Origin of the sequence: Rhizobium sp. Root274, assembly GCF_001429245.1 — a bacterium.
Taxonomy (GTDB): Bacteria; Pseudomonadota; Alphaproteobacteria; order Rhizobiales; family Rhizobiaceae; genus Allorhizobium.
The window spans coordinates 170,773-398,529 of sequence record NZ_LMJE01000008.1; the positions used below are offsets into that span (position 1 = coordinate 170,773).

The 227,757-nt window shown below is 61.0% G+C and carries 203 protein-coding genes and 1 riboswitch (2 of these 204 cut by a window edge); of the genes, 120 read left to right on the forward strand and 83 right to left on the reverse strand.

Annotation, left to right across the window (positions count from 1 at the left end; genetic code table 11):
• From ASE36_RS16040 to ASE36_RS16065, 6 genes are all read left to right on the forward strand, one after another.
• Nucleotides 1–492, forward strand: partial view of a L,D-transpeptidase family protein gene (locus ASE36_RS16040; protein WP_413813665.1) — the 3' portion only. Its footprint begins 66 nt before the window's first position; 492 of the gene's 558 nt are visible here — the last part of the coding sequence; its start codon lies beyond the left edge, outside the window; the stop codon is at nt 490–492.
• A 149-nt stretch (nt 493–641) separates the two neighbouring features.
• Complete coding sequence (locus tag ASE36_RS16045) at nt 642–1,472, forward strand: aldo/keto reductase (RefSeq protein ID WP_062281910.1); 831 nt, start codon at nt 642–644, stop codon at nt 1,470–1,472.
• A 204-nt stretch (nt 1,473–1,676) separates the two neighbouring features.
• Complete coding sequence (locus ASE36_RS16050; RefSeq protein WP_062281913.1) at nt 1,677–2,474, forward strand: basic amino acid ABC transporter substrate-binding protein; 798 nt, start codon at nt 1,677–1,679, stop codon at nt 2,472–2,474.
• Nucleotides 2,475–2,511: 37 nt separating this feature from the next.
• Complete coding sequence (locus ASE36_RS16055) at nt 2,512–3,342, forward strand: amino acid ABC transporter permease (protein WP_062281916.1); 831 nt, start codon at nt 2,512–2,514, stop codon at nt 3,340–3,342.
• A gap of 262 nt (nt 3,343–3,604) precedes the next feature.
• Complete coding sequence (leuC, locus tag ASE36_RS16060) at nt 3,605–5,014, forward strand: 3-isopropylmalate dehydratase large subunit (RefSeq protein ID WP_062281919.1); 1,410 nt, start codon at nt 3,605–3,607, stop codon at nt 5,012–5,014.
• Between the two features lie 191 nt (nt 5,015–5,205).
• Nucleotides 5,206–6,036, forward strand: coding sequence for a DMT family transporter (locus ASE36_RS16065; protein ID WP_062282744.1), 831 nt, complete (start codon nt 5,206–5,208; stop codon nt 6,034–6,036).
• A gap of 104 nt (nt 6,037–6,140) precedes the next feature.
• Here the strand turns inward: ASE36_RS16065 and rplS are convergent, their stop codons facing one another.
• Nucleotides 6,141–6,677, reverse strand: a complete 537-nt coding sequence (gene rplS, locus ASE36_RS16070) for a 50S ribosomal protein L19 (protein WP_062281921.1) — start codon at nt 6,675–6,677, stop codon at nt 6,141–6,143.
• A 270-nt stretch (nt 6,678–6,947) separates the two neighbouring features.
• Here rplS and ASE36_RS16075 point away from each other — a divergent pair, with 270 nt between their 5' ends.
• Complete coding sequence (locus ASE36_RS16075; RefSeq protein WP_062281924.1) at nt 6,948–7,694, forward strand: sulfite exporter TauE/SafE family protein; 747 nt, start codon at nt 6,948–6,950, stop codon at nt 7,692–7,694.
• Here the strand turns inward: ASE36_RS16075 and trmD are convergent.
• The 5 genes from trmD to ffh all read right to left on the reverse strand — a co-directional run bounded on the left by trmD (nt 7,676) and on the right by ffh (nt 11,416).
• Nucleotides 7,676–8,368: a tRNA (guanosine(37)-N1)-methyltransferase TrmD gene (gene trmD / locus ASE36_RS16080; protein ID WP_062281927.1), complete on the reverse strand. Its 693-nt coding sequence runs from the start codon at nt 8,366–8,368 to the stop codon at nt 7,676–7,678. The genes ASE36_RS16075 and trmD overlap by 19 nt on opposite strands.
• A gap of 4 nt (nt 8,369–8,372) precedes the next feature.
• Nucleotides 8,373–8,951: a ribosome maturation factor RimM gene (gene rimM, locus ASE36_RS16085; RefSeq protein WP_062281930.1), complete on the reverse strand. Its 579-nt coding sequence runs from the start codon at nt 8,949–8,951 to the stop codon at nt 8,373–8,375.
• A 123-nt stretch (nt 8,952–9,074) separates the two neighbouring features.
• Nucleotides 9,075–9,449, reverse strand: a complete 375-nt coding sequence (gene rpsP, locus ASE36_RS16090) for a 30S ribosomal protein S16 (RefSeq protein ID WP_062281933.1) — start codon at nt 9,447–9,449, stop codon at nt 9,075–9,077.
• 66 nt (nt 9,450–9,515) lie between these two features.
• Nucleotides 9,516–9,836, reverse strand: a complete 321-nt coding sequence (locus ASE36_RS16095; protein WP_062281935.1) for a chorismate mutase — start codon at nt 9,834–9,836, stop codon at nt 9,516–9,518.
• Nucleotides 9,837–9,847: 11 nt separating this feature from the next.
• Nucleotides 9,848–11,416, reverse strand: a complete 1,569-nt coding sequence (ffh, locus tag ASE36_RS16100) for a signal recognition particle protein (RefSeq protein ID WP_062281938.1) — start codon at nt 11,414–11,416, stop codon at nt 9,848–9,850.
• A 309-nt stretch (nt 11,417–11,725) separates the two neighbouring features.
• Here ffh and ASE36_RS16105 point away from each other — a divergent pair, with 309 nt between their 5' ends.
• From ASE36_RS16105 to ASE36_RS16155, 11 genes are all read left to right on the forward strand, one after another.
• Nucleotides 11,726–12,811 (forward strand): MBL fold metallo-hydrolase, encoded by a 1,086-nt coding sequence (locus tag ASE36_RS16105; RefSeq protein WP_062281940.1) that lies wholly within the window; start codon nt 11,726–11,728, stop codon nt 12,809–12,811.
• A gap of 47 nt (nt 12,812–12,858) precedes the next feature.
• Nucleotides 12,859–12,978: riboswitch (TPP riboswitch) on the forward strand.
• 91 nt (nt 12,979–13,069) lie between these two features.
• Complete coding sequence (gene thiC / locus ASE36_RS16110) at nt 13,070–14,908, forward strand: phosphomethylpyrimidine synthase ThiC (RefSeq protein WP_062281944.1); 1,839 nt, start codon at nt 13,070–13,072, stop codon at nt 14,906–14,908.
• Entirely contained in the window at nt 14,905–15,888 is a 984-nt protein-coding gene (gene thiO / locus ASE36_RS16115) for a glycine oxidase ThiO (RefSeq protein WP_062281946.1), read from the forward strand. Before thiC ends, thiO begins: the two co-directional genes overlap by 4 nt.
• On the forward strand, nt 15,885–16,082 hold the full coding sequence (thiS, locus tag ASE36_RS16120) for a sulfur carrier protein ThiS (RefSeq protein ID WP_062281949.1): 198 nt from the start codon (nt 15,885–15,887) through the stop codon (nt 16,080–16,082). The genes thiO and thiS overlap by 4 nt, the downstream gene beginning before the upstream one ends.
• Before the next feature lies 1 nt (nt 16,083).
• On the forward strand, nt 16,084–16,860 hold the full coding sequence (locus tag ASE36_RS16125; protein WP_062281952.1) for a thiazole synthase: 777 nt from the start codon (nt 16,084–16,086) through the stop codon (nt 16,858–16,860).
• Nucleotides 16,857–17,462 (forward strand): thiamine phosphate synthase, encoded by a 606-nt coding sequence (locus tag ASE36_RS16130; RefSeq protein WP_062281955.1) that lies wholly within the window; start codon nt 16,857–16,859, stop codon nt 17,460–17,462. Before ASE36_RS16125 ends, ASE36_RS16130 begins: the two co-directional genes overlap by 4 nt.
• An 86-nt stretch (nt 17,463–17,548) precedes the next feature.
• Nucleotides 17,549–18,457, forward strand: a complete 909-nt coding sequence (gene dapF, locus ASE36_RS16135; RefSeq protein ID WP_062281958.1) for a diaminopimelate epimerase — start codon at nt 17,549–17,551, stop codon at nt 18,455–18,457.
• Nucleotides 18,454–19,746 carry a tRNA (N(6)-L-threonylcarbamoyladenosine(37)-C(2))-methylthiotransferase MtaB gene (gene mtaB, locus ASE36_RS16140; RefSeq protein ID WP_082511147.1) on the forward strand — a complete coding sequence of 431 codons (1,293 nt, stop codon included), beginning with the start codon at nt 18,454–18,456 and terminating at the stop codon, nt 19,744–19,746. Before dapF ends, mtaB begins: the two co-directional genes overlap by 4 nt.
• 19 nt (nt 19,747–19,765) lie before the next feature.
• On the forward strand, nt 19,766–21,139 hold the full coding sequence (ftsY, locus tag ASE36_RS16145; RefSeq protein WP_062281962.1) for a signal recognition particle-docking protein FtsY: 1,374 nt from the start codon (nt 19,766–19,768) through the stop codon (nt 21,137–21,139).
• Between the two features lie 27 nt (nt 21,140–21,166).
• A complete protein-coding gene (locus tag ASE36_RS16150; protein ID WP_062281965.1) occupies nt 21,167–21,808 on the forward strand; it encodes a septation protein A in 642 nt (213 codons plus the stop codon).
• Nucleotides 21,805–22,395, forward strand: coding sequence for a DUF2585 domain-containing protein (locus tag ASE36_RS16155; protein ID WP_082511149.1), 591 nt, complete (start codon nt 21,805–21,807; stop codon nt 22,393–22,395). The genes ASE36_RS16150 and ASE36_RS16155 overlap by 4 nt, the downstream gene beginning before the upstream one ends.
• Nucleotides 22,396–22,399: 4 nt before the next feature.
• Here ASE36_RS16155 and ASE36_RS16160 read toward each other — a convergent pair whose 3' ends face one another.
• Genes ASE36_RS16160 through ccmA form a run of 5 tightly spaced genes read right to left on the reverse strand, consistent with a single transcriptional unit; the run spans nt 22,400 to nt 25,291 of the window.
• Entirely contained in the window at nt 22,400–22,990 is a 591-nt protein-coding gene (locus ASE36_RS16160) for a DsbE family thiol:disulfide interchange protein (protein WP_062281967.1), read from the reverse strand.
• Nucleotides 22,987–23,163, reverse strand: a complete 177-nt coding sequence (gene ccmD, locus ASE36_RS16165) for a heme exporter protein CcmD (RefSeq protein ID WP_062281970.1) — start codon at nt 23,161–23,163, stop codon at nt 22,987–22,989. Before ccmD ends, ASE36_RS16160 begins: the two co-directional genes overlap by 4 nt.
• A complete protein-coding gene (locus tag ASE36_RS16170; protein ID WP_062281973.1) occupies nt 23,160–23,927 on the reverse strand; it encodes a heme ABC transporter permease in 768 nt (255 codons plus the stop codon). Before ASE36_RS16170 ends, ccmD begins: the two co-directional genes overlap by 4 nt.
• Before the next feature lie 60 nt (nt 23,928–23,987).
• Nucleotides 23,988–24,647 carry a heme exporter protein CcmB gene (gene ccmB / locus ASE36_RS16175; protein WP_062281976.1) on the reverse strand — a complete coding sequence of 220 codons (660 nt, stop codon included), beginning with the start codon at nt 24,645–24,647 and terminating at the stop codon, nt 23,988–23,990.
• A complete protein-coding gene (gene ccmA / locus ASE36_RS16180) occupies nt 24,644–25,291 on the reverse strand; it encodes a heme ABC exporter ATP-binding protein CcmA (RefSeq protein WP_062282753.1) in 648 nt (215 codons plus the stop codon). Before ccmA ends, ccmB begins: the two co-directional genes overlap by 4 nt.
• 274 nt (nt 25,292–25,565) lie before the next feature.
• Here ccmA and acnA point away from each other — a divergent pair, with 274 nt between their 5' ends.
• The gene (gene acnA, locus ASE36_RS16185) at nt 25,566–28,259 is read left to right on the forward strand and encodes an aconitate hydratase AcnA (RefSeq protein ID WP_062281980.1); all 2,694 of its coding nucleotides are present in this window, start codon (nt 25,566–25,568) and stop codon (nt 28,257–28,259) included.
• A gap of 181 nt (nt 28,260–28,440) precedes the next feature.
• Nucleotides 28,441–29,217: a DUF1223 domain-containing protein gene (locus tag ASE36_RS16190; protein WP_062282756.1), complete on the forward strand. Its 777-nt coding sequence runs from the start codon at nt 28,441–28,443 to the stop codon at nt 29,215–29,217.
• A 265-nt stretch (nt 29,218–29,482) separates the two neighbouring features.
• Here ASE36_RS16190 and ASE36_RS16195 read toward each other — a convergent pair whose 3' ends face one another.
• From ASE36_RS16195 to chvE, 9 genes are all read right to left on the reverse strand, one after another.
• Nucleotides 29,483–30,115 (reverse strand): 2-dehydro-3-deoxy-6-phosphogalactonate aldolase, encoded by a 633-nt coding sequence (locus ASE36_RS16195; RefSeq protein ID WP_062281982.1) that lies wholly within the window; start codon nt 30,113–30,115, stop codon nt 29,483–29,485.
• Nucleotides 30,116–30,120: 5 nt separating this feature from the next.
• Nucleotides 30,121–31,050, reverse strand: a complete 930-nt coding sequence (locus ASE36_RS16200; RefSeq protein WP_062281985.1) for a 2-dehydro-3-deoxygalactonokinase — start codon at nt 31,048–31,050, stop codon at nt 30,121–30,123.
• A 10-nt stretch (nt 31,051–31,060) separates the two neighbouring features.
• A complete protein-coding gene (locus tag ASE36_RS16205; protein ID WP_062281988.1) occupies nt 31,061–32,575 on the reverse strand; it encodes an aldehyde dehydrogenase (NADP(+)) in 1,515 nt (504 codons plus the stop codon).
• 21 nt (nt 32,576–32,596) lie between these two features.
• Nucleotides 32,597–33,526 carry a Gfo/Idh/MocA family protein gene (locus ASE36_RS16210; protein ID WP_062281992.1) on the reverse strand — a complete coding sequence of 310 codons (930 nt, stop codon included), beginning with the start codon at nt 33,524–33,526 and terminating at the stop codon, nt 32,597–32,599.
• Between the two features lie 11 nt (nt 33,527–33,537).
• A complete protein-coding gene (gene araD / locus ASE36_RS16215) occupies nt 33,538–35,283 on the reverse strand; it encodes an L-arabinonate dehydratase (RefSeq protein WP_062281994.1) in 1,746 nt (581 codons plus the stop codon).
• Nucleotides 35,284–35,332: 49 nt separating this feature from the next.
• Nucleotides 35,333–36,298 carry an AraD1 family protein gene (gene araD1, locus ASE36_RS16220; protein ID WP_062281997.1) on the reverse strand — a complete coding sequence of 322 codons (966 nt, stop codon included), beginning with the start codon at nt 36,296–36,298 and terminating at the stop codon, nt 35,333–35,335.
• 10 nt (nt 36,299–36,308) lie between these two features.
• Complete coding sequence (gene mmsB / locus ASE36_RS16225) at nt 36,309–37,520, reverse strand: multiple monosaccharide ABC transporter permease (protein WP_062282000.1); 1,212 nt, start codon at nt 37,518–37,520, stop codon at nt 36,309–36,311.
• Nucleotides 37,520–39,055 (reverse strand): multiple monosaccharide ABC transporter ATP-binding protein, encoded by a 1,536-nt coding sequence (mmsA, locus tag ASE36_RS16230; protein WP_062282003.1) that lies wholly within the window; start codon nt 39,053–39,055, stop codon nt 37,520–37,522. The genes mmsB and mmsA overlap by 1 nt, the downstream gene beginning before the upstream one ends.
• A gap of 115 nt (nt 39,056–39,170) precedes the next feature.
• Nucleotides 39,171–40,241, reverse strand: coding sequence for a multiple monosaccharide ABC transporter substrate-binding protein (gene chvE, locus ASE36_RS16235; protein WP_062282006.1), 1,071 nt, complete (start codon nt 40,239–40,241; stop codon nt 39,171–39,173).
• 173 nt (nt 40,242–40,414) lie between these two features.
• On the opposite strand from chvE, the gene ASE36_RS16240 reads away from it, so the two are divergent.
• Nucleotides 40,415–41,353: a LysR family transcriptional regulator gene (locus ASE36_RS16240; RefSeq protein WP_062282009.1), complete on the forward strand. Its 939-nt coding sequence runs from the start codon at nt 40,415–40,417 to the stop codon at nt 41,351–41,353.
• Nucleotides 41,354–41,442: 89 nt separating this feature from the next.
• Nucleotides 41,443–41,841 carry a DUF2794 domain-containing protein gene (locus ASE36_RS16245; RefSeq protein ID WP_062282012.1) on the forward strand — a complete coding sequence of 133 codons (399 nt, stop codon included), beginning with the start codon at nt 41,443–41,445 and terminating at the stop codon, nt 41,839–41,841.
• Nucleotides 41,842–41,844: 3 nt separating this feature from the next.
• On the opposite strand, the gene ASE36_RS16250 is transcribed toward ASE36_RS16245, so the two are convergent.
• Nucleotides 41,845–42,396 carry a GNAT family N-acetyltransferase gene (locus ASE36_RS16250; RefSeq protein ID WP_062282015.1) on the reverse strand — a complete coding sequence of 184 codons (552 nt, stop codon included), beginning with the start codon at nt 42,394–42,396 and terminating at the stop codon, nt 41,845–41,847.
• Nucleotides 42,397–42,824: 428 nt separating this feature from the next.
• On the opposite strand from ASE36_RS16250, the gene ASE36_RS16255 reads away from it, so the two are divergent.
• Nucleotides 42,825–43,859: an aspartate-semialdehyde dehydrogenase gene (locus ASE36_RS16255; RefSeq protein ID WP_062282018.1), complete on the forward strand. Its 1,035-nt coding sequence runs from the start codon at nt 42,825–42,827 to the stop codon at nt 43,857–43,859.
• A 171-nt stretch (nt 43,860–44,030) separates the two neighbouring features.
• Nucleotides 44,031–44,852, forward strand: coding sequence for a lytic transglycosylase domain-containing protein (locus tag ASE36_RS16260; RefSeq protein WP_062282020.1), 822 nt, complete (start codon nt 44,031–44,033; stop codon nt 44,850–44,852).
• A 108-nt stretch (nt 44,853–44,960) separates the two neighbouring features.
• On the opposite strand, the gene ASE36_RS16265 is transcribed toward ASE36_RS16260, so the two are convergent.
• Both ASE36_RS16265 and pdxY read right to left on the reverse strand, forming a co-directional pair.
• Complete coding sequence (locus tag ASE36_RS16265; protein WP_062282023.1) at nt 44,961–45,614, reverse strand: carbonic anhydrase; 654 nt, start codon at nt 45,612–45,614, stop codon at nt 44,961–44,963.
• Between the two features lie 71 nt (nt 45,615–45,685).
• Nucleotides 45,686–46,567 carry a pyridoxal kinase PdxY gene (gene pdxY, locus ASE36_RS16270; RefSeq protein ID WP_062282026.1) on the reverse strand — a complete coding sequence of 294 codons (882 nt, stop codon included), beginning with the start codon at nt 46,565–46,567 and terminating at the stop codon, nt 45,686–45,688.
• A 189-nt stretch (nt 46,568–46,756) separates the two neighbouring features.
• Here pdxY and ASE36_RS16275 point away from each other — a divergent pair, with 189 nt between their 5' ends.
• Both ASE36_RS16275 and ASE36_RS16280 read left to right on the forward strand, forming a co-directional pair.
• Entirely contained in the window at nt 46,757–51,544 is a 4,788-nt protein-coding gene (locus ASE36_RS16275; RefSeq protein ID WP_062282028.1) for an NAD-glutamate dehydrogenase, read from the forward strand.
• Nucleotides 51,545–51,585: 41 nt separating this feature from the next.
• A complete protein-coding gene (locus tag ASE36_RS16280) occupies nt 51,586–52,971 on the forward strand; it encodes an MFS transporter (RefSeq protein WP_062282030.1) in 1,386 nt (461 codons plus the stop codon).
• An 82-nt stretch (nt 52,972–53,053) separates the two neighbouring features.
• Here ASE36_RS16280 and purH read toward each other — a convergent pair whose 3' ends face one another.
• From purH to htpX, 4 genes are all read right to left on the reverse strand, one after another.
• The gene (purH, locus tag ASE36_RS16285) at nt 53,054–54,670 is read right to left on the reverse strand and encodes a bifunctional phosphoribosylaminoimidazolecarboxamide formyltransferase/IMP cyclohydrolase (protein ID WP_062282031.1); all 1,617 of its coding nucleotides are present in this window, start codon (nt 54,668–54,670) and stop codon (nt 53,054–53,056) included.
• 101 nt (nt 54,671–54,771) lie between these two features.
• A complete protein-coding gene (locus ASE36_RS16290) occupies nt 54,772–56,448 on the reverse strand; it encodes a heparinase II/III family protein (RefSeq protein WP_062282032.1) in 1,677 nt (558 codons plus the stop codon).
• A gap of 193 nt (nt 56,449–56,641) precedes the next feature.
• Nucleotides 56,642–58,033, reverse strand: coding sequence for an RsmB/NOP family class I SAM-dependent RNA methyltransferase (locus ASE36_RS16295; protein WP_413813666.1), 1,392 nt, complete (start codon nt 58,031–58,033; stop codon nt 56,642–56,644).
• Nucleotides 58,024–58,983 (reverse strand): zinc metalloprotease HtpX, encoded by a 960-nt coding sequence (gene htpX, locus ASE36_RS16300; RefSeq protein ID WP_062282033.1) that lies wholly within the window; start codon nt 58,981–58,983, stop codon nt 58,024–58,026. Before htpX ends, ASE36_RS16295 begins: the two co-directional genes overlap by 10 nt.
• A gap of 121 nt (nt 58,984–59,104) precedes the next feature.
• Between htpX and ASE36_RS16305 the strand changes: the two genes are divergently transcribed.
• Nucleotides 59,105–59,308 carry a DUF1674 domain-containing protein gene (locus ASE36_RS16305; protein WP_062282762.1) on the forward strand — a complete coding sequence of 68 codons (204 nt, stop codon included), beginning with the start codon at nt 59,105–59,107 and terminating at the stop codon, nt 59,306–59,308.
• Complete coding sequence (locus ASE36_RS16310; RefSeq protein WP_244474777.1) at nt 59,244–59,810, forward strand: thermonuclease family protein; 567 nt, start codon at nt 59,244–59,246, stop codon at nt 59,808–59,810. Before ASE36_RS16305 ends, ASE36_RS16310 begins: the two co-directional genes overlap by 65 nt.
• A gap of 45 nt (nt 59,811–59,855) precedes the next feature.
• Here the strand turns inward: ASE36_RS16310 and ASE36_RS16315 are convergent, their stop codons facing one another.
• Nucleotides 59,856–60,536, reverse strand: coding sequence for a GntR family transcriptional regulator (locus ASE36_RS16315; RefSeq protein ID WP_062282034.1), 681 nt, complete (start codon nt 60,534–60,536; stop codon nt 59,856–59,858).
• Nucleotides 60,537–60,720: 184 nt separating this feature from the next.
• Between ASE36_RS16315 and ASE36_RS16320 the strand changes: the two genes are divergently transcribed.
• Nucleotides 60,721–61,407, forward strand: coding sequence for a type 1 glutamine amidotransferase (locus tag ASE36_RS16320; RefSeq protein ID WP_062282035.1), 687 nt, complete (start codon nt 60,721–60,723; stop codon nt 61,405–61,407).
• 1 nt (nt 61,408) lies between these two features.
• Here ASE36_RS16320 and ASE36_RS16325 read toward each other — a convergent pair whose 3' ends face one another.
• Entirely contained in the window at nt 61,409–62,320 is a 912-nt protein-coding gene (locus ASE36_RS16325) for a LysR family transcriptional regulator (RefSeq protein WP_062282036.1), read from the reverse strand.
• 119 nt (nt 62,321–62,439) lie between these two features.
• On the opposite strand from ASE36_RS16325, the gene ASE36_RS16330 reads away from it, so the two are divergent.
• The gene (locus ASE36_RS16330; RefSeq protein ID WP_062282040.1) at nt 62,440–63,372 is read left to right on the forward strand and encodes a VOC family protein; all 933 of its coding nucleotides are present in this window, start codon (nt 62,440–62,442) and stop codon (nt 63,370–63,372) included.
• A 67-nt stretch (nt 63,373–63,439) separates the two neighbouring features.
• Nucleotides 63,440–64,045, forward strand: coding sequence for an alpha/beta hydrolase (locus tag ASE36_RS16335; RefSeq protein ID WP_062282042.1), 606 nt, complete (start codon nt 63,440–63,442; stop codon nt 64,043–64,045).
• Nucleotides 64,046–64,083: 38 nt separating this feature from the next.
• Here the strand turns inward: ASE36_RS16335 and ASE36_RS16340 are convergent, their stop codons facing one another.
• From ASE36_RS16340 to ASE36_RS16370, 7 genes are all read right to left on the reverse strand, one after another.
• Entirely contained in the window at nt 64,084–65,103 is a 1,020-nt protein-coding gene (locus ASE36_RS16340; RefSeq protein ID WP_062282045.1) for a zinc-binding alcohol dehydrogenase family protein, read from the reverse strand.
• 78 nt (nt 65,104–65,181) lie between these two features.
• Nucleotides 65,182–66,153, reverse strand: coding sequence for an ABC transporter permease (locus ASE36_RS16345; RefSeq protein WP_062282048.1), 972 nt, complete (start codon nt 66,151–66,153; stop codon nt 65,182–65,184).
• 52 nt (nt 66,154–66,205) lie between these two features.
• Entirely contained in the window at nt 66,206–67,759 is a 1,554-nt protein-coding gene (locus tag ASE36_RS16350; RefSeq protein ID WP_062282051.1) for a sugar ABC transporter ATP-binding protein, read from the reverse strand.
• Between the two features lie 105 nt (nt 67,760–67,864).
• Nucleotides 67,865–68,851 (reverse strand): ABC transporter substrate-binding protein, encoded by a 987-nt coding sequence (locus ASE36_RS16355; RefSeq protein ID WP_062282053.1) that lies wholly within the window; start codon nt 68,849–68,851, stop codon nt 67,865–67,867.
• Between the two features lie 193 nt (nt 68,852–69,044).
• The gene (locus ASE36_RS16360; RefSeq protein ID WP_062282056.1) at nt 69,045–69,491 is read right to left on the reverse strand and encodes an RbsD/FucU family protein; all 447 of its coding nucleotides are present in this window, start codon (nt 69,489–69,491) and stop codon (nt 69,045–69,047) included.
• Between the two features lie 9 nt (nt 69,492–69,500).
• On the reverse strand, nt 69,501–70,520 hold the full coding sequence (locus tag ASE36_RS16365) for an aldo/keto reductase (protein ID WP_062282768.1): 1,020 nt from the start codon (nt 70,518–70,520) through the stop codon (nt 69,501–69,503).
• Between the two features lie 28 nt (nt 70,521–70,548).
• Nucleotides 70,549–72,054 (reverse strand): UxaA family hydrolase, encoded by a 1,506-nt coding sequence (locus tag ASE36_RS16370; RefSeq protein WP_062282059.1) that lies wholly within the window; start codon nt 72,052–72,054, stop codon nt 70,549–70,551.
• A gap of 259 nt (nt 72,055–72,313) precedes the next feature.
• Here ASE36_RS16370 and ASE36_RS16375 point away from each other — a divergent pair, with 259 nt between their 5' ends.
• Both ASE36_RS16375 and ASE36_RS16380 read left to right on the forward strand, forming a co-directional pair.
• The gene (locus tag ASE36_RS16375; protein ID WP_062282771.1) at nt 72,314–73,201 is read left to right on the forward strand and encodes a GntR family transcriptional regulator; all 888 of its coding nucleotides are present in this window, start codon (nt 72,314–72,316) and stop codon (nt 73,199–73,201) included.
• Between the two features lie 3 nt (nt 73,202–73,204).
• Nucleotides 73,205–74,293, forward strand: a complete 1,089-nt coding sequence (locus ASE36_RS16380) for a D-mannonate oxidoreductase (RefSeq protein WP_062282062.1) — start codon at nt 73,205–73,207, stop codon at nt 74,291–74,293.
• A gap of 30 nt (nt 74,294–74,323) precedes the next feature.
• Here the strand turns inward: ASE36_RS16380 and ASE36_RS16385 are convergent, their stop codons facing one another.
• Nucleotides 74,324–75,250, reverse strand: coding sequence for a helix-turn-helix domain-containing protein (locus ASE36_RS16385; protein WP_062282066.1), 927 nt, complete (start codon nt 75,248–75,250; stop codon nt 74,324–74,326).
• A gap of 147 nt (nt 75,251–75,397) precedes the next feature.
• On the opposite strand from ASE36_RS16385, the gene ASE36_RS16390 reads away from it, so the two are divergent.
• The 10 genes from ASE36_RS16390 (at nt 75,398) to ASE36_RS16435 (ending at nt 87,766) form a co-directional block, all read left to right on the forward strand.
• Nucleotides 75,398–76,630, forward strand: coding sequence for an ABC transporter substrate-binding protein (locus ASE36_RS16390; protein ID WP_062282069.1), 1,233 nt, complete (start codon nt 75,398–75,400; stop codon nt 76,628–76,630).
• Between the two features lie 182 nt (nt 76,631–76,812).
• On the forward strand, nt 76,813–77,631 hold the full coding sequence (locus ASE36_RS16395; RefSeq protein ID WP_244474789.1) for a carbohydrate ABC transporter permease: 819 nt from the start codon (nt 76,813–76,815) through the stop codon (nt 77,629–77,631).
• Nucleotides 77,631–78,482, forward strand: a complete 852-nt coding sequence (locus tag ASE36_RS16400; protein ID WP_062282072.1) for a carbohydrate ABC transporter permease — start codon at nt 77,631–77,633, stop codon at nt 78,480–78,482. Before ASE36_RS16395 ends, ASE36_RS16400 begins: the two co-directional genes overlap by 1 nt.
• The gene (locus ASE36_RS16405) at nt 78,479–80,584 is read left to right on the forward strand and encodes an alpha-galactosidase (protein ID WP_062282075.1); all 2,106 of its coding nucleotides are present in this window, start codon (nt 78,479–78,481) and stop codon (nt 80,582–80,584) included. Before ASE36_RS16400 ends, ASE36_RS16405 begins: the two co-directional genes overlap by 4 nt.
• Nucleotides 80,577–81,671 (forward strand): ABC transporter ATP-binding protein, encoded by a 1,095-nt coding sequence (locus ASE36_RS16410; protein WP_062282078.1) that lies wholly within the window; start codon nt 80,577–80,579, stop codon nt 81,669–81,671. Before ASE36_RS16405 ends, ASE36_RS16410 begins: the two co-directional genes overlap by 8 nt.
• Nucleotides 81,671–83,602, forward strand: coding sequence for a beta-galactosidase (locus ASE36_RS16415; RefSeq protein ID WP_062282081.1), 1,932 nt, complete (start codon nt 81,671–81,673; stop codon nt 83,600–83,602). Before ASE36_RS16410 ends, ASE36_RS16415 begins: the two co-directional genes overlap by 1 nt.
• Before the next feature lie 125 nt (nt 83,603–83,727).
• Nucleotides 83,728–84,585 (forward strand): SDR family oxidoreductase, encoded by an 858-nt coding sequence (locus tag ASE36_RS16420; RefSeq protein WP_062282084.1) that lies wholly within the window; start codon nt 83,728–83,730, stop codon nt 84,583–84,585.
• Nucleotides 84,586–84,636: 51 nt separating this feature from the next.
• Nucleotides 84,637–85,443 carry an alkaline phosphatase family protein gene (locus ASE36_RS16425; protein ID WP_062282088.1) on the forward strand — a complete coding sequence of 269 codons (807 nt, stop codon included), beginning with the start codon at nt 84,637–84,639 and terminating at the stop codon, nt 85,441–85,443.
• 71 nt (nt 85,444–85,514) lie between these two features.
• Nucleotides 85,515–86,231: an SDR family NAD(P)-dependent oxidoreductase gene (locus tag ASE36_RS16430; RefSeq protein WP_082511151.1), complete on the forward strand. Its 717-nt coding sequence runs from the start codon at nt 85,515–85,517 to the stop codon at nt 86,229–86,231.
• The gene (locus tag ASE36_RS16435) at nt 86,225–87,766 is read left to right on the forward strand and encodes a cryptochrome/photolyase family protein (protein WP_200945184.1); all 1,542 of its coding nucleotides are present in this window, start codon (nt 86,225–86,227) and stop codon (nt 87,764–87,766) included. Before ASE36_RS16430 ends, ASE36_RS16435 begins: the two co-directional genes overlap by 7 nt.
• 14 nt (nt 87,767–87,780) lie before the next feature.
• Here the strand turns inward: ASE36_RS16435 and ASE36_RS16440 are convergent, their stop codons facing one another.
• Nucleotides 87,781–89,526 carry a glucan ABC transporter ATP-binding protein/ permease gene (locus ASE36_RS16440; RefSeq protein ID WP_062282090.1) on the reverse strand — a complete coding sequence of 582 codons (1,746 nt, stop codon included), beginning with the start codon at nt 89,524–89,526 and terminating at the stop codon, nt 87,781–87,783.
• 290 nt (nt 89,527–89,816) lie between these two features.
• Here ASE36_RS16440 and ASE36_RS16445 point away from each other — a divergent pair, with 290 nt between their 5' ends.
• A complete protein-coding gene (locus tag ASE36_RS16445; protein ID WP_062282783.1) occupies nt 89,817–90,554 on the forward strand; it encodes a LuxR family transcriptional regulator in 738 nt (245 codons plus the stop codon).
• A gap of 115 nt (nt 90,555–90,669) precedes the next feature.
• A complete protein-coding gene (gene pyc, locus ASE36_RS16450; RefSeq protein ID WP_062282093.1) occupies nt 90,670–94,131 on the forward strand; it encodes a pyruvate carboxylase in 3,462 nt (1,153 codons plus the stop codon).
• Between the two features lie 90 nt (nt 94,132–94,221).
• Here pyc and ASE36_RS16455 read toward each other — a convergent pair whose 3' ends face one another.
• The 3 genes from ASE36_RS16455 to ASE36_RS16465 form a co-directional block, all read right to left on the reverse strand.
• Nucleotides 94,222–102,717, reverse strand: a complete 8,496-nt coding sequence (locus ASE36_RS16455) for a GH36-type glycosyl hydrolase domain-containing protein (RefSeq protein WP_062282096.1) — start codon at nt 102,715–102,717, stop codon at nt 94,222–94,224.
• A 287-nt stretch (nt 102,718–103,004) separates the two neighbouring features.
• Nucleotides 103,005–104,177 (reverse strand): pyridoxal phosphate-dependent aminotransferase, encoded by a 1,173-nt coding sequence (locus tag ASE36_RS16460; RefSeq protein ID WP_062282099.1) that lies wholly within the window; start codon nt 104,175–104,177, stop codon nt 103,005–103,007.
• Nucleotides 104,178–104,188: 11 nt separating this feature from the next.
• Nucleotides 104,189–104,833, reverse strand: coding sequence for a TetR family transcriptional regulator C-terminal domain-containing protein (locus ASE36_RS16465; RefSeq protein WP_062282786.1), 645 nt, complete (start codon nt 104,831–104,833; stop codon nt 104,189–104,191).
• 142 nt (nt 104,834–104,975) lie between these two features.
• Between ASE36_RS16465 and ASE36_RS16470 the strand changes: the two genes are divergently transcribed.
• Nucleotides 104,976–106,139: a M20 aminoacylase family protein gene (locus ASE36_RS16470; protein WP_062282102.1), complete on the forward strand. Its 1,164-nt coding sequence runs from the start codon at nt 104,976–104,978 to the stop codon at nt 106,137–106,139.
• Nucleotides 106,140–106,146: 7 nt separating this feature from the next.
• On the opposite strand, the gene ASE36_RS16475 is transcribed toward ASE36_RS16470, so the two are convergent.
• Complete coding sequence (locus ASE36_RS16475; protein ID WP_062282105.1) at nt 106,147–107,010, reverse strand: DMT family transporter; 864 nt, start codon at nt 107,008–107,010, stop codon at nt 106,147–106,149.
• 217 nt (nt 107,011–107,227) lie between these two features.
• Between ASE36_RS16475 and ASE36_RS16480 the strand changes: the two genes are divergently transcribed.
• Nucleotides 107,228–108,421 carry an MFS transporter gene (locus tag ASE36_RS16480; protein WP_062282110.1) on the forward strand — a complete coding sequence of 398 codons (1,194 nt, stop codon included), beginning with the start codon at nt 107,228–107,230 and terminating at the stop codon, nt 108,419–108,421.
• Here ASE36_RS16480 and ASE36_RS16485 read toward each other — a convergent pair.
• Nucleotides 108,418–110,694 carry a xanthine dehydrogenase family protein molybdopterin-binding subunit gene (locus ASE36_RS16485; RefSeq protein ID WP_062282115.1) on the reverse strand — a complete coding sequence of 759 codons (2,277 nt, stop codon included), beginning with the start codon at nt 110,692–110,694 and terminating at the stop codon, nt 108,418–108,420. The genes ASE36_RS16480 and ASE36_RS16485 overlap by 4 nt on opposite strands.
• A gap of 2 nt (nt 110,695–110,696) precedes the next feature.
• A complete protein-coding gene (locus ASE36_RS16490) occupies nt 110,697–111,155 on the reverse strand; it encodes a (2Fe-2S)-binding protein (protein ID WP_062282118.1) in 459 nt (152 codons plus the stop codon).
• A gap of 63 nt (nt 111,156–111,218) precedes the next feature.
• Here ASE36_RS16490 and ASE36_RS16495 point away from each other — a divergent pair, with 63 nt between their 5' ends.
• The 3 genes from ASE36_RS16495 to ASE36_RS16505 all read left to right on the forward strand — a co-directional run bounded on the left by ASE36_RS16495 (nt 111,219) and on the right by ASE36_RS16505 (nt 113,905).
• Entirely contained in the window at nt 111,219–111,806 is a 588-nt protein-coding gene (locus tag ASE36_RS16495) for a TetR/AcrR family transcriptional regulator (RefSeq protein WP_162244226.1), read from the forward strand.
• 91 nt (nt 111,807–111,897) lie between these two features.
• Nucleotides 111,898–113,163: a flavodoxin-dependent (E)-4-hydroxy-3-methylbut-2-enyl-diphosphate synthase gene (gene ispG / locus ASE36_RS16500; protein ID WP_062282125.1), complete on the forward strand. Its 1,266-nt coding sequence runs from the start codon at nt 111,898–111,900 to the stop codon at nt 113,161–113,163.
• A gap of 76 nt (nt 113,164–113,239) precedes the next feature.
• The gene (locus tag ASE36_RS16505; protein ID WP_062282128.1) at nt 113,240–113,905 is read left to right on the forward strand and encodes an OmpA family protein; all 666 of its coding nucleotides are present in this window, start codon (nt 113,240–113,242) and stop codon (nt 113,903–113,905) included.
• 58 nt (nt 113,906–113,963) lie between these two features.
• Here the strand turns inward: ASE36_RS16505 and ASE36_RS16510 are convergent, their stop codons facing one another.
• The 3 genes from ASE36_RS16510 to ASE36_RS16520 all read right to left on the reverse strand — a co-directional run bounded on the left by ASE36_RS16510 (nt 113,964) and on the right by ASE36_RS16520 (nt 116,629).
• Entirely contained in the window at nt 113,964–114,596 is a 633-nt protein-coding gene (locus ASE36_RS16510; RefSeq protein WP_062282131.1) for a LysE family translocator, read from the reverse strand.
• A gap of 61 nt (nt 114,597–114,657) precedes the next feature.
• Nucleotides 114,658–115,713: a histidinol-phosphate transaminase gene (gene hisC / locus ASE36_RS16515; protein ID WP_062282134.1), complete on the reverse strand. Its 1,056-nt coding sequence runs from the start codon at nt 115,711–115,713 to the stop codon at nt 114,658–114,660.
• A 1-nt stretch (nt 115,714) separates the two neighbouring features.
• Nucleotides 115,715–116,629: a polyprenyl synthetase family protein gene (locus ASE36_RS16520; RefSeq protein WP_062282137.1), complete on the reverse strand. Its 915-nt coding sequence runs from the start codon at nt 116,627–116,629 to the stop codon at nt 115,715–115,717.
• 141 nt (nt 116,630–116,770) lie between these two features.
• Here ASE36_RS16520 and mtgA point away from each other — a divergent pair, with 141 nt between their 5' ends.
• From mtgA to ASE36_RS16540, 4 genes are all read left to right on the forward strand, one after another.
• Entirely contained in the window at nt 116,771–117,511 is a 741-nt protein-coding gene (gene mtgA, locus ASE36_RS16525; RefSeq protein WP_082511153.1) for a monofunctional biosynthetic peptidoglycan transglycosylase, read from the forward strand.
• A 71-nt stretch (nt 117,512–117,582) separates the two neighbouring features.
• Nucleotides 117,583–118,230 carry a glutathione S-transferase family protein gene (locus ASE36_RS16530; RefSeq protein WP_062282143.1) on the forward strand — a complete coding sequence of 216 codons (648 nt, stop codon included), beginning with the start codon at nt 117,583–117,585 and terminating at the stop codon, nt 118,228–118,230.
• Between the two features lie 157 nt (nt 118,231–118,387).
• Nucleotides 118,388–118,573: a 50S ribosomal protein L32 gene (gene rpmF / locus ASE36_RS16535; protein WP_016556742.1), complete on the forward strand. Its 186-nt coding sequence runs from the start codon at nt 118,388–118,390 to the stop codon at nt 118,571–118,573.
• Between the two features lie 132 nt (nt 118,574–118,705).
• Complete coding sequence (locus tag ASE36_RS16540) at nt 118,706–119,101, forward strand: hypothetical protein (protein ID WP_062282147.1); 396 nt, start codon at nt 118,706–118,708, stop codon at nt 119,099–119,101.
• 44 nt (nt 119,102–119,145) lie between these two features.
• Here ASE36_RS16540 and phaR read toward each other — a convergent pair whose 3' ends face one another.
• Entirely contained in the window at nt 119,146–119,724 is a 579-nt protein-coding gene (phaR, locus tag ASE36_RS16545; protein WP_062282150.1) for a polyhydroxyalkanoate synthesis repressor PhaR, read from the reverse strand.
• A gap of 226 nt (nt 119,725–119,950) precedes the next feature.
• On the opposite strand from phaR, the gene ASE36_RS16550 reads away from it, so the two are divergent.
• Both ASE36_RS16550 and ASE36_RS16555 read left to right on the forward strand, forming a co-directional pair.
• Nucleotides 119,951–121,132, forward strand: a complete 1,182-nt coding sequence (locus ASE36_RS16550) for an acetyl-CoA C-acetyltransferase (protein ID WP_062282153.1) — start codon at nt 119,951–119,953, stop codon at nt 121,130–121,132.
• Between the two features lie 158 nt (nt 121,133–121,290).
• Entirely contained in the window at nt 121,291–122,016 is a 726-nt protein-coding gene (locus ASE36_RS16555) for a beta-ketoacyl-ACP reductase (protein WP_062282156.1), read from the forward strand.
• Nucleotides 122,017–122,259: 243 nt separating this feature from the next.
• Here the strand turns inward: ASE36_RS16555 and ASE36_RS16560 are convergent, their stop codons facing one another.
• Genes ASE36_RS16560 through ASE36_RS16565 form a run of 3 tightly spaced genes read right to left on the reverse strand, consistent with a single transcriptional unit; the run spans nt 122,260 to nt 123,708 of the window.
• Complete coding sequence (locus ASE36_RS16560) at nt 122,260–122,514, reverse strand: glycine zipper domain-containing protein (RefSeq protein WP_062282159.1); 255 nt, start codon at nt 122,512–122,514, stop codon at nt 122,260–122,262.
• Between the two features lie 23 nt (nt 122,515–122,537).
• Nucleotides 122,538–122,690, reverse strand: coding sequence for a DUF3309 family protein (locus ASE36_RS22275; RefSeq protein ID WP_082511155.1), 153 nt, complete (start codon nt 122,688–122,690; stop codon nt 122,538–122,540).
• Nucleotides 122,623–123,708: an alpha/beta hydrolase gene (locus ASE36_RS16565; protein WP_320410155.1), complete on the reverse strand. Its 1,086-nt coding sequence runs from the start codon at nt 123,706–123,708 to the stop codon at nt 122,623–122,625. The genes ASE36_RS22275 and ASE36_RS16565 overlap by 68 nt, the downstream gene beginning before the upstream one ends.
• Nucleotides 123,709–124,068: 360 nt before the next feature.
• On the opposite strand from ASE36_RS16565, the gene ASE36_RS16570 reads away from it, so the two are divergent.
• The 4 genes from ASE36_RS16570 (at nt 124,069) to ASE36_RS16585 (ending at nt 129,015) form a co-directional block, all read left to right on the forward strand.
• Entirely contained in the window at nt 124,069–127,119 is a 3,051-nt protein-coding gene (locus tag ASE36_RS16570; protein ID WP_062282162.1) for a helicase-related protein, read from the forward strand.
• A 1-nt stretch (nt 127,120) separates the two neighbouring features.
• Nucleotides 127,121–127,531 carry an RNA-binding S4 domain-containing protein gene (locus tag ASE36_RS16575; RefSeq protein ID WP_062282165.1) on the forward strand — a complete coding sequence of 137 codons (411 nt, stop codon included), beginning with the start codon at nt 127,121–127,123 and terminating at the stop codon, nt 127,529–127,531.
• A 190-nt stretch (nt 127,532–127,721) separates the two neighbouring features.
• Complete coding sequence (gene fdxA, locus ASE36_RS16580; protein ID WP_062282795.1) at nt 127,722–128,060, forward strand: ferredoxin FdxA; 339 nt, start codon at nt 127,722–127,724, stop codon at nt 128,058–128,060.
• A 382-nt stretch (nt 128,061–128,442) separates the two neighbouring features.
• Nucleotides 128,443–129,015 carry a CarD family transcriptional regulator gene (locus ASE36_RS16585; protein ID WP_062282169.1) on the forward strand — a complete coding sequence of 191 codons (573 nt, stop codon included), beginning with the start codon at nt 128,443–128,445 and terminating at the stop codon, nt 129,013–129,015.
• Between the two features lie 150 nt (nt 129,016–129,165).
• Here the strand turns inward: ASE36_RS16585 and ASE36_RS16590 are convergent, their stop codons facing one another.
• The 3 genes from ASE36_RS16590 to ASE36_RS16600 all read right to left on the reverse strand — a co-directional run bounded on the left by ASE36_RS16590 (nt 129,166) and on the right by ASE36_RS16600 (nt 133,328).
• Nucleotides 129,166–129,903: a Bax inhibitor-1/YccA family protein gene (locus tag ASE36_RS16590; protein WP_062282173.1), complete on the reverse strand. Its 738-nt coding sequence runs from the start codon at nt 129,901–129,903 to the stop codon at nt 129,166–129,168.
• A 168-nt stretch (nt 129,904–130,071) separates the two neighbouring features.
• Nucleotides 130,072–132,618 carry an ABC transporter permease gene (locus ASE36_RS16595; protein WP_062282176.1) on the reverse strand — a complete coding sequence of 849 codons (2,547 nt, stop codon included), beginning with the start codon at nt 132,616–132,618 and terminating at the stop codon, nt 130,072–130,074.
• Nucleotides 132,615–133,328, reverse strand: a complete 714-nt coding sequence (locus ASE36_RS16600) for an ABC transporter ATP-binding protein (RefSeq protein WP_062282179.1) — start codon at nt 133,326–133,328, stop codon at nt 132,615–132,617. Before ASE36_RS16600 ends, ASE36_RS16595 begins: the two co-directional genes overlap by 4 nt.
• 74 nt (nt 133,329–133,402) lie before the next feature.
• Here ASE36_RS16600 and ASE36_RS16605 point away from each other — a divergent pair, with 74 nt between their 5' ends.
• From ASE36_RS16605 to rlmN, 6 genes are all read left to right on the forward strand, one after another.
• A complete protein-coding gene (locus tag ASE36_RS16605; protein ID WP_062282182.1) occupies nt 133,403–134,050 on the forward strand; it encodes an arylesterase in 648 nt (215 codons plus the stop codon).
• A gap of 66 nt (nt 134,051–134,116) precedes the next feature.
• On the forward strand, nt 134,117–134,710 hold the full coding sequence (gene thpR / locus ASE36_RS16610; protein WP_062282185.1) for an RNA 2',3'-cyclic phosphodiesterase: 594 nt from the start codon (nt 134,117–134,119) through the stop codon (nt 134,708–134,710).
• Between the two features lie 77 nt (nt 134,711–134,787).
• Nucleotides 134,788–135,090 carry a 4a-hydroxytetrahydrobiopterin dehydratase gene (locus tag ASE36_RS16615; RefSeq protein ID WP_062282187.1) on the forward strand — a complete coding sequence of 101 codons (303 nt, stop codon included), beginning with the start codon at nt 134,788–134,790 and terminating at the stop codon, nt 135,088–135,090.
• A 79-nt stretch (nt 135,091–135,169) separates the two neighbouring features.
• The gene (locus ASE36_RS16620; RefSeq protein WP_062282189.1) at nt 135,170–135,550 is read left to right on the forward strand and encodes a YkvA family protein; all 381 of its coding nucleotides are present in this window, start codon (nt 135,170–135,172) and stop codon (nt 135,548–135,550) included.
• A 266-nt stretch (nt 135,551–135,816) separates the two neighbouring features.
• The gene (locus ASE36_RS16625; RefSeq protein ID WP_062282799.1) at nt 135,817–136,320 is read left to right on the forward strand and encodes an invasion associated locus B family protein; all 504 of its coding nucleotides are present in this window, start codon (nt 135,817–135,819) and stop codon (nt 136,318–136,320) included.
• A 235-nt stretch (nt 136,321–136,555) separates the two neighbouring features.
• Nucleotides 136,556–137,794 (forward strand): 23S rRNA (adenine(2503)-C(2))-methyltransferase RlmN, encoded by a 1,239-nt coding sequence (gene rlmN, locus ASE36_RS16630; RefSeq protein WP_156378693.1) that lies wholly within the window; start codon nt 136,556–136,558, stop codon nt 137,792–137,794.
• 34 nt (nt 137,795–137,828) lie between these two features.
• Here the strand turns inward: rlmN and ASE36_RS16635 are convergent, their stop codons facing one another.
• Together ASE36_RS16635 and ASE36_RS16640 are read right to left on the reverse strand one after the other, a co-directional pair.
• Nucleotides 137,829–138,470: a LysE family translocator gene (locus ASE36_RS16635; protein WP_062282191.1), complete on the reverse strand. Its 642-nt coding sequence runs from the start codon at nt 138,468–138,470 to the stop codon at nt 137,829–137,831.
• A gap of 74 nt (nt 138,471–138,544) precedes the next feature.
• Nucleotides 138,545–139,408, reverse strand: a complete 864-nt coding sequence (locus ASE36_RS16640; protein ID WP_062282194.1) for an SDR family NAD(P)-dependent oxidoreductase — start codon at nt 139,406–139,408, stop codon at nt 138,545–138,547.
• A gap of 101 nt (nt 139,409–139,509) precedes the next feature.
• On the opposite strand from ASE36_RS16640, the gene ASE36_RS16645 reads away from it, so the two are divergent.
• The 3 genes from ASE36_RS16645 (at nt 139,510) to ASE36_RS16655 (ending at nt 141,378) form a co-directional block, all read left to right on the forward strand.
• Complete coding sequence (locus tag ASE36_RS16645) at nt 139,510–139,758, forward strand: type II toxin-antitoxin system ParD family antitoxin (protein WP_062282197.1); 249 nt, start codon at nt 139,510–139,512, stop codon at nt 139,756–139,758.
• A gap of 116 nt (nt 139,759–139,874) precedes the next feature.
• On the forward strand, nt 139,875–140,045 hold the full coding sequence (locus ASE36_RS23300; RefSeq protein ID WP_413813667.1) for a type II toxin-antitoxin system RelE/ParE family toxin: 171 nt from the start codon (nt 139,875–139,877) through the stop codon (nt 140,043–140,045).
• A gap of 109 nt (nt 140,046–140,154) precedes the next feature.
• Nucleotides 140,155–141,378 carry an argininosuccinate synthase gene (locus ASE36_RS16655; protein WP_062282203.1) on the forward strand — a complete coding sequence of 408 codons (1,224 nt, stop codon included), beginning with the start codon at nt 140,155–140,157 and terminating at the stop codon, nt 141,376–141,378.
• Nucleotides 141,379–141,442: 64 nt separating this feature from the next.
• On the opposite strand, the gene ASE36_RS16660 is transcribed toward ASE36_RS16655, so the two are convergent.
• Entirely contained in the window at nt 141,443–142,633 is a 1,191-nt protein-coding gene (locus tag ASE36_RS16660) for a multidrug effflux MFS transporter (protein WP_244474779.1), read from the reverse strand.
• Between the two features lie 106 nt (nt 142,634–142,739).
• Complete coding sequence (locus ASE36_RS16665; RefSeq protein ID WP_062282207.1) at nt 142,740–143,168, reverse strand: hypothetical protein; 429 nt, start codon at nt 143,166–143,168, stop codon at nt 142,740–142,742.
• Between the two features lie 192 nt (nt 143,169–143,360).
• Here ASE36_RS16665 and ASE36_RS16670 point away from each other — a divergent pair, with 192 nt between their 5' ends.
• From ASE36_RS16670 to ASE36_RS16680, 3 genes are all read left to right on the forward strand, one after another.
• The gene (locus tag ASE36_RS16670; RefSeq protein WP_062282210.1) at nt 143,361–145,421 is read left to right on the forward strand and encodes a M3 family metallopeptidase; all 2,061 of its coding nucleotides are present in this window, start codon (nt 143,361–143,363) and stop codon (nt 145,419–145,421) included.
• 157 nt (nt 145,422–145,578) lie between these two features.
• Nucleotides 145,579–147,405, forward strand: a complete 1,827-nt coding sequence (gene typA / locus ASE36_RS16675; RefSeq protein WP_062282213.1) for a translational GTPase TypA — start codon at nt 145,579–145,581, stop codon at nt 147,403–147,405.
• 188 nt (nt 147,406–147,593) lie between these two features.
• Nucleotides 147,594–148,100: a GNAT family N-acetyltransferase gene (locus ASE36_RS16680; RefSeq protein WP_062282217.1), complete on the forward strand. Its 507-nt coding sequence runs from the start codon at nt 147,594–147,596 to the stop codon at nt 148,098–148,100.
• A 17-nt stretch (nt 148,101–148,117) separates the two neighbouring features.
• On the opposite strand, the gene ASE36_RS16685 is transcribed toward ASE36_RS16680, so the two are convergent.
• Nucleotides 148,118–148,744: a hypothetical protein gene (locus ASE36_RS16685; RefSeq protein ID WP_062282220.1), complete on the reverse strand. Its 627-nt coding sequence runs from the start codon at nt 148,742–148,744 to the stop codon at nt 148,118–148,120.
• A 124-nt stretch (nt 148,745–148,868) separates the two neighbouring features.
• On the opposite strand from ASE36_RS16685, the gene ppa reads away from it, so the two are divergent.
• Nucleotides 148,869–149,402, forward strand: a complete 534-nt coding sequence (ppa, locus tag ASE36_RS16690) for an inorganic diphosphatase (protein ID WP_062282223.1) — start codon at nt 148,869–148,871, stop codon at nt 149,400–149,402.
• A gap of 106 nt (nt 149,403–149,508) precedes the next feature.
• On the opposite strand, the gene ASE36_RS16695 is transcribed toward ppa, so the two are convergent.
• Nucleotides 149,509–149,799 carry a YggT family protein gene (locus ASE36_RS16695; RefSeq protein WP_062282226.1) on the reverse strand — a complete coding sequence of 97 codons (291 nt, stop codon included), beginning with the start codon at nt 149,797–149,799 and terminating at the stop codon, nt 149,509–149,511.
• Between the two features lie 130 nt (nt 149,800–149,929).
• Here ASE36_RS16695 and ASE36_RS16700 point away from each other — a divergent pair, with 130 nt between their 5' ends.
• Nucleotides 149,930–151,177, forward strand: a complete 1,248-nt coding sequence (locus ASE36_RS16700; protein WP_062282230.1) for an MFS transporter — start codon at nt 149,930–149,932, stop codon at nt 151,175–151,177.
• Here ASE36_RS16700 and ASE36_RS16705 read toward each other — a convergent pair.
• The 6 genes from ASE36_RS16705 to hemC all read right to left on the reverse strand — a co-directional run bounded on the left by ASE36_RS16705 (nt 151,162) and on the right by hemC (nt 156,987).
• Nucleotides 151,162–151,896: a glutamine amidotransferase gene (locus ASE36_RS16705; RefSeq protein ID WP_062282234.1), complete on the reverse strand. Its 735-nt coding sequence runs from the start codon at nt 151,894–151,896 to the stop codon at nt 151,162–151,164. The two genes, ASE36_RS16700 and ASE36_RS16705, sit on opposite strands and share 16 nt — an antisense overlap.
• Nucleotides 151,886–152,365, reverse strand: a complete 480-nt coding sequence (locus ASE36_RS16710; RefSeq protein ID WP_062282806.1) for a TerB family tellurite resistance protein — start codon at nt 152,363–152,365, stop codon at nt 151,886–151,888. The genes ASE36_RS16705 and ASE36_RS16710 overlap by 11 nt, the downstream gene beginning before the upstream one ends.
• 13 nt (nt 152,366–152,378) lie before the next feature.
• Nucleotides 152,379–153,998: a heme biosynthesis protein HemY gene (locus tag ASE36_RS16715; RefSeq protein WP_082511159.1), complete on the reverse strand. Its 1,620-nt coding sequence runs from the start codon at nt 153,996–153,998 to the stop codon at nt 152,379–152,381.
• 4 nt (nt 153,999–154,002) lie between these two features.
• Nucleotides 154,003–155,241 carry a COG4223 family protein gene (locus tag ASE36_RS16720; RefSeq protein WP_062282237.1) on the reverse strand — a complete coding sequence of 413 codons (1,239 nt, stop codon included), beginning with the start codon at nt 155,239–155,241 and terminating at the stop codon, nt 154,003–154,005.
• A 90-nt stretch (nt 155,242–155,331) separates the two neighbouring features.
• Nucleotides 155,332–156,054, reverse strand: a complete 723-nt coding sequence (locus tag ASE36_RS16725) for a uroporphyrinogen-III synthase (protein ID WP_062282241.1) — start codon at nt 156,052–156,054, stop codon at nt 155,332–155,334.
• A gap of 3 nt (nt 156,055–156,057) precedes the next feature.
• The gene (gene hemC, locus ASE36_RS16730) at nt 156,058–156,987 is read right to left on the reverse strand and encodes a hydroxymethylbilane synthase (RefSeq protein WP_062282246.1); all 930 of its coding nucleotides are present in this window, start codon (nt 156,985–156,987) and stop codon (nt 156,058–156,060) included.
• Between the two features lie 72 nt (nt 156,988–157,059).
• Between hemC and tsaD the strand changes: the two genes are divergently transcribed.
• Genes tsaD through ASE36_RS16755 form a run of 5 tightly spaced genes read left to right on the forward strand, consistent with a single transcriptional unit; the run spans nt 157,060 to nt 160,545 of the window.
• Nucleotides 157,060–158,154, forward strand: coding sequence for a tRNA (adenosine(37)-N6)-threonylcarbamoyltransferase complex transferase subunit TsaD (gene tsaD / locus ASE36_RS16735; protein WP_062282248.1), 1,095 nt, complete (start codon nt 157,060–157,062; stop codon nt 158,152–158,154).
• Nucleotides 158,151–159,140, forward strand: coding sequence for an NAD(P)H-dependent glycerol-3-phosphate dehydrogenase (locus tag ASE36_RS16740; protein ID WP_062282250.1), 990 nt, complete (start codon nt 158,151–158,153; stop codon nt 159,138–159,140). The genes tsaD and ASE36_RS16740 overlap by 4 nt, the downstream gene beginning before the upstream one ends.
• Nucleotides 159,141–159,161: 21 nt before the next feature.
• Nucleotides 159,162–159,455 (forward strand): YciI-like protein, encoded by a 294-nt coding sequence (locus tag ASE36_RS16745; RefSeq protein ID WP_062282253.1) that lies wholly within the window; start codon nt 159,162–159,164, stop codon nt 159,453–159,455.
• Nucleotides 159,456–159,460: 5 nt separating this feature from the next.
• Nucleotides 159,461–159,892, forward strand: coding sequence for an EVE domain-containing protein (locus tag ASE36_RS16750; protein ID WP_062282256.1), 432 nt, complete (start codon nt 159,461–159,463; stop codon nt 159,890–159,892).
• 8 nt (nt 159,893–159,900) lie between these two features.
• Nucleotides 159,901–160,545 (forward strand): class I SAM-dependent methyltransferase, encoded by a 645-nt coding sequence (locus ASE36_RS16755; RefSeq protein ID WP_062282811.1) that lies wholly within the window; start codon nt 159,901–159,903, stop codon nt 160,543–160,545.
• Here ASE36_RS16755 and ASE36_RS16760 read toward each other — a convergent pair.
• Nucleotides 160,542–160,901, reverse strand: a complete 360-nt coding sequence (locus tag ASE36_RS16760; protein WP_062282259.1) for a hypothetical protein — start codon at nt 160,899–160,901, stop codon at nt 160,542–160,544. The two genes, ASE36_RS16755 and ASE36_RS16760, sit on opposite strands and share 4 nt — an antisense overlap.
• Before the next feature lie 290 nt (nt 160,902–161,191).
• On the opposite strand from ASE36_RS16760, the gene sdhC reads away from it, so the two are divergent.
• From sdhC to ASE36_RS16850, 17 genes are all read left to right on the forward strand, one after another.
• On the forward strand, nt 161,192–161,587 hold the full coding sequence (gene sdhC / locus ASE36_RS16765; RefSeq protein ID WP_062282262.1) for a succinate dehydrogenase, cytochrome b556 subunit: 396 nt from the start codon (nt 161,192–161,194) through the stop codon (nt 161,585–161,587).
• A 10-nt stretch (nt 161,588–161,597) separates the two neighbouring features.
• Nucleotides 161,598–161,978: a succinate dehydrogenase, hydrophobic membrane anchor protein gene (sdhD, locus tag ASE36_RS16770; protein WP_062282265.1), complete on the forward strand. Its 381-nt coding sequence runs from the start codon at nt 161,598–161,600 to the stop codon at nt 161,976–161,978.
• 6 nt (nt 161,979–161,984) lie between these two features.
• Nucleotides 161,985–163,829 carry a succinate dehydrogenase flavoprotein subunit gene (gene sdhA, locus ASE36_RS16775; RefSeq protein ID WP_062282269.1) on the forward strand — a complete coding sequence of 615 codons (1,845 nt, stop codon included), beginning with the start codon at nt 161,985–161,987 and terminating at the stop codon, nt 163,827–163,829.
• A 15-nt stretch (nt 163,830–163,844) separates the two neighbouring features.
• A complete protein-coding gene (locus ASE36_RS16780; protein ID WP_062282273.1) occupies nt 163,845–164,624 on the forward strand; it encodes a succinate dehydrogenase iron-sulfur subunit in 780 nt (259 codons plus the stop codon).
• 181 nt (nt 164,625–164,805) lie between these two features.
• Entirely contained in the window at nt 164,806–165,330 is a 525-nt protein-coding gene (locus ASE36_RS16785; RefSeq protein ID WP_062282276.1) for a protease inhibitor Inh/omp19 family protein, read from the forward strand.
• Between the two features lie 52 nt (nt 165,331–165,382).
• Nucleotides 165,383–166,546: a cell division protein ZapE gene (gene zapE / locus ASE36_RS16790; protein WP_062282279.1), complete on the forward strand. Its 1,164-nt coding sequence runs from the start codon at nt 165,383–165,385 to the stop codon at nt 166,544–166,546.
• A 179-nt stretch (nt 166,547–166,725) separates the two neighbouring features.
• Nucleotides 166,726–167,688 (forward strand): malate dehydrogenase, encoded by a 963-nt coding sequence (mdh, locus tag ASE36_RS16795; protein ID WP_062282281.1) that lies wholly within the window; start codon nt 166,726–166,728, stop codon nt 167,686–167,688.
• Between the two features lie 45 nt (nt 167,689–167,733).
• Nucleotides 167,734–168,927, forward strand: a complete 1,194-nt coding sequence (sucC, locus tag ASE36_RS16800) for an ADP-forming succinate--CoA ligase subunit beta (protein ID WP_062282285.1) — start codon at nt 167,734–167,736, stop codon at nt 168,925–168,927.
• 236 nt (nt 168,928–169,163) lie between these two features.
• Nucleotides 169,164–170,066 carry a succinate--CoA ligase subunit alpha gene (gene sucD, locus ASE36_RS16810; RefSeq protein WP_062282292.1) on the forward strand — a complete coding sequence of 301 codons (903 nt, stop codon included), beginning with the start codon at nt 169,164–169,166 and terminating at the stop codon, nt 170,064–170,066.
• 157 nt (nt 170,067–170,223) lie between these two features.
• Complete coding sequence (locus ASE36_RS16815; protein WP_062282295.1) at nt 170,224–173,220, forward strand: 2-oxoglutarate dehydrogenase E1 component; 2,997 nt, start codon at nt 170,224–170,226, stop codon at nt 173,218–173,220.
• Between the two features lie 58 nt (nt 173,221–173,278).
• Nucleotides 173,279–174,508: a 2-oxoglutarate dehydrogenase complex dihydrolipoyllysine-residue succinyltransferase gene (odhB, locus tag ASE36_RS16820; protein WP_062282298.1), complete on the forward strand. Its 1,230-nt coding sequence runs from the start codon at nt 173,279–173,281 to the stop codon at nt 174,506–174,508.
• A gap of 12 nt (nt 174,509–174,520) precedes the next feature.
• Complete coding sequence (locus ASE36_RS16825) at nt 174,521–174,934, forward strand: MAPEG family protein (protein ID WP_062282302.1); 414 nt, start codon at nt 174,521–174,523, stop codon at nt 174,932–174,934.
• Between the two features lie 8 nt (nt 174,935–174,942).
• Nucleotides 174,943–175,437, forward strand: a complete 495-nt coding sequence (locus ASE36_RS16830) for a hypothetical protein (protein ID WP_062282305.1) — start codon at nt 174,943–174,945, stop codon at nt 175,435–175,437.
• Nucleotides 175,434–176,183, forward strand: a complete 750-nt coding sequence (locus ASE36_RS16835) for an SDR family oxidoreductase (protein ID WP_062282814.1) — start codon at nt 175,434–175,436, stop codon at nt 176,181–176,183. Before ASE36_RS16830 ends, ASE36_RS16835 begins: the two co-directional genes overlap by 4 nt.
• A 24-nt stretch (nt 176,184–176,207) precedes the next feature.
• A complete protein-coding gene (gene lpdA / locus ASE36_RS16840) occupies nt 176,208–177,614 on the forward strand; it encodes a dihydrolipoyl dehydrogenase (RefSeq protein ID WP_062282309.1) in 1,407 nt (468 codons plus the stop codon).
• A 126-nt stretch (nt 177,615–177,740) separates the two neighbouring features.
• Nucleotides 177,741–178,241, forward strand: coding sequence for a cytochrome b (locus tag ASE36_RS16845; RefSeq protein WP_062282312.1), 501 nt, complete (start codon nt 177,741–177,743; stop codon nt 178,239–178,241).
• Nucleotides 178,242–178,309: 68 nt separating this feature from the next.
• Entirely contained in the window at nt 178,310–178,753 is a 444-nt protein-coding gene (locus ASE36_RS16850) for a DUF2867 domain-containing protein (protein WP_244474780.1), read from the forward strand.
• Nucleotides 178,754–178,762: 9 nt separating this feature from the next.
• Here the strand turns inward: ASE36_RS16850 and ASE36_RS16855 are convergent, their stop codons facing one another.
• Together ASE36_RS16855 and ASE36_RS16860 are read right to left on the reverse strand one after the other, a co-directional pair.
• A complete protein-coding gene (locus tag ASE36_RS16855; protein ID WP_062282319.1) occupies nt 178,763–179,857 on the reverse strand; it encodes a TraB/GumN family protein in 1,095 nt (364 codons plus the stop codon).
• A gap of 74 nt (nt 179,858–179,931) precedes the next feature.
• The gene (locus tag ASE36_RS16860; RefSeq protein ID WP_062282323.1) at nt 179,932–180,855 is read right to left on the reverse strand and encodes a tyrosine recombinase XerC; all 924 of its coding nucleotides are present in this window, start codon (nt 180,853–180,855) and stop codon (nt 179,932–179,934) included.
• A 156-nt stretch (nt 180,856–181,011) separates the two neighbouring features.
• On the opposite strand from ASE36_RS16860, the gene ASE36_RS16865 reads away from it, so the two are divergent.
• The 7 genes from ASE36_RS16865 (at nt 181,012) to ASE36_RS16895 (ending at nt 188,942) form a co-directional block, all read left to right on the forward strand.
• Entirely contained in the window at nt 181,012–183,225 is a 2,214-nt protein-coding gene (locus tag ASE36_RS16865; protein ID WP_062282327.1) for a primosomal protein N', read from the forward strand.
• Nucleotides 183,226–183,328: 103 nt separating this feature from the next.
• Nucleotides 183,329–183,712, forward strand: coding sequence for a hypothetical protein (locus tag ASE36_RS16870; RefSeq protein WP_062282328.1), 384 nt, complete (start codon nt 183,329–183,331; stop codon nt 183,710–183,712).
• 262 nt (nt 183,713–183,974) lie between these two features.
• Nucleotides 183,975–184,541 (forward strand): F0F1 ATP synthase subunit delta, encoded by a 567-nt coding sequence (locus ASE36_RS16875; RefSeq protein WP_062282332.1) that lies wholly within the window; start codon nt 183,975–183,977, stop codon nt 184,539–184,541.
• Entirely contained in the window at nt 184,541–186,070 is a 1,530-nt protein-coding gene (atpA, locus tag ASE36_RS16880) for a F0F1 ATP synthase subunit alpha (RefSeq protein WP_062282335.1), read from the forward strand. Before ASE36_RS16875 ends, atpA begins: the two co-directional genes overlap by 1 nt.
• Before the next feature lie 29 nt (nt 186,071–186,099).
• Nucleotides 186,100–186,978, forward strand: a complete 879-nt coding sequence (locus ASE36_RS16885; protein WP_062282338.1) for a F0F1 ATP synthase subunit gamma — start codon at nt 186,100–186,102, stop codon at nt 186,976–186,978.
• Between the two features lie 24 nt (nt 186,979–187,002).
• The gene (gene atpD / locus ASE36_RS16890) at nt 187,003–188,466 is read left to right on the forward strand and encodes a F0F1 ATP synthase subunit beta (protein ID WP_062282341.1); all 1,464 of its coding nucleotides are present in this window, start codon (nt 187,003–187,005) and stop codon (nt 188,464–188,466) included.
• A gap of 68 nt (nt 188,467–188,534) precedes the next feature.
• Entirely contained in the window at nt 188,535–188,942 is a 408-nt protein-coding gene (locus tag ASE36_RS16895) for a F0F1 ATP synthase subunit epsilon (protein ID WP_062282344.1), read from the forward strand.
• A 66-nt stretch (nt 188,943–189,008) separates the two neighbouring features.
• Here the strand turns inward: ASE36_RS16895 and ASE36_RS16900 are convergent, their stop codons facing one another.
• The 4 genes from ASE36_RS16900 to ASE36_RS16915 form a co-directional block, all read right to left on the reverse strand.
• Nucleotides 189,009–190,622 (reverse strand): GMC family oxidoreductase, encoded by a 1,614-nt coding sequence (locus ASE36_RS16900; protein ID WP_062282348.1) that lies wholly within the window; start codon nt 190,620–190,622, stop codon nt 189,009–189,011.
• An 8-nt stretch (nt 190,623–190,630) separates the two neighbouring features.
• A complete protein-coding gene (locus ASE36_RS16905; protein WP_062282351.1) occupies nt 190,631–191,848 on the reverse strand; it encodes a mandelate racemase/muconate lactonizing enzyme family protein in 1,218 nt (405 codons plus the stop codon).
• A 27-nt stretch (nt 191,849–191,875) separates the two neighbouring features.
• Nucleotides 191,876–193,300 (reverse strand): aldehyde dehydrogenase family protein, encoded by a 1,425-nt coding sequence (locus tag ASE36_RS16910; protein ID WP_062282355.1) that lies wholly within the window; start codon nt 193,298–193,300, stop codon nt 191,876–191,878.
• A 101-nt stretch (nt 193,301–193,401) separates the two neighbouring features.
• Nucleotides 193,402–194,328: a LysR substrate-binding domain-containing protein gene (locus ASE36_RS16915; RefSeq protein WP_156378694.1), complete on the reverse strand. Its 927-nt coding sequence runs from the start codon at nt 194,326–194,328 to the stop codon at nt 193,402–193,404.
• Between the two features lie 177 nt (nt 194,329–194,505).
• On the opposite strand from ASE36_RS16915, the gene ASE36_RS16920 reads away from it, so the two are divergent.
• The 9 genes from ASE36_RS16920 (at nt 194,506) to ASE36_RS16960 (ending at nt 204,559) form a co-directional block, all read left to right on the forward strand.
• Nucleotides 194,506–195,450 carry an L-lactate dehydrogenase gene (locus ASE36_RS16920; RefSeq protein WP_062282821.1) on the forward strand — a complete coding sequence of 315 codons (945 nt, stop codon included), beginning with the start codon at nt 194,506–194,508 and terminating at the stop codon, nt 195,448–195,450.
• Nucleotides 195,451–195,452: 2 nt separating this feature from the next.
• On the forward strand, nt 195,453–196,391 hold the full coding sequence (locus tag ASE36_RS16925) for a LysR family transcriptional regulator (protein WP_062282358.1): 939 nt from the start codon (nt 195,453–195,455) through the stop codon (nt 196,389–196,391).
• Between the two features lie 66 nt (nt 196,392–196,457).
• A complete protein-coding gene (locus ASE36_RS16930; protein ID WP_062282362.1) occupies nt 196,458–196,937 on the forward strand; it encodes a formate dehydrogenase subunit gamma in 480 nt (159 codons plus the stop codon).
• Nucleotides 196,934–198,490 (forward strand): formate dehydrogenase beta subunit, encoded by a 1,557-nt coding sequence (locus tag ASE36_RS16935; RefSeq protein ID WP_062282365.1) that lies wholly within the window; start codon nt 196,934–196,936, stop codon nt 198,488–198,490. The genes ASE36_RS16930 and ASE36_RS16935 overlap by 4 nt, the downstream gene beginning before the upstream one ends.
• On the forward strand, nt 198,487–198,702 hold the full coding sequence (locus ASE36_RS16940) for a DUF4287 domain-containing protein (protein ID WP_062282368.1): 216 nt from the start codon (nt 198,487–198,489) through the stop codon (nt 198,700–198,702). Before ASE36_RS16935 ends, ASE36_RS16940 begins: the two co-directional genes overlap by 4 nt.
• A gap of 63 nt (nt 198,703–198,765) precedes the next feature.
• Entirely contained in the window at nt 198,766–201,648 is a 2,883-nt protein-coding gene (fdhF, locus tag ASE36_RS16945; protein WP_062282372.1) for a formate dehydrogenase subunit alpha, read from the forward strand.
• 40 nt (nt 201,649–201,688) lie between these two features.
• Nucleotides 201,689–202,522, forward strand: a complete 834-nt coding sequence (gene fdhD / locus ASE36_RS16950) for a formate dehydrogenase accessory sulfurtransferase FdhD (protein ID WP_062282377.1) — start codon at nt 201,689–201,691, stop codon at nt 202,520–202,522.
• Nucleotides 202,500–202,844, forward strand: a complete 345-nt coding sequence (locus ASE36_RS16955) for a formate dehydrogenase subunit delta (protein WP_062282381.1) — start codon at nt 202,500–202,502, stop codon at nt 202,842–202,844. Before fdhD ends, ASE36_RS16955 begins: the two co-directional genes overlap by 23 nt.
• 62 nt (nt 202,845–202,906) lie before the next feature.
• Nucleotides 202,907–204,559 carry an OFA family MFS transporter gene (locus ASE36_RS16960; protein ID WP_062282384.1) on the forward strand — a complete coding sequence of 551 codons (1,653 nt, stop codon included), beginning with the start codon at nt 202,907–202,909 and terminating at the stop codon, nt 204,557–204,559.
• A 69-nt stretch (nt 204,560–204,628) separates the two neighbouring features.
• On the opposite strand, the gene ASE36_RS16965 is transcribed toward ASE36_RS16960, so the two are convergent.
• The 4 genes from ASE36_RS16965 to rocF form a co-directional block, all read right to left on the reverse strand.
• Nucleotides 204,629–205,474 carry an asparaginase gene (locus ASE36_RS16965; protein WP_062282387.1) on the reverse strand — a complete coding sequence of 282 codons (846 nt, stop codon included), beginning with the start codon at nt 205,472–205,474 and terminating at the stop codon, nt 204,629–204,631.
• 136 nt (nt 205,475–205,610) lie between these two features.
• On the reverse strand, nt 205,611–206,087 hold the full coding sequence (locus ASE36_RS16970; protein ID WP_062282390.1) for a chemotaxis protein CheW: 477 nt from the start codon (nt 206,085–206,087) through the stop codon (nt 205,611–205,613).
• On the reverse strand, nt 206,087–207,871 hold the full coding sequence (locus ASE36_RS16975) for a methyl-accepting chemotaxis protein (protein WP_062282393.1): 1,785 nt from the start codon (nt 207,869–207,871) through the stop codon (nt 206,087–206,089). The genes ASE36_RS16970 and ASE36_RS16975 overlap by 1 nt, the downstream gene beginning before the upstream one ends.
• Nucleotides 207,872–208,109: 238 nt before the next feature.
• Complete coding sequence (gene rocF, locus ASE36_RS16980; protein ID WP_062282396.1) at nt 208,110–209,045, reverse strand: arginase; 936 nt, start codon at nt 209,043–209,045, stop codon at nt 208,110–208,112.
• Nucleotides 209,046–209,166: 121 nt separating this feature from the next.
• Here rocF and ASE36_RS16985 point away from each other — a divergent pair, with 121 nt between their 5' ends.
• Complete coding sequence (locus ASE36_RS16985) at nt 209,167–209,592, forward strand: Lrp/AsnC family transcriptional regulator (protein ID WP_062282400.1); 426 nt, start codon at nt 209,167–209,169, stop codon at nt 209,590–209,592.
• 46 nt (nt 209,593–209,638) lie between these two features.
• On the opposite strand, the gene ASE36_RS16990 is transcribed toward ASE36_RS16985, so the two are convergent.
• The 3 genes from ASE36_RS16990 to ASE36_RS17000 all read right to left on the reverse strand — a co-directional run bounded on the left by ASE36_RS16990 (nt 209,639) and on the right by ASE36_RS17000 (nt 216,183).
• Nucleotides 209,639–213,802 carry a translocation/assembly module TamB domain-containing protein gene (locus tag ASE36_RS16990; RefSeq protein WP_062282403.1) on the reverse strand — a complete coding sequence of 1,388 codons (4,164 nt, stop codon included), beginning with the start codon at nt 213,800–213,802 and terminating at the stop codon, nt 209,639–209,641.
• 27 nt (nt 213,803–213,829) lie between these two features.
• Nucleotides 213,830–215,770: an autotransporter assembly complex protein TamA gene (locus ASE36_RS16995; protein ID WP_082511165.1), complete on the reverse strand. Its 1,941-nt coding sequence runs from the start codon at nt 215,768–215,770 to the stop codon at nt 213,830–213,832.
• Between the two features lie 149 nt (nt 215,771–215,919).
• Entirely contained in the window at nt 215,920–216,183 is a 264-nt protein-coding gene (locus ASE36_RS17000; RefSeq protein WP_062282826.1) for a glycine zipper domain-containing protein, read from the reverse strand.
• A gap of 320 nt (nt 216,184–216,503) precedes the next feature.
• Here ASE36_RS17000 and ASE36_RS17005 point away from each other — a divergent pair, with 320 nt between their 5' ends.
• The 5 genes from ASE36_RS17005 to ASE36_RS17025 all read left to right on the forward strand — a co-directional run bounded on the left by ASE36_RS17005 (nt 216,504) and on the right by ASE36_RS17025 (nt 222,929).
• Complete coding sequence (locus ASE36_RS17005) at nt 216,504–216,992, forward strand: (2Fe-2S)-binding protein (RefSeq protein WP_062282407.1); 489 nt, start codon at nt 216,504–216,506, stop codon at nt 216,990–216,992.
• A 117-nt stretch (nt 216,993–217,109) separates the two neighbouring features.
• Nucleotides 217,110–219,476 carry a xanthine dehydrogenase family protein molybdopterin-binding subunit gene (locus ASE36_RS17010; RefSeq protein ID WP_062282410.1) on the forward strand — a complete coding sequence of 789 codons (2,367 nt, stop codon included), beginning with the start codon at nt 217,110–217,112 and terminating at the stop codon, nt 219,474–219,476.
• Nucleotides 219,477–219,491: 15 nt separating this feature from the next.
• On the forward strand, nt 219,492–220,292 hold the full coding sequence (locus ASE36_RS17015) for an FAD binding domain-containing protein (protein WP_062282412.1): 801 nt from the start codon (nt 219,492–219,494) through the stop codon (nt 220,290–220,292).
• A 225-nt stretch (nt 220,293–220,517) separates the two neighbouring features.
• The gene (hemA, locus tag ASE36_RS17020) at nt 220,518–221,732 is read left to right on the forward strand and encodes a 5-aminolevulinate synthase (protein WP_062282415.1); all 1,215 of its coding nucleotides are present in this window, start codon (nt 220,518–220,520) and stop codon (nt 221,730–221,732) included.
• A 75-nt stretch (nt 221,733–221,807) separates the two neighbouring features.
• A complete protein-coding gene (locus ASE36_RS17025) occupies nt 221,808–222,929 on the forward strand; it encodes a serine hydrolase domain-containing protein (RefSeq protein WP_062282418.1) in 1,122 nt (373 codons plus the stop codon).
• Between the two features lie 3 nt (nt 222,930–222,932).
• Here ASE36_RS17025 and dxr read toward each other — a convergent pair whose 3' ends face one another.
• Nucleotides 222,933–224,111, reverse strand: coding sequence for a 1-deoxy-D-xylulose-5-phosphate reductoisomerase (gene dxr, locus ASE36_RS17030; RefSeq protein WP_062282420.1), 1,179 nt, complete (start codon nt 224,109–224,111; stop codon nt 222,933–222,935).
• Between the two features lie 148 nt (nt 224,112–224,259).
• Here dxr and ASE36_RS17035 point away from each other — a divergent pair, with 148 nt between their 5' ends.
• Entirely contained in the window at nt 224,260–226,062 is a 1,803-nt protein-coding gene (locus ASE36_RS17035) for a heavy metal translocating P-type ATPase (protein WP_244474781.1), read from the forward strand.
• 7 nt (nt 226,063–226,069) lie between these two features.
• On the opposite strand, the gene ASE36_RS22285 is transcribed toward ASE36_RS17035, so the two are convergent.
• Nucleotides 226,070–226,801, reverse strand: a complete 732-nt coding sequence (locus ASE36_RS22285; protein ID WP_082511169.1) for a BON domain-containing protein — start codon at nt 226,799–226,801, stop codon at nt 226,070–226,072.
• Nucleotides 226,802–226,956: 155 nt separating this feature from the next.
• Between ASE36_RS22285 and ASE36_RS17045 the strand changes: the two genes are divergently transcribed.
• Entirely contained in the window at nt 226,957–227,460 is a 504-nt protein-coding gene (locus ASE36_RS17045; protein ID WP_062282425.1) for a ferritin-like domain-containing protein, read from the forward strand.
• A gap of 54 nt (nt 227,461–227,514) precedes the next feature.
• Here ASE36_RS17045 and ASE36_RS17050 read toward each other — a convergent pair whose 3' ends face one another.
• A protein-coding gene (locus ASE36_RS17050) for a DNA topoisomerase IB (RefSeq protein ID WP_062282428.1) crosses the window boundary here: on the reverse strand, nt 227,515–227,757 show its final stretch. 834 nt of this gene lie beyond the right edge of the window; 243 of the gene's 1,077 nt are visible here — the last part of the coding sequence; its start codon lies off the right edge, out of view; the stop codon is at nt 227,515–227,517.

Sequence of the window (227,757 nt, forward strand, 5' to 3'; positions counted from 1 at the left end):
ACCCCGCTCTCTCGAAGCCGTGCCATCTTGCAAGTAGGAGACCTTCGCATTCCCGCTGCGATTGGGCGCAGCGGTCGAACGAGCCGCAAGCGGGAAGGGGATGGCGCCACGCCCATTGCAAGCATGCCGCTTCGGTTCGCCTATTTCCGCAGTGACAGGAAGACACCGCTCACAACGAGGCTTCCCCTTGTGCCTATTCGGGGGACCATGCTCTGGTGTGACGCGCCCGATCATCCAAGCTACAATCGACCCGTCACCGCTCCCTTCACCGCAAGTCACGAAACGCTTAAGCGTCAGGACCGACTTTACGATGTCTGTGTGGTGATGGATTGGAATATGCGCGTGCGCAAACGCGGCTGCGGGTCGGCGATCTTCTTTCATATTGCGCGCGAGGATTATGCACCGACGGAGGGGTGTGTAGCCATCAGCCTGCGGGACATGAAACGCCTCTTGCCGCATCTCAGGCCTAGCACGAGGCTGCAGGTTCTCTAGCGGACCGCCGGGAAATCTGGACGCTGACGTCTTCCAATGAAGCTGGCTCTGCCTACCTATAGGGACAGCGTCGGCCCTATCTCTGCAGCCTGTCCGATCCCAGGGCGCCTGGCTTGCCGGCATCTCATCAAATTTCCGGAGCTTCTCCCATGACCGATCAATCCATGATTACTCTTAACGACGGAAAGACCATCCCGCAGGTCGGGCTTGGCGTCTGGCAGACGCCGAACGATGAAGCGGCGCCAGCCGTCAAGGCGGCCCTTGACGCGGGATATCGTCACGTAGACACAGCCGCCGTCTACGAGAACGAAGAGGGGGTGGGCGAGGGGATCCGTGGATCCGGCCTCGACCGCCACGACATTTTTCTCACCACGAAGCTGTGGAACAATGATCAGGGCTATGACCAGACGCTGAAGGCCTTCGACGCCAGCCTGAAGCTGCTCGGCACCGACTATGTCGACCTTTACCTCATTCACTGGCCGTCCGCTCACCGTGGCCTATTCGTCGATACCTGGAAGGCCTTTGTCAAACTCCGGGAGGAGGGAAGGGCAAAGTCGATCGGTGTGTCCAACTTCTATCCCGAGCATATCGAGCGGATCGTGGCCGAGACGGGTGTCGTGCCTGTTCTCAACCAGATCGAGCTGCATCCGGATTTCCAGCAGAAAGAGGCGCGTGCATTTCATCAGAAGCACAAGATCGCGACACAATCCTGGAGCCCGCTCGGCCAGGGCAAGCTGCTGAACCATCCGGAGATCGCGAAGATAGCGGACCGCACTGGCCGCACACCGGCGCAGTTGATCATCCGCTGGCATATCGACAACGGCCTGATCGTCATCCCGAAGTCGGTGACACCGTCGCGCATCGCAGAGAACTTCAACGTCTTCGATTTTAAGCTCTCTGATGACGACTTAAGCACGCTCAATGGCCTCGACGACGCAGGTGCGCGCATCGGCCCCGATCCAAAGACGGCGGCTTTCTGATCGGTGGCTGGTCGATGGGCCGCTTTAAACGCGAGGCGGCCCCTCGCCGGCATTGAGCGCGTCGGACGCGTGCAGCCTAACGCCGCGCGAGAGAGACGGTGCTCCTTGCTGTGCTGTGAAGTCATCCGGTGGCAAAGGGCTGGTCCCTTGCCAGCGGGGAACAAGATGTGACACTCTGAGACGCCACAATTTTTGGAGATCTCCATGCTGTTTCGCCGCGCTGTGCTCGCCGGTCTGTCCGCCCTTGCGCTTCTTCCTTGTGCCGTCCATGCCGAAACGCTGCCAAATCTCGGCGGCAAATCAGTCGTCGTCGTGACGGAGAATGCCTATCCGCCGCTGCAATTCGTCGATCCAAAGACGGGTCAGCAGATTGGCTGGGAATATGATGCGATGAACGAGATCGCCAAGCGGTTGAACTTCAAGGTGGAGTATCAGAACACCTCTTGGGACGCGATGATCCAGGCAGTTTCGGACAATCAGTACAACATCGGCATGACCGGCATCACCATCAAGGAAGACCGGAAGGAGAAGGTCGATTTCTCCGATCCGTACATGCGTTCGCAGCAGTTGATGCTGGTGCGCGGTGACGAAAGCCGCTTCACCGATGCCAAGAGCTTTGCCGCACTCGAAAGCGGCCTCGTCGGCGCGCAGCCGGGCACGAGCCCGTTCTACACGGCCGTTTATGAAGTGCTCGACGGCAATGAGCAGAACCCGCGCATCAAGCTGTTCGAGACATTTGGCGCGACCGTCCAGGCGTTGAAGGCCGGAGACGTTGATCTGGTTCTCACCGACAGCACGGCCGGCAACGGTTACGTCGCGGCCTCGAATGGTACACTCAAGATCGTTGGTGAACCGCTTGGCACAGAGGATTTCGGCTTCATCTTCCCGAAGGGCTCCGACCTCGTGGCGCCGGTCAATGCGGCGATTGCGGCGCTGAAGGCCGATGGCACGCTGGACGCGCTGAACAAGAAGTGGTTCCTCGACTACAAGATGGGCGAATGAGCGGCTTGGCTGCCCCTGTCCGGAAGGTCAGCGGCTGATGGCGTTTCAAACTTTGCCCCAGGGTGATCCGAAGGGCGACCGGCCGTGGTGGCTGGTCGCCTTCGTCGTGTTGGCAGTTGCGCTCGGTCTCGTCATCTTCTTCAGCGATCTCTACGCTCAGGTTTTCAACACGGTAGTAAAGGGCCTCGGCGTCACTGTCTTCGTGACGCTTGTCGGGTTCCTGCTGGCGACGGCGCTCGGCCTGCTCATCGCATTGCTCGGCATGTCGGATCACCTGATCCTTCGCCAGACCGCGCGGTTCTATGTGGAGGTTGTCAGGGGCATCCCGATCCTGGTTCTCCTGTTCTACATCGCTTTCGTCGGGGCCCCGGCTTTTGTTGCGCTGTTCAACTTGATCACCAGTCCGCTCATCCAGGCCGGTTTCTTCGAGCCCATGGTCGTGCGAGATGTTTCTCTGATGTGGCGGGCGATCATTGCCCTGATGATTGGCTATTCGGCCTTTATCGCCGAAATCTTTCGGGCAGGTATCCAGTCGATCGACAAGGGGCAGATCGAGGCCGCGAAGGCACTTGGTCTCAGCCGCAGCCAGCGTTTTCGTCTCGTGGTCTTTCCGCAGGCCATCCGGGTGATCTTCCCGCCGTTGTCGAATGATTTCGTTGCAATGGTGAAGGACTCGTCTCTGGTTTCCGTCCTCGGCGTCGCGGACATTACCCAAATGGGCAAGGTCTATGCCTCCGGCTCCTTCCGCTTCTTCGAGACCTATTCGATCGTGGCCTATGTCTATCTCGTCCTGACCATCGGGCTCTCGATCCTCCTTCGCGACTTCGAAAGACGCATGCGGCAGAGGGGCACACGCCGCGGCGACTAGCGCGATCGTTTGATCTGAATCGAATTGCCGTTTTCGACGAGAAATGGTAAGAGGCGCGCCATGGGATCGAAATTCGGATGTCTCGGAAACCAGTTTATCGTGCTGCAGGACCATAAGCGTCTGCCGGCACGTTTCTTTGCGCGCGTTTCCGGCGCACTCGCCAGCCTTCGAGGCTGATTGCGATCCGCCGCGACCGCGGCATCGACCTAACTTTCCAAAATTGAAGTTTTCCCCTTTTCCTCAGTCTGGATGGAACGCACCCATGAGCGCACCTCGCACCCTTTACGACAAGATCTGGGACGACCACGTCGTCGATCAGCAGGACGACGGCACCTGTCTTCTCTACATCGACCGTCACCTCGTCCACGAAGTGACGAGCCCGCAGGCCTTTGAAGGTCTGCGCATGACGGGCCGCAAAGTACGCGCGCCGCAGAAGACGCTGGCCGTTGTCGACCACAATGTGCCGACCTCACCCGATCGCCACCTCGGCATCAAGAACGAGGAAAGCCGGATTCAGGTCGAAGCGCTCGCCAATAACGCGGCCGAGTTTGGAGTCGAATACTACTCGGCTTCCGACAAGCGTCAGGGCATCGTGCACATCGTCGGCCCGGAGCAGGGCTTCACTCTGCCGGGCATGACCATCGTCTGCGGTGACAGCCACACCTCGACCCACGGCGCCTTCGGTGCATTGGCGCATGGTATTGGCACGTCCGAAGTCGAGCATGTGCTCGCGACCCAGACGCTGATCCAGAAGAAGGCCAAGAACATGCTGGTGCGGGTCGATGGCGTTTTGCCTGACCATGTCACCGCCAAGGACATCATCCTGGCCATCATCGGCGAAATCGGTACGGCTGGCGGCACCGGCCACGTCATCGAATTCGCTGGTGAAGCCATCCGTGCGCTGTCGATGGAAGGTCGCATGACCATCTGCAACATGACGATCGAAGGTGGCGCTCGCGCCGGCCTGATCGCGCCTGATGAAAAGACCTTCGAATACATCAAGGGCAAGCCGCGCGCGCCGCAGGGCGAACAGCTTGAGCAGGCGATCGCCTACTGGAAGACGCTTCACACCGACGAAGGCGCACATTACGATCGCGTTGTTGTGCTGGACGCTGCCAAGCTGCCGCCGATCGTGTCCTGGGGCTCGTCGCCGGAAGACGTCATCTCCGTTCAGGGCGTTGTTCCGAACCCGGACGAAATTCAGGATGAGAATAAGCGTACCTCCAAGTGGCGCGCGCTCGATTACATGGGCCTGACCCCTGGAACGAAGATCACCGATATCGCTGTCGACCGCGTTTTCATCGGCTCGTGCACGAATGGCCGCATCGAAGACCTGCGCGAAGTGGCAAAGGTGGTCGAAGGCAAGACGGTTGCTCCGACCGTGTCGGCAATGATCGTGCCGGGCTCTGGTCTGGTCAAGGAACAGGCGGAAGCCGAAGGTCTCGACAAGATCTTCAAGGCTGCCGGTTTCGACTGGCGCGAGCCGGGCTGCTCCATGTGCCTCGCCATGAATGACGACCGCCTGAAGCCGGGCGAGCGTTGTGCATCGACCTCGAACCGCAACTTTGAAGGCCGTCAGGGCTTCAAGGGCCGCACCCATCTGGTGTCTCCGGCCATGGCCGCCGCCGCTGCCGTTGCCGGTCATTTCGTCGATATCCGCGACTGGCAGTAAGCCAGCATAGTCTCCCGCATTTAAACCGCCCGCTTCATGCGGGCGGTTTCTTTTTCGCGTGGATCGCCGCTCTGGATTGCAACGGCGAGGGAAGGCGCTATCGTTGCGCAGTCATAAAACTGTCATATAGCGGCTCCGGATTCCCCAATGTCATTACCCCCATGCCTGTTCTCCTTCCGCGGGTTGCGGTCGTGAGTACCGTGGCCGTCTGTCTCGCCCTTGTTGCGGCGATCCTTCATGCAAGCTGGAATGCCTTCCTTAGAACAGGTGCCGACCGCTTATGGTCGATCACCATCATGAGTCTGGCGGGAAGTATCATCACTCTGCCGTTTCTCTTCATGCTGCCGATCCCGGCTCCTGCAGCCTGGCCCTATATCCTGCTCTCGGCTTGCCTCCAGGTCGGCTACAGTCTGTTTCTGGTCGCCGCGTATCGTCATGGTGAACTCGGGCAGGTCTATCCGATCGTGCGCGGCACGGTACCACTGCTGGTGACCCTGGGGGGCTTCCTGTTCTTTGGTGAGATACTGGGACCGTTTCAGACGCTCGGCGTCATCATGATCGCCGCCGGGATCATGAGCTTGTCTCTCGGCAAGACGCGGGCTGCGACCTCGTCCATCCTATTCGCGCTCACAACCGGTCTGATCATTGCCTGCTATTCCACCGTGGATTCACGCGGTGTGAAGCTCGTCGCGCAGCCTGTCTCCTACGCGCTTTGGGTCCTCTTCCTGTTCGGGATCATGATCACGCTTGCCTTTGTCGTCACGAGACGCGGTCTCAAGATCGACTTGCGTGCCTCCACGACCTGGAAGGCAGCCGGTGGCGGTGTCGTCGCTATGCTGGCCTATGGATTGGTTGTCGTCGCCTATGCCTATGCGCCGGCCGGCCTTGTTACGGCTGTTCGCGAGACGAGCGTCGTCTTTGCCGTCCTGATCGGCGCGCTCGTCCTCGGCGAGCCTTTGACGCTCCGCCGACTGCTGGCTTGCCTGATCGTGGCCGGTGGAGCCATCAGTGTCAGCCTCTGAGGTCCCCACTGAAAATCTGATTCCCTGCATAAACGCAAAAGGCCCGGACTGAGCCGGGCCTTCGCGAATGGGATAGAGGGGCGGAGGAACCGCCCCAGATCAGCTTATTCAGCCGAGGTTTCTGCTGCTGCAGCGGCTTCAGCGGCAGCGGCCTTTTCGGCGGCTTCAGCTGCTGCCTTTTCGGCGGCCAGAGCCTGTGCTGCTGCGACCTTTTCAGCTTCCAGACGTGCCTTTTCTTCGGCAACAGCGGCGCGCTCGGCGTCGTTCAGCTTGCGGGCGCGGGTGCCGGTGTTCTCGACGATACGAGCCGACTTGCCGCGACGATCGCGCAGGTAGTAGAGCTTGGCACGACGGACCTTACCGCGACGAACGATTTCGACGCCTTCCACCAGCGGCGAGTAGACCGGGAATACGCGCTCGACGCCTTCGCCGTAGGAGATCTTGCGAACCGTGAAGCTCTCGTTGATGCCAGCGCCCGAACGAGCGATGCAAACGCCTTCATAGGCCTGCACGCGGGTACGGTTGCCTTCCTTAACGGTGACGTTAACGCGGAGCGTGTCGCCCGGGGAGAAATCCGGAAGCTTGCGCTTGGCTTCGATCTTGGCGGCCTGTTCGGCTTCCAGCTGCTGAATGATGTTCATGTCTAACCTCAATTTCTTCTGAAACAGCCAGAGCGCTCAACGATCATCCTTTGGACATGCCTTGGGATCTTGCCTCGAAAGGCGGGAGCGGATACGCGGTTCTTTGTTTTGGCAGACGGGCTTTTGCCCATGTCCGAGGGCGCCATTACACCATGGCGGGCCGCTTGTCACCCCTGGTCACGCAATTTCTCTTGCTGCATAGGGCGTTGCGCCCTTGCTGGGCAAGGCTTCCGTCCGTAAGACTGCCTTGATGTTGGAGACACAGCCTGCATGTCCATTGCCCTCATTGCCATTCTGTTCGTCGCCGGGTTCTTGTCCGGTGCTGTCAACGCGATCGCAGGGGGTGGAACGTTTCTGACTTTCGGTGCCCTCACCTTGGCCGGACTGCCGCCAATCTCAGCCAATGCAACTTCGTCGGTCATCCAGTTTCCCGGCTACATTACCTCGACTTTGGCCTATAGGCGCGAGTTCAAGACCATGTGGCGCGGTGCTGTCCTCCTCGCCATTGTTTCGGTCATAGGTGCTGTCTGCGGCTCCCTCTTCCTCATTTCGCTGTCAAATCCGGCATTCCGTTCGATGGTGCCCTGGCTTCTGCTCGGCGCGACTGCGGTCTTCGCAGCCGGGCCGAAGCTGCGGCCGAAAACACAGGGGGAAAGCCATGCGTCAAGCCCGCTGGGGCTGGGTCTTCAGGGCATCACATCCTTTTACGGCGGATTTTTCGGAGCAGGTATGGGCATCATGATGCTGGCATCGCTAGGGCTTGCCAGCGGTGGCGACTATCATCGGCTGAATGCTTTGAAGAACTTCCTGTCGATTGTCATTGCCGCCGTCGCCATCGTCATCTTTGCCAGCGCCGGTGCGCTGTCATGGCTGCATGCCATCATCATGATTCCGGCCGTGGCAGTGGGCGGTTATGCTGGCGTGGCCGTGGCCAAGAAGGTGCCGCAGGCCGTGCTGCGTTGGATAGTGGTGGCAGCTGGTCTCGGGCTCGCCGCCTATTACTTCTTTACCGGCTGAACCGGCAAAAGATCGGGACGCCTTTCACGCGTCAGGACAACTGCCTGTTCATGGCGCCACTTCTGGATGGCCGCATGATTTCCCGACGTAAGGACTTGCGGGATCTCCCTGCCCTCGAAGATTTGGGGCCGGGTGTATTGCGGGTGTTCCAGCAATCCGCCCTCGAAGCTCTCATGCACCCCCGAAAGCTGGTTACCCATCACGCCGGGGAGGATGCGCACGACGGCATCGAGCAGGGTCAGGGCCGCAGGTTCACCTCCGGAAAGGATATAATCGCCGATCGACACCTCTTCCAACTGGCGTGCATCGATGACCCGCTGATCGACACCTTCAAAACGGCCACAGACGATGACCACGCCCTCGCCAGCGCCCAGGGCGCGGACACGTTCTTGCGTGAGCGGACGGCCGCGCGGGCTCATCAGCAGGCGGGGTCTTCCATCGTCTGCTATGGAATCGATCGCGCGCGCCAGGACGTCCGGCTTCAACACCATACCGGCACCACCGCCTGACGGTGTGTCGTCGACGCTGCGATGCTTGTCCTCGGCAAAGTCACGGATCTGGACGGCCTCAATGGACCAGTCGCCGCGCTCAAGCGCGCGGCCTGCCAGCGCATGACCCAGATGACCGGGGAACATATCCGGATAAAGCGTCAGGATCGAAGCTTTGAAGCCCATGGGGTCAGCGACGCCCGTTCGGGCGCGGCATTCCTCCACTGGAGCCATAGGGCTTCTCCTCGCCATCGTCTTTCAGGCCAGCTGCGACGGGATCGACCAGCAGACGTCCGCCTTCGAGATCGATTTCCAGGACAGCCGCTTCGGAGAAGGGAATAAGAACCGGACGCTTGCCCGGACCCTTCAACTCCAGAAGGTCACCGGCACCAAAATCATAAACCGCAGTGACTGCGCCGTAATGGTTGTTCTCGGCGTCATAAACTTGAAGGCCCTCCAAGTCGGCATAGTAAAACTCGTCATCGTCGAGATCCTCGTCGGGCAACGCGTCCCTGTTGACGAAGAGTTCGGTGCCGTTCAGCGCTTCTGCCGCGTTGCGGTCGTTGATGCCGCGGAAACGGACGATGGCTACCGTCTTGCCGTCGCGGATGTCGAGGATCTCGAACTTGCGGCCGTCGGCGCTGTAGAGCACGCCGTAATCGGCCAATCCGAGCTGATCTTCTGTGAACGTCTTCACCCGCACTTCGCCGCGCAGGCCCTGGGCGGCGCCGATGACGGCCATCAGTATTGGATTTTCCAGCGTGCTCATGGCGATATGCAGTCCTGAAACTTGTTCTCGTCGCTTCACTCTTTTAGGCGGAACCAACGGCAAAGAAAACGCAAAAACGGGCGGTGGGAGACCCACCGCCCGCCTGCAACGATCGAAGATCGCTTATTCCGCGGCGGCTTCTGCAGCAGCGGCAGCGGCGTCTGCTGCCTTCTGTGCCTTCTCGGCAGCGCGTTCCTGAGCCTTCTTGCCCGGCTTTGCCTTGTCCGGGTTGCTGCGAACAGCGCGCTCGGCGATACCGGCTTCAGCGAGGAAGCGCAGGACGCGGTCGGTCGGCTGGGCGCCCTTGGCGAGCCATTCCTTGATAAGGTCGGCATTCAGTTCAACGCGCTTTTCGTTGTCCTTGCCGAGCATCGGGTTCCAGGAACCAACCTTCTCCAGGAAGCGGCCGTCGCGCGGCGCGCGGGCGTCGGCAACAACGATCTGGTAGTAAGGGCGCTTCTTGGAACCACCACGGGCGAGACGAATCTTGAGGGACATGCAGTTAACTCCTTGGTTTGTCATAAGGGCTGCCGAAGCTTGCCCCTTTTCTTGTTGAGGCCGCCGTCAGGCGGTCTTTTCGGTTGCACCGCCATGTTCGGCGGCAATGGCTTCATGATGCCGGATGACTTCGGTGATGATGAAGTTCAGGAACTTCTCGGCGAAATCCGGGTCCAGATGCGCATCCTGTGCCAGGCGGCGCAGGCGGGCGATCTGGTATTCTTCGCGCGCCGGGTCAGCCGGCGGCAAATCGTAGGTGGCTTTCAGAACGCCGACCGCCTTGGTGCAGCGGAAACGTTCGGCCAGCATGTGAACCAGCGCCGCGTCGATGTTGTCGATCGACTGGCGATAGCCGGAGAGTTGTTCCTTGACGGTAGGATCGATCATCAGAGCTCTCCTTACTTCTTCTTAGGCAGGCCCGGCAGGCCGGGGAAACCGCCACCAAGGCCGGGAAGCTTCGGTGCGCCCAGACCTGGCAGACCACCGCCGCCGAGACCCGGAAGGCCGCCCGGCTTGATACCGGCTGCTTCCGCCTGCTTGGCCAGCGCTTCCAGCTGCTTCGGATCCATACTCGACAGATCCGGCATCCCCATGCCGCCACCCAGGCCACCGAGACCCATCTTGGAGGCGAGGCCGCCCATCATCTGCTTCATCATGCCGCCGCCCTTCTTGCCGCCCATGGCTTTCATCATGTCGGCCATTTGGCGGTGCATTTTGAGCAGCTTGTTGATGTCGGAGGCATCCGTGCCGGAGCCGCTAGCGATGCGCTTCTTGCGGGAATGCTTGAGGATATCGGGATTGGCACGCTCGGCCTTGGTCATTGAGGAGATAATTGCGAGCTGGCGCTTGAAGACCTTGTCGTCGAGACCGGCGGCTGAAATCTTGTCCTTCATGCCGGACATGCCCGGCATCATGCCCATGATCCCGCCCATGCCGCCCATGGCCTGCATCTGCTTGATCTGCTCGGCGAGGTCATTGAGATCGAACTTGCCCTTGGCCATCTTCTCGGCCATGGCGCGGGCTTTTTCGGCGTCGATGTTCTCTGCAGCCTTTTCGACCAGCGAGACGATATCACCCATCCCAAGGATGCGGTCTGCAATACGGCGCGGATGGAACTCGTCGAGCTCCGACATTTTTTCGCCGATACCGATCAGCTTGATCGGCTTGCCTGTGACGGCGCGCATGGACAGGGCGGCACCGCCGCGTCCGTCGCCGTCCATACGGGTCAGCACGAGGCCGGTGATGCCGACGCGTTCATCGAAATTGCGGGCGAGATTGACGGCGTCCTGACCGGTCAGCGCATCGGCGACGAGCAGGATTTCATGCGGCTTAGAGCGGGCCTTGATCTCGGCCATCTCGATCATCAGCGGCTCGTCGATATGGGTACGACCGGCGGTATCGAGGATGACGACATCATGGCCGCCGAGTTTCGCGGCTTGCACAGCACGCGATGCAATATCGGTCGGCGACTGGCCTGCAATGATCGGCAGCGTATCGATGCCAGTCTGCACACCGAGCTGGCGAAGCTGTTCCTGGGCGGCCGGTCGACGCGTGTCGAGCGAGGCCATTAGGACCTTCTTCTTCTCGCGATCCGTCAGCCGCTTGGCAATCTTGCCTGATGTGGTCGTCTTACCGGAGCCCTGCAGGCCGACCATCATGATGACGACCGGGGCGGCGGCCATCAGGTCGACGCCGACACCCTCGGTGCCGAGCATTTCGACCAGCTCGTCATGAACGATCTTGACGACCATCTGGCCGGGCTTGATCGACTTCAGGACGGCGGCGCCGACGGCCTTTTCGCGCACGCGGTCGGTGAAGCCCTTGACGACTTCGAGTGCGACATCGGCTTCGAGAAGCGCACGACGGACCTCGCGCATCGCTGCCGAGACATCCGCCTCGGACAGGGCGCCACGGCCGGTCAGTCCATTCAGAATGGAACCAAGACGGTCCTGGAGGTTTTCAAACATCGGCTCTTCCTTGCATGGTTTCGGACACCCGAAACCTCGGTCTTCTCCACGCGGAAAACAAGACGCAAAGCCAAAAAGCACCCGAGGGCGCATCGCGCTGTCGGGTGTTGACCTCCGGGATCTCTTTATACCTTGACGGGTCCCGGTCGGCGGCTCGGAGTGCTTGTCTCTTCACAGATCGGCCGGATAAACAGGAATTGAGGCAGAAAGTCAAGCGAAGCTGGCATCTGTGGACGTTCGAGGCTCCATCCGCGCGATCTGACCGTGTCCCATTGTCGTATCGAAGGATGCATCACATATGGAATCGTCATGAACAGACGCAGCTTTTTCAAATGGTCGGGCTTCGGCCTCGTCGCCGCAGCAATCGGAGGTCTCGGCATGCGTGAAGCGCAGGCGGGCAATCGCTACTATACGGGGCCGATCTCGGATCATTTCGATGGCAAGGTGTTCTTCAACCCCGGTGGTGAAGAGCCCCGCGGTTTTACCGATCTGCTGCGCTGGCAGTTCGAAGGCGGCAAGATCGACTGGCCGAAACCCGTCATGGCTGCCGATTTCGTCACGACGAAGCCGGAACCCCGCGTGCACGGCAATCGCCTTGTGGTGACGATGATCGGCCATGCGACATTGCTGATCCAGACGGCGGGCCTCAATATCCTGACGGATCCCGTCTGGTCGGAACGCGCAAGCCCTGTCTCTTTCGCGGGCCCGAAACGCGCCAATCCGCCGGGCGTCGCTTTCGATGACCTGCCGAAGATCGACATCGCGATCGTTACCCACAATCACTACGACCATCTGGATATCGCGACGCTGAAGCGCCTAGTCGAACGCGATGAGCCAAGGATCGTGACCCCGCTTGGCAATGATACGATCATCCGTGAGCACTTGCCTGCGATCGACGTGAGCGTCACAGACTGGGGCGACCGTTTGGAGATGGGCGATGGCGTCGTCCTCCATTGCGAGCCATGCCATCACTGGTCGGCGCGCGGCATGGGCGACAGGCGCATGGCGCTCTGGGCTGCCTTCGTCATCGAAACGTCAGGCGGCAAGATCTATCACATTGGTGACACCGGCTATGCCGACGGCAGACACTACCGCGAAATCAGGGAAAAGCATGGCGACATCAGGCTCGCGATCATGCCGATCGGCGCCTATGAACCGCGCTGGTTCATGAAAGCACAGCACCAGAACCCTGAGGAAGCCATCGCGGGCTTCGGCTTGAGCGGCGCAGCCTTCGGTATTGGCCACCATTTCGGCACCTTCCAGCTGACGAATGAGGGCATCGATGATCCGCCGAAGGCACTCGCGAACGCGATGTCGATGGCCGGAATTGGGAAGGACCATTTCATGGGACTCAGGCCAGGCCAGCAGTTCGAGGTGCCGCGCGCCGGCGCCTGAATGTTACCTCCCGCGTTGACAGCGGGACCGCTTTTGACCACACTTCACGCATTCACCAGGGGTGTCCCGACAAGGGGCTGAGATATCGCTACGCCTGAAGGCAGCGCGGTGACCCGTTGAACCTGATCCAGTTCATACTGGCGTAGGGACGGTGCGAGCGCTGCAAAACGACGATTCGGAAACTCGAATCCCGTGGCGTCTTTCCATCATTCCGGCTGACATGACTGGGTCTCCAACCTGAACACTTGGAGCTCCATGATGAACATTGCCCCGAACTTCCCAAAGCCCGACGTCACCACCGGGCCGCTTCCCGCCTCGACGAAGATCTTCTTGGCAGGGGACATGCACCCGGATATCCGCGTGCCCCTGCGCCAGATCGCGCTGCACCCGACATCGGGCGAAGTGCCTGTCAATATCTATGATGCGTCAGGTCCCTACACCGACCCGCAGGCGACAATCTTGATCGATCAGGGGCTTGCCCGGCACCGGACAGCCTGGGTTAAGGCACGCGGCGATGTCGAGGCCTATGACGGCCGCGACGTAAAGCCCGAGGACAATGGTTTCGTCTCGCCTGAGAAGATGACGCCGGTGTTTCCCGTGAATCATCGCCCGCTTCGCGCAGCAGGCGGCAAGGCCGTCACGCAGCTTGCCTATGCCCGCGCCGGCATCATCACGTCGGAAATGGAATATGTGGCGATCCGCGAAAACCTTGGCCGCCAGGCTGCGAAGGAAGCCCTTGTCCGCGACGGCGAAAGCTTCGGCGCTGCGATCCCCGATCACGTGACGCCGGAATTCGTCCGCCAGGAGATCGCCCTTGGCCGAGCGATCATCCCGGCCAACATTAATCATCCGGAATTGGAGCCGATGGTCATCGGTCGGAATTTCCTGGTGAAGATCAACGCCAATATCGGCAATTCGGCGGTCACCTCCTCCATGGCCGAAGAGGTCGAGAAGATGGTTTGGGCGATCCGCTGGGGCGCCGACACGGTCATGGATCTCTCGACCGGCCGCAACATTCACAACATCCGCGACTGGATCCTGCGCAATTCGCCCGTGCCGATCGGCACCGTGCCGCTCTACCAGGCGCTGGAAAAGGTCGGCGGCATTGCCGAGGACCTGACCTGGGAGGTCTATCGCGACACGCTGATCGAGCAGGCCGAGCAGGGCGTCGATTATTTCACCATCCATGCTGGTGTCAGGCTGCATTACATCCCGCTGACCGTGAACCGTGTCACCGGCATCGTTTCGCGCGGTGGTTCGATCATGGCCAAGTGGTGTCTGCATCATCACAAGGAGAGTTTCCTCTACGACCATTTCGAGGAAATCTGCGACATCTGCCGCGCCTACGACGTCTCCTTCTCGCTGGGCGACGGATTGCGGCCCGGCTCGATTGCCGATGCCAATGACGCTGCCCAATTTGCCGAGCTTGAGACGCTGGGTGAGCTGACGCAGATCGCTTGGGCGAAGGATTGCCAAGTGATGATCGAGGGTCCCGGCCATATTCCCATGCACAAGATCAAGGAGAACATGGACAAGCAGCTGAAGACCTGCGGCGAGGCCCCCTTCTATACGCTTGGACCGCTGACGACGGATATCGCACCCGGCTACGACCACATCACCTCGGGAATTGGTGCCGCAATGATCGGCTGGTTCGGCACGGCGATGCTCTGCTATGTCACGCCGAAGGAGCATCTGGGTCTGCCCGACCGCGACGACGTGAAGACCGGCGTCATCACCTACAAGATCGCAGCGCATGCCGCCGACCTCGCCAAGGGTCATCCGGCAGCGCAGCTGCGCGACGATGCACTCAGTCGCGCCCGTTTCGAATTCCGCTGGGAAGACCAGTTTAACCTGTCGCTTGACCCGGCGACGGCGCGATCGATGCATGACGAGACACTGCCGAAGGAGGCGCACAAGGTTGCGCATTTCTGCTCGATGTGCGGCCCGAAATTCTGCTCGATGCGCATCTCGCATGACATCCGCGCAGAGGCCCAGAAGGAAGGCCTGACCGCCATGGCGGAGAAATACCGCGCCGGCGGCAATCTCTACATGACGGGACAGGAAATCGCGGAACTTGGGGCGGGAGAGCGGCCATGACCATCCTGGTGAAGGGCGCCGGTGTCGCGGGGCTGGCGACGGCTCTGGAACTGGCGCGCAGGGGTGTCGCCGTCGAGGTCGTGGAGCGCCGGGCCGACATCGGGCTTGGCGCCTCTCATTGGGCAGGCGGCATGCTCGCCCCCTATTGCGAGCGGGAGGCGGCGGAAGAGATAGTGCTGACATTAGGTCTCTTGGCCGCCAACTGGTGGGACGAGGCCGTGCCCGGTCTCGTCCAGCGCCAGGGCACGCTGGCGCTGGCTAATCCCCGCGATCTCGTCGACCTCAAGCGCTTTGCGACCCGCACGCGCGGCCATCGCCGGGTGGGCGAGGACGAGATCGCAGAGCTTGAGCCAGATCTCAGAGGGCGTTTCGGCAACGGCCTCTTCTTTTCAGAAGAGGCTCATCTCGATCCACGCAAGGCTCTCCGGGGTCTGTATCAGGCGGCGCGGCAGCTCGGTGTCTCCTTCCGCTTCGGGGAGGAGGCCGGCGATGCGGGAGGCTATGCGAGCGTCGTGGATTGCCGGGGGCCGCAGGCGATCGGTGGGATCGACGGACTGCGCGGGGTGCGTGGGGAGATGCTTTATCTGGAGGCGGGTGACGTCACGCTCTCTCGTCCCGTCCGCCTTCTGCATCCCCGTCACCCCCTCTATATCGTGCCGCGCGGCAACGGGCTGTTCATGCTGGGCGCCACCATGATCGAGACGGAGGATGACGGGCCGATCACCGCGCGTTCCATGATGGAACTGCTGAACACCGCCTATGCGCTGCACCCGGCCTTTGCCGAGGCGCGCATCGTGGAAACCGGCACCGGCATTCGCCCGGCCTTCCCGGACAATGTGCCCCGCCTCATCGAAACATCCGAGGGACTGGCAGTCGCCGGCATGCATCGCCACGGTTTTCTGCTGGCTCCAGCACTTGCGCGAAAAGCGGCAGACAGGCTGACGACCATCCGTACATCGGAGAGAAGGAGGACCGCATGAAGCTCACCGTCAATGGAGAAGCCCTGGAGCTCGATGCCGGCAATCTGGCCGATCTGCTGGCCAAGCTCGACTATGAGGGCGAGTGGCTGGCAACCGCCGTCAATGGCGATCTGGTTCATCGCGAGGAGCGAGTCGTCCATCCCTTGAAGGAGGGCGACCGGATCGAGATCCTTTCACCCATGCAGGGAGGCTGAGATGGCCCTGGAACTCTATGGCAAGACAGTTACCTCGCGCCTGCTGCTCGGCACCGCACGCTACCCCTCGCCTGCGATCCTGGCGGAGGCCGTTCGGCGATCCAAGACCGAGATCGTCACCGTCTCTCTGCGCCGGGAAACCGCAGGCGGCAAGGCGGGCGGGGCCTTCTTCCAGCTAATCCGCGATCTCGGCGTTCACGTCCTGCCCAACACCGCCGGCTGCCACAGCGCCCGCGAGGCGGTGCTGACGGCAAAGATGGCGCGCGAGGTCTTTGGCACCAGCTGGATCAAGCTCGAGGTGATCGGCCATCACGACACGCTGCAGCCGGATGTTTTCGAACTGGTGGAAGCGGCGAAGATCCTCGGTTCCGAGGGCTTCGAGGTTTTCCCCTACACCACAGACGATTTGGTGGTCGGGGAGAAGCTTCTCGCCGCCGGATGCCGCGTGCTGATGCCATGGTGCGCGCCGATCGGCAGCGCCATGGGGCCCCAGAATCTGCCGGCGCTCAAATCCATGCGGGCGGAATTCCCCGACGTACCGCTGATCGTCGATGCCGGCATCGGTCGTCCCTCCCATGCGGCTGAAGTGATGGAACTCGGCTATGACGCCGTACTGCTTAACACCGCCGTTGCGAGCGCCGGCGATCCGGCTGATATGGCAGAGGCCTTTGCCAAGGCGATCGAGGCAGGACATATCGCCCATCAAGCCGGCATGCTGGAACCGCGCGACATGGCGGTGCCGTCAACACCCGTCATCGGAAAGGGGGTCTTCGCATGAAGCTCGATCCCTTCTACCTGATAGTCGACAGCGCCGACTGGATCGAGCGGCTGGTGCCGCTGGGCGTCAAACTGGTGCAGTTGCGGATGAAAGACGCCGAGGAAAGCGTGCTTCGCCAGCACATCCGCCGCGCCCGGCAATGCTGTGCCGATCATGGTTGCCAGCTCATCGTCAACGACTTCTGGCAGATGGCCATCGAGGAGGCCTGCGACTTTATCCATCTCGGCCAGGAGGATCTGGCAACGGCTGACCTCGCAGCCATCCGCAGCGCGGGCCTGAAACTCGGCCTCTCGACCCATGACGAGGTGGAACTCGAAACCGCACTGGCCGCCAAGCCCGATTACATTGCCCTCGGCCCCGTCTATCCGACGATCCTGAAAAAAATGTCCTGGGCGCCGCAGGGCTTGGCACGACTGACAGTGTGGAAGGAAAAGATCGGCCCTCTGCCGCTGGTCGCGATCGGCGGGCTTCGCCCTGACCGGCTTCCCGGCGTCTTTGCTGCAGGGGCAGGAAGCGCGGCGGTGGTCACCGACATCACGCTCAATGCCGATCCTGAGGCGCGAACCCGGGAATGGCTTGAAGTGACCGAACCATGGCGTTGACCATGCATGCGAGCTTTGGTCGCTCTACTGGTAATTCGGCTGCATTTCCGCCATATAGGCTGAAAGTGCAGCTTTCTGGAGTGACGATGTCGGAGCAGGTCGAATTCGCAAGGATGAACGGGCTTGGCAACAAGATCCTGGTTATCGACATGCGCGGTCGCACCGACCGGGTGACGCCGGCTGCCGCCGTTGCACTCGCCGCTGACCCCTCGACTGCGTTCGACCAGATCATGGCGATCCATGATCCGAAGCTCGATGGCACCGATGCCTATATCGACATCCTGAACTGCGACGGATCGAAGGCCCAGGCCTGCGGCAACGGTACGCGCTGCGTGGTGCAGGCGCTCGCCAGTGAAACCGGCCGCAAGAGCTTCACCTTCCAGACCATTGCCGGCATTCTGAACGCCGTTGAACATCAGGACGGAACGATCTCCGTCGACATGGGCAAGCCGGTATTTGCCTGGGACAAGATCCCGCTGTCGGAAGAATTCCACGACACCAGCCGGATCGAGCTGCAGATCGGCCCGATCGACGCACCGATCCTGCATTCGCCCTCGGCCATGTCGATGGGCAATCCGCATGCTGTGTTCTGGGTCGATCGCGATCCGACGACCTATGACCTCGAGCGCTTCGGGCCACTTCTGGAAAACCACCCGATCTTCCCGGAAAAGGCCAATATCACCCTCGCCCAGGTCACCTCGAAGACATCAATGGTAACACGCACCTGGGAGCGCGGCGCCGGCCTGACGCTCGCCTGCGGCTCCGCCGCCTGCGCCGCCGGAGTTTCCGCCGCCCGTACCGGTCGTACCGAGCGCAAGGTGACGATCACGGTGGCGTCGAGCCCCAATCGCGGCACGCTGACCATCGACTGGCGTCCCGACGACAAGGTCGTGATGACCGGCCCCGCCGAATGGGAATGGTCGGGCATGGTGGATCCGGCGACGGGCAGCTGGCAGCGCGATACAAGCGCCGATGCAGAGGCCGCCACCCCGTGACCTCCGCGCGACATGGCGCCGTCGAGGTCATCACCTTCGGCTGTCGCCTCAACACTTACGAATCCGAAGTCATGAAGGCCGAGGCCGCCAAGGCCGGGCTCGACAACGCAATCCTCGTCAACACCTGTGCGGTCACCTCGGAGGCCGTGCGTCAGGCCCGCCAGGCGATCCGCCGGGCGCGGCGGGAAAACCCTAAGGCTCGTATCATTGTCACGGGTTGCGCCGCCCAGACGGAAGCGCAAAACTTTGCGGCCATGCCAGAAGTCGACGCAGTCCTCGGCAACGAGGAGAAGTTGAAGGCCGAGCACTATCGCCGCCTTCCGGATTTCGGCGTCTCGGCGGAAGAAAAGGTTGCCGTCAACGACATCATGAGCGTGACCGAGACGGCACCGCAAATGGTGGCGCATATCGACGGTCATGTGCGCGGTTTCCTGCAGGTGCAGAATGGCTGCGATCACCGCTGCACCTTCTGCATCATCCCCTATGGCCGTGGAAATTCACGCTCCGTGCCGATGGGCGCCGTCGTCGAGCAGGCGCGCAAGCTCGTCGAAAACGGCTATCGCGAAGTGGTACTGACCGGGGTGGATGCGACGAGCTATGGCGCCGACCTGCCCGGCAATCCGACGCTTGGCCTTCTCGCCAAGACGCTGCTGAAGCAGGTGCCGGAAATCCTGCGGCTGCGTCTTTCCTCGATCGACAGCATCGAGGCGGACAACCATCTCTTCGATCTGATTGCCGATGAGCCGCGTTTCATGCCGCATCTGCATTTATCGCTGCAGCATGGCGACGACATGATCCTGAAGCGCATGAAGCGGCGGCATTCGCGCGCTGATGCGATTTCTTTTGCCGGGCAGGTCCGGCGTCTGCGCCCCGGCTTTGCCTTCGGCGCCGACATGATCGCCGGTTTCCCGACGGAGACCGAGGAGATGGCGGCAAACTCCGCGCGCCTGGCCGAAGAGATCGGCATCGCGCATCTGCATGTCTTTCCCTACAGCCCCCGCCCCGGCACGCCGGCAGCTCGCATGCCGCAGCTCGACCGGGCGCTCGTGAAGGCGCGCGCAGCAGAGCTTCGGGCCGTCGCCGATCGATTGCAGGCTGTGCATCTGGCGTCGCGTGTTGGGACCCGCCAGAAGCTGCTGGTCGAGCGCAACGAAATGGCGCATACGGAAGACTTCACCCTCGTTGCGACGCCCGGCATGACACCCGGCAGCCTCATCGAGGTCTCGATCGGCGGCCACACCGGCCGCCATCTGATGATTGCATTGGCGGCGGCAAGCGCGGCTGCCTGACAGACGGAATAGAGTGACCATGGCCCTCGGCTTCATCAAGAAAGTCTTCACCTTCGGCAAGGAGAAGCCCGCAGAAGCGCCCGCTGCGCCGGCGGAGCTGACAGCCGAGGAAAAGGCGGCGATATCTGCCGAAAGCGAGCCTAGGGATCGGGCGGAGGACCTGCCTCTGGCCGAGGATCCGGTTCTCGCCGAGGAGATGGAAACGGCTGGCGGCCCATCGGACGATCTTTCGCCCGAGGATCTGTCCATGGTGCCGCTCGAGCTGCTTGAAGCCGAGGCAGGCGATGCGATGCATACTGTGGCTGAGCCGGTTGCCGATCCTGACGCTGCAGCAGCGCTGGATCTCGGCAATACCGAGGGCGAAACCGCGTCTCCTCCGGAGCGTGAGGAGCCAGCCGCGCCCGTGCTGCCCAAAGGATTTGCCGCGGCTGAAGCCGGGCCCCTCAAACCGGAAGCCGTGGTGCCCGCAGAAAAGCTCAGCTGGTTCCAGCGGCTTAAGGCCGGCCTGTTCCGGACGTCCTCGCAACTAACCGGCCAGATCACGGCTCTGTTCACCAAGCGCAAGCTGGACGACGAGACGCTGGAGGAACTGGAAGACCTACTGATTCAGGCTGATCTTGGCGTCGAAACGGCACTCCGCGTCACTGACACGCTGGCCTCCGAACGATATGGCAAGGATGTCACCGGTGAAGACGTGACCAAGATCATGGCGACAGAGATCGTCAAGGTGTTGAAGCCGGTTGCCAAGCCGCTGGCGCTTGATCTGGCCCACAAGCCGCATGTGATCCTGGTCGTCGGAGTGAATGGCACAGGCAAGACGACGACGATCGGCAAGCTTGCAGCTAAACTTTCAGGCTCTGGACTGAAGGTGATGCTCGCCGCTGGGGATACCTTCCGTGCTGCGGCCATCGAACAGCTGAAAATCTGGGCCGATCGTACCGGCTCGACCTTTATCGGGACGAAACTTGGCGCAGACGCGGCCGGTCTAGCCTACGAAGCCTTTGAGAAAGCCAAGGCCGACAAGGCCGACGTGCTGATCATCGACACCGCCGGTCGCCTGCAGAACAAGGCCGAACTGATGGCGGAGCTGGAAAAGATCGTGCGTGTCCTCGGCAAGCTCGATCCGGATGCACCGCATACCGTGCTGCAGACGCTCGATGCGACGACAGGCCAGAACGCCCTGCAGCAGGTGGAGATTTTCCGCAATGTCGCCGGCGTCAACGGGCTGATCATGACGAAGCTGGACGGGACGGCCCGTGGCGGTATTCTCGTTGCCATTGCTGCCAAGCACAAGCTGCCCGTCTATTTCATCGGCGTCGGCGAAGGCATCGACGACCTGGAACCCTTCGAGGCGGAAGACTTTGCCAGCGCCATTGCCGGCATCGCGCGCTGAGCGCCGGAAACATTAGGAAACGACACCATGTCGGATACATCCACCGATACCCACGCCTCCAAGGCCGATAAACAGCATCCGCTTTTGAAGATGGCGCTGGAACTCGGCCCTCTGATGGTCTTCTTTTTCGGCAATCTGCGCGGGGAATGGCTGTCGCGGACGTTCCCGGAGCTGACGGCCATCGGCGGTCCGCTTCTGATTGCAACCGCTCTCTTCATGGCGGCAACGGTGATCTCGCTCCTGGTTTCGAAGATCGTCTTCAAGCATCTGCCCGTCATGCCGCTCGTTTCCGGCGTGGTCGTGATGGTTTTCGGTGGCCTTTCCATCTGGCTGCAGGACGAGACCTTCATCAAAATGAAGCCGACTATCGTCAACACGCTGTTTGGTCTCGTTCTGCTCGGCGGCCTCGCCTTCGGCACATCGCTGCTCGGCTATGTCTTCAACGCGGCATTCCAGCTTGACGCCGAAGGCTGGAAGAAGCTGACGCTGCGCTGGGGTATCTTCTTCCTGTTTCTCGCCGTTCTCAACGAAGTGGTGTGGCGCAACTTTTCCGACGATGTCTGGGTGAGCTTCAAGGTCTGGGGCACGATGCCGATCACCATCCTGTTCACCCTGGCGCAGATGCCGCTGATCATGAAGCATTCCCTGGACGAAAAGGATGAAAAATGACCGCGATGACCAGCCACGCGGACGACCGTTCTTCAACCCGCTTCTGGCTGTTGGTCACCGCACTCATCATTCTGGTTCAGGTGCTGTCGCAGTATCTCATGGGCCGCATCTGGATTTGCGAGTGCGGCTACGTGAAACTGTTCGAGGCCGGCGTGAATACACCGGGCAACTCTCAGCACCTGTTTGACTGGTACACGCCCTCGCACATCATCCATGGCTTCCTGTTCTACGGCCTTGGCTGGTTGATCCTGCGGCGCAAGCCGGTTGCGGCTCGGCTTGCGCTCTCAGCTCTGATCGAAGCGGGTTGGGAGATCCTTGAAAATTCCCCTCTTGTCATCGACCGCTATCGAACCGCGACCATGGCGATCGGCTATACCGGAGACAGCATCCTGAATTCAGGGATGGATATGGTGTCGATGATTGCTGGTTTCTTCTTCGCCGCCCGGGCGCCGGTCTGGCTCACCATTGCCATCGCCATTGGCTTCGAGATCCTGACCGCGTTTGTCATTCGGGACAATCTGACGCTCAATGTTTTGATGCTGGTCTGGCCGATCGAGGCAGTGAAGGTCTGGCAAGCTGCGCTTTAAGGGCTCAAGAGCCTGCCAGAGCTTTCTCGATGGCCGGGATCAACTGCGTATCGATGGACGCCTGATCGAAAGGGCCAACCTTCTTGAACAGGATCGTGCCATCCGGGGCGACCAGATAACTTTCCGGAATGCCGTAGACGCCCCAGTCAATGGCGGCTTTGCCGTTAGGATCAACCCCGATTGCCTGGAAAGGATTACCGAGTTCGCCGAGGAAACGCAGCGCGTTGTCGTTGCGGTCCTTGTAGTTGATACCCACCAGTGTGATGCGGGGATCCTTCGAGAGGGCGAGGAGCAGGGGATGCTCCTCCCGGCAGGGGACGCACCACGATGCGAAGACATTGACCAGCGTCAGTTTGCCGGCAATCGCCGCAGTGTTGAGTGCGGGCCGGTCGGATCCCTCAAGTGCTGCGAGTTCGAGGGCGGGCGCTTTCGTGCCGAGCAGCGCCGAGGGGATTTCCGAGACATCACGTCCGGATTCGAGCTGTGTGGCAAATGCGATCGCCAGTGCCGCGAAGATCACCAAGGGGAGCGCCGCAATCACATAGCGAAGTCGGCTTTTCGCGGACGGCTTCGGAGGGGTCTCGGCCGAGGTCATGCCGTAGGCTCCGGCGTCGCTGCGGCTTGTGACCTTCTGCGTATCCCCTGGGCTTCGAGAAGCTTGAGCTCAGCCTGGCGTGCACGACCATCGAGATAGACCCACAAGGCCAAACCCAGAGAGATACCGGCGGCAAGACCGTAGGATCCGAAGACATAGAAGGCGTGGCTCATACGACTTGCTCCCGGCTGGCCTGACGGGCTGCCATGCGACGCTGGGCAGTGACACGGCGGCGCCAAATCTCGTTGCGCATGGCCATCAGGTGCAAGGTGAAGAACAGACAGGTAAAAGCGATTGCCATGACGAGGAGCGGCCAGAGGAATTCAGGGTCAATGGTCGGGCCATCGAGGCGCATGACGCTTGCCGGTTGGTGCAGTGTGTTCCACCAGTCGACCGAGAACTTGATGATCGGGATGTTGACGAAGCCGACAAGGATCAGCACCGCGCTGACACGTGCTGCACGAGACGGATCGTCCATGGCGCGGTTGAAGGCGATCAACCCTAAATACATCAGGAAGAGCACGAAGACGGAGGTCAGTCGGGCATCCCAGACCCACCAGGTTCCCCACATCGGCTTGCCCCAGAGTGAGCCGGTCACCAGCGCGATCAAAGTGAATCCGGCGCCGAGGGGGGCTGCCGCCTTATGGCTGACATCCGCGAGTGGATGGCGCCAGACGAGCGTGCCGATCGCAGACAGCGCCATCACGGAATAACACATCATCGAGAGCCAAGCCGCAGGGACATGCACATACATGATCCGGACGGTGTCACCCTGCTGATAATCCCCTTCGGTCGTAAAGCTCATGACGAGGCCGATTGCGAAGAGCACGGCTGTCAGGCCGGCCAGCCACGGCAAGATCCGGGCTACGAGCGCCAGGAAGCGTGTCGGGTTGGCGAGGTCGCCGATTTTGGAGAAGGCAAGGCTGCTATCGGTCATGACGTGTTTCTAACCTGTCTCCGATCGGCCTGCAATTGATCACGGTCAAACCGGTGGCTGTTAATCCGCGGCATTGCGAAGCGCAGCCGCTGCCGCAACGGGGCCGATCACGGCAAAGAAGAGCGTGATGGCGGCGAGGAAGAGGAAGGGCGGCAGGAAGGGTGCCGGATCCTCGACTGCCGCGTAAGATGCGCTGACGCCGAAGATGAGAACGGGGATGGCGAGCGGCAAGACCAGGATGGACACGAGCAAGCCACCTCGGGGGAGCGCTACGGCCACCGCAGCACCGGCTGCGCCAATGAACGTGATCGCGGGCGAGCCGACGAGCAGTGTCAGCATCACCGCTCCGATCGCCACCTCATCCATGTTCATGAACAGGCCGAGCAGAGGCGAGGCAATGACGAGTGGCAGGCCCGTCGCCACCCAGTGGGCCAGGCACTTGACGAGGACCGTGAGAACAAGCGGTGTTTCCTGCATCAGCAGGATGTCGAGGGAGCCATCGTCCCGCTCGGCCTGAAACAGACGATCAAGGCCAAGAAGAGCAGAGAGCAGGGCGCCGATCCAGACGATCGCGGGGCCGATACGCGCCAGCAGATTGAGATCTGGGCCAACACCGAACGGTATGACGGCGACCACCGTCATGAAGAACAGGACCCCGATCAAGGCACCGCCGCCAGAACGCACCGATAGCTTCAGGTCGCGAAGTAAGAGCGCCATCATGTCAGCGGCTCCAGATCATGAAACTCGAAGCCCTTCATTTCAAGCGTCTGGGCACTTTCCATGCCGAGCGGCTGGTGGGTGGCGGCAAGGACGATGCCGCCTGACCTTCTGTGTTGCCGAACGAGGTCCTCGAAGAGGCGATCGGCCCTGTTGTCGAGTGCCGCTGTCGGCTCGTCCAATATCCAGATCGGCCGGTTAGCGACCAGCAGACGTGCCATCGCGAATCGGCGCTGCTGACCGGCGGATAGATAACCGTAAGGAAGGTGCAGAATGCCGGCGAGGTCGACGGCAGAGGCGGCGTCCTCCATGCTCAGGCTCAAACCCTGGCCGACATCGCCGAGATACTGTTTCCAGAACTGCAGGTTTTCCAGAACCGTCAGTTCGCGTTTCATACCATTTCGGTGACCGAGATAATGACTGAATTCCCGAGCGGGTCTTGCCTCGTCTTCACCTTCTAAGTGGCATCTGGCCTCGCCTGCTTCCGGCAGCAAAAGTCCGGCGATAACGCGCAGCAAAGTCGATTTTCCGGAGCCGTTACGGCCCGTCAGAATTAGCGCCTCTCCAGCCGCCAAGGTAAAGGAAATATTAGTAAAAATCAGATCTTCGCCCCTTCGGGCAGACAGAGCATCGGCGACCAGCCTGATCATGTGCGCTTTCCGGCAGGATGAGGCCTGCCTCATAAAAAATCTCGGTTTTCGCCCTTCGTCGGTCTGGCACCTTTCTTAGAAATTATCTATAAGACCTGCAACCACGCCAGCGGCCGGCGTGAAGTTCATCCTTGTGCCGAACTTGAAAATCGCCAGAAGCGATTTCCACGGGCGGACAGCGGAAATGGTCGTACCCGCATCCTGATGTGCATGAAGTGCATAGGCGTCCGCACGAATGTGTTGGCTATCAGTTTAAGCGGGGTTTCTATCCGTGGCTAAATCTCTCGACAGCTTCAATTGCCGGTCGGTTCTGACCGTCGACGGCAAAGACTACGTCTATTACAGCATTCCGAAAGCCGAAGCGAATGGCCTGGCGGGTGTCTCGAAACTTCCCTACTCGATGAAGGTCCTGCTGGAGAATCTTCTCCGCAACGAGGATGGCCGCTCGGTCACCAAGAAGGACATTCAGGCCGTTGCCGAATGGCTGACCAATAAGGGTCTGACCGAAGCGGAAATCGCCTATCGCCCGGCTCGCGTGCTGATGCAGGACTTCACCGGCGTTCCCGCCGTCGTCGACCTTGCCGCCATGCGTGACGCCATGGTCAATCTCGGCGGTGATCCGGAAAAGATCAACCCGCTGGTTCCCGTCGACCTCGTCATCGACCACTCTGTCATCGTGGACGAATTCGGCACGCCGACGGCTTTTGCCCGCAATGTCGAGCTTGAATACGAGCGTAACGGCGAGCGCTACCGCTTCCTCAAGTGGGGCCAGCAGGCATTCAAGAACTTCCGCGTCGTTCCGCCCGGCACCGGCATCTGTCACCAGGTCAATCTGGAATACCTCGGCCAGACCGTCTGGACCAAGGATGAGGACGGCGAAACCACTGCTTACCCCGACACCTGCGTCGGCACCGACAGCCACACGACGATGATCAACGGTCTCGGCGTTCTCGGCTGGGGCGTTGGTGGTATCGAAGCCGAAGCTGCCATGCTCGGCCAGCCGGTCTCCATGCTTCTGCCAGAAGTCATCGGCTTCAAGCTCACCGGCAAGGTGAAGGAAGGCGTCACCGCGACCGACCTCGTTCTCACCGTCGTGCAGATGCTGCGCAAAAAGGGCGTTGTCTCCAAGTTCGTCGAATTCTTCGGCCCCGGCCTTGATTCGATGTCGCTCGCAGACCGTGCCACCATCGGCAACATGGGCCCGGAATATGGCGCAACCTGCGGCTTCTTCCCGGTTGACGGCGAAACCATCAACTACCTGACCATGTCCGGCCGCACCAAGGACCGCATTGCCCTCGTCGAAGCTTATTCGAAGGCTCAGGGCATGTGGCGCGATGGCGACGGTTCGGACCTCGTCTTCACCGACACACTCGAACTCGACCTCGGCGACGTTGTCCCGTCTATGGCCGGCCCGAAGCGTCCGGAAGGCCGTCTGCCGCTCGAAACCATCGCTCCGAACTTCGCAACGGCGCTGGAAAACGACTACAAGAAGCCGGGCCAGCTGACCAACCGCTACGCGGTTGAAGGCACCGACTATGACATCGGCCATGGCGATGTGGCGATTGCCGCCATCACCTCCTGCACCAACACCTCGAACCCGAGCGTGCTGATTGCGGCCGGCCTTCTTGCCCGCAACGCCGTTGCCAAGGGCCTGAAGTCCAAGCCCTGGGTCAAGACGTCGCTCGCACCGGGATCGCAGGTCGTCGCCGAATATCTCGCCAAGTCGGGCTTGCAGACTTCACTGGATGCGCTCGGCTTCAACCTCGTCGGCTTCGGTTGCACCACCTGCATCGGCAATTCCGGCCCGCTGCCGGCGCCAATCTCGAAGACGATCAACGACAAGGGCCTGATCACAGCCGGCGTGCTCTCGGGCAATCGCAACTTCGAAGGCCGCATCTCGCCTGATGTCCAGGCCAACTACCTGGCATCGCCGCCGCTGGTCGTCGCCTACGCGCTTGCCGGTACCGTGCAGAAGGACCTGACCACGGAGCCGCTCGGCGAAGACCACAACGGCAACCCGGTCTTCCTCAAGGATATCTGGCCGACCTCGCACGAGATCCAGGAATTCATCCTGAAATACGTCACCCGCGAGCTCTACGAATCGAAGTATGCGGACGTGTTCAAGGGTGATGAAAACTGGCAGGCCGTTCAGGTTCCTGCCGGCCAGACTTACGCTTGGGATGACAAATCGACCTATGTGCAGAACCCGCCCTACTTCGTTGGCATGGGCAAGACGGGCTCGGGCCTGAAGAACATCAAGGGCGCTCGCGTCCTCGGTCTCTTCGGCGACAAGATCACCACCGACCACATCTCTCCGGCCGGTTCGATCAAGGCCGCGTCGCCTGCAGGTGCCTACCTGACCGACAACGGCGTCGCAGTCGCCGACTTCAACCAGTACGGCACGCGCCGTGGTAACCACGAAGTCATGATGCGCGGCACGTTTGCCAACATCCGCATCCGCAACCACATGCTCGGCCCGAACGGCAAGGAAGGTGGCTACACGGTCCACTATCCGTCCAAGGAAGAGCTGTCGATCTACGATGCGGCGATGATGTACAAGCAAGAGGGCGTTCCGCTGGTCATCTTCGCGGGCGTTGAATACGGCAACGGTTCGTCGCGTGACTGGGCTGCCAAGGGCACCAACCTGCTCGGCGTCAAGGCAGTCGTCGCTCAGTCGTTTGAGCGTATCCACCGTTCGAACCTCGTCGGTATGGGCGTCGTGCCCTTCACCTTCGAGGAAGGCACGACCTGGGCCTCGCTGAACCTCAAGGGCGACGAAATCGTCACGATCGAGGGGTTGGAAGGCGATATCAAGCCGCGCGAGAAGAAGATCGCGAAGATCACCTACTCCGATGGCACCGTGAAGGAGGTACCGCTGCTCTGCCGCATCGATACGCTCGACGAAGTGACCTACATGAACAATGGCGGCATTCTGCAGACTGTTCTGCGTGACCTCGCTGCCTGATTGTTTTGTGCTTTACTTTGAGAGGCCGCCGGGTGACCGGCGGCCTTTTTTGTGCCGATCTCGGCGAATGCCGTTGTGACGAAAGTTTCACCCCATCGTGACTTTGCGCGCAAGGTGTAAGGGGCTATCAAGTGCACCACCAGGGATGAAGGCAAAAGTCAGACGAATGCTGCAGGTGACCATGCAAGCCGTTTCCAAACGCCAGTGCATCAATAGGGCCGCCCAATCTGCAGTGGCGCTGCTGTTCGCTTTTCTGCCGTTCCAGGCCGTGGCCGAAAGCTTCGTTGCGCCGAAGGGTGTGATCGAACTTTTCACTTCGCAAGGCTGTCGTTCGTGCCCTCCCGCAGACCACGCCTTCGAGCAATTGGTGCGGCAGGGTAATATCGTCGCGCTGTCCTATCACGTCGACTATTGGAATTATCTCGGATGGGCTGACACTCTGGGCACGCCGGAAAATACCGAGCGGCAATATGCCTATGCCAAAACATTCGGTCGCAGTGGCGTCTACACGCCGCAAGCCGTGCTGAACGGTCGTGATCATCTGAAGGGAACGGATGCGACCGAGATCAACCGTCGCCTTGAGGGAATGCGCAGCAGCGGCCAAGGGCTCGTGGTCCCGGTAAAGGCCAGGCAAAATGGGGATCAGCTGGCCATTTCGGTCGGCAGCGGCATCGGCAAGGCCAATGTCGTGGTGGTGTATTTCCGCGAGCATCAGACAGTGGAAATGCTCAAGGGCGAAAATGTCGGCAAGAGCATGGATTACTGGCACAGTGTAACCGACGTTCAGACTGTGGGTATCTGGAACGGCAAGCCGCTCGATATCACTCTTCCGGCGCGGGCAATCAGTTCTGACAAAAGTGATGGATGTGCAGTCTTGCTGCAAAGCGCGGACGAAGACGGCAACCCTTCGGACATCGTCGGCGCAACCGTCATGATGGGACGACACAACAGTCTCTGATCTTCAGGAAATTCTAAAACCTGGTGTGGTCCGGCCCGAAGCATTGGGGGGCTGGGGGTAAGGGGTCAATGCGTCTGACCGGACCTTTTGGCGCATCGCGCCAACCAAGTTGGTTATACATTATCGCAAAAAGGGGCGCTGGTTTGGTGAAAATGCGGCGAGGCTCGAATAATCTGCTCGGTGAGTGACAAATGTCACACCGAGCCGTGGAAACGCCGCCGGTGTACCGGCGGCGCTCAGGTCAGCCGACATTTAGCTCAGGCCATCAGGCCTTCAAGGCATCATAGGCGGCGGCGGCTTTCAAAGCCTTTTCGCCGATAGACGATGCCGAATCACCTGGCCTGTAGAGGCTGGTGCCCAGACCGAAGGCCCGAACACCGACCTTCCAGTAGTCGGCGAAGTTGTTCTCGGAGACACCGCCCACAGCGCCAACCAGCAGGCTAGGCGGCAGAATGGCCTTGACGGCGGAAATGCTACCCGGACCCAGTGCGCTTGCCGGGAAGAATTTCAGCGCAGCCGCGCCGCTTTTTGCGGCCAGAAGCGCTTCCGTTGCCGTAAAGACCCCAGGCATGGTGACCATCCCGTGGCCGACAGCGCGACGAATGACATCGGGCTCCACATTCGGCGTCACCAGCAAGTTGCCACCAACATCATTCAGGCGGTCGACCTGATCGACTTCCAGGACGGTGCCTGCACCGATCAGCACATTGGCGGGTGCCAGCTTTCGCGCCTTCTCGATCGAGATGAAAGGTTCCGGAGAGTTCAACGGCACTTCGATTGCCTCGAAGCCAGCATTGACAAGAGCGTCCACGGCAGCCTCGATCTCTTCAGGCTTGATGCCTCGCAGGATCGCCACCAGATTGCGGCGGAGGGAAGGCCAGGCGACGGTGGAGGTCATGGGGTCTATTCCTTGAATTCGTGGTCGAACAATGAAAGAGCGCTCGCGAGCAGGCCGCGACGGACCAGGAGCCCACCATCGAGCATCACCGCTTCCCCGCCGGCTCTGGCAATGGCCCACGCATAAAGACGCGTCAGCTTGCCCGTCCCGATCAGATAGGCTTTGCCGTAGCGTCTTAGATCCGACTGGATGGCGGCAATTTCCGCGCCGATCAGAAGTCCGGAGAGGCGGGCGGCGGCGTTGATCTTAGTCCCTTGAGACAAAAGTCCTTCGGCGCGGATGGAGAAAAGCGTGGAGGTCAAGGCAAAGCCCGGCGCGAGAGCAGCGTCCACGGCTGCGTCGAAAATGTCGGGATCCGCTTCGGCATCCGCATCTTCCGGAACCGACAGCCGCAGGATCGATTGCCGGCTAATCAGATGGAACAGCTCACCCGTCATAACCGTGGAGAAGCGACGGATGTGGCCGCCTTCGACCAGTGCCCATTTCGAATGGGTGCCCGGCAGGCAAAACAGCGCATCATCGAGGCCCTGTTCGAGCGCACCGGCGAGCTGCGTTTCCTCGCCCCGCATCACGTCATAACGGCCGTTCTCGCGCTGGCAAACGCCGGGCAGGATGTAGAGGGGACGCGTAACGCCTTCCGGGATCACCGCGTGCTGAAAGAGGCCGACGAGAGGCGCGGGTGTTCCCACATAGGGAGCTTCACGCCAACCGGTTCGTGCCCCCGCCATTCCGGCAATGACGACAGGCAAGTCAGATTCTGCCCCGAGGGCCGAAAGGTGGCCCTCAAGGATAGCGGGATAGGCTGAGCGATCAAGGCCGCCCATGCCTTCTGCCGATTGCCGCTCGGCGAGGACCCCGCCCTGGCTGTCAGTCAGCCAGAGGCGGAGATTGCTGGTGCCCCAGTCGACCAGGGCGGCAAACGGCTTTGCGGTCACTGCTTCGACCTCAGGCCAGATCGACCGGCAGCAGGGCGGCCGGAATGTCCTGGAAGCAGACCGGCCGCAGGAAGCGGCGGATCGACAGCGTGCCGACCGAGGTGGCGCCGAAGTTGGTGGAGGCCGGGTAGGGCCCGCCATGGACCATCGAGTCAGCCACTTCCACACCGGTCGGGAAGCCATTGGCAAGCACGCGGCCCGCCTTGCGCTCCAGGATCGGCATCAGGCGCTTTCCAAGTGCTTCGTCGCCTGCATCAAGGTGCAGCGAAGCCGTCAGCTGTCCCGACAGGCTCCGAGCCATGGCGACCATTTCATCCTCGCTGTCGGCGATGACAATCAGGCCCAGCGGTCCGAAGACTTCTTCGCCGAGAACATGGTTTTCGAGCCAGTCCTTGGCCGTGGTCTGGAACAGGTAAGGCGTGGCGTTGCGCAGGTCGCAGGTCGAGGTGAGGACCGAACGAACGCCTTCGGTGCCGGCGATTCGCGTCGCACCCTTGCGGTAAGCATCGGCGATGCCGTCGGTGAGCATGGTTTGCGGACCGACAGCCGACAGCGCCTCTGTTGCCGTTTCAATATACTTATCCGCATCGGCGCCCTTCAACAGGACCACGATCCCCGGGTTCGTGCAGAACTGGCCAGCACCCATGGTCAGCGAACCGACCCAGCCCTTGGCAATGGTTTCCCCGCGAGCCGCAACGGCCTTTGGCAGCATGAACATCGGGTTGACCGAACCGAGCTCGCCGAAGAACGGGATCGGCTCCGGACGCTGGGCGCAGAGGTCGAACAGCGCACGACCGCCACCGAGCGAGCCGGTGAAACCGACCGCCTTGATCAGCGGATGCTGGACGAGGGCCTGACCGACGTCACGGCTGCCGCCATGCACAAGCGAGAAAACGCCCGGATGCACACCACAACGCTTGATCGCGGCATCAATGGCAGAGGCGACGATTTCGCCCGTGCCGGGATGGGCATCATGGGCCTTGACCACGACCGGGCAACCAGCTGCCAGCGCTGCTGCCGTGTCACCGCCGGCCGTCGAGAAGGCGAGCGGGAAGTTGGAGGCACCGAATACGGCGACGGGGCCGATCGGACGCTGAATCATCCTGAGATCCGAGCGAGGCAGGGGCTTGCGGTCGGGCAGAGCCTCATCATGGCGGCGATCGAGGTAGTCACCCTTGCGGATATGCGAGGCAAAGAGGCGAAGCTGGCCGACGGTGCGACCACGCTCGCCGATCAGGCGGGCTTCCGGCAGGCCGGACTCCTGGCTGCCGATCTCGGTGATCGCATCGCCGCGCGCATCGATTTCTTCGGCGATCGCCTCAAGGAGGGCCGCACGTTCTTCACGTGTCGAATATGCGTAGGTTTCGAAGGCCTCTTCTGCGGCCTTTGCGGCCTGGTCGACCAAAGCCGGCGTGCCCTTGGAGAAGGTGTGCGATGTGCCGGTGGCCGGGGAAGAAGAGAAAGTGTCGGTGCTGGCAATCCAGTTGCCAGCGATCAGGTGTTTTCCGGTCGGTGTATAGGCCATGGGAGGGGCCTCCTTTTGATTTCAGTCTTCAAAGTGGGCGACGACTTTCCGCTCTCCGCAGAGGAACGAATCCGCCACGATGCGCAGCGGCTGATAGTCGGTGTCGCTCTGGCGGGAGCGGATAAGCTTGGCGAAGCGTTCGTAGATGCCCGCATATTCGCGATCCGGGCCGGACGCCTGTTCCTGACCCCCGATATAGAGTTCCGAACCGCCCTTTGAAAGACGCAGCTCGCCCTCATTCGTCTGAACGGTGATATCCCACGTCTGCGGGCCTTCCTGTCGCCAGTCGAATTCGGCCGTGACAGGCGCGCCTTCAACGGTCTGCATGGCGATGGACGCGGCGATGGGCTGCTTCTTGTTCTCCGGGAATTCGAGCGTCGATTTCTGCACCATGATGTGCCCGGGCACGATCTCGGTCAGGATCGAAAGAGCATTGATGCCGGGATCGAAGACGCCGAAGCCGCCTGGTTCCCAGATCCAGGCCTGGCCGGGATGCCAGCGGCGGACGTCTTCCTTCCAGACGATCGAGATCGACTGGATGACCTTGTCCGACAGCCACTGCTTTGCCGGCTCGACGCCGAGAGCAAAGCGGGAATGCCAGGTGGCGAAGAGTGTTACACCCGCCTTGGCTGCGATTTCACTCAGGGCCTCGGCCTCTCCCAGTGTGGTTGCCGGAGGCTTTTCCATCAACACGTGGCGGCCAGCCGCAATTGCGGCCTTGGCCATGTCGAAGCGGACTTCCGGCGGCGTGCAGAGCGACACGACCTTGATATCCGGGCGCGCGGCCAGGAAGGTATCGAAGTCTGTGAAGTTTTCAGCGCCTTCGACCTTGCCGTGGCGGCTCACGCCGGCGGCGACGACAAAGTCGTTACCGCCTGCGATGGAGGGGATATGCTGGTCGCGGGCGATCTTGCCGATGCCGACAAGCGCGAGCGGAATACGATCTGCCATCGTCCTGGTCCTCAGTGTGCGTCCTTACCGACCGGCGAGCCGCGGCAACCCTTCAGGAAGTCGAAGTCGGCGCCGGTATCGGCACCCTCAACGTGGTCATGGAAGAGTTTGGCATAGCCGCTTGCCGGTGGTTCGACGGAGGGGCGCCAGTCGGCCAGACGGTGCTGCATTTCTTCTTCGGAGATATCGAGATGCACCTTGCGGGCGTCGACGTCGATCTCAATGAAATCACCGTTCCGCACGATGGCGAGCGGGCCGCCACGGGCCGCTTCCGGCGAGGTGTGCAGGAGAACCGTGCCATAGGCGGTGCCGGACATGCGGGCATCGGAGATGCGGACCATGTCGGTGATGCCCTTGCGGAGCACCTTGGGCGGCAGGCCCATATTGCCGACTTCGGCCATGCCCGGATAACCGCGCGGACCGCAGTTCTTCAGAACCATCACGCAGGTCTCATCGATATCGAGCGCCTCGTCGTTGATCTTCGCCTTGTAGTCGTCGATGTCTTCGAAGACCACGGCGCGACCGCGATGCTTCATCAGATGGGCGGAAGCGGCGGACGGTTTCAGGACGCAGCCCTTTGGTGCCAGATTGCCGCGCAGCACGACGATACCGCCCTGCTGAGTCAGTGCCTTCTCGACGGGAAGGATGACGTCTTCGTTCCAGTTGCGGACATCCTTGACCTCGTCCCAGATGCTCTCGCCCGAAACGGTCAGTGCATCCTTGTGCAGCTTGCCAGCTTCGCCGAGGCGCTTGATGACGACGGGCAGGCCGCCTGCATAGAAGAACTCTTCCATCAGGTACTTGCCTGACGGCATCAGGTTGACGATCGTCGGAATGTCGCGGCCGAGGCGATCCCAGTCATCGAGCGTGAGATCGATGCCGACACGGCCGGCCATGGCCAGCAGGTGGACGACGGCGTTGGTCGAGCCACCGATTGCGCCGTTCACGCGGATCGCGTTTTCGAAAGCTTCCTTGGTCATGATATCGGAGGGCTTCAGGTCGTCCTTGACCATCTGCACGATGCGACGGCCGGAGAGCTGCGCCATCACCTTGCGGCGGCTGTCGACAGCGGGGATCGCGGCATTGCCGGAGAGTGCCATGCCCAAGGCTTCGACCATGGAGGCCATCGTGGAGGCGGTGCCCATGGTGTTGCAGGTGCCGCTGGAGCGGGACATGGATGCTTCCGCTTCCACGAACTCTTCCTGGGTCATCTCGCCAGCCTTGACAGCTTCGGAGAATTTCCAGAGATGCGTGCCGGAGCCGACGCGCTCGCCGCGGAAATAGCCGTTCAGCATCGGGCCGCCAGTCACGACGATCGACGGAAGGTCGGTCGAGGCGGCAGCCATGACCAGCGACGGCGTGGTCTTATCGCAGCCGACCAGCAGGACCGCGCCATCGATCGGCTGGCCACGCATGGCTTCCTCAACGGCAAGGGCTGCGAGGTTGCGATACATCATCGCCGTGGGGCGGAAGGTGTTTTCAGAGGCAGAGAAGACCGGGATTTCGACCGGGAAACCACCGGCTTCCCAGACGCCCGCCTTCACTTTTTCGGCGAGTTCGCGCAGGTGGCCGTTGCAAGGTGTCAGGTCGGACCAGGTGTTCAGGATGCCGATGACCGGGCGACCGTCGAACAGGTCGTGCGGATGACCCTGGTTCTTCATCCAGCCACGATGATAGATCGTGTCGCGGGATGTCCCGCCATACCAGTGCTGGGATCTCAGTTGGCGCGGCCAGGCCGCCGGTTTGAACTTGCTCATGGCTTTGGTCCTGTCTCTGGAAAATGGGCGGGTCGGTCGACCGATCCGCTCAGAGCATCTTCACCTTGACGGTCTCGGTGGCAGCCTTTGCGAGGCGGTTGCGCAGCGGAAGACCGAATTGCGGCGACTCGATTTCGAAGACGTCGCCCTCCTGCGTGACGAAACCATCCGCCACGGAAAGGGTCGCCGTTCCATACATGTGCACGTGCAGGTCGCCCGGCTGGCAGAACAGCGCGTACTTGAAGTGGTGGTATTCCAGGTTCGCGATCGTGTGCGACATGTTCGCCTCACCCGAAAGGAATGGCTTTTCCCAGACCGTCTTGCCGCCGCGAATGATGCGTGACGTGCCCTCGACGTGATCCGGAAGTGCGCCGACACGGAGTTCCGGGCCGAAGGAGGCCGGGCGCAGCTTGGAGTGGGCGAGGAAGAGGTAGTTGAGCTTTTCCGTCACGTGATCGGAAAATTCGTTGGCGATCGAGAAGCCGAGTCGATGAGCGGTGCCATCTTCGCCGACGATATAGTAGCCGGCCATCTCAGGCTCTTCGCCACCATCAAGGGCGAAGGAGGGCGACACGAGGTCTTCGCCGGGCGCGACCGCATTGAAGCCGTTACCTTTGTAGAACCACTCCGGCTGAACACCGATCTCGCCGGGCTTCGGCTTGCCGCCTTCGAGCCCCATGCGAAACATCTTCATCGAGTCGCTCATTCCTGCGGTATCCGCATGCATGCTGTCACGCGCCGATGCCGAACCGGTGTGGGTCAGGCCCGTGCCGGTCAGATACATGTGCGCTGCGTCGGGATGGCGAACCGGGCAATCCAGCTTGCCGTCGGCTGCAAGGGCCAGCAGATCGACGGTTTCTCCGACGCCCTGCTTTTCGATGATGCCGGCAACCGTCGTGCCGGCGGCAATCGCTGCCTTGGCGAGGTCGTAGGTGGCGTTGTATCCAGGGACAAGGCGCGCGGCCTCACCCTGGCGGCAAATGACGCCGCCAGTCTTCAATTGCGAGAGAAACATAAGCCTATCCTCAGACTGCTTTGTTCTTGTTGTAAACGTCGAAGAAGACAGCAGCCAAAAGCACGAGGCCCTTGATGAGCTGCTGGTAGTCGATGCCGATACCCATGATCGACATGCCATTGTTCATGACACCCATGATGAAGGCGCCGATGACTGCACCGGTGATCTTGCCAACGCCGCCGGACGCCGAGGCACCGCCGATAAAGCAGGCCGCGATGACGTCGAGTTCGAAGCCGACGCCTGCCTTCGGGGTTGCCGAATTGAGGCGGGCGGCGATGATCATGCCAGCGAGAGCGGCAAGCACACCCATGTTGACGAAGGTCAGGAAGACCAGGCGTTCGGTGTTGATGCCCGAGAGCTTGGCCGCCTTCTCGTTGCCGCCCAGTGCGTAGATCCGGCGACCGATGGTCGTGCGGGACGTGACGAACGAATAGAGCGCGATCAGAATGCCCATGACGACGAGGACGTTCGGCAGGCCGCGATAGGTGGCGAGCTGGTAGCCGAGGAAGATGGCGACCGCGCTGATGATGCCCATCTGAGCGACGAAGAACACAAATGGCTCGTTTTCGCTGCCGTGCTCATCGTTCAGCCTACGATTCTTCATGCCCGAATAAATGGCCAGGGCGACGAGAGCGACGACGGCGATGATCGCGACATGGTTCGCGATGCCAGTCACCGCAGTGTCGGTCAGCGGCAGAAAATCCGGAATAAAGCCCGTGGAGAGCAGGGTGAATTCCTTCGGGAACGGACCGATCGGGCGACCACCTAGCGCAACATAGGTCAGGCCGCGGAAGACGAGCATGCCGGCGAGCGTGACGATGAAGGACGGGATCTTCTGATAGGCAACCCAGTAGCCCTGAGCCGCACCCATGGCAGCGCCCAGCACCAGACACAGCGGCACGACCAAGGCGAAATGCCAGCCCCATTTGACCAGCATGATCGCCGATATGCCGCCGATGAAGGCGACGATCGAGCCGACGGAGAGGTCGATATGGCCTGCGACGATGATCAGCAGCATGCCCAGCGCCATGATGACGATGAACGAGTTCTGCAGGACGAGGTTGGTGATGTTGACCGGCCGGAACAGCACGCCGCCGGTCAGCACCTGGAACAGCACCATGATGACGACGAGCGCGAGCAGAAGGCCGTATTCGCGGATGTTCTTGCGCAGGTAATCACCCACGGAGACCTTGGGGGTTTCGGTTCTTGTATCGATGGCCATTAGTTTTTCTCCCCAGAGCGCATGATGGCACGCATGATGGACTCTTGGCTTGCTTCTTCCTTGGACAGTTCGGCTACGATGCGCCCTTCGTTCATGACGTAGATGCGATCGCAGGTTCCGAGCAGTTCGGGCATCTCCGAGGAGATCATCAGGATGCCCTTACCTTCGGCGGCAAGCTGGTTGATGATGGTGTAGATTTCGAACTTGGCGCCGACATCGATGCCGCGTGTGGGTTCGTCTAGAATGAGCACTTCCGGATTGGTGAAAAGCCATTTCGACAGAACGACCTTCTGCTGGTTGCCACCCGAAAGGTTGACTGCCTCCTGATAGATGGAATGCGAGCGGATGCGCAGCTTCTGGCGATAGTCTGTGGCGACCTTGGCTTCCTTCCGGTCGTCGATGACTGCACCGTTGGAAACGCCATTCAGGTTGGCCAGAGTGGTGTTTTCCTTGATGTTGTTCTGCAGGACCAGGCCAAGATGCTTTCGGTCTTCAGTCACATAGGCAAGCCCGGCATCGATGGCCTTGGGGATTGTCGAAACATCCACCGGCTTTCCGCGCATCAGCACTTCGCCGGTGATCTTGTGACCCCAGGACTTGCCAAAAACGCTCATGGCGGTTTCGGTGCGGCCGGCGCCCATGAGACCGGCTATGCCGACAACTTCACCGGCGCGAACATTAAAGGCGACGTCGTGCAGGAACTGGCGGTCGCGGTGGTTCTGGTGGAAGACGTTCCAGTTCTTCACTTCCAGCAGCACGTCGCCGATCTTCGGGTCGCGCGGCGGATAGCGGTCTTCCATGTCACGGCCGACCATGCCCTTGATGATCCGGTCTTCCGTGATTTCCTGGGTATGACAGTCGAGCGTCTCGACCGTGCCGCCATCACGCAAAATGGTGATCTGATCGGCAACCTTGCGGATTTCGTTGAGCTTGTGGGAGATGATGATCGAGGTCATGCCCTGCTTGCGGAATTCCATCAAGAGGGTGAGCAGGGCGTCAGAGTCGGTCTCGTTGAGCGAGGCGGTCGGCTCGTCCAGGATCAGCAGGCGAACCTTCTTCGACAGCGCCTTAGCGATTTCAACCAGCTGCTGCTTGCCGACGCCGATATCGGTGATGCGGGTAGATGGGCTGTCCTTCAGGCCGACCTTCGCCAGCAGCTCTTTCGTCCGCGCAAAGGTCTGGGGCCACTGAATGACGCCACTATTGGCAATTTCGTTGCCGAGGAAGATGTTTTCCGCAATCGACAGGAGCGGCACGAGAGCCAGTTCCTGGTGGATGATGATGATGCCGAGCTCTTCGCTGTTCGAAATTGTGCTGAAGCGACGGACCTCACCATCATAGAAGATGTCGCCATCATAGGTTCCGGCAGGATAAACGCCGCTGAGCACCTTCATCAGGGTGGACTTGCCGGCACCGTTTTCGCCGACGAGAGCGTGAATTTCGCCCTCGCGCACCTTGAAGCTGACATTGTCCAGGGCTTTGACGCCCGGAAATGTCTTTGTGATGCCGCGCATCTCGAGAATGATGTTGTCCATGGGCAGAATTCCGGCAGCCTTTGGCGACACGTGTCCAGCCAAAGGCGCGAGCTCCTTAAATGCGTATAGAAAATGGGTCCGCGATAACTCGCGGACCCGAGAGTGACCCGAAGGATCAGTTGTCGATCTGGTCGGCCGTGTAGTAACCGGCGCCGACGAGAACGTCCTTGGCATTGGCCTTGTCAACAGCAACCGGCTTCAGCAGGTAAGACGGAACGACCTTGACACCGTTGTTGTAGGTCTTTTCGTCGTTAACTTCAGGCGTCTTGCCACCCATGATCGCGTCGACCATGGTGACGGCAACCTTTGCCAGCTCGCGGGTGTCCTTGAAGACGGTTGAGTACTGTTCGTCAGCCAGGATCGACTTGACGGACGGCAGTTCGGCGTCCTGACCGGTGACGACCGGCATGGTCATGTCGCCAGAACCGTAGCCAACGCCCTTCAGAGCCGACAGGATACCGATCGACAGGCCGTCATACGGAGACAGAGCGCCGTGCAGCTTGTCTTCGGTGTAGGTCGAGGACAGCAGGTTTTCCATGCGAGCCTGGGCGACCGTGCCGTCCCAACGCAGCGTGCCAACCTGGTCCATGCCCATCTGGCCGGACTTGATGACGATGTCGCCGCTGTCGATCAGGGGCTGCAGAACCGACATTGCGCCGTCATAGAAGAAGAAGGCGTTGTTGTCGTCCGGCGAACCGCCGAAGAGTTCGACGTTCCACGGCTTGGTGTCCGGGAACTTTGCCTTCAGGCCGTTGACGAGGCTGGTGGCCTGGAGAACGCCAACCTGGAAATTGTCGAACGTGGCGTAGTAGTCGACGTTGCCCGAATCGCGGATCAGGCGGTCATAGGCGATGACCTTGACGCCGGCATCAGCAGCCTTCTGCAGAATGTCGGAGAGGGTCGTGCCGTCAATCGCGCCGATGACGAGAACCTTGGCACCCTTGGTGACCATGTTTTCGATCTGGGCGAGCTGGTTCGGGATATCGTCGTCAGCGAACTGCAGGTCCGGCGTATAGCCAGCTTCCTTGAACAGCTTTTCCATGGTCTCGCCGTCGGAGATCCAGCGGGTCGAGGTCTTGGTCGGCATGGAAATGCCGACGACGCCCTTGTCCTGTGCATAGGCGAAGGGTGTAAAGGATGCGATGCCGATTGCAAAAGATGCAATCAGGGCTCCAAGTTTCTTCATGGTAACCTCCCTGGTCATACCGTGCGAGGCCAAGCTCCTCCTGGCACTCGCTGAAAAACAAGAACGAGCGGCTGACGCAGCAGCCCCCAGCTCCGTTGGGACTCTTATCCTGCCCCATATACCGATCAAATGATTATTTTGACTTTCTGCATACCGTAGTTGATATATTGTTCATGTCCGAGAACCATATTTACCGACTTCAGCCCAAACATTTCAGTCTCGTCAGCGCGATTGCCGAGCTTGGACAATTAAGCCTTGCTGCTCAGTCACTTGCGCTGACTCAACCCGCCGCATCCCGGATGTTGGGAGAGATCGAGCGCTATGTCGGCTCGCCAATTTTCATAAGAACACCGAAGGGGATGGAGCCGACGGCGGTCGGCAGCGCACTCATCCGTCGGGCGCAAAATGTATTGGAGGAGATTCGCGAAGCAGGGCGGGAAGTGGATGCGATTCGGCGCGGCCTGACCGGCAAGGTGCGGGTCGGCGCCGTGACGGGTGGTGCGGTCGGCTATGTCGTTCCGGCCATCAAGGCATTGAAAGCCGAAGCCGCGACGGTCGATATCCATGTGGATGTCGCCTCCAGCGGCGAGATGATCCGAGACCTTCTGTCGGGACAATATGATTTCGTTCTGGGGCGGATACCGCCCGGGATCGATGCACGACAGTTTCACGTCGAAGGCGCCACGATGGAGGAGGTCGAGATTGTGGTGCGGCGGACGCACCCGCTGGTCAATGTCGATCGCCTCAATCTTTCCGACATGGCACATTTTCCCTGGATCATGCAGGCGCCCGGCACGCCGCTCAGGCAAGCGGTCGAGAATGTGTTTATCGAAGAGGGCGCGCCAATTCCGCGCAATATCGTTAACACGACGTCTCTGCTCGTGATGATCGCGATGCTGGCATCGTCCAATGCAATCGCGCCGATGTCGCGCGAAGTGTCAGACCTCCTCTGTCGGCAAACGCCCGTCGGCGATCTCTGCACCCTGCCGCTCGACACCCCGATCGTGGTTACGCCATACCACCTGATCACAGTGAACGGAAAACGGCTGTCACCGATCGCCGCACGGCTTAGGGATTTGCTCCTCAGTCGCTTCCTCAATCGCGGACGCTGAAGTCAGGTAATGGGCTCAGAGCTTGCAATTTGGGCCGTGTCAGGCACACTGTCATCCGACAGTCATGAATGAAAGCTCGAGGAGCATTGATGACCGAGCAGCCCGAAGGGCAGCGTCAGGACGCCGAAGGCGCCGACAAAAGCCCTACAAGCGTGGTCGATCTGGGGATCTACCGACAATCTCTCGATCCCCTCCCGGTCACGTTTCATCGCCGCGAGCTGGATGCCATCCTCTGGATCTATGGTCGCATGGTCGGGGAAGGTGACTGGCGCGACTATGCCATCGACCATCTTAAGGACAAGGCGGTCTTCTCCGTTTTCAAGCGCGCGGGCGAGTATCCACTTTATCGCATCGAGAAGAACCCGAAGCTTGCGGCGAAACAAGGTGCCTTCGCCGTGGTCGCCACGGACGGGCGTATCCTGAAGCGCGGACATGACCTGAAGCAGGTGCTGAAAGTGTTCGACAAGAACCTCAAGGCGCTCGACTGACCGTCAGGCGAGTGTCCCTGGATAGCTTGAGAGGTCCGGGTTGCTGCTCTGGGCCTCACCAAGCGGTCTTTGCATGAAGATGGTGTCGAGCCACACGCCGTGTTTGAAGCCCGTGCCGTCAAGGCGGCCGGCTACGGAGAAACCGCAGGAGCGGTGGACGGCGACGGATGCTTCGCTTGCACCTCCAACGACCGCAACCATTTGTCGGAAACCGAGGGCCTCACAGCGTAACACCAGCGCCTTGAGGAGCGCTTTCCCGACCCCCAGGCCACGCGCCTGCTCGGCAACATAGATCGAATCTTCGACCAGCCAGCGATAGGCAGGTCTCGTGCGAAAAGCCGACGCATAGGCATAGCCGAGCAAAGTGTCCGCCTCGTCTACCGCTGCGATATAGGGATATCCCTTCGCGGTGATTGCCTTGAAGCGTGCCGTCATTTCGTCGAGATCCGGCGGCACGAGTTCATAACTTGCGGTGCCGTTGAGGACGGCATCGGCATAGATGGCCGTGACCGAAGGGAGATCTTCAGGCGTCAGATCGCGAATGGAAAGGACCATGCAGTGCTCCATGGGAAAGGCATCTTGTTCCATGAGTGCGACCACTGGGCAAGCCTGGGAATGTCACAGGGACAGAGACCCTTGCCTTCCTGACTTCCACTGACTCCAATGCTCGTCGTTTTCGGCGGCTGTGCCCTGCGCGCGGCTTGACTCGACGCAAAAACCTTGTAATCCCTCGCCGCGAAGAGGAATTCGGTTCATGCACGCTTTCGGGCAGTCCTTTGCGGTCTCAAACCACCTGCAGCAACCCGCTGCCGGTGGCGCATGCATTTCTCTCGCATCCACGACCAAGGCCAAAACGACGACGAAAACCGTCTGACGTCTTCGGCCACCGCTCTCTCCCCGGCACGGCCGGGGACAGGTAAGGCTGCGCACCCTCGCAGGCTTCCTCCTCACCATCCGCGGAGAGACAGAAAGAGAGCATTGACATGGGTTTCAAGATTGCAGTCGTAGGCGCCACCGGCAATGTCGGTCGCGAAATGCTGAACATCCTCTCCGAACGCGGTTTTCCGGCATCGGAAGTCGTCGCACTGGCGTCGGCCCGCTCGCAAGGCACCGAAGTCTCGTTCGGCGACAAGGTTCTCAAGGTGCAGAACCTTGAGCATTACGACTTCTCCAACACCGATGTTTGCCTGATGTCGGCCGGCGGCACGATCTCGCAGAAGTGGTCCCCGAAGATCGGCGCACAGGGCTGCGTCGTCATCGACAACTCGTCCGCCTGGCGCTACGACGCCGACGTGCCACTGATCGTTCCGGAAGTGAACCCGGATGCGGTGGTCGACTTCAAGAAGCGCAATATCATTGCAAACCCGAATTGCTCGACGGCTCAGCTTGTCGTCGCGCTGAAGCCGCTGCATGATTTCGCCAAGATCAAGCGCGTCGTCGTCTCGACCTACCAGTCGGTATCCGGTGCCGGCAAGGAAGGCATGGACGAACTCTTTACCCAGACCCGCGCCGTGTTCGTTGCCGATCCGGTCGAATCGAAGAAGTTCACCAAGCGCATTGCCTTCAACGTCATTCCGCACATCGATAGCTTCATGGAAGATGGCTACACGAAGGAAGAGTGGAAGGTTCTCGCCGAAACCAAGAAGATGCTGGATCCGAAGATCAAGGTGACCTGCACCGCCGTGCGCGTTCCGGTCTTCATCGGCCATTCGGAATCGGTCAACATCGAGTTCGAAAACGAAATCACTGCCGACCAGGCGCGCGACATCCTGCGCGAAGCGCCGGGTTGCCTCGTCATCGACAAGCATGAGAACGGTGGCTACATCACCCCGGTCGAATGCGCCGGTGAAGACGCGACCTACATCTCGCGTATCCGCGAAGACGCGACGGTCGAAAACGGTCTCAACATGTGGGTCGTTTCCGACAACCTGCGTAAGGGTGCAGCACTCAACGCGATCCAGATCGCCGAACTGCTGGTGAACCGGGGCCTGATCGCACCTCGCGCCGGCGCCAACTGATCGCATCTTGACGACCGCCCGGCGTCTAGCCGGGCGGAAAACCCTTCTGTCTCATGCGAATGTGATCCACTTTGAGGCACGAGCTGCGCTTCATTAGGGGTTGATTGATGACAGGATGTTGTTTCGCTGCCATGGTGCGCCCCACTCAAAACAGTCAATGACGAGGCCTTGATGCGACTGAACTTCACATTGTCCGCAGCCCTGATTTCAGTGGTTTCCATATTCGCTGGCTCGGGCTCGGCATTCGCTGCCGCCTGTAGCAGCACCTCCGCCGGCTTTGAGCAATGGACGGAAGCGTTCAAGGAACAGGCGGCCGGTGCCGGCTTCAGCCAGCGCATGCTCGACCAGGTCTTCAGCTCCGTCAGCTACAGTCGCAGCACGATCAGCGCAGACCGCGGTCAGAAGAGCTTCAAGCTCTCATTCGACCAGTTCATGCAGAAGCGCGGCGGGCAGACCATCATCAGCCGCGGCAAGGGCATGAAGAAGAGCAATGCTGCTCTCTTCGCCAAGATCGAGCGCCAGTATGGCGTTCCGGCGGGTCCGCTGATTGCCATCTGGGGCATGGAAACCGGCTTCGGTTCCTTCCTCGGCAAGGAGCACACCCTGTCCGCAGTGACAACGCTTGCCTTCGACTGCCGCCGCAGCGAGTTCTTCACCGATCAGCTTTATGCGGCGCTTGAACTCGTCCAGGCCGGAAATCTCGACATCAACGCCAAGGGTGCTGCACACGGCGAAATCGGACAGACGCAGTTCCTGCCGCGCAACGTCGTTCGCTTCGGTGCCGATGGAGACGGCGATCGCCACATCGACCTCGTGCATTCGAGGGCCGATGCATTGGCCTCGACGGCGAATTTCCTGAAGGGTCATGGCTGGCAGGCCGGTGCCGGCTATCAGCAGGGCGAACCGAATTTTGCTGCGATCCAGGGATGGAATGCGGCGACCGTATACCAGCAGGCCATTGCCTATATCGGTGCTCGTATCGACGCCGAATAATTGGATACCGGCGCGACGGGGAGCCTGTCGCGCCAATCCACTCGACCAGAACTTAGCGCGTCATCACTGCCGAAACTCCGAATCTAACGTGAAGAAGTATTCCGCGTCTCAGGCGGCATCCTGTCCGTCCAGGCGGACGAAGTCGCGCGTCTGCGGGTCCATCAGCCAAAGTTCGCCATTGCTGATATCAAACCAGGCTCCGTGAATACGCAGCTTACCGCGCTCTTCCAGGATCTTTACGCATGGAAATGTGCGCAGGTTGTTGATGGAATTTCGGATCGAGATCCGCTCCAGCGCTGTTTGACGCTCGACCGTGGTCATCACGGAATTCCCCTGGATCTGCTCGGCGGCCGGCGCCACCAAGTTCATCCACTTGCCAATGAAGTCACCCGGCGACAGCGGTTCGGCGTTTGGATCCAGAGCAGCCCTTATGCCGCCGCAACGTCCATGTCCCATGACAATGATGTCCCTGACTCGCAGGGCCTGAACGGCAAACTCGAGCGCAGCGGACGTCGAGTGATATTGACCGTCCGGCTCGTAAGGCGGCACCATGTTCGCGACATTGCGCACGACAAAGAGCTCGCCCGGATCTGCATCGAAGATCATTTCGGGCGCTGCGCGAGAATCGCAACAGGCGACAACGAGCGTATGGGGCTTTTGTCCCTGCTCGGCGAGGACACGGTAACGCTCGCGCTGGTCGACATAGCGGCCACTCATGAAGTTGCGATAACCGCTGAGGAGGGTAGACGGAAAGCTGCTCATGGCTTTTCGCTTACAGGGCATGGGGCGCCAAGGCAACAGTGTGCCGTTGCGAAGGGGATTCGAAGACGATCTCAGCCCGGCTTGCGCGGACGTTGGGCCGGGTGCATCAGGCGACGCATGTGCACCATCGCCATCGGGGTGGACAGGCTGGCGGAATCGCTTTCGAGCGTCAGTTCATCGCCACCGCGCTTGGTGGTTCTCGCCAGAACCTCGAAGACGCTCGCGGTTGCGAGTTGAAGCGCTCTTTCTTCATCGAGACCTTCCAGGATGCGCGCCAGGAAGACTGCAGCCAGCAAGTCGCCCAGCCCATTGGGCGGGTTATCGATCAGGCGATGTTCGGCGAGGATGGCGTTACGGCCCGACAGGAGAAGATTGCCCGTACCCCCCGTCATCATCGGCACGGCCGAGGTCACGAGCATGCGTGGCGGTCCAAGCGAAAGTGCGGCCTTCATGATCGCCTGATTGCTGTCCAGGCTGCTGCCGACCATCCATTGGAGTTCGTACCGATTGGGAGTGGCGATGTCGGCAAGAGGAATCAGCTGATCGCGAATGGCCGCTGCCGTCTCTTCGGGTATGTACAATCCGGCAAGGTCACCCATAACCGGATCGCAGACATAAATGAGCTGCGGATTGGCGGCCTTGGCCGCCTGAACCAGCTTGGCGACAGCAGCCGGCTGGGCGGGACCGCCGAAATAGCCCGTGAGTATCGCCGAGACCTCGCCTAGCCAGGGCGCTCTCACCAGATCATCGATCGCGCTCTCAAACTCGGAGTCGGCAAAGCGTAGCCGCGTCGATGGCCCCTTTCCGGGGTGCCATGGCATCACGATCGTGGGCATGGCCCAGACTGGGTGTCCCAAAGTCTCCAATGCGAAAACGGCGGCACGGTTGCCTACCGAACCCCGCACGACATGGCTGGAAATCACGATGACGGCGTTCTGCGATTGCTCATGCATTTTGGGCACTTTCGGATTGAAAATCGGTAGTTTGGTTCGATTTGCGTCTACTTTTCACGAGAAAATCCGATTTTTCTCGCCTTTCGGAGCGATTTTCGCCGAATTTGCCCTCATTTTCGATTCATACATACTTTCGCAAAACATTTGCAGAATCATGACGGCCAACAGCCGCTGCCGAAGGAGAGGCACATGACCAGGACGGGCAACCCCAAGCGAGATCACCTGTTGCGATCCGCTGATGAAACCGCCGGCAAACTGGGAGTGGCATTTATTGCTCCTTCCATGATCTTCGGTCGCGCCAGCAACGACGACCTCGACCGTTACCCTGCCAAAATGCTCGCTCACTCCTCGGCACGCGCCGCAGAGGACCTTGCGGCTTGGGACAGGCATAAACCCCATATCCGTATCGAAACTCTGGCCGCCGTGCGACCGAACGGCATTCCGGTCAGCGTGCTCTCGATCGTCGACCACAACAAGTCGTTTCTCTATGACTCTTTGATGGGCGAGGTGACCAGCGCTTACCGCGACATCTACATGGCCATTCACCCCATTCTTGCGGTCACGCCGGGTGGCGACGTCTCCCTGTCCAATCCGGACCAGGATCCAGAGGGGGCGATCAAGGTCTCCTATATTCAGTTGCATCTTGCACCTGTGACCGAGGAACAGGCCGCGGAGCTCATTCGCCGCATCGACCACGTGCTGGCGCAAGTCAAAATGGCTGCTTCCGACTGGAAGCCGATGCTTGGGCTCCTCGAAGAAGCCCTTTCGGAACTCCGGGCTCTATCGGCCGGTCGCAGCGAGGCGGAGCGCGAGGAGGCTGTCGCCTTCCTTGAGTGGTTGCGCAATAACAATTTTACGTTCCTCGGCATGCGCGAATACACCTATTCCGGTGAAGGCGAGAAAGCGACCGTGGAGCGGGATCGTGGCAGCGGTCTCGGCATCCTGTCGGATCCCGATGTGCTGGTTCTGCGTCAGGGTCAGAATCAGGTGACGACGACGCCGGAAATCCTGGCCTTCCTGCAGGGCCCCGATTTCCTGATCGTGACCAAGGCCAATGTGAAATCCGTGGTCCATCGGCGGGCCTATATGGACTATGTCGGGGTGAAGCGTTTCGGTTCCAATGGCAAGGTCGTCGGGGAGCTGCGCATCGTCGGTCTGTTCACTGCAACAGCCTATACCCGCTCCGTCAATCAGATTCCTCTGCTCCGGGCCAAGGTCGAAAAGGTCGTTTCGCATTTCGACTTTGACCCCCGCAGCCATTCCGGCCGGATGCTGCAGAACACGCTGGAAAGCTATCCCCGCGACGACCTTTTCCAGATCACACCGGAATTGCTGGCGAAGTTCTGCGAACAGATCAATGACCTCTCCGAGCGCCCACGTGTGCGCGTTCTGCCACGGATCGACCACTTCGATCGCTTCGTTTCGCTGATCGTTTATGTGCCCCGCGAGGATTACAATTCGCTGGTTCGTGAGAAGATCGGTGACTACTTCCGCTCGGTCTACAAGGGACATGTGTCGGCCTATTATCCGGCCTTCCCGGAAGGCGGCGTCGCGCGTGTGCATATTATCATCGGCCGGCGTGAAGGCGCGACACCCCATATCGAGCAGTCGACGCTGGAGGAGGCCGTCCGGCGCATCACCGCGCGCTGGAGCGACCGGTTCCTGTCGCTTGCCGGGACCGGTGCTCCCAACCTGGACGTCTCCGAAGCGTTTCAGGAAGCTTTCACCCCGGAGCAGGCGGTAAACGATCTGCGTCACATCAAGGCCTGCCTGTCTGGCGCCCCGCTGTCGCTGGAATTCCACCAGGTCGACGCCGAGCACGGACCGCTCCTCTATCTGAAGATCTTCCACGCCGGCGATCACTTGCCACTGTCGCGGCGTGTTCCCCTCCTCGAAAACCTCGGCTTCGGCGTCATCAGCGAGCGCACCTTCGACATCTGCATCGTAGCCCCTGGTGGCGAGCGGCAATCTGTGGTCCTGCACGACATGGAACTGGCTGCACCCGTGTCGGCCCATTTTGACATCCGACAGCATGGCAAGCTACTCGAAGACACTTTTCTCTCCGCGTTCACCGGCATGGTCGACAATGACGGTTTTAACCGTCTGGTGCTCGCAGCCGGCCTCGATGCACGGGAAGCATCGGTGCTGCGGGCCTATGCAGCCTATCTGCGCCAGGCCGGTGCCGTCTATCCGCTGAACTACATCGCCGAGACCTTGGTCAAGCATCCGGCGATCGCAACGGATCTGGTCGCTCTTTTTCGCAACCGCCTGGATCCGGCTCAGTCAGAGACGATGCGGGGCACTCGGGACGAGGAACTTTTGTCTTCCCTGGAAACGGGCCTCGGTGCCGTTCGCAGTCTGGATGAAGACCGCATCCTGCGGCGTTACATCAATGCCATCGAAGCGACGCTCAGGACGAACTTCTTCCAGAAGGGGTATCAGCAGAGCGATCGACCGATGCTCGCCTTCAAGTTCGACCCGCACAAGCTGGACGGCCTGCCGGAGCCTCGCCCCTTCCGCGAGATCTTCGTCTATGGCGTCGAAGTCGAGGGAGTGCATCTGCGCTTCGGGAAGGTCGCCCGTGGCGGCTTGCGTTGGTCGGACCGCGCACAGGATTACCGCACGGAAGTCCTGGGCCTCGTGAAGGCGCAGCAGGTCAAGAACGCCGTCATCGTTCCTGTCGGGGCCAAAGGCGGCTTCTTCCCAAAATTGTTGCCGCCGCCGAGTGATCGTGAAGCCTGGCTCGCGGCTGGCACCGAGGCCTACAAGACCTATATCCGAACACTCTTGTCGATCACCGACAATATCGTCTCTGGCGAGATCGTGCCGCCGGTGGATACGCTTCGGCTGGACGGCGACGATCCGTACTTCGTTGTGGCGGCCGATAAGGGCACTGCGACCTTCTCCGATACCGCCAATGGTCTTGCACAGGCAGCAGGCTTCTGGCTGGACGACGCATTCGCCTCCGGTGGGTCTGCGGGCTATGACCACAAGAAAATGGGCATCACCGCGCGGGGCGCGTGGGAAACTGTCAAGAGACACTTCCGCGAGATCGACGTCGATATCCAGACGACACCGTTTACCGTTGCAGGCGTCGGCGATATGTCGGGCGATGTCTTCGGTAATGGCATGCTGCTGTCCGAGCAGATCAAGCTGATTGCCGCCTTCGATCATCGCGACATCATCATTGATCCAAAGCCCGACCCGGCGATCTCGTTTACCGAACGTCGCCGCATGTTCGCCCTCCCGCGGTCCAGCTGGCAGGATTATGATAGGGCAGCGCTCTCGACGGGCGCCATGATCATCTCGCGTTCGGAGAAGTCGGTGACCTTGACGCCCGAGGCAGCCGAAGCCATCGGCCTGACCACGCTGACCGTAACCCCCTTCGACATCATGACGGCAATCCTGCAGGCTCCTGTCGACCTGCTGTGGTTCGGCGGGATCGGGACCTACATCAAAGGGCCGACAGAAACCGACGCAGACGTTGGCGATCGTGCCAATGACGCAATCCGCGTCAACGCCGGCGAAGTGCGCGCCAAGGTTATTGGCGAAGGGGCCAATCTTGGGGTCACCCAGAAGGGCCGCATTGCCTATGCGCTGAATGGTGGACGCTGCAATTCCGACGCCATCGACAATTCGGCGGGGGTCAATTCGTCTGACGTCGAGGTCAATATCAAGATCGCGCTCAGCCCTGCGATGCATGATGGCCGCTTGCCGCGCGAGAAGCGCAATGTTCTGCTGGCGGCTATGACGGACGAGGTCGGCCACCTCGTCTTGCGCAACAACTATTTGCAGTCCTTGGCCATCTCGCTGACGGAGGCGAAGGAGGCCGGCAACCGCGAGGAACTTAGCCGGCTTATGGATTACCTGGAGGGTCAGGGGCGCCTGAACCGAAAGGTCGAGACGCTGCCGGACAACGCGGCGGTTGCGGAACGCTACGTATCGGGCAAGGCGTTGACCCGTCCCGAAATCGGCGTGCTGCTGTCCTATGCCAAGATCGCGCTCTTCGATCAGTTGATCGAGTCCGACCTGCCGGATGATCCCTATTGCGAAGCGACCTTGTTCAACTATTTCCCGGCCGAGATGCGGGAGCGGTTTGCGGGGGATATCGCTGGTCATCGTCTGCGCCGTGAAATCATCGCGACTGCGCTTGCCAATCACGCCATCAACCGCGGCGGGCCGGCCTTCATCGTCTCCGTCGGCGATGCCACAGGGGGCGCGCCCGACGATGTAGTGAAGGCGGCGCTGGTCACGCGCGATGCTCTGGGGATGAGTGCTCTCTGGGAAAGGCTTGATGCACTGGATGCCCAGATGCCGGGCCAGACACAGAACAGACTCTATGCCATCGTCTCCGAAGTCTATGTGGCGATGACACGCCTGCTGATCGACACCGGCCTTTCGAAGGGAACGGTCGGAGAGGCTGTTGCCCAGCTATCCGCTGCCGTGCAGACCGCGACGCCTGTCTTCGCCGCAGCGCTGCCGGCGGTTCTTCGGCAGCATTTCAACGAGCAGATTGCCGAACTCGTTGAAGCCGGGGCGCCGGAGGCCATTGCGACCGAGGTCGTCAATCTACAGACCCTCCAGCTTCTGCCGGAGGTTCTGCAGATCGCAGAGCGGACGGATGCGGATTTTGCGGCAGCCATGCAGGGCTTCTTTGCTGTTTCCGAAGCGTTCAGGATCGGTCGCATCATCGAGAATGCGCGCCGGCTGCAGCCTTCGGATCACTACGACAGCCTCGCCGTGACACGCAGCCTTGATCGTATCGGTCAGGCACGGCGCCTTATCGTCTGCAAGGCCCTTACCGACCATGCAGAGGAAGCCCATCCCGTTGAGGCCTGGCTTGCTGCCGACAAGTCTCACGTGGAGCGGATCGGCAAGGAAATATCGGCGATCGTCGACAGCGGCGAACCCAGCATCTCCAAGCTCGCGGTCGCGGCCGGCCTGCTTGGCGATCTTGCGCAGGATCACGCGAGGTGACACTGTCCGGAGCAGAATAAGCTCCGGGGGTCATCGTGACGATGAGTGAACATGCAAACTCCGGCCCGGCCACCATCGACAAGGGTGTGGCGGGCTGGATGTTTTTCGACTGGGCCGCACAACCCTTCTTCACCGTCATCACGACCTTCATTTTCGGCCCCTATTTCGTCTCGCGCATGACCGCCGATCCGGTGAGCGCGCAGACGGCCTGGAGCAATGCGGCCACGATCTCCGGCATCGCAATTGCGGTTCTTGCGCCCGTGTTGGGCTCGATTGCGGATCAGTCCGGCGCACGCAAACCCTGGATCGGCTTCTTCGCGGTGATCAAGATCGCCTGCCTCATGCTTCTGTGGACGGCAGCCCCGGGATCATCGGTTGCTCCGGTGATGCTCCTGATGATCCTTGCCAGTGTGGCAGCGGAATTCTCGATCGTCTTCAACGATTCGATGATGCCGCGGCTAGTCAGCCAGCAGGATGTCGGGCGGATCTCCAACATCGCCTGGGGTCTCGGCTATCTCGGCGGCATGATCGTGCTGATCTTCGTGGTTCTGTTCCTGGCCGCCAATCCATCGACCGGTCTGACATTGCTGGGTGCCCAGCCGCTGTTCGGGCTCGATCCGGCTCTTGGCGAGGATGCGCGGATCACCGGACCCATTTCTGCGATATGGTACTTCATCTTCATCCTGCCGATGTTCCTGTTCACCCCCGATGCCGCCAAGGGCAAGGCGCTCGGTGCGGCCGTTCGCTCCGGTTTCACGGAGATTGGGCACACTCTGTCGGAGCTTCGGCATCGGACGCCGGTTCTGCGATTTCTGGTCGGGCGCATGATCTATCAGGATGGCGTCAACGGACTGCTCATCCTAGGCGGCGTCTTCGCCGCTGCCATGTTTGGCTGGTCGACGATGGAAGTCGGCATCTACGGCATCATTCTGAACGTCATTGCGATCTTCGGCTGCATGCTTGCCGGGCGGATCGATCGTCTGTTCGGTTCGAAGGTGGTCGTGGTCAGCAGCCTCAGCCTGCTCATCCTCGCGACGTTAGGTATCATCTCGACCGGCGTCGACTTCACGTTGTTCGGCTTGGTTAGCCTGCCGGTCGGCACGACCGAGGGTCTCTTCGCCACGCCAGCAGAAAAGGCCTATATTCTCTACGGCTTGTTGATCGGTGTCTCGTTCGGACCAGTTCAAGCCTCCTCGCGGTCATATCTGGCGCGCAGTGTCGAATTGCATGAAGCCGGCCGCTATTTTGGCATTTATGCTCTTTCGGGCAGAGCCACCAGCTTCATGGCGACCTTGTCCTTCTCGCTGCTGACGGCATGGTCCGGATCAGCGCGGGTGGGCATGGCCAGCATGCTGATATTCCTGACCGTTGGTCTCGCCTTCCTGTGGAAGACACCTTATCCGGCGGCGAACGCCGCCAAAGGTTGAAGGGAATGCAGGCAAAGACAAAAGGGGCCGGAAGAATGATCTTCCGGCCCCTTTGCATACGTGGACGCTAGCGCAGACTGGCTCAGTGACGGAAATGGCGAACGCCGGTGAAGACCATGGCGACGCCATGTTCGTCGGCCGCCGCAATGACTTCCTCGTCGCGCATTGAGCCGCCGGGCTGGATGACTGCGGTGGCGCCTGCTGCGATTGCTGCGAGCAGGCCATCGGCGAAGGGATAGAAGGCTTCAGACGCGACGGCAGAGCCCTTGGTCAAGGGTGCGGCCAATCCCAACGCCTTGGCGGCATCTTCGGCTTTCAGAGCCGCGATCCGGGCAGAATCTACCCGGCTCATCTGGCCGGCGCCAATGCCGGCCGTCTGTCCGTCCTTCGCATAGATGACCGCGTTGGACTTTACATGCTTGGCGATCTTGAAGGCGAACTTCATATCTTCGAGTTCGACGGTTGTTGGCGCGCGCTTCGTCACAACCTTCAGATCGAGGTCTTCGACCATGACGTTGTCACGGGTCTGGACCAGCAGACCACCGGAAACGGTCTTGGCCATCAGGCCACGGGCACGCGGATCCGGCAATGCACCGGTGGTCAGCAGGCGCAGATTGGGCTTGGCGGCGATAATTGCCTTGGCCTCGTCGGTCACGTCGGGTGCAATGATGACTTCGGTGAACAGCTTGACGATCTCGGTGGCCGTGGCTGCGTCCAGAACCTGGTTCAGAGCGATGATGCCGCCGAAGGCCGAGACGGAATCACAGGCAAGTGCCCGTTTGTAAGCCTCGACAAGGCTCGAACCCGTCGCGACGCCGCAGGGGTTCGCATGCTTGATGATGGCGCAGGCCGGGCCGTTTTCTGCTGGGAATTCGGCAACGAGTTCAAAGGCGGCGTCGGTGTCGTTGATGTTGTTGTAGGAGAGCTGCTTGCCCTGCAACAGGGTAGCGGTCGCCACGCCCGGCCGGTTGTCGCCGGACACATAAAAGCCAGCGGCCTGATGCGGGTTTTCGCCGTAGCGCATGGCCTCCTTAAGCGCGCCACCGACTACGCGGTAAGCCGGCATCTCGATCTCAAGGGCGTCGGCGAACCAGTTGGAGATCGCGGCATCATAGGCTGCCGTGCGGGCATAGGCCTTGGCTGCGAGCTTCTGGCGCAGCGCATAAGTGGTCTGGCCGTCATTGTCAGAGAGAGCAGCGATCACTGCGGCGTAGTCGGCGGCGTCAGTCACGACCGTGACATAGGCGTGGTTTTTGGCCGAGGCGCGGATCATCGCGGGGCCACCGATGTCGATGTTTTCCACCGTTGTGGGATAGTCGCCGCCGGCCCTGCGAACCTGCTCAAAGGGATAGAGGTTGATCACGGCGAGATCGATCGCCTCGATGCCGTGCGCTTTCATGGCGTCAACATGCTCGGCGTCATCGCGGATCGACAGCAGGCCGCCATGGACCTTCGGGTGCAGTGTCTTGACGCGGCCGTCCATGATCTCGGGGAAGCCGGTGATCTCGGAGACGTCGATCACCGGGAGACCTTCGGCAGCGAGTGCCTTGTGGGTTCCGCCGGTCGACAGAAGGCGCACGCCGCGCTCATGCAGACCGCGTGCGAATTCGACGATGCCAGTCTTGTCGGAGACGGAGAGCAGGGCCGTGCGGACACGCACGAGGTCTGGTGCAGGGATCTTCTTTGAAACGACGGCCATGGTGTATCTCCGAGCTTGCGGGGCGCCCGGAAGGTGACGTGGGCGCGATGCGGGCGCCCTAGCACAGCTTGCTGCGAGAGGAAACCTTCACCAGCCCTCTGTCAGGCGTGATGAGCGAGAAACCAACGGATCTCGGGGCCTGCAAAGCGGATTTCAATCTGGCGAGACGGCCGGATGCCGGAGACGTCGGCAAAGAACACGTCTTCCTCCAGCGTCAGCTCGCCCAGCGGAATAGAGAAGTTCCAACTCTCGCCGTCGGGTGCCGAAAGCCGCACTTTCTTGGAATCCAGTTGTTCGAGCGTGATCGAGGGATGAATGTGGAAGCGTGCTATCGCTTCGGCAGAGGGAAGGTCGACGACAGGCTGGCCGTCAGGCTGCAACAGCCGATCCCTGCCTGCAATCTTGTTTCCTGCCTGGTTCATCCGAATTTCCCGCTCGTGCAGAATCCCGAAGCGCTTCAGGTAGCCGTCATGGCGCGCCGAAAGCCGGTCGCTTCCGTCGGGCCCCGACTGGCGGTCCACGTCAACGGTCGAGGGGCCGACGGTAAAGACCGGGCCGAGATAATCCGACTGCATGACACGCGCCGAGGACACGTCGCCCACCGAGACGGTGCTATGGGCGGCGGTGGTCCGGGCCAACTGCCGCAGTTTCTCACCTGCAAAGCGCGGCAGTCCACTGTTGATGATGAAGCGGTTGCGGCCCGAAGAGAGTTCGAAAGACAGGCAGCCGGCATGCGCGCTGGCGGACAGGCGCATCGACTTCGGTTTGCCCGCATCGACCAGAAGCACTGTGTCTCCGCCCGAAAGTCGGTGGTACCCCCCGTGCGGAAGTGCCTTGAAAGGCTGACCCGCCGTTTCGTCATAGCGCAGGACGCTCATAAGATCGGTTGCAAGCGTCGAACTTGCTCCGTTGAACAGCGCCAGATCTCCACCGGAATGGCGGAAGAAGCGGACGGCAGGATAGATCCGATCGACGACGGAAATCAGCCTCTGCGGCAGATCGTGGCCGAGATTGATATAGGTCTGGCGGAGCGGCAGCAGGTCGAAAAGAAGATCGACGCAGGCCTGGGGGTTTCGAGATATATGGGTGCCGTCCGGCAGGATCTGGCGCTCCAGTTCCCGGTCGAGTTGGCGGCCGGTACGGCGAACGATCGACGGCTTCGCTTCAGTCGAAATCGAAGCCATGGCAAGGGCAATCCGCGCCTTCAGGCGCGGCAAACCCTCGGGCAGGTGGTCGACTCGGCGCTGCAGGTAACGAAGCTGGCTGTTCAGCGAGCCGATAAAGCGGCGGTAGAAGCCGACTTCTGCTTCCTGCAACACGACGGGGGAGTGGGAGAGCCAGCTGATGATGCGGCGGGAGAGGACCTCGGGATCCCAGGCGACGCCCGTCGCGCGAACGCCATGGAGGCCAATCCATTGGTCGACAATCCACCGGGCATTGTCGCAAGCCTCGGGTGTCTTGTCTGCCCTGATGTGACGGAGCCAGCCGAACCCATGTAGCCGCAGCGCGAACTGGTGGGTTGGAAGCTCGAGAGAAAAGGGCGAGTCCCCACCGGCATCCAGCACCCGGCCGGCCAGTGGGTAACGACCCTGCAGGATTTCCTCCGCGACAAAGGGGTCAACTGCGCGCAGGTCAGTCGGGGCGACGACCACCCGGGCGATCTTGAAGCTTCCGATCCCCAGGAGTGGTGGAACGGTAAGGGCGACTGCCTGCCGCGTCCGACGCCATGTCTCGTCGAGATACAGGCCAATCAATTTCCGACGGTCGCTTATCCGCATTCCTGTTCCTGTTACCGCAATCTTCCTGATCGGGCTCTCCGCAGACCAGACCGGTCCGGACGCCAGGACTGATGAAGGCGCCGCGGCGCCTCGGGCGCCATTGATGTCATCTCGACGACAAAGTCATAAAGCACGAGCCGGGCGCTCTCGGAACGCCCGGATGTATATTCCGCAAAGTTTATTCAGAGATTCGTTAAGTTTTAGCAATCACGCAGGCGTAGAAGCCGTCAAGTCCGCCCTCGCGTGCCAACATGGCCGGGGTCGTCCGGAATTCGCCTCGTGATGTGATCGCCTCTTCGAGCCCGCGCCAGTTGGCGGGATCTACTGGCACAATCTGCAGTTCGGGATGGTCTGCCATCACCTTGTCGACCAAAATCTCACCCTCGATCGGGTCGATCGAGCAGTTCGAAAAGACGATCCGGCCGCCAGACTTCAGCAATGTGATGGCATGGCGCAGAAGCCGTTCCTGCAGCGCCGCGAGCTTGGCAATATCCGCGCTGTCCTTTGTCCAGAGGACGTCGGGGTGGCGACGTGTGGTTCCGGTGGAGGAGCAGGGCGCGTCCAGGAGGATCGCATCGAAGCCCTGCTCGTCTTCGAGCTCAAGCAAGTTGACGCAACGGGTTTCAGCCTTGAACTGCAAGCGATCGAGATTGGCAGAAAGACGGCGAAGTCTCGATTGCGATTGCTCGATCGCCGTCACATCGGCGCCAGCAAGCACGAGCTGGGCTGTCTTGCCGCCCGGTGCTGCACAGAGATCGGCCACCCGTTTGCCATCCAGCTCACCAAAGAGTTGCGCCGGTATCGACGCGGCAGCGTCCTGCACCCACCATTCGCCCGTTTCGAAACCTTCCAGGGCGGTGATCGTGCCCTTGAAAGGATCCAATCTGACGGTTCCGGTCGGCAAAACCCGTCCACTGAGCTTCTGCGCCCACTGTTCAGGGTCCGCCTTGACCGTCAGATCGATCGTCACAGGCTCAAGCTGGGCAGCCGCGATCGCCAGCGCATGGTCTTCGCCATAGATCTCGGTCAGGCGGTCGAGGAACCAGTCGGGTATGCAGGGTACGTCGGACACATATTCGAGAAGCTCCTGCTTCTCGCGACCAATGCGACGAAGGATTGCGTTGACAAGCTTGGCGAAGCGACGGCTTCTCGGGTCCCGGTTGGCCTGCTCCACGGCAAGATCGACTGCCGAGTGATCGGGAATATCGAGATAGATCATCTGGGTCGCGGCGACGATCAACAGATGATGCAGGGCCCGCGCACCTTCCGGGAGCGGGCTGTCGAGAAGTGCCTTGAGGATCAGTTCCAACCGCGGCAGGTGACGAAGGGCCGTCTGCAAGATTGCGCGCACGAGTGCCCGGTCGGCATCGTTGAGGGCGGTGAAGGCCGGGTTTCCATGCTCGGCATCGAGCATTCCGTCCAAAGACGTCTTGCGGTCAATTACAGCGCCCAGGATTCGGCTTGCAGCCATACGTGCGTCGAGGCCCGGCTTTGCCTCCAGTTCGGGACGCTGGCGTTCGCCGCCGTTTCGCGGTCCGTTGCGCTTCGGATTCGGCTTGCCTGCGTTTTTGTCGTTCAAGACCACGGTCCTCTGGATGAATCACTCGGTCCGCGACCCCATCCGGTGGTGGGAACGGAACGCGCCTTGCGCGTTGCCTTAACAGCGGGCTCGGGGGGCGTCGATCCCCCCGGGCTGATATCCGTCATCGCGAGCAAAGCTTCGATGCGGTTGCGGGTGTCCGGATGAGTGGAGAAGAGGTTGTCCATCCGCTGGCCGTTCAATGGGTTGATGATGAACATGTGCGCTGTCGCCGGATTGCGTTCGGCCTCGACGTTTTCGATATGGGACGCGTCGCCGGCGATCTTCTGCAGCGCCGAGGCGAGCCAGCGGGGTTGGCCGCAAATTTCGGCGCCCCGCCGATCTGCAGCATATTCGCGTGTCCGGCTGATCGCCATCTGAACCACCATGGCTGCAAGCGGCGCGACGATCATGGCGAGGATGACGCCGATAAAGCCGAGCGGATTGCGGTTGTCCCGGCCGCCGGAAAACAGAAATGCGAAGTTGGACAACATGGAGATCGAACCGGCGAGGGTTGCCGTAATGGTCATGGTCAGGGTGTCGCGGTTCTCGATATGGGCCAACTCATGGGCCATGACGCCTGCGACTTCCTCGGGTGTCAGGCGCTGCAGGAGGCCGGTAGACGCAGCGACAGCGGCATTTTCAGGATTGCGGCCGGTGGCGAAGGCGTTGGGCTGAGGGCTGTCAAAGACATAGACCTTCGGCATGGGCAGTCCCGCCTTAGCCACAAGGTCACGGACCAGAAGACAGAACTCCGGTGCGGAGCGTTCATCGACTTCCTTGGCCCGATAGGCGCGCAGGACCATGCTGTCGGAATTCCAATAGGAAAAGAAATTCATCGCGGCTGCGACGACGAAGGCGATCATCATGCCGCCTCGACCGCCGATCAGAAAACCGACGCCCATAAAGAGCGCTGTCATGAAAGCGAGCAGCATAGCGGTGCGCATGGTGTTCATGTCGGGGTCCTCCAGCGTGATGCGGCAACGCGAAACGTTGCTGTTTTCGTCTGTTGATTTAAAAAGCGGATGCCCCAATTTCAATGCAGGGGCGGCAATTGCGCATCCGAGGTGGCTTACCATGCAAGACGAGCAAGACAGAACACCGGTTGAGGAAAGGGCGCGCGAACTGAGCCCGGCCGCGCAGCGGGCCCTCGCCGAAGCGGAAGAGCGCCGCAAGAAGGAAGCCCCCTTACAGCCCGCTCCGGAGGTCGGCGGACGTGGCGGTGCGGATCCGGCACGGTTTGGCGACTGGGAAATCAAAGGTCGGGCGATCGACTTCTGATAAGAAAAAATACCTATTGCGATCGACGCAGTTCGGGAATATGTTCCTTTTAATGGGTAAAATCTCAAACATTGCGATTTATTTCCTGATACTCGGTCCGGCAACGGCATCCGAGGCCGCTTCGCGCTTTGTAGACGGACCCGTTCAGGCGGAAGTCGTGCGTGTCATCGACGGAGATACGGTTCTCGTCGAAGCGATGCCCTGGCCGGATCACAGCATCAGCACCTATGTGCGTCTGCGCGGTATTGATGCGCCGGAGCTGAAGTCCAAATGCGCAGCATTCAGAGACGCCGCCCGGCAGGCTCAGGAGCAGTTGAGGGCGATGATGGCAGGCCAGCGTCGGGTCAGCCTGACGGATATCTCGGGGGATAAGTATTTCGGCCGGGTGGTGGCCGATCTCAGTCTCGAAGACGGACGGCGACCGGCTGTCCTGCTCCTAGAAGAAGGGCTGGTGGAGCCATATCAGGGCAAGACCAAGCCAAAGCGCCCCTGTCCTAGTTGATCGACAGCGCGAAGCGCTTGTCTTGGCGTCGACTCTTTTTCGGCCTTAAGCCTTCAATGGCACCCCGCCTTCGCTCAGGAAGTGGCGCCCGAGGTGGCCGATCCCATCCTGGATGTCGGCGATGATGGCGGTCTTCAAACCGATGGCATCGCCGGATCGGATCGCGCCCATGGCTTCGGCGTGGCGGTCGATCCTATAACTTTCCTCCAGATTGGCCGTCGCCAAGCGCATGAAAGGACCAAGGCGCAGCCAGACGGATTCCATCAGGTCCAGCAGGACCGTGGCGGCCTTTGGCTCGTACATCGTGCGGTGAAAGGCGAAATTGAGCTCGGTGGAACGCAAGAGGTCGTCGGCCGCATAGGCTTCACCGATATCGGCGTCGATCTTCTGGAGGCGATCAAGGCGTTCTTCGTCGATGTGTGGCAAGGCGCGCTCGGCAGCCAGAGGCTCAAGTGCCAGACGTGCGGCAATGATCTCTTCAAATTTGGCCGGCGTCATGCGCGGTACCCGTACGCGCCGATTGTCCAGATGCTCAAGAGCGCCCTCGGCTACCAGCCGATGTAGGGCTTCGCGCACCGGCATGGTGCTCACGCCAAGGTCGGCCGCTACGCCCTGAATGGTGATCGCGAGGCCTGGTGCGACGGCGCCGCACATGACCCGTGCGCGCAAGGTCCGATAGACCCTTTGCTTGACTGATTCCTCCGTCTTGCGTTCGCCCACTGCCATTCTTTGACCAAACCACTGTCCGATTGAGATCCCTATAAAGGGCTGGCCAAGCGGTGATACAAGCATATTTTACCTTGCTATCATTGCTTCCCTTGAAATTTGATCAAAGTGGCATTTGGTATAGTCATTGCCGTTGATTTGCGCGGCGCGAAGGATGTGCCTTGAGCGGCTCCAGGGACTGAACATGACAAAGAAGACGATCGGCATTCTCGTTACCGGCCATTCCCCGGCTGAACTTGAGGAGACCTACGGCAATTATGCCGACATGTTCACGCGCCTGCTCGGCGGATTCGACTTCCAGTTCAAACGCTACTTTGTCGTCGACGGGGAATTTCCTTCCTCCCCAGAGGATGCCGACGGATGGTTGCTGACGGGTTCGAAGTTCGGCGTCTACGAAGAGCATGACTGGATCCGCCGGCTCGAACAGTTCATTCGCGATGTGCATGCCGCGAAGGTGCCGATGGTCGGGATTTGTTTTGGACACCAGGTGATGGCCAAGGCTCTCGGTGGCCATGTCGAGAAATTCAAGGGTGGGTGGTCTGCGGGGCCCGTCACCTATAGACGGTCAGACACCGGTGAAGAGCAGGTTCTGCTTGCCTGGCATCAGGATCAGGTCCTGACGGTGCCTGATGGCGCCGAGGTTGTCGGCAAGACCGAGGCCTGCGAGAATGCCGTGATCCGCTACGGCGATTGGGGTCTCTCCTATCAGCCGCATCCGGAATTCACGCCACGCTTTTTTGAAGGGCTGGCAGAGGCGCGCAAGGCTGCTATTCCTGAGAGCCTGTTCGAGCGTGTGAAAAAGGTCGACGCACCCATCGCAACGGACCGTATCGCGCGTGAGATCGGCGAGTTTTTCGAGCGCCCGCGCTGAGCTAGCCGTCTACTCGTTCTCCCCATCGTTCCTTCACATAGGCTTCGAAGAAATCTGAAAAGGTGGCGACCCTGAGCGGAAGGTGCTCATAGGGCGGGTAATACAGTGTCAGCCAGATCTCCGGTGTGCTCCAGCCCGGAAGAACCTCGACCAGCCGGCCTGACCTCAAATGGTCTTCGACGATGAAGCGAGGCAGAAGCGCGACGCCTTCCCCGGCAAGGGCGAGCTCGCCAAGGAAGTCACCATTGTTGATTGAAAACCGACCACGAGCTTCAATGCTGCGGGTATGGCCGTTGCGCGTGAGTTCCCATATTTCCGTCTTTGAATGGTCGTGGTAGCTCAGGCACTCCAGGTTCACCAGGTCTTCGGGTTGTTGCGGAGCGCCATGCTGGCTGAGAAAGCCGGGGGAGGCGACGAGCAGGCGGGGCACGGGCCTGATCTTGCGCCAGATCGTCGATTTGTCGGTGGGCGGACCGGAGATGCGGATCGCCAGATCGTAATCCTCCTGCACGATATCAACGAAGCGGTCGGATAGATCGATCGCGACGCTTGTCTTCGGATGGATGAGTGAAAACTGGCTGAGCACACTCGGCAGGACCTTCATGCCAAGCGACATGGGTGCCGATACTCGCAGCGATCCAGCCGTGACTTTCTGCAAGTCCCTCGTCTCTTCGGTGGCCCGGGCCAGTCCCTCGACAAGCGGGGCAACGCGGGCTGCATAGGCGGCACCGGCAGAGGTCAGCGACACCTTTCGGGTGGTTCGTAGCAGGAGTTGCACACCAAGCCTCTCTTCGAGTGCAGAAACCGTGCGTGTGACAGACGCCGGCGTGCTGGCAAGCAGACGAGCGGCCCCAATGAAGCTGCTCTGGTTGGCGACGGCGAGGAAGGTACGGATCGATTCCAGTTCGCCCATAATTATTGCTCCAGGTGGAATAATATCTGCGATATTATCGCTATTCTAAACCAATAATCCAGAACGCATATTGGCTCCATCAACATTGCCGGCAGTCGTGCCGGGAAAGGATCAGAGCCATGCTTACCCAGATCAAAGGCCTGCACCACGTCACCTCGATGGCTGCCGATGCGCAGGAGAACAATCACTTCTTCACCAAGACGCTCGGCTTGCGCCGGGTGAAGAAGACAGTCAATTTCGACGCGCCTGACGTCTATCATCTCTATTACGGTGACGAAGTCGGCAATGCCGGTTCGGTCATGACCTATTTCCCCTTCCAGAACATGGGCAAGGGCGCCCGTGGTGCCGGCGAGGTCGCGGATACAGTCTTCTCTGTGCCAAAGGGTACCCTTGGCTTCTGGCAGGAACGGCTTGCTCAGGAAGGGGTCAAGGAACTTGCTCCCTATTCGCTGTTCGGCGAAAGCCGGCTTCGCTTCGCCGGCCCGGATGGGGATGGTTTCTCGCTGGCTGAAGTCGATGGCGACAATCGCGTGCCGTTCGCCGATGGACCTGTCGGTGTTTCGGAAGGCATTCACGGGTTTCGTGGCGTGACCATGCGTCTGCGGGATGAAGGCGCCACTGGCGAACTTCTGAAGTTCATGGGCTATCAGGCCGTGGAGAAGCAGGATGAATTCGTCCGCTACGCCGTGCCGGGCGGCAATGGTGCCGACTATATCGATCTCGAAGTGCTGCCGGGTGCCAGCCGTGCCGCGCAAGGGGCCGGGTCTGTGCACCACGTCGCCTTTGCCGTGGAAGATCGGGCTGCGCAATTGGAAGTGCGCAAGGCGCTTCTTGACACCGGTTACCAGGTGACCCCGGTCATCGACCGCGATTACTTCTGGGCGATCTATTTCCGCACGCCCGGTGGTGTGCTGTTCGAAATCGCCACGAACGAGCCCGGTTTCAATCGCGACGAGGACACCGCGCATCTCGGTGAGGCACTGAAACTGCCGACCCGCTACCAGCAGTATCGCTCGCAGATCGAGGCCCACCTGCCCCCGATCCAGGATTGAACCGAGAGACCAAGCGCGAGGCGGGCGCCGGCATAGCGCTGGCGTTGCCCTTGCGACGGAGGATATCATGACGACTGCAAGCTACGTCCATCACTACGAGGCCCCGAAAGGTTCGGCCCCGCTGGTTTTCACCTTCCATGGAACCGGTGGTGACGAACATCAGTTTCCGGGCTTCATCCAGCGCATCCTGCCGGATGCTGGCATCGTTTCACCCCGCGGTGACGTCTCCGAATACGGGGCCAACCGCTTCTTCCGCCGGACCGGCGAGGGCGTCTACGACATGGCCGATCTTGCGCTTCGGACCGCGCAAATGGCCGCCTTCATTCGGGCGCACAAGGCGCAGCATCCCGATCGGCCGGTTTATGGGCTTGGCTATTCCAATGGCGCCAATATTCTCGCATCGGTGCTGTTCGAAGCGCCTGATCTCTTCGACCGTGTCGCGCTCATGCATCCGCTGATCCCATTCCAGCCCGCGCCGCAGCCGGACTTGAAAGGCGCAAACGTGCTGATCACGGCGGGCCAACGAGACCAAATCTGCCCGTTGCCGCTCACAGAGGCGCTGGTTGGCTATTTCAACGGGCAGGGAGCGGCGGTTGAGACCTTCCTGCATGCCGGTGGACACGAAATCTCGCAGGGCGAGATCGACGCGATCACCCGTTTCCTGCAGGCCTGACGTTTAAAGATCGGCGGACGGGACCGGCAGTTTGCCGATCACCCGCCGATTTTGATGACGGCTTTGATCAGGCCGGTCTTTTCGCTTGCCCAACGCGGCAAGTCCCTGGACACGTCATCCAGCGTGGTTCGGTGCGTGATCAGCTGCTCCACCGGCACGGACCCATTGGCGATCGAGTGCCGGACATGGTCGAAATCGACCCGCGTCGCATTGCGACTGCCGATCAGCATCATTTCGCGCTTGTGGAATTCCGGATCGGAGAAGGTGATCTCTTCCTTGACAACGCTCACCAGCACCAGGCTTCCACCATGGGCAACGAAATGGAAGGCCTTTTCCATGGAGGCGCGGTAACCCGTTGCGTCGAAGACGGTGTCGAAACTTTCGCCACCGGTCAGTTCCGCAACTTTTGCGTCAACGCCGTCGCCAGCGACGATGCCTGAAGAGAAGCCCAGCCGTTCGGAGGCCATGGCGAGGCGCTCCGAGCTGGTGTCCAGCAAGGTCACTTCATGGCCTGCTATACGGGCGAAGATCGCGGTGCCGAGACCGATTGGCCCTGCACCAATGACGAGGGAACGTGAGCCCGCCGGTGTCATCGACCGGCGCACGGCATGGGCGCCGATGGCGAGAAATTCGACGGTTGCGGCTGCTTCCAGAGACAGGTCGCCCGCGGGATAGAGGTTTGTGGCCGGGACGAGGATCTCCTCGCACATGGCGCCATCGGTATGGACACCGAGAACGCGGATTGCCGTGCAGCAGTTCGGCTTGTCCTTGCGGCAGGCGATGCAGGTTCCGCAGGCGATGTAGGGGTTGACGATGACAGGCGTGCCGGGCGCGAGGTCGACCCCCTCGCCGGCTTCGGCGACAACGGCCGAGATCTCGTGGCCCATGACACGCGGATATTCGAGGAAGGGGTGCTTGCCCTCGAAGATGTGGTAGTCGGTGCCACAGATGCCGACATGGCTGACCTTTAGTCGCGCCTCACCCGGCCCCGGCTTTGCGGGCTTGACGCGCTCCACGATTTCAAGCTGACCGGGTTGAACGCAGAGCGCGGCTTTCATCACATAGTCCTTTCGGAAAACAGGCACTGTTCTGGCATGGAAAGAGGGAGGGGTTTTTTTGCCCCTCCCGCCTTAAGATCATCGGCTACCGCGACGGCGGAGCTGGTCGAAATAGACGATCAGGATGATCAGCGCGCCGGTGATGATGCGCTGCCAGAAAGAGTTGACGTTCAAGAGGTTCGCGCCGTTGTTGATGGTGGCGAGAATGAAGGCGCCGAGCAGCGGTCCCTGGACGGAGCCGACCGCGCCGAACAGGCTGGTGCCGCCGATAACCGAGGAGGCGATTGCCTGTAGTTCCCAGCCTTCAGCCTGGGTGGCGTTGCCGATGCCGATGCGCGAGGCAAGCAGGATGCCGACAAAGGCTGCACAGGTCGAAGACAGGATATAGGCCATGTAGATGGTGCGGTTGACGTTGACGCCGGACAGGCGCGCGGCTTCGCTATTGGAGCCGACGGCGAAGAGATACCGGCCCCAGCGGCTCAAGTGCAGGAAGACATAGGCCGGGATCGCCACCACGATGACCATCCAGAAGAGGCTGGGAATCCCGAGGAAGTCCGCACGGGCGAAATTGGTGAAAGCCTCGTCGGTGATGGAGATGGTCGAGCCATTGGTGATAAGCAGGCCTATGCCGCGCAACGACGTCAGCGTGGCCAGCGTGATGATGAAGGGTGGCAGGCCCATCCGAACAATGCCGAAGGCGTGGAACATGCCGATCGCGACGCCCATCAGAAGGGTCAGGATGATCGCCAGCCAAACGGGAAGGCCCGCCGCCAGGAACCAGGCGACAATGACACTGGCGAATCCGACAACGGCGCCGACGGAGAGGTCGATACCGGAGGTGATGATGACAAAGGTCTGGCCGACGGCGAGAATTGCCGTCATCGCGCCCTGACGCAGCAGGTTGCTGATGTTGTTGGGCGTCCAGAAGCTGTTGGTGGCAAAGCCGAGGATGAGCCAGAGGAAGAGCAGAAGGCCGAGAAGCGTCAGGCTGAACAGGATGCTCATACCTCGCTTCGGCGCAACTTTCGTCTCGGTGGTGTCCACGCTCATGGTCGTTCTCCCTGTCGTCTTTTTTCGTATGGTCCGTGTGTCGATGCGGGGCTCAGACGCCGATGGCTTCCGTCAGCACGTCTTCATGTGATGCACCGCGATAGTCGTGGCTCGCCACAAGTCTTCCCTGACGGAAGACATGCAGCCGGTCGGAGAGTTCATAGACCTCCGGAAGATAGGAGGAGATCAGGATGATGCCCGCGCCCTGCTTCAGGAGTTCCGCAAAGAGGCGGTAGATCTCCGCCTTGGTGCCGACGTCGACGCCGACCGTCGGTTCGTCAAAAATGAACAGCCTTGCACCGTGGCTCAGCCATTTGCCGATGACGATCTTCTGCTGATTGCCGCCCGACATCGCCGAGGCGAGTACAGCGCGGGTCGGTGTCTTGATCTTCAGGTCGTTGATCTGCTTGTCGGCATTGGCACGTTCCCGGCCGCGGCTGATCGTGAGCCCACGGCTCAGGCGATCGAAGATCGGCAGGTTGATGTTGAGGCCGATGGGCAGGTTCAGGCACAGGCCCTGGTCGCGGCGGCTCTCCGGTGCCAGCGCAATGCCGAGATCCATCGCCTTGCGCTCGTTGTCGATGACGACCTTCTTGCCGTCCCAGAAAACTTCGCCGCCGGTGACCTTCTGCCGGCCGTAAAGGCCGAGCGCGAATTCACTCCGCCCGGCGCCGATCAGGCCATAGAGGCCAACGATCTCGCCAGCGCGCACAGAAAGAGAAACATCGTTGAAGCCCGGGCCCGTAAGCCCCTTGGTCTCAAGAATGGTGGCTCCGATCGGCAGCTTTTCCTTGTGATAGATCTGTTCGATCGAGCGGTTGATCATCAGCGAGATCAGTTCGGCGTCATTCGTCTCACCGATCAGGCGTGTGCCGACATGGGTTCCATCGCGCAGGACTGACACGCGGTCGGCCAGCTCGAAGACTTCTTCCATGCGGTGACTGATGTAGACGATGGTCACGCCTTCCGACTGTAGCCGGCGGATCAGCCGGAAGAGCTGGGCCGATTCCTGGCGCGTCAGATAGGCCGTGGGTTCATCGAAGATCAGAAAACGGATACCGCGCATGGCGGCGCGGGCGGTCGCGACCAGCTGCTGCTGGCCAATGGTGAGATTGGCCAGTGTTTCGCCCGCGGGGAGATTGAAGCCGAGATCGTCGAGGACATTCTGGGCCGCCGTGGTCATGGCGGCCTTGCGCATGATGCCGCCAGACGACATTTCGTCGCCGAGGAACATGTTGGCTGCCACCGACAGATGCGGGCAAAGCACGACTTCCTGGTGGACGGCATTGATGCCGCGGTTGATCGCCTCATTGGGCGTTGCCAAGGCGACATTCTTGCCGCACCAGCGGATCTCGCCCGAGGTACGCGGAATGACACCGGTCAGCAGCTTGATGAGCGTGGACTTGCCGGCGCCGTTTTCGCCGACGATGGCGTGAATTTCTCCAGCCAAAAAGGAAATGGTCGCGGGCTTCAGCGCCTCCACGGCCCCATATTTCTTCTGGAGGCCAATCAGTTCGAGAATCGGCGTTCCAGGCGGGATGCGATCCGTCTCCAGGTATTGCGTTTCGCCATCATGCCGGTGGCTCAGGTCGTGTAGTCCAGTCATGTTCATCCTCCCGCGACAGCGGACAACCCGGGTCAGCCAGGCTGACCCGGGTGCCGTTCCCTAGTCTGTCGCGCGCTGCGCTGGGCCGCGCGCGACAGCGTCAGATCAGTTGACCTTCGCGTTCAGAAGGGCATCGATCTTGGGTTCAGCCATGTTGGCCTTGGTCACGAGGTTTGCGCCCGTGTCGACGAAGGTTTCGACCTTCTCGCCCTTGGAGACGGCAAGTGCCGTCTTCACGCCATCATAGCCCATGCGGTAGGGATCCTGGACGACGAGGCCGGCCAGCACGCCTTCTTTCAGGAAGCCGACGGTCTTTTCGTCCGAGTCAAAGCCGATGACCTTGATCTTGTCGCCGAGCTTGTTTTCGGCAATTGCCTGGCCCACGCCCTGCGCCATGATCAGGTTGGATGCGAAGACACCAACGAGGTTCGGGTTGGCGGTGATCAGGTCGGTCATCATGTTGAGGCCGGTGGTGGCCTGGCCGTCAGCATATTTGTCGGCGACGACCTTCAGGCCCGGATACTTGGCCTTGATCTGCTCCATGAAGCCTTCATGGCGCTGATCGAGCGAGCCGACGCCCGGCAGGCTGGTGATGATGGCGATTTCGCCTTCTTCCTTGCCGGTCGCTTCCTTGATGGCCGCAGCAAGACCGTCAGCGGCGATGCGGCCGCCCTGGACGTTGTCGGTAGTCAAGAAGGAGGTGAAGGCCTTGGAATCGGCGCTGGAGTCGATGCCGATGATCGGAACGGACTTTGCAGCTTCGTCGATCGGCTTGCCGAGTGCCTTGAATTCGGTTGGCGAGATGACGACGGCAGCCGGCTTGCCAGCGACGGCGTTTTCGAGAATGCTGATCTGGCCGTTAATGTCGGATTCCGACTGCGCGCCGAGTTCCGGAACGCTGACGCCGAGATCCTTGCCAGCGGCGCGGGCGCCGGCGAGCACGATCTGCCAGTAGAAGGACGTGGTATCCTTCACGATGATCGGGATGGTGACGTCCTGAGCGAAGCCGGCAGCCGGCATCATTGAGGTCATCATAGCGGCACCGGCGATCCCCATCAGGGCGCGGCGCGTCATGCTCTTCAGAATGGTCATGTGGGTTCTCCTCTCAATGCGTCCTGTTCCTCCGGTGAGACCAACCCGCAGAACGCAACCGAGGTGATCTTTATCGATAAAAAACATTTTATCGAGGCACGCTACTCCAGCGATCTGGAGAATGCAAGTGAGCAAAATTGGACTCCCATCCAGCTCTGCCCTTTTGTTTCTGGGCGTTTTCCAACAGGCCTCCTCAGACCCGATGGACCTCCTCCGGATAGACGACACCCTTCTTCAGGATGACATTTCCATAAATGCGAAGCTCCGTCGTCGCGACGATATAGGCCGCTTCTGCCGCGCGCTCATAGAAGGCGAAGCGCTCCAGCGAGGCCAGTTTGAAGTCACCGCTGAGACGCTTGATCGTGGCCTCGAACTCTTGGCAGATCTCGGGCTTTGCGGCGGGGTCACCGACCTCCTGCATGTGCCAGGCCGACTCCTCCGTGAACTGATCGAGTGGCATATGCGCGAGGATCGCTTCCAGGATTTCGACAGCACCCACACCATCGGCGCGCACGACCGGCGGCCCGATCGTGCTGGCGGGAAAGTTTCCGTCGGCGATGACGATCTCGTCGCCATGGCCCATGGTGGCGATCGCATGCAGGAGTTCAGGTCCGAGCAGGGGATGAATACCCTTCAGCATGGTCTGCTCCTATTCCCGGACCGGTGCATCGCCTAGCGGCGGTGCGACCAGGGTATGGGGCTCGAAGGATGCGAAGGCCGATGCCGGCAATTCGTCGTGGGTGAGGGCCATGTTGCGATTGAGGCTTTCGGGCCGTGCCGTGCCGATGATCACTGAAGCGACCGCCGGGTGATGCAGCGGGAACTGCAGGGCAAACTGCGCCAGCGGCTTGCCAGTTTCAGCGGCCACGGCCTCCATCGCCCGCACCTTGCTCAGGATCTCCTCTGTCGCCGGCGTGTAGTCGAAATGCGAACCGGGCACTGCGCCGGTGGCAAGGATGCCGGAATTGAATACCCCGCCCGCAGTGATGGAGGTGCCGCGCTTCTCGCAGAGCGGCAGCAATTCTTCGACGGCGGAGCGGTCGAGCAGGGAATAGCGACCGGCCATCAGGATGACGTCGATATCAATGTCGGCCATCATGTCGAGGCAAGCAGGGACCTCATTGACACCAAGACCAAATGCCTTGATGGCGCCTGAGGATTTCAGCTCCTGCAGAGCGCGGTAGCCACCGTCACGCAGTTGTTTGACATAACGGTCGTTCACTGCGCGGCCGTGGGTATAGACGCCGATATCGTGGACATAGAGGATATCGATGCGGTTGAGCCCGAGGCGGGCATAGCTGAAGTCGACCGAGCGCATGATACCGTCATAGCTGTAGTCGTAGACCAGCTTGAAGGGCAGGGGATCGACAAAGCCCACCTTCGGGATCTGATCCTTCGGCACCGGTGCGAGCAGGCGTCCGACCTTGGTGGACAAGACATAGCTGTCCTCCGGCTTGTCGCGAAGGAAGTCACCGACATACCGTTCCGCCTGGCCGAACCCGTAATGCGGCGCCGTGTCGAAATAGCGGATGCCGTGATCCCATGCGGCCTGCAGGGTCGCCATGGCCGCCTCGCGCGGGCAGGGGCGATAGAGGCCGCCGAGCGGCGCCGTGCCGAAGCTGTATTCGGTGACCTTAAGGTCCGTCTTGCCGATACGTCTGGTCTTCATCATGTCTGTTTCCGTGTCGTTTCGTCGATCAGAGCGTGGCACCGAGGTGCCAAGGCACAAATTCATTGTCGCCGTAGCCGAAGAGTTCGCTCTTGGTCTTCTGGCCCGAGGCTGTCTCGATGATCAGGTCGAAAATCTCGCGGCCGAGCCCGGAAACAGAGGCATCGCCGCTGGCGATCACGCCGCAGTCGATGTCCATGTCCTCTTCCATCGAGCGGTAGAGGGCCGTGTTGCTGGTGAGCTTGATGGAAGGTACCGGACGGGAGCCGAAGCAGGAGCCGCGGCCGGTGGTGAAGGCAATGACGTTGGCGCCGCCCGCTACCTGGCCCGTGGCCGAGACCGGGTCGTAGCCGGGGGTGTCCATAAAGACGAGGCCGTGTTCGGTGACCCGCTCGGCATAATTATAGACGGCCGTCAGCGGCGAGCGCCCGCCCTTGGCGACGGCGCCGAGCGATTTTTCCAGGATGGTGGTGAGGCCACCCTTCTTGTTGCCGGGGGAGGGGTTGTTGTCGAGCGAGGCGCCGTGCTGGGCGACATAGGCTTCCCACCAGGAGATGAGGCCGTCGAGCTTGACGGCGACGTCTTCGTTGACGGCACGGCTGCGCAGAAGATGTTCGGCGCCGTAGATCTCCGAAGTTTCCGACAGAATAGCCGTTCCGCCGGCGCCGGCCAAAAGATCGACCGCCACACCGAGTGCCGGATTTGCCGTAATCCCGGAGAGGCCGTCAGAACCGCCGCATTGCAGGCCGACGATGATCTCGCTAACCGAGATCGGTTCGCGGCGCATCGTGCCGACTTCCGCTGCGATCTCCTTGAGGATCGCGAGCGCATTTTCGACCGCGCGGCGGGAGCCGCCAGCATCCTGGATGTTGAAGTGCCGCTTCGAGGCTCCGGCGCCGCTCTGACCGTAAAGCGTCAGTTGATTGACCTCGCAACCGAGGCCGACCATCAGGACGCCCCCAAAGTTCACGTGTCTCGTGTAGCCGGCTATCGTTCGGTGCAGCGTGCGCATGCCGTCGCCGGTTGAACTCATGCCGCAGCCCTGGTCGTGGACGATTGGAACGAAGCCATTGATGCCCTCGTAGTGAGGCAGGATCGTGCGGTTTGCTGCATCCGCGATTGCGCGACAGACCGTGGTGGAACAGTTCACGCTGGCAATGATGCCGATATAGTTTCGGGTCGCGGCACGGCCATCGGCGCGGCGGTATCCCATGAAGGTGCGTGCCTTGTCCGTCTCCGTCGCGCCTTCCGGCTGCGCCAAACCAGACACCGACAGACGGTCTTCATCGAAAGCGAGATTGTGGGAATGAACGTGTTCGCCCGCTGCGATATCCGTTGTCGCGCGCCCGATCGCCTGAGCATACTTTACAACAGGCTCACCCTTACGGATCGCCCGGACTGCAACCTTGTGACCCTGGTCGATCCGACTGCTGGCTGTGGCGCCACCTGGCAGGACATGCCCCGCCTCGATCGCCACTGTGGTGACGGCGACATTGTCTTCCGGCGACAACAGAATGCAGGCTTGCTTACTCACCCGTTTTCTCTCCCTTGCGACCGGTACAATGTCCGGTTCATCTGCTTTTGTCTTTTATCGGCAATAGACAGTTGCTCGTCAATGGGTATGATGGCGACAAATGACGAAACCGTCGAAACGGTCGTCCGGAGGAAGCAGACACACAAGCAATTTCTGATCTATCCCATTCTTTTCGCGCGTTGTTCTCTTTCCATGGGATTGAGGCTACAGCGGAAAGAGCGCCTTGCGCAGGGGCAACAAAAAGAACCGCGGCAGATCCATGGCCAAACAAAACACCGTCTTCAAGGACGCCTATAACCGAACGCTGAAGCTGATCGAGGATACCGATACGCTGCCTTCCGAACCGGAACTGGGTGGCCTGCTCGGCGTCAGCCGCACGACCGTGCGTGCCGTCTTGACGCGCCTCGGGGAGGTTGGCCTGATCAGCTGGGACAAGCGGGCGAAGACGGTCTTGCGGCGGCCAAAAAAGGGCGATTACTTTCCCGCGGAAGAGACCGACTCGCTGTCGGAGATCATCGAACGCAGTTTCATGCGGCGGATTCTGGCCGGCGGCGCACAGCCTGGCATGCAGATCAACGAGCTGGAACTTGCCCGAGAGATCGGCATCGGTACGACAAGCGTGCGCGAGTTTCTCATTCGCTTCAGTCGCTTCGGACTGATCGAGAAGCGGCCCAACAGCCATTGGATACTGAAAGGGTTTACACGCGAGTTCGCGCTGGAGCTGACTGAAGTGCGTGAAATGTTCGAACTGCGCTCCGCAGTCAGCTTCGCCAGCCTTGGAGAGGATCATCCGGCCTGGGCGGAATTGCGCGAAGTCGAAGCCCAGCACCATGAACTGCTCGCCGACATCGATAACCGCTACACCGAGTTTTCCGAGCTCGATGAGCGCTTCCATCTCTTGGTGCAGAGGGCATCGAGCAATCGCTTCATCATCGATTTCTACGACATCATCGCCATCGTCTTTCACTATCACTACCAGTGGAACAAGTCGAACGCCCGTGCCCGCAATGCCCGAGCGCTTGAGGAGCATCTAGACTACATCCACGCTTTGTTTTCACGCGACCCGGCCAGGATCGAAAAGGCCTGCCGGCAGCATCTGAAGTCAGCGCGTGAGACCCTGCTGCAATCCATCCAAGAGGCTGCCTGACCCATGAAGACGCCCATCCTGCAATTCGGTACCAGCCGTTTCCTTCAGGCTCATGCGGATCTGTTCGTCAGTGAGGCGCTGGACCAGGGTCAGGCGATCGGGCCGATCACGATTGTCCAGACGAGCGGTGATCCGGGCCGTGCGGCGCGGGTGGGCGCGCTTGCCGCACAGGATGGTTTCCCTGTTATCATCAGGGGCATGGAGAACAACCTGCCGGTCGAACGGGAGGTGCGGGTGCGCAGTGTCCGTCGAGCGCTGTCGACCGCGATCGACTGGAATGAGGTCCGCCGCGTCTTTGTCGAGGAGGCCGAGGTGGTACTCTCGAACACCGGCGACAAGGGGTATGCGCTGGCCGAGCAGGACGGGCTGCAAGGCGTGCCAAAATCCTTCCCGATGAAGCTGCTGGCGCTGCTTCAGGCTCGATATCAGGGCGGCGGGCGAGCGCTGACGATCCTGCCCTGCGAACTCATTTCGCGCAATGGTGAGGTGCTGCAGGCACTCATCATGCGGCTTGCTGCAGAACACGCGCCGGACGCCGGATTTCAAGCGTGGCTTTCATCGGACGTCGTCTGGGCCAATTCGCTCGTCGACCGAATCGTCTCCGAGCCGATCGAGCCGGCCGGCGCGATTGCGGAGCCCTATGCGCTGTGGGCGATCGAACAGCAGCCCGGTCTGGTCGTACCCTGCACGCATCAGGCAATCCTCGTCGTGCCGGACCTGACGCCCTATGAAAAGCTGAAACTCCATATCCTCAATCTCGGCCATACGGTGCTTGCCGAACGCTGGTTGAAGGAGGGACGTCCTGCCGAAGAAACTGTGCGGGAGATTCTGGAGGATGGGGAGATCTCGGACTATCTCAACGGGATTTATGCAAGCGAAGTGATCCCCGGCTTTGAGAGCCATGGGTTGGGAGATGAGGCGCGAGCCTATGTCAACACCACCCTGGCGCGGTTCCGCAATCCCTATCTCAAGCACCGGTTACGCGATATTGCTGGTAATCACGCGGAGAAAATCCAGCGACGCTTTGTCGGCTTCATGGACTGGTGTCCCCAGGTTGACATGCCGGAGCTTAAGCGAATCGCGGCAAGCTAACACGCAGCTGCTGGTGGCCGGCCTCGGAGATCACGCCGCAGCCGGGGTTCCCTTGGAGCGCATGCGGCGTCTGAAGGCTGTCGGTTTTTCCCGAAACCGATCGGCGAAGGCTTCGTAAAAGCGCGAGGCGGAGCCGAAGCCGCTTTCGAAGGCAACGTCGGTGATCGACAGATCCGTCGAGATCAGCAGCGACTGGGCGGTATCGAGGCGATGGCGGACGATCGCCTGGTTGATCGTGTGGCCGACCGCGCGCTTGAAGATTGCCATCGCATAGTTCGGGTGCAGGCCGACGTCACGCCCGACGTCTTCGGCGGAAATCTCCTCCAGTGCATGTTCGGCAATGAAGCGCAGCATGCGTTCGATGTGCTCGACCCGCTCGCTTTCATTGGCGCTGAAATTGGCGATGGCCGAGCCTTCCTCGCGCAGGTCGCGCCAGCCCTCCCGTTCGACCCTGAGGACCCGTGCGGTCAACTCGTTGCGTACGATCTCCATGAGATCCGGATCGCCGGCCAGCAGTTCCTGCCGCCAGCGCTCGAAGATATCCCTGTCGTAGGGGCGGATATGCAGTGCCTCGATCATGGCGCCACGGAAGACGGCGTCGCGGAAGCGGTTGAGATTGGCAAGGCCGAGAAAGACGGACATCGGCACGTAGAGGCAGATGAACTGCGTACCCTCCCGGCGGTCGATCACCTGGTGCGGGATCATCCCCCAGAACAGACAGAGGCGGCCTTCGTCGACCGTAAGTTCGCGCCCATCAAACCAATAGGTCATGGCACCAGACAGCACGAAGTTGAGTTCGATCTGGCTGTGCATGTGCGGTCCGGCCATCCGGTGCACGATGAGGCTCTCGCCAGCGCAGAAACGATGGTCGCCAAAGATAACGAGGGGATGACGCGGGTCGTGCTCCGGATGAACGGGCACGGATTCGTCGCGAAGCGCTGTCTCTGATAGTTCCAAGCTTAGGATCCCGGAGAAGTTAGCCTAAAAGTCGGTAGATTATTACGGGTTTGAATCGGATGATCAAGATGAGCTTATCTTATCCCGGTGGGATCCGGGACGGTGAGCTGCACATACTCGACGTATGCCGGTCATAGGGAGGAAAACATGACCCTTTTCAAAAGCCTGAGTGGGCTCGCCTTGAGCGCTGCGCTTTTTTCGTCCACCGCGTTTGCCGGTGAGATCATTCTCAATTCCGACCATTCCGATCCGGCGCCGAAGAAGGCCATGGAAGAGCTGATCGCAGACTTCCAGAAGGCCAATCCGGACATCACGGTCAAGTGGAACAACTTTGACCACGAAGGCTACAAGTCGGCGATCCGCAACTTTCTGACCGCTGACGCCCCTGATGTCGCGGCCTGGTATGCCGGTAACCGCATGGAGCCGTTCGTCAAGGCAGGCCTGTTCGAAGACGTCACGGATGTCTGGGAAGCCAATGGCCTCAACGATCAGCTGAAGTCCGCTTCCGCCTCGATGACCATCGACGGCAAGAAGTGGGGCGTGCCCTACACCTACTACCAGTGGGGCATCTACTATCGTAAGGACATCTTCGCCGAACAGGGCATCACCCCGCCGAAGACCTGGGCTGAATTCCTGGCTGCCTGCGAGAAGCTGAAGTCTGCCGGGATCGCCCCGATCACCATCGGCACTAAGGCCCTTTGGCCGACTGGCGGCTGGTTCGACTATCTCGACCTGCGCGTCAACGGCTACGAATTCCACATGGAGCTCACGTCCGGCAAGGTTCCCTACACCGATCCGCGCGTGAAGGCTGTTTTCGAAAAGTGGGGCGAACTGGTCAAGGCCGGCTACTTCATTGAGAACCATGCCGCCATCGACTGGCAGGATGCCATTCCGCAGATGGTCCAAGGCAAGGCTGCCATGTATCTGATGGGCAACTTCGCCGTTGCAACCATGAAAGATGGTGGCCTGAAGGAAGATCAGATCGGCTTCCTGCAGTTCCCGGAAATCACCCCCGGGATCCCGATGTCCGAAGAGGCGCCGACCGACACCTTCCACATTCCGTCGGGCGCCAAGAACAAGGAAGATGCGAAGAAGTTTCTTGCCTACCTCGCTTCGCCGGAAGCCCAGACCAAAATGAACGCCACGCTCGGCCAGCTGCCGGTCAACAACAAGGCGGAACAGCCAGCTGATCCGTTCCTGAAGGCCGGCTTCGAGATGCTGTCCAACGCTCATGCTTTGGCGCAGTTCTACGACCGTGACGCCAATGCCGAAATGGCAAAGGCCGGCATGGAAGGCTTCCAGGAATTCATGGTCAAGCCGGACAAGCTGGATGCCATTCTCGAGCGCCTCGAGAAGGTACGCGCACGCGTCTACAAGTAAGCTTTAGAAAGCTCCCTGCGCCGGGTGCCGTGTGGTCCTTCTGGATCGCGGCATCCGGTTGCCGTTCCCGAAACTTTTCCAAAGGTGTCGCCGTGAACAACGCCGTCTCCCCTTCGTCCGGCTTCTGGAAGCGTAACCAGCAGAAGCTGGCGCCTGCGCTGTTCCTGGCGCCCGGCGTCATCATGTTCCTGGTCTACGTTCTCATCCCGATCTTCCAATCGATCTGGATCAGTTTCCACGACTGGGACGGCCTTGGCGCCAAGACCTGGATCGGCATGGCGAACTATGTCGAGCTCCTGGATGACGACACCTTCTATACGTCGCTGAAGAACAACCTGATCTGGCTCCTTCTCTATCTGCTGTCGATTCCAGCCGGTCTTGCGGTTGCCCTCTTCCTCAATCAGACCGTTCCTGGCATCCGGCTCTACAAGTCGCTGTTCTTCTTCCCATTCGTCATCAGTCAGGTTGTCGTCGGCCTGATGTTCACCTGGTTCTATGCGCCGGATTTCGGCCTGTTTTCCAAGATCCTGGAATGGCTGACGGGCGAACAGATCGCCATCCTCGCCGACGAGCGTTTTGTCACCTACGGCATCATCGTAGCCGGTCTCTGGCCGCAGACGGCCTATTGCATGATTCTTTACCTGACGGGGCTCAACAACATTAATCCCGAACAGGTCGAGGCTGCCCGCATGGATGGGGCAAAGGGCGCCAAGCTCTTGTGGTATGTGATCCTGCCGCAGCTCGCTCCTGCCACCTTCATCGCCATGGTCGTGACCGTCATCGGTTCGCTGCGCTCCTTCGACCTCGTGTCGATCATGACCGCCGGCGGCCCGTACGGATCGAGCGAGGTTCTCTCCTACTTCATGTATGAGCAGGCGCTCTCGGAATATGGTTTCCGCATGGGCTATGGCGCGGCAATCGCCGTCGTCCTGTTCCTCATCATGATGGTCTTCATCTCGCTGTTCATCGTTCGCATGCTGTCCCAGGAAAGGAACGCCTGATGTTTCCTACTCCTATCCAGAAGGCTTCACCCTTCGTCCGCACCGGCTATCAAGTGCTGTTGCCAATTGCTCTCGTGCTGTGGCTCCTGCCGCTGATCGGCGTGGCGATCACCTCGGTTCGTCCTGCCAGCGATCTGGCTGCCGGCAACTATTTTGGCATCCCCTCGGGCTTTGCCGGATTTGAAAACTATTCGGCCGTCTTCAACAACTCGCCGATCGGCTACTACATCCTCAACTCGTTCAAGGTGACTATCCCGACCGTGATTGGCGCCGTGGCGCTTTCCTGCCTGACGGGCTTTGCGCTGGCGGTCTACAAGTTCAAGGGCAATCTCGTCCTGTTCTTCCTGTTTGTCGCCGGCAACTTCATTCCGTTCCAGATCCTGATGGTGCCGGTGCGCGACCTGACGCTGCGCGCCGGCCTCTATGACACCACGCTTGGCCTCGTGCTCTTTCACGTCGCTTTCCAGACCGGGTTCTGCACGCTCTTCATGCGCAATTTCATCAAGGGCCTGCCCTTTGCGCTGATTGAGTCCGCCCGTGTCGAAGGCGTCTCGGAATGGCGGATTTTTCGCTACATCGTGCTCCCCTTGATGCGCCCGGCGATTGCTGCTCTCTCCGTCCTCGTCTTCACCTTCGTGTGGAACGACTACTTCTGGGCGACCGTGCTTGTGCAGGGGCAGCATGCCATGCCAGTGACGGCCGGCCTTTATTCGCTGAACGGTCAGTGGGTCGCGGCCTGGCACCTGGTTTCCGCCGGTTCGATTGTCGCGGCGCTGCCGCCGGTCGCAATGTTTTTCCTGATGCAACGGCATTTTATTGCCGGCCTGACGCTTGGAGCGACCAAGGGATGAGCGAAGTTATCACCATCGATTCTGGCCAACTGGCGCTCAGCCTGCGTCTGCCGGAACTCGGCATGCCGGAAATCCTGACTTTCGGTGCCGAGCCTGCTTCTGCCGATCCGCTGTTCGAGATCGAGCGCTCCAGCCGCGTCAATGGAATGGATATCGCTGTTCCATCGGCGGTTCTTCTGCCCACGGGCGGGATGGGCTTCTTCGGCTGGCCTGCGATATCTGGACATCGCGGCGGACGTGATTTCGTCGCGCAGTTCGGCGCATGGACTGCTAGCCGGGATGGTAACCGTACTGTTCTGACTGGCGTCGACGCCGTCGCCGGTCTGTCGCTTGCAATTACGCTGACCGCCCACGCATCAGGCCTGATATCCATGGCCACCACGCTCACCAATACCGGGCAGGAAGACTACCAGCTCGACCGCTGCATGGCCGGAACCTTCCTGGCGCCCGCAGGTGACGTGCAGGTGATGAGCTTTACCGGCATCTGGGGCCGCGAATTCCAGACGCGGCGCGAGCTTCTGGGCAATGGCACGTGGATCCAGGAGAACCGCCGCGGCCGCACATCGCATGATCGTTTCCCGATGCTGTTCATCGAAAGTGAAACCCAGATCTTCGGCGTCACGCTCGGCTTCAGCGGCAACCACCAGATGGTCATCGACCGCACCGACGACGGTCAGCGCCTCGTGCATCTCGGCGAGCTGTTCGAACCGGGTGAAATCATCCTCGGACCCGGAGCCAGCTATCAAAGCCCGATCGCTTATGCCGGTCCCGATAGCGAAGACTTCCATGCTTTTGTGCGCGAAGAACTGACGACATGGCCGGGCGGAACCATGAGTCCACGCCCGGTGACGCTCAACACCTGGGAAGGCAATTACTTCGACCATCAGATGGACTCTCTGAAGGCTCAGGCTACGGCTGCTGCCGAACTCGGCATCGAGCGCTTCGTGCTCGACGACGGCTGGTTTGGCAAGCGTGACAACGACACGACCAGCCTCGGCGACTGGGACATCGACCCGCGCAAATATCCCGACGGCTTGAAGCCCCTGGTTGATCACGTCACCGGTCTCGGCATGCAGTTCGGCATCTGGTTCGAGCCGGAAATGGTCAACCCTGTTTCCGAACTCTACAAGGCGCATCCGGACTGGGCGTTGACGATTGACGGCCGTCCCATTCTGGAATCACGCACCCAGCTGGTGCTAGACCTTTCGCGTCCCGAGGTATCCGACTACCTGTTCGGCAAGATCGACGCCGTGCTCTCCAACCACGCGGTGTCCTACATCAAATGGGACATGAACCGCGATCTCACGCATGCGGCCGGTCGCGACGGAAAGGCCAAGATCGCGGCCCAGACGCGCGCTGTTTACGCGCTCATGGATCGCGTTCGCGCGGCTCATCCCGATGTCGAGATTGAAAGCTGCGCTTCCGGTGGTGGGCGTATCGACTACGGCGCTCTTGCCCGCACCCATCGCGTATGGACATCGGATTGCACTGACGCGCTGGAGCGGCTGGAAATCCAGCGCGGCGCGTCCGTTTTCGTGCCGCCGGAAATCCTTGGCAGCCATATTTCCGCATCCCCGAACCACCAGACGGGGCGGCGTCACAGCCTGTCCTTCCGTGCGATCGTTGCGCTCGCTTACCATCTCGGTGTCGAGCTCAATCCTCTGGAGCTGGCCGAGGAAGAGCGGGTCGAACTGAAGGTCTATATCGAGACCTACAAGCGCCTGCGTGGCCTCTTTCATGCTCCGGGCGCGAGCTTCCGCCTGGAGCCGCTCGAGGGGCGTTACGTCTGGGGTGCAGCCAGCGACGAGCGCATCGTGGTCATCGTGGCGCAGGGGCCGCAGATGATCGGCGAACAGCCGGCGCCTCTGAAGTTGCCGGACAGCGTCACGCAGATTGGCGGCCAGTGGACGATCGCCAAGATCCTGCCCGTCGAACCCAACTTCATCCGAATCTCCGAGGGGCAGAAGAAGCTTCTGTCGGGCAATGTCAGTTTCGATCTGACCAATGCCGGGCTATCCGGCCTGCCGCTGCCGATGTTGCAGCCGGAAAGCGCCCTTCTCCTCGAACTCATTCCTTTAAAGGGAGACAAGACCCATGGCTGACGTGAGCCTTCGCGGCGTCAAGAAACAGTTCGGCTCCTTGAGCGTCATCAAGGGCGTTGACCTCGATGTCAAAGACGGCGAGTTCTGCGTGTTTGTCGGCCCGTCCGGCTGCGGCAAGTCCACGCTGCTTCGCATGATTGCGGGCCTTGAGGACATCACCTCGGGCGGACTTTCAATTGGTGGCAAGGACATGACCAGTGTCGGTCCGTCGGAGCGCGGGGTCGCCATGGTCTTCCAATCCTATGCGCTTTACCCGCATATGACGGTCGAGGATAACATCGGTTTCGGTCTGAAGATGACCGGGCATCCGAAGGCGGAGATTGCCGAACGCACCGCCGTTGCCGCCAAGCTGCTGCAGCTAGAACCTCTTCTCCAACGCAAGCCAGGCCAGCTCTCCGGCGGCCAGCGCCAGCGTGTCGCCATCGGTCGCGCCATCGTGCGCAATCCGGAAGTATTCCTGTTCGATGAACCGCTGTCCAACCTCGATGCGGCGCTTCGCGTCCAGATGCGCACGGAGCTTTCCAAGCTGCATCAGGACCTTAAGGCCACGATGATCTACGTCACCCATGACCAGGTCGAAGCCATGACCATGGCCGACAAAATCGTGGTCCTGTCGGCCGGCAAGATCGAGCAGGTGGGTTCGCCGCTCGAACTTTATCACCGGCCCAATAACCTGTTTGTCGCCGGCTTTATCGGCTCGCCGAAAATGAATTTCCTCAAGGTGAAGGTCTCTTCTATCGATGGTGGATCCGCCGTCGTTTCACTTCCGGGCGCGTCAATCAGCCTTCCGACCGGCGGACGGACTGTGACATCTGGAGAGATGACTTTTGGTCTGCGTCCGGAGCATGTGGACGCAACGGGCAAGGGTGATGTGGTGATTGAGGCCACGGTCCGATACGCCGAATATCTGGGCTCCGAAACCTTGTTCTTCGTCACCCTGGCGGATGGTTCGGAACTCGCCGTCAAGGCTGATGGTCTCGCGACAGAGCGTCCCGGCGACACGCTGAAGCTCGGCATCAATGCCAAGGCCTGCCATCTGTTCGATAAGGACGGCATGGCCGTCATCAACGGGGATCTCACACGATAATGCTGGGCGTCTGCTACTATCCGGAACACTGGGATGAGTCCCGGTGGGAAACCGATGCGCGTCGTATGCGCGAACTGGGCATCTCCTTCGTGCGGATCGGCGAGTTCGCCTGGTCACGGCTTGAGCCGCGTCGCGGCGAGTTCGAATTCGCCTGGCTCGACCGCGCGATGGATATCCTTCACGCCGCTGGGTTGAAGATCGTGCTCGGCACGCCGACCGCCACGCCGCCGAAGTGGCTGGTGGACGAACACCCTGACATCATTCCCTATGATGAGCAGGGTCGCCCGCGCGGTTTTGGCTCACGGCGCCACTACACCTTTTCATCAGAAACCTGGTGGAAGGAAAGCGCCCGCATCGTCGAAATCGTCGCCGAACGCTACGGCCATCATCCGGGCCTCGTCGGCTGGCAGACCGATAACGAATATGGCTGCCATGATACGACCGTGTCCTGGGGGCCGGAGGACCTGAAGAGCTTCAAGCGCTGGCTGCGGCTTCGCTACCAGTCGACAGATCAGCTGAATGAAGCCTGGGGCTCGGTGTTCTGGTCGATGGAACTCAAGAGCTTCGATGAGGTGGCACTGCCGAACCTGACGGTGACGGAGCCCAATCCGGCGACGCGGCTCGATTTCTGGCGCTTCCATTCCGATCAGGTCGCGGCCTATGACAAGATGCAGTGCGAGATCATTCGGAAGCATTCGCCCGAGCGGTGGATCACACACAATTTCATGGGCTTTGTCTCCGACTTCGACCACTTCAAGGTCGGCGATAATCTCGATCTCGCTTCCTGGGATAGCTATCCGATCGGCTTCGTCGAAAAGTTTCCTTTCTCGGAGGTCGAGCGCAATCGCTGGGCTGAGACTTCGCATCCCGATATCGCACCCTATCACCACGATCTCTACCGCGCCGTCGGCAAGGGGCGCTTCTGGGTGATGGAGCAGCAGCCGGGGCCGGTGAACTGGGCGCCGTGGAACCCGGTGCCGAAGCCGGGCATGGTGCGGCTTTGGACTTGGGAGGCGCTTGCGCATGGCGCAGACGTCGTCAGCTATTTCCGCTGGCGTCAGGCGACCTTTGCGCAGGAGCAGATGCATGCCGGCCTCAACATGGCTGGCCTCGATGAGCTTTCGCCGGGTGGTCTTGAGGCGCAGCGGGTCGCAGGCGAACTTGCCGCACTCGGGCCGCTGCCTGCGACGCAGCAAGCTTCAGTGGCGCTGGTTTTCGACTACCAGAGCTACTGGGCGACGATGATCCAGCCGCAGGGCAAGGACTTCCGTTACGAGGAATTGTGCTTCCGCTGGTATGAGGGTCTTCGCCGCCTCGGCTTGAATGTCGATTTCCTCCGTCCAGGTGCATCGCTTGACGGTTACGCGCTTGTGGTCGTGCCCTGCATGACGGAAGTCACCGAAGAGGCTCGTGCTGCGCTCGAAGCTGCGACAGGAACAGTGCTGATCGGCGCGCGAACGGGTTCGCGAGATCGGAATTTCGTCATTCCGTCCAACCTGCCGCCCGGGCCGCTCGGGCACGCAACCGGCAACCGGGTCATCCAGGTCTCGACATTGAGGCCGGGTCTATCAGACAAGGTTTCGGGAGCGATTGCCGGCTCTGGCGTCCGCTGGCGTGAAACCCTTGAGGCTTCCGGCGAGGTCCTCGCCCGATTCAACAACAGGGATCCGGCGCTGACCCAGAAGGGTAACATGCTTTATCTCGCCTGCTGGGCGGACGAGGCCCTTCTTGGCAGTCTCCTGTCCCTCGCCGCTGAGAAAGCCAAACTGGAAACGCTTCCAGTGCCCGATTACATCCGCATCCGCCGACGTGGCGACCTGACCTTCGCCTTCAACTACGGCACGGAAAACTGGGCGTTGCCTGCAGGTTCAAAGCCGGTGCTGGGCGAGGCGCTGCTGGAGCCGCAAGCCGTGGCAGCATGGCGTAACTGATCCCCAACTGAATCCTGAAGGCCGGCGTTAAGCCGGCCTTTTGCTGTTTGGCCATACCAGCCATCTTCGGAACCTCTGCTCTCCTGACCGGTTTGACCCCAGACCCCCGACCAAGGAGATGCATCATGGCAGACTATCCAACCCCGCCGTTCGACCAGCCGAAAGTTCCGATGCCAGGCCAGACCGCCGACATGAACCCGAGGCCCGACCATGGTGAGAAGAGCTACAAGGGTTCCGGCAAACTCACCGGGTTGAAAGCGATCATCACAGGCGGTGACAGCGGGATTGGACGCGCTGTTGCCATTGCCTATGCGCGCGAAGGTGCGGATGTGCTGATCTCCTATATCGATGAACAGACCGACGCCGAAGAGACCAAACGGCTGGTCGAGGAGGCGGGACGTAAGGCTGTTCTGGTTTCCGGTGATATCCAGAACGCTGATCATTGCCGAAAGATCGTCGATACGGCTGTCCGCGAACTCGGCGGTCTGGACATTCTCGTCAACAATGCCGCGCACCAGGCGAGCTTCGATGACATTACCGAGATCCCGGACGAGGAATGGGAACTCACCTTCCGCGTCAATATCCACGCCATGTTCTACCTGACAAAGGCAGCCGTGCCTCATATGCAGAAGGGTGGAGCCATCATCAACACGGCGTCCATCAATTCGGATAGCCCGAGCCCGCATCTGCTGGCCTATGCAACGACCAAGGGTGCGATCCAGAACTTTACGGCTGGTCTTGCACAGATGCTGGCGGAAAAGGGCATTCGCGCCAACTGCGTTGCCCCGGGTCCGATCTGGACGCCCCTCATTCCCTCGACGATGCCTGAGGATTCGGTGAAGAACTTCGGCAAGCAGGTGCCGATGGGACGGCCTGGGCAGCCGGCAGAGTTGCAGACAGCCTATGTCATGCTTGCCGATCCGCTCTCCAGCTATGTCTCAGGCGCGACGATTGCCGTAACCGGCGGCAAGCCGATCCTCTGACGTAGGCGTGAGGGGATTGCTTTTCGTCTGCCGCGTGGCAAGTTGCGCGCCATGACAAAGGTTATTCTCATCGTTCTCGACGGGTTGCGTTACGACGCGGCCCGTGTCTGTCTCGGCTTTATGGAAGGCCTGGTAGAAGCTGGCCGTGCGGAGGTTCGCAAACTGCGGTGCGAACTGCCGGCCATGTCGCGGCCGCTTTACGAGACGCTTCTGACCGGGCGCAAACCTGTCGATCACGGCGTGGTCAGCAATGGCGTGGTTCGGCGCTCCGAGGGCGACAATCTCTTTGCCCGCTGTCGAGAAGCCGGAAAAGTGACAGCTGCGGCCGCCTATCATTGGGTCTCTGAGCTTTACGTCTCATGCCCATTCGATCGCCACCGTGACCGCATCCTGATCGATGGCAAAGGCGACATCACGTATGGGCTTTTCTACTGGGACGACCATTATCCGGACAGCCACCTTTTTGCAGATGCCGAGTGGCTTATCCGCGCAAAGCAGCCGGATTTCCTGTTGCTGCACCCCATGAATGTCGATGATGCCGGCCACAAGCATGGTGGAGACAGCATAGGTTATCGCAATGCGGCTCGAGCCCAGGGTGATCTGCTCGCCCGCCATCTGCCCGGATGGCTGTCTGCGGGCTACCGCATTATTGTCACCGCCGATCACGGCATGGGCGACGACGGCAACCACGCAGGCCCGACGGCAGCGGAGACCGAGGTGCCCTTCTATAGCCTCGGGTTCCGGCTTGGCGCCGATGCGGCCTTGAGCCAGATCGGGATTGCAGGACTTGTCTGCCGGCTGCTTGGGATCGATCCCGGCACCATGCCCGTCTATGACGGACCGCTTTCGTTAGATTGAGGCAATTTGCGCCTGATCCGGTTACCGCCTTCGCGACGTAGTCGTTGGAAAGCACCAGTCAGGAGCCGACCATGCCAGACACCGCCGGAATGACATCGCTGGGTAGACACTACCGGGCGCTCGTTCTTGGATCGAGCGGAGGAATCGGACGAGCCTTTGTCGAGCACTTACGCTCAGATCCCGCCTGCGCCGAAGTCATTGGTCTTTCCCGCAGCGGCGATGGCTTCGATGTTACGGAGGACGAAAGTGTTGCAGCGGCAGCAGCCAAGTTTGCAGAGGCGGAGCGGCGTTTCGAGCTGGTGATTGTGGCCACCGGCGCATTGGTCATCGACGGCAACGGGCCTGAAAAGACGATCAAGGCGATCCAGGCCGATGTCATGGCGGCGCAATTCGCTCTCAATGCCATCGGACCGGCCCTCGCCATCAAGCATTTCGCGCCGCTTCTTTCGAACGAGGGTAAAAGTGTTTTCGCTGTACTGTCGGCGCGCGTCGGATCGATCGGCGACAACAGGCTTGGCGGATGGATATCCTATCGATCGTCCAAAGCGGCGCTCAACCAAATCATGCGGACTTCGGCGATTGAGATCTCGCGTCTTCGGCCGAAATCTGTCGTGGTGAGCCTTCACCCTGGCTCGGTCGATACTGGTTTTTCAGGCGGCTTTTCCAAGGGCCATGACCGGGTTTCGACCGGCGAGAGCGTCGGAAATCTGCTGTCGGTGCTGGATCGGCTTGAACCCGCACAAACCGGTGGTTTCTTCGCCTATGACGGGCAGCCTGTCGAATGGTGAATTCGAAGATCCGCCTGCACCTGGTTCTCGGCGATCAGTTAAGCCATTCTCTTTCGGCACTTCGCGATGTGGACAGCGGGTCAGTCGTTCTCATGGCAGAAGTGATGTCGGAGGCGACCTATGTGCGGCATCACAAGAAGAAGATTGCCTTCCTCTTTTCCGCCATGCGGCACTTCTGCCACGAGCTGAAGGCGCGCGACGTCGCGGTTCGCTATGTTACGCTGGATGATCCGGACAATTGTCAGGATCTTGTTGGCGAGGTACGGCGGGCCATCTCGGCGACGGGTGCGGGTGGCGTCGTGACCACGGAGTGCGGCGAATGGCGTCTCGCTTCCGAAATTGCCTGCTGGTCTGAACTGCTTGGCGTTCCCGTCGAGGTGCGCGATGATGACCGTTTTCTCTGTTCGATTGCTGACTTTCGGGACTGGCGGCAGGATCGCAAGCAGTTGCGGATGGAATATTTCTACCGGGAGATGCGCAGAAGGCACCGGGTTCTGCTCGAAGAGGGGGATCTGCCGGTCGGGGGTCAGTGGAACTTCGACGCTGATAACCGCAAGCCACCTGTTGCCGGTTTAAAGGGCCCCAAACGCCTGAGCCATCGCAAGGATGATACCACCAAGGCAGTCCTTGGTCTGGTTGGGGACCGTTTCTCAGCCCATCTTGGAAACTTGCTACCCTTCCATTTCGCGGTGACGGCGGATCAGGCTGAAGCAGAGCTTCAACAATTTTTCGATGAAATCCTGCCTAATTTCGGGGATTACCAGGATGCGATGGTCAAGGGTGAGCCCTATCTCTACCATTCCATGATCTCGGCCTATCTCAATGCTGGTCTTCTTCTGCCGCTGGACGCCATCCGCCGGGCCGAGGCCGCCTGGTATGAGGGGCGTGCCCCCCTGAATGCGGTCGAAGGGTTCATCCGCCAGATCCTTGGCTGGCGCGAATATGTTCGCGGCATCTACTGGACCGAGATGCCTGACTATGCAGAGCGTAATCATCTGGAGGCCAGGCGCACCTTGCCGCAAATGTACTGGACCGGCAAGACGGATATGGTCTGTATGGCTGCGGCGATCGGCGATACGATCGAGCACGCTTACTCGCATCACATCCAGCGCCTGATGGTAACCGGCAACTTCGCGATGCTCGCCGGCCTTGATCCCGCTGAAGTGTCGGAATGGTATCTTGCCGTCTATGCCGATGCCTATGAGTGGGTGGAACTACCCAACACGCTGGGCATGGCGCTTTATGGCGACGGCGGCATCATGGCGAGCAAGCCCTATGCCGCGAGCGGTAAATACATCGACCGGATGAGCAATTTCTGTGGTGGCTGTCGTTACGACCCTAAGCTGACCACCGGGCCTAAGGCTTGTCCATTCAATGCGCTTTACTGGGATTTCCTCGACCGCAATTCGGAAAAGCTGGCACACAACCCGCGGCTTTCCAACATGTATGCGACCTGGCGGCGGATGGATCCTTTCAAGCAGGAAGCCATACGCAAGCATGCAACCCAGGTCTTGGAAAGGCTGGAGACGATCTAAGTGAGGCCACTCGCTCAGATCGCCGGGCTCGGCTCTTCCTTCAGAAGACCGCTCGTGCGCAAGAGCGAGCTGAAGCGGCCACCGAGCGCGCTCAATTGGTCGTAATTGCCCATTTCAATGACCTGGCCGTGATCGAGGAAGACAACGAGATCGGCTTCGCGGATGGTGGAAAGCCGGTGGGCAATGATGAAGGTCGTGCGGTTCTTGCGCAGCCGGTCGATCGCTTCCTTTACCCGGGCCTCGGTCTCCACGTCGAGTGCACTGGTCGCCTCGTCGAGAACGAGGATCGGGGCATTTTTCAAGATTGCGCGCGCGATCGCGATGCGCTGACGCTCACCGCCGGAGAGGCGGTTGCCTCGCTCGCCGACATGGGTGTCGTAGCCGATCATGCGGCTTTCGATGAAGTCGGTCGCTGCTGCCGCTTCTGCTGCCTGGATGATTTCCTCCTCGGTCGCGTCCTCGCGTCCCAGGCGGATGTTGTCCTTGATCGAGCGATTGAGAAGGCCGGCATCCTGAAACACGGTGGCGATGGCGTGGCGCAGGGACTTTCGCGTTACCTTGGAAATGTCCTGGCCGTCCACCAGGATCTGGCCCGACTGTGGCTCGTGCACCCGCTGCAGGAGATTGATCAGCGTCGTTTTGCCAGCGCCTGTCGGGCCGACGATGGCCACCGTCTGACCAGCCTTCACGGCAAACGACACGTCACGGACACCCTGGGTGGTCGAAGCGAAATCAAAGCAGACATCGCGGAATTCGACGTCACCCTTCACATTTTGAAGCTCCGTCGCACCGGCGCGTTCTTCGCGCTCCTGAACGGCGTCTTCCAGCAGATAGAAGTCCTCCAGCTTCGAGCGCGCTTCGAAGATCTGGTTGACGAAGGTAATCATCTGGTCGAGACGCGCGATCAGCAGGCCGGCAAACCCGGTGAAGGCGATGATGTCTCCGACCTTCAGTTCGCCGCGCTGAACGAGAAGCGTACCAATGACCAGGATAACGAGCATCGAAAGCGTCGAGGCAATGCGGTTGAGCGCGCCTGCGAGCGCCCACCAGTCGAGGACCGGATACTGGGCTGACAGCAGTTTTGTCGTGTAGTCCTTGAGCGCCCGCGTCTCGGCCTCAATGCGGTTGTAGCTATGAAGTACGGAGACGTTGCTGATCGAATCGCTCACATGCGAGAAGACGGTATGGTAATGACCTTCAACGGAAGCCTGCCCTTCCTTGGTCTTCACCATGACCGTGCGACCGATGATCACATAAAGGACCGCCAGGACGACGAGCACAGACGTCAGGCGGATATCCATCGAGAAGGCGGTCGGCAACAGCAACGTCAGGGCGACAGCCGTTGCCAGATGCGTGCGCATGAATTCCAGCCACAGGCCGAACAGCGTCTCGCCGGCGCGCAGCAGCGTATGAAGCGCGTTGGATGTGCCACGCTTGTGGTGCCAGCTCAGTGGCATGGAGATGATCTTGGCGAAGGATTCCGTCAGCAGATCTGCGCGACGACCATGAGCCAGTCTGTCCGCCTGGCGCGCGACCAGAACATATGCCACCGTGTTGAAGACGCCGAAGCAGCCCCAGAGGATCAGAATCTGGGTGGCATCCCGCTTCTCCGAGATCGCGTCGATGATGCGCCCGAACAATATGGGTTCGATGATGGTGATGGCCGCCAGTACCACATTGGCGACAACCACCAGCGACACCCGCAGGCGGTAGGTGGCGAGATATTTGAGGGCCTTCAGATAGACCTGGAGCAGTGACACGAGCGATTACCTCCGGCTGGCACGGCAGGCGCCAATGCTGGGATTTATCATGTTGCTACCGCATCGGGTAGTGAAGCCTGGACTGCCTAATGCCGACGCCGCTTATGCGCAAGATCCTGTCTGACAACGTCGAATTCGGCGCGCCGACCGTTGCAAGATTCCAGCGCCCAGTCTTAAACTTCCCCTAACGGCACTTAGCAATAAGAGTTCATATTGCTTCCGGCATGGGACAAAGCATTTGGCTCGTGGCTTTTTAATGTTTTTTGAAATGCAGATCTTTGGGGGGATTGGTGAATATAAACCAGTTGCTACATTTTTTGGTCGTTATCGACGAGTGCCGTTCTGCTGCCGATGTGGTCTCGGAACTTGAAAAGCTCGTTCGGTCCTATGGCTTCGAATATTATGGGCTTGTCCGGCAGCCCAAGCCGGATGAAAATCCGATGCAGTTGGTGCTGGCGGGACACTGGCCCGAGGGCTGGCCGCAGCTATACATTGCCAAAAAATATGTGCTGATCGACCCGACGATTCGCTATCTCGGACAGGCACGGGCCGGCTTTCGCTGGCGCGATGCGTTGCATGCCTTTCGGGCAGACCCTCATCGCAAGCGGATGGAACGCATGCTGGGGGACAGCATGCGTTACGGACTGACGGATGGGTATATTTTCCCGGTCCATAGTCGGGCAGGGCTGATGGGCAACATGACCGTGGGCGGCAAGCCGATCGATCTTTCGCCCATTGAGATCAGCCTGTTCGACGCGGTCGCCAAGAAGGCCTTCTGGAGGCTCGCCGAATACAAACACGGCGATCTGCTTGCCCCGTCAAAACCGATCGACACACGGATGACCCGGCGTGAAATGGAGGTGCTCAATTATTTGGCCGATGGTCTGACGTCGAACGAGATCAGCCGGATTCTGAAGATCTCCAATCATACCGTTGACTGGTACATGAACGGCATTCAAGACAAGCTGAACGCGAAAAACCGTCAGCACGTGGTGGCGCTTTCCTTCAGACTTGGGCTGGTGACCTGACAGCAAGGGATTTTTCTTGGCTTCGATCAAGGCAAATTGAACTTCCTAAAACAACGCGCTATGACTTTTCTTCGCAGGTGCACAATGCCCTGGCATATCGTTTGGGGAGATCGAATTGCCAATATCCAAGATCCTTGTCGCCAACCGTTCCGAAATCGCCATTCGAGTCTTTCGGGCTGCCAATGAACTGGGCCTGAAAACGGTCGCCATCTGGGCCGAAGAAGACAAACTCGCGCTTCATCGGTTCAAGGCGGACGAAAGCTATCAGGTCGGTCGGGGACCGCATCTGGCGCGGGATCTGGGGCCGATCGAGAGCTATCTGTCGATCGAGGAAATCATTCGGGTTGCCAAGCTCTCCGGAGCGGATGCCATTCATCCTGGCTATGGTCTCCTGTCGGAAAGTCCGGAATTTGTAGAAGCCTGCAACGATGCAGGTATCATTTTCATCGGCCCGCGGGCCGAAACCATGCGGCAGCTCGGCAACAAGGTTGCGGCGCGTAACCTTGCCATTAGCGTTGGTGTTCCGGTCGTGCCTGCGACCAATCCCCTGCCCGATGACGAGGCCGAGACCCATCGGCTGGCGGAAGAGATCGGCTACCCGGTCATGCTCAAGGCATCCTGGGGCGGTGGCGGGCGCGGCATGCGTGCCATTCGCGATCCCAAGGACTTGCTGCGTGAGGTGACGGAAGGCAAGCGTGAGGCGATGGCCGCCTTTGGCAAGGATGAAGTCTATCTGGAGAAGCTGGTCGAGCGCGCTCGACACGTTGAAAGTCAGATTCTGGGCGACACGCACGGCAATGCGGTGCACCTTTTCGAGCGTGACTGCTCGATCCAGCGGCGAAACCAGAAGGTGGTCGAGCGTGCACCGGCGCCGTATCTCTCCGAGGCGCAGCGCCAGGAATTGGCAGACTATTCGCTGAGGATTGCCAAGGCCACCAATTATGTCGGCGCCGGCACTGTCGAATACCTGATGGACGCCGATACCGGCAAATTCTATTTCATCGAGGTCAATCCGCGCATCCAGGTTGAACACACGGTCACCGAAGTCGTTACCGGCATCGATATCGTCAAGGCGCAGATTCACATCCTTGATGGTTTTGCGATTGGGACGCCTGAATCGGGTGTGCCGAAGCAGGCGGATATCCGCCTCAACGGGCATGCACTTCAGTGCCGTATCACGACCGAAGATCCCGAGCAGAACTTCATTCCGGACTACGGTCGCATCACTGCCTATCGTTCGGCCGCCGGTTTCGGCATCCGTCTCGATGGCGGCACCGCCTATTCCGGCGCGATCATCACGCGCTATTACGATCCGCTTCTGGTCAAGGTCACAGCTTCCGGCAGCACGCCGCAGGAGGCGATCAGCCGCATGGATCGCGCATTGCGCGAGTTTCGCATCCGTGGTGTCGCGACCAACCTGACCTTCCTCGAGGCGATCATCGGTCACCCGAGCTTCCGGGATAATTCCTACACGACGCGCTTCATCGACACGACGCCGGAACTGTTCCAGCAGGTCAAGCGGCAGGACCGTGCGACCAAGCTTCTGACCTATCTCGCCGATGTGACCGTCAACGGCCATCCTGAGGTGAAGGGACGTCCGAAGCCGCCGGAGGATGCGGCAAAACCCGTCATTCCATTCATCGACAAGCAGATCCCGTCGGGCACCAAGCAGTTGCTGGATGAACTGGGTCCGAAGAAGTTTGGCGAGTGGATGCGCAGCCAGACGCGCGTGTTGATGACCGATACCACGATGCGTGACGGTCACCAGTCGCTGCTGGCGACCCGCATGCGCACCCACGACATCGCGCAGATTGCTGGCACCTATGCCCGCGCACTGCCGGAGCTGTTGTCGCTGGAATGCTGGGGCGGGGCCACCTTCGACGTGTCCATGCGCTTCCTGACGGAAGATCCCTGGGAACGCCTGGCCCTGGTGCGTGAAAGCGCGCCGAACTTGCTTCTCCAGATGCTGCTGCGCGGTGCGAACGGCGTTGGTTACAAAAATTATCCCGACAATGTCGTGAAGTACTTCGTCCGCCAGGCGGCGAAGGGCGGCATCGACCTGTTCCGCGTCTTCGACTGCCTGAACTGGGTCGACAACATGCGCGTCTCGATGGATGCGGTCGCCGAAGAGAACAAGCTCTGCGAGGCGGCAATCTGCTATACGGGCGACCTACTCAATTCGGCACGTCCGAAGTATGACCTGAAATACTACACCGCACTGGCCGCCGACCTGGAAAAGGCCGGCGCGCACATCATCGCCGTCAAGGATATGGCCGGTCTTTTGAAGCCCGCCGCTGCCAAGGTGCTGTTCAAGGCGTTGCGGGAAGCGACCAGCCTGCCGATCCACTTCCATACGCATGATACCTCCGGCATCGCGGCGGCCACCGTGCTTGCGGCTGTCGACGCCGGCGTCGATGCCGTCGATGCGGCCATGGACGCGTTCTCCGGAAACACGTCGCAGCCCTGCCTCGGCTCGATCGTGGAGGCCTTGCGCGGCTCTGAGCGCGATCCCGGCCTCGACCCGCACTGGATCCGTCGCCTGTCGTTCTACTGGGAAGCCGTTCGCACCCAGTATGCGGCTTTCGAGAGCGATCTGAAGGGGCCGGCGTCCGAAGTCTACCTGCATGAAATGCCGGGTGGCCAGTTCACCAATCTCAAGGAACAGGCTCGTTCTCTTGGATTGGAAACCCGCTGGCATGAGGTGGCACAGGCCTATGCCGATGCCAACCAGATGTTCGGCGATATCGTCAAGGTAACGCCTTCGTCGAAGGTCGTTGGCGACATGGCCCTGATGATGGTCAGCCAGGACCTGTCCGTGGCCGATGTGGAAAATCCGTCCAAGGACATCGCATTCCCCGATTCCGTCGTGTCGATGCTCAAGGGCGACCTTGGTCAGCCGCCGGGTGGCTGGCCCGAGGCACTGCAGAAGAAGGCGCTGAAAGGGGAGGCGCCCTATACCGCCGTGCCGGGTTCGCTTCTGCCGGATGCCGATCTCGATGCCGAGCGGAAGGCGATCGAGGAGAAGATCGGGCGTGAGGTCTCCGACTTCGAGTTCGCCTCCTATCTCATGTATCCGAAGGTCTTCACCGACTACGCCATCGCGGCCGACACCTATGGTCCGGTCTCGGTCATTCCGACGCCGCAGTATTTCTACGGACTGCCGGCTGGCGAGGAACTGTTCCTCGATCTGGAAAAGGGCAAGACGCTCGTCATCGTGAACCAGGCGATCGGCCATACGGACGACAAGGGCATGGTCACCGTGTTCTTCGAATTGAACGGCCAGCCGCGCCGCATCAAGGTGCCGGATCGCATCCATGGAGCTTCGGGCAGTGCAGTGCGCCGAAAGGCCGATCTCGCCAATGCCGCCCATCTGGGTGCTCCGATGCCGGGCGTGATTTCGGCCGTTTCTGTTGCCGTAGGCCAGGCAGTGAAGTCCGGGGATGTCCTGGTGTCGATCGAAGCGATGAAGATGGAAACGGCGCTGCATGCCGATCGTGACGGGACCATTTCGGAAGTTCTGGTCAAGATCGGCGACCAGATCGACGCGAAGGATCTGCTGATCGTCTATTCGGCCTGATAACACTGGGTCAGTGACCCACATCGAATACAAAAAGGCCTCGCCGGATGATCCCGGCGAGGCCTTCTCTTTTCCGTCCCATGGTCGACTTTACGTCGCCTTTGGGCGACGCGTGGCCTTTTTGGGTTTTGCAGGCGTTGCGGCAACCGGTTCTGTCGGCTGCGGCTCACCATCAATGGTGATGTCGTAGCCACTCGCCGTCCGCTTGACGTCGACCTCTACCTGACGGCCATCGAAGGCGATCTTCGACCGATACCCCTGCCACTGGTCGGGCAGGGACGGCTGTACATGGATGGCACCGCCCTTGCGGGTGATCCCAAGGATGCCTTCCACGGCGAAGCGGTAGAGCCAGCCGGCAGAGCCCGTATACCAGGTCCAGCCGCCGCGGCCGGCGTAACCCTCGCCGCCGTAGATGTCAGCGGCAACGACATAGGGCTCGACCCGGTAACGTTCTGCCGCATCTGCATCCAGCGCGTGGTTGATCGGGTTCAGCAGGTTGAACACGCGCCAGGCATCGGCAATCCGTCCTGCCTTCAGCAGTGACAGGCCGAGCCAGATCGCAGCATGGGTATATTGGCCCCCGTTTTCGCGTACGGCCGGCGGATAAGCGCCGATGTAACCCGGATCGAGAGTGGACTTCTCAAAGGGCGGGGTGAAGAGGCGGACGATCCCATTTTCCTCATCCACCAGCCGAGCCACGGCTTCGTCCAGGGCTTTCACGGCGTGTTCATGGTCGCCGAGACCTGACAAAACGCTCCAGGACTGCGCGAGCGAATCAATCTGGCACTGCAGCGATTCGTTCGAGCCGAGCGGGGCGCCGTTGTCGAAATAACCACGGCGGTAGTGCTTGCCGTCCCAGCCCGCACTTTCGAGCGCGCCCTTCAGGGCCTCAACATGAGTTGCCCAGCGCTGGCGACGGTCCTTGTCGCGACGTCTTTCGGCATAGGGCAGGAAGTTGGTGAGCGTGCTGGCGAGGAACCAGCCGAGCCACACGCTCTCGCCCTTCCCTTCAATGCCCACGCGGTTCATCCCATCGTTCCAGTCGCCGCCGAGGATCAGCGGCAAGTCATGTTGGCCCGTGCGTGCGATCGCAAGATCGAGTGCCCTTGCGGCATGCTCGTAGAGGCTCGCCTTGGTCTCGGACGTGCCTGGCTGGAAGAAGGAATCATGCTGACCCGCTTCGAGAGTTGCTCCCTCAATGAAGGCCAGTTCCTCGTCGAGGATGGTCTCGTCGCCGGTCGCCGCGACATACTGGTCAATGGCATAGGCAAGCCACACCACGTCGTCGGAGATCATCGTGCGGACACCGGCGCCAGTGCGCGGCAGCCACCAATGCTGCACGTCGCCTTCCGGGAATTGCCGGGAGGCGGCGTTCAGGATCTGTCGGCGGGCAAGCTTCGGATCCGTGAGCAGGAAGGCCAGCGTATCCTGCAACTGGTCCCGGAAGCCATAGGCGCCGCTTGCCTGATAGAAGCCGGCACGGGCGAAGATGCGGCAGGCGAGTGCCTGATAGGGAAGCCAGCCGTTGACCAGATGGTCGAAGCTCTTGTCACCGGTCTTGACCTCCACTTGGCTGGCGACACCGCTCCAGAAGCTGCGGGTTTCGTCTAGGACGGTCTTGAAGCCCGTCGTGCGGATCGATTTGAGCAGTTCGACCGCGCCTTCCATCGTTTCGGTCTCGCCGAGGAAGAAGGTCAGTTCGCGGGACTGGCCGGGCGCCAGTTCGATGTCAAAGGCAAGCGCTGCACACGGGTCGCTTTCGCTGTCGATCGTGTCGGACAGTTTCGAGAGGCGCGCGACCGCCTGCGGCAGCTTGATCGAACCGTTGCGGCCGATGAACTCCCGGCGGCTGGTCGTGTAACCCATAGGCTGATCAGGGCCGGCGAGGAAGGCAAAGCGACCGGGATAGTTGATCTCATAAGGATTGGACGCAAGCAGCGCCCCGGTTTCCGCGTCATAGGACGAGAGCACAAAGGGCGCCGTTCGCGCTGCGTTGTTGCCGAGAACCCATTCGGCATAGCCATAGACCCGGAAGGTTCTGGCAGCGTCGCTGGCGTTCTTTAACCGGATCTTCGCAAGCTTGACCGGCCGGTTGCGATCCACCGTCTGGGTCATCTCGATTTCGAGATCGTCGTGACTGCTGGCGAAGGTCGAATAACCCAGGCCATGGCGAGTTTCGAACCGTGCCGCCGGATCGGCGTTGAGGGCGCTCACGGTCGCGTAGGAGCGGCCGTTATCGAGATCGGTCACATAGAAGGCTTCGCCGGGACGATTGACCACAGGATCATTCGTCCAGGGGGTCAGCTGGTAGTCGCGCGAATTCTGGCTCCAGGTGAAACCTGCCCCTTCGGCAGAGACGTGGAAACCGAACTGTTCGTTGGTAATCACATTGATCCAGGGCTGCGGTGTTGCAGCCGTGCCGGACAGGCGAACGACATATTCGCTGCCGTCTTTCGAGAACCCCCCGATGCCGTTCCAGAAGTCGAGGTCGCTGCCGTCGATGACGGCAGGCTGTGCAGCTGGGGCGGGCAGGGCAGGCGGCAGGCCTGCCCAGTCGCCATCGCTATCAACGGCGCGCGGTGCCGCAAAGAGCGAGACGGCGCGATTGATCTGATCGACGATCTTGCCGTTACGGGTATGCAGGACGACCCGTGCTGCGGCCAGCAGCGAGAGGGTTGCACCTTCGTCCATCAGGTCATCGCGCACGGTGAAGACATGCGGGCGGCCTGGCGGCAGGCGATGCTTCAGGTTCTCGGCCAGATGATCGAGCGCATGCTGCATGTCCTGCGCATAGGAGGTGGCACGCTCGTTGATGATTGCGAGATCGGCGACCACGCCGCGACGGCGCAGATATTCGAGCGCGCTCATCGCTTCGCGGGCGATGTCCATGTCCATGTCATCGTTGATGCGCAGTGCAAAGATCGGGTGGTCGCCCGAAATCGCCATGGGCCACAGAGCCGACTGGGACTTCAGACCCTTGCGAACGGTTTCTGGATCGGCCCGCAGATGGGTATCCGGATAGACCAGATAACGGCCAAGATGCTGGAAGGCAGCAGCCTGCTGCGAAGTAATCCCGATGTGGCGCAGTTCGACCTGGGTGCGGGTCCAGGCATGAATGAGCTCATGACTGAAGGCATCCGGGTGACGGTAACGCTCGATCGCCTTGTCGATTTCCTCGCGATTCGGTGCTGCCATCGTCCAGAAAATGACCGAGACCTTCTTGCCTGCCGGTACACGCACGACGCGACGCAGACTGAGGATCGGGTCGAGGGTGAAGCCTTCCGATCCGGAGAGCGTGGCGCCCGGGTCGAAGGCAGCAGCCTCGCCGAGGGTGCGGCCACGGCCGAGGAAACGGCGGCGATCCGTTTCGAATTCGGTCGGCCGGCCCTGACCGGCACTATCGACGACCAGATGGGCGACACACATGTCGGGGTCACCCGGGCTGCGCTTGTTGCGCTCGGCGCGGATGACATCGCGGCGACGACCGAATTCGGTCTTGACGAACATGCGCGAAAACAGCGGATGGGCACTATCCGTGTCGTCATAGGCCAGCACCGGCTCAAGATAGGAGGTCACTTCGATGAAGCGATCCTCGGTGCCGGTGTTCAGGATGGTAAGCCGTCGCCCTTCGGCATCATGTTCGGTACCGACGATGCATTCCAGGGTCGTTGCGATGTCGCCGACGGTCTTGAAAAACTCGGCCTTGTCGTCACCGAAGATGACCTTGCTCTTCTCGTCCTCGGCACGGCGCGGGGCAGCCGTTGCCGACCACCACTGATTGCTCGCCATGTCGCGGAGGAAGAGGAAAGTGCCCCAACGATCTTCGGTCGGGTCGGGCTTCCAGCGGGAGACCGACTGGCCGTTCCAGCGGGAGAAACCGGAGCCCGTCGCCGTCAGCATGACCGAGTAGTGGCCGTTCGACAGGAAGACGAGTTCGCGGTCCTTGGTGGCCGGATCGGTAATGGTGCGGATTTCGGCGCGCAGCAGGTCGGCCTGGCCCTTGCCCGGCGTTTGCGGTTCGTATTTCGCGCTCATCACGGGGATCTCGCGCGGGGCCTTTTCCTGCAGCAGCAGTTCGGCAGCCTCAATCACCGGATCGGCGTGGAAGAGAGCGCGCAGGCGTCCGTTAAAGGCGACGTTGGCAATGGCTGCGATCGACATGCCATGGTGGTGTGCATAGTAGTTGTAGACGACCGCACATTTCTTGCCGTCAGGCAGGCGGGTCGGCGTGAAGTCGACGGCATCATGGAAGCCGTAGGCACCGAGCGCGCCGAGCTTGCGCAGACGCTGCAGGTTTTCGAGCGACGCTTCCGGATAATACTGGCTGGCCAGGATCGAGGCGTAGGGCGCGATGACGGCGTTCTGGCCAAGACCACGCTTGAGGCCCAGCGTCGGGACCCCGAAGTTGGTGTACTGGTAGTTCATGTCATGGTCGCGGGCGTTGAACGCCGCTTCCGAGATGCCCCAGGGTATGTTCAGACGACGGCCGTGGTTCATCTGCTCAATGACAACCAGATTATTGGTCTGGTTCAGAACGCCACCCTGGCGCTCCTGCATGACGAGCGGCGGCATGAGATATTCGAACATCGAGCCTGACCACGAGATCAGGGCTGCGCGCGCGCCGATGGGAACCACCTGACGGCCGAGGCGATACCAGTGCTCGGTTGGGAGATCCCCCTTGGCGATGGCAAAGAGGCTGGTCAGACGGCATTCGGAGGCGAGAAGGTCGTAGCAGGCTTCGTCCAATTCGCGGCCGTCGACACGGTAGCCGATCGAAAGCAGGCGGCGTTCGGGGCGGAATAGGAAGGTGAAGTCCATCGAGAAGGCGATGCCGCGCGCCTTTTCCGAGAGCTGGCTTAGACGCTGACGCAGCGGGTCGATGTTCGACAGGTCGAAGGTGGTGTCTGCGATATGTGCTTCGCACACTGAGACGAGTGATTCCGTCCAGCGCACGACTTCTGCACTGGAATCGGCGCGAAGCTCGTGATGCAGGTTCGCTGCCAGCTTCTGAACATCGCGGGCAAGGACTGCGAGATTGATGATGCGGATCGACGCGAATTCGTGCTCGCGCTTGACGGCGGCCAGCGCCGTGTTGAAGCCGATGATGCGTTCTTCCAGGCGGCGACGCAGCGGACGCACGGTCTTGCGATCATCCGGCAGTTTTTCCAGCATTTCCAGGAGGATGCCGCCGACATCGCCGATGCCGTCGATATTGCCCTGGAGATGAGCGGAGGGGGCTTCTGCCCATTCGCGGCAAGCAGACGCAATTGCGATCAGATGGCCCGCGAGGTTGCCGCTGTCGACTGCCGAGATGTAGCGGGGGCCAAGCGGCTTAAGCGTATCCGTGTAGTACCAGTTGTATAGGTGCCCGCGATACTTCTCCATCCGGTCGATGGTGGAGATCGTCTGCTCCATGCGCTCGATGGTCTGCTCGAAGCTCAGCCAGCCGAAGTGACGGGCGGAGACAACGGAGAGCAGGTAGACGCCGATGTTGGTCGGCGAGGTGCGATGGGCGACGAGCGGTTCCGGCGTTTCCTGGAAATTGTCCGGCGGCAGGTAGTTGTCGCCGGCTGTGGTGAAGGTTTCGAAATAGCGCCAGGTGCGCCGCGCGATCTTGCGCAGCTCGGCAGAGACATGATCCGGAACCTCGAGGCTGTCTTCGGTTTCTGCCGACTGGCTGACATACCAGGCGACCAGGGGAGACAGGACCCAGAGAACCGCAAAGGGCAGGCCGATCAGATAACCGTATCCGCCGGGAAGGGCGGCAACCCCAACCGAGAGAATGGCAAGGATCGGGGCATGACGCATGTTCTGATAATAGGACGTGATCGAGCCCTGAGCTGCGGACTGGACGCTGGCGGCGGTGCGCCATTCCAGCAGGAGCTTGCGGCTGACCAGCATACGATACAGGGAGCGCGCGATCGCATCGGCCATCATGCAAGCATTGTCGGCTATGAAGACGATGCGCAGAGCCACCTGGGCGTTGATGGACCGGACTTCCGACCACAGTGTCTGGAAATGGGCGGCCGGCACGATGTCGGTCTGTCGTGGCACGATGCCGGATAGAAGCGACAATGTTGGAGCGACAAAGAGGCTGAAGATCAGCAGCAATTGCCAGATGGTGGCACCGACGGGTTCCATGGTCGCCCAACCGAGGACGGAGGCCATGAACCAGGCGATCGGTGTCAGCGAACGGCGCAGGTTGTCGATCATTTTCCAGCGGCCGAGCGCTGTGATGCCGCGGTTCGGGTCGCCAATATAGGGAAGGAGCTGCCAGTCACCGCGCGCCCAGCGATGCTGGCGCGAGCTTTCGACTTCGTAGCGTGTCGGGAAGTCTTCGACCAGTTCGACGTCGGTTACCAGTGCGCAGCGGGCGAAGGAGCCTTCGAGAAGGTCGTGACTGAGAACCGAGTTCTCATCAATCCGGCCCTTGATGGCGGTCTCGAAGGCGTCGATGTCGTAGAGGCCCTTGCCCGTGAACGTCCCTTCGTCGGTGATGTCCTGGTAGACGTCCGACACGGTGAAGACATACGGGTCCAGGCCGCGGTTCATCGAGAAGATGCGCTGGAAAACCGAAGCGTCCTTGCCGGTGGTCAATGACGGTGTGACACGTGGCTGGAGAACGCCATAACCGCTTCCGACTCGTCCGCTCTTCGGATCGATGACCGGGCGGTTGATCGGATGATGCATCTTGCCGACCAGCTTGGTCACGGCGTCGCGCATGAGGCGCGTGTCGGCGTCCAGCGTCATGACGTAGCGGACGTTTTCCGGCACCATGTTGGCACCGGTCAGATAAGAGGTATCGCGGTCGCCGCGCAGCAGGAGGTTCAGCTCGTGCAGTTTGCCGCGCTTGCGCTCCCAGCCCATCCAGCAGCCCTCGGCCGGATTGTAAAGGCGGCGGCGGTGAAGGAGGTAGAAACGGGTCTTGCCGTCCTGGTCATAGCGGCTGTTCAGCTGGGCGACTTCGCGTTTCGCGTAGTCGAGAACTTCGAGGTCCGCTGCCGTCTCTTCGACCTGGCTATCCTTCCAGTCGCTAAGCAGGGCGAAGTAGATCTCGCCATGCGGATTGGTCAGGTGGTGAACCTCGACATTGCGGATCAGCTCGTCGACATCGTCACGCTTGGATATCATGCAGGGGACGACGACCAGCGTGCGTGCGTCCTCCGGAATGCCCTGCTTGAACTCGTAGCCCGTCAGCCGCGTCGGCTTCATGAAGAATGTGATCAGGGTGTTGAACAGTCCGGTCGCGCCCTCTGAGACGGGCAGCGACACCATCACTAGAAGCACAAAGACCAGCGGCGTCGATACTCCGGCCTGACCCAGGTAATGCCCGATGATTGCCAGTGCCGCGATGGTCAACCCGATGACGGGTGCGGCGATAGAGAGCCAGTTCAGCTTCTTGATCGCTCTCGTCAGGACGCGGGATAGCGGTTCGCTGTAGCCGATGGCCGCCTCAAGTTCGGTCCGGCGGGAACCAACAAGATAGCTTCCGACGTCGAGCCTGCCGCTTGGCTCTGCACTCGCTGTTGCCAGATCGATTGCTGTCTGGGCGATCTCGATCTCGCTCAGGTCCGAGCGGCGTGCCAGCTTCTCGATCGTGTTGCGATAGGCGTTGCGCGATCCGAAATCGAGTTCGCGGTAGTCGGTGTGCTGGCCGAGGATGTGGTCGACCTGGCTGACCTCCTCCACCCAGACCGACCATTCCTTGTCATCGATCTCGCGCAGGCCGCGCACGATATTGCCCATCGTGACATTGCCCGAGGACAGTCGGTTGTGCTCCGCGTCCATCGCTTCCTGAGCGGTACGGCCAGCCGCTTCCAGGCGGCCCTCCAGCCACTCGACGGCAAAGCTGGTGTTCTGCGAGCCGTTGCGCAGACGGTAGAGGAACTGAGTTGCGAAGGTGTTATCGTCGGCCAGTGGCTCGATCTGGCGCAGATAGGCGGCCGCGGCCATGGGGTCATTCAGGCGAATGATCTCGTCGGCTACCTCATTGGCCTTGCCGCGCATGCGACGCGACCGATCAACGCGGGTCGCGATCCGCCGCAGATTTTCGACAAGCACGAAACGCACAATCGAGGGCAAGGCCCAGAGTTCGCCGATCTCCAGCGTCTGATGCCGCTGATAGCCGTTGACCAGCGCCGTCATGCTTTCCTGGCTGACGGTCGAATGCGTGTGGGCGACATAGAGCCAGGCCATGGCCATCGTGCGCGGAATTTCTCGAGAGCCGACCTTCATGGTCGGCAGCTGCCGGTAGAATTTCTTCGGGAAGTCGCGGCGGACTTCCTGAATGGCTTCTTCAATGACGTAGTGGTTGTCGAGCAGCCACTCGGCTGCTGGCGTGATAGTCGCGCCTGCCTCGACATCAGCCGCCGTTGCCCGGTAAACGCGCAGGATTTCCCGTTCGTTTTCCTTGTGGCGGGCGAAGAAGTCGAAATCGATCAGCCCCGGCAGCTCGTCAGCACCGTTCAGCGCGAGAGAGGCCGCGCTCTCCTGCAATTCCTCGATGGTGAAATAGGCAGATCTGATCGAATCATTGTGGTCGATCTGCTTGGTTTCGAGGTCGCGCGATGGGACATGCAGCGTCATGAAGGATTGAATCTCGGTTCATAGATGGTTGATGGATCGCCCGGGCAGACCGCAGTCGTCGGAACAGTTCACGAAGCCCGGCTTTTTGGAGGACAATCGAGGCAGAAAAACGCCACAATGCGCCTGAAACCTTTGGCGGTTCAACTCTATCGACTTGCTTTGGGTTCCCGGACGTTGGATCGGGCTTTTTATGCCTTATTTCAATCGGGTGGCCAAGCCCCCCACGGCCGGCTCCCTCTCAACGCAACAAGGATGCCTCCCCCATCCAAGTCTGCTGTGAAAAAGGTTTACTCAGCCAGTCTCTTCGCCAAGCATATCATTCTTCGCGCTGCCTCCTCCAGGCGTATTTCCGGTACGGTCAACGAGATGCGAACGAGATCGCGGGCGCCTTCGCCAAAGGACGAACCCGGCATCACGGAGACGTTTTCTTCCTCCAGGAGACGCGTTGCGAAGTCTTGACCGCTCAAACCGGTCCCTGAGACGTCGAGTACGATGAACATGCCGCCCTCTGGACGATGGGGACGAAGGGCCGGATGGGTCGAAAGGCGATCTACCATGAGATCAGCGCGGGACTGATAGTTGCTGCGCATGATCCGCGAAGTCTCAATCGGCTGAGTCAGCGCCATGGCCGTCATGTCGGCGATGAAGGGCTGGACGCCGAAAAGCATGGTTTCAGACACCGGCAGCAGGTGGTCGAAAAAGTCCGCAGGGCCTGCAGCCCAGCCGCTCCGGAAGCCGGGCGCGGCATGAGACTTGGAAATCGACGACACGACGATGGTCCGATCGGCAAGATCCGGATTGTCGAAGGGCGAGGCGAAGCGGTCACCGAAGGTCAATTCCTCGTAGACTTCATCGCAGACGATCCAGAGATCGTGGCGTCGACAGACGTCGCCGATGTCAGCAATCTCCGCCGCTGACAGCACGGCGCCTGTCGGATTGTGCGGCGTGTTGAGGAGAACTACGCGGCTGTTCGGTGTGATGGCTGCCTCGAGATCGGCAGCCTGCATGTGAAAGCCCTTGTCCGCTCGCAACGGGACGGGCATGAGACGCGCTCCGGTCGCGGCTGCGACGCCTTCATAGCTCGCATAGGCGGGGTCGCCTGCCAGCACCTCGTCGCCGGCGTCGAGCAGCCCCATCATCACCACGAAGAGCGCGCTTTGCGTGCCGGGAAAGCACAGAATATTGCTCGCCGTGATGCCCTGCCTGCGCTTTGCGTATTTCTCGACAAGTGCTTCCACCACCGAAGGTTCGCCACGACCGTTGGAATAGCGGGTGCGGCCGGCATGCATGGCGCGCGCGCATTCCGCCAGAAGCGCCGGGTCCGGCGGAAGATCAGGCTCGCCGATGGTCAGTTCGATGACCGGAATCCCCGCTGCCGCCTTGCGTCGACCCTCGATATGCAAAGCCCACTTACCGGAGCCGAGCCCGGCCAGGCGTTTGGTTATGGCTGCGTATTTCATGGAATTTCCGTTCAGTGCGTGTCTGCAGCAGGTCTGAGAGCAATACCGCCCAATAGTGCCTCTACTGCATCAAGTGCGATCTGTGGCAGGCGGCCTTCGTCGAACAGGTCGCTCGCCAGCGAGTTTTCCAGCCATAGACCATCGATCAGGCCGTTGATGGCGATGGCAAGGTGCCGGCATTCTGAGGGAGATGCCGTGCGGCTGTGGCTGGCGAGAAGGGAGGCAACGAGACCCTCCAGGATCTTCAGGAAGAGCAGGTAATTTTCCCGATGAATGCGCGCCAGTTCCTCGTCCGACCTCACCCGCCCGATGAAGGCGGCCCAGAGCGAGAGTGCCTTTGGGTCGGCGACCGGGGGGCTGACATTGGCAACGATGAACCGGTGCAGGCGTTGGTGCGCATCCTCGCCCGCCGAGGTCATCGCATCGACTGCCGTCTGCGTCATGTTTGCCAGCATTTCGCGATACGCCGCCTGAACCATCTGGTCCTTGCCGGCAAAATAGTGGCGGATCAGGCCGCCGGTCACTCCGGCTCGCGCGGCGATATCGCGCACGGTCGCGCCCTCCAGGCCATGGTCGGAAATGCTGTCGAGCGTCGCGGAGATCAGGTCCTGTCTGCGTTCAGCCTCTCCGGCCCGCTGGAATGTGCGTCGTGTCATCGGCATCTCCCAACGGCGGAAATTGAGGGCAAATTGTCGTCCTATGACCAGGTGTCTTTTTATACGGTTGAACAACAAGGTCGCAAGTGCGAAAGTCCTGCGCGTTTGATTGCCGTCGTCGCGGCCGTTCCAGGAGTGCTTCATGTCGATCCAGTTTCCCAATGTGATGGCGGATGTTCTGGCAACGCGGCGCCACCTTCACCAGTTTCCCGAGATCGGCCTGTCGGAATTCAAGACCTCCGACTATATCGCCGAACGTCTCCAGTCGCTCGGCTATGACGTTACACGAGGGCTTGCCGGAACGGGTGTTGTCGCAACACTGCGCAATGGGAAGAGCCTGCGCAGCGTGGGGATTCGCGCCGATTTCGATGCGCTACCGATTCTCGAGGAAACCGGGCTCGACTATGCCAGCAAGGTGCCCGGCGTGATGCATGCCTGCGGCCATGACGGGCATACCGCCATGTTGCTGGGTGCCGCGCAGATTCTGGCCGAGCGCCGGAATTTCGACGGCACCATCCATCTCATCTTCCAACCGGCCGAGGAAAATTTTGGCGGGGCGCGGATCATGATCGAGGACGGGCTGTTCGACAGGTTTCCCTGCGATGCGGTGTTCGGCCTTCACAACGATCCGGATATCGCATTCGGTCATATTGCCGTGCGCGAGGGGCCGATCATGGCGGCCGTCGATGAGTGCAAGATCACCGTCAACGGGCGTGGCGGTCATGGCGCCGAGCCACAGGCGACGGCGGATCCGATCGTCTGCGGCGCATCGATCATCATGGCCCTGCAGACCATCGTATCGCGCAACATCCATCCCCTTGATCCGACAGTGATCACAGTCGGCGGGTTCCATGCCGGCGCCGCCAGCAATGTCATTCCCGAGCGCGCCGAGATGGTTCTGTCCATCCGCTCTTTTGATGCCGCAGTGAGAGATCAGCTCGAACAGCGCATCCGGGCGGTGGCAGAAGGTCAGGCGGCAAGTTACGGCATGGGAGTCACGATCGATTACCAGCGCGGCTATAACGCGACGATCAATCACAAGACGGAGACCGATTTCGTTCGGGATCTGGCGAAAAGCTTTGCCGGCGCCGAGAAGGTGTTCGACTTGCCGCGCCCGATGATGGGGAGCGAGGATTTCGGTTACATGCTCGCCGAGCGGCCGGGCAGCTATTTCTTCCTCGGCACAAAGCGGACGGAGAACGACCCGCCGCTTCACCATCCGCGTTACGATTTCAACGACGATGTGCTGCCCATCGGGACGACGTTCTGGGTGGAACTGGCGGAGCGTTATCTGCGCTCCGCCTGATGCCTCATTAGGCGATTGCCCGCCGCCTTTCGGCAACCAGGATGATGACGCCGGCACTGGCAATCAGAACGGCGCCAGCCACCACGTTGCGGCCGGGAATGTCACCCCAGATCGCGTAACCGAGGGCGAAAGCCCAGATCAGCGCTGTATATTCGAAGGGCGCGATGATCGAGATCGGCGCCCGGCGCATGCTTTCAAAATAGGCGAGCTGGCCTACCCCGCCGATCACGCCGACCGCGATCAGGAGGATCTGCGCTCCTCCGGCCGGCATGGTCCAGGTGGAGAGCGCAACCGGTGCCGTGAGCGCAAGGAAGAAGACGTTGGTCATCGCCATCTGCACCATGCTGCTTGCGTCCTGCGATGTCCGGCGCAGCAGAATGGTGGCAATCGCCCAGCAACAGGCGGCAAGTATGGCCAGGTAAACCGGCCAGCCGTCGGCGATGCCGGTCGGGTCACTCGCGACGATGACGCCGACGAAGCCGGTGACCACGGCGGCCCAACTCGCAAATGATACCTGCTCGCCGAGCATCGGGATTGACAGGACGACCGCGACGATCGGTGCGGCGAAGTAGAGGGTGGTGAGGTCGGCCAATGGCAGAAATTTTGCGGCATGAAAGTAGCACAGCCAGGCTGAGAGCAGGAACAGGCTACGGATCATCATCGGCCGCCGGACGGGCGATGTCATGGTTTCGCGAACAAGGCCGCGACCGCCCATGATCAGGCATCCGGTCAGGATGGCAATGCTGCGGCAGAACAGAATCTGCCAGACGGTCGTGCTTTCCACGAGCAGCTTGATCATGCTGTCATGTACGGCAAACAGGAAATAGGCCAGGCTGGATAGGACGATGCCAGCGCCGATGGTGGTCTTCACGGCTAAGAACTTTCAGGAGTGGGCTGTGGGCCACCATGTCTGGTTGCCGACGCAGGCGGGTGCATATCTCTCGCGGCTCTCTTGGTTGCTGTCAATTGCCGATACTGCATCAAACGTTCCTCATCGATGGAAACAAAATGTTATGGTGGGAGAGCCGCTGAATTATTGTCCTTTAAATCGATTTAAGTAGAGTGCCGCCGGTTGCATGGAGGAAGACATGAACGACACGGCATCCGTCACAGCGGCGTCCCAGAGGCCTGCTCCGATCGTCACGCGGGAGAGGGCGGCGGTTGCGCTGCTATTCTTCCTCAACGGTATGGTGATGGGTGCCTGGGCACCGAAAATTCCGTTCTTCTCGCAAGCGCTCGGCCTGACAGAATCGATGCTGGGACTCATGCTGTTCGTTTTCGGCGTCGGATCGCTGGTGATGATGCCGATCGCCGGCATGCAGATTGCCCGCTTCGGATCGCGTCAGGTCGTCCAGATCACGACGTTGCTTTACATTCCGACAATCGTGTTTATCACACTGGTCGACAGCGTCTGGAGCGGCGCGATCGCCATCTTCCTATTCGGCGGCCTGACCGGCGCCATGGATGTGGCGATGAACGTCAATGCAGTTGAAGTCGAGAGGCAAATGCGACGCTCGATCATGTCCTCCTGTCATGCGTTCTGGAGCCTTGGCGGGCTCTTCGGTGCCGCGACGGGCGGAACGCTGATCGCGACCGTCGGGGTGATGGGCCATGTTCTTCTGCTGGCTGGGCTTGCCGTTCTGCTGTTCCTGGTGGCGCGGCCGATGATCCTCGCCGACGCGCCGCATCCGAGCGAAGAGCCGGTGCGGGCCAGGCTTCCGCTGACCCCTTTGCCATGGCTGATCGGCCTCATAGCGCTGTTCTGCATGGTTCCCGAGGGTACCGTGCTCGACTGGAGCGCGCTCTACCTGCGCAATGAGCTCAATGCGCCAACGGAAATTTCCGGTTTTGCCTTCGCCGCGTTCTCGCTCACCATGGCTGCCTGCCGTTTCGCCGGCGACTTCGTGCGTGACCGCTTCGGTGGAGTGAAGACGCTGCGGGTCTGCGGCGTGCTTGCGACTATTGGGCTCTTGATTGCCGGCCGCTCGGACAGCGTCGCGCTTGCCCTGGTAGGCTTCGCGATCGCCGGGATCGGCATTTCCAACATGGTGCCGATCGCCTTCTCCGCCGCCGGCAATATCCCGGGTCTGGTACCGGGCGTCGGCCTCTCCGTCGTTACCACGATGGGCTATTCCGGCATTCTGTTTGCCCCGTCGTTGATCGGCTTCGTGGCCGAGCACACGACGCTTTCGACGGTCTACACGGCGATTCCCGCTTTGTTGCTGGTGGTGCTCGCTCTGTCGCACCTCGCCCGCTACGCAGACCGGGTCGCTGCGACTTAAGCGAAAGTTATCTCCGTCGACAGTGGCAGGCGCCGGTGGCGCTTGCCGGTCAAAGCGAAGATCGCGTTCGCGAGTGCAGGGGCAACGGGCGGAGTTCCGGGCTCTCCTGCACCACCCAGGAAAGACGAGTTTTCCAGAAGGGCGATTTCGATTGCCGGGCACTCGACCATGCGCAGCGCGTCGTGGTCGTGATAGTTCGACTGCTCGACCACGTGATCGGCAAAGCTGATCTGCTGTTTGATGGCTGCCGACAGACCATAGACGATGCCGGACATCATCTGAGCTTCGAAGTTGCGGGGATCGAGCACGATGCCCGGATCTGCGGCGCAGACGACGCGGGCGACACGAATGGCGCCTTCATGCTCTTCGACTTCGACGACCTGCGCGACCCATGTTCCGAAGGAAAGCGCAAAGGCAACGCCGCGGGCGCGGCCTTTCGGCAAGGGTGTGTTCCAGTTCGAAAGAGCCTCGACCTTTTCCAGCACAGCCAAAGCTGCCGGCTGCTTGGACAAAAGCGTCTTGCGCAGCTGCAACGGGTCCTTGCCGCCAGCATGGGCCAGTTCATCGATGAAGCTTTCATGCATGAAGGTGTTGTAGGAAAAGCCGACGGAGCGCCAGAAACCGACAGGCACGGCAAGCCCGACCTTGCGCCCGTCCACGCGATAGTTGGAGATGTCATAAGGTTGGTTATAGGCACCATCGATCAGCGTGTTGTCCGGACCGCCGATCGGCAGATCCGGATAGTAGCGACCGAGCGCACTCGCGACCACAGAGGGCGATGCGATCGAGCCGACCAGTGCCTTTGGCATGCCGTCCTTGTCCACCAGACCCCTGTAGCGGGACTTGGCCATGGGCCGATAGGGTCCGTGGCCCATGTCCTCCTCGCGTGTCCAGGTTAGTTTAACCGGTCTCCCCTTCACGTGTGCAGCAACGCGGAGGGCATAATCTGCGTAGTCCGGTTCGATACGGCGGCCGAAGCCGCCCCCGAGAAAGGTGGTGTGCACGGCGATCTTCTCAGGCGGCAGGCCGGTGATCCTTTGCGCCACGGTCTGGATGAGGGTAGGCCCCTGGTTCGGTGCCCAAATCTCGACCTTCTCTGCCGTCACCAATGCCGTTGCATTCATTGGTTCCATCGCTGCGTGCGACAGGAAGGGCACGTCATACTCCGCCTCGATGACCGAGGCCTGATCGGCATCTGCGAAGGCTAGGTCGGGGTCCCCGAGCGTGCGCAATGTGAAGCCCTGCTCCCCGTCGAGCGCTGCTGTATGCAGGCTTTCCATCTCTGCTGAAGTCGCAGGAATGGATGCCGTCTCCCACTCAATTTCCAGCGCGCCCATTGCCTGAAAGGCACGCCAGGTGTTGTCGGCGATGACGGCGACGCCGTGGCCGTAAGGACTGTCTATGGCAATGACATCCTGCACGCCGACCATGGCTTTGACCGCTTCCGCGTCGAAGCGCTTCACGCCGCCGCCGGGGCTGGGGTTCATTCGGACCGTGGCGTAGAGCATATCCGGCAGATCGACATCAACGCCGAAGATTGGCGCGCCGGTGACCTTGGCCATCATATCCGTGCGTGGCTGAGCCTTGCCTAGGAGTTTCCAGTCTGCCTTCGGCTTCAGGCTCGGGGTAGCGGAGGGGGCGAGGGCGATTGCGTCACCGGCGAGTTCGCCATAGGTCAGGCTCCGATCGGAGGCGGGATCGACGACACGCCCGCTTTCCGTGCGCAGGGTATCGGCTTTTACGTTCCAGCGCGCGGCCGCTGCAAGCTTCACGCTTTCGCGGGCCTGCGCACCCGCATGCCGAAGCTTCTCGAAGTGATCGATCATCGAACTGGAGCCGCCGGTGAACTGGATCGCGACCAGTTTCGCGACGACACCGATTGTGCCGCGCAGGGTTTCGGCAATGGCGCCCTCATCGAATTTCGGAACCGGCGCCCCATCGGTCATCGCTGCGGCATTGAAATAGGCGGCGGCGGCCGGCCCGTGTTCTGTCGTCACCTGATCCAGTGACACATCGAGTTCTTCGGCGAGCAATGTAGCGAGCGTCGTCTGCACACCCTGACCCATCTCAGCGCGCGGCGTGATGATCGTGATCCGGTTGTCTGGCGAGATCTTGAGGTAGGGGTTGAAGGTGACTTCCCCATCGGCGAGCCCGTCCTGCAACGGATTGGGAAGCGGTGAGGCATAGCGATAATAACCGAAGGCGACGCCGCCGGTGAGGGCGACGGCGCCGAACAGGAAGCCGCGGCGTGTCAGAGTTCCTAGCTTGCCCATGATCACGCTCCAGCCCGTTCGCCAGCGGCGCGATGAATGGCGGCGCGGATGCGGGGATAGGTGCCGCAGCGACAGAGATTGCCGGACATGGCCTCGTCGATATCGGCATCCGTGGGCTTTGGATTGTTTTCGAGCAAGGCAACGGCGTTCATGATCTGGCCGGCCTGGCAATAGCCACACTGGGCAACCTGCTCATCCATCCAGGCCTGCTGCACAGGGTGAAGGCTGCCGGCAGAAGCGAGACCATCTATTGTCCTGACGGGGCTTGCCACGTCGCCCACTGCCGTCTGACAAGACCGCACAGCTTGTCCTTCGATGATCACAGTGCAGGCACCGCAAAGGCCTGCGCCACAGCCGAACTTGGGACCGAGAATCTTGAGCTCGTCCCGCAGAGCCCAGAGCAAGGGCATGTCGGCTTCTGCCTCCAGCAGGTGGTCCACTCCATTCACCGTGATGTGCACAGCCCAATCCTCCCTAGCTCTGACGATGTTGACAGAATGACAAAAATCGTCAATTTGTCAATCATGACAGACGGGAACGCAGACGAGCGGCGGGCGCTCATTCTTCAGGCGGCTTACGGCACCTTCGTCAGCTATGGGTTCAAACGTACGACCATGGACGACATTGCCCAGGCTGTGGGTCTCTCGCGGCCCGCGCTTTACATCCATTTTCGCAACAAGCAGGACATCTTCCGCGGGCTGATGCTGGCGATGATGGAGGATACGCGCCTGAAGGTCAGTGCTTGTCTGAGGCAAGCCCTGCCGCTCAGCGAAGCGATTGCGCTTGCCTTGCATGAAGGCATCATCGTGCCGCATCAGAAGATTCTGGAGACAGCGCATGGGGCCGAACTGTTCGACACCAGCCACGAATTTGCAGCTGACCTCTTTCTCGCCTGGATGAAAGCTGTGGAGGCGGAGATAGCGCTTGCGCTCACGCATGCCGCCGACACGAAGGCCATCACAATTCCGTCAGGACTTTCCGCCGTGGTTATTGCCTCGCTGATGATCGATGCCATCCAGGGCATGAAATCCCGCCGGCAGAGCATTGAGGAGGTGGCGGAAGCCATTCCGCAGCTTCTGACACTCACGCTTGGTCCGATCCTCGCCCGCTGAGGCGAGGCAATCGGGACGCAGGTCCGGTTGACAAGCGACGAGCTTTGATCCACCTCCAGAGCAACGTTCGAAGGTGCGCAGAGATTGAGCCATGTTCGCAGGAACCATTCCATCCGCCGATGCCTATGATCCGAAGCCACGTCGTGCCTCCGTTGCCGTCGACGTCGGCGGGGTAATCATCGGGGGTGGCGCTCCGGTTGTCGTTCAGTCGATGACCAACACCGATACAGCTGATGTGGATTCGACCGTCGCCCAGGTGGCCGCGCTATTTAAGGCTGGCTCGGAAGTCGTTCGCATCACCGTCGACCGGGACGAAAGTGCTGCGGCCGTCCCGAAAATCCGCGAGCGCCTTTTGCGTCTCGGCATGGATGTGCCGCTGATCGGCGACTTCCACTATATCGGGCACCGGCTGCTCGCCGATCATCCCGCCTGTGCGGAAGCTCTCGCCAAGTATCGGATCAATCCGGGCAATGTCGGTTTCAAGGACAAGAAGGACAAGCAATTCGCCGAGATCGTCGAAATGGCGATCCGCTATGACAAGCCGGTGCGCATTGGCGTCAACTGGGGCTCGCTCGATCAGGAACTGCTGACCCGGCTGATGGACGCCAATGCCGAGAACGGATCGCCGCTGTCAGCCCGCCAAGTGACGCGCGAGGCGATCGTGCAGTCGGCGCTGCTGTCGGCTGAACTGGCCGAAGAAATCGGTCTGCCGCGCAACCGCATCATTCTGTCCGCCAAGGTCAGCCAGGTGCAGGATTTGATCGCCGTCTATCAAATGCTCGCCGATCGCTCGGACCATGCCTTGCATCTCGGTCTGACCGAAGCCGGCATGGGCACCAAGGGTATTGTCGCCTCGTCTGCCGCCATGGGTTACGTCCTGCAGCACGGGATCGGCGACACGGTTCGTGTGTCACTGACGCCGGAACCGAACGGGGATCGCACCCGCGAAGTGCAGGTTGCGCAGGAACTCCTGCAGGTCATGGGGTTCCGTCAGTTTGTGCCAGTGGTTGCGGCATGTCCCGGCTGCGGACGCACGACGTCGACCGTTTTCCAGGAGCTCGCCCAGAAGATCCAGGACGATCTGCGCAAGAACATGCCGGTCTGGCGCGAGAAGTATCCCGGCGTCGAGGGCCTTAACGTGGCGGTCATGGGCTGCATCGTCAACGGTCCCGGCGAAAGCAAACATGCCGATATCGGCATTTCGCTGCCGGGTACTGGCGAAAATCCGGCAGCACCCGTGTTCATCGATGGGGAGAAGGCGATGACCCTGCGGGGTCCCAACATCGCGGCCGATTTCGAAGCACTGGTCGGCGACTACATCGAGAAACGATACGGCCGACGCTCGGCAGCAGAATGAGGCTGTGCGGCAACTTTTTGTTGCCGTAATTTCCCTGTTCAGGAATCATCAGCCTGTTCTTGGAGGGACATCGAGCATGATCAAGAAGATCGCCATCGTCGCGCTGTGCGCGACCTATCTGAGTGCCTGCACGACGACGGACCCGTATACGGGACAGCAGAAGGTTTCGAACACGGCCGGCGGCGCTGCCATTGGTGCAGCGGTCGGGGCGCTGGGCGGTCTGGCTGTCGGTGGTTCGCCCGTCGGGCGGCGCAATGCCGCGCTCATCGGTGCCGGTATCGGCGCATTGGCCGGTGGCGCCATCGGCAACTACATGGATCAGCAGGAATCGGAGCTTCGTGCGCAGTTGCAGGGCACTGGCATCTCGGTCACGCGCGTTGGCGACCGAATCATCCTGAACATGCCGTCCAACATCACCTTCGCCACCGATCAGGATGCGGTCATGCCGCAGTTCTATCCGACCTTGAACTCCGTCGCGATCGTTCTGCGCAAGTTCGACAAGACCCTGATCGACATCAACGGCCACACCGATTCGACCGGCAGCCTTGCGCATAACCAGGCGCTGTCGGAGCGTCGCGCCATGTCGGTGGCCAGCTACCTCAACGGCCAGGGCGTCGATCCGCGTCGCGTCTCGTCGCTCGGGTTCGGTCCGAGCCAGCCGATCGCGTCCAATGCCACGCCGGAGGGCCGCGCCCAGAACCGTCGCGTCGAAATCCAGATCTCGCCGCTCAAGCAGGGCTGAACCAATAGTCTTGTTCGAAGTCTTAAGGGCGCCGCCACAAGCGGCGCCCTTTTTCATTTCAGTGCTGGAGAAGCAATCGCGTACCCGCAGCCGTGAAGAGGACGGCAAGAGTGCCCTCGATATAGCGGCGCGCGGATCGATAAGCTCGGAGTGCACCGGGTAAAGAGAAGAGCCAGGCATATCCCATGAACACGGTGAAACCGGTCGTCAGGCATCCCGCGACAATCACGGCCACCGTTCCACCGGTGGCACCGACCGGCAGTCCGAGAGAGAGGATCGCAAGCCAGGCGAAGATCGCTTTCGGGTTGGTCAGGTGAATGGCATAGCCGCGCAGGAAGGTATGTCCGAAGCTTGTCGCGATGGCGCCTTTTGCCATCGGGTCCGTCGCACTCGCCGCCGAGCGGAAGGCGCGGAAAGCCAGGTAAAGCAGATAAAGGCCGCCGATGATCCGCAACGCGGTCACGGCATGGGCATACTGGGTGAGCACGGTCGCGAGACCAGCCGAGGCGGCCAGAGCCCAGGTCATCGAGCCGCAGAAGATACCCGCGGCCATGGTAAATCCGTGCCGCCGTCCCTGACCGAGAGAGGCGGATGCGATCGCCATGGTCGCTGGACCTGGGCTGAGCACTGCCACCAGATAGACCAGATAGGCGCTGAAGACCTGCGGCAGGTTTTCGAGGATGACTTGCATGGGACGCTCCGATCGTGGGGGAAGGTCTTACAACCTAGCCCGCGCACGTCCCATGTACACGTCAGATGATTTGATCGATCGCGGTCAAAAACTGATGGCATTCCTCGGCAGTGCCGATGGTCACGCGCAGATAATCCCCGATCCGCGGCTTGGCGAAGTGGCGAACCAGGACTGCGCGTTCGCGTAAGCCACGGGCGAGTTCGGCACCTTGATGAGCCGGATGACGGGCGAAGACGAAGTTGGCCGAAGATGGCAGCACTTCGAAACCACGCGTCTTCAGCGCGTCCGTTACCATGTCGCGATTGGCGATGATCTGATCCCGGGTTTGCTGGAACCAGGCCTTATCCTCGACAGCCGCAGTCGCAGCGGCCTGGGCAAGTGTGTCCAAGGGATAGGAATTGAAGCTGTCCTTCATCCGCTCCAGCGCCTCGATGAGCGGACGTTGCCCAAGGGCAAAGCCGATGCGGAGCCCGGCGAGCGACCTGGACTTGGAGAAGGTGTGAACCACCAGCAGGTTTTCATAGTGCGGGATGAGGCTTGCGGCAGTCTCGGCGCCGAAATCGACATAGGCTTCGTCGATAACCACCACCTGATCCGGATGAGATGCGACAAGTGCCTCGATCTCAGACAGGGGCAAGGCAATGCCTGTCGGGGCATTCGGGTTTGCAAGGATGATCGCGCCGCAGGGGCGGTTGTAATCGCCGATGTGGATAAGCATCGCATCATCCACCGGCACTTCCTCGACAGCGATTTCGAAGAGCCGGGCATAGGTTTTGTAAAAGCTGTAGGTGATATCAGAGCAGAGCAGTGGCTTGTCGTGCTTGAGAAGGGCTGCAAAGGTGAAGGCGAGAACCTCATCCGAGCCGTTGCCAACGAAGACCTGATCGGCTTCGAGACCGAAGTTCCGGGCGAGTGTCTCGCGCAGGCGGGACGACGAAGGGTCCGGATAGAGCCGCAGGCGATCACCCGAAGCGGCCGAGATCGCCTCCAGCACCCGCGGCGACGGGCCGAAGGGATTTTCGTTGGTGTTCAGCTTTACCAGCCCCGGGATCTTCGGCTGTTCACCGGCCACATAGGGTTCCAGATTGTGGACGGCAGGGGACCAGAAACGGCTCATGTCAGTTCTTCCTGTATGCGATGAAGCGGGCTGCTTCGATGAGGGCCGTGGCCGCGTCTCCATAGGTGGCGAGTTCGTCGCTGGCAGCGGTTACCAGACGCTTTAGTTCGGCTTCTGCCCAGGCCTGACCTTTGAGGGCCACCAGCGTGCCTTTGCCCTTTGCCGCGTCCTTTCCGGTTGCCTTGCCCATGGTGGCCGCGTCTGCCGTCAGATCGAGCAGATCGTCCGCCAATTGAAACGCGCGCCCGATCACTTCTCCAAACCGGCGCAGTTTGGCCCGGTCTTCGGCGTCCCGGCCAGCGATGACGGCGCCGGCTTCGCAGGCAAACCGCAGGAGCGCGCCGGTTTTCATCGATTGCAGCAGGACGATGCCGGCTTCGTCGGGCGTTTGTGTTTCGGCTGCAAGATCAAGCGCCTGACCGCCTGCCATGCCGCCTATTCCGGCTGCACGGGCGAGTTCAAGGACGAGCGTTGCCTTCGCGCTATCCTGCAGCGGCGTTTCCGGTGACGTGATGATGTCAAAAGCGTAAGTCAGCAGGCCGTCGCCTGCGAGAATTGCGGTGGCATAGTCATAAGCGATGTGAACGGTCGGCTTGCCGCGACGCAGGTCGTCGTCGTCCATGGCCGGAAGGTCGTCATGGACGAGCGAATAGCTGTGCAGACATTCCAGCGCGCAACCGACCTGAAGGGCGGCTTCTTCATTGCCGCCGAACAGTCGTGTCGCGGCGAGCAACAGATAGGGCCGCAGGCGCTTGCCGCCGTTCAATGCACCGTAATGCATGGCCTCGATCAGTCTCTGTGGACGTGCGATCTCTCCAGCGCGAGGCCGCGCATCAAGGAGCAAGCCCAGGCGGGCTTCCACCGAAGCTGCGTGGCGTGCGAGATTCTGTTCGAAAGTAGTCGAAGACGGGCCCATGCGGGCTATTTCGCACGGCACCCCAGGAGTGGCAACGGGAAATTCCGTCACAGTCCCCTGAGTTTGGCCCTGCTCTACTGGTCAATCGTCAAGAGGATGCGTATGACAGGCGAGCCCCCGAGATGAGTGGATCGATCTTCTTTGACAGCGGACGTGCAGGTTTTGGAGCAGGAGACGGAGGAAGCCCCGGTTGAGGAAGGCCAGGAGCGCTCGAGACTATGGCGTCGGATCGCCATCGGTGTCGTCGCCTTCCTTTGCGCACCCTATTTTCTGATCCTCGTCTACCGGCTCGATTTCATCCACCCCGTCTCCACCCTGATGCTGGCAGATCTCCTGACATTCCAGGGTTATGATCGCCGCTGGGTGGATTTCGAGGATATCTCGCCGAATGTCGTGCGCGCCGTGATGATGTCCGAAGACGGGCAGTTCTGCATCCATAACGGCGTCGATTGGGGGCAGCTGAAGGGCGTCGTCGATGATGCGCTCGCTGGCGAGGCGACCCGGGGTGCCAGCACGATACCCATGCAGACGGCCAAAAACCTGTTTCTCTGGAACAGTCGCTCATTTGTCCGCAAGGGCCTCGAATTGCCGCTGGCGCTTGCAGCTGACGCTGTCTGGCCCAAGGAGCGGATCATGGAGATCTATCTCAACATCGCCGAGTGGGGGCCAGGCATTTATGGTATCGAGGCTGCGGCTCGGTACCATTTCAAAACCTCCGCCGCCAAGCTCAGCGCCCGCCAGGCTGCACTGCTCGCCGTCGCGCTCCCCAACCCGATTGATCGGGTGGCCAGCAAGCCGGGCAAGGGCATGCAACGGCTGGCCAATGTCGTCGACCGCCGGGCAAAGCGATCGGGCGAATACATCACCTGTCTCTATGATTGAGATCAGCAAGTCTCGTTGGTCGTTTGCCTCAGATGCGGCTAACGTCGCTTTCATCTGAAGGGAAGGTGCCCATGTCCGATCTCGTCCTCTATATCGCCAACAAGAACTACTCGTCCTGGTCCTTCCGTCCGTGGATCGCCCTGACGGCTGCCGGTATTCCCTTTCGTGAAGAGTTGATCCCGTTCGGCCCCGGTGCGACGAGCCCACAGTTTCGCGACCTGTCTCCCACTGGACGGGTTCCGGTCTTGCACCATGGCCCTGTCAGGGTGTGGGAATCGCTCGCTATCATCGAATATGTTGCCGAGCTTTTTCCCGACGCCGGGCTTTGGCCGGATAATCCCGCCCGGCGGAGCATGGCGCGGTCGATTTCCATGGAGATGCTCTCCGGTTTTCGCGCTCTGCGGGGCGCTTGCCCGATGAACATACGTCGGCCGGTCAGGGCGATCGACCTACCGGAGGGCGTTCAGGCTGACGTGCAGCGGATCGAGGAGATTTGGCGCGACATGCGACAGCTGTCCGGTGGTCCCTTCCTGTTCGGCGCCTTCAGCGCGGCCGACGCGATGTTTGCTCCGGTGGTCAATCGGTTTTCTGCCTATGATCTCGTCAGTGCTCCAGAGACGCTTGATTACATGGCGGCGGTGAAAGCCCATCCCGCCTGGCGAGCCTGGGAGATGGCAGCACTTGCAGAAACCTGGATCGTGCCCGAAGACGAAGCCTGAACCGTCATTCGGGAGGGGCCGAAAAAATCGAGCCGGGGACTGGTCAAACCCCTCCCGGACATGTATAAGCCCGCCAAAATCCGAGTTCGCGACAGGTTCTGTCCGGCCTCATCGAGGCCGCTAAACCTGTTTTGCACCGTCACGTGGAGTAACGAAAATGGCTGTACCGAAGAGAAAAACAAGCCCGTCGAAGCGCGGTATGCGCCGTTCTGCGGACGCCCTGAAGGCCGCGACCTATGTCGAGGACAAGAATTCCGGCGAACTGCGTCGCCCGCACCATATCGATCTGAAGACCGGTATGTATCGCGGCCGTCAGGTTCTGACGCCGAAGGAAAGCGCATAATTTCTGCGTGACATCCTGTTTGTTGAAGGCCGGCCTTAGCGCCGGCCTTTACTTTTTTAGTCAAGACATTGTTAACTCACGCAGGAGAAGGCCGCCGGACGGGCGTGAACTCCAGGTGAGGAAGGATGTCTGATGTTTGTCGCCATACCCTTGATGATCGTGCCGTTCGTCTTTTACAACGCCGTCATGCTGGGAAGTGGTCTACCTTCTTTCGCCGCCACGCTTGTCACGGTGCCGATGCTCTCGGGCGCCCTCTGGACAATCACCTTGGGTGATGTCGTCGTGCTGACGGCGCTGGCCGCGCTGTTCTTCGAAGTCTTGAAGGCGACGATGAGCAATCGCGGTTCGCTCATTAATCATATGCTCTCCATGCTGGTCTTCGTCGTGTTTCTCGTCGAGTTCCTGCTGGTCAGGGATGCAGCCACGCAGCTTTTCTTCACGCTGATGGTGATCGCCTTCATCGACGTCGTCGCTGGTTTCACGATTTCCAACCGGGCCGCCGGACGAGACGTGTCGATCGGGCTCTGATCTGATCGAAGAATAAAAAAGGCCCCGGAGCGGGGCCTTTCGTCTCAGAGATTGTCGAGCTTGCTTTGCAGGGAGCGCAGCTGCTCCTTCAATTCATCAATGTCTTTGGCTTCGGCCTTGCGGGTCTCCTTGGCAGGTTGCTGACCGCCGAGGAAGGGCGAGAACATCTGCATCGCCTGCTGGAACATCTCGGTATTGCGCTTGACCTGTTCTTCCAACAACTGGATCGGCATCTGCAGATTCTTCGACAGTGGATGATCGCCAAAGGCCTTGGTCATCTGCTCGCGCATCTGGGTCTGCTGCTCGGTGAAGGCCTTCATCGAGTGCTCCAGGAAGCTCGGCACCACCATCTGCATCTGATCGCCGTAGTAGCTGATCAGCTGGCGCAGGAAAGAGATCGGGAGTAGCGTATTGCCCGTCTTTGACTCCTGTTCGAAGATGATCTGGGTCAGGACAGAGTGCGTGATGTCTTCGCCGGACTTGGCGTCCTGCACCAGAAAATCCTCGCCCTTCTTGACCATCTTGGCCAAGTCCTCAAGCGTCACGTAAGTGCTCGTGCCGGTATTATAGAGGCGTCGATTGGCGTATTTCTTGATAACGATTTCGCCATCGGCTTTGGCCATTGCGGTCTCCTAACCCGTCGTTTTTCGGTTATTTTTGCTCTTCCCAGTGATGAATGTAAGCGCAAATGAGAGCTGGTGACAATCTCTTTGTGCAATGCACGAAAGCGAATTGACGAAAGACAGGACCTTGCAACCAAAGAACGATCCGGCGGGGTTTATCCTGTTTGACACCGGCGGCAGTCTTTGACAGTTTCTTTCGAAACACAACATTTCGGAGGAGACGTCCATGACCAGTCCGTCCATCGTCATCGCCAGCGCCGCCAGAACGCCGGTCGGTTCGTTCAATGGTGCCCTGTCATCCGTTGCCGCACATGATCTCGGGGCCGTGGCCATCAAGGCCGTGCTTGAGCGTGCGGGCGTGGAGGCCGGCGAGGTCGACGAAGTCATCCTCGGACAGATCCTGACGGCAGGCCAGGGGCAGAACCCCGCTCGACAGGCTGCGATGAAGGCCGGCATTCCGCAGGAAGCAACGGCCTGGGGCCTCAATCAGCTGTGCGGTTCGGGCCTGCGCGCCGTTGCCATCGGCATGCAGCAGATCCTGACTGGCGACGCCAAGATCATCATCGCCGGAGGGCAGGAATCCATGTCCATGGCGCCGCATTGCGCGCATCTGCGCAATGGCACCAAGATGGGCGACCTGAAGATGGTCGACACGATGATCAAGGATGGCCTGACGGATGCCTTTTACGGCTATCATATGGGCACGACCGCAGAAAACGTGGCGCGCCAGTGGCAGCTGACCCGTGAGGAGCAGGACGCGTTTGCGGTCGCCTCCCAGAACAAGGCGGAAGCGGCTCAGGTTGCCGGCCGCTTCAAGGACGAAATCGTGCCGGTCATCGTGCCCGGCCGCAAGGGTGATGTCACTGTCGATCAGGACGAATACATTCGGATCGGTGCGACGCTCGAAAGCATGCAGAAGCTGAAGCCCGCCTTCGACAAGGAAGGCAGCGTGACTGCCGGCAACGCGTCCGGCATCAATGATGGCGCCGCCGCTGCCCTGCTGATGACCGAGGCTGAAGCCTCGCGTCGCGGCATCGCGCCGCTTGCACGCATTGTCTCTTGGGCAACGGCGGGTGTCGATCCGAAGATCATGGGCACCGGCCCGATCCCGGCATCGCGCAAAGCTCTTGAAAAGGCCGGGTGGAAGATCTCCGACCTTGATCTGGTCGAAGCCAACGAAGCCTTCGCTGCCCAGGCCTGCGCAGTCAACAAGGACCTCGGCTGGGATACCTCGATCGTCAACGTGAACGGCGGTGCCATTGCGATTGGCCATCCGGTCGGTGCGTCGGGTGCGCGCATCCTCAACACGCTTGTATTCGAGATGAAACGCCGCGGCGCCAAGAAGGGTCTCGCCACGCTCTGCATCGGCGGTGGCATGGGCGTCGCCATGTGCCTCGAAGCTCTCTGAGATTGAAGGCGTGGCGTTTTCGCCAGCAGTTCATCCATTGATATTGTCTTTCCCGGTCGCGAACCGGGGACGACATTCTTGTGCCAAGGCGGAAGATATCGCCTGACACACACACCACGGAACGGGAACGCGAAGAACCGATAAGGGGAGGACTGACGATGAGCAGAGTAGCTTTGGTGACCGGCGGCACGCGCGGGATCGGAGCGGCGATTTCAATCGCATTGAAGGCGGCCGGGTACAAGGTCGCAGCCAACTTCGCGGGTAATGAGGAAAAGGCCAAGGCCTTCGAAGCCGAAACCGGCATACCCGTGTTCAAGTGGGACGTGTCCAGCTATCAGGCTTGCGCCGAGGGCATTGCTGCCGTCGAGGCGGCGCTCGGCCCGGTTGAAGTCCTGGTCAACAATGCGGGCATTACGCGCGACGCCATGTTCCACAAGATGACCCCGGAGCAGTGGGGGGAGGTTATCGGCACAAACCTCACCGGTCTGTTCAACATGACCCATCCGCTGTGGAGCGGCATGCGCGATCGCAATTTCGGTCGCGTCATCAACATCTCCTCGATCAACGGGCAGAAGGGCCAGATGGGGCAGGCCAATTATTCCGCCGCAAAAGCGGGTGATCTGGGTTTCACCAAGGCGCTAGCCCAGGAGGGTGCCGCCAAGGGAATTACAGTCAACGCCATCTGCCCCGGATATATTGGCACCGAGATGGTGCGTGCGATCCCGGAAAAGGTCCTGAACGAGCGCATCATCCCGCAGATCCCCGTTGGTCGCCTCGGAGAGCCTGAGGAAATTGCGCGCTGCGTGGTATTTCTTGCGTCCGATGATGCCGGTTTCATCACGGGATCGACGATCTCTGCGAATGGTGGTCAGTTCTTCGTCTGATCGCAATCGACCGTAAGCTGTTAAGGAACAGCGCGGAGGAGCACGGCCAGAACTCTTAATATCCACCGCTTCCTATGGTTAAGCAGTTGTAATTCCACATCATCTAGCGGTGAACGAAACGAGAAAACACCTGCGTCTGCGATTCGTCGCTGATTCGTTCCGGCTTTGATCGAGAGGTTAACGCCGAAACAGAAAAGGCCGCCGAACATGGGTTCGGCGGCCTTTTCTGTGACGTCAATACTGTTAGCGGCAGCGAGCTTCGTAGGTGCGGCCGTAGCGATCGCGATAGACGCAGTAACCGGCACGTTCCTGCGAGTTGCCGATCAGAGCGCCAGCGACACCGCCGACAGCTGCGCCGACTGCTGCACCACGGACATTGCCGGTTGCAACGCCACCGATGATGGCGCCGGAAGCAGCACCAATGCCGGCACCGCGTTCGGTTTGCGTGCAAGAAGCGAGAGGGGCGATCAATGCCAATGCCAGAAGGGTCTTTTTCATCGTCGTTTCCTTTTCCCTAGAGTTTAAATTCGACCCATCAACATCAGGATGATGAGGATGAGCAGTACCAGTCCAAGACCCCCCGACGGGCCGTAACCCCAGCCGCGGCTATAGCCCCAGCTCGGCAATGCGCCGATCAGCAGCAGAATCAAAATGACGATGAGAATTGTACTCATGGGGGGCCTCTCCTAAGCCTATGTGGAACATTGCGTCTTGTGCGGAGTGAACGCGACCGGCAGAACTTTGTTCCCGCCGGCGCGCTGCCCCCGCAAGCAGCCGTAGCGTTTCACTCGCGGCCGCGCGGGCGAACGACCGGTTGTTCTCTTGAGGTGCCTGCGGGGAAAGAACCTCCAGCCCGTCGACGAAGGCGCCGATCACCTGGTCTGTCCGCTCCTGATGCTCCACCATCGGCAGGTGTCCGCAGCGACTGAAGACAACGGTTTGAACACGTTGCATCAAGCGCGAAACCCGCAACTGATGCTCCGGTGGGACAATCGCGTCATTGGCGCCGACGATGTTCAGAACCGGCACCCGGATGCCACCCAGATCCCTCAGGAGCGTGGTATCCGACATAAAACGGATGCAGGCGGCAATGTCTTCAGGCCGCGCCTGCGCCAATTGCCGGCGGACCTCCTCCATCGCATTGACCGCTTCCTCGTCCTGCCAGGGGCAATTGCGGTCAAAAACGCATTCGATCGAGCCCCAGCGAAACTGCTCCGGTGTCGAAATCCAGCGCTTGAAAAATTGGCGAAACAGGAAGGGCCCTATGTGGGGTGCGCGCAGCAGGCGTGCGGCGAGCCGCTCCTGCCCCTCGAAGCGGCCGCAGGCAAAGCCGCCGATCATGACGACTGAGCGCACCAGTTCCGGATAGTCGCGGGCGATCAGCAGTGCCACGAAGCCGCCGGTCGAATGGCCGATGAGATTGACCGGGGCACCTGCGAAATCGCGCCTGATGGCTTTGGCATAGGCTCGCGCGACCTGACGGGCTTCAGGCGGCTGACCGGGTTCATCGAGATGCCATGGATGATGACCGGGCAACGGATAGCCGAGTGAATGTCCCCGTCGCACGACCTCGGGCGCATAGGCCTCCCAGAAAGAAGGAGCCATGACCATTCCATGGATCAGCACGAAGTTCTGATCGGTTTCATTTGATCCGATCCAATGGGCGGGCGGGGGCGTTAGCGTCATCATCATCACCTCAACCCCGCAACGTGCGGAACAAGATCGAGGTTCCCTTGGCGGAACGCCGTGCCGATCGACCTGCCTTGGCGGACATGCAGATTCAGCATCTGGTGGTGCGAAGACGGGTGTGTTTCCACATCTAGCCGTGAACAAAATCGGATTCAGACGAGTCAGCGATTCGTCTCCGATTCGTTCGCCGGTTGTTCCTTAACGAAAATACCGAGTCAGATCAGAGGTTTGAGATCAATTGCCCCGCCCATGGGACAAGCGGCTTGCCTTTGCCGGTGATCATCGCCATGTGTTGGCCAAGGTCTGCCGGTGTCGAGGAGACAGGCGTCCGACAAGTTGGAGCGGTCATTGAATACCCACCCCATGATTTTGAGCGGTCGCGGCGTCTCTGCCGTTCTGGGGCCGACCAATACGGGCAAGACCCATTTTGCGATCGAACGCATGGTTGCGCACGGCTCGGGCATGATCGGCCTGCCGCTGCGCCTGTTGGCGCGTGAGGTCTATACCCGTGTGGTCGAGCGCGTCGGTGTCAAGAACGTCGCCTTGGTGACCGGCGAGGAAAAGATCAGCCCGCCGAATGCCCGTTTCTCGGTGTGTACTGTCGAGGCCATGCCCCGCGAGACCAAAGTCGCCTTTGTCGCAATCGACGAGGTGCAGCTTGCCGGCGATCTGGAGCGCGGACACATTTTTACCGACCGGCTGCTGCATCTGCGTGGCCGCGAGGAAACGCTGCTGCTTGGCTCGGCGACGATGAAGTCAATCCTGCTGCAACTCCTGCCGGGGATCACGATTGTCGAGCGACCACGCCTTTCACAGCTGTTTTATGCCGGTCAAAAGAAGATTACCCGCCTGCCCCAGAGAACGGCCATCGTCGCGTTCTCGGCCGACGAAGTCTACGCGATCGCCGAACTGATCCGCCGCCAGCGTGGCGGGGCGGCCGTTGTGCTCGGCGCGCTCAGCCCGCGCACCCGCAATGCCCAGGTCGGTCTCTATCAGGAAGGCGATGTCGAATATCTGGTTGCCACCGACGCGATCGGCATGGGCCTCAATCTTGATGTCGACCACGTTGCTTTCGCCCAGGATCGCAAGTTCGATGGCTATCAGTTCCGCAATTTGAACTCCGCTGAGCTTGGTCAGATTGCCGGTCGCGCCGGGCGGCACATCAAGGATGGCACTTTCGGGGTCACGGGACGCGTCAATCCCTTCGATGATGAGCTGGTCGAGCGTCTGGAAACGCATGTCTTCGACCCGGTCAAAGTTTTACAGTGGCGGACGGCACAATTCGACTACTCCTCGGTTACTGCTCTGCAGCGCAGTCTTGATGCCGTGCCGAGGATCGAGGGGCTGACCAGGGCCCTGCCGGCGACGGACCAGCAAGCCTTGGAGTTTCTCTCCCGCTATCCGGAGATTGCGGATATCGCAGATCGGCCTGATCGCGTGGAAAAGCTGTGGGAGGCCTGCGCTCTGCCCGACTATCGGCGCATTACGCCGGCACAGCATGCGGATCTGATTCAGAGCCTTTATTTCGATCTGGTTCGGCGCGGCACGGTGAATGAAGATTTTCTCGCTGATCAGGTCCGTCGAGCGGATCGCACAGACGGCGAAATCGATACGTTATCTGCACGAATTGCGCAGATAAGAACTTGGACTTACGTGTCGAATCGCCCCGGCTGGCTTGCCGATCCGACACACTGGCAAGAAAAGACGCGGGAAATCGAAGACCGATTGTCCGATGCGTTACATGAACGGTTGACGAAACGCTTTGTTGATCGCAGGACATCTGTGCTCATGAAGCGCTTGAGAGAGAATGCAATGTTGGAAGCTGAAATCAGTGTGAACGGCGATGTCTTCGTGGAAGGCCATGCCATGGGACAACTCTCCGGTTTCCGGTTCACGCCGATTTCCGGCATGGATGGTCCGGATGCGAAAGCCGTAGAGGCTGCGGCCCATCGTGCGCTGGCGCTGGAATTCGAAGCACGTGCTGCGCGCCTGCATGCGTCCGGCAATGGCGATCTCGCGATCGGCTCCGATGGCCTCGTGCGCTGGGTCGGTGATCCGGTTGCTCGCCTCGTTGGCACCGACCATATTCTCCACCCGCGTGTGATCGTTCTCGCTGATGAACAGCTGACCGGTGCTGCCCGTGATCACGTGGCCGCCCGCATCGAGCGCTTTGTCAATCATCACATCTCGACCGTGCTCAAGCCGCTCGACGATTTGTCGCGTGCAGAAGACCTGCAGGGTCTTGCCAAGGGTCTGGCCTTCCAGCTCGTCGAGAACCTCGGCGTCCTCTTCCGCCGCGATGTTGCCGACGACGTCAAGTCGCTGGATCAGGATGGGCGTGCGTCCATGCGCCGCTACGGCGTTCGCTTCGGCGCCTACCACATCTTCATGCCGGCGCTGCTGAAGCCGGCGCCTGCCGAGCTGATCACACTGCTCTGGGCTTTGAAGAATGACGGCCTCGACAAGGCGGGCTATGGGGATCTGATCCCGGTTCTGGCCGCTGGTCGCACCTCCGTCGTGACCGATGCGAGCTATGAGCGCATGTTCTACAAGCTCGCCGGCTTCCGCTTCCTCGGAAAGCGCGCGGTGCGTATCGACATCTTGGAACGTCTGGCAGACCTTATCCGTCCGCTGCTGCAGTGGAAGCCGGGCACGACGGCCCGTCCGGAAGGGGCCTATGACGGTCGTCGTTTCGTCACTACCACGGCGATGCTCTCGATCCTGGGCGCCACTCCCGACGATATGGAAGAGATCCTGAAGGGTCTCGGCTATCGCGCCGATAGCGTGAGTGCCGAAGAGGCAGCAGCCTTCCTCGCGGCCCAGAAGCCGAGCAGCACGGAGCCGGCAGAGGTTGCTAAGCCGGAGACTGATAGCGTCGATGATGCCGATCAGTCGACTGCTGACGGCGAGACGGAAGCGGTCACGCCCGAAGCTGTTGCCGAGACATCTGCGCCGACGGAAGCTCCTGTGGCCGACGTCGCTGCTGCGGAAGATGCCGCTGCCGCTGAGCAGACCGAGCCTAAGCCGGTTCTCTTGTGGCGCCCCGGTGGTCGTAACGACAACCAGCGTCCCGCTGGACGCCCTGCGGGTGACCGTCGTGGCGCAGGCCAGGGCCAGCGGGCTGCGGGTGGCGAACGCACTTCCTCCGCCGAGCCGCGTGGTGACCAGCGTCGCGATGACCGACGTTCTGACAACCGTGGCGAACGCGGTGACGACAATCGCGGCAAGTTTGCCGGCAAGGGTGAACGGCAGGACCGGGGCGACCGCAAGGATCGCGGCCCGCGTCCGGAGCGTGACAACAACAAGTCGCAGCCGGCTCGCTTCGAGGCGAAACCGCCCCGCAAGGAGAAGCCTGTCGATCCGGATTCACCCTTTGCCAAGCTGGCAGCACTCAAGGAACAGATGAAGAAGTGACATGGGTGACAAACAGCCACAAAGCGGTTCGCGTCAGCGCATCGACAAGTGGCTGTTCTTCGCCCGTGTGGCAAAATCACGCAGCCTTGCTCAGGAGCGTGTCTCCGCCGGTCATGTGAAGGTCAACGGTGCGACTGTTCGCCAGCCGAGCCATGGCCTCAAGATTGGTGATCGGCTCGAGATCGCCATGCCGGACCGGGATCTCGTGCTGGTCGTCAAGCTTCCTGGCGAAAGGCGCGGTCCTTACGAAGAAGCGCGCCTTCTCTACGAGGATCTGAGCCCGCCCAGGGAGAAGAAGCCCTTCACGGCACTCGAGCAGGCGGTCCGAGCTCCGGGGTCAGGTCGCCCTACCAAAAAGGAGGGCCGAGCCTTGCGGGATCTGCGTCCAGGGCTGGATTGGTCGGACGATTAGAAAATTTGTCCACCTGCGGCGGAATTGCGGATTGTTTATCCTTGCCTTGATTCCGATAACACAGTAGCTCACAACGCTGTCCGACAGACATCCGGTGGGGCGCAAGCTCCCGTTCCGGCTTTCCCAGCCTCGACGGAACACCGTGTTCGTTCTCTTCCTGTCGTTTGCGAACGTCATTCTGGAGTGCCGCATGACCTATATCGTCACTGACAACTGCATACGCTGCAAATACACCGATTGTGTCGAGGTCTGCCCGGTCGATTGCTTCTACGAAGGCGAGAACTTCCTCGTCATTCATCCGGACGAATGCATCGATTGTGGCGTTTGCGAGCCGGAATGTCCTGCTGAGGCCATCAAGCCGGATACCGAACCGGGCCTCGACAAGTGGCTCAAGATCAACGCGGACTATGCGAAGATTTGGCCAAACATCACGGTGAAGAAAGAACCGATGGCGGAAGCCAAGGAAATGGACGGCGTTGACGGCAAATTCGAAAAGTACTTCTCCGAACAGCCGGGTTCCGGCGACTGAACCTCTCGATGTCGCCAGTGTCGCCCGGCTAAGCTGCCTTAATTTTCATCTCTCTGGACAGAATCTGGCGCCGAGTGCGCCAGCTTTATGGCGCGTTGCACTAAAATATTGATTTCCTCGTCTTTTTGTGATAGCGTCTTGGAACTGTTCCACTTTGTGGCACTTCTGTGCCCTAAGCCATCACGAAAGCAACTTCACCACCGACGCGGTTCACGTGACATAGACGACACTTCGTGTCGTGTCGCCGTCGCGACGAGGGTGATGTTTTTCTGTGACGGACAGGATCAGGATGGCAGACCTTGCGGCTTCTCCATCTCATCCGGGCCTGACCGACCCGGCGCCGGCATCATGCCGGGAGCAAAACAGGGAGTGTTTGAATAGAATGACGACCCAGCAGAAGAAAAATTCCTCGGCGCGCCATGGCTTCAAAACCGGTGAGTCGATCGTATACCCGGCCCACGGCGTCGGTACCATCACCGCAATCGATGAGCAAGAAGTCGCGGGCATGAAGCTCGAACTTTTCGTCATCGATTTCGAAAAGGACAAGATGCGCCTGAAAGTTCCGGTCGCGAAGGCTGTGAGCATCGGGATGCGCAAGCTTTCCGAGACCGACTTCGTCGAGCGCGCGCTGAAGGTCGTGCAGGGCAAGGCCCGCGTCAAGCGCACCATGTGGTCGCGCCGCGCCCAGGAATATGATGCCAAGATCAATTCCGGTGACCTGATCTCCATCGCAGAAGTCGTGCGCGATCTCTATCGTGCCGAGAACCAGCCGGAGCAGTCCTACTCTGAGCGCCAGCTGTATGAAGCTGCTCTCGACCGTATGGCTCGTGAAATCGCTGCCGTGAACAAGATGTCCGAGACGGAAGCCGTTCGCCTGGTCGAGGTCAACCTCGCCAAGGGCCCGAAGCGCGGCAAGACCATCGAGGAAGACGATACGCAGGAAGAAGCCGCTTAAGCCTCTCTTCATTCAACTGCATTCCTGAAAAACCTTCGGTGTGAGCCGGAGGTTTTTTTGTGCCTTGCTTTGTGGATGATCGCTCTGAATACCAGGCAAAGAAAAACCCCGCCGAAGCGGGGTTTGACTGACTGCTCAAACCGTCCGTAATCAGTTCCGGTTTCCAAGGAAGCGGAGCATGAAGAGGAAGAGGTTGATGAAATCGAGGTACAGACGAAGGGCGCCCATAATGGCCAGGCGGCCGGCGGCGTCGCTCGAATGCGACTCGCGATAGGATTCCTTGATCGACTGGGTGTCGTAGGCGGTCAGGCCTGCGAAGATCAGTACGCCGATCACCGAGATGGCAAAATCCAGAGCGGACGAGGCCATGAACAGGTTGACCAGCGACGCGATGATCAGACCGAACAGACCCATCATCAGGAACGAACCCACGGCCGAGAGGCTACGCTTGGTGGTGTAGCCATAGAGCGACAGGGCGCCGAACGAAGCGGCCGTTACGAAGAAGGTCTGAACGATGCTTGCGCCCGTGTAGATCAGGAAGATCGACGACAGCGACAGACCCATCAGGGCCGCGTAAACCCAGAAGGTCGTCTGTGCAGCCGAAACGCTCATCTTCTCGATGCGGAAGCTCAGGAAGAAGACCATGGCGACCGGCGCCAGGATAACCAGCCACTTGAGCGGGCTCAGGAAAATGGCCTGACCGAAGCCGGTCAACTGACCGTTCGAAACGGCCATCTGAAAGGTTGCGAAGGCTGCGATACCGGTGATGGCAAGGCCGAGCGCCATCAGGTTATACACCTTCAGCATATAGGCGCGCAGACCTTCGTCGATCATCGTGGCCGACTGGGCTTGGCCCGTGCGGCTCTGATAGTTGCGAAGTTCGGACATGATTTCCTCTCTCAAAGCTCCGATGTTTGACGGTGGGGCCGGAATGACCCCCGCGCCGCTGCGAAGCCCAGCATGCGTAGCATCAATATGAGATGGAAAGGCCCGGGGAACAAGACCCGTAGCCTTAAATCGCGGTAATCATTGGCAAGCGCCGGCCTGCCGCTCTCGCTAGAGTTCCCGCAGGACGGGGGCTGCTTTCTGGCCAAGGATCCGCCAGGTGCCGGCCAGTCCGATCCCGATGGTGATAACCAGCGAGATCACGATCGTCATGACCGCTACGTCTGGAAGGAAATTCGATGGCAGTTTCATGATCTGGCTCAGCACATACCAGGCGATGCCGCCGCCGGAGACGAGGGCGAAGACGGCCGTTGCGGCGCCGAGCAGCATGTACTCGTAAGTGAACGCCCGGATGAGCATGGCGCGCGTCGCCCCGAGCGTCTTCAGGATGACGGCGTCGTGGGTACGCGCGCGATTGCCGGCGGCCAGCGCCCCGGAGAGAACCAACACCGAGGCGATGAGGGCAACGGCTGCTGCCGCACGAATGGCCGTTGCTAGCTGCCCGACCAGCTTGTCGACCATGTCGAGAGCATCCTTGACGCGTACCGTGGTAATGGTGGGAAAACGCTGCGTCACTGAGCGCAATACGGCGGCCTCGTCGGTGGCCGATGCGTTCGGTTCGATCAGCGTGGCCAGCCAGGCATGCGGAGCGCCAGCGAAAGTGTTGGGCGAAAACACCATGACGAAGTTCATCGACAGGCTTTCCCATTGCACGGCCCGGAAGTTCGAGATCTTCGCCGTGATATTCCGACCAAGTACATTCACCGTGATCGTATCGCCGATCTTCAGCCCGAGTTCCCTAGCTTCCCGCTCGGAAAATGACACAAGGGGCTCTCCGGCATAGTCCTTCGGCCACCATTCGCCTTCGGTCACGGAGCTGTTCTCAGGGATGTTGGTCGCGTAGGTCAGGCCGCGATCGCCGCGGAGGACCCAGCGGCCGCCCGGAGGCACGTCCATCTTGGCGATGTCGGTGCCATTCAGCTCAAGAATGCGCCCCCGCAGCATTGGTACTTCGACGAGCTTGCCTTCTGGAGCGAGCCCTTCGACCAGCGTGCGGAAGTCGTCGACTTCGCTGCCCTGGATGTCGACGAAGAAGAAGTTCGGGGCCCGTTCCGGCAGGCTGCCGGTCAGTTCGCGGCGCAGATTGCCGTCAATCAGGGCGAGCGCGACGAGCAGGCTGAGGCCGAGGCCTAGCGAGAGGGTGACGGAGGCCGTCAACGAGCCGGGGCGGTGAATATTGCCGATGGCAAGTCTGAGCGCTGCCGAATGGCTTCGCGGGCTGTGGCGGGCGAGCCAGGCGACCACATAGGCAACGAGGCGCAGCAGGACGAAGCCTGCGGCCATGGCGGCGAGGAAGATCGCGGCGATGCGGCGTTGATCCGAGGTGAAGATGGCCAGGGCTGCCAGCGCGCTGAGGGAGAGCGCCATCGCTAGCAGGTAAGGCCAGGACGGAAGGCCGGAGGCTTCGAAACCCTGTTCGCGGAAGAGGGCCGTGGCCGGAACTTTACGGGCATGACCGAGGGGCAGAATGGCGAAGGCGAAGGTCACCAGGATGCCGAAGATCGCTGCCAGTGCCAGGGCCTGGGGATATAGTTTTGCCTCGGCTGAGATCGGCAGGATCCCGGCAAGATAGCTTGCGGTGATCGGTGGGGCGGCGGCGCCGAGCACCAGGCCAGCGGCGATCCCGACAAGGGCGACCAGAGTGATTTGGATAAGATAAACCAGCACGACGACGGAGGCAGGAGCGCCCAGGCATTTCAGGGTCGCGATGACTGTGCGCTTTGAGTCGAGGAAGGCGCGTACCGCATTGGCGACACCGACACCGCCGACGACCAGAGCCGTCAGGCCGACCAGCGTCAAGAACTGTGAGAACCGCTCGACATTCTCGGTGAGGGCCGGGGCTGCACGATCGCTGCTGCGGATCGACCAGCCGGCGGACGGGAACTCCGCCTGGGCTCGGCTGCGGACCGTGTCCGGATTGGTCGTCGGGTCATTGTAGCGGATCTTGTAGGCATGTTCGACCAGACTGCCGGTCGCGACGAGGCCGCTTGCAAAGAGCGCCTTTCGGCTGGTGAGAAAACGCGGCGCAAAGCCAAAACCATCGGAAACCGCGTCGGGCTCGGTCACGATGGTGCCCGTGATGCGGAAACGGGCATTGCCGAGAAGAAATTCATCGCCGACCCTGCTGTTCATCCGCTCCAAAAGGAGCGGCGCGACGATGGCGCCGTAGACATCGCCGTCAGCCGCGAGCAGTTCTGCCAGAGGACGGTCGGGCGCGGCAACGAGGCGGCCGTAGAGCGGGTAGGAGTCGTCGACGGCCTTGACCTCGACCAGCGACTGGTCCGAACCATCCGCCAGCCGCGCCATGGAACGCAGCCCGGTCGTGACCGAAACGGTGCCGAAACCCTTCATGAAGGCGAGTTCTTCAGGCGTTGCCTCCCGATTGTCGAGTTCCAGCCTGATATCACCAGCCAGAAGCGATTGGCCCTCCGACGAGATGGCATCGGTGATAGCTGTCGATACAGAGTTGACCGCCGCGATTGCGCCGGTGCCGAGCGCAATGCAGGCGAGAAAAATGTAGAAGCCTCTCAGTCCGCCACGCAATTCGCGAAGCGCAATGCGAGAGGCGATTGATAGCCGCGTGGCGAAACCCGTCATGCAGACACCGTCGTCAGCCGCGCCTGTCCGGCATGGCTGTCACCGGCAATCTGGCCCGAGGCAACCCGGATCTGACGCGAGCAGCGGGCAGCCAGCGCCGTATCATGGGTGACCAGCACCAGAGTCATGCCGCGCTCCTGCTGCTTGGCAAACAGAAGATCCGCAATCTGTCGTCCGGTCTCGGTGTCGAGGTTGCCCGTCGGTTCGTCGGCAATCAGAACGGCGGGCGAGGGCGCAAGCGCGCGGGCAATGGCGACACGCTGCTGCTCGCCGCCGGACAGTTGTCCCGGGTAGTGGCTCAGTCTCTCGCCAAGGCCGACGGCTTGCAGCTCCTTGCGGGCGATGTCGAACGCGTTCCTGACGTTGGCGAGTTCGAGCGGGATGGCGACATTCTCCAGCGCCGTCATGTTGGCGATCAGATGAAAGGACTGGAAGACGATGCCGATATTGCGGCCGCGGAAATCTGCCAGCCGGTCTTCGCTGAGCGTATGGATCGGGGTGTCGCGCACGATAATTTCGCCGCTGTCCAAACGTTCAAGCCCGGCCAGCACCATCAAGAGCGTCGATTTGCCTGAGCCGGACGGGCCGACGATGCCCACCGCTTCGCCTTCGTTGATCGCGAGATCGATGCTCCGCAAAACGTGAACGGAGGCGGCGGCATTGCCAAGGGTGAGATCAGCGCTTTTCAGTTCGATGATGGTGTTTCTCACACTCGGCCATCCTATATCGTTGAGATCAAAGGTTTGCCGGTGATCGGCACTTCGGGCAATCTAGGAAGGTCGGCATGACATTTAAAGCTGCGCTGCTTCATTTCGCCGTGATGGTCTCGGCTACGCTCGTGGGGGCAACGGCGTCGCTTGCGGAGCCGCTGAAGCTGGTCGGCTTCGGCGACAGCCTCATGGCCGGTTACCAGCTGCCGCAGGAAGATGCTCTGCCGGCGCAATTGCAGCGCAATCTTGTCGCCAAAGGTCACGATGTGGTCATCACCAATGCCGGGGTTTCCGGGGACACCACGGCAGGCGGCCTGTCGCGCGTCGACTGGTCGGTGCCCGATGGGACCGACGGGGTCATCCTGGAACTTGGCGCCAATGATGCCCTGCGCGGCATTCCGCCGGAGCAGACAGCTCGCAATCTCGACCAGATCATCGCCCGCCTCAAGGCGCGCAATATTCCGGTCCTGCTCATCGGGATGCTGACGCCTCCGAACATGGGTGGCGATTACGGCAAGCGGTTCAATGCTATCTATCCCGATCTCGCAAAGAAATATGACCTGCCGCTTTATCCTTTCGTACTCGATGGCGTGATTACCGATCGTAGCCTTCTGCTTGAGGACGGCATGCATCCCAATACCAAAGGCCTTGCTGTCATGGCTGAACGCATGTTGCCCCTCGCTCAATCTTGGGTATCGAGCATCGAGGGTAAGTCGAATTAATCGCTTGCGCCTCATGCCATTGCGTGATTCGCTGTGAGCACCTGCAAAAGATTCGGGGAGCGCTCCATGCCGAGATTGTTCACTGCCCTCGAAATTCCGCGCAACGCTGCCATGAGCCTCTCATTGCTGCGCGGTGGCCTCCCCGGGGCCCGCTGGATCGATGTCGAAAACTATCACATCACCCTGCGCTTTATCGGTGACGTCGATGGTCGTACCGCAGACGAGATCGTGGACCGTCTCGATCGCATCGACCGCCCCGAATTTTCGCTTACACTCAATGGCATCGGTTCTTTCGGCTCTAAGAAGCCGCATTCGATCTGGGCCGGTGTCTCGGCGGCACCAGAACTCTACGCCCTCCAGGGGGAGATCGAGCGCATCTGCCAGCGGCTGGGCCTCGCGCCCGATCCTCGCAAGTTCACACCGCATGTGACGCTGGCTCGGCTCAAGGCCTCACGCCTTGATGACGTTGTGCACTATCTGAGCGGTCGAGGGGATTTCCAGACGTCGCCCTTCAACGTCTCTCGGTTTGTCCTGCTATCCTCGAAGGAATCGGTCGGTGGCGGCCCTTACCTCACGGAGGAAGTCTTCCCGCTCAGAGAGACGGCTGGCGCCTCGAGCTACGGCGCCAGGGGATTGCAGCCGGAAAAGAGCCTGCTGTAGTCAGCCCGTAGTTTCCTGAGCATCTGTGCAACTGCTGAACCTTGTCGGTGAGCACGAAGGTCTGAGGAGAGCGATTCATGATCCGTCAAAAACTGGATGCGGCAGCCATCTCCGCCCGCCTTTCCGAGTTGCAGGGATGGACCCTTGCGGATAATGGAACTTCCATCGAGAAGCACTTTGTTTTCAGAAATTTTTCTGAAGCTTTCGGCTTCATGACCCAGTGTGCGCTCGCTGCCGAAAAGCTCGACCACCATCCGGAATGGTCCAATGTCTACCGCAAGGTGCATGTGAAGCTGACAACGCATTCCGCTGATGGCGTCACGGAACTCGATTTCCAACTGGCCGTTCTGATGGACAGGGCGGGCCGGGACGCCGCTTGAGCGTGAACTCGAGCAATTGAATTCTCCCGTCATGGATCACATATGATTGATAGGGTCCGCACGAAAGGATCGTTGGCTCATGGATGACGTGAAGATCGGTGAAATTCTGCTTCCGGGTGACGAAGGAACCCAGGAAAAGCAGGAGGCGAAAGTTCGGCGCCGGTTCTGGCCGACCTTCAAGAAGGCGGCGCGCCAGATCCCGTTCTCACGTGATCTCGCAGCAGCCTATTATTGTGCGATAGATCGCGAGACACCACTGCGGGTTCGGGGCATCCTGCTGGCTGCGCTCGGCTATTTCGTGCTTCCCATCGATGCTGTGCCGGATGTTCTGGCCGTGATCGGTTTCACGGATGACATTGCAGTCCTGACCACGGCCTTCGCGCTTATCAACCGGCATATCAAGGAGCGGCACTACGAGGCTGCCGACCGGGTGCTTACCGATGACGCAACGCAGGCGTGATCCTGGCGCCGTGTTTGGCAAAACAAATGTCAGCCCAACTCTTGCCCGATTCTTTGCCTCTACATCCGAACGAGGACGACGCGGTGCAAAGCCGCGTTTCGCCGTATCTTGCGACGGCTGATCATGGCGACGATGCAGATTGGGACAAGAAACTGCGTCTCGTTCATGGTTTGGTAAGGTAAATTAAGTCAAACTGAACACAGGTTTTGACGATGAGCGCCCGGCCGTTCGGCTGGGCGATGGATGGAAACAACCGGCAGGAAGACATGTTCGTAAGAAGTAGCGTAGCCGCACTGGCAATCATCCTGGCGAGCAGCGGTCTCGCCTTTGCTCAATCTCCAACACGGATTGAGCAGTTCAAGGCTTGGGGTGCCTATTCCTACAAGTCCAATGGCGGCACCGTTTGCTATGTGCTGTCCGTTCCGACAACCAAGGAACCAGCCAGCGTCAATCACGGCGATATCTTCTTCGTGATCTCCCAGCGTCCGGGCCAGAACATCTCCTACGAGCCGCAGGCGATGATGGGCTACCCGATGAAGGGCGACTCCAAGGTCAATGTGACGATCGACAACAAGAACTTCGTCATGTTCGTCAAGGATACCTCGGCCTGGGTCGAAAACGCTGCTGAAGAGCCGGCCTTGGTCGCGGCCATGAAGGGCGGTTCGTCCATGACGGTCAAGGCCACCTCGGCCCGTGGGACGCCGACCAGCTACACCTATTCGCTGTCCGGTATCTCTGCCGCCCTGCAGAAGATTCAGGGCTGCAAGTAAACTTATCGATCTGATGTTTCAAAGGGCCGGCAGTCGACTGCCGGCCCTTTGTCGTTTGTCTCCCGTCCGCAGTTCGCCGACCTTGGGGTGACGGACAGCAAAAAAGCTGCTATTGGCCGCTGCAAATTAGGACATCGGGCTTTCCCCTGTCCCACATGATCCATGAATTCATACCTGCCAGCCGGGAAGCGCTCGATCGGAGCCTGCTTGCCGCTATGGCCCTGAGGTCCAGACGATGACTGTCACCGTGACGCTTCCCGAGCGGAGCCAGACTGCCACTCCGGTTCGCCCTGCTGCATTCGTCGAGAAGCCGAGCCTGATCGGCCTTGATCGCGAAGCCCTCGGTGCTGCCCTGCGGGAAAAGGGTGTGCCGGACAAGCAGATCAAGATGCGCGTCGCGCAGATCTGGAACTGGATCTATGTGCGCGGCGTCTCCGACTTCGATCATATGGCCAATGTCTCCAAGGACATGCGCGAAATGCTGAAGACGCAGTTCACCATCGCGCGTCCGGAGATCGTCGAGGAGCAGGTCTCCAATGACGGTACCCGCAAATGGCTGCTGCGCTTCCCGCCGCGCGGTGCCGGCCGTCCGGTCGAGGTCGAAAGCGTCTATATCCCGGAAGAGGGGCGCGGCACGCTGTGCATTTCCAGCCAGGTCGGCTGCACGCTGACCTGTTCCTTCTGCCACACCGGCACGCAGAAGCTGGTGCGCAATCTGACGTCAGAAGAAATCCTGTCCCAGCTGCTGCTCGCACGTGATCGGCTGGGCGATTTCCCTGACCGGGAGACACCGGTTGGCACGATGATGCCGTCGAGCGATCGCAAGGTCACCAACATTGTCATGATGGGCATGGGTGAGCCGCTCTACAATTTCGAGGAAGTAAAGAAGGCCCTGCTGATCGCAACCGATGGCGATGGCCTGTCGCTCTCCAAGCGTCGTGTCACGCTTTCCACCTCGGGCGTGGTGCCGGAAATCTACCGGACCGGCGAAGAGATCGGCGTGATGCTTGCCATTTCGCTGCATGCGGTGCGCGACGAGCTGCGCGACATGCTGGTGCCGATCAACAAGAAGTATCCGCTCAAGGAGCTGATCGAGGCCTGTCGAAACTATCCGGGCCTGTCGAATGCCCGCCGCATTACCTTCGAATATGTGATGCTGAAGGACGTCAATGACAGCCTGGAAGATGCCAAGGGCCTGATCCAACTCTTGAAGGGCGTGCCGGCGAAGATCAACCTGATCCCGTTTAATCCGTGGCCGGGCACCAACTATCAGTGTTCCGACTGGGCGACGATCGAGAAGTTTGCCGATTTCATCAATCAGGCCGGTTATGCCTCGCCGATCCGCACCCCGCGCGGCCGCGACATTCTTGCCGCCTGCGGCCAGCTGAAGTCGGAATCCGAGCGCATGCGCAAGACCGAACGCATGGCCTTCGAGGCGATGATGATCGCCGGCCACGGCGAAGACGAAGATTGAAGCCTTTCGGCGGCCTGCTCGCCAGGCGCCTTCGTCACTTCGCCTGGGTCATTAGGATCTTCACCGCGAAGATCGAGAAGACCCCGGCGAAGGTGTAGTCGATGCTGCGCAGAACCTTGCGGTTGGCCTGTAGCCAGTTCGACATGAAATCCGCCCCATAGACGATGCCGATCCCAATTGGCAGCGACAGGATGATCGACCACAGACCGAGGAAGATCAGCTTGCCCGTGACATGCGGGTCGGTAGCCGTCACGAATTGCGGTAGGAAGGTCATGAAGAAGATGATGACCTTCGGGTTCAGGAGATTGACCCAGAGCCCATTCAGGAAGGCGCCTTTCTTGGAGACGACTGCCTCACCCTCTGCCTTGATGACAAAATTCGAACCATGACGGACGGCCTGCAGCGCCAACCAGAGCAGATAGGCAGCGCCGCCCGTCTTCAGTAGCAAGAAGGCCGTCGGTGAAGCGACGATGAGCGCCGAGATGCCAAAGGCCACCAGCATGGTGTGGATCGAGATGCCAAAGCTCGTGCCAGCCAGCGTCATGAGACCGATCGCGCGGCCGTCGCGCAGGGATCGGCTGATCCAAAGCGTCATATCCGGACCAGGCGTGATGGCCAGCAGAAGGAGAGCGAGACTGAAGGCGAGAAAGACGGGAAGGCTCGGAACGAAATCCATTGATAACACCGCATGATGAAGCATCCGCGATCTGCGGATGCTTCATCCTTAGCGGCGTTCACTTGCCTTGCCAATCAGCCTTGCGGGACAGAGAGATAGGTCTTGAAGGCGTCGGCATAGTCCGGATGCCAGCGCGAGAGCGGTGGCCGGTTTTCGATGATGTCGCCAGCGGCCCAGGCGATACGCTTCTCGTCGAGCGCGCGTGGCACCTCATTGTCGGGACACAGGATGTAAAAGTCGCCACGCTCCAGGCTTTCGAGCATGAAGGCGACCGTTTCTTCCGGGGTCCAGGCGCCTGCCGGTTTCTCGGTGCGACCGTTGGCCGTCAGCGAGGTGAAGACGAAGCCCGGGATCAACAAATGGGCCGTGACGTTGCTGTCCGCCGTGTTGCGCAGTTCGTGTTGCAGGGCTTCGGTGAAGGCCTTCACGCCGGCCTTGGAGACGTTGTAGGCGGGATCACCCGGTGGCGTCGTGATGCCCTGCTTGGATCCGGTGTTGATGATGAGCGCTGCGTCCTTGTGCGCAATCATGCCGGGACCGAAGGTTCGCGTTCCGTTGATCACACCCATGAGGTTGACGCCGAGCACGTTTTCCCAATTGGATTGCGGGCCGAAGAGCGCGCTGCCCGGCTGGATGCCGGCATTGTTCATGAGGACGTGGACGCGGCCGAAGCGCTGGATGACGGCGCGCTCCAATGCCTCAAGCTCATCCAGCTTGGACACATCCGTGCCGATGGCGACCACATCGGCTTCTCCGCCAGCAGCAAGAGCCGTGACTTGTAAGGCCGCATCAGCGAGGCGATCTCCTTCGAGGTCGACAAGGACGACGCAGAGGCCCATGCTGGCAAAGGCTTTGGCCGCAGCTAATCCGATGCCGGATGCCGCGCCGGTGACCACGGCGACATGGCCCTTGGCAAGCGCTGGATGCTGGATCGTCATGGGCAAACTCCTTTAGAACCTGTGGTATTGTCTCTGGTGGCGATATGGTATCCTAGCGGAGCATCGTCAACGTGACGGCCGTCGATGGAGGATTGCTGCCGATGAACAAGATGACCACCGTGACCGTTTCCGGAGAGTTGGCGCAGTTCATCGAGGCCAGGATCGCAGCCGGAGATTACGCGTCGGAAGCAGAGGTCATTGAGGCAGCCCTTGCCCTCCTGCGCGATGAGGTGGATGGCCTTGCTGCCATCAAGTCCGCCATTGAAGAGGGCGAGGCATCCGGCGAGCCGCAGCCTTTCGACTTCGACGACTTCATTGATAGCAAACGCCGCCAGTCGGCTGCTGAATGAAGCGCCTGATCGTTTCACCCCATGCAGCGCGGGATATCGATGGGATCTTCGATTAAACGGAAGAGCGATGGGGGCTGGAACAGGCAGTAGCCTATGCGCTCGGGATAAAGATCAGCTTGCGGGCAATCTGCGAAGGTGAACGAAGCGGCCGAAAAATTCCGCAACTCTCCAAAGCCTATTTGAGCTTGGCTTACCGATCCCACTACCTCGTGTATCGTGAAACCCGACAAACGATCGTTCTCATCCGTATCCTCCATCAGCGCATGAATATTGGCCGTCATCTCTGACGCTCTCGGCCCCTCTTGCCCTTGCACACCAGCGGAATCTCGCTAAAAGTGCCGCCATTCTTGATCCAGGCGGGGTTTGAGCCTCGCTCCTTCCAGACGGAACATCGACATGGCACTCCCCAAAGACGTGAAGAAAGTCGTCCTCGCCTATTCCGGCGGTCTCGACACCTCGATCATCCTGAAATGGCTGCAGACCGAACTCGGTGCTGAGGTCGTAACCTTCACCGCCGATCTCGGCCAGGGCGAAGAGCTCGAGCCGGCGCGCAAGAAGGCCGAGATGCTGGGCATCAAGGAGATCTTCATCGAGGACGTGCGCGAAGAATTCGTGCGCGATTTCGTCTTCCCGATGTTCCGCGCCAACGCCGTTTATGAAGGCGTCTATCTGCTCGGCACCTCGATTGCTCGTCCGCTGATCTCCAAGCACCTGATCGACATCGCCAAGAAGACCGGTGCAGACGCGATTGCCCATGGCGCGACCGGCAAGGGTAATGACCAGGTTCGTTTCGAGCTTTCAGCCTATGCACTGAACCCGGACATCAAGATCATCGCCCCGTGGCGCGACTGGGCTTTCAAGAGCCGTACCGATTTGCTCGCTTTCGCTGAGCAGAACCAGATCCCGGTTGCGAAGGACAAGAAGGGCGAGGCGCCTTTCTCCGTCGACGCAAACCTGTTGCACTCCTCTTCGGAGGGCAAGGTTCTAGAAGATCCGTCGGTCGAGGCACCGGAATACGTGCACATGCGCACGATCTCGCCGGAAGCCGCTCCCGACAAGGCCACCATCATCAAGGTCGGCTTCGAGAAGGGTGATGCCGTCTCGATCAATGGCGTTCGCATGAGCCCGGCTACGCTGCTCGCCGAACTCAACACCTATGGTCGCGACAACGGCATCGGCCGCCTCGATCTCGTCGAAAACCGCTTCGTCGGCATGAAGTCCCGCGGTGTCTACGAGACCCCCGGTGGCACCATCCTCCTTTCGGCACACCGTGCAATCGAATCGATTACGCTCGACCGGGGTGCAGCCCATCTCAAGGACGAGCTGATGCCTCGTTACGCCGAGCTCATCTATTACGGCTTCTGGTTCTCGCCGGAGCGCGAAATGCTGCAGGCGCTGATCGATAAGAGCCAGGAGCATGTGGAAGGCGAAGTGACGCTCAAGCTCTACAAGGGCAATGTCATGGTCATCGGCCGCGAGTCGTCGAAGTCGCTCTATTCCGACCAGCTCGTCACCTTCGAAGACGACCAGGGTGCCTATGACCAGAAAGATGCGGCCGGCTTCATCAAGCTGAATGCTCTGCGCCTGCGCACGCTCGCCAAGCGTAATCTCGGCAAATAAGCCGGAGCGCTCCGCTATTGAAACCCGTCTGCCCGTGGGGCAGGCGGGTTTTTCCGTGTCTTGATCAGGGTCGTTTGGACAAGAGGCTCAACCAGAGGAAACCAGCGACGGCTGAGAATTCCATGGTCGGGATGATGACGCCGAAAGCATGCAGGGGGTTGCCCATGGCCGCTGCGGCGATACCGCCGAGAAAGCCGGCACCCATCTGCAGAAACCCGGTCATGGCCGAGGCCGAACCGGCGATATGCGCGAAGGGTGCCATGCTCACGGTCACGACATGCGGGGTCAGAAACGCGATCCCGAAGGTGCAGATCGCAACCGGGCCCATGATCGTCAGATAGTGTGGCTCGATGAAGGCGACGGATAGCGCCATGACAAGACCGCCGAGCCCGCACAAACTAATGCCGATCCGTGCCGCGTTTGGCCCGCTAAGCCGGGACGCCACCAGCTTCAATGTCAGCGATCCAAGCAGATAGGAACCGGACTGCATCAGCATGCCGAGACCAAACTCGGTCGGCGTGAGCCCGACGCGATTGATAAGGATGAAGGGCAGCATGGTCGATTGGGCGTAGAGCGCCCCAATCGAGCCGCTCAAAACGAGGGACGCGGCGAGGAAGCGCGCATTGGCGACTACCTCCAGATAACCACGCACCAGTCGCATGGGACGCAGCCGGGTCAGATCCCGTGTGACGGTCTCGCGCATGAAGAGGAGCGTGCAAGCTCCTGCCAGAAGGCCGAAACCCACCAGAAGCAGGAAGACCGCGTGCCAGTCGAACGCGGCTAGGGTCAGTCCGCCGAGCGTCGGACCCATGGCCGGACCAACGGCGAGAAAGATGCCGATGGTATTGAGGATGCGTGCCGCATCCGCTCCTACGAAAAGATCGCGGACGATGGCGCGCCCGACCACCACGCCGACGGAGGCGCCAATCCCCTGGATCAGCCGGGCAGCGAGGATGAATTCGATCGACGGAGCCACTGCTGCAAGTAGCGAGCCTGTAATGTAGACCGCGAGGAAAATGAGGGTGGCCGTCTTTCGCCCAAGAGCATCCGAGAGGGGGCCGGCGACGAGTTGCGCCAAGGCAAAGCCGCCGAAGAAGAGAGAGAGGCTGAGCTTTACCGAAGCTTCCGTCGTTGAGAAAGCCGCGACCAGTTGTGGCATGGCGGGCGTATAAATGGCCATCGAGATGGGGCCGAGTGTGGTGAGCAGCGCACCCAGAAAGGTCGTCCGCCGTTCGCTCATCCGCACTGTCGTCATGTCCATCGCCCTGATCATTGAAATCTGCGCGCGCTGCGCGGTGATCACTTATGGCGAAATGGCGATCGTATCGAGCTTAAAAAGCTGCAGAGACGTCGGATGGTGATCAGCTCGTCCGAGAGAAAAAGTCCAGGACCTTCGAGTAGGAATCTGCCATGTCCATGTCGCCGATCATTTCGGCTAGGGACTGCTGGGTCTTGTAATATTCGGCGTAATCAAAGTGGGTGTCGTCTGTCAGTGTCGAAAGGTCTGCGACGTTTCCGTTTCGGTCGACGGCCTGCAACGGCAGCTCCGTCGAGAGTTCCCGGAATGTAACTTCGTCGATCTCGTCCTTCTGGAAGCTCTCGCTCGCGATTTCCCGCAGGCGACGCGGCGTCATGCTTGCGAAGACGGAGAGCGCTTCCTCGAAGACGTCCTGGTCTTTTGATGTCGGCGTCTTGGGCGCCAGATCGGACATTTTCACATCCGGCTGGGCGCTGCTTTCCCGCAGTTTCAGCGGCGAAATGCCAACCGGCTGAATTGGAAAGATTTCCATGGCGGTGACCGTCCTTTCATAGGATGATTCGATCTATCGCCTTTCGCGAAAATTCGTCAATCGTCATGTTCGGGTGGAGTGGAATAATCTATTCTTGTTCACCGGTTTTTGCATGCTTGCCACGGCGCCGTCGCGATAGCATATCCAAGATAGTTGCTTCGCCGATCCCAGGTGCCGCCGCAGGAGGTTTTCATGACAGGTTCGCCCGCACTCAATCCCGCCGTCGAATGGGATGGCCCTCACGGACTGCCGCAGTTCGAGCAGATCACCGATGGCGATTATGCGCCGGCTTTCGAGGCGGCGCTGAAACAGCACGAGGCCGAAATCGAGGCCATCGCCGGCAATTCGGAGGCGCCGACTTTCGCCAATACGATCGTTGCACTGGAGGTGGCGGGTGATGCGCTTTCACGCGTATCGGCCTTGTTCTGGAACAGGGCCGGTGCCCATACCAACCCTGAGATCCAGGCCCTTGAGCGCGAAATCGCGCCGAAAATGTCTCGACACTATTCGAAGATCGGGACCAATATGCCGCTCTTCCGCCGCATCGACGCTCTTTGGGAGCAGCGTGACACGCTCGGGCTGACGCTTGAGGAGACGCGGGTTCTGGAGCGGCACTGGAAAGGATTCGTCAAGTCTGGTGCCAAGCTGGAAAAGGCCGAACAGGATCGGCTGGCAGCCATCAACGAGCGGCTTGCGAGTCTCGGTGCCAGTTTCGGCCAGAACGTGCTGGCCGATGAATCCTCGTGGGTGCTTCCGCTTGCCGGCGAAGAGGATCTGGCGGGCATTCCGGCATTCTTGCGCGATGCCATGGCCTCTGCCGCTCAGGCGCATGGCGGCGGCCATTCGCATGTGGTGACATTGTCGCGCTCGATCATCGAGCCTTTCCTCACCTTCTCCGAGCGGCGTGACCTCCGGGAGATTGCCTTCAAGGCCTGGACATCGCGCGGCATCAATGGTGGTGAGACCGACAATCGCGCAATCGTCAAGGAGACGCTGGCGCTGCGGGCCGAGAAGGCAAAGCTACTGGGTTACGCCAATTACGCGGCTCTCAAGCTCGACAATACCATGGCCGAAACCGCCGAGGCCGTGAACGGGCTCCTGATGCAAGTCTGGGAGAAGGCGGTCGTTCAGGCCCATGATGAAGAACAGGCGCTGGCCGAGCTCATTGTCGAGGAAGGACGCAATCACGAAGTCGCCCCTTGGGACTGGCGTCACTATGCGGAGAAACTTCGGACGCGGAAGTTCGATTTCTCAGAGGCGGAGCTCAAGCCCTATCTGCAACTCGAGAAGATCATCGAAGCCTGCTTCGACGTTGCCGGTCGCATTTTCGGCATTCATGCCGTGCCGCTCACCAATGTCGTAGGTTATCATCCAGACGTCAGGGTCTTCGAAATTCGCAACCGTGAGGACAAGCTCGTCGCGCTCTTCCTCGGGGACTATTTCGCCCGTCCGTCCAAGCGCTCCGGTGCCTGGATGAGCAGCTTCCAGTCGCAGCATCGCTTGCCGCTCGCCAATGGCCGCCTTGGCGAGATCCCGATCATCTACAATGTCTGCAATTTCGCAAAGCCGGAGTCGGGCAAGCCTGCGCTGCTGTCGCTCGATGATGCGCGGACCCTGTTTCACGAGTTCGGGCATGCGGCGCATGGCATGCTGTCGAATGTCACCTATCCGACGGTATCAGGCACGGGGGTCTCGCGTGATTTTGTCGAACTGCCGTCGCAACTCTACGAGCACTGGTTGACTGTGCCCGAGATCCTGAAGACCTATGCGGTGCATTACGAGACAGGCGCGCCGATGCCGCAGGCCCTGCTCGACAAGGTGCTGGCTGCCCGCAACTTCAATGCCGGCTTCAACACGGTGGAATTCACCTCGTCCGCTCTGGTCGACATGGCCTTCCACACACGCGACGCGGTCGAGGACCCGATGGCGGTGCAAGACGAGGTGCTCAAGAAGATCGGCATGCCGTCCTCCATCGTCATGCGTCATGCAACGCCGCACTTCCAGCATGTCTTTGCCGGTGACGGTTATTCTGCCGGATACTATTCCTACATGTGGTCGGAGGTGCTCGATGCTGACGCGTTCTCGGCCTTCGAGGAGACCGGAAATGCCTTCGATCCGGAGACGGCGCGCAAGCTGAAAGACCACATCTACTCCGTCGGAGGCTCTGTCGATCCGAAGGAGGCCTATGAGGCATTCCGCGGCAAAATGCCGAGCCCGGAGGCCATGCTGAAGAAGAGGGGCCTTGCCGCCTGACGCGGTTCGGCCTGCCCTGATTGCGGCGCTGGCGGTAACCATCGCCGGCGCTCGGGGCGTTTCCCCCTTTCGCAATTGCAAAAAACAGGGTATGAGCGCGCCAAAGTAAATCGGCGCTTCCTCCTGTTTAGCGCCCCAGCCGCCAGAGATCCAAATCATGAAAATGCGTAACATCGCGATTATCGCGCACGTCGACCATGGAAAAACGACCCTTGTCGACGAGCTTCTGAAGCAGTCCGGTTCGTTCCGCGAGAACCAGCGTACTGCCGAACGCATGATGGACTCGAACGACCTGGAAAAGGAACGCGGGATCACCATTCTCGCCAAGGCGACCTCGATCGAGTGGAAGGGTCACCGCATCAACATCGTCGACACGCCCGGCCACGCCGACTTCGGCGGCGAAGTCGAGCGTATCCTCTCGATGGTGGATGGCGCAATCGTTCTGGTTGACTCTTCTGAAGGTCCGATGCCGCAGACGAAGTTCGTCGTCGGCAAGGCGCTGAAAGTCGGCCTTCGCCCGATCGTTGCGATCAACAAGATCGACCGTCCGGACGGCCGTCATGAGGAAGTGATCAACGAAGTCTTCGACCTCTTCGCCAATCTGGATGCGACCGACGAGCAGCTCGACTTCCCGATCCTCTACGGTTCGGGTCGCGATGGCTGGATGAACGTCAATCCGGAAGGCCCGAAGGAACAGGGTCTCGCGCCGCTGCTCGACCTCGTGCTTGAGCATGTTCCGGAGCCGACGGTTGAAGAAGGTCCGTTCCGCATGATCGGTACGATCCTCGAAGCCAACCCCTTCCTCGGCCGCATCATCACCGGTCGTATCGCCTCGGGCTCGATCAAGTCCAATCAGGCCGTCAAGGTGCTCGGCCAGGATGGGAAGACGATCGAAACCGGTCGTATCTCCAAGATCCTCGCCTTCCGCGGCATCGAGCGCACGGCCATCGATGAAGCCCATGCGGGTGACATCGTCGCGATCGCTGGTCTTTCCAAGGGCACGGTTGCTGATACCTTCTGTGATCCGTCCGTGATGGAAGCCATGAAGGCACAGCCGATCGACCCGCCGACGGTTACGATGTCCTTCATCGTCAACGACAGCCCGCTGGCCGGCACCGAAGGCGACAAGGTCACCAGCCGCGTCATTCGCGACCGCCTGCTCAAGGAAGCCGAAGGCAATGTTGCGCTGAAGATCGAAGAAGCCGAAGGCAAGGACTCGTTCTTCGTCTCCGGCCGAGGCGAATTGCAGCTCGCCGTTCTCATTGAGACCATGCGCCGTGAAGGCTTCGAGCTTGCCGTATCGCGTCCGCGCGTCGTCATGCACAATGACGAAACGACCGGTCAGCTGATGGAGCCGATCGAGGAAGTCGTCGTCGACGTTGATGAAGAGCACTCCGGCATCGTCGTCCAGAAGATGTCCGAGCGCAAGGCGGAGATGACCGAGCTTCGTCCGTCGGGCGGCAACCGCGTTCGCCTCAAGTTCCTCGCGCCGACCCGCGGCCTCATCGGCTACCAGTCGGAACTGCTGACCGATACGCGTGGCACGGCGATCATGAACCGCCTGTTCCACGACTACCAGCCCTACAAGGGTCCGATCGCCGGTCGCGTCAACGGCGTGCTGCTCTCGAACGGTTCGGGAGAAGCCGTGGCTTACGCCATGTTCAACCTGGAGGATCGCGGCCCGATGATCATCGAGCCGGGCGAAAAGGTCTATCAGGGCATGATCATCGGCATCCACACCCGTGACAACGACCTGGAAGTCAACGTTCTCAAGGGCAAGCAGCTGACGAACATCCGCGCCGCCGGCAAGGATGAAGCCGTCAAGCTCACCCCGCCCATCCGCATGACGCTCGACCGCGCACTCTCCTGGATCCAGGATGACGAACTGATGGAAGTGACGCCGAAGTCGATCCGTCTGCGCAAGATGTTCCTCGATGCCAACGACCGCAAGCGGTTCGAAAAGCAGCGTGCATCGCAGGGCTGAACCTGCTGAAAACTTTGGACTATTCAAAACCCCGGTCAACTTGGCCGGGGTTTTTGTCTGTGTAGCGCACGGCTGCGCGCTTGCGAGGACGGTTAAAAAAGCGTTAAATTTCCAAACGAACAGATAGACTGTTTCTCGCGGTGGCCGGCATGACGTCGGTGCCGGTCCAACGAGGCGGAAGTGACGTTATGAAGACGTTGTCGATAGACATGCGGTTGGCCGGCCCGAGAGATGCCGCGGCGATTGCCGACGTGCACCGCACTGCGTGGCAGCAGGCCTATTCAGGGATCATTCCCCACAGAGCTCTCACCCGCATGATCGAGCGCCGCGGCGAAACCTGGTGGCGCAAGGCAATCCGAGGGCCTGCCACGATCCTCACCGTCGAGGTTGCCGGCATGGTCGCCGGCTATGCCTCACTCGGCCTCAACCGGGCGCGCGCTCTGCCGCATGAAGGCGAGATCTATGAACTCTATCTTCGCCCCGAATATCAGGGCATCGGTCTTGGCCACTCGCTCTTCCATGAGGCGCGTCGGCTGCTGAAGTCTCTCGGTTGCGAGGGTATGGTCGTCTGGTGCCTGGAAGACAGCGAAATCGCTGCCAACTTCTTCCGTTCGAACGGCGGTGTAGACGCGGTGGAGGGCATGGAAGATTTCGACGACGTGCACCTGAAAAAGCTCGGCTTCATCTGGAACTGACGCCGCCTATTTTTCCCTCATTCGACCACGTAGCCTTCCGGCCAGCTGAATGTTCGCTCGCTGACGAGGTCACCGCGCTTACCCACCCATTCCGGTTCCTGCATGCCGCAGGCAAAGTCAGGCGCCGTGTCGTCGGCCATTTGGCGAGCTTTTACATTGGCATCCGGATTGGCTTTTGCGTCCACGAGAGCCACCATGCAGGAGCCGCCGTAATCCGAAGTGCCGACGCGGGACACGACCAGGATCTCGCCGCGAGATGCTTTGGTTGAGCCACCATCAGGCCCGGGATTGTCGATGAACCAGCGCAGGATAGCGGCGAAGGGTTCGCCCGCGTCATTGAGCCGCCACTCGATCGTTGTGTTGATGTGGTTGAATGCTGAAAAGCTTTCGAACGCGCCGTCAACCAGTTCCTTGTCGACCCAACCGTAGAATACGCTTTGTCTAAGGTCGCCTTCCTTGAAGTAGACCGGCTCGCCACGGTAGCCCCGGCATTTGAGGGAAACGCCCATCTGGTCTTCTGCCAGGGTCTGGCATTTGTCGAAATCGAGGTCGGTATAGACGCTGTCATTGGCCCTTGCCATTTGCGCCGCCGCCCCGGTCACGACCGTCAGCAAGACGAGCGGCAAAATGCTGGACATCTTCATGGCGTGTTTCTCCTCGCGGGACGGTTGGCAGTTGTGTCACCCAAGCTTCACCCAAAGCCGTGTTGCATTGCGCCATATTTCGCATTAGGTAGCGCGAGAATTCAACACTCTACGGGGTCCAGATATGCGTATCGATGCAATTGCCATTGGCAAGAACCCGCCGGAAGACATCAACGTGATCGTTGAGGTTCCGGTCGGCGGCCAACCGATCAAGTACGAAATGGACAAGGACGCTGGCACACTCGTCGTCGACCGCTTCCTGTACACCCCGATGACCTATCCGGGCAATTACGGCTTCGTGCCGCACACGCTCTGCCTTGATGGCGATCCGCTGGACGTTCTGATCTGCAATACCCGTCCGCTGGTGCCGGGTTGCGTGATCAATGTGCGCCCCATCGGCGTGATGATGATGGAAGACGATGGCGGCATGGATGAGAAGATCCTTGCCGTTCCGGTTCCCAAGCTGACCCGTCGCTACGACAAGATCGCCAACTACACCGATCTTCCGGAAATCACCCTGAAGCAGATCCAGCATTTCTTCGAGCACTACAAGGATCTGGAGCCCGGCAAGTGGGTGAAGATCGGCGGCTGGAAGGATGTCGACTATGCCAAGCAGATCATCCTGGAATCGATCCAGCGCGCCAAGGACGAGAAGTAAGCCGTAAGAGGCACTTCCCTCTTGGTCCTGAAATGACAAATCCTCCGGATCAGATCGATCCGGAGGATTTTTTATACATACTATCGAGCTTCCGTAGCCGGCTAACTCAGGCAACCAGCGGGAAGATGCTGTTCCAGAGGAACGAGCGCAGGAAGAAGATGATCAGCAGTACGATGATCGGCGAAATGTCGATGCCGCCCAGGTCCGGCATGAAGCGGCGGATCGGGCGAAGCACGGGCTCCGTCACATTATAGAAGAATTGGCCGAGCGAGGCGACGAAGCGATTGCTGGAATTGATCACGTTAAACGCATACAGCCACGAGAAGATCGCGCTCCCGATCAATATCCAGGTAAAGATGCTCAGGGCGAGGTCGATCGTCTGAAAGAGGGCAACCATTCAAGTCTCCATTTCTTGGTTGACAGAGATGTAGACATTGGCGACTTAACGGACAAGTGGATGGGGCCCACGCAATCCGAATCATGTTTAACGCAGGGGCGTTCGCCCGCATTTCAAGGTTTTTCAGACCATGCACCCGTCCTCGGCCGACGACCGTTTCGCGGCGTTCCGGCATTCTTCCTACGCCCGCTTCTTCTTCGCTCGTTTCCTTGGCGCCTTTGCTACCCAGATCCTCAGCGTCTCGGTCGGCTGGCAGATGTATGACAAGACCGGCAGTGCCTTCTATCTGGGCCTGATCGGGCTCGTGCAGTTCCTGCCGTCGCTGCTGTTGATCCTTGTCACGGGTTCAGTCGCCGATCGGTATAACCGACGGGTCATCGTCGCGGCCTGCATGGTGCTCAGTGCGGTCTGTGGCGGCGCTCTTCTGGCGCTGACCATCGCGGATGCCTTCGAGCCGACGATCGTCTTTGCCATTCTCGTCGTCTTCGGCATCGAGCGCGCTTTTGCAGCGCCGGCCGTTCAGTCGCTCAGCCCCAATCTGGTGCCACCCAAAGACTTGTCGAATGCGGTGGCTTGGAACTCGTCCTCCTGGCAGACGGCCTCCATCGTCGGCCCGGTCGCAGGTGGCCTTCTCTACGGAGCAAGCCCGACGGTCGCCTATTCGGTCTGCTTCCTGTTCTTCGTTGCGGCGGCCATTCTGGTTTTCACCATTCCTCGTCCGCCGCAGCGTGTCTCTAACAAGGCGGTCACGCGCGACAGCCTGCTTGCCGGCTTCCGGTTCATCTTCGGTGAAAAGGTTGTGCTCGGCGCGATTTCGCTTGATCTCTTTGCGGTGCTTCTCGGTGGTGCAATCGCGCTGATGCCGGTCTTTGCGCGTGACATCCTGACCCTCGGCCCATGGGGCCTCGGCCTTCTCCGCGCCGCGCCCGGCGTCGGGGCTATCTTGGTCGCCATTGCGCTGGCGAGTTTCCCGATCCGCCATAATGCCGGCACCTTCATGTTTGTCGGCGTGGCGCTGTTCGGCGTCGGCACGGTGCTGTTCGGGCTTTCAGCAACGCCCTGGCTCTCAATCGCCGCGCTGATGTTGATGGGTGCGGCAGACATGGCCTCGGTCTATGTGCGAGAGACGCTGATTGCGCTCTGGACACCGGACGAGGTGCGTGGCCGAGTGAATGCCGTCAACATGGTCTTTGTCGGGGCATCGAACGAACTCGGAGAATTCCGCGCCGGCACCATGGCGCATTTCATCGGCCCAGTTCCGGCTGTCGTCGTCGGCGGCATCGGCACGCTCGCCGTGGCCGTAATCTGGGCGCTCGGTTTCCCGCAGTTGCGCAAGATCGACGGGCTCGAGGCGCCGGAACGTCACGAAGCGCGCTGAGGCGCCTCGAAGATCAGATCAAGGAAATCTGAAAGCCATGCCTTCAGCGGCTCATCGAAGATCATGCGCCCTTCGAGGTGCTCGCGGCCTTGTTGAGCATTAGGCAGGACGAAGCGATGCGCACCGTGCACCACCCAGCGGTGCATCATGGCTCGCGTCAACTCCGCATGGAACTGAACGGCCCAGGCGTTCTCACCATAACGGAATGCCTGATTGGGATAGATGTCGCCTGTCGCCAGAAGCTTGGCGCCGTGCGGCAGGGAAAAGCCCTCGCGGTGGAAATGATAGACCATCTTCGGCCACGGCATCAGCAGGCGCCCATGCTCGGTGGGACGGATCGGATACCAGCCAATTTCGGTCCGATCTTCGCGATCCGCTTCAACCTTGCCGCCGAGATGGCGCACCAGCATCTGGGCGCCAAGGCAGATGCCGAGGAAGGGCTTGTCCTCCTTCAGCGGCACGTTGAGCCAATTGATTTCCTGCCTTACGAACTCATCGGGATCATTGGCGCTCATCGGCCCGCCAAAGACGACGGCGCCGGCATGGCCTTCTAGCGTGTCTGGCAGTGACTGCCCGAGAACAGGCCTTCTTATGTCGAGCGGGTATCCCTTCTCCTTCAGCATCTGGCCGACCCGACCGGGGCTTGACCGCTCCTGATGCAGGACGATGAGCACAGGCTGCTTGCCGCTTCTGGAGAGCGGCCGGCGGTCAGGTTGCATCGTCAGTCGCTCCAAGGCCCGCCCGATGGGCAGCCTCCTGCCTCAAAGCGATCCGCTCTCGTCCCGAAACGCCCAGCAGATCCGCCACGCGCCAGATGGCGTGATCTTCCATCTCGCTGCGCGTGCCGTCAGCATAGACGATGTCCCAGAGAATGCCGACCAGTTGCTGCCGCTCGGCCTCGTCGAGGTGGCGCTTGAGGTCGTTGGTGAAGCGGTAATAATCGACTGCCTCGTTCTCGGCGTCCTGGCCGGCTCGCAACATCGCATCGAGCTGCTCGCCATCAAGGCCATATTGCTGGCGCAGGATGTCCCGCAACTTGTTGCGCTCGACATCGAGCACGACTCCGTCCGCTTCCATGACCTGAAAGCATAAGGCCGCGACTGCGATGCGTGGATCGTCCGGCGCAAAGACCGATTTCGGGTGGTCCTGCATCACGGATTGGAAAAAAGTCTGAAGACGATCGAGCAGCATCGGGTTCCTGTCAGAACAGCTTGAGGCGTGTCTTGGGTTCGGCGGCCGCCAGCAACGGATCCTTGACGCCGGGGTCATCCGGCGGGCGGCCGAAGAAAGGCTCCGGTGTCTTCTGCTCCGTCTGCGTGGTCTTCGGAGGCTCCGCCGTCGCTTTTGTCGTCACCTCCGCGGCTGCAGACTCCGCAAGCGTCTTCGGTTGGTGGATCACGACCACCTCCGGCTCAATCACCTTGGCTGGCTTCACCTCTGTCTTCGCAGGGCTGCTGACCGGCGGAAGAGAGGCAAGCGCCTGCTCCCCCTGGGAAAGGCTGCCTTCTTCGATCGGGCCTGCCAGCTGGTCAATGGGAACCTTCCACTCGAAGGCATCAAGGCGGCCCGTCACGGGCGAGATCGGCATCCAGTGATCCGAGACATGGCCGTCTGCGACCCAGGCCGGATCACGGGGCGCCTTGAGCGCCTGACCCATCCAGTGGCGGATACGACCCTGGTCTCCGGTTTCGGCTTCCTCAATGTCGGCGAGCAGCAGGTAGACCCTTTCGCGGGATCCCATGCGGGCAGCGGCTTCCGCTTTGGCCCGAGCACGCTTGAAGTTCTGGGCGTCGAGAGCCGCCTCCGCAACTGCGAGCAAGGATTCGATGTTGTTTGGCTTCAGCGCTTCCAGCTTTTCGGCCTTCTTCAGGCGGTCAGCCGCGCTGTCGCCGCTGCGTGACCGCATATAGGCCGCCGCGATTTCCGGATGTGGTTCGATCTTCCAGACCTGTTCCAGCGTGCTTGCCGCCTTGCGCAGGTTATCCTCCCGGACATAGGCCTTTGCGGCAACGATGGCCGCAGGCACCAGATCCTTGGCCAGTTTCAGAGCCTTCAACGCGCTATCGCGGGCCGCCGTCGGTTCGGCTTCCAGCTGGTCCTGCGCGCGCGCCGTCAGCAGCACCGCCTTCAGCCGGTCGGCTTCGTGGCGCTCAATGACATTGGCAATGCGCTGCTGATCGAGCAGGCGGATCGCGTCATCCCAATGGCCGGCGCGGCAGCGATATTCGAGTGTCGCCTTCGCGGCCCAGGGCAGATAGGGTGCATGTTCTGCCGCTGTCTCGGCGTATTGGCGTGCCGCTTCGTGCGCGCCCAGTCTGCTGGCCTCGACATAGAGACCGCGCAAGCCGAGTTCGCGGGTTTCGGGATCGTCCGACATTTCCTGATAGAGCCGCCGGGCTTCGTCGTGACGCCCCTCGATCAGGGCTGCCTGAGCGTCCAGAACGCGGATCAGCGGTTCTTGGTCGGCGCGGATCAGGCCCCGGGCGCGGGCGCTCATCTTGCGGGCGAGCAGGGCATTGCCGGCGCCTGCGGCGATCAGCCCCGTGGAGAGCGCCTGATAGCCACGGTCGCGTTTGCGGGCGCGAAAGAAGCGGCGAACAGAATGCGGCGAGGTCCACAGCGTGCGGATGACCCACCAGAAGGCCATCACCAGCCCGATCAGGGCAACGAGTGCTGTCAGCGCCACCAATAGCGTCGTCTGGTAGCTCTGCCCCTGCCAGACGAGCGAGATGTCGCCCGGACGATCGGCAATCCAGGAAAAGCCGAAGCCAGCGGCGAGGATAAGGGCGAGGAAGAAGAGAACCTTGAAGATCGTCGTCATGCCATTAGCCCCCATTTCCGGCGACGGTCTGGGACAAGGCGCCCGCCACCAGCTCTTCCGCCTCGATGCGGTTCTTCAGGGCCTGGCCGAAGTCAGCCGATGCTGCCTTTCCAGCTTCCGGCAGTGTTTCCCACTCCAGCGACGCCCCCTTCAGGTCACCATTCTGCAGTTTGTTCTCAACGCGGGCGACAATCGCCTCAGGCGTCTCCCCCTCGACATTGCCGACAGGGCGTACCTTCACGAGAGACTTCGCGCTGGCGAGCAGGCGGTCTGTCCAGCCTTCGCCAGCATCCGGCTGGTTGATCGCTGTGAGGATATCATCGGAAATCTGGCTGAAGTCACGTGAGAGGTTCGAGCGGGACGGCAGGCCAGCCGAGGCCATGCGCGACAGAGGGGCAATTGCCGGGTCTTCCGGCGAAACGCTTTTCAGCGCGTCGAGTTCAGAGAGGAAAGGGCCACCACGGTCAATCGCCGTCTTCAGGCCGGCCAGGGCGATGGCGCGTGCCATTTCGACGTCGCTGCGCGGTTCCTCAATCTTGCGCTCAGCTTCGCTCAGGCGCGTCTGGCTCTCGTCCAGCGTTTTCGCATTGCTGGCGATCTGCTCGCGCAGAGCGGCGATCGATTGTTCGGCGCCCGCAAGCTGGGTGCGCAGTCCCTCGACGACGGCCGGATCGATGCTGGGCGTCGTCTCGGCATTGCCAGCTTTTGCTTCCAATGCTGCGATGCGCTCAACGAGCGCCGGATCCGTGGCAGACGTTGCCGGAGCATTTGCCAATCGGGCGATCTCGGCCTTCAGGGCTTCCAGTTCGGTGCCGTCGTTCACCGCGGCCGGTGCCTGCTGTTGCGGTCCGATGCCCGGAACGACGCCGGCATATTGCATGCTGCCGGCGAGCGCCAAAGCAATCAAACCGCCGAAAATGCCGGAAGCGATGAGAGCAGATGTGGAGGGAGAAACGGTTCTGACCGTGCTACCGCCGGACGTGTCCGGGCCGGTGGGGGGAACCGTGGTGCTGTCCGAAGTCGTTGGTTCGGCAGTAGTGTCTGCGCGCGACGTCTCGTCCAAGGGACTCATTTCGGCAGTGTCGCCAACGCCCGGCTCAGCGATGGGCGTCACATCCTCGGTGCGAGCGGCGTCTGGGACCTGTGCGGCCTCGTTCGTCGATGCCGTTTCCTCGGCCGTCAGTTCGATCGTGACCGGATCGTCCGGGGACTTCGATCGACGGGGTGGCTTTCCGGAAACCATGGCAACCTCTTCATTTCCCTAGATGCAATTAAACCTAGTCAGTACGCGCCGCGATGGGAAGGGTGAAGGTCCATTTCCTTGTTCCCTGCCCTAGACCAGATCAAGGAGTAAGTCCTCCCGAGGTTCCATCGGCCAGACCGCATAAGCCATAAAATCTTCCGGCAATGCGGCGGCAATCTTGTGGCTTAGACACAGGAAGCGGAGGCTTTTTGTCGGGTCAGCCGGAAAACCGGCTGCTTTTGCCAGGGTCGAGAATTGCCGCGCCGTTTCTGAGGAATAGAGGAGGACGCGATCGGGCGGTGGTGTGAGGGCCTGCGCTATCTCTTCCGCTTCTCGCTCGATTGTGACCATCCGGTAGCATTCGATGACCTCGACCCGACGTGACGCATCTTTCAGCGTTTGCTCTAAATCCGGTGATCTCGGATTGCCGGCAAGGTAGAGGATCGGTTGTGACGAGTCGATTTCGGGGGATGCGAGGAGATGCCGGGCAAGGGCGGCGCCATCTCCTGCTCCCGTCTCGATGCTGCCGAAGCCGAGCGCGCGGGCCTGCGCTGCCGTCGCTTCACCAACCGCAAAGAGCGGTAAGTCGAGATACGGTTGCCTCTCGTGTGGTGCAAGCTCCGCCAGCGCGCGGAGGGCTTCGGCGCTGGTCACGGCCAGAGCCGATGCGCCCGGCAATGGGCCGGGCCTTAGTTTGTCGGTTCGATGTTCAGCCCGCATCAGGGGCAGCAGAACCGGCTGGTGACCGCGCTTCTTAAGTTCCGCAGCGGTTCTTTCGGCTGCCGGCAACGGGCGCGTCACCAGAACGCGCATGGCTCAGGCCCAGCTGTCGAAGAAGTCGGTGCCGGCCTTGGTGCGGATCGTCCCGCCGGCCGTGGCACCCAGCACTGCGGCGTCGGTGCGGCTTCCTTCGATGTCCACATCATGCCAGCGGCTGCCGTCAGGCGTCAGGATCATTCCGGAAAACCGGATGGCGTCGCCGTCGACCGTTGCATGGCCGGCAATCGGAGTGCGGCAGGAGCCGTCGAGCGCACCGAGGAAAGCACGCTCGCAGCTGACTGAATCGAAAGTGTCACGGTGATTGATGGCGTCCAGCAGGTCGTTGACCCTGGTATCGCCGATGCGGCTTTCGATGCAGATCGCGCCTTGTGCCGGTGCGGGCGGAAAATCGCTGGGATCGAGCAATTCCGTCGGGACATCCTGTTTCCCGAGCCGCTTCAATCCGGCAAAGGCGAGCAAAGTGGCATCCACCTCGCCCTCGGCTAGCTTGCGCAGCCGGGTGTCGACGAGGCCACGGAAGGTAATGACATTGATATCCGGGCGAAGCCGGCGAATGAGAGCCTGACGGCGCAGCGACGAGGAGCCGACGGTTGCACCCTGCGGAAGTTCCTTGAGCGTCGGCGCGGTGCGGCCAACCACGGCGTCCCGAACATCTTCGCGAGGCAGGAAGGCGGACAAAAAGAGCCCATCGGGCAGCTTGGTCGGCATGTCCTTGGACGAATGTACGGCAAAGTCGAGGTGGCCGGAGAGAAGCTGCTCTTCCAGTTCCTCGGTAAACAGCCCCTTGCCGCCGATCTCCGACAGAGGCCGGTCGGTGATCCGGTCACCCTTCGTCGAAAGAACGACGATCTCGAACATCTCTTCCGGAAGATCAAAGGCCACCATCAGGCGGGCGCGTGTCTCTGAAGCCTGTGCGAGCGCCAGCGGACTGCCGCGCGTGCCGATACGGAAAGGTTTTGTTTGCATCCGAACTTGTCCGTTGTTACCGACAGGTTTCGTAGACCGGTTTCTCGGCAACCGCAATCAATGACAGGCTCCATGGCATCCAAACTGCGCATTCTGGGCATCGAAACCAGCTGTGACGAGACGGCAGCAGCCGTCGTCACGCGGATGGAAGACGGGTCTGCCGTAACAGAGGCCGATGTCGTGCTGAGCCAGCTGGACGAGCACAGCGCCTATGGCGGCGTCGTGCCGGAAATCGCCGCGCGCGCCCATGTCGATGCGCTGGATACGCTGATCGAGGAAGCTCTGCAGCGGGCGAACATCACGCTTTCAGACGTGGATGCGATCGCGGCGACCTCGGGGCCCGGGCTGATCGGTGGATTGCTGGTCGGGTTGATGACGGGCAAGGCGATTGCCATGGCGACCAACAAGCCGCTCTATGCCATCAACCATCTCGAAGGCCATGCACTCACAGCTCGGCTGACCGACGGCGTTGCGTTTCCCTACCTGGTGCTGCTTGTGTCCGGTGGCCATACCCAACTGGTGCTGGTCAAGAGTGTCGGCGAATACGAGCGCTGGGGCACGACCATCGACGATGCGCTGGGCGAGGCCTTCGACAAAACCGCCAAACTGCTGGGTCTCCCTTATCCCGGTGGCCCGGCCGTCGAACGGGCTGCGGCGAATGGCGATCCGAAGCGTTTCGCCTTCCCCCGCCCCTTGGTCGGCGAAGCGCGTTTGGATTTTTCCTTCTCGGGCCTGAAGACCGCCGTTCGCCAGGCGGCCGAAGGCATTGCACCTGTAACGGATCAGGATATCGCCGATATCTGCGCCTCCTTCCAATATGCAATTTCCCGCACGCTGAAGGATCGGATCGGTCGTGGCTTACAGCGGTTTTCCGAGACATTCCCGGATGACGATCAGCCAGCGCTGGTCGTGGCCGGTGGCGTTGCTGCCAACAAGGCGGTTCGGCAAACGCTGGACGAGCTCTGCGCCACCAACGGTTTCCGCTTTGTTGCGCCGCCCCACCATCTTTGCACCGATAATGCCGTGATGATTGCCTGGGCCGGGCTGGAGCGCATGGCGCTCGACATGCCCGCAGATGACCTCGCTGTCGCGCCGCGGTCCCGCTGGCCGCTCGATGCGGATGCCAAGGCGCTTCTCGCCTATGGCAAGCGGGGTGCCAAGGCATGAGCGCTTTGCCCTCTATCGCGGTCGTCGGCGCGGGCGCCTTCGGCACGGCGCTTGCTGCGGTGATTGCCCAGACCGGCAAGGCGCATACCCTCCTGCTCGGACGCGATCCATCGGCCATGGCCGATCTCGCGCAGCTTCGACACCACGAAACGGCTCTGCCCGGGATCACACTGCCGTCCGCGCTTGCCTATTCCGCCGAGGTCCAAGATCTCGCAGCGGCCGATGTGGTGCTCTTTGCCATGCCCTCCCAGGCGCAGATTGCCGCTGCGGAAACTTATGGCCGTCATCTGAAGCCCGGTGTGCCCGTGGTGATTTGTGCCAAAGGTATCGAAAAGCAGACATCGCGGCTGCTGACCGATGTCCTTGAAGGCGCGCTTCCGGATCATCCGATCGCGGTGTTGTCCGGTCCCGGCTTCGCAGCCGATATCGCGAAGGGCCTGCCGACCGCCATGGCGGTTGCGGCGCAGGACCTCGCGACGGCCGAAGCTTTGGCAAAGGCGATCTCGGGCCAGACGTTCCGTCTCTATGCGTCTGACGATCGTATCGGCGTCCAGCTCGGTGGGGCTTTGAAGAACGTGCTCGCGATTGCCTGCGGCATCGTCGAAGGCATGGGCCTTGGTGATTCCGCCCGCGCGGCGCTGATTGCACGGGGGCTTGCGGAAATGTCGCGCCTTGTTGAGGCCATGGGTGGACGCGGGGATACGGTGCGTGGCCTGTCCGGTCTCGGCGACCTTGTGTTGACCGCCACCAGCCACCAGTCGCGCAACCTGCGCTTTGGCCTTGCGCTGGGACGCGGCGAAGCCATCGCCGCTCAGGGCGGGGCGCTTGTCGAGGGCGCCTTTGCGGCGGCCGTTGCCGCCCGGCTTGCCGAAGGGCACCAGATCGAAATGCCGATAACCTCGGCAGTCGCCGCCATCATTGATGGCCGACTGGATATTCCGACCGCCATCACCCAATTGATGTCGCGGCCGATCACCACCGAATAGAGCGTTCCAAGGAGAGAGAAGATGCTGTTTGCCGTCATCTGCGCCGATAAGCCTGGTCACCTGAACCTTCGCATGGAAACCCGTCCGCCGCATGTCGAATGGCTGAACGGGCTGAATGCCGCAGGCCAGCTCAAAATTGCCGGCCCTTTTCTCGATGCCGACGGCAAGCCTTGCGGCTCCATGCTGCTGATCGCAGCCGACGACATCGAAGGCGCGCGTGCGCTTGCGGCCCAGGATCCCTATGCCAAGGCCGGTCTCTTCGAAACCGTCGAGATCAAGCCCTATAACTGGGTCTTCAACAATCCGGAGGCGTGAACAGAATGGCGTTCTGGCTTTACAAGTCCGAGCCCTTCAAGTGGTCCTGGGAGATGCAGAAGGCCAAAGGCGAGGTCGGCGAGGAATGGACCGGCGTTCGCAACTATCTTGCCCGCAACAATATGCGGGCGATGAAGATCGGCGACAAGGGCTTCTTCTACCACTCCAATGAGGGGCTCGAGATCGTTGGGATCGTTGAGGTCTGCGCTCTCTCGCACCCGGATTCGACTGCTGAAGGCGATGCCCGCTGGGACTGCGTCGACATCCGTGCCGTCTGCGACATGCCGAAGCCGGTGAGCCTGAAGGACGTCAAGGCGAACGAGAGGCTCGCCAAGATGGCGCTTGTGACCTCGATGCGGCTCTCCGTCCAACCGGTCACCGAAGACGAATATTTCGAGGTCTGCCGCATGGGTGGTCTCGAGAAACCGCCGGTCTGAGCTTGCTCGTGAAGACGGATCCCGAACAGTTCATCCTCGGCAATACGAGCCCAATCGCGCCGCCGCATGTGCCGGAAATCCAGCTGCATCTGGCAAGCGAGGTGCATGAGCTCTGGCTGAAGACGGAGGAGGATCTGGAGGCCATCGGCCTGCCGCCGCCGTTCTGGGCCTTTGCCTGGGCTGGCGGCCAGGGGCTTGCACGTCACGTGCTCGACAATCCTGAGATCGTTCGGGGCAAGCGGGTGCTCGATTTCGCCAGCGGCTCAGGACTCGTCGCGATTGCGGCCGCGATGGCCGGTGCCAGTGAGGTGCTGGCCGCCGACATCGATCCCTGGGCGCACACTGCCGTGCGGCTCAATGCCGCGCTGAACGGCGTGACGCTCGCCTTTACTGACGATGATCTGATCGGCCTGTCGGTGGATTTCGATGTCGTGCTGGCGGGCGACGTTTTCTATGACAGTGCGTTTGCACAGTCCCTCACGCTTTGGTTCGAGACCCTGGCCAAGGCCGGCTGCGAGGTGCTGGTCGGCGACCCGGGCCGCAGCTATCGGCCGACGGCCCGTCTGGAACCTCTCGCCACCTATATGGTGCCGGTGACGCGCGTGCTTGAGGACGCCGAAGTCAAGAAGACCACGGTCTGGCGCTTCGTCTAGCGGTCGGGCCTGATGACGCAGACGCCGGCTTCGAAGGAGCAGGCGCTGTCTTCATTTTCGGCCGAAATTTCAATGATCTGGACCTTGGGCGCCGCGACGATCACGGAATGATGGGGCTGACGACGGTCGAGGGCGATAAAGATGCCGTTGCCCTTGATGCGCACGGCAGACAGGCTGCCGACAAAGGTGCCGACCCCGGGCACGACAGATGGTAACCCGTCTCCGCCGAAGACGCTTTGCTGATGGTGCTCATGCCGATGACGATGATGGTCGGACCCCCAGTCGCCGGCCGACGCGACCGTCGAGGCGAGGGGGAGTGCAAATGCCGAGGCCAGGGCTACGCGAAACAGGGACATCGGGCTACTCTCCGGAACATGGTTAACCAGTGGTTAACGCATCATGCCGGATAAAGTCGCTAAAGTCATCCAGCGACTTGCTTTTTTCGTAGTCGAACATGCTTCGATGCGTGATGCTAAAGTTCTATTCACGCGAATCGATTAAATTGAAATCGTCAAGCGAATGTGCTTGTCGTCCGGGTGTTCGGGGATTAAACGTCGCCATGATGCAATGCACCACTTACGTTTTGGCGCTTTTGCTCCTGAAATGTCCGAAAGCTCGGACCGCATCGAGACGCCGCGAGGTTTAGATGGCGAATGTGACGAAAAACCGGCCCCTGTCGCCGCATCTGCAAGTATATAAGCTCATCCCGACCATGTTGATGTCGATCCTGCATCGAATCACGGGCGGTGCGCTCTATTTTGGCACCGTTCTTGTCGCCTGGTGGCTGATCGCCGCCTCGACTGGCGCCGACTATTTTGAGTGGGTCAACTGGTTCATGGGCACGATCATCGGTCGCCTGATCCTGTTCGGCTTCACCTGGGCTCTGCTGCACCACATGCTGGGTGGCCTGCGTCACCTGATGTGGGATGTGGGCTACGGCTTCGAGAAGCATTTTTCCACCAAGCTCGCCAAGGCGAACATCATCGCGTCGGTCGTCCTGACCCTGGTCGTCTGGGTCATCGCCTATATCATCCGCACCTGAGGCATTTTTCATGGATATGCGCACTCCGCTCGGTAAGGTCCGCGGCCTTGGCTCCGCCAAGGATGGGACGGAACACTTCTGGCGCCAACGAATGACCGCCGTCGCCAACATCCCGCTGATCCTCTTCTTCGTCGGCTTCCTGGTGATGTACAACGGCGCCCCTTACGGCGAGGTGGTTGGCGCATTGTCGCACCCGCTGGTCGCTGTCGTCATGGCTCTGGTCGTGGTCTCTGCTCTGATCCATATGAAGCTGGGCATGCAGGTGATCATCGAGGACTATGTCCATGCCGAGATCCCCAAGCTTTTGCTTCTGATGCTCAACACATTCTTCGCGATCCTGGTCGGCGGCCTCTGTCTTTTCGCCATCTTGAAGATCGCTTTCGTAGGGTAATTCAACATGGCAACCATTCATAACTTCGCCCAGACCGGCAAAGCCTATACCTATGTTGACCACTCCTACGACGTGGTCGTGGTCGGTGCCGGCGGCGCCGGTCTGCGTGCAACGCTTGGCATGGCCGAGCAGGGTTTCAAGACGGCCTGCATCACCAAGGTTTTCCCGACCCGCAGCCACACGGTTGCAGCCCAGGGAGGCATTGCCGCCTCTCTCACCAACATGACGCCCGACTGCTGGCAGTGGCATCTCTATGACACGGTCAAGGGCTCGGACTGGCTCGGCGATGTCGACGCCATGCAGTATCTCGCCATGGAAGCGCCCAAGGCTGTCTACGAGCTTGAGCATTACGGCGTTCCCTTCTCGCGTAACGAAGAAGGCAAGATTTATCAGCGGCCGTTTGGCGGTCACATGCAGAACTATGGCGAAGGCCCGCCGGTCCAGCGCACCTGTGCTGCTGCCGACCGTACCGGCCACGCCATCCTGCACACGCTTTACGGTCAATCGCTGCGCAACAATGCCGAATTCTTCATCGAGTATTTCGCGCTCGACCTGATCATGTCGGACGATGGCAGCCGCTGCACCGGCGTCGTTGCCTGGAACCTCGACGACGGCACCATCCATCGCTTTTCGGCCAAGATGGTCGTGCTGGCGACGGGCGGCTATGGCCGCGCCTATTTCTCGGCCACCTCCGCTCACACCTGCACCGGTGACGGCGGCGGCATGATCGCCCGCGCGGGTCTCCCGCTGCAGGACATGGAATTCGTCCAGTTCCACCCGACCGGCATTTACGGCGCCGGCTGCCTCATCACCGAAGGCGCACGTGGCGAAGGCGGTTACCTCGTGAACTCCGAAGGCGAGCGCTTTATGGAGCGATATGCTCCCTCTGCGAAGGACCTCGCATCGCGTGACGTCGTCTCGCGTTGCATGACGATGGAAATCCGTGAAGGCCGCGGCGTCGGCAAGAACAAGGACCACATCTATCTGCACCTCGACCATCTCGATCCGGCGGTTCTGCACGAGCGTCTGCCGGGCATCTCGGAATCGGCGAAGATCTTTGCCGGCGTCGACGTGACCCGCGAGCCGATCCCGGTCCTGCCGACGGTGCACTACAACATGGGCGGCATTCCGACCAACTATTGGGGCGAAGTGCTGAATGCCGACAGCAATAATCCTGAGCGGATCATTCCCGGTCTGATGGCGGTCGGCGAAGCCGGTTGCGCTTCGGTTCATGGTGCCAACCGCCTCGGTTCCAACTCGCTGATCGACCTCGTCGTCTTCGGTCGCGCCGCCGCGATCCGGGCTGCGGAGGTTATCGACCGGACCTCGCCGATCCCGGCGCTGAATGTTGCTGCCTGCGACAAGATCATGGACCGCTTCGACAACACGCGTCATGCCGCCGGCCAGACGCCGACCGCCGTGCTGCGCGACAAGATGCAGCGCGCCATGCAGGAAGACGCGGCCGTGTTCCGCACGCAGGAATCGCTGGAAAGCGGTTGCAAGCGCCTCTCGGCCATCTGGAAGGAACTGCCGGATATCAAGGTCACCGATCGTTCGATGATCTGGAACTCCGACCTGGTCGAGACGCTCGAACTGCACAACCTGATGGCCAATGCGATCACCACGGTTTACGGCGCCGAGGCCCGCAAGGAGAGCCGTGGTTCGCACGCCCGCGAAGACTACACGTCTGGCCCGTTTGCCGGTCGCGACGATGTGAACTGGCGCAAGCATACGCTCGCCTGGGTCTCCGAAGCGGGTGACGTCAAGCTCGACTACCGTCCCGTCCACACCGAGCTCATCGCTGAAGGCATTGATCCGCAAAAGATCGCGCCGAAAGCTCGCGTGTACTGATTTGAGGAACTCATCATGGTAGAACTCGCTCTCCCCAAGAATTCCCAGGTCACAGAAGGCAAGGTCTGGCCGAAGCCGGCCGATGCAAAGAACGTCCGCGAGTACCGGATCTATCGCTGGAACCCGGACGATGGCGCCAATCCGCGGATCGACACCTATTACATCGACGTCGATGATTGCGGCCCGATGGTTCTCGATGGCCTTCTCTACATCAAGAACAATATCGACCCGACACTGACGCTGCGTCGCTCCTGCCGTGAAGGCATTTGCGGTTCCTGCGCAATGAACATTGACGGCACGAATACGCTCGCTTGCACCAAGGGCATGGACGATATCAATGGCACGGTGAAGGTCTATCCGCTGCCGCATATGCCCGTCGTCAAGGACCTCGTTCCGGATCTGAGCAACTTCTACGCCCAGCACCGCTCGATCGAACCCTGGCTGAAGACGGTTTCTCCGCCGCCGGCCAAGGAGTGGAAGCAGAGCCATGACGATCGCCAGAAGCTCGACGGTCTCTACGAGTGCATTCTCTGCGCCTGCTGCTCGACCTCCTGTCCGAGCTACTGGTGGAACGGCGACCGTTATCTCGGTCCTGCCGTGCTGCTGCAGGCTTATCGCTGGCTGATCGATAGCCGTGACGAAGCGACCGGCGAGCGCCTCGACAATCTCGAGGATCCCTTCCGCCTCTATCGCTGCCACACGATCATGAACTGCGCTCAGGCCTGCCCGAAGGGCCTGAACCCGGCCAAGGCGATTGCCGAGATCAAGAAGATGATGGTCGAACGTCGCAGCTGATTGTCGTTCACGACATCGCGAGGCCGCCCGGAACCTGTTTCGGGCGGCCTTACTTTGTCCGTATAGTGCCGGCTATAGATCGCGCGCGATATGGAACTTGATTAACCATATCGACGTAACATATTTCTAACCCAGTTGTACGGCAGGTTGCGGCGCGAGTCGCAAGAGCGGGAGTGTCATAATGAAGTCTTTCCATGCGGTCACCGGAGTCGCCATTCTCTTGGCACTCGCAGGTTGTCAGAGAACGTCCTACAACAGCATGGACAATGGCAATAGCGCTCTGCCACCTCTGCAGGCACAGCCGGTTCCTTCCGTGCAGTCTGGCCAGTTGCCACCTCCCGGCGGCGCCACTCCTGGACAATTCCCGGCAGCCCCGGCCAATACGCCCGCCGCAGGCGGCATGGCAGCCGCACCAGGCACCGCGCTGGACGTGACGAAAGAATCCATGGTCGGCAACTGGCGCGTCCAGAGTGCCGGTGTCAGCTGCGACATGTTCCTGACGCTGACGAACCTCGGTAGTGGCTCGCGTGGCGGGACCCGTGGTTGCTCGGGCGAGTTGACTGCTATGGGCTCCTGGGAAGTGGCCGGCAAGCAGGTTCTGCTCAAGGATCGCAACGGCAATACGATCGGCAGCCTCTACAAGACGGCGGATGCCCGTTTCGACGGTAGCACCGGCTCTGGCCAGCCGGTGAGCCTGAGCCGCTGATTCTATCCTCCATCCTGTGACGGCCGCGTGGCCGTCACCGAGGATCTATCCCATGCAGCCCATTCCTGATTATGCGCTCAGCGTCGTCGAACAATTGCGCGCGATGACGGAGGCGGGGACCCTGCAGCCGGATGCGGCTCAATTGCAGGTGGCGCGAAAGCTCGACCGGATCCTGACCGAACTCAAGGCCCGCAAGCCGGCGTCCAAGTCCAGTGCGCTGGGCTGGATGTTTGCTCAGCGTCGCAAGCCGCAGACACCGATCATGGGCCTTTATGTCCATGGGAGTGTGGGTCGTGGCAAAACCATGCTGATGGACCTGTTCTTCAAGCTGGCACCGATCGAGAAGAAGCGGCGCGCCCATTTTCACGAATTCATGGCGGACGTGCATGGCCGCATCCACGCTCATCGCCAGAAACTGAAGGCCGGCGAAACGAAGCAGGCGGATCCCGTGCCGCCGGTGGCGGCAGCGCTGCGCGAAGAAGCGCAGCTTCTGTGCTTCGACGAATTCACCGTGACGGACATCGCAGATGCGATGATCCTTGCCCGGCTCTTTACCGAACTTTTCGCGCGCGGCTGCATCCTTGTCGCCACGTCGAATGTCGAGCCGGACAACCTCTATCGCGATGGACTGAACCGCAGTCTGTTCCTGCCATTCGTCGGGCTCCTGCAACAGTATGTCGAGATCGCCTCCCTCGATTCTCCGACGGACTACCGCCTTGAGAAGCTGGAGAGTTTGCCCGTCTACGTGGCGCCTCTCTCACAAGAGGCGTCCGCACAGATAGATCGTGCCTGGACCCGTATCACCGGCGGCAAGCCTGAAGTTCCTGCGACAATCGAAATGAAGGGGCGGGTGGTCGAGATCCCAAGGGCTTCCGGGCGCTGTGCCCGTTTTACCTTTGACGAACTCTGCGCGCGTCCGCTCGGGGCCTCCGATTACCTCGCCATTGCCGAACGCTTCGATGTCGTCTTCGTCGAAAACATTCCGTATCTTGGTCCGGAAAAGCGCAACGAGACGAAGCGTTTCATCATCCTGATCGATGCGCTTTACGATGCGCGGGTACGTCTCTTCGCTTCGGCTGTCGCCATGCCCGAGGAGCTTCTCACAGCAAAAAAAGGCACTGAAGGTTTCGAGTTTGACCGTACCGTTTCGCGTCTTTTTGAAATGCGAAGCACCGACTATCTCGCGGACCATGAAGAGATCCGCGCTAAAACGTGACGATCGTGTGACGATAACTCTTACCTTTACGTAAGAATTTTACGTTCTAACCGATTGAAATTTATACACCGAAAATTATCGATTGCGATTCTATTGGGTTGGGTCTATGCGGTCTGTCCACAAGGGCAGGCTAACACTTCGTCTTGACCTTGGTTTTGGATCTAAAAGGAAGCTATGCAATGGCGCGCAAAAAGATCGCTCTTATCGGTTCTGGTATGATTGGTGGAACGCTGGCGCATCTCGCCAGTCTGAAGGAACTCGGCGATATCGTCCTGTTCGACATTGCTGATGGCATCCCGCAGGGCAAAGGTCTGGATATCGCCCAGTCCGGCCCGGTCGAAGGCTTCAATGCCAAGCTGTCTGGCGCTAGCGACTACGCCGCCATCGAAGGCGCTGACGTCTGCATCGTCACTGCCGGTGTTGCCCGCAAGCCCGGCATGAGCCGCGACGACCTGCTCGGCATCAACCTCAAGGTCATGGAACAGGTTGGCGCCGGCATCAAGAAGTATGCCCCGAACGCCTTCGTCATCTGCATCACCAACCCGCTCGACGCGATGGTCTGGGCCCTGCAGAAGTTCTCGGGCCTTCCGGCCAACAAGGTCGTCGGCATGGCCGGCGTTCTCGACTCGGGTCGCTTCCGCCACTTCCTGTCGGAAGAATTCAACGTCTCCGTTCAGGATGTCACCGCCTTCGTTCTCGGTGGCCATGGCGACACGATGGTGCCACTCGCCCGCTACTCGACCGTCGGCGGCATTCCGCTGACCGACCTCGTCAAGTTGGGCTGGGTCACCAAGGAACGCCTCGAAGAAATCATCCAGCGCACCCGTGATGGTGGCGCCGAAATCGTCGGTCTGCTGAAGACCGGCTCGGCCTACTATGCGCCTGCAGCCTCTGCCATCGAGATGGCTGAGTCCTACCTCAAGGACAAGAAGCGCGTTCTGCCCTGCGCCGCCTACCTTACCGGCCAGTACGGCGTGAAGGACATGTATGTCGGCGTGCCCGTCATCATCGGCGAAGGCGGTGTCGAGCGCATCATCGAGATCGACCTGAACAAGGCCGAGGAAGAAGCCTTCCAGAAGTCTGTCGGCGCTGTCGCCAGCCTCTGCGAAGCCTGCATCAATATCGCCCCGGCTCTCAAGTAACAGCCTTTCAGCCCCGATAGGGCGGCCCAAGACAGGGACACGACGATGAACATTCATGAATATCAGGCCAAGGCTCTTCTGAAGAGTTTTGGCGCACCGGTCGCCGAAGGTGTGGCGATCTTCTCCGCAGAAGAAGCCGAAGCTGCTGCCAAGCAGCTTCCCGGCCCGCTCTATGTGGTCAAGAGCCAGATCCATGCTGGCGGCCGCGGCAAGGGCAAGTTCAAGGAACTCGACCCCGATGCAAAGGGTGGCGTACGCCTCGCCTTCTCGATCGACGAAGCCAAGGCGCATGCCAAGGAAATGTTCGGCAACACGCTGGTGACCGCCCAGACCGGCGAAGCCGGCAAGCAGGTCAACCGTCTCTACATCGAAGACGGCGCCGACATCGCCCGCGAACTCTATTGCTCGCTGCTCGTCGACCGCTCGGTCGGCCAGGTTGCCTTCGTCGTTTCGACGGAAGGCGGCATGGACATCGAAGCCGTTGCCCATGACACCCCGGAAAAGATCCACACGATCGCCATCGACCCGCTGATGGGCGTGACGGACGCGGATGTTGCGGCCATCTCCAAGGCGCTTGAGCTTTCGGGTGCGGCTGCCGAAGATGCGAAGTCGCTCTTCCCGATCCTCTACAAGGCCTTTGTCGAAAAGGACATGGCGCTGCTCGAGGTCAACCCGCTGATCGTCATGAAGAATGACCATCTGCGCGTGCTCGACGCCAAGATGTCTTTCGACGGCAACGCCCTGTTCCGCCACGACGATGTCAAGGCGCTGCGCGACGAGACCGAAGAAGACGCCAAGGAAATCGAAGCCTCCAAGTGGGACCTCGCCTATGTCGCCCTCGACGGCAATATCGGTTGTATGGTCAATGGTGCCGGTCTCGCCATGGCGACGATGGACATCATCAAGCTTTACGGCAAGGAGCCGGCAAACTTCTGTGACGTCGGCGGTGGCGCCGGCAAGGACAAGGTTGCGGCTGCCTTCAAGATCATCACGGCCGATCCGAAGGTCGAGGGCATCCTTGTCAACATCTTCGGCGGCATCATGAAGTGCGACGTCATCGCGGAAGGCGTTGTCGCCGCCGTGCAGGAAGTGGGCCTCAAGGTTCCGCTCGTCGTGCGCCTCGAAGGCACGAATGTCGAACTTGGCAAGAAGATCCTGAACGAATCCGGCCTCGCGATCACCGCGGCCGACGATCTGGACGACGCTGCCAAGAAGATCGTCGCGGCGATCAACGGCTGACATGAATACGAGAGTCATCGTCGCGGTCGCGGTGCTGGCTCTCATTGCCTGCTGGTTTTGGTGGCAGGAAGAGGAAAAGTGGTGTGATGGGTTCTACCAGGATGCATCACCGGCAGCGTTCACAGTGTGTTTGCCCCTTTCTCCCTTCGTCGCCTTCGGCATCGTCACAACTTGCTGCGTCGTCATCATATGGATGAAACTTCGCAAGAGCTCACGGTAGAGATCGGGATCAACGCATGTCCATTCTCGTGAATAAGAACACCAAGGTCCTCGTTCAGGGCCTGACCGGCAAGACCGGTACCTTCCACACCGAACAGGCGCTTGCTTACTACGGCACGCAGATGGTCGGCGGTATCCACCCGAAGAAGGGTGGGGAAACCTGGACCGGCTCGAAGGGCGAAAGCCTGCCGATCTTTGCCTCGGTTGCTGAAGCCAAGGAACGCACCGGTGCTGACGCATCGGTCATCTACGTTCCGCCGGCAGGCGCTGCCGACGCGATCATCGAGGCGATCGACGCCGAGATCCCGTTCATCACCTGCATCACCGAGGGTATCCCGGTCATGGATATGGTGAAGGTCAAGGCCCGTCTCGATAAGTCGAAGTCGCGCCTTCTCGGCCCAAACTGCCCGGGCATCCTGACGCCGGAAGAATGCAAGATCGGCATCATGCCGGGCTCGATCTTCCGCAAGGGTTCGGTCGGCATTGTCTCGCGTTCGGGAACTCTTACATACGAAGCTGTGTTTCAGACCTCGAATGAAGGCCTCGGCCAGACGACCGCTGTCGGTATTGGCGGCGACCCGGTCAAGGGGACCGAATTCATCGACGTGCTCGAGATGTTCCTGGCCGATCCGGCCACGACCTCGATCATCATGATCGGCGAAATCGGCGGCTCGGCTGAAGAAGATGCAGCCCAGTTCCTCATCGACGAAGCCAAGAAGGGCCGCAAGAAGCCGATGGCCGGCTTCATCGCTGGCCGTACGGCTCCGAAGGGACGGACTATGGGTCACGCTGGCGCTGTGGTTTCCGGTGGCAAGGGCGATGCGGAATCCAAGATCGCTGCCATGGAAGCGGCCGGCATCAAGGTGTCGCCTTCTCCGGCGCGCCTCGGCAAGACCCTGGTCGAAGTCCTCAAGGGCTGAGCCATCAGAAGTACAAGCCAGGCGAAGGGTTGCTGCGGCAACCTTCGCCTGGAATTCGCATCTCAGGACGATTCGCTCATCGAGCGTGCAGCGGCAGGCCGGGCATCCGGCCATCAATTTCTAGTCGGGAGGCGAGCAGAGACGCTCGCGAAACACCATGGGTAGGCAAGAAGCCAACGAGCAGTTTCTGATCACGTCCTTTCTCGACGGTCAGAACGCTGCCTATATCGAACAGCTTTACGCACGGTATGAAGAAGATCCCTCGTCGGTTTCCGACGAGTGGCGGGCCTTCTTCAAGGCACTGGCCGACAATCCGACCGACGTGAAGAAGGCCGCCAAGGGCGCCTCCTGGCAGCGCAAGAACTGGCCGATCGCAGAAGGCGGCGATCTCGTCTCCGCTTTGGACGGCAACTGGGGTGTTGTCGAAAAGGTCATCGAGAAGAAGGTTCAGGCCAAGGCTGAAGCTACGGCTGCCACTGTCGGCAAGCCGGTCTCGGAAGCCGAAGTTCTGCAGGCAACCCGCGATTCGGTCCGCGCCATCATGATGATCCGCGCCTATCGCATGCGCGGTCACCTGCATGCGAAGCTGGACCCTCTTGGTCTGGCAGCGCCGGTCGAAGACTACAACGAACTCTCGCCAAGCAATTACGGTTTCACCGAAGCCGATTACACCCGCAAGATCTTCATCGATAACGTGCTGGGTCTGGAATACGCCACGATCCCGCAGATGCTCGATATCCTGCAGCGGACCTATTGCTCGACGCTCGGCGTCGAGTTCATGCATATCTCCAATCCGGAAGAGAAGGCCTGGATCCAGGAGCGCATCGAAGGCCCCGGCAAGGGCGTCGAATTCACGCCGAACGGCAAGAAGGCGATCCTGCAGAAGCTCATCGAGGCCGAAGGCTTCGAGCAGTTCATCGACGTTAAGTACAAGGGCACTAAGCGCTTTGGCCTCGATGGTGGTGAATCGCTGATCCCGGCGCTCGAACAGATCATCAAGCGTGGCGGCCAGGACGGCCTTGAAGAGGTCGTACTCGGGATGGCCCATCGCGGCCGTCTGAACGTTCTGACCAACGTCATGCACAAGCCCCATCGCGCGGTCTTCCACGAGTTCAAGGGCGGCTCCTTCAAGCCCGACGAAGTCGAGGGCTCCGGTGACGTCAAGTACCATCTCGGCGCTTCCTCGGATCGCGAGTTCGACGGCAACAAGGTCCACCTTTCGCTGACGGCCAATCCGTCGCATCTGGAAATCGTCAACCCTGTCGTGATGGGCAAGGCCCGTGCCAAGCAGGACCAGCTCGCCAAGGTCTGGGACGGCGACGTCATCCCGCTCAAGGAGCGTGCCAAGGTTCTGCCGCTTCTCCTGCACGGCGATGCGGCGTTTGCCGGCCAGGGTGTGACGGCTGAAATCCTCGGTCTGTCCGGCCTGCGCGGTCACCGCGTCGCCGGCACGCTGCATGTCATCATCAACAACCAGATTGGCTTCACCACGAACCCGGCCTTCTCGCGATCGTCGCCTTATCCCTCTGATGTCGCGAAGATGATCGAGGCACCGATCTTCCATGTGAACGGTGATGACCCGGAAGCGGTCGTCTACGCGGCCAAGGTCGCGACCGAATTCCGCATGAAGTTCCACAAGCCTGTCGTTGTCGACATGTTCTGCTATCGCCGCTTCGGTCATAACGAAGGTGATGAGCCCTCCTTCACGCAGCCGAAGATGTACAAGGAGATCCGCGCCCACAAGACGGTCGTGCAGATCTACGGCGAACGTCTGATCGCGGAAGGTCTGATCACCGAAGGCGAACTGGAAAAGATGAAGGCCGACTGGCGCGCTCATCTCGAACAGGAGTTCGAGGCTGGCCAGAGCTACAAGCCGAACAAGGCTGACTGGCTCGATGGTGCCTGGTCGGGTCTCAGGACCGCCGACAATGCCGATGAGCAGCGTCGCGGCAAGACCGCCATGCCGATGAAGCAGCTGAAGGAGATTGGCCGCAAGTTGTCGACCATTCCTGAAGGCTTCAAGGCCCACCGCACCATCCAGCGCTTCATGGAAAACCGGGCGCAGATGATCGAGACCGGTGAAGGTATCGACTGGGCCATGGGCGAAGCACTCGCCTTTGGTTCGCTCGTGGTTGATGGCCACAAAATCCGTCTGTCGGGCCAGGATTGCGAACGCGGCACCTTCTCGCAGCGTCACTCGGTTCTCTACGATCAGGAAACCGAAGAGCGCTATATCCCGCTCGCAAACCTTGCGCCGACCCAGGCTCGCTACGAAGTCATCAATTCGATGCTGTCGGAAGAGGCCGTGCTGGGCTTCGAATATGGCTATTCGCTGGCCCGCCCGAATGCGCTGACCCTCTGGGAAGCACAGTTCGGCGACTTCGCCAACGGTGCACAGGTCGTCTTCGACCAGTTCATCTCGTCGGGCGAACGCAAGTGGCTGCGCATGTCGGGTCTCGTCTGCTTGCTGCCGCATGGCTATGAAGGCCAGGGTCCGGAACACTCGTCGGCCCGTCTCGAACGCTGGCTGCAGATGTGCGCCGAAGACAACATGCAGGTCGCCAACGTCACCACGCCGGCGAACTACTTCCACATCCTGCGCCGTCAGGTGAAGCGCGACTTCCGCAAGCCGCTGATCCTGATGACGCCGAAGTCCCTGCTGCGCCACAAGCGTGCAACGTCTAGCTTGGCCGAGATGGCTGGCGAAAGCTCGTTCCACCGTCTGCTGTGGGATGACGCCGAAGTCATCAAGGATGGCCCGATCAAGCTGCAGAAGGATGCCAAGATCCGTCGCGTCGTTCTCTGCTCCGGCAAGGTCTATTACGACCTGCTGGAAGAGCGCGAGAAGCGCGGCATCGACGACATTTATCTGCTGCGCATCGAACAGCTCTATCCGTTCCCGGCCAAGGCGCTCATCAACGAGCTCTCCCGCTTCCGCAATGCGGAGATGGTCTGGTGCCAGGAAGAGCCGAAGAACATGGGCGGCTGGTCGTTCATCGATCCCTATCTGGAATGGGTGCTCGCCCATATCGACGCCAAGTACCAGCGCGTGCGCTATACCGGCCGTCCGGCTGCCGCATCGCCGGCAACCGGCCTGATGTCGAAGCACCTCGCCCAGCTTGAAGCCTTCCTTGAGGACGCACTGGGCGGTTGATCCGCCCAGTCACACTCCTTGCAGACCGAAACGTTCTCTGACCAACGGAATTGAGATCATGGCCACTGAAATCCGCGTACCCACCCTCGGCGAATCCGTCAGCGAAGCCACCATCGGCACCTGGTTCAAGAAGGTCGGCGACACCGTCAAGGCCGACGAACCGCTCGTCGAGCTGGAAACCGACAAGGTCACGGTTGAAGTTCCGTCGCCGGTCTCCGGCGTTCTGACTGAAATTGTTGCCCAGAACGGCGAAACCGTCGGCCTCGGTGCGCTGCTCGGCCAGATCGCAGAAGGCGCTGCCGGTTCTGCCGGTGCTGCCGCGCCGGCACCTGCCGCCGCACCGGCCCCTGCTGCAGCGCCTGCTCCGGCTGCCGCTGCTCCGGCCGCACCGTCTGCCATGCCGGCTGCTCCGGCTGCTGCCAAGGTTGCTGCCGACAACAACATTTCGACGTCTGACGTCGAGGGCTCGGGCAAGCGCGGCCAGGTTCTGAAGGGCGACGTACTCGCCGCCATCGCCAAGGGCGTTGCTGCACCGGCTCCGGCTGCTGCTCCTGCTGCTCCGCGTCCGGCCTCTTCGGCCGACGACGCATCGCGCGAAGAACGCGTGAAGATGACCCGTCTGCGTCAGACGATTGCGAAGCGCCTCAAGGACGCCCAGAACACCGCTGCCATGCTCACCACCTATAATGAGGTGGACATGAAGGCGGTCATGGATCTGCGCAACCGCTACAAGGACATCTTCGAGAAGAAGCATGGCGTGAAGCTCGGCTTCATGGGCTTCTTCACCAAGGCCGTCACGCATGCGCTGAAGGAACTGCCGGCCGTCAACGCCGAAATCGACGGCACCGACATCATCTACAAGAACTACTGCCACATCGGCGTTGCCGTCGGCACGGACAAAGGCCTGGTCGTTCCGATCGTACGCGATGCCGACCAGATGTCGATCGCCGGTATCGAGAAAGAAATCGGCCGCCTCGGCAAGGCTGCTCGTGACGGTCAGCTTTCCATGGCCGATATGCAGGGTGGCACCTTCACCATCTCGAACGGTGGCGTTTATGGCTCGCTGATGTCCTCGCCGATCCTGAATGCGCCGCAGTCGGGTATCCTCGGCATGCACAAGATCCAGGAGCGCCCGGTCGTGGTCGGCGGCCAGATCGTCATCCGTCCGATGATGTATCTCGCGCTCTCTTATGACCACCGGATCGTCGACGGCAAGGAAGCCGTCACCTTCCTCGTCCGCGTCAAGGAAAGCCTCGAAGATCCGGAACGTCTGGTTCTCGATCTCTAAGGAGACCTCATTATGGAGCCGGTATCCGCTTCCGCCTCGCCGCTCGTCCTGCTCCTTGCCTGGAGCGTGGTGCTTCTGGTCGCGCATATCCTGCTTCAGGGCGTGCTTGCCACCAAGGAGCTAGGGGCGAAGTGGAATGCCGGCCCCCGGGACGACAACAAGCAGCCGGCGGGCAAGCTCGCCGGCCGTGCTGCCCGGGCGTCTTCCAACTTCCGTGAAACCTATCCCGCCTTTGTGGCACTTGCCGCGGGCCTGCTTTTCACCGGAGAAACCTCGGGCCTCGGTTTGATCGGTGCCATCGTCTGGTTCGTCGGGCGCATTGTCTACTACCCTCTTTATCTGGGCGGCATCCCCTATGTCCGCTCGCTGGTCTGGACCGGCTCCATGGTCGGCCTCGGCCTTATGTTCCTCGCGCTGGCGTTTTGAGGTGAGGCATGGGCGCGACTGTCGGAGCATCTGTTCTGCTTGCTGCGCTCGCACTGCCCTATGCGGCCCTGGCTGCTGACTGCCGGATCGAAAAAGCCACTTACAGGGAAGCCGAAACCGGCCTCGAACTCGTGTTTGAGGCTGCAAGCGGCGAGAACACGCCCGTTACCCACGGCTTCTCCACGACAATCGGCAAGCTCAAACTTAATGGCTACGTCATGTACGATGCGGAGATCGAACGGCCCGTCGGCATGCTGATGAACAACTGCCCGGAAGGTGACGTGACGGGTGCGGACCTCGCCGCCTGCACGGTCTGGAAGGGTATCGTCTACGGGATCGACACGAAGACCGGCCATGTCGATCTGTTGCCGCCGGAAGGTGCGGATGCACCCGACGCGCTCCTCTTGCCGGGCTTCGGTCCGTCCGTCATCGCCTCGTCGGCGGGCAAGGGGCTGGAAACGAGCCCGTGGGATGTCTTCGAATTCAAGGGATGTGCCGCATGACAAGCCGTCCCCTCCTCCTCGTGACCGGTGGCAGCCGAGGCATCGGCGCTGCAGTCTGTAGGAAAGCTGCTGCTCAGGGTTACGACCTGCTGGTCAATTATCGGTCCGACAAGGCGGCTGCAGAGGCCGTGGCGGCAGACTGCCAGACAGTCGGTGCCAAAGCCGAAATCGTTCAGGGTGATACGGCGACCGAAGAAGGGATCGCCGCGATCTTTGCCGCCGTTGATCGCCGTGGCCGACTGGACGCCCTGGTCAACAATGCCGGCGTCGTTGACCAGACCGGACGGGTCGAGGATTTCGACCGGGCGCGGCTCGACCGGATGTTCGCCGTCAATGTCATCGGCAAGATCCGCTGTGCCTCCGAGGCCGTGAAGCGCATGTCGACGAGGCATGGCGGCAAGGGTGGTGTGATCGTCAATATCTCCTCCATGGCCGCTATCCTCGGCAGCTCGGGCCAATATGTCGATTACGCCGCTGCCAAGGCTGCAATCGATACGTTTACTGTGGGGCTTTCCCGCGAGGTTGCCACCGAAAGTATCCGGGTCAATGCCATCCGCCCCGGCATCATCGACACCGACATCCATGCCTCCGGCGGACTGCCGGACCGGGCGCGCGATCTGGCGCCCATGGTCCCGATGCAGCGGCCTGGAACGGCCGACGAGGTGGCTGACAGCGCAATTTATCTCCTTTCTCCTCAGGCCTCCTATGTCACGGGCGCCATCTTGAATGTCAGCGGCGGTCGTTAACCGCCGAAAACGAAGGAAAATCTCATGTCTTATGATGTCATCGTTATCGGTTCGGGCCCCGGCGGCTATGTCTGCGCCATCAAGGCCGCCCAGCTCGGCCTGAAGGTTGCCGTCGTCGAAAAGCGCGCCACCTATGGCGGCACCTGCCTCAACATCGGCTGCATCCCGTCCAAGGCCCTGCTGCACGCGTCGGAAGTCTTCCACCATGCGGCTCATGGCATGGCTGACCTCGGCGTCGAGGTCGGTGCGCCGACGCTGAACCTGCCGAAGATGATGGCGCACAAGGATGCGACGGTGAAGTCCAACGTCGAGGGCGTCGCCTTCCTGTTCAAGAAGAACAAGATCGATGGCATTCAGGGCACCGGCAAGATCCTCTCGGCCGGCAAGGTCGAAGTCACCAATGACAAGGGCGAAGTTCAGGTTCTCGAGACCAAGAACATCGTCATTGCCACCGGCTCCGACGTCGCCGGCATTCCGGGTGTTGCCGTCGATATCGACGAAAAGATCATCGTCTCCTCGACCGGCGGCATCGCGCTTGAAAAGGTACCGGGCAGGATGATTGTTGTCGGCGGCGGCGTCATCGGCCTTGAGCTCGGCTCGGTGTGGTCGCGCCTCGGCGCCAAGGTGACCGTCGTCGAATATCTCGACACGATCCTGGGCGGCATGGACGGCGAAGTCTCCAAGCAGTTCCAGCGCATCCTCGCCAAGCAGGGCATCGAGTTCAATCTCGGCGCCAAGGTCACCGGTGTTGAAAAGACGGGTGCCGGCGCCAAGGTCACGTTCGAGCCGGTCAAGGGCGGTGAGGCCCAGACGCTCGAAGCCGATGTCGTTCTCGTCGCCACCGGCCGCAAGCCCTATACGGCTGGCCTCGGGCTTGAAGGTGCCGGCGTTGCGCTCGACAATCGCGGACGCGTCGAAATCGACGGACATTACCGCACGAACGTTGCCGGCATCTATGCCATCGGTGACGTGGTCAAGGGCCCCATGCTTGCCCATAAGGCGGAAGACGAAGGCGTGGCGCTTGCCGAAATTCTCGCCGGCCAGCATGGCCATGTGAACTACGAGGTCATCCCGGGCGTGGTCTACACCCAGCCGGAAGTGGCCTCCGTCGGCAAGACCGAGGAAGAGCTCAAGGCTGCAGGTGTTACCTACAAGGTCGGGAAGTTCCCGTTCACGGCCAATGGCCGCGCACGCGCCATGCAGGCCCAGGACGGTTTTGTGAAGGTTCTGGCCGACAAGGAGACGGATCGCGTGCTCGGCGTGCACATCATCGGTCTCGGTGCCGGCGAGATGATTCACGAGGCGGCCGTGCTGATGGAGTTCGGCGGTTCGTCGGAAGATCTTGGCCGCACCTGCCATGCGCACCCGACCATGTCGGAAGCCGTCAAGGAAGCCGCGCTCGCGACCTTCTTCAAGCCCCTGCACATGTAATTCGTCGCGGACCTGGTACGGTCTCCATTATATTTTGGTAAGATTGAAGACCGTCGCTTGCTCCCCAAGCGGCGGTCTTTATCATGCGCAGGTACTGCCTCTTTCCCAATTGACGAAAGGCAAACCATGCCCGCGATCGCTCCCACATCCTATTCCATCCTGCAGAAGGCCCTTCACTGGGCCATGGCTCTTCTCATCCTGTTCAACCTCATCTTTTCGGACGCCATGGAAGAGGCGGTCGAAGCCTATGAGCGTGGTGAAGTGCCGTCGCCCGAGGATCTGACCTTTGCGAACGTCCATGCCTATGTCGGCATTGCCGTGCTCTGTCTCGGCTTGATCCGGCTCGCGGTTCGCCTGACGCGAGGGGCGCCTGATGCGCCGCCCGAGGAGCCTCCGGTGCTGCGGCTCGCGGCGAAGATTGCCCATTGGAGTTTCTATACGCTGTTCGTGCTCCTGCCGCTTAGTGGCATCGGCAAATACTATTTTGGCAACGATCTCGCCGGCGAGCTTCATGGCGGCCCGCTCAAGCTTGTGATGTGGGTGCTGATCGTGGTTCACATTGCCGCAGTGCTGGTGCACCAGTTCTACTGGAAGACCCCAATTGCGCAGCGTATGACCAAAGGCTGAAAGCTGGCGCCTCCGGGGTGGCCGAACCTCGGGGGCGTTGCATGTCGAAGCCATATCTTGAACACGTGATGCTGCCCCATCCGGCGCTGCGTTCGGCGGATTGGGCCGATCGTTACGTCATCACAACAGATCCAAGGGCAGAAAGCGCGCTCGAACTGGCGCACCGCCTGTTTGGGAGTTCGCCCCGTTGGGTGCACCTCCTCCTGGCGCTTCGCAATCGCATCGTCGCTCTGTTCGGACTGAAATCCGCCGAACTTGCGATAGCGGACGGGGAGCGCGTGGGCGCGTTCCCAGTTGTCAGCGCTCGTGACGAGCAGGTTGTGCTCGGATTTGATGACAGCCATCTTGACTTCCGTATTGTGCTTGACGTCGCGCCCACGGGCTCGCAAACGCGCAAAGTCGCTATCACAACCCTTGTCGAGCGGCACAATCTGTTCGGTCGGTTCTATATCCTCGCGATCACGCCATTCCACAAGCTGATTGTCCGCACCATTCTGGCACGGCTGGACTGAGGTCGAAGATCAGCCGGCAACGCGTGTGACGGTGAAGCCCTGCTTGCGGAAGAGTTCGACCAGGCCTTCTTCACCTGGCAGGTGCAAGGCACCCACGGCAATGAAGGCATTGCCCTTTTCCAGCAGCGGCAGGCTCCCCTTGGCCATCACGAGGTTGCGGTCGCGCACGATGCGATCCTCGAAAGCGGCATAGGCGCTTTCATCGCCGCCTTCTTGCGTCGGCGCGACGGCCTTCAGCATTGGCATGGTCATGCCGATCTCGCCATCCAGATAAAGATCGGTCATGGTTTCGGTGACGTCTTCCATCTTGTCGCCGAGCGCGATGGTTTCGATCAGCGCCTGGAAGTGGAAATCGACCGGCAGATCCGCCATGGCCTGCAATTGCTCGACCATGGTTTCGAGCCCCACCACTTTTTTGTCGGCCTTCACCGCGTCTTCTGCAATCTGCTTGTCGAGGAAGGATGCACCGGCCGCCTTACGCGACATCTCGCAGGCCGGCAGAGCGACGAAACTGGCGAGGATCCAGGGCTTCATCCGTGAGACTGCGCCGAGCGCCAGGCCCCGCTCCTTGAGGCCGGCCTCCAGCGTTTTCAGATCGTCGGCATCAAGGTGGTCTTTGATGCTGGTGCCGTCAGTAAACATGGTGAGTTCGGGATGCATGAGCAGCGTCGCGCCCGCCTTCTGCTCATCGAGGATCTCGTCTGATTCGATCACCACGGCATCGGCGGCAGCCGCCGCCTCGCGTGCGCCGGATGGCATTGTGAGGACGCGCGGGTCAGTGACGTGCATGGTACCGAGAAGCCAAGAGGGCGCAAGTCCCGCCTTTTCGATCTTCCAAAAGATGCCTTTTCCGTTCGGCACCTTTGCTGCTTCATACCGTATCTTCTTCAGTTCTGCCGGATTTTCTTTCTCCATGACGGTTAGGAGGTTCTGACCGCTGCATGCGATTTCGCTGGCAGCCTGGGCCGGCGAAAGAGAAAGGACTGTGGTCACCAATACGGCAAGCAAGAAGAGCGGCAGCGCACCGACGAGCCAGAGCAGCAGATCAGCCGCAGACGGGCGCGGCAGATCGGATCGCAGCGGAAAGAAGCGGTGCGTGTTCATGACATCTCCTGTGTGGATCGGGACAATAGGGGCGCCGATCCTCACGTTCGCTTAATGATTGTGGTTAACGCGGTTCAGGCGCGAGGATGAGCTCGGTCGTAGACGTCGAGGAGACGGGCGCTGTCGACGCCTGTATAGATCTGCGTCGTCGAAAGGCTGGCGTGACCGAGCAGTTCCTGAATGGTGCGCAGATCACCGCCGCCTCCGAGCAGATGAGTGGCAAAGGAATGGCGCAGCGCATGGGGCGTGGCCGAATCGGGAAGACCGAGGGCCGAGCGCAGGCGCTGCATCTCGCGCTGGATGATCGCCGGCTGCAGCTTCCCGCCACGGGCGCCGCGAAACAGCGGCTCCACCTCATCCAGATGATAGGGGCAGAGCTTGCGATAGGTGTCGACGGCCTCGCCGACCACGGGCAAAAGCGGCACCAGCCGCGTCTTGCCGCCCTTGCCGGTGACGCGAAGACTGGTGGCCTTGGCATGGAAGGCGGAGGGCGTCAGGTCAAGCGCTTCGGAGATGCGCAGACCGCAGCCGTAGAGAAGAGAGAGAACGGCGGCATCGCGGGCAGCGATCCAGGGCTCTTCATTCATCTGGGTATTCAGGTCGACTACCGCCACGGCCTGGCTGCCGGACAAAGGTTTTGGCAGCGACTTCGGCTGCTTCGGGGAGCGAATGGCCGTCGCGCCGGCCGCATTGACCAGGCCCTTGCGCTCCAGAAAGCGCAGGAATGACCTGAGGCCTGCGAGATGGCGTCCGAGAGAGCGGGCGCCGGCTCCTTCCTTGCGGCGAGAGGCGAGGAAGGATCTAAGATCCGCAGGCCGCAGATCCTTCACATCGTCCAGACGCACCGTGCCGCCGATGTAGCCGGAGAGGAATTGCAGGAACTGACGCGTGTCGCGCTCGTAGGCCTCCAGCGTGTTGCCGGACAGGCGGCGTTCTGCGCCCAGCCTGTCGAGCCAGGCCGCCCGCTCGCCAAGAAGTCGTTCGTCTGCCGGGATCACGATGAGGCCTTGGGTTTTTCGAGGATCTGACCGCTCACGATGCCGCCAGAGGGTTACCGAAGCCCTAACGTCCATGCATGCCTTCGCCGGGGATCACCTTATCCCTCTGCAATCGGCTGTTTCCTTTCCGGGCCGGCGGGGGCAAGTTGCACGCCGATGAAGGACGATTCGAACACCCTTTTCGGCGAACTCTTCGACAGTCCGCGCCGCAAGGTCGTGCCGGTGCTGGTGCCCATGCCGGCACCCACCGCCTATAGCTATGCCGTGCCCGATGGTGTCACGGTCGAGCCGGGCGCGATCGTCCAGGTGCCGCTTGGCCCCCGCCAGGTGGTTGGCATCGTCTGGGACGGTGAAGACGGCTCGACCGTCGATCCGAAGAAGCTACGCGAGATCACCAAGGTCTTCGACTGCCCGCCGCTTGATCGCGACATGCGCAGCTTTCTCGACTGGGTCGCGAGCTACACGCTGTCGCCGCCGGGTTACGTCGCCCGCATGGCCTTGCGCGCGCCGGCTGCCCTTGATCCGGAGCCGATGATCGAGGGGCTTCGCTACAGCGGCTACCAGCCGGAGAAGATGACGCCTGCCCGGCAGAAGGTCTTGGCACTCGCCAGCGACGGGCTGTCCTGGACCAAGAGTGGTCTCGCGCATGCGACGGGCGTTTCCACCAGCGTCATCGACGGTCTCGCCAAGCAGGGCGTGTTCGAGCAGGTGTTCCTGCCGCCCCCGCCGATCGTCGCTGCCCCGGACCCCGATTATGCCGAGCATCGTCTGGCGGGACCGCAGCTTGAGGCGGCAGACGAGTTGCGCGAGCAGATCCGCAATGGCGGCTTTTCCGTCTCCCTCATCGATGGTGTCACCGGTTCGGGCAAGACAGAGGTCTATTTCGAGGCGATTGCGGAAACGCTGAAACAGGGCAAGCAGGTGCTGATCCTGCTGCCTGAAATTGCGCTCACCGCAAACTTCCTTGAACGCTTTCAGGACCGCTTCGGCGCAAAGCCTGGCGAATGGCATTCGGATCTGGCAACGCGGACGCGCGAAAAGGTCTGGCGCCAGGCGGCGACCGGCGAGATCCGGGTCGTTGCCGGTGCGCGCTCGGCGCTGTTCCTGCCGTTTGAAAACCTCGGGCTGATTATCGTCGACGAAGAACACGACCCGGCCTTCAAGCAGGAAGACCGCGTCTTCTATAATGCGCGTGACATGGCCGTGGTGCGCGCCCGGATCGCCGGCTTTCCCGTAGTGCTGGTGTCCGCCACGCCTTCGGTGGAAAGCCAGGTGAACTGTATTGCAGGGCGTTATCATCGCATCCACCTGCCCACGCGCTTTGCCGATGCTGCTATGCCTGACCTGCATCTCATCGACATGCGCCGGCATCCGCCCGAGCGCGGCGGTTTCCTGTCGCCGATCCTGTTGCGCTCCGTCGGCAAGGCCGTGGAGCGCGGGGAGCAGGCACTGCTCTTCCTCAACCGGCGCGGTTATGCGCCGCTGACGCTCTGCCGGGTCTGTGGCCACCGTTTCCAGTGCCCGCAATGTTCGAGCTGGCTGGTCGAGCACCGCTTCCGGGGCCAGATCCAGTGCCATCAATGCGGCTATCACGAGCCGACGCCGAATGCCTGCCCGGAATGCGGGACACTCGACCATCTCGTCGCCTGCGGCCCCGGCGTGGAGCGTATCGCCGAAGAGGTCGAGAAGCATTTCCCGGAGGCGCGCACGCTGGTGCTGTCGTCCGACCTCGGCGGGGTGAAGCGGCTGCGGCTTGAGTTGGAGGCGATCGCCAACGGCGAGGCGGATATCGTCATCGGCACGCAGCTCGTTGCCAAAGGCCACAATTTCCCGCTGATGACGCTGGTTGGCATCATCGACGCCGATATCGGGTTGTCGAATGGTGATCCGCGCGCGGCTGAACGCACTTTCCAGCTTCTCTCCCAGGTCACCGGCCGCGCCGGGCGCACGGGGCGCAAGAGCCTCGGGCTGATGCAGACCTTCCAGCCACAACATCCGGTGATGCAGGCACTCGTCTCCGGCGATGCCACAGCCTTTTACGAGCGGGAGATCATCGAACGGGAGCGGGCGCAATTGCCCCCCTATGGACGGCTGGTGTCGATCATCGTTTCCGCCGATACCCGAGCGGAGGCCGAGGGCCATGCCCGGGCACTTCGACAGACGGCGCCAGTCGAATCGGGAATTACCATTCTCGGGCCGGCCGAAGCACCGCTGGCGCTGATCCGGGGCCGTCACCGCTTCCGTCTGCTCGTGCATGGGCGCCGCAGCAGCGACATGCAGGCATTTGTTCGGGGTCTTCTGGAGAGGGGGCCGAAAGAACGCCGCTCGATCCAGGTGCAGGTGGATGTGGATCCCCAGAGCTTCCTCTGATTCCCCTGCCGGTGCCGGGTGAGAAAAGTCCTTAAAGGCGATACCCCGCGCCATGGAATTGTGGCATAAGCCGCGCGACTTCTCCTTCACCTCAGGATCATCAATGGAGTTCTACTTTCCCACCGAAACCGGCGAGCAACTGGCTTTTCTCGCTGCTACCGCCGCAGCGCTCATCGGGTGCTTCGTTCTGTTTGCACCGGGGCTGACGCTGAAACTGCTTGGTCTCACCACGGCGGGTGATCGACCGGAAGGCTTGGGTGCCACGCGTTCTGCCGGCGGATTGATCGTCGGATTTTCCGGCACCGCCCTATTGCTCGCCCAGCCGACTGTCTATCTCGCCTTTGGTGCAGCGCTCGCCCTTGCCGCCTTCGCCCGCATCCTGTCCATCATGTCGGACCATGGGGGCACGTGGCGCAACATGCTCTTCCTGGTTGTGGAGATAGTGCTGGCCGTGCTCACGCTCGCCTATGTCTTTGGTCTGACATAAAGATTGGCAAAGCTTGCTCGGAACGAGCGATCCCGCCAATTTGACGCAGATTTGGACAAATTTCGGCCCGAGGCCTTGCTCTGAAGGAGCAAACCGTTAATACGCGTGTTGCGAGTCCGGATATGCTATGCTAGACGAACCGCGAAATTCGGAAAACGCAAGCGTAACCTGCTTGTGTTTTTGAGGAAAACAAAACGATTTCAGGGTCTTGCCGAGCCTCCTTCGAGGTGTTGAGCGTCCTGGGTCAAGATCAGGGAATTTTTTGCCCGTGGCAGACGCATCCCAAGTGATTTCCGGCGTGGCCGAGCGTTACGCATCGTCGCTTTTCGAGCTTGCGCTCGAAGCCGGTGCGCTTGACGCGGTCTCGGCCGATCTCAACCGTTTCCAGGCGATGATCGACGAGAGCGCCGATCTGAAGCGCCTCGTCCTGTCTCCCGTTTTCACGGCCGAGGATCAGGTCAATGCCATCACCGCGATCGGCCAGCAGGCCGGGTTCAGCGCGCTGGTCTTGAACTTCCTCAAGGTCGTTGCCGGCAATCGCCGCCTGTTTGCCGTCTCCGGCATGGTGGCTGCCTATCGCCAGGCCGTTGCCCGCCACAAGGGCGAGGTCACGGCTGATGTTACCTCCGCTCACGCCCTTTCGGCTGAGCAGGAAACCGAACTGAAGGCGGCGCTGAAGGGCGTTACCGGCAAGGAAGTCTCGATCTCTGTTACGGTCGATCCCTCCCTGCTTGGCGGCCTGATCGTCAAGGTCGGCTCCCGCCAGATCGACACGTCCCTTCGCACCAAACTTTCCACCCTTAAGCTTGCACTGAAAGAGGTTGGCTGATGGATATCCGCGCCGCGGAAATTTCCGCAATTCTGAAAGATCAAATCAAGAACTTCGGCAAAGAGGCGGAAGTCTCCGAAGTCGGTCAGGTTCTGTCCGTCGGTGACGGTATCGCCCGCGTCTACGGCCTCGACAATGTTCAGGCCGGCGAAATGGTCGAGTTCCCGGGCGGCATCCGCGGCATGGCGCTCAACCTCGAAGCCGACAATGTCGGTGTGGTTCTCTTCGGTGCCGACCGTGGCATCAAGGAAGGCGACATCGTCAAGCGGACCGGCGCCATCGTTGACGTTCCGGTCGGTCCGGAACTGCTCGGCCGCGTCGTCGACGCACTCGGCAACCCGATCGACGGCAAGGGCCCGATCAATGCTGCGAAGCGTTCGCGCGTTGACGTCAAGGCTCCGGGCATCATCCCGCGCAAGTCGGTTCATGAGCCGATGTCGACCGGCCTCAAGGCCATCGACGCTCTGATCCCGGTTGGCCGCGGCCAGCGCGAGCTGGTTATCGGTGACCGTCAGACCGGCAAGACCGCCATCATCCTTGATGCCTTCCTCAACCAGAAGGCCGTCCACGACAGCGGCGCGGAAAACGACAAGCTGTACTGCGTGTACGTTGCTATCGGTCAGAAGCGTTCGACCGTTGCCCAGTTCGTCAAGGTACTCGAAGAGCGCGGCGCCCTGCAGTACTCGATCGTTATCGCTGCCACCGCATCCGACCCGGCTCCGATGCAGTATCTCGCACCGTTCGCCGGTTGCGCGATGGGCGAATACTTCCGCGACAATGGCAAGCATGCCCTGATCGCTTATGACGACCTGTCCAAGCAGGCTGTCGCTTACCGTCAGATGTCGCTTCTTCTGCGTCGTCCGCCGGGCCGCGAAGCTTATCCGGGTGACGTCTTTTACCTGCATTCGCGTCTTCTCGAGCGCGCTGCCAAGATGGGCGACGCTGCTGGCGCCGGCTCGCTGACCGCTCTGCCGGTCATCGAAACCCAGGGCAACGACGTGTCTGCCTTCATTCCGACCAACGTGATCTCGATCACCGACGGCCAGATCTTCCTCGAAACCGACCTGTTCTATCAGGGTATCCGTCCGGCTGTTAACGTCGGTCTGTCGGTCTCGCGCGTTGGTTCGGCCGCTCAGGTCAAGGCGATGAAGCAGGTTGCCGGCTCGATCAAGGGTGAACTCGCCCAGTATCGCGAAATGGCCGCCTTCGCCCAGTTCGGTTCCGACCTTGATGCCGCCACCCAGCGCCTGCTGAACCGTGGTGCCCGTCTGACGGAACTCCTGAAGCAGCCGCAGTTCTCGCCGCTCAAGACGGAAGAACAGGTTGCCGTGATCTTCGCCGGCGTGAACGGTTATCTCGACAAGATCGCCGTCAACCAGGTTGGCAAGTTCGAACAGGGCCTGCTCTCCTACCTCCATTCGGAAGGCAAGGCGATCCTCGACGCCATCCGCACCGAAAAGGCGATCAGCGACGATACCAAGGGCAAGCTCAAGGCCGCTCTCGATACCTTCGCCAAGAACTTCGCCTAATTCAGGCTCAAGCCAAGGACGGATAACGGATGCCTTCACTTAAGGATCTGAAAAACCGGATCGCCTCCGTCAAGGCGACGCAGAAGATCACCAAGGCGATGAAAATGGTCGCCGCGGCGAAGCTGCGTCGCGCCCAGGAAGCGGCCGAGGCTGCGCGTCCCTATTCGCAGCGCATGGGCGTCGTCCTGGCCAATATCGCACAGGCGGTCGGCACGGACGACAGCGCACCGCGTCTGATGACGGGCACCGGCAAGGACGACGTGCATCTGCTCGTCGTGTGCACTGCGGAGCGTGGTCTTTGCGGCGGTTTCAACTCGTCGATCTCCCGTTTCGCTCGTGACCATGCGCGCAAGCTGCTGGCTGCCGGCAAGACGGTCAAATTCTTCTGCGTCGGCAAGAAGGGCTACGACAGCCTGCGTCGCGAATTCGGCGGCATGATCGTCGAACGCGTCGATCTGCGCGACGTCAAGCGCATGGGATTCGTCAATGCGGATGCCATTGGCCGCAAGGTCATCGGCATGTTCGACCGCGGCGAGTTCGATGTCTGCACGCTGTTCTACGCCGAGTTCAAGTCGGTGATCAGCCAGGTTCCGACCGCTCTCCAACTCGTTCCGGCGGCTCCGCCGGCTGCGGTTTCGGAGACGGGCGCGACTGCGCTTTATGAATACGAGCCGGATGCGTCGGCGATCCTCACGGATCTGATCCCGCGCAACATTTCGGTTCAGATCTTCCGGGCCCTGCTCGAAAACGTTGCTGGTGAAATGGGCGCCAAGATGAGCGCCATGGACAATGCGACGCGCAATGCTGGTGAAATGATCAACAAGCTGACCTTGTCCTACAACCGTCAGCGCCAGGCCCAGATCACCAAGGAACTCATTGAAATCATTTCGGGCGCGGAAGCGCTCTGAGGTTAAGGAAAGAGGGTAAGACAAATGGCTAAGGCAGCTACCCCCAAGTCTCAGGCGGTGACGTCCGCAGCCGGTGCTCGCGGTAAGGTCACTCAGGTTATCGGCGCCGTCGTTGACGTCGCGTTCGACGGCGAACTGCCGCCGATCCTGAACGCTCTCGAGACCGACAACGGCGGCAACCGCCTCGTTCTTGAAGTCGCGCAGCACCTTGGCGAAAACCAGGTTCGCACGATCGCCATGGACTCGACCGAAGGTCTCGTTCGTGGCCAGCCGGTGACCGACACGGGCGCTCCGATCTCGGTTCCGGTCGGTCCGGAAACGCTCGGCCGCATCATGAACGTCATCGGCGAGCCGGTTGACGAAGCTGGTCCGCTGGTAACTGAAGGCCGCCGCGCAATCCACCAGGAAGCCCCGGCTTACGTCGAACAGTCGACCGAAGCCCAGATTCTGGTCACCGGTATCAAGGTCGTCGACCTTCTGGCTCCTTACGCCAAGGGCGGTAAGATCGGCCTGTTCGGCGGCGCCGGCGTCGGCAAGACCGTTCTCATCATGGAATTGATCAACAACGTCGCGAAGGCACACGGCGGTTACTCCGTGTTCGCTGGCGTGGGTGAACGTACCCGCGAAGGCAACGACCTTTACCACGAAATGATCGAGTCGGGCGTTAACAAGCACGGCGGTGGCGAAGGCTCCAAGGCCGCTCTCGTTTACGGTCAGATGAACGAACCGCCGGGCGCCCGTGCTCGCGTCGCTCTCACCGGTCTGACGATCGCTGAAGACTTCCGCGACAAGGGCCAGGACGTTCTGTTCTTCGTCGACAACATCTTCCGCTTCACCCAGGCAGGCTCCGAAGTGTCGGCTCTGCTCGGCCGTATCCCGTCGGCCGTTGGTTATCAGCCGACGCTTGCGACCGACATGGGTCAGATGCAGGAACGCATCACCACCACGACCAAGGGCTCGATCACCTCGGTTCAGGCCATCTACGTTCCCGCCGACGACTTGACCGACCCGGCTCCGGCCACCTCGTTCGCCCACTTGGACGCAACGACCGTTCTGTCGCGCTCGATCGCCGAAAAGGGTATCTACCCGGCTGTTGACCCGCTCGACTCGACTTCGCGTATGCTCGACCCGATGATCATCGGCGAAGAGCACTACGAAGTGGCTCGTAAGGTTCAGTCGACGCTGCAGCGCTACAAGGCCCTGCAGGACATCATCGCGATCCTGGGCATGGACGAACTGTCGGAAGACGACAAGCAGACCGTTGCTCGCGCTCGTAAGATCGAACGCTTCCTGTCGCAGCCGTTCTTCGTTGCCGAAGTCTTCACCGGTTCGCCGGGCAAGCTGGTTGCCCTCGAAGACACGATCAAGGGCTTCAAGGGTCTGGTCAACGGCGACTACGACCATCTTCCGGAAGCCGCCTTCTACATGGTCGGTTCGATCGAAGAAGCCATCGAAAAGGCCAAGCGCCTGGCTGCGGAAGCCGCCTGAGAATGGAACGCCGGCACGCGGAGTTAACCCCGCGTGCCGCTCCTCCCTTCATGAGAGAGTGAACGATCATGGCCGACAATTTCAACTTTGAGCTCGTTTCGCCCGAGCGGCTGCTGCTCTCCGCCCAGGTGAGCGAAGTCGTGATTCCGGCAACGGATGGCGAAATGACCGTCATGGCCAATCATGCGCCGACCATGACCACGATCAAGCCGGGCATCATCAGCGTGAAGCTCGCTTCCGGTCAGGTCACCAAGTACGTCGTCTTCGGCGGTTTCGCCGACGTCCTGCCGACCGGCTGCACGCTGCTTGCCGAATCGGCCGTACCGCTCGCCGAGATCGCCCCCGATACGCTCACCAAGCGCATCGACGAAGCCCGCAAGGAACTCGACGGCGTCGAGCATCACGAGCACCGCACCCGCCTTGAGCAGTATCTGGCTGAACTGACCAACCTGAACGGCGTTCTGGTCGCAGCTTAAATCTGACCTTACGTCGACGCATTTGATGAAGCCGGATCCTTGATCCGGCTTTTGTCGTTTTGCGCCTTAGCGCAGATCTTCGAGGATCATGGCTGCTGCCTTCTCTGCCACCATCATCGTCGGCGCATTGATGTTGCCGGCCGTGATATTCGGGAAGACCGAGGCATCGACGATGCGTAGACCGGGAACGCCATGTACCCGCAAGCGGTGATCGACGACGGCGCCCTCCGCATCCGGTCCCATGCGGCAGGTGCCGCAGAGATGGTAGATCGAGCCACTGTTGTGGCGGAAGTAGTCCAGCAGCTTTTCGTCGCTGTCAGCACTGGCCGAAGGCGATACTTCGTCTTGGATCCAGGACTGGAGTGCCTGTTGAGACGCTATAGTCCGCATCAGCCGGCTGCCCTGCAAGACCTCCTCGATGTCCCGGTCCGTCGTCAGATAATGGGGCCGGATCTGGGGTGCCGAAAACGGATCCGGCGATGCGATGCTCACGGTCCCCCTGCTTGTCGGACGGCAGGCGTTGAAGGCCATGAGGAAGCCCGGATAGGGCTCCGGTGTCAGTCCGGCGCGGGGGTTGTCGGGAATACGGTAGGAGAGCGGGTTGAAGTAGAGCTGGATGTTCGGCCGCGCTTCCTCGGGTCGGCCCCGGAAGAAACCACCCGCCTGGTTGACGCTCATGGCGAAGGGGCCGCTGCGTCTCAACAGGTAGGCAAGGCCGAATTTTGCCTGACCGATCAGGCTGGCGAAGTCGCCGTTCAGCGTCGGCTGTTTCGAGCGGTAATAGAAACTGGCGCAGAGGTGGTCCTGCAGATTCTGTCCCACCGCCGGCAGGTGATGCTGGGTCTGGATCCCCAAGGACCCAAGCGCGGACCCGTCGGCGATGCCGGAAAGCTGCAGCAGTTTCGGCGTATCGACCGCACCTGCCGAGAGGATGACCTCCCGGCGGGCATGGAAGGTTCGCACCTGCCCATTTTGAACGACCTCCACGGCCTGGGCTTTGCCATCTGAACCGAGCACCACTCGGGTCGCATGGGCATTGCGCTCGATGTGGACGGACCCGCGGCGCAGAGCGGGTCTCAGATATTCCGCGCTCGAATGGGAGCGTTGGCCGCGGCGTGTGTTGATGTCATAGACCCCGGCGCCCTCGACGGTCGCGCCGTTGAAATCCCCGTTTGCCGGCAGCCCAAGTTCATTGCAGGCTTCAAGGAAGGCATCGCTGACGGGATGGGTCCCGCCGCGCATGGGCGTGACATGGATCGGCCCGTCGCCGCCATGCCACTGGCTTTCGCCGCGAGCATGGGTTTCCAGCTTGCGGAAATAGGGAAGGACGTCATCAAAAGCCCACCCGGGATTGCCGGCGTCTCGCCAGTCGTCGAAATCGCTCCGGTCGCCCCGCACGAAAACCATCGCATTGATCGAGCCCGAGCCGCCCTGGACCTTGCCTCGCGGGGCATAGATCCGTCGTCCGCCGAGCTCCGTCTCCAGCTCGGTCCGATACATCCAGTTGACCTTCGGATTGTAGTAGCTCTTGGCGTATCCGACCGGGATCTTGAACCAGAAGGATTTGTCCTCCCCGCCCGCTTCGATTAGGAGAACGCTGTAGCGGCCGCTCTCACTCAGACGACTGGCGACAATGCAGCCGGCCGAGCCGGCGCCGACGATGACGAAATCGAATTCCATCGGTGTGCTCAACCCTTGGCCGGCGCGAAGGCCTTCACGTCGACAGGGTCCGGCGCCATCTGAAGATGCAGCCGGTTGCCGGTATAGGGCGTGTGGCGGGCGATTACGTCGTGGTCGAGTTCGATGCCGAGACCCGGTTCGCGCGAGGGAATGAGATACCCGTCGTCAAAGGCGAGCTTGGTCTTCAGCACCTCGGCATGGAAGCCTCCGAAATCCATGATGGCCTCATGGATCAGGAAATTGGGGGTCGCGGTCGACAGCTGGATGCTCGCGGCTGCACCCACGGGGCCATTGTAGAGATGTGGCGCAATCTGCGCATAAAAGGACTCGGCCATCCCGGCGATTTTCTTCGCCTCCAGCAAGCCGCCGACGCGTGCGACATTCATCTGCAGGATCGAGGCCGAGCCAAGCTGCAATACTCTCTGGAATTCGTATTTGGTCGTCAGGCGTTCGCCTGTGGAGACGGGGATGGAGGTGGCGCGGGCTACTTCCGCCATGGCCGCCTCCTGTCCGGGGGGGACGGGCTCCTCGAACCAGAGCGGATCATATTTTTCCAGCCGCTTGGCAAGCCGGATCGCGGAGGAGGGGACCATCTGGCCATGGGTGCCGAACAGGATGTCCGCCCGGTTGCCGATCGCGTCGCGGATCTTTCGGCAGAACTCCTCGCAGCGATCCATGACAGGCAATGACAACTGGTGGCCGGAATAGTTGGTATAGGGGCCTGCCGGGTCGAATTTCACCGCCGTGAAGCCGGCATCCACCATGCGGATCGCTTCTTCTGCGGCGAGACCTGGATCGTTGTAGTCGTATTCGCCGTTGGCGTCTTTCGGATAGAGATAGGTATAGGCACGCAGCTTCTCGTGCACGGTGCCGCCGAGCAGATCGGCCACCGGACGACCGGCCGCCTTGCCAATGACATCCCAGCAGGCGATTTCAAGCCCAGAGATGATGCCGACCATGGTCGGGTCCGGGCGCTGGGTGAAGCCGCTCGAATAGGCGGCACGCCAAAAGCGTTCGATCTGATGCGGATCGTGGCCATCGAGGTAGCGGGCGAATACGTCTTCCACCAGCATGGCGATGCCCGAGGGATGGAAGGCCGTTGAATAGATCTCGCCCACGCCCCTGATGCCGCAGGCCGTTTCCAGTTCGACGAAGATCCAATACATGCCGCCGATATGCGGGGCGGGGGTGGCGACGACGTATGTCTGAAGCGAGGTGATCTTCATGGCTATTCCCTTGGGGCCGCGCGAGGGTCAGTGTTTGAGAATGATGAGGCGTGTCTGGGTGAATTCCAGCATGCCGTGCTTGCCGTCGTCGCCGCCGAGGCCCGACCGTTTCCAGCCGGCGTGGTAGCCCTGATAGGGATCGGCGGGGAAGCGGTTGATATAGAGTTCGCCTGCCTCGATCTCGTTCGCCGCCTTCATTACCTTGCGATAGCTTTCGGAGAAGACCACCGAGGCGAGGCCGAACTGATGATCGCTCGCCATCGCGAGAGCTTCGTCGAATTCGGTGTAGGGAATGACGGCCAACACCGGCCCGAAGACCTCTTCCTGAACGATCTCCATCGACTGGTGACAGCCCGAGAGCAGCGTCGGCGGATAGAAGTATCCATCTCCTTCCGGCAGATAGCCGCCGGTCTCGACCGTTGCGCCTTCCGCCTGGGCTCGCTCGACCATGTGATGCACGCGAAGCCGGGCGGCGGCATTGGCAAGCGGTCCCATGTGATCGGGATGCACCAACCGGTCGCCGAAGCGGCAAGCGGCAAAGGCTGTTTTCAGCCGCTCCAAAAGGTCGCCGTGAACGGAGGCGTGCACGTAGAGACGTTCCACCGAAGTACAGACCTGGCCGCAATGGGCGGTCTTTGCTGCCAGTACACTGCGGGTGACGACGTCGAGATCGGCATCCGGCTCAACGATCACAGGTGTCTTGCCACCCAGCTCCAGCGAGGGTTTGGCGATATTGGCCTTGCAATAGTCGAGCACGACCTGACCAGCCGCAACGCTCCCGGTCAGAGTGATCATGCCGACGTCGCGGCGCTTGCACATCACCTCCGCCACGTCGTGGGTCATGGTCATGATATTGACCAGAGCGGCTGGCAGGCCGGCTTCCGCGATGCATTCCGCAAAGACGAAGGCGGAGGTCGGCGTGTCGTTCGACGGGCGGACCACCACGGCATTGCCGGCAATCAGGGCCGGTGCGATCTTGCGGACCAGCGTGTAGATCGGAAAATTAAAGGGGATGAGGCAGGCAACGACGCCGATCGGCGCGCGCTTCAGCATCAGGGTTTCGTCCGGGGTGTCGCTCTCGATCACCTCGCCTTCGATACGGCGGGCCCATTCGGCGTGATAGCGCATCAGTTCGACGCCGTAGATCGCCTCACCTGTGGCGTCTGCGACGCTTTTTCCCGATTCCTTGGCAAGAGCCTCGCCGATCCGGCTGGCATTAGCCTCGATGATATCGGCCAGACGGCGCAGCGCATTGCCGCGTTCGATGGCCGGTAGCCGTCCCCAGGGTTTCTGTGCCTCGGCAGCTTGGCGAACAGCGGCGATGACTTCCGCCTCGGTGGCAGCGGGAACAGCGGCGAAGACCTGACCGGTGGCCGGATTGCGCACCTCGATCGTTTCGCTCGTGCCGGGCTCCTGGAAGGAGCCTCCGATGAAATTGCGGAAAGTAGGCATAGGCAACGCTCCGGCAGCAGATTTTGTCTGCCAGTAGGGCGCTGCGGCTTCCGCTTCGCAAGCGAGTTATTCTCGGTCAGAGCATTCGAAAAACGAATGTTTCAGCCTGTGGCAACATGAAGGCGCGGCAGGTCGTCGCGTGCCAATTCGGAGCGCAGCCATGCGTGGAAGGCCTTGACGTGGCCGATGGCCGGCTGATCCGCCCGTGTCACCAGCCAGTAGGACTCGTGCCCTTCGACCTCCACATCGAGAACCTGCACCAATTGTCCCGCCTGCATGAGCGGCGCCACCATGGACCGGTCGGCGACGGCAACGCCCAGTCCGCTGCAGGCGGCCTCGATCACCAGGTCGAGCAAGTCGAACTCAAGCCCGCCCCGCGTGTCGGTCTGGCCAAGGTCCGCCGCGTCGAGCCAGCGCTGCCATGTCAGATAACGTTGATCGGCAGAGGCAAGCACATGGAGAAAGGTGAACCTGGAGAGGTCGACAGTGCCGCAGTTCTTGCCCGCCGGGAGGAGCTGAGGCGCGCAGACGGCGATATGGCGCTCCGTCATCAGCCGTTCGGCTGTCATCGCCGGCCATTCGCCGTCGCCGAAACGGATGGCGCAGTCGAGAATACCGCGTTCCGCGAGATTATCGGTGAGGTCGGTCGTGATGCTGAGATCGATGCCGGGCAGATAACTGCGCAGGCTTGCAAGGCGCGGCATCAGCCAACGCTTGGCGAAGGTCGGGGGAACGTTCACCCGCAGCCGCTGCGGATTGCTCTTCTCCATGATGTTGCGGACAGTGAGCTCGACATTATGAAACGCCTGCTGCAGGGAGGCCAGCAGTTCCATGCCGGAGGGTGTCAGCTCCAGGTGATGATGCCGGCGGATCACCAGCGGCTCGCCCAGCTGGTCCTCAAGATTGCGAACCTGCCGGCTCACTGCACTTTGCGTCAGGTGCAACAGCTCAGCGGCGCGCGTAAAGCTGCGGGTCTGGCCCACCACTTCGAACACCTTCATCGCCGATAGCGCGGGCAGTCTTCGCATCGTCACTCCACAGGCGCATTCGATTATTAGCCTGCATATAATCAGAGCAGGCAGGCGCGCGCCAACCGAATTCTGGCGCTGTGCCGGTCGTGACTTTCAAAAGCGGTTGCAAGCGGTCCGCAGCCGGTGAGATAACCGGATATGGATCCGGCCGCGCCGGATGCGAGGGAAATTGGTATGAAGGTCGGGATCGTCGGCGCAGGCATGGTGGGAAGCTCCGCAGGTTATGCCCTTTCGCTGATGGGGATTGCCAACGAGATCGTGCTCGTCGACCAGAACTCGGCGCTGGCTGTTGCCCAGGCAGAGGACATCGCCCATGCCGTGCCCTTCATGTCGTCGACCGTCGTCAACGCCGGGAGTTACCGCGATCTGGAAAGTTGCGGCGTGGTTATCCTGGCGGCGGGTGTCAGTCAGAAACCGGGCGAGACGCGGCTTGAGCTGCTGGGCCGGAATGCGCTCGTCTTCCACGCGGTGCTCGCCGAAGTCCTGCCTGTCGTGCCCGACGCGATCCTGCTGATCGCGTCCAATCCCGTCGACATCATGACCCAAATCACCACGCGCATGTCGGGGATTTCCCCGCAACGCGTGATCGGCTCCGGCACCATTCTCGATACGGCCCGGTTCCGCAGCCTGGTTGGCCGGCACCTCGGCATCTCGCCGCAATCCGTGCATGCCTATGTGCTCGGAGAACACGGCGACAGCGAGGTTCTCGCCTGGTCGGCGGCACGCGCCGGCTCCGTGGCGCTTTCATCCTTTGCCGCTCAGGTCGGGTCGCCGCTTACCGAAACCGTGCGCGCTGAAATCGACGATGGGGTCCGCAACGCCGCCTACAAGATCATCAAGGGCAAGGGTTCCACCTATTACGGGATCGGCGCCGGTCTCGCCCGCATCGTAAAAGCCATTGCCGGCGATCAGCGCGATGTTTTGACGGTGTCGATCGCCACCCCCGAGGTTGCCGGCGTCAACGATGTCGCCCTGTCCATTCCGCGGGTCATCGGCGCGGGTGGGGTGATGGCAGACCTCTTTCCGGATCTGGAAGAGGCCGAATATCTGGCCCTGAACCGCAGCGCGTCGATGCTGAAGCAGCAGGCCGATGCCGTGCCGCTTCAAGGAATCGCGTAACGATGATCGACAAGCTGGAATTCTTCATCGCGCTCGCCCGCCAGCAGCATTTTGGTCGCGCGGCAGAAGAATGCGGCGTGACGCAGCCGACGCTGTCGGCCGGCATCCGCCAGCTGGAGGAGCAGCTCGGCGTCATGCTGGTGCAGCGCGGCTCGCGCTTCCTGGGCCTGACACCGGAGGGCCAGCGGGTGCTCGAATGGGCGCGGCGGATTGTCGGCGATACGCGCACCATGCGCGAGGAGATGCGGGCCGCCCGGCGCGGCCTCGCTGGTCATATCCGGCTCGCGGTTATTCCCACCGCGCTTGCCATGGTGCAGAAGCTCACCGAACCCTTCCAGACCCGCCATCCGGATGTGACTTTTTCCGTGTTGTCGCGTACCTCGTTGCAGGTGTTGAGCCTGCTTGAAAACCTTGAGATCGATGCTGGCATCACCTATCTCGACAACGAGCCGCTCGGGCGCGTCACCAGCGTGCCCCTCTATTCGGAGCGTTATCACCTGATTACCGGTGTCGGGACGCCGCTTGCCGATCGCGATAGCGTCACCTGGGGCGAGGTTGCCGATCTCAGGCTCTGTCTGCTTACCGCCGATATGCAGAACCGCCGCATCATCAATCAGCATATGATGGAAGCGGGCGTGACGCCGAAGCCGACGCTCGAATCCAATTCGATGATCGTGCTCTTTTCCCATATCCGGACGGGCAAATGGGCCTCGATCATGCCGAAAAATGTGGCGGAATCCTTCGGCTTCGGCGAAGAGATCCGGATGATTCCGATCACCGCACCCGAGGCCGAGCATCTGGTCGGTCTAGTCGCTACCCATCGCGAGCCCTTCACACCGCTGGTCTCCGGCCTACTGCATGAGGCGCGCCTGCTGGCGGCCTCAAATGCCTTCGATAGAAATCTTCTATCGAGTGACGGAAGCGCCGTATTGACCAGCTGAGGTCTGACCGATCATCATCTTCCAATGAACGACCCCGCCAGAGCTCGGTGGGTGAGGAGGATTTCGATGAATATTCGTGTGGCTGCGGACGACGTCTCCGCACGCATATCGACTGTGATCGCCGAGTTGCAGCATCTGGAGGGACCAATGCTGCCGATCCTGCACCGCGTGCAGGAGGAATTCGGTTACATCCCTGAGATCGCCAAGCAGATCATTGCGAACGCGCTGAACCTGTCGCGCGCCGAGGTGCATGGTGTCATCAGCTTCTACCACGACTTCAAGGCGCATCCTTCCGGGCGACATGTTCTCAAGCTCTGTCGTGCCGAGGCTTGCCAGTCGATGGGCTGCGAGCCTCTGGCAGACAAGATCAAGGCCAAGCTCGGAATCGACTGGCACGAGACGACAGCGGATGGAGCCGTCACACTTGAACCCGTCTTCTGTCTTGGCCTCTGCGCCCAGGCGCCAGCCGCCATGCTGGACGGTGATCTTCATGCGCGTCTCGACGAGCACTGTCTCACCGACATTCTGGCGGAGGTGCGTCGATGAGCATCAGCATCTTCGTTCCCCGCGATGCGGCAGCGCTTGCCGTCGGTGCCGACAAGGTGGCAGCGGCGATCGAGCATGTGGCCAAGGTCCGTGGACTTGACGTCACTGTCGTCCGCAACGGTTCGCGCGGAATGCTGTGGCTCGAAGTGCTGGTCGAAGTGCGCACCGAGCATGGCCGCGTTGCCTATGGTCCGGTCAAGGCTTCGGATGTGCCGTCGCTCTTCGACGCCGGTTTTCTTCATGGTGGCGATCATCCGCTCGGCCATGGTCTCACGAAGGACATCCCTTTCCTCAGGGGCCAGACGCGGCTTACCTTCGCCCGCTGCGGCGTGACCGACCCGCTCTCGCTCGATGACTACCGCCACTATCAGGGCCTCAAGGGGCTTGCGAACGCCATCGCTATGTCACCGGCCGAGATCGTCAAACAGGTGACCGACAGCGGCTTGCGCGGTCGCGGCGGCGCCGGCTTCCCGACCGGCATCAAGTGGAAGACAGTGGCGGATGCAAAAGCCGACCAGAAATACATTGTCTGCAATGCGGACGAGGGTGACAGCGGCACCTTTGCCGACCGGATGATCATGGAGGGCGATCCCTTCGTCTTGATCGAAGGCATGGCGATCGCCGGCATCGCTGTTGGAGCCACCAAGGGTTATGTCTATACGCGCTCCGAATATCCGCATGCGATTGCCATGATGGAAGAGGCGATCGAAATCGCCCGGCGCGAAGGCATCCTCGGTTCGTCTGTGATGGGTTCCCCTTACGCCTTCGACATGGAAGTGCGCATGGGCGCCGGCGCCTATGTCTGCGGCGAGGAAACCTCGCTGTTGAACAGCCTCGAAGGAAAACGCGGCATCGTGCGCGCCAAGCCGCCGCTCCCGGCTCTGCAGGGTCTGTTCGGTAAGCCGACCGTCGTCAACAACGTCATGTCGCTCGCCTCCATACCCGTCATCATGGATCGCGGCGCGCAGTTCTACCGCGATTTCGGTGTCGGCCGTTCGCATGGCACGATCCCGATCCAGCTTGCCGGAAACCTCAAGCATGGCGGCCTTTACGAGACCGCCTTCGGCCTGCCGCTCGGCCAGCTGATCAACGAGATCGGCGGCGGCACGATTTCGGGGCGTCCGGTGAAGGCCGTGCAGGTCGGCGGACCGCTGGGAGCCTATTTCCCGCCCTCACTGTTTGACACGATCTTCGACTACGAGGCCTTCACTGCCGCCGGGGGCCTGATTGGCCATGCCGGTATTGTCGTCTTCGACGACAGCGTCGATATGCTGCAGCAGGCGCGATTTGCCATGGAGTTCTGCGCGGTCGAAAGCTGTGGCAAGTGCACGCCCTGCCGCATCGGTTCAACCCGAGGCGTCGAGACGGTCGACAAGATCGCGCAAGGGATCGAGCCGGAAAAGAACAAGGTGCTGCTGGAGGATCTCTGCAACACCATGAAATTCGGCTCGCTCTGTGCGCTGGGTGGTTTCACGCCCTATCCGGTCATGAGCGCCATGACGCATTTCCCGGAGGACTTTGCTCCCACTCCGGTTCGGGAGGCAGCGGAATGAGCGACACACATAAGGTCAAGGGCCCGGCCTCCTACTTCCCGCCGATCGAGAAGACCTATGGAAAGCCGATCCAGCATTGGCAGGACATCGTCCGGCAGCAGCAAGGCAAAACGCATATGCAGATCGTCACCTTGCTGAAGACCGAGCACGGTCTCGGCCATGGTCATGCCAATGCCATTGTCGCGGCGACGCTCGCCGAGACGAAATCCTGACGCAGACACGAACTTGTTCCGCGCGGCCTGTTCCGCAGCAAAAAGACTGACCCGGAGGTTTCGATGCCCCTCGTTCCTGAAATCGACTACGGCACGCCCGCTTCGCGCTCGGAAAAACTGGTGACGCTCACCATCGACGGCCGCGAGATCACCGTGCCCGAGGGTACATCGATCATGCGCGCCTCGATGGAGGCCGGCATTCAGGTGCCGAAACTCTGTGCCACCGACATGGTCGATGCCTTCGGTTCCTGCCGTCTCTGTCTGATCGAGGTCGAGGGCCGCAACGGCACCCCGGCCTCCTGCACAACGCCGGTTGCACCAGGCATCGTCGTTCACACCCAGACGGAGCGGCTGAAGGCTATCCGCAAGGGCGTGATGGAGCTTTATATCTCCGACCATCCGCTCGACTGTCTGACCTGTGCGGCTAATGGCGATTGCGAGCTGCAGGACATGGCCGGAGCCGTGGGTCTGCGTGATGTGCGCTACGGCTATGAGGGCGAAAACCACGTTAAGGCACGTTCCACCGAGGGCGGGATCAACGCCCAGTGGATGCCGAAGGACGAGAGCAACCCCTACTTCACCTATGATCCCTCGAAATGCATCGTCTGTTCGCGATGCGTGCGGGCATGTGAAGAAGTGCAGGGCACGTTTGCGCTGACCATCGAGGGCCGCGGCTTCGACAGCCGCGTGTCACCCGGCGCGCACGAAGCCTTCCTCTCGTCGGAATGCGTCTCCTGCGGCGCCTGCGTCCAGGCCTGCCCGACGGCAACGCTGACGGAAAAGTCTGTCATTGCCATTGGCCAGCCGGAGCATTCGGCCGTTACCACTTGCGCCTATTGCGGCGTCGGCTGTTCGTTCAAGGCCGAAATGCGCGGCGAAGAGCTGGTGCGCATGGTGCCGTGGAAGGACGGCCAGGCAAATCGCGGCCATTCCTGCGTCAAGGGCCGCTTTGCCTATGGTTATGCCAGCCACAAGGACCGCATTCTCAATCCGATGGTCCGCGAGAAGATCACCGACCCCTGGCGCGAAGTGACCTGGGAGGAGGCTTATGCCCACGTTGCCTCCGAGTTCAAGCGCATCCAGTATCAGTATGGCCGTGAGGCCATCGGCGGCATTACCTCGTCGCGCTGCACCAATGAAGAAACCTATCTGGTCCAGAAGCTGATCCGCGCCGGCTTCGGCAACAACAATGTCGATACCTGCGCCCGCGTTTGCCACTCGCCGACCGGCTACGGTCTCGGCCAGGCTTTCGGCACGTCTGCCGGTACGCAGAACTTCGATTCTGTCGAACATTCCGACGTCGTCCTTGTCATCGGTGCCAATCCGACAGATGGCCACCCGGTCTTCGGCTCGCGGCTGAAGAAGCGGCTGCGTCAGGGGGCGAAGCTGATCGTGATTGATCCGCGCCGCATCGATCTCGTGCGCACGCCGCATGTGGAAGCGGCTTACCACCTGCCGCTGAAGCCCGGCACCAATGTCGCCGTCTTGACGGCCATCGCCCATGTCATCGTCACCGAAGGCCTGTTCGATGAGCGCTTCATCCGCGAGCGCTGCGACTGGTCGGAGTTCGAGGATTGGGCCGCTTTCGTCTCAGAGCCGGAGCACTCGCCGGAGGAGACCGAGAAGTACACGGGTGTGCCTGCAGCAGAACTGCGCGGTGCCGCGCGGCTCTTCGCCACCGGCGGCAATGGCGCGATCTACTACGGCCTCGGCGTCACCGAACACAGCCAGGGCTCGACCACGGTTATGGCGATCGCCAACCTCGCCATGGTCACCGGCAATATCGGTCGTCCCGGCGTCGGCGTAAACCCGCTGCGCGGTCAGAACAATGTCCAGGGCTCCTGCGACATGGGTTCCTTCCCGCATGAGCTGCCGGGCTATCGCCATGTGTCCGACGATGCCACCCGCGAGACGTTTCAAAAGCTTTGGGGCGTCGAGCTCAGCAACGAGCCGGGCCTGCGCATCCCGAACATGCTCGATGCTGCCGTCGATGGTTCCTTCAAGGGCATCTATATCCAGGGTGAGGACATCCTGCAGTCCGACCCGGATACCAAGCATGTCTCCGCCGGTCTAGCCGCCATGGAATGCGTCGTCGTGCACGACCTCTTCCTCAACGAGACGGCGAACTACGCCCATGTCTTCCTGCCGGGCTCGACCTTCCTCGAAAAGGACGGCACGTTCACCAATGCCGAGCGCCGCATCAATCGCGTGCGCAAGGTGATGAGCCCGAAGAACGGCTATGCTGACTGGGAAGTCACCCAGAAGCTTGCCCAGGCCATGGGCCTTGCCTGGAACTACACCCATCCATCGCAGATCATGGATGAGATCGCCGCGACGACCCCAAGCTTTGCCGGCGTCTCTTACGACTATCTGGAGAAGATGGGCTCGGTGCAGTGGCCCTGCAACGAGAAGTTCCCCGTCGGTTCCCCGATCATGCATATCGACGGCTTCGTGCGCGGCAAGGGCAAGTTCATCCGCACGGAATATGTGGCGACCGACGAACGCACCGGCCCGCGTTTCCCGCTGCTGCTCACGACCGGCCGCATCCTCAGCCAATACAATGTGGGAGCGCAGACGCGGCGCACCGAGAATGTCGTCTGGCACGAGGAGGACCGGCTGGAGATCCATCCGCACGATGCCGAACAGCGCGGTGTGAAAGATGGCGACTGGATCAAGCTTGCCAGCCGTGCCGGCGACACGACGCTTAGGGCGTTGATAACCGACCGCGTGGCGCCGGGCGTGGTCTATACGACCTTCCACCACCCGAACACGCAGGCCAATGTGATCACCACCGACTATTCGGACTGGGCAACGAACTGCCCGGAATACAAGGTGACCGCCGTGCAGATCTCGCCATCCAACGGCCCGACCGAATGGCAGGAAGGCTACGAAGAACTGTCACGCCAGTCGCGGCGGATCGTCGGTAAGCTGGAAGCGGCGGAGTGAACGCGATGCTGATCGCGTCCGTTCGGCAAGGGGCATCGACATGATGCCCTCGTCGCGCTCATTGACGAGCCTTAAGGTCCGCAGCGGACAGCAAAGCACCGGAAGCCGGATGGTGCCGGAGGAAGTTCCTATTGCTTTCTCCTACGGTGGCTCCACCCACGCCGTGATGATGGCGACGCCTGCCGATCTCGAGGATTTCGCTTTGGGCTTCTCGCTGGCCGAAGGGATCATCAACAGCGCTCACGAGGTGCTGTCCGTTGAGCCTGTCGAGGCGGATGCCGGGATCGACCTGCAGATCACGCTGGAGGATCAGACGGCGGACGCGCTGGTTTCGCGCCGACGGCGCATGGCGGGTCCCGTAGGCTGCGGGCTCTGCGGCATCGAGTCGATCGAGCAGGCGACGCGGCCTGTGCCGGTCCTCGCGGATACCGGTTTCCGCATTGAAAGCGACCACATCGTTGAGGCGATGCGCCTGCTCGGGGACCGTCAGGTTCTCAACCGCGAGACGCGCGCCGTGCATGGCGCCGGCTTCTATATCCCCGGCCAGGGCCTTATGGCTCTGCGCGAAGATGTCGGTCGCCACAATGCACTCGACAAGCTTGTCGGCGCCGTGATCCGGGGCGGATGGAACCCGGCCTCCGGTGTCGTGGTCGTGACCAGCCGGCTTTCCGTGGAAATGGTCCAGAAGGCGGCCATTCTCGGCTGCCCCGTGCTGGCCGCCATTTCCGTTCCCACCGCCCTTGCCATCCGCACCGCCGAACAGGCGGGTTTGACGCTGGTCGGGATTGCCAGGGGCGACGAGTTTGAGATCTTTACCCGTGCCGATCGCCTGATCGAAGGAGCCGAACGCCATGTCGCACAGTCACACCGATGAGAAACTCGTCCGCATGGCGAACCAGATCGCGACCTTCTTCCTATCGCAGCCCGAGGAGGTGCGGCGCGAGGGGGTGGCAACCCATATCAACAAGTTCTGGGAGACGCGCATGCGTCGCCGCTTCTTCGAACTGCTCGAAACCCCGGATGTCGGCTTTCTGCCGCTGGTGATCGAGGCCGCGAAAGACATCAAACGGCCGGGAGAACCGGATTCCCGCGCCATCGGCGTGGGCTCGGATGCCGCAGCAGGCGCACCGGGTGGTCGGGGTGTGGTTGCCGGCGAGTCGCTATCGGAACCCAGCATTCCGGAGGCAACAGCATAACTTTTTGAATTTTGGGGCTTGGGGGAGGTCCAAATAGGCTTTTGGAGGAGGAGGAGTACTACATGGCGGTTTCTGGAGTTAGCGCTGACAGCTTGAGAGATGTCGGCATTCTGGACAAAGAACGAATTATTGCAAAACCGGGCTTCAATCGCTGGCTTGTCCCGCCGGCTGCCCTCGCCATCCATCTGTGCATCGGCATGGCCTATGGCTTCAGCGTCTTCTGGCTGCCGCTGAGCAAGGCGATTGCCAATCCCGATGCCAGCTGTTCCGAGATGACGCTCCTCAGCGCCCTGTTCACCACCGCCTGCAATTGGCGCGTCGCTGATCTCGGCTGGATCTACACGCTCTTCTTCGTCTTCCTCGGTTGCTCCGCCGCCATTTGGGGCGGCTGGCTCGAACGGGTCGGCCCGCGCAAGGCAGCCTTCGTCTCGGCCTGCTGCTGGTGCGGGGGCATTCTCGTCGCCGCAGTCGGCGTGATGACCCACCAGCTTTGGCTGATGTGGCTCGGCGCCGGCGTTATCGGCGGGATCGGCCTCGGTCTTGGCTATATCTCTCCGGTCTCCACCCTCATCAAGTGGTTCCCGGATCGACGGGGTATGGCAACCGGCATGGCGATCATGGGCTTCGGCGGTGGTGCGATGATCGGCGCGCCGCTCGCCAACCTGTTGATGACCGTGTTCAAGACCGATAGCTCCGTCGGTGTCTGGCAGACCTTCGTGGTCATGGCGCTGATCTATTTCGTCTTCATGATGGGTGGCGCCTTCGGTTATCGGATCCCGCCGGCCGGCTGGCGCCCGGAAGGCTGGTCGGCCCCCGCATCCAAGAGCACGATGATCACCGCGCGGCACGTGCATCTGCGCGATGCGCACAAGACACCGCAGTTCTGGCTGATCTGGGCGGTGCTCTGCCTCAACGTGTCCGCCGGCATCGGCGTGATCGGGGTCGCATCACCGATGTTGCAGGAAATCTTCGCCGGTTCCCTGATCGGGCTGCCGGATCTGACCTTCTCGCAACTGGATACCGGGCAGAAGGCTCAGATTGCGGCGATCGCAGCTGGCTTCACCGGCCTCCTGTCGCTGTTCAACATCGGCGGCCGCTTCTTCTGGGCCTCCATGTCCGACAAGATCGGCCGCAAGAACACTTATTTCTGCTTCTTCATCCTCGGCATCATTCTTTATGCTGCGGCCCCCACACTCGCCGAACTCGACTCCAAGGCGATGTTCGTTCTCGCGTTCGGCATCATCCTGTCGATGTATGGCGGCGGCTTTTCCACCATCCCGGCCTACCTGGCTGACATCTTCGGAACGCAGTTCGTCGGCGCGATCCATGGAAGACTGCTGACCGCCTGGGCAACTGCCGGCATCGTCGGACCGGTCGTGGTCAATTACATTCGCGAAGCGCAGATTTCGGCGGGGGTTGCCCCCGGGCCCGAACTCTATACCGGCACCATGTATATTCTCGCCGGCATGCTTGCGGTTGGCTTGATCGCCAATGCCTTCGTGAAGCCACTGTCCGACAAGTGGTTCATGTCTGATGCTGAGGTTGCTGCTCTCCAGGCCAAGACGGCGGCCGCCAGTGCAGGACCGAGCGGTTCCTTCGGGATCGGCAAGGGTGGGCTGGATGGCAAGGCGGCGCTCGCCTGCGCCGTCGTCGGCCTGCCGCTCCTCTGGGGCGTGTGGATCACACTGCGCAACAGCCTGGCGATCTTCGGTTGAGTTTCAGCCACAGATCCGAAAGAGAGGCGGTCCGGACGCGGGCCGCCTCTTGCCGTTTCCGGGGTGTGCTCAGTTCAGCCAGATATGAATGAGGGCGGCTTCCGGCGTTTGGGTGCCACCGTCTTCTATGCCCGTGCTCCACAATCCGGCGCCGGCGGCATAAGCACCGGGCGCCAGGCCGCCGGCTTCGCACTGGCTGACGGCGCGCAGCCGCTTTCCAGCGCTGACCGCATCGGCCAGAACCTTCAGCAGCGAAGGATCGGCCATGGCCGTGCCGGACCCAAAGACCCGCAACACGGCTCCGTCCAGCTGCGAAAGCGCTGCTTCGATCATCGCTGAGGGCATGCCGGGGGAGAGTGTCAGGATTGCCAACCTGCGTTCGGCAAATCGCCGGTGCAGCGGTGCTAAGGGACTGGATTGCGGTTGCGCGCTGAACGCGTCGACTTCGTGGCTATGATGTTTGACCAGGCCGCCGGCTTCAAGCAGCTTACCGGCAAAGGCGAGAAACACACCCGGTTCAGTGCGGGTTGCCGCCTCGATCGCCAGCGACAGGTTTTCTTCGGCATCTCCACCGGTCCCGAGCGGATGCATGGAGCCGCAGAGAATGACGCGGCGTTCCTCGCATGCCAACGCCTGCGCGAGCGCTGCGCCGGTAAAGGCCATTGTATCCGTGCCGTGGGTGATGATGACGGAAGCACCAGGATGGCTGCGGATTACATCCAGCATCTCGTTCCAATGGGTTGGTCCGACATCGGCGCTGTCCAGCAGCGGTTCGAAGATGTGGGCGACGAGCGTCGTTTTCGTCCCGAGCCTCGCTTCTAGAGCTGCCTCCACAAGGCCACGCTTGGGAGCGAGGCCGTCTGGCGTCTCCGCCATGCCAATAGTCCCGCCGGTATGGATCAAAACAAGCTGCATGGATGACGCCTCCGCTCTGTTTGGCGTCTGGTAGGGCAAGTGCCGGATGAGATCAACATGATCCGCAGACCGATCGCTTCAAACGCAAAAGGCAGCGCCGGGGCGCTGCCTTGGAAAAAGCGGTCATGTCAGCCAATCAGGCGGCCAGGTCTTCCAGATCGCTGCCCTTGAACATCTTGGCAAGGTTCAGGAAGCAGATCATGCCATTCTCGTTGGCAATGATGCCTTCCGAGAAGGTCTTGTCGAAGGAAGCCGAGACTTCCGGAACGGGCTGAACCTGGCTCGACGGGATCGTCAGGATGTCCGAAACGCGGTCGACGAGCATGCCGATGACCATGTTGTGGACTTCGGCAACGACGATGGCCGAACGCTCGTTGGCAACCGTGCTCTTCATGCCGAGCTTGTAGGCCAGGTCGATGATCGGGATGACCGAGCCACGCAGGTTCATGACGCCGATGACGTCGGCTGGGGCGTGCGGGATCGGTGTCGAGGGCGCCCAGCCGCGGATTTCGCGGATGGTCGTGGTCTTGACGCAGAATTCCTGATCATGAAGCCGGAAAGCAATGATCTCGAGTGTTTCGCCGCCGAAGCTGGTGGAACTGATAGTGGCCATTAGAAATCTTCCCAACCTTCCTGTACCTTGACGGCAGCTGCTCCACCTGCGGCGCGAGCGACAGTCGCCATGAGTTTGCGTGCCGGTGATGTCACATGTGCAGTCTCGGTACGCGCTGAAGACATATTAGCCGAAGAGTGTTGCCCAATTCTAAACTGTCCCACGAGTTCGCGCAGTGCAGCCGCCTGCTGGGCCAATCCATGGCTTGCCGCAGTCGATTCCTCCACCATTGCGGCATTCTGCTGGGTGTTCTGGTCCATCGCGTTGACGGCCTTGTTGATTTCCTTCAGGCCCGTCGCCTGCTCTCGAGACCCTTCGACGATGGCGATAACGTTCCGGTTGATCTCCTTGACCTCTATGACGATCTGTTCCAGCGCCTTGCCGGTCTCGCCAACCAGTTGGACGCCGGTCTTTACCTGATCACCGGACTTGCCGATCAGGGTCTTGATCTCCTTGGCGGCGCTGGCGGAGCGCTGTGCCAGTTCGCGCACTTCCTGTGCCACGACGGCAAAGCCCTTCCCGGCTTCCCCGGCTCGTGCCGCCTCGACGCCTGCGTTCAGCGCCAGGAGATTGGTCTGGAAGGCGATCTCGTCAATGACGCCGATGATGCTGGAGATTTCCCGCGAGGAGCTTTCGATTTCATCCATCGCGCGGATCGCGGTCTTCACAACTTCGCCCGACCGCTCGGCCCCGTCTTTCGTCCGGGCCACCAGTTCACCCGCTTCCGTTGCCCGTTTCGAGCTATCGGTAACGGTCTGGGTAATCTGTTCCAAGGCCGCAGCCGTTTCTTCAACGGCGGCTGCCTGTTGTTCTGTGCGCTTGGCTAGATTGTCGGACGCGACGCGGATCTGCTCCGAGCCGGATGCAATGCCAGCCGTATTGCCATTCACCTCCTGCATCGCCGCGCCAAGGCGGCCGATGGCGGTGTTGAAGTCCACGCGGATCTGCTCAAGCGAAGGAATGAAAGGTTCGGGGATCTGGGCAGTGAGATCACCGTTGGCAAGCGCCGTCAAACCGTGAGCAATCTTGTCCACGGCACGAACGCGGCCTGTGATATCTGTTGCATATTTGACGACCTTGAAGACCTTTCCATTCGCATCGAAGATCGGATTATATGAAGCCTGGATCCAGACGATCTTGCCACCCTTGCCGATCCGCTTAAATTCCTGCGAGACAAACTGACCCGACGCCAGCGTTTTCCAGAATTCGCGGTATGCCTCGGAGCGGACGTAATCCGGTTCGCAGAACATCTGATGATGCTTGCCGACTATTTCGTCCAGTGTGTAGCCGAGGGTGGCGAGGAAATTCTCGTTGGCGGTCAGGATGTCGCCCTTGAGCGTGAATTCGATCGTGGCCTGCACGCGCGAGATCGCGTCCAGCTTTCCCGCATCTTCCGCCGACTTCTGCTTGGTAGCGGTGATGTCGCTGGCGAACTTCACGATCTTCCAGAGCTTGCCGTTGCGGAAGACCGGGTTATACGACGCCTGGATCCAGACATCGCTGCCGTCCTTCTTCAGGCGCTTGTATTCGCGGCTCTCGAACTGGCCGCGGTTGAGCATGGCCCAGAAGTCGCGATAGTCCTGAGTCGCCGTGTAGGCGGCGTCACAGAAGATTCGATGATGCTTTCCTTTGATTTCCGCCAGTTCGTATCCGAGTGCCTGGCAGAAGTTTTCGTTGGCAGTGATGATTGTGCCATCGAGGTTAAACTCGATGATGGCCTGCGAGCGTCCCAAGGCCTCCAGGACAGCCTTGGATTCCATTCCGGGGAGTGTCAAGAGGTTCATCGTGGTAGTTCCACCTGTTCCGCAAGGCTGACAATCAGCCGCTCCATAGGCGAAATGTAGCAGTCCCAAATTAAGAAAAAGTCAAATTAACACTGCACATTCGTCGTTTCCTCAACATTCTCAAGGGGCGTATCCTTATGTTTTCACGAGAGAAAATTTCGGGACTCCCCCAGATGTGGGAGAAAGTTTAGGTTAAAGGGCAATTGCCCATGTGATCCGACTGGACGCCGACATCGTATTATGCAGCCCTTGTAGGGCGATCCAGAATGCGCTTGCCGAACAAGCTGGCGGCGAGGTCGACCATCACGCGTGCACTGCGGCCGCGATCGTCGAGGAACGGGTTGAGTTCCACCAGATCGAGCGACGAGACGAGGCCGCTGTCATGCAACAACTCCATGATCAGATGTGCTTCACGGAAGGTGGCACCGCCGGGCACGGTCGTGCCGACGCCTGGCGCCACCTCCGGATCCAGAAAGTCGACATCGAGGCTCACATGCAGAAGGGCCCCTGCTGCGCGGACATCCGAGAGGATGCGTTTGATGATGCTGCCCATGCCGTCCTCGTCGATTGCGCGCATGTCGAACACATTGACGGAATTTTCCGAGATCAGCTTGCGCTCCTCGTCATCCACCGAGCGTATGCCGACCTGGTAGACATTGCGAGGGTCGACCAGCGGCCGATCCGCAGCAAGGATCGGGGCGAATTCCGCCTTGCCGCAGAAGAAAGCGACCGGCATGCCGTGGATATTTCCTGATGGAGACGTCTCAGGCGCGTTGAAATCCGAATGGGCGTCGAGCCAGAGCACGAACAGCGGACGGCCGACCTCCTGCGCATGGCGCGCCATGCCGGAGACGCTGCCCATGGACAGGCTGTGATCGCCTCCAAGAAGCAGTGGGACTGCACCTTCCGACGCGGCCTTGTAGGTTTCTGCCTCGATCGCGCGGGTAAAGGCACCGACCACGTCGAGCTTGCGGGCACGCTCCATCTGCGGCAGGTCGCTTGCCGGTGCAGGACGCAGGTCGCCGCGATCCTCGACGTGGTAGCCGAGATCAAGCAATGCCTGGGCGATACCGGCGATGCGCAGCGCCGCCGGACCCATGGCGCAGCCGCCACGGCCCGAGCCGTCCTCAAGGGGAACGCCGATCAGGCTGACGGTCTTCTTCTCATTGCTCATGGTCGTCCTCGTTTTCGCTTTTAGGGATCATCGGGCATTCGGCTGTTATCAAAAAGATGGAACATCGCCACAAAGCGCTATAGTTTGTGCAAATCGCAACCATCATGTGACGATCTGCAAAATGGATGATCTCGATCGAAATATTCTCGGCGCTCTCCGGCAGAATGCGCGCCTGCCGGTCGCATCGCTTGCGGCGATGACGGGCGCTTCGCGCGCAACGGTTTCGGCCCGGATCGATAGGATGGTGGCGAATGGTACGATCGCCGCATTCACCATCCTCACCGGTCAGGAGATCCAGTCAGCCGGTGTGCGCGCGATCGTGATGATCGAGATTGTCGGCAAATTCGCCGATCGCGTCGCCCATCAACTGCGCGGCTTGCCGCAGGTGAAGAGCCTGCACAGCACCAATGGGCGTTGGGATTTCATCGCTGAACTTGAGGAGCGTGATCTCTCAGGCTTCGACGAAACGCTGCGGCGCATTCGGCTGATCGAGGGCATCAACATTACCGAATCCAGCATTCTTCTGAAGACGAGCAAGGTCGGTTGAAGCCCGAGATCAGTTCCGGAGAAAAGGAGACTTTCGCCGGAACGCTCTAGTATTCCTTTTCGTAGAAGATACCGCCGCCGGCACCTTCGCCGCCCGCTTCGCCCTTCAGTTTCACGCCTCGGCCTATATCCAGGTTAATGACGGCCTTTGCGCCGCCGCTGCCGCTTTGCTGCAGTTCCAGATAGGTTCGATCGTTCAAGTATTTGCCGGCACTGATGCTGGTCTGGCCGGTCTCATCGGTCGATATGTCGAGGTCGTCAACCCCGAGTGTTGTGCGCAGAGACTGAAAGAGCGACGTGCCCGTTCCGCCCGCCAGTTGCGCTGCCGCATCTGCCAGCTGGGCGATCTGCAGAGCAGACAAACGGGCCATCGACTGGCCGAAGATCAACTGCGCGAGGATCTCGTCCTGCGGCAGGGCAGGTGAAGACGTGAAGCTGACTGAGGGATTACTGGCAAGGCCCGTCAACTTGATCGTGATGGTCGCGCCGCCCGAGGTCGTCGTGGCGGTGAGGTCGATCAGCGGCACGAGGTCGCCGCCGAAGGTGATTTTCGCGTCGGTTATCGTCAGGCGCTTCGTCAGGATCTGCATGCGCCCGCGACGCAGTTCGAAACCACCCGAAATGCTCGGCGCCGCCGCAGTCCCCGTGAGTGTGATCGTGCCGCCCAGTTCGGCGTCGATGCCACGACCGCGGACGAAGGTCTGTGTCGGCGAGGAAATCCTGAGATCGAGCACGATCGGCGCGCTTGCGGACCTGCCTTCAGCCGGCTCCTGCGTACTCTGCTGGCGCAGCACTTCGAGCGGTGCATGGCGATGTTCGATATTGAGTTCGCGCAGGCTGGCGGGCTTGCTTTCAGACAGCGTAATCGAGGTGCGGTCGAGGTCGATGGTCCCTGCCAGCGTCGGGCCGGCCAAGAGCGGTCCCTTGAGCGTCAGCCGCGCATCCGCGGTGCTGGTCACGGTTTTCCCGTCGACATAAACGGCTTTATCGAGATTGATCGAGAGGTCCGCGGGCAAACCGGGGGAGCGGATATCGATGGAGCCACTGGCCGTGATGCGACCGCCGGTCGCGAAATTGCCGGTGAGGTTGCCAATCTCGGCGCGGCTGCCCGTGAGACTGATCGTGGTTGCGATCTGTTCGATCGCCAGATTGCGCCGCACATCGACGACACGGGCGCCGCTCGTTGATATGGTCCCGGTGATGCTGGGTTCGGAGGAGTTGCCACCAACGGTGAGATCGACCCGCGCCGTGCCCTCGGCAACCAGCCCCTGATCGGCCAGACGGCCATTAGCGGCCGAAAGAGGGACGTCCCCCTGGATCCGCAGTTCCAGGCCAACGCCATTGGATATCGAGACCGAGCCCGTACTGTTGAGGCCGATGCCGCCGCCGTTGATCCGGCTGTCGAGCGTCAGGCGCCCATTCTCGAAGCGGCCGTTCAGGGTCAGACCGAGCGGTGCCAGACCGGCGGCCCGGCTCTGCGCGATCGCCGCCCCTTGCCAGTCGAGCCGATAATCGGCGACGGGTGCCGCCGTCGTGCCTGCAACATCGATCTGGCCTGAGATCGTGCCTTCCGGCGCAACCTGAGGGGCCAGAGCATTGGCAAGCGAAGCCGGCAATCCTGCGATGTCCACGCGAAGGTTCAGCCGCTCTCCGACATCGCCCGACACGGTCACACGGCCGCTTCCCGCCGAAATGGTTGTCGGCGGCACCACAACCTTGCCGTTGTCGAGGCGAATCGTGCTCGGTTGGGCGAGCGAGAGGGGAATGCCGCGAGGGGCGGCCTGTAGCGCATTCAGCGTTACCGACATCCCGGCAGGCGTCTGGGACAGCTGTCCGTTCACGCTTACGGGGGCGTTGTCGTAACGGGCATCAAGGTCGAACTCTGTCTTATTCGCCGCCCGGTCCACCTTGAGCTCCACGCCCTCGATGCGGTTGGTGCCGGAAACGACAGCATCAGCTGTCACAATCCCATCTGCAGCCAGAGCCGCGACGTCACTCGCATTCAGGTCGATGGCAGGCGCGATAATCTCTACGCCATCCTGGGTGATCTTCGTGCCGCTAGCCTTGACGACCGCGGAGGTCTTGCCCGCCTCCGAGGCCAGAGCCACATTGCCCTTCAGATCTCCGCTTACCTCCTGGCCCGCGAGCGCCGCCAGAAGGCTGATATCGGGAAAGTCGAAGGCGATCTCGCCCGCTGGCCTGAATGCCGCATCCAGGGTCAGCGCACCGCTCAGCGTGTTGGGGCCGATCTCCAGAGCCAGCCCCTTCACCTCGGTCGCTCCATTGGCGCTGACGACATTGCCGTTCGCCTTGACCGGCTTGCCATCGATCTGGCCACTCAGGCTGATGTCGCCCTGAGGTGCCGTCGGGCTGGCAAGACCTTCTGCCGTCAGCTTAAGGTCGCTCACCTTGTAACCAGCCGCCACGCCCTCATCGATCGCGAGGCTGACCGTCGCCTGGATGGCGTCCAGCGGCCCGGAGGCGGAGAGGTCGAAGCTTGCTGCCCCCTCCAGACGCTCGACGAAGTCCCCAAGATTGTTCAGCTGGCCGGTCAGGGCGGTCGCCAACGCCCCTTGTGGGTCGAGCGAGAGACTGCCCTGTACTTGGCCCAGATTGGTTCGCAGGTCGATATCGCGCAGGCTGACCGCCTGCGGCGCTGCATAATCGAGGCGCGTCGACACCTGCACCGGACCATCCAGCCTGGACGCGAGTGCCTGTGGTAGGAAACCGGGCTCGGCCGTCATCTGCACGTTGCCGGTAAATGACTGGTCGGCGAGCCCATAACGCCCACTGACCGCCCCATCCAGTCCTTCCGTATGGAGTATCAGTCCCTCCGTGGAGATGGCATCGGCCTCGACAACCAGAGGGGCCGTCAGATGAAGGGGTGCGCGAACATAAGGTGCGATACGGGGATCGGTGACGTCAGCCGACTGGACAGCCAGATCGACCATGAGGGGTCCCTGGCGGGTCGATAGGTTGAAGGCCGTGCTCGTGGCATTGAGATCGACATTCTCGAAGCGGCCCTGAGGCAGGGTGAGGCTCGCGAGATCCAGCTTGGCTGCCAGGGCGGCGGCGCTTGCTTCGCCCTGCAGACGCAGCGTCGCCTGACGCAAGCGCAGTTCCCCCGGGATGTCTCGGGCCGGTGCCGTCAACAAGACCGGCTCATCGGTTGCACGGGCCTCGATCGTCAGGTCGTTACCGCCTTGCGGATCGTAGCGCCCGGACGCGGTCAGGGCTGCTGAAGCGGTCGTAAGTTTGCCCGTCCTGATCGTGACGGTGCCGGACGGCCCCAGATCGACATCAGCATCGATTGCGGTTTCGCCGGCAAAGATCTGGCGCAGCTCCGGTGGCATGAGGCTCGCGAAGTTGCCGCCGCCCTCAGCTGTAATCGTTCTCGTGCCGTCCTCCGCCAGCCGATGCCGGGTGTTAACGGAAACGGTCTGCTCGCCGGAGAGTTCGGCGGTGATCTTTCCTGCCCAGTCGTTGAGAGGGCCTTCGCCGTCTATATTCAGCGCAAGGGGTGGCTCGCCCGGTAACTGCAACATCCGTCCCAGCATGCCCGCACGCGGTTCCTGGTAGTCCAGCCGGATGCGCAGCTGGTTGTCGTTCGGCGCATAGAGGAGAGCTGCCACCACGCTGTTGCCGGGATCATCGAGCCGGGTCGCCGTCAGCCGGCTTGCGATGGTGTCGCCGATGATCTGCACTGCGCCCTGGGCGTCCAGCGCCAGATCCCGCTGCACAAGCGCCTGTCCGAGCTGGAGCGACGGCAGGTCAAACTTCTTCACGTCGATTTCGACCGGCAACGAGAAGGGCTCGTCATTGGCCGGCGCCACCTCCGCCGTCGGTTCCGGCGCCCGGGTCACGGCCACGGTCCTGGCGGAAATCAGCTCGGCGGTAAATCGTTTGCGGATGAGATCCGAAGGGGTCCAGTCGAGCGACAGATCGTCGATCGTCGCATAGGTGCCGCGGGAATCGGAGACGGTGACCTTGTCGATGGTCAGCGGACTGCTCAGGAGCGGCGAAGCTCCGGTGATCTCGATCTGTCGATTGTCAGCGGAGGCAAGCTCGGCAATCGTCGAGAAGAGATAGCCACTGCCGGTGCGCGAAAAGCCGGCCAAAAGCACTGCCAGGATGACGAGCGTCAGCAAGGCTGCCGTCACGGCGCCGAGCAGCTTAATCGTCCAGATCAGGATGCGTTTCAGCCAGGTCATCGGTATTCTATCGTCCCTTCGCGTCGGTCAGAAGCTCTGGCCGATGCCCGCATAGATGCCATAACGACTGCCGCCGTCATAACGTTTCAATGGCATGGCGACATCGAGGCGCAAAGGCCCGAACGGGGTCATGTAGCGGAGACCGACGCCAGCACCCATGCGCAAGTCGGAGAATTCGAGAACGGTGCTGTCGGAGACGGAGCCGACATCGAGGAAGGGTACGATCCCGATCGTCTCGGTGATGCCGATCCGTGCCTCGATCGATGCCGTGGTGTAGGACCGGCCCCCGGTGCCGTCACCGTCTGCATTGTAGGGCGTGATCTCCTGAAAGGCATAGCCGCGGACGGAACCACCCCCGCCAGCGAAGAAGCGGCGGGTCGCCGGGATCGCGGAAAGATCTCCACCGCCGAACAGTGACCCCGCCGATAGTTTGCCCGCCAGGACTACCCGGTCTTCCGAGCCCAGACCGAGATAGGCTGAGATCGAGCCTTCGAGTGAGGCAAAGGCGGTCTGGCCAAAGAAATCATAACTCGGCGTTACCGTCACTGTGCCGTAATGGCCTTCGGTCGGGTTGAGCCTGTTGTCGCGCGTATCCCGGGTATAGCCGAGGGGAACGCCGAAGGTGAGATACTCGTTGCCGTCGCCGAACGCGTCGTCGATGCTGTCATAGGCAAGCGAAACGCCGGCGCTCACCGTGTCGGTGTCCGTCAGTTCATAGGCGAGCGCGACCTTGCCGGTCACGGTTGCCGCATCATAATAGTCGGTTTCGAGGGTGCTGCCCTTGATGCTTGCTTCGAGCGTCGCCGAGGGGAAGAAGGCACCCGGCTTGATGAAAGTGATGCCGGCTGTGTAGTCGAGCGAGGTGAGGTCGGTCACGTCGCGGCTTTCGCCGAGACCCCGAACGGCGCCTTCGATCCTAAGAGATTCGGCATTGCCGAAGAGGTTGCGGTGGCCCCAATAGCCTTCGAAACCTGCTCCATCGAGCGAGGAATAGCTGGCGCCGAAACCAAAATAGCGATGCTTTCCTTCGGAGACGGTGATGCCGATCGGAAGGCTTCCGTCTTCGGCCAGTGTTTCGTCTTCCTTCAATGTCACTGAAGAGAAGACCCCAAGTGCCCGCAGGCGTTCGGCGGCCTTGCGCAGCTGTTCCGGATCATATTTCTGGCCCGGGCGGAGGCGAGAATAGCGCTCGATGAACTCCGAATTCACCTTTCGCGCGCCCTTGACCGTCACGGCGCCGATCGGCGCAACCGGTCCTCCATTGATGGCGATGGTCACGTCCACCGTGTTCGTCTCGTGGTCGGCGACAACATCCCGTCGGGTGATTTCCGTCAGCGGCCGACTTTCCGCCTTCACCGCATCGGCCATCTTCTGTGCGGCCTTCAGGATGACCAGAGAGCCCGCCGGCTCTCCCGGCGTCAGATCGAAGTCTTCCGGATTGAGGTCCGTGGCATCCCCTTCGAGCGTGATCTTGCCCAAAGCGAATTCCACGCCGGGCTCGACGGAAATCGTGACGGGAACCGGTCGCGATCGGTCGAATGTCGGATTGGGCGGCAGTGCATCGATGTCGCGGCCATCGATGGTCACGCGCACGACGCCGCCATAGAGTGCGCGTTCGTAAAGCGTGGCAATCAGACGGTCGCGATCATCGCGCGCTTTGATCACGAGGCCGAGATCGCCGGATACCGGATCGTCTTCCTCGGCCAGCAGCCGCGACGTGCGCTCCAGCGATTTGCGCAGGTTGCGCTCGCTGGTGCCTGCGTCGAATGTGAGGGTGTAGTCGACCGGATCGATAATGTCGCGATCGGGTTCTTTCTCGCCCCAGAGATGGATGCCGAACAGCTCGAAGGCGCCGGCTGGCGTGGCCATGGTGGCGCTCAGCAGAAGCGGGCTTGCAGCGGTCAGAACCAGTCCGAGCCGGAACGCATGACTAAACTTCGGCAATCTCGATCCACTCGGTCTTTGCATTTCGCTACATCGCGATCTGTCAGGCTCTCCCCTGCCTTAAGACAACTTAGGCGGAAATGCGCAGAAAGGGATACCCCCTTTTTTAGCGACAGACGAAAAAGGCGGGGAGTGTTGCCTCCCCGCCTTCGATCACGAATCTGCTTTGCGGATCAATAGCCGCGCGGGCAGGCGTCGATGTAGCGGTTGCCATACTGGTCGCGATAATAGCACTGGCCCGGCTGTTCCGAGACGCGGCCAATCACGGCGCCCGCGATGCCACCGATGGCGGCACCCACAGCTGCGCCGCGGACGTTGCCCGTGGCAATGCCACCAATGATCGCGCCGGAAGCAGCGCCGATCCCGGCACCGCGTTCCGTCTGGGTGCAGCCTGCGACCGAAAGGCCGACCAGCATCAGCACTAGAGCTTTCTTCATCTTCATCTCTCCACGTTCACGCGTCCGGTCGAGCCGGTCTTGTTTTTCGACAGCATGCCCCGCCGCTCGAGCTGTCCCCATGCGGCTTGAGGCTTACATCAGCATAACCTTGACCAACGGAAAGTCCATGGTCGTGGCTCACACCTTCTCAGGTGGTTTCCTTGCATGATGGATCGAAGATGAACCCAGCATTTACAGGCGGTCTCATGCTGCGATGCGGCACATAAATTTTTCTGCCGCGACCTTCTGGACAGTTGCACATGTCACATAAAACTAACACGATACCCTTTGTGTCCGGGAGAGACACGAGGAGGAACAAGATGGCTAAAGTGACACTGACGGTGAATGGCCGGACAGTGAGCGGAGAGTGCGAGGATCGCACCCTGCTCGTGCATTTCATTCGCGAGAAGCTTGGTCTGACAGGAACGCATGTGGGTTGCGATACCACCCAGTGCGGCACCTGCGTCGTCCATATGGACGGCAAGTCGATCAAGAGCTGTTCGATCCTGGCCGTCCAGGCCTCGGGGTCGTCGATCACCACGATCGAAGGTCTCTCTTCCGGCGGCGACCTGCACCCTGTGCAGGCGGCCTTCAAGGAGCATCACGGCCTGCAATGCGGCTTCTGCACACCCGGCATGGTGATGACGGCGCTCGACATGATCTGTCGTCACAACGGTGCGCTCGACGAGGCCACCGTCCGCCACGAGCTCGAAGGCAATATCTGTCGCTGCACGGGCTACCACAACATCGTCAAGGCCGTGCTTTCGGCCAATGAAGCGATGACCGCCGGCCGTCAGGCCGCCGAGTGACTTCAAGCGAGTAGGGAATAGCGAGTAGCGAATGGTCCGTCGCATGGCGACGTCAATTTAGCGCACTCCGTCCTCTATTCGTCATTCGCTATTCGCTCACTTCTGGAGGAGAAGACAATGGGTGTTGAAGGAATCGGCGCGCGGGTGGCGCGCAAGGAAGACAAGCGTTTCCTGACCGGCAAGGGCCGGTATACCGACGATATGGTCGTGCCGGGCATGAAATATGCCTATTTCGTCCGTTCGCCCTATGCGCATGCCAAGATCAAGTCGATCGATGTCACCGCCGCCAAGGCCATGCCCGGCGTCATCGATGTGCTCGACGGCAAGCAGCTTTTGGCCGATGGAATCGGCAATCTGATCTGCGGCTGGATGATCCATTCCAAGGACGGCACGCCGATGAAGATGGGCGCTTGGCGTCCGCTGGCGCATGAGACCGTGCGCTATGTCGGCGATGCCGTCGCGATCGTCGTGGCTGACAGCATCGGCGAGGCACGGGACGCCTCGGAAGCCGTTGTCGTCGAATACGAGGAACTGCCGGTGGTGACCGGTGCCGTCGATGCGCTGAAGCCAGGCGCGCCGCAGCTTCACCCCGAAGCGCCCGGCAACCTGATCTTCGACTGGGAGATCGGCGATAGTGCCGCCGCCGATGCGGCGATTGCCAGTGCCGCCCATGTCACCGAGATTGACATCTTCAACAACCGTCTGTCGCCGAACCCGATGGAGCCGCGCGCGACGCTCGGCATCTACGACACGGCGGAAGATCATTTCACCTGCTACACCACCTCGCAGAATCCGCATGTCGCGCGTCTCGTCATGAGCGCCTTCTACAATGTCGCGCCCGAGCATAAGCTGCGCGTCATCGCGCCCGATGTCGGCGGCGGTTTCGGCTCGAAGATCTACATTTATCCGGAAGAAGTCGTCTGTCTCTGGGCATCCAAGAAGACCGGCGTGCCGGTCAAGTGGACGTCCGATCGTACCGAGGCCTTCCTCACCGATGCCCATGGTCGTGACCATGTTTCCAAGGTCAAGATGGCCTTCGACAAGGATCACAGGATCATCGGGTTGAAGGTCGACACCATCGCCAATCTCGGCGCCTACATGTCGCTCTTTTCCTCTTCAGTTCCGACCTATCTCTATGCCACGCTGCTGTCTGGCCAGTATGCGATCCCGGCGATCCACGCCAATGTTCGGACTGTCTATACCAACACCGTGCCGGTCGATGCCTATCGTGGTGCCGGTCGTCCGGAGGCGACCTACCTGCTGGAACGCACCGTCGAGACGGCAGCGCGTGAACTCGGCATTTCGCCGGCTGAACTGCGCCAGAAGAACTTCGTGCGGACCTTCCCGTACCAGACGCCCGTCATCATGTGCTACGACGCCGGCAATTACGACGCCTCGCTCGAAGCTGCGATGTCCGCTGCCGACTGGAATGGTTTCCCGGCCCGCAAGGCGGAAGCCGCGCGGCGCGGCAAGCTGCGGGGCATCGGCATGAGTTGCTATATCGAGGCTTGCGGCATTGCGCCGTCTGCAGCGGTCGGTTCGCTCGGGGCCGGTGTTGGTCTGTGGGAATCGGCCGAAGTCCGCGTGAATGCGGTCGGCACGGTTGAAGTGCTCACCGGTTCGCACAGCCATGGCCAGGGCCACGAAACCACCTTCGCCCAGCTCGTTTCCGAACGATTCGGCCTGCCGATCGACAATGTCTCCATCGTCCATGGCGATACCGACAAGGTGCAGATGGGCATGGGCACCTATGGCTCCCGCTCCGGTGCCGTCGGCATGTCGGCGATCGTCAAGGCGCTCGATAAGGTCGAGGCGAAAGCCAAGAAGATCGCGGCGCATCTGATGGAAGCCGACGAAAGCGACATCGTCATCGAGAATGGCGAACTCAAGGTCGCCGGGACCGACAAGACGCTGCCGTGGTTCCAGGTGGCGCTTGCCGCCTATACCGCACATAACCTGCCGTCCGGCATGGAGCCGGGCCTGAAAGAGGGGGCCTTCTACGATCCCTCCAACTTCACCTTCCCGGCCGGCTGCTACATCGCCGAAGTCGAGGTCGATCCGGAAACCGGCAAGACCGAGATCGTGCAGTTCGTCGCAGCCGACGACTTCGGCAATATCATCAATCCGATGATCGTCGAGGGCCAGGTGCATGGCGGTATTGCGCAAGGGATCGGCCAGGCGCTGCTCGAAGGCGTGCATTACGATCCGCAGACGGGCCAGCTTCTGACCGCAAGCTACATGGATTATGCCATGCCGCGCGCCGACGACCTGCCGTCCTTCAATGTCTCGCACCAGAACACGCCTTGCCCGGGCAATCCGCTCGGCATCAAGGGCTGCGGCGAGGCAGGCGCCATCGGATCTCCGCCGGCGCTGATGAATGCGATCACCGATGCAATCGGCAACAACGATCTCAACATGCCGGCGACGCCGCTTGCCGTCTGGAGCGCGCTCCAGGCCAATGCGACCCGCCAGGCCGCCGAATAAGGGAGGAAAAGGACCATGCAGCTCTATTCCACCAGCTACCATCGCGCATCCACGGTCGAGGATGCCGGAAAGCTCCTGTCCGGTGCCGAGGACGGCAAGTTCATCGCCGGCGGCCAAACCCTGATCGCGGCGCTCAAGCAGCGCCTCGCCCAGCCTTCCGATCTCGTTGACCTGCGCCACATCGAAACCCTCAAAGGCATCAAGGTCGAGGGTCGGCGCGTGACCATCGGCGCTGCCGTCACTCATGCGGAGGTCGCGTCGTCTGCGGCGATCCGTGCGGTCTGTCCGGCCGTTTGCCATCTCGCCTCGATGATTGGCGATCCGCATGTCCGTCACATGGGCACGATCGGTGGTTCGGTCGCCAATGACGATCCGGCGGCGGACTATCCCTCCGCCGTGCTCGGGCTGGGGGCAACGGTCATCACCAACGCCCGAGAGATCGCAGCCGACGATTTCTTCGTCGGCCTCTTCGAAACGGCGCTGGCCGAGGACGAGATCATCACGGCTGTTCGCTTCGACGCGCCGGAGAAGGCCGGTTACGCCAAGTTTGCCAATCCGGCCTCGCGTTATGCGATGACCGGTGTCTTCGTCTCCAAGGGAGCAGGGGGCGTGCGCGTCGCCGTCACCGGTGCGGGGTCGAACGGTGTGTTCCGGCATGCCGGACTTGAGGCAGCATTGTCGGCCAACTGGTCACCGGACGCGGTATCCGGCGTTGCGATTGATTCGTCCGACCTCATGTCGGACCTTCATTGCACCTCCGAATACCGGGCGAACCTCATCCGGGTCATGGCCAAACGCGCCGTCCAGGCCTCCTGACCGAGGCGTTCTCTGGGATGCTGCAACGAAAGGACGGCGCATTGCCGTCCTTTTTGTCTGGAGTTGACGCAGATCAAGTTCGCGGTGGTAGAATCCGTTAGGATTTATATGTGAAGATTCTAAAGTTCGCGCCTTTTGTCGCAGTTTAGAATGAATGTACACAAGCGGGGTTGACCCCGGCGACGGAGATACCCCAAAAGGGTCTGAAAGACTGGAGTTACAGGCATGGATTTCGAGGCGTTTTTCACGGAGCAGCTGGCGGGACTTCACGAGGAAGGCCGCTACCGCGTCTTCGCTGATCTCGAACGCCAGCGCGGCAATTTTCCGCGCGCCACCCGCTATACCGACAAGGGCACCCAGGACGTCACCGTCTGGTGTTCCAACGACTACCTCGGCATGGGCCAGAACCCGCTCGTCATCGACGCGATGAAACAGGCGATCGATGACTGTGGCGCGGGTGCGGGAGGCACCCGGAATATCTCTGGCACCAACCACTACCACGTTCTTCTCGAGCGCGAACTCGCCGATCTGCACGGCAAGGAATCAGCGCTGATCTTCACCTCGGGTTACGTTTCGAACTGGGCGGCCCTCGGCACTCTCGGCGCAAAGATCCCGGGCCTCATCATTTTCTCGGATGCGCTGAACCACGCATCGATGATCGAAGGCATCCGCCATTCGAAGGCCGAGCGCGTCATCTGGAAGCATAACGACGTCAAGGATCTGGAAGCGAAGCTCGCTGCCGCCGATCCGAAGGCGCCGAAGATGATCGCATTTGAGTCGGTCTACTCAATGGACGGCGATATCGCGCCGATCAAGGAAATCTGCGATCTCGCCGACAAGTATGGCGCGATGACCTATCTCGACGAAGTGCATGCGGTCGGCATGTACGGCGCCCATGGTGGCGGTATCGCCGAACGCGAAGGCCTGATGCATCGCCTGACGGTCATCGAGGGGACACTCGGCAAGGCGTTTGGCGTCATGGGTGGCTATATCGCCGCCTCGGCAGCGCTTTGCGATTTCGTCCGCTCCTTTGCCTCGGGCTTCATCTTCACGACGGCCCTGCCGCCGGCGCTTGCTGCCGGTGCGGTTGCCTCGATCCGCCACCTGAAGACCAGCCAGGTCGAGCGTTTTGCCCATCAGGAGCGTGTGCGCCGCCTGCGTTCAATGCTCGACAAGGCCGGCATCCCGCATGTGCAGAACCCGAGCCATATCGTGCCGGTGCTGGTCGGCGACGCCGCCAAGTGCAAGTGGATCTCTGACCTGCTGCTCGACAACTGTTCCATCTATGTGCAGCCGATCAACTATCCAACGGTCCCGAAAAAGACCGAGCGGCTGCGCATCACGCCCACTCCGCTGCATACCGATGCCGATCTCGAACATCTGGTCGGCTCGCTGCACCATCTCTGGTCGCGCTGCGCGCTCGCCCGCGCCGTGGCTTGATCACCGCTTCAATCCTTCGCATAACGATGCGGGTTCCGGAAACGGAGCCCGCATTTTCTTTGGGAGGTTTAGCACGTGACCATTGCCAAGCGCGTCAGTGACCTGGTCGACCGGGTGATCGAGGAAGAACGCATCACCGGGGCCGTGGTGCTGGTCTATCAGGACGGGAAGCCGATCCTGGAAAAGGCGGCCGGTTTTACCGACCGCGAAGCCGGCCTTCCCGTCAAGCTCGATACGATCTTCCGCTACGCCTCCGTCACCAAGCCGTTCGTTGCCGTGACCGCGCTGGTCATGGTCGAGAAGGGGCTGCTGCGCCTCGATGATCGGGTCAGCGATTACCTCCCCTGGTTCCGGCCGAAGAGTCCGGATGGTCGCGAAGCGGCCATCACCATTCGCCATCTGCTGACCCACACGTCGGGTCTCATCTACGATCCGGCACTCGAACTCCTGCCGGAGAGCCAGCGCATGACGCTCGGCCTTGGCAATACGGATTTCAGTCTCGAAGAAAATTTCAGCCGCCACAATGCCATCCCGCTCGCCTTCGAGCCGGGAGCGCGTTGGGCCTATTCCTTCGCCACCGACATCCTTGGCGGGGTGCTCGCCGCCGTGCATGGCGGCACACTGGAGGATGCCGTCGTCCACCATCTGGCCGAACCGCTCGGCATGGTCGATTCGCGTTTCCACGCTACCGATCGAGAGCGCTTGGCGGTTCCCTATGCCGATCATCCCGGGAGGCCCGTCCGCATGCCGGACCCGTGGGTCAGCGGGGACGAGGAAGCATGGCGTACGGTGTTTTCACCCGCCCGTATCTTCAACCCCAAGGCCTTCCAGTCCGGCGGGGCCGGCATGGTGGGAACGGCTGACGATGTGATGCGGCTTCTCGAAATGCTGCGCAGCGGCGGTGCGCCAATCCTGTCACCAGAGACAGCCAAGGCCGCGCTGTCGAACCAGATCGGCGATGTCGACGGAGAGCCCGGTTATCGTTTCACCTTCGTCGGCGGCCTCGTCGTCAACCCCGCCGCCGCCATGACGGCTTTGCCGAAAGGAGCGATCCAGTGGGGCGGTGTCTATGGCAATACCTGGTTCATTGATCCGGCGGAGCGGTTGACGGTGGTCAGCCTGACAAACAACGCCCTTGAAGGCTGTACCGGGCCCTATCCGGAAATGCTGCGGGCTGCCGTCTACGATTGTTCCTGACGCTTAGAGGCGGGCAATCACTTCAGCCGCCTGACGCCTTGCCTCGCGGTCGGCGGCAAACACGTCCGCGATTGATGCCGGTTCGGCAATCCCGGTCAAATCGTCCATCACCCGCTCCACGACATCCGCCATGGCGAGGAAGCCAATCTTCTCCTCGACGAAGGCGTTATAGGCGGTCTCTTCCGCTGCGTTGAGGATGGCGCCCTGCAATCCGCCACGTTCCAGCGCCGTCCGGGCAAGCCGGATCGCCGGAAAGCGTGTTTCGTCGGGCGCCTCGAAATCAAGCCGTGCCAGCTTGGCGAAGTCCAGCCGGTCCACATTCAGCGCCGGGCGCTTCGGATAGGTCAGCGCATAGCCGATGGCCGTGCGCATATCCGGCACGCCGAGCTGGGCGATGACGGAGCCGTCCGTATAACCAACCATCGAATGAATGATCGACTGCGGATGCACGACGACCTCGATCTGGTCGGGGCGTACATCGAAGAGGTGCTTAGCCTCGATCATCTCCAGCGCCTTGTTGAACATCGAAGCGCTGCCGACGGAGATCTTCAGGCCCATCGACCAGTTCGGATGGCTGCGCGCCGTCTGCACCGTGACATTGGCCATCTGCTCGCGGCTGTGAGTGCGGAAGGGGCCACCTGAGGCCGTCAGGACGACACGCTCCAGCGCGTGGCGCTGGTCGGCTTCCAGACACTGGAAGATCGCCGAATGTTCGCTGTCCACCGGGATCAGTCTGCCGCCGCCCGCTTTCACCGCGTCGACGAAAAGCTGGCCCGCAGACACCAGGCATTCCTTGTTGGCGAGCGCGATATCGGCTCCGCGTGCCGCTGCCTTTAAGGTCGGGGCCAGACCTGCCGTGCCGACGATCGCTGCCATTACCCAGCCCGCATTCATGTCGGCAGCCTCGTCCAGCCCGCTCGTGCCGGCAGCAACAGCCGTGCCGGAGCCGGAGAGCAAATCCTTGAGGGCCACATACTGACTCTCATCGGCGGTGACTGCCAGCTTCGCGCCCGTGCGACGTGCCTGTTCGGCCAGAAGGTCCAGATTGCCGTTGCCGGTGAGCGCCATGATCTCGAAGTGATCGCGCCCGCCAAGCTGCTCGATGACATCGAGCGTGCTGACGCCGATCGAACCGGTCGAACCGAGGACTGAGAGGCGGCGGGGCCGGTCGCTGTCGATCATGCTGCTTACGTCCGATTGCTTCATGCTCAGATGGCTCTACAAGGGAAAGGGAAGACCAGCAAGAGAAGAGGCTTTGACGCAGCGCTCAAACGCAGGAGGTCGAATGCGAAAGGGGGAGCCAATGGGATGGTTGCGGGAGAACGGGCCCTTGCTGCTCGCCGGCCTGGCGCTCACCTGCCTCTCGATCGGCGGCTTTCTCTATCTCTCCGATGCCATGGTGACGGCGCACACTGCCTGGTCTGTTGGAGCGCTTGCGGTCCTGGCCGTGCTGCTCTTCGATATGGTGCGAGCGCTCCTCAGTGGCCGGATCGGCGTCGATGCCATCGCGGCGCTTGCCATCGGCACGGCGCTTGTGCTCGGGGAAAGCCTTGCCGCCGCCATCGTTTCCGTCATGTATGCCGGCGGGCAACTGCTTGAAAGTTTTGCCGAAGGCCGCGCCCGGCGCGATATGAGTGCACTTCTCGGCCGCGTGGCACGTACGGCCATGGTCCACCGTGGCGATACCCTCGTCGCCGAGCCGATCGAAAGCCTCGCTCCGAGCGATATCATCCTCCTGCGGCGGGGCGAGGTGGTGCCGGTCGACGGACGGTTGCTGGCCGCCGGAGCCAGCCTCGATATGTCTGCGCTCACCGGTGAACCCACGCCGGTCACCCTCAAGCAGGGGTGCGAGGTGCCGAGCGGAGCGACGGTCGTCGGCGATGCCTTCGACCTCCTCGTCCTGCGCGGTTCAGCGGCCAGCACCTATGCCGGCATTGTGCGGCTGGTCGAGCAGGCGCAGGCCAGTCGGTCTCCCATGGCTCGCCTCGCCGACCGTTATGCTCTGTATTTTCTTGGCCTGACCCTCTGTCTTGCCGGCGGGGCTTTCGCCTGGAGCGGCGATCCTGCACGCGCCCTCGCCGTGCTGGTGGTTGCCACGCCCTGTCCGCTGATCCTTGCCGTGCCGGTTGCCGTGATCTCCGGCATGTCGCGCGCCGCAGCACAAGGCGTGCTCGTGAAGACAGCAAGCGCGCTTGAGGCTCTTGCTGCCGTTTCCACCGTCGTGCTCGACAAGACGGGTACGGTCACCTCCGCACGACCCGAAGTTGGCGCCGTGCTGGCGGGGTCCGGTTTCACCGAGGCCGAGGTGCTGCGTCTGGCCGCTTCGCTCGACCAGGCCTCCGGTCATGTCGCGGCCGAGGCGCTCGTGCGCGCCGCACTCGATCAGGGATTGCCGCTCTCCCTGCCGCAGGATGTCGTCGAGCATCCGGGGCAGGGGTTACTGGGTCTGGTCGACAGCCATTCCGTCGTGCTTGGCGGAAGCGGCTTTGTCAGTCGCCATCTCTCGCCGGGAGAGGTCCTGTCGCGAGCCGAACTGCCGCCGGGCGCCGCGGTGGTTGCCGTCAGCGTGGATGGCAAAGCCGCCGGCCACATCCTGCTGACCGACCCCGTGCGGCAGGACGCGGCGGATGCCATCGCCGCCTTCCGCGCTTTCGGCATAAACAGGATCGTGATGGCATCCGGAGATCGGAGCGATGTAGCGGAAGCCGCAGCCGCCACCCTTCACCTCGATGCGGTGAAGGGTGACCTCACCGCGCCGGACAAGGTTGATCTGGTTCTCAAGGAAAAGCGCACGGGTATCGTGATGATGGTGGGGGACGGCGTCAACGATGCGCCGGCCTTGGCGACCGCCGATGTGGGCGTTGCCATCTCCGTCCGTGGCTCGGCCGCATCCTCGGAAGCGGCCGATGCCGTGCTTCTGGCCGACGATCTCGGCCGCCTGCCACTCGCCTGCACGATCGCCCGTCGCTCACGGCGTATTGCCCGACAAAGCGCCGGTGCGGGCGTGGCGCTCTCCGGCGCCGCGATGGTCTGCGCCGCCGTCGGGCTTTTGTCGCCGGTGCAGGGTGCCCTGCTGCAGGAGGTGATCGACGTTGCCGTCATCCTCAATGCACTTAGGGCTTTGCGGGCCTGACTAATCGTCAGGCCTGTGTCATCACGCTGCCGTCTCCCGAAACACGGACGCGCAGGTTGTTCTGAACATGGGACACGCCGGAGACATGATCGGCGCAGTCTTCCGCCCGACGTTTTTCCCAGCGGTCGGTCACCTGACCCGTTAGCGTGACCTCACCACCGTCGACACTGACCTCGATGTCGGAGGCGTCGACTGAAGGATCGTCGCTCAGGCGGTCGTTGACCTCTTCGAGGATGCGGGCATCCGACCGGCGGTAGCCGCGTGGACCCTTGCCCCGGTGATCGTCAGCCTCGCGTCGCCGACCGGCTTCATTGTCGCCAAACCAGGAAGAGACTTCATCCCGTGCCTTGTCGAAGAAGCCGCGGTCATCGTCGCGCCCGCGGTTGTAGCCCCGATACCTGTCGTCGTTGCCCCGACCTCCCGGACCGCCATAGCCCGGGCGGAACGCGTCGGCATAACGATTGGAGCGGCCATTGTCGCCATAACCCGGATCTGCCGGGTCGCCATTATAGCCGTAGGTTTCCCGCGGCCGTTCGGCCTGGCCCATCCGCGGATAACGCGAGCCGGAGCCGCCATAGCCGCCGTCATAGCCGAAGTCGCGCTGGCGGTCCGGGCCGTAACGGTCGGTATCCGGTCGATCTTCGCCATAGCCGCGCACGAAACCGCTTTCGCCCGGCGCGTAGTCGCCGCTCGGGCCTCGACGGTCACGACCGTTCCGGTTTTCGAATTCGTTGGCCATTCTTTCCTCCTTTTTTCGGTGAGGGACGTCGAAGCGTCACATCAGGCCAACCGAGAAGGGCCGCGATCGTTCCGATCTGCATGACAAATATCCCCAGGAACAAAGCGTCCGGAGTCCGGTTGTTCGTGTGCAATTCCCACAAGAGGAGAAAACCCATGGCTACGACCAAGACACTCGAAGACCTGTTCCACGAGACCCTGAAGGACATCTATTACGCCGAACGCAAGATCCTGAAGGCGCTGCCGAAGATGGCGCGTGCCGCCCAGGACGAAAAGCTGAAGGCTGCCTTCCAGCAGCACAAGGACGAAACCGAAGGCCAGGTCGAGCGCCTGCAGCAGGTGTTCGAGATCATCGGTAAGCGTCCCCGCGCCAAGACCTGCCCCGCCATCGACGGCATCGTCGAGGAAAGCGAAGAGATCATGGAAGAATTCAAGGGCTCGCCGGCTCTGGATGCGGGTCTGCTCGCAGCCGCACAGGCCGTTGAACACTATGAAATCAGCCGCTACGGCACCCTGAAGGCCTGGGCGCTGCAGCTCGGTTATAATGATGCGGTGAAGCTTCTCGATGAGACGCTGTCGGAAGAATCGAAGACCGACGAAGCGCTGACCAAGCTTGCCGAAAAGGCTGTCAACTCGGCTGCTCAGAAGAAGGCTGCCTGATCTCAGGCTCTTCTTTCCCATGCAAAAGGCCCGGCTTGTCCGGGCCTTTCTGCGTCAGGCGTCGGGAGGGGTGAAGGGACCGCCTTCGAGGAAGGCCATCAGGCGGTTTTCGTCCGCCCGCAGCAGCGCGTGACCCGTGGAAGCGCTGACGACAGCCTTCACGGCTGAGAGATCGGTTTCCTTGTCGCTTAGCGCCAGGATAGCAGGATGCACGTAACTCGACCGGCAGATGGTCGGCGTGTTGTGCAGCCGGTCGGAAGCCACTTCGCACATCCGGCGGATCGTCGGACGCTCATC

What these genes read in the sequence shown, in the direction of transcription:
- ASE36_RS16830 (WP_062282305.1), top strand. Translation starts at nt 174,943, where the DNA reads ATGGGCGCGACTGTCGGAGCATCTGTTCTGCTTGCTGCGCTCGCACTG.
- ASE36_RS16900 (WP_062282348.1), bottom strand. Translation starts at nt 190,622, where the DNA reads ATGGAATTCGATTTCGTCATCGTCGGCGCCGGCTCGGCCGGCTGCATT.
- ASE36_RS16915 (WP_156378694.1), bottom strand. Translation starts at nt 194,328, where the DNA reads ATGCGAAGACTGCCCGCGCTATCGGCGATGAAGGTGTTCGAAGTGGTG.
- ASE36_RS16455 (WP_062282096.1), bottom strand. Translation starts at nt 102,717, where the DNA reads ATGACGCTGCATGTCCCATCGCGCGACCTCGAAACCAAGCAGATCGAC.
- ASE36_RS16275 (WP_062282028.1), top strand. Translation starts at nt 46,757, where the DNA reads ATGACCAGGACGGGCAACCCCAAGCGAGATCACCTGTTGCGATCCGCT.
- ASE36_RS16895 (WP_062282344.1), top strand. Translation starts at nt 188,535, where the DNA reads ATGGCCGACAATTTCAACTTTGAGCTCGTTTCGCCCGAGCGGCTGCTG.
- ASE36_RS16865 (WP_062282327.1), top strand. Translation starts at nt 181,012, where the DNA reads ATGAAGGACGATTCGAACACCCTTTTCGGCGAACTCTTCGACAGTCCG.
- ASE36_RS16700 (WP_062282230.1), top strand. Translation starts at nt 149,930, where the DNA reads ATGCACCCGTCCTCGGCCGACGACCGTTTCGCGGCGTTCCGGCATTCT.
- ASE36_RS16935 (WP_062282365.1), top strand. Translation starts at nt 196,934, where the DNA reads ATGAGCATCAGCATCTTCGTTCCCCGCGATGCGGCAGCGCTTGCCGTC.
- ASE36_RS16930 (WP_062282362.1), top strand. Translation starts at nt 196,458, where the DNA reads ATGAATATTCGTGTGGCTGCGGACGACGTCTCCGCACGCATATCGACT.
- ASE36_RS16615 (WP_062282187.1), top strand. Translation starts at nt 134,788, where the DNA reads ATGATCCGTCAAAAACTGGATGCGGCAGCCATCTCCGCCCGCCTTTCC.
- ASE36_RS16990 (WP_062282403.1), bottom strand. Translation starts at nt 213,802, where the DNA reads ATGACCTGGCTGAAACGCATCCTGATCTGGACGATTAAGCTGCTCGGC.
- ASE36_RS16760 (WP_062282259.1), bottom strand. Translation starts at nt 160,901, where the DNA reads ATGTCCCTGTTTCGCGTAGCCCTGGCCTCGGCATTTGCACTCCCCCTC.
- ASE36_RS16055 (WP_062281916.1), top strand. Translation starts at nt 2,512, where the DNA reads ATGGCGTTTCAAACTTTGCCCCAGGGTGATCCGAAGGGCGACCGGCCG.
- dxr (WP_062282420.1), bottom strand. Translation starts at nt 224,111, where the DNA reads ATGATCGACAGCGACCGGCCCCGCCGCCTCTCAGTCCTCGGTTCGACC.
- ASE36_RS16130 (WP_062281955.1), top strand. Translation starts at nt 16,857, where the DNA reads ATGAAGCTCGATCCCTTCTACCTGATAGTCGACAGCGCCGACTGGATC.
- mmsA (WP_062282003.1), bottom strand. Translation starts at nt 39,055, where the DNA reads ATGGACAACATCATTCTCGAGATGCGCGGCATCACAAAGACATTTCCG.
- ASE36_RS16190 (WP_062282756.1), top strand. Translation starts at nt 28,441, where the DNA reads ATGCAAGCCGTTTCCAAACGCCAGTGCATCAATAGGGCCGCCCAATCT.
- ASE36_RS16560 (WP_062282159.1), bottom strand. Translation starts at nt 122,514, where the DNA reads ATGAAAAAGACCCTTCTGGCATTGGCATTGATCGCCCCTCTCGCTTCT.
- ASE36_RS16940 (WP_062282368.1), top strand. Translation starts at nt 198,487, where the DNA reads ATGAGCGACACACATAAGGTCAAGGGCCCGGCCTCCTACTTCCCGCCG.
- ASE36_RS16845 (WP_062282312.1), top strand. Translation starts at nt 177,741, where the DNA reads ATGCCCGCGATCGCTCCCACATCCTATTCCATCCTGCAGAAGGCCCTT.
- ASE36_RS16290 (WP_062282032.1), bottom strand. Translation starts at nt 56,448, where the DNA reads ATGCGGATAAGCGACCGTCGGAAATTGATTGGCCTGTATCTCGACGAG.
- ASE36_RS16420 (WP_062282084.1), top strand. Translation starts at nt 83,728, where the DNA reads ATGGCAGACTATCCAACCCCGCCGTTCGACCAGCCGAAAGTTCCGATG.
- typA (WP_062282213.1), top strand. Translation starts at nt 145,579, where the DNA reads ATGAAAATGCGTAACATCGCGATTATCGCGCACGTCGACCATGGAAAA.
- ASE36_RS16250 (WP_062282015.1), bottom strand. Translation starts at nt 42,396, where the DNA reads ATGGTCCTTTCCATTCGCGATCTGACGCCTGAAGATCTCCCTTCGGTC.
- htpX (WP_062282033.1), bottom strand. Translation starts at nt 58,983, where the DNA reads ATGAACACCATGCGCACCGCTATGCTGCTCGCTTTCATGACAGCGCTC.
- tsaD (WP_062282248.1), top strand. Translation starts at nt 157,060, where the DNA reads ATGGCATCCAAACTGCGCATTCTGGGCATCGAAACCAGCTGTGACGAG.
- trmD (WP_062281927.1), bottom strand. Translation starts at nt 8,368, where the DNA reads ATGGGCTTCAAAGCTTCGATCCTGACGCTTTATCCGGATATGTTCCCC.
- araD (WP_062281994.1), bottom strand. Translation starts at nt 35,283, where the DNA reads ATGAGCAAGTTCAAACCGGCGGCCTGGCCGCGCCAACTGAGATCCCAG.
- ASE36_RS16160 (WP_062281967.1), bottom strand. Translation starts at nt 22,990, where the DNA reads ATGACCTCGGCCGAGACCCCTCCGAAGCCGTCCGCGAAAAGCCGACTT.
- ASE36_RS16470 (WP_062282102.1), top strand. Translation starts at nt 104,976, where the DNA reads ATGTCGATCCAGTTTCCCAATGTGATGGCGGATGTTCTGGCAACGCGG.
- rpsP (WP_062281933.1), bottom strand. Translation starts at nt 9,449, where the DNA reads ATGTCCCTCAAGATTCGTCTCGCCCGTGGTGGTTCCAAGAAGCGCCCT.
- ASE36_RS16335 (WP_062282042.1), top strand. Translation starts at nt 63,440, where the DNA reads ATGACGACTGCAAGCTACGTCCATCACTACGAGGCCCCGAAAGGTTCG.
- hisC (WP_062282134.1), bottom strand. Translation starts at nt 115,713, where the DNA reads ATGAGCCGTTTCTGGTCCCCTGCCGTCCACAATCTGGAACCCTATGTG.
- ASE36_RS16920 (WP_062282821.1), top strand. Translation starts at nt 194,506, where the DNA reads ATGAAGGTCGGGATCGTCGGCGCAGGCATGGTGGGAAGCTCCGCAGGT.
- ccmB (WP_062281976.1), bottom strand. Translation starts at nt 24,647, where the DNA reads ATGATGGCGCTCTTACTTCGCGACCTGAAGCTATCGGTGCGTTCTGGC.
- ASE36_RS16320 (WP_062282035.1), top strand. Translation starts at nt 60,721, where the DNA reads ATGACAAAGAAGACGATCGGCATTCTCGTTACCGGCCATTCCCCGGCT.
- ASE36_RS17000 (WP_062282826.1), bottom strand. Translation starts at nt 216,183, where the DNA reads ATGAAGAAAGCTCTAGTGCTGATGCTGGTCGGCCTTTCGGTCGCAGGC.
- ASE36_RS16540 (WP_062282147.1), top strand. Translation starts at nt 118,706, where the DNA reads ATGTTTGTCGCCATACCCTTGATGATCGTGCCGTTCGTCTTTTACAAC.
- ASE36_RS16590 (WP_062282173.1), bottom strand. Translation starts at nt 129,903, where the DNA reads ATGTCCGAACTTCGCAACTATCAGAGCCGCACGGGCCAAGCCCAGTCG.
- ASE36_RS16365 (WP_062282768.1), bottom strand. Translation starts at nt 70,520, where the DNA reads ATGAAGACCAGACGTATCGGCAAGACGGACCTTAAGGTCACCGAATAC.
- ispG (WP_062282125.1), top strand. Translation starts at nt 111,898, where the DNA reads ATGTTCGCAGGAACCATTCCATCCGCCGATGCCTATGATCCGAAGCCA.
- ASE36_RS17005 (WP_062282407.1), top strand. Translation starts at nt 216,504, where the DNA reads ATGGCTAAAGTGACACTGACGGTGAATGGCCGGACAGTGAGCGGAGAG.
- dapF (WP_062281958.1), top strand. Translation starts at nt 17,549, where the DNA reads ATGTCGGAGCAGGTCGAATTCGCAAGGATGAACGGGCTTGGCAACAAG.
- ASE36_RS16685 (WP_062282220.1), bottom strand. Translation starts at nt 148,744, where the DNA reads ATGAAGATGTCCAGCATTTTGCCGCTCGTCTTGCTGACGGTCGTGACC.
- ASE36_RS16680 (WP_062282217.1), top strand. Translation starts at nt 147,594, where the DNA reads ATGAAGACGTTGTCGATAGACATGCGGTTGGCCGGCCCGAGAGATGCC.
- hemA (WP_062282415.1), top strand. Translation starts at nt 220,518, where the DNA reads ATGGATTTCGAGGCGTTTTTCACGGAGCAGCTGGCGGGACTTCACGAG.
- ASE36_RS16595 (WP_062282176.1), bottom strand. Translation starts at nt 132,618, where the DNA reads ATGACGGGTTTCGCCACGCGGCTATCAATCGCCTCTCGCATTGCGCTT.
- thiC (WP_062281944.1), top strand. Translation starts at nt 13,070, where the DNA reads ATGAACATTGCCCCGAACTTCCCAAAGCCCGACGTCACCACCGGGCCG.
- lpdA (WP_062282309.1), top strand. Translation starts at nt 176,208, where the DNA reads ATGTCTTATGATGTCATCGTTATCGGTTCGGGCCCCGGCGGCTATGTC.
- ASE36_RS16045 (WP_062281910.1), top strand. Translation starts at nt 642, where the DNA reads ATGACCGATCAATCCATGATTACTCTTAACGACGGAAAGACCATCCCG.
- ASE36_RS16315 (WP_062282034.1), bottom strand. Translation starts at nt 60,536, where the DNA reads ATGGCAGTGGGCGAACGCAAGACGGAGGAATCAGTCAAGCAAAGGGTC.
- ASE36_RS16815 (WP_062282295.1), top strand. Translation starts at nt 170,224, where the DNA reads ATGGGTAGGCAAGAAGCCAACGAGCAGTTTCTGATCACGTCCTTTCTC.
- ASE36_RS16605 (WP_062282182.1), top strand. Translation starts at nt 133,403, where the DNA reads ATGACATTTAAAGCTGCGCTGCTTCATTTCGCCGTGATGGTCTCGGCT.
- ASE36_RS16360 (WP_062282056.1), bottom strand. Translation starts at nt 69,491, where the DNA reads ATGCTGAAGGGTATTCATCCCCTGCTCGGACCTGAACTCCTGCATGCG.
- ASE36_RS16425 (WP_062282088.1), top strand. Translation starts at nt 84,637, where the DNA reads ATGACAAAGGTTATTCTCATCGTTCTCGACGGGTTGCGTTACGACGCG.
- ASE36_RS16125 (WP_062281952.1), top strand. Translation starts at nt 16,084, where the DNA reads ATGGCCCTGGAACTCTATGGCAAGACAGTTACCTCGCGCCTGCTGCTC.
- ASE36_RS16240 (WP_062282009.1), top strand. Translation starts at nt 40,415, where the DNA reads ATGTCCGAGAACCATATTTACCGACTTCAGCCCAAACATTTCAGTCTC.
- sucD (WP_062282292.1), top strand. Translation starts at nt 169,164, where the DNA reads ATGTCCATTCTCGTGAATAAGAACACCAAGGTCCTCGTTCAGGGCCTG.
- ASE36_RS16375 (WP_062282771.1), top strand. Translation starts at nt 72,314, where the DNA reads ATGGCCAAACAAAACACCGTCTTCAAGGACGCCTATAACCGAACGCTG.
- ASE36_RS16465 (WP_062282786.1), bottom strand. Translation starts at nt 104,833, where the DNA reads ATGACACGACGCACATTCCAGCGGGCCGGAGAGGCTGAACGCAGACAG.
- ASE36_RS16400 (WP_062282072.1), top strand. Translation starts at nt 77,631, where the DNA reads ATGTTTCCTACTCCTATCCAGAAGGCTTCACCCTTCGTCCGCACCGGC.
- ASE36_RS16555 (WP_062282156.1), top strand. Translation starts at nt 121,291, where the DNA reads ATGAGCAGAGTAGCTTTGGTGACCGGCGGCACGCGCGGGATCGGAGCG.
- ASE36_RS16925 (WP_062282358.1), top strand. Translation starts at nt 195,453, where the DNA reads ATGATCGACAAGCTGGAATTCTTCATCGCGCTCGCCCGCCAGCAGCAT.
- ASE36_RS16150 (WP_062281965.1), top strand. Translation starts at nt 21,167, where the DNA reads ATGTCGGATACATCCACCGATACCCACGCCTCCAAGGCCGATAAACAG.
- ASE36_RS16325 (WP_062282036.1), bottom strand. Translation starts at nt 62,320, where the DNA reads ATGGGCGAACTGGAATCGATCCGTACCTTCCTCGCCGTCGCCAACCAG.
- ASE36_RS16050 (WP_062281913.1), top strand. Translation starts at nt 1,677, where the DNA reads ATGCTGTTTCGCCGCGCTGTGCTCGCCGGTCTGTCCGCCCTTGCGCTT.
- ASE36_RS16620 (WP_062282189.1), top strand. Translation starts at nt 135,170, where the DNA reads ATGGATGACGTGAAGATCGGTGAAATTCTGCTTCCGGGTGACGAAGGA.
- ASE36_RS16195 (WP_062281982.1), bottom strand. Translation starts at nt 30,115, where the DNA reads ATGACCTCCACCGTCGCCTGGCCTTCCCTCCGCCGCAATCTGGTGGCG.
- ASE36_RS16260 (WP_062282020.1), top strand. Translation starts at nt 44,031, where the DNA reads ATGCGACTGAACTTCACATTGTCCGCAGCCCTGATTTCAGTGGTTTCC.
- rimM (WP_062281930.1), bottom strand. Translation starts at nt 8,951, where the DNA reads ATGAGCACGCTGGAAAATCCAATACTGATGGCCGTCATCGGCGCCGCC.
- ASE36_RS16670 (WP_062282210.1), top strand. Translation starts at nt 143,361, where the DNA reads ATGACAGGTTCGCCCGCACTCAATCCCGCCGTCGAATGGGATGGCCCT.
- sdhD (WP_062282265.1), top strand. Translation starts at nt 161,598, where the DNA reads ATGGATATGCGCACTCCGCTCGGTAAGGTCCGCGGCCTTGGCTCCGCC.
- ASE36_RS16745 (WP_062282253.1), top strand. Translation starts at nt 159,162, where the DNA reads ATGCTGTTTGCCGTCATCTGCGCCGATAAGCCTGGTCACCTGAACCTT.
- ASE36_RS16305 (WP_062282762.1), top strand. Translation starts at nt 59,105, where the DNA reads ATGCAAGACGAGCAAGACAGAACACCGGTTGAGGAAAGGGCGCGCGAA.
- ASE36_RS16505 (WP_062282128.1), top strand. Translation starts at nt 113,240, where the DNA reads ATGATCAAGAAGATCGCCATCGTCGCGCTGTGCGCGACCTATCTGAGT.
- ASE36_RS16520 (WP_062282137.1), bottom strand. Translation starts at nt 116,629, where the DNA reads ATGGGCCCGTCTTCGACTACTTTCGAACAGAATCTCGCACGCCACGCA.
- ppa (WP_062282223.1), top strand. Translation starts at nt 148,869, where the DNA reads ATGCGTATCGATGCAATTGCCATTGGCAAGAACCCGCCGGAAGACATC.
- ASE36_RS16720 (WP_062282237.1), bottom strand. Translation starts at nt 155,241, where the DNA reads ATGGTTTCCGGAAAGCCACCCCGTCGATCGAAGTCCCCGGACGATCCG.
- ASE36_RS16495 (WP_162244226.1), top strand. Translation starts at nt 111,219, where the DNA reads ATGACAGACGGGAACGCAGACGAGCGGCGGGCGCTCATTCTTCAGGCG.
- ASE36_RS16435 (WP_200945184.1), top strand. Translation starts at nt 86,225, where the DNA reads ATGGTGAATTCGAAGATCCGCCTGCACCTGGTTCTCGGCGATCAGTTA.
- thiS (WP_062281949.1), top strand. Translation starts at nt 15,885, where the DNA reads ATGAAGCTCACCGTCAATGGAGAAGCCCTGGAGCTCGATGCCGGCAAT.
- ASE36_RS17010 (WP_062282410.1), top strand. Translation starts at nt 217,110, where the DNA reads ATGGGTGTTGAAGGAATCGGCGCGCGGGTGGCGCGCAAGGAAGACAAG.
- leuC (WP_062281919.1), top strand. Translation starts at nt 3,605, where the DNA reads ATGAGCGCACCTCGCACCCTTTACGACAAGATCTGGGACGACCACGTC.
- zapE (WP_062282279.1), top strand. Translation starts at nt 165,383, where the DNA reads ATGCAGCCCATTCCTGATTATGCGCTCAGCGTCGTCGAACAATTGCGC.
- ASE36_RS16725 (WP_062282241.1), bottom strand. Translation starts at nt 156,054, where the DNA reads ATGCGCGTTCTGGTGACGCGCCCGTTGCCGGCAGCCGAAAGAACCGCT.
- ASE36_RS16575 (WP_062282165.1), top strand. Translation starts at nt 127,121, where the DNA reads ATGGGTGACAAACAGCCACAAAGCGGTTCGCGTCAGCGCATCGACAAG.
- ASE36_RS16480 (WP_062282110.1), top strand. Translation starts at nt 107,228, where the DNA reads ATGAACGACACGGCATCCGTCACAGCGGCGTCCCAGAGGCCTGCTCCG.
- atpD (WP_062282341.1), top strand. Translation starts at nt 187,003, where the DNA reads ATGGCTAAGGCAGCTACCCCCAAGTCTCAGGCGGTGACGTCCGCAGCC.
- ASE36_RS16390 (WP_062282069.1), top strand. Translation starts at nt 75,398, where the DNA reads ATGACCCTTTTCAAAAGCCTGAGTGGGCTCGCCTTGAGCGCTGCGCTT.
- ASE36_RS16910 (WP_062282355.1), bottom strand. Translation starts at nt 193,300, where the DNA reads ATGCCTACTTTCCGCAATTTCATCGGAGGCTCCTTCCAGGAGCCCGGC.
- hemC (WP_062282246.1), bottom strand. Translation starts at nt 156,987, where the DNA reads ATGCAAACAAAACCTTTCCGTATCGGCACGCGCGGCAGTCCGCTGGCG.
- ASE36_RS16210 (WP_062281992.1), bottom strand. Translation starts at nt 33,526, where the DNA reads ATGGCAGATCGTATTCCGCTCGCGCTTGTCGGCATCGGCAAGATCGCC.
- ASE36_RS16665 (WP_062282207.1), bottom strand. Translation starts at nt 143,168, where the DNA reads ATGGAAATCTTTCCAATTCAGCCGGTTGGCATTTCGCCGCTGAAACTG.
- thpR (WP_062282185.1), top strand. Translation starts at nt 134,117, where the DNA reads ATGCCGAGATTGTTCACTGCCCTCGAAATTCCGCGCAACGCTGCCATG.
- ASE36_RS16340 (WP_062282045.1), bottom strand. Translation starts at nt 65,103, where the DNA reads ATGAAAGCCGCGCTCTGCGTTCAACCCGGTCAGCTTGAAATCGTGGAG.
- ASE36_RS16970 (WP_062282390.1), bottom strand. Translation starts at nt 206,087, where the DNA reads ATGGCCACTATCAGTTCCACCAGCTTCGGCGGCGAAACACTCGAGATC.
- ASE36_RS16660 (WP_244474779.1), bottom strand. Translation starts at nt 142,633, where the DNA reads ATGACGACAGTGCGGATGAGCGAACGGCGGACGACCTTTCTGGGTGCG.
- ASE36_RS16405 (WP_062282075.1), top strand. Translation starts at nt 78,479, where the DNA reads ATGAGCGAAGTTATCACCATCGATTCTGGCCAACTGGCGCTCAGCCTG.
- ASE36_RS16905 (WP_062282351.1), bottom strand. Translation starts at nt 191,848, where the DNA reads ATGAAGATCACCTCGCTTCAGACATACGTCGTCGCCACCCCCGCCCCG.
- ASE36_RS16345 (WP_062282048.1), bottom strand. Translation starts at nt 66,153, where the DNA reads ATGAGCGTGGACACCACCGAGACGAAAGTTGCGCCGAAGCGAGGTATG.
- chvE (WP_062282006.1), bottom strand. Translation starts at nt 40,241, where the DNA reads ATGAAGAAACTTGGAGCCCTGATTGCATCTTTTGCAATCGGCATCGCA.
- mdh (WP_062282281.1), top strand. Translation starts at nt 166,726, where the DNA reads ATGGCGCGCAAAAAGATCGCTCTTATCGGTTCTGGTATGATTGGTGGA.
- ASE36_RS16655 (WP_062282203.1), top strand. Translation starts at nt 140,155, where the DNA reads ATGGCACTCCCCAAAGACGTGAAGAAAGTCGTCCTCGCCTATTCCGGC.
- ASE36_RS16625 (WP_062282799.1), top strand. Translation starts at nt 135,817, where the DNA reads ATGTTCGTAAGAAGTAGCGTAGCCGCACTGGCAATCATCCTGGCGAGC.
- ASE36_RS16410 (WP_062282078.1), top strand. Translation starts at nt 80,577, where the DNA reads ATGGCTGACGTGAGCCTTCGCGGCGTCAAGAAACAGTTCGGCTCCTTG.
- ASE36_RS16975 (WP_062282393.1), bottom strand. Translation starts at nt 207,871, where the DNA reads ATGAACCTCTTGACACTCCCCGGAATGGAATCCAAGGCTGTCCTGGAG.
- ASE36_RS16885 (WP_062282338.1), top strand. Translation starts at nt 186,100, where the DNA reads ATGCCTTCACTTAAGGATCTGAAAAACCGGATCGCCTCCGTCAAGGCG.
- ASE36_RS16330 (WP_062282040.1), top strand. Translation starts at nt 62,440, where the DNA reads ATGCTTACCCAGATCAAAGGCCTGCACCACGTCACCTCGATGGCTGCC.
- ASE36_RS16825 (WP_062282302.1), top strand. Translation starts at nt 174,521, where the DNA reads ATGGAGCCGGTATCCGCTTCCGCCTCGCCGCTCGTCCTGCTCCTTGCC.
- rplS (WP_062281921.1), bottom strand. Translation starts at nt 6,677, where the DNA reads ATGAACATCATTCAGCAGCTGGAAGCCGAACAGGCCGCCAAGATCGAA.
- sucC (WP_062282285.1), top strand. Translation starts at nt 167,734, where the DNA reads ATGAACATTCATGAATATCAGGCCAAGGCTCTTCTGAAGAGTTTTGGC.
- ASE36_RS16960 (WP_062282384.1), top strand. Translation starts at nt 202,907, where the DNA reads ATGGCGGTTTCTGGAGTTAGCGCTGACAGCTTGAGAGATGTCGGCATT.
- ASE36_RS16485 (WP_062282115.1), bottom strand. Translation starts at nt 110,694, where the DNA reads ATGGGCAAGCTAGGAACTCTGACACGCCGCGGCTTCCTGTTCGGCGCC.
- ASE36_RS16530 (WP_062282143.1), top strand. Translation starts at nt 117,583, where the DNA reads ATGTCCGATCTCGTCCTCTATATCGCCAACAAGAACTACTCGTCCTGG.
- ASE36_RS16955 (WP_062282381.1), top strand. Translation starts at nt 202,500, where the DNA reads ATGTCGCACAGTCACACCGATGAGAAACTCGTCCGCATGGCGAACCAG.
- ASE36_RS16245 (WP_062282012.1), top strand. Translation starts at nt 41,443, where the DNA reads ATGACCGAGCAGCCCGAAGGGCAGCGTCAGGACGCCGAAGGCGCCGAC.
- ASE36_RS16095 (WP_062281935.1), bottom strand. Translation starts at nt 9,836, where the DNA reads ATGATCGATCCTACCGTCAAGGAACAACTCTCCGGCTATCGCCAGTCG.
- ASE36_RS16780 (WP_062282273.1), top strand. Translation starts at nt 163,845, where the DNA reads ATGGTAGAACTCGCTCTCCCCAAGAATTCCCAGGTCACAGAAGGCAAG.
- atpA (WP_062282335.1), top strand. Translation starts at nt 184,541, where the DNA reads ATGGATATCCGCGCCGCGGAAATTTCCGCAATTCTGAAAGATCAAATC.
- ASE36_RS16965 (WP_062282387.1), bottom strand. Translation starts at nt 205,474, where the DNA reads ATGCAGCTTGTTTTGATCCATACCGGCGGGACTATTGGCATGGCGGAG.
- ASE36_RS16255 (WP_062282018.1), top strand. Translation starts at nt 42,825, where the DNA reads ATGGGTTTCAAGATTGCAGTCGTAGGCGCCACCGGCAATGTCGGTCGC.
- ASE36_RS16155 (WP_082511149.1), top strand. Translation starts at nt 21,805, where the DNA reads ATGACCGCGATGACCAGCCACGCGGACGACCGTTCTTCAACCCGCTTC.
- ASE36_RS16750 (WP_062282256.1), top strand. Translation starts at nt 159,461, where the DNA reads ATGGCGTTCTGGCTTTACAAGTCCGAGCCCTTCAAGTGGTCCTGGGAG.
- rpmF (WP_016556742.1), top strand. Translation starts at nt 118,388, where the DNA reads ATGGCTGTACCGAAGAGAAAAACAAGCCCGTCGAAGCGCGGTATGCGC.
- ASE36_RS16460 (WP_062282099.1), bottom strand. Translation starts at nt 104,177, where the DNA reads ATGAAATACGCAGCCATAACCAAACGCCTGGCCGGGCTCGGCTCCGGT.
- ASE36_RS16870 (WP_062282328.1), top strand. Translation starts at nt 183,329, where the DNA reads ATGGAGTTCTACTTTCCCACCGAAACCGGCGAGCAACTGGCTTTTCTC.
- mmsB (WP_062282000.1), bottom strand. Translation starts at nt 37,520, where the DNA reads ATGGCCATCGATACAAGAACCGAAACCCCCAAGGTCTCCGTGGGTGAT.
- ASE36_RS16430 (WP_082511151.1), top strand. Translation starts at nt 85,515, where the DNA reads ATGCCAGACACCGCCGGAATGACATCGCTGGGTAGACACTACCGGGCG.
- ASE36_RS16715 (WP_082511159.1), bottom strand. Translation starts at nt 153,998, where the DNA reads ATGACGACGATCTTCAAGGTTCTCTTCTTCCTCGCCCTTATCCTCGCC.
- rocF (WP_062282396.1), bottom strand. Translation starts at nt 209,045, where the DNA reads ATGAGCAATGAGAAGAAGACCGTCAGCCTGATCGGCGTTCCCCTTGAG.
- ASE36_RS16645 (WP_062282197.1), top strand. Translation starts at nt 139,510, where the DNA reads ATGAACAAGATGACCACCGTGACCGTTTCCGGAGAGTTGGCGCAGTTC.
- sdhC (WP_062282262.1), top strand. Translation starts at nt 161,192, where the DNA reads ATGGCGAATGTGACGAAAAACCGGCCCCTGTCGCCGCATCTGCAAGTA.
- ffh (WP_062281938.1), bottom strand. Translation starts at nt 11,416, where the DNA reads ATGTTTGAAAACCTCCAGGACCGTCTTGGTTCCATTCTGAATGGACTG.
- ASE36_RS16640 (WP_062282194.1), bottom strand. Translation starts at nt 139,408, where the DNA reads ATGACGATCCAGCATCCAGCGCTTGCCAAGGGCCATGTCGCCGTGGTC.
- ASE36_RS16995 (WP_082511165.1), bottom strand. Translation starts at nt 215,770, where the DNA reads ATGCAAAGACCGAGTGGATCGAGATTGCCGAAGTTTAGTCATGCGTTC.
- ASE36_RS16075 (WP_062281924.1), top strand. Translation starts at nt 6,948, where the DNA reads ATGTCCATTGCCCTCATTGCCATTCTGTTCGTCGCCGGGTTCTTGTCC.
- ASE36_RS22275 (WP_082511155.1), bottom strand. Translation starts at nt 122,690, where the DNA reads ATGAGTACAATTCTCATCGTCATTTTGATTCTGCTGCTGATCGGCGCA.
- ASE36_RS22285 (WP_082511169.1), bottom strand. Translation starts at nt 226,801, where the DNA reads ATGGCCAACGAATTCGAAAACCGGAACGGTCGTGACCGTCGAGGCCCG.
- ASE36_RS16695 (WP_062282226.1), bottom strand. Translation starts at nt 149,799, where the DNA reads ATGGTTGCCCTCTTTCAGACGATCGACCTCGCCCTGAGCATCTTTACC.
- ASE36_RS17015 (WP_062282412.1), top strand. Translation starts at nt 219,492, where the DNA reads ATGCAGCTCTATTCCACCAGCTACCATCGCGCATCCACGGTCGAGGAT.
- pdxY (WP_062282026.1), bottom strand. Translation starts at nt 46,567, where the DNA reads ATGCATGAGCAATCGCAGAACGCCGTCATCGTGATTTCCAGCCATGTC.
- ASE36_RS16170 (WP_062281973.1), bottom strand. Translation starts at nt 23,927, where the DNA reads ATGACCGATAGCAGCCTTGCCTTCTCCAAAATCGGCGACCTCGCCAAC.
- sdhA (WP_062282269.1), top strand. Translation starts at nt 161,985, where the DNA reads ATGGCAACCATTCATAACTTCGCCCAGACCGGCAAAGCCTATACCTAT.
- ASE36_RS16265 (WP_062282023.1), bottom strand. Translation starts at nt 45,614, where the DNA reads ATGAGCAGCTTTCCGTCTACCCTCCTCAGCGGTTATCGCAACTTCATG.
- ASE36_RS16785 (WP_062282276.1), top strand. Translation starts at nt 164,806, where the DNA reads ATGAAGTCTTTCCATGCGGTCACCGGAGTCGCCATTCTCTTGGCACTC.
- fdxA (WP_062282795.1), top strand. Translation starts at nt 127,722, where the DNA reads ATGACCTATATCGTCACTGACAACTGCATACGCTGCAAATACACCGAT.
- ASE36_RS16355 (WP_062282053.1), bottom strand. Translation starts at nt 68,851, where the DNA reads ATGACCATTCTGAAGAGCATGACGCGCCGCGCCCTGATGGGGATCGCC.
- ccmD (WP_062281970.1), bottom strand. Translation starts at nt 23,163, where the DNA reads ATGAGCCACGCCTTCTATGTCTTCGGATCCTACGGTCTTGCCGCCGGT.
- ASE36_RS16740 (WP_062282250.1), top strand. Translation starts at nt 158,151, where the DNA reads ATGAGCGCTTTGCCCTCTATCGCGGTCGTCGGCGCGGGCGCCTTCGGC.
- fdhF (WP_062282372.1), top strand. Translation starts at nt 198,766, where the DNA reads ATGCCCCTCGTTCCTGAAATCGACTACGGCACGCCCGCTTCGCGCTCG.
- ftsY (WP_062281962.1), top strand. Translation starts at nt 19,766, where the DNA reads ATGGCCCTCGGCTTCATCAAGAAAGTCTTCACCTTCGGCAAGGAGAAG.
- odhB (WP_062282298.1), top strand. Translation starts at nt 173,279, where the DNA reads ATGGCCACTGAAATCCGCGTACCCACCCTCGGCGAATCCGTCAGCGAA.
- ASE36_RS16280 (WP_062282030.1), top strand. Translation starts at nt 51,586, where the DNA reads ATGAGTGAACATGCAAACTCCGGCCCGGCCACCATCGACAAGGGTGTG.
- thiO (WP_062281946.1), top strand. Translation starts at nt 14,905, where the DNA reads ATGACCATCCTGGTGAAGGGCGCCGGTGTCGCGGGGCTGGCGACGGCT.
- ASE36_RS16205 (WP_062281988.1), bottom strand. Translation starts at nt 32,575, where the DNA reads ATGGCCTATACACCGACCGGAAAACACCTGATCGCTGGCAACTGGATT.
- fdhD (WP_062282377.1), top strand. Translation starts at nt 201,689, where the DNA reads ATGATGCCCTCGTCGCGCTCATTGACGAGCCTTAAGGTCCGCAGCGGA.
- ASE36_RS16415 (WP_062282081.1), top strand. Translation starts at nt 81,671, where the DNA reads ATGCTGGGCGTCTGCTACTATCCGGAACACTGGGATGAGTCCCGGTGG.
- phaR (WP_062282150.1), bottom strand. Translation starts at nt 119,724, where the DNA reads ATGGCCAAAGCCGATGGCGAAATCGTTATCAAGAAATACGCCAATCGA.
- ASE36_RS16835 (WP_062282814.1), top strand. Translation starts at nt 175,434, where the DNA reads ATGACAAGCCGTCCCCTCCTCCTCGTGACCGGTGGCAGCCGAGGCATC.
- rlmN (WP_156378693.1), top strand. Translation starts at nt 136,556, where the DNA reads ATGACTGTCACCGTGACGCTTCCCGAGCGGAGCCAGACTGCCACTCCG.
- ASE36_RS16635 (WP_062282191.1), bottom strand. Translation starts at nt 138,470, where the DNA reads ATGGATTTCGTTCCGAGCCTTCCCGTCTTTCTCGCCTTCAGTCTCGCT.
- ASE36_RS16510 (WP_062282131.1), bottom strand. Translation starts at nt 114,596, where the DNA reads ATGCAAGTCATCCTCGAAAACCTGCCGCAGGTCTTCAGCGCCTATCTG.
- ASE36_RS16570 (WP_062282162.1), top strand. Translation starts at nt 124,069, where the DNA reads ATGATTTTGAGCGGTCGCGGCGTCTCTGCCGTTCTGGGGCCGACCAAT.
- ASE36_RS16550 (WP_062282153.1), top strand. Translation starts at nt 119,951, where the DNA reads ATGACCAGTCCGTCCATCGTCATCGCCAGCGCCGCCAGAACGCCGGTC.
- purH (WP_062282031.1), bottom strand. Translation starts at nt 54,670, where the DNA reads ATGGCCGTCGTTTCAAAGAAGATCCCTGCACCAGACCTCGTGCGTGTC.
- ASE36_RS16565 (WP_320410155.1), bottom strand. Translation starts at nt 123,708, where the DNA reads ATGATGATGACGCTAACGCCCCCGCCCGCCCATTGGATCGGATCAAAT.
- ASE36_RS16585 (WP_062282169.1), top strand. Translation starts at nt 128,443, where the DNA reads ATGACGACCCAGCAGAAGAAAAATTCCTCGGCGCGCCATGGCTTCAAA.
- araD1 (WP_062281997.1), bottom strand. Translation starts at nt 36,298, where the DNA reads ATGTTTCTCTCGCAATTGAAGACTGGCGGCGTCATTTGCCGCCAGGGT.
- ASE36_RS17045 (WP_062282425.1), top strand. Translation starts at nt 226,957, where the DNA reads ATGGCTACGACCAAGACACTCGAAGACCTGTTCCACGAGACCCTGAAG.
- ASE36_RS16105 (WP_062281940.1), top strand. Translation starts at nt 11,726, where the DNA reads ATGAACAGACGCAGCTTTTTCAAATGGTCGGGCTTCGGCCTCGTCGCC.
- ASE36_RS16350 (WP_062282051.1), bottom strand. Translation starts at nt 67,759, where the DNA reads ATGACTGGACTACACGACCTGAGCCACCGGCATGATGGCGAAACGCAA.
- ASE36_RS16855 (WP_062282319.1), bottom strand. Translation starts at nt 179,857, where the DNA reads ATGAACACGCACCGCTTCTTTCCGCTGCGATCCGATCTGCCGCGCCCG.
- ASE36_RS16380 (WP_062282062.1), top strand. Translation starts at nt 73,205, where the DNA reads ATGAAGACGCCCATCCTGCAATTCGGTACCAGCCGTTTCCTTCAGGCT.
- ASE36_RS16850 (WP_244474780.1), top strand. Translation starts at nt 178,310, where the DNA reads ATGCTGCCCCATCCGGCGCTGCGTTCGGCGGATTGGGCCGATCGTTAC.
- ASE36_RS16705 (WP_062282234.1), bottom strand. Translation starts at nt 151,896, where the DNA reads ATGCAACCTGACCGCCGGCCGCTCTCCAGAAGCGGCAAGCAGCCTGTG.
- ASE36_RS16985 (WP_062282400.1), top strand. Translation starts at nt 209,167, where the DNA reads ATGGATGATCTCGATCGAAATATTCTCGGCGCTCTCCGGCAGAATGCG.
- ASE36_RS16395 (WP_244474789.1), top strand. Translation starts at nt 76,813, where the DNA reads ATGTTCCTGGTCTACGTTCTCATCCCGATCTTCCAATCGATCTGGATC.